Source organism: Mesorhizobium sp. LjNodule214 (genome assembly GCF_964252735.1).
In the GTDB taxonomy this organism is placed as follows: Bacteria; Pseudomonadota; Alphaproteobacteria; order Rhizobiales; family Rhizobiaceae; genus Mesorhizobium.
The window spans coordinates 894,861-1,125,546 of sequence record NZ_CAXUPE020000002.1 but is presented as its reverse complement, the minus strand read 5'-3'; the positions used below and the strand labels follow the sequence as shown (position 1 = coordinate 1,125,546).

Genomic DNA, 230,686 nt, shown 5'->3' with positions numbered 1-230,686 from the left:
GATGACGATTGCCCGCGACGCGGTGCGCACCGCCGGCGTCGTGCGCTACTACGCCGAGTTCTGCGACAAGACCGAAGGCACGGTCACCTCGACCGAAGCGAATGCGCTCAGCATCGTCAAGCATGAGCCTTACGGCATTGTCGGCGCGATCGTTCCCTGGAACTTTCCGATGATCACGGCGGCCTGGAAATTCGCCCCGGCGCTGGCCGCCGGCAATGCGGTGGTGATGAAGACCTCCGAACTGACCCCGCACAGCCTTCTTGCCTTGGCGGAGCTCGCGGCCAAGGCCGGCGTTCCCGCCGGCCTGTTCAATGTCGTCAACGGCTATGGTCACACGACGGGAGCGGCGATCGTGCGGCATCCCGATATTTTGAAAATCTCCTTTACCGGCTCGACGCAGACGGGTGCCGCGATCATGACGCTGGCGGCCCAGTCCGGCATCAAGCCGGTCACCCTCGAACTTGGCGGCAAAAGCCCGCAGCTGGTGTTTGCCGATGCCGGTGACATCGATGTCGTGGCCGGCCGCGTCGCGGCGGCGTTCATGGACAATGCCGGTCAGGTCTGCACGGCGGGCTCGCGCCTGATCGTCGAGGACAAGATCGCCGACGAACTTGTCGAGCGCGTCATTGCCAGGACCAAGGCGATCAAGGCCGGACCGACCTGGGACGCGACGACGACCTTCGCGCCGATCATCAGTCGCAAGCAGCTTGAGCGCATCGATACCATGGTCCGCGCCAGCATCGGCGAGGGCGCCTCGGTGGTCACCGGCGGGACGGTGCTCGAAGGCCGCAACGAAGGCAACTTCTTTGCGCCGACGATCCTGGAGAACGTCGCCGACGACAATATTGGTTTCAAGGAGGAGTTTTTTGGCCCGGTGCTGACGGTGCGCACGTTTGCCGATCTGGAGGAAGGCCTCGCCCAGGCGGCGCACCCGGTCTACGGGCTTGCCGCCAGCGTCCACACCACGGATTTGAAGAAGGCGCTCAAGGCGGCGGATTCGATCGAGGCCGGCATGGTCTGGATCAACCAGCACGGGCGCGGCCCGGAGTTCACCTATCCGGCCGGTGGCTACAAGGGCTCCGGCTTCGGCAAGGATATGGGCCGTGCCGGTATCGAGGCGTTCCTGCGCCAAAAGGCCATCTGGGCCAATTACGCCTGAGCGAGCGCAAGCACATGCAATTCGATTACATCATCGTCGGCGGCGGCTCAGCTGGAGCCGTGCTTGCCAGCCGTCTTTCGGAAAACGGCATCAAGCAGGTCGCTCTCTTCGAAGCCGGGCCCGATACGCCGCCGGACGATGTCCCTGAGGTGATCGCGGACAGCTATCCCGGCCTTTCCTATTTCGACCCAAAATACCATTGGACGGAGCTGCGCGTCTTCAACCGATCGCCGAAGCAGAACGCGCAAGTGGTCAAGACGGCCAAGCTCGAACAGGCCAAGGTGATGGGTGGCGGCTCCAGCATCAACGGCCAGTTCGCCGTGCGCGGCCTGCCGCACGACTATGACGAATGGGAAGGTCTCGGCCTGCCCGGATGGGGATGGGACGGCATGCTGCCCTACCTGAAGAAACTCGAGCGCGACCTCGATTTCGATGGCGAGCTTCACAACAAGACCGGCCGGATTCCGATCCGCCGCGTCTTTCCGCAGGACTGGGCCGGTTTCACCAAATCCGTGCTCAAGCAGACGGAAGGCGAGTATCCCTACCGACCGGACTACAATGGCAGTTTCGAGGACGGATCGTTCCCGCTGCCTTTGTCAAACGAGAACGACCGTCGCGTGTCGACGGCGATCGGCTATCTAGACGCCGAGGTGCGCGCCCGCAAGAACCTTCATATCTTCGCCAACGCCTTCGTCGAAGGGCTGATGAGTGAGGGGACCCGCATCAATGGGGCCAGGGTGACCATCGATGGTCAGACGAAGATCTACAACGCCAACGAGACGATCGTTTCGGCCGGGGCCCTCCATTCGCCGGCCATCTTATTGCGCGCGGGCATCGGGCCGGCGGCTCAACTGAAGCGGCTGGGCATCGAGGTCATTGCCGAGCGCCCTGGTGTCGGCGAGAACCTGACCGACCACCCGCATCTGGCCGTCGGCGCCCATTTCAAGAAGTCCGCGCGGCTGCGGCCCGGTCAGCGACGGCACATCTTTCTCGGCGTCAGATACTCCTCGAACCATGCCGGCTGCCATCCGGGCGACATGCTGCTGATGCCGGTCAATCGCGCCGGCTGGCACCCGCTTGGCAAGGCGATGGGCGCGCTCAACGTCTGCGTCAACAAATCCTATTCGCGCGGCACCGTCACCTTGAAGTCGGCGGTCCAGACCGATGAACCGATCGTCGATCTGAACATGGCCTCCGACGGCCGCGACCTGATGCGCCTGGTCGACGGCTTCAAGCGCATTTGCAGGATCATGGAAGCGCCTGAGGTCCGCCAGCACGTCAACACATGGTTCCTGGCCGGCTATAGCGACGAAGCCCGCGCACTCAGCGTCCGCAAGCCGTGGAACTGGGTCAAGACGGCGACCGCCGCCTATCTGTTCGACTACGCGCCCTTCTTCCGTGAGACCTTGCTCAGGCGCAAGTTCGGCACCACCGACCGTATCCACGCAATGCTCAAGAACGAAGAGCTGATCGCCGATTGGGTCAAGCAATCCGTCTGGTCGGGCTGGCATGTCTCGGGCACCTGCAAGATGGGCGCCGATAGCGATCCGCTGGCGGTGCTCGATGCCGAGTGCCGCGTGCGCGGCGTGCAGGGCCTGCGCGTCGTCGACGCCTCGATCATGCCGACGATCGTCGCTGCCAACACCAACATCACGACGATCGCCATCGCCGAAAAAGCGGCGGACCTGATTCTGAATTCCCGACAATAGCAAAGGATCTCAAGGCTATGCGCAAGAACAAGGTGAAGGATATCTGGGCTGCCGGCGGCGAAGTGGTGACGGGCTGGCTCGGCATTCCATCGTCGATCTCCGCGGAACTGATGGCCCAGCAGGGCTGGGATGCGCTGACGGTCGACCTCCAGCATGGCGCGACCGACTATGTCGACGCCGTGCCGATGCTGCAGGCGATCTCGACGACGGACACGACGCCGATGGTGCGCGTACCGTGGAACGATCCGGCGATCATCGGCAAGGTGCTCGATGCCGGCGCCTATGGCGTGATCTGCCCGATGGTCAACACCGCCGAAGAAGCGGACGCCTTCGTCAAGGCCTGCCGCTATTTCCCTAAGGGCGGCCGCAGCGTCGGCCCGCTGCGCGCCTCGCTCTATGCCGGCGCGGACTATTTCCAGCATGCCAACGACACCATCATCACCATGGCGATGATCGAGAGCGAGCAGGCGGTGAAGAACCTGGAAGACATCCTGAAGACGCCCAACCTCGACGCCATCTTCGTCGGTCCGTCGGACCTTGCCGTCACCATGGGCGAGGCGCCCGGTTTCGATCCGCGCTATCCGGCGGTCTATGAGGCGATCGAATACATTGCCGCCAAGTGCAAGGAGGCCGGCGTCATTCCGGGCATCCATTGCGGCTCGGTCGCCTATGGCGTCGACATGCGCAAGCTGGGCTATCGCTTCATGGCCTATCTCTCCGACTTCCGCATGCTGCAGCAGATGGTAGCGCGTTCCCTTCCGGCGTTCCGCGCCGGCACGCCGAGCGCGATCGCGCCCTGATCGGCACAATCCGGACAGATTGCCATGACATCGACAAGCACGCGACGCGGCAAGGTGACGGTCATCGGCGCCGGCATCATCGGCGTCTGCACCGCGAACTATTTGCTTGAGCAGGGTTTTGCCGTCGAGGTGGTCGATCCGGCCTTGCCGGGGTCGGAGGAGCAATGCTCCTTCGGCAATGCCGGCGGCATCTGTCCAGGATCCTGCATCCCGAATTCGATGCCGGGCGTGCTCGGCAACGTGCCGAAATGGCTGATGGATCCGGATGGTCCGTTGATCGTGCGGCTGGCCTACTTGCCGCACGCGCTGCCTTGGCTGCTGCGCTTCCTCGCCGCCAGCCGCAAGCCGCGCGTCGAGGAGATATCGGCGGCGATGCGCTCACTGCACCGCTATACATTTGAGTGCTACGAGCCGTTGATCAAGGCTGCCGGCTGCGAGGATCTTTTGCAGAAGCGCGGCCAGCTTTTCGTCCACGAAACGGTCGACGGCCCGTCGAAGGGCGCCTATGGTCTTGGGCTGCGTCGCGAACACGGCGTCAAGGTCGACATCCTCGATGCAGACGAAATCCGCCAACTCGAACCGGCCCTGGCGCCGATCTTCAAGAGTGCTGTCTATTTGCCCGAACAGGGGCAGTGCCCAAATCCCGGCCGGCTTGTCGCCAGGCTCGCCGAACATGCCGCGCGTCAGGGCGCCTGCTTCGCGCGCGCACGCGTGGCCGGCTTCGAAATGGCGGCCAACGGTCCGTCGGCGCTGCAGCTTGAAGGTGGCGGGCGCATCCCGGTCGAAACCGTGGTGCTGTGCGCCGGCGCCTGGTCGGGCGATCTCGCCCGCAAGCTTGGCGACCGCATTCCGCTCGAAAGCGAGCGCGGCTACCACATCATGGTCAAGGGGGCCGATACTGGCCTGCGCATCCAGACCATTTCGGCCGACCGCAAGTTCGTCGCCTCGCCCATGGAGGACGGCCTGCGGATCGCCGGCAATGTCGAATTCGCCGGCCTGAAGGCGCCCGCCAACATGAACCGGGCGGATGTTCTTCTCAAACAGGCGCGGCCGATGTTCCGGAAATTGGAGGTCGGCGAGGTAACGCGCTGGATGGGGCACCGGCCGGGCACGCCCGACAGCATTCCGGTCATCGACCGGGCGTCGCGGGCAAGGAACGTCATCTATGCCTTCGGTCACGGCCATCAAGGTCTCATCGGCGGCGCCGTCACCGGCAAGATCGTGTCGCAGCTTGCTGCCGGTTTGCCGCCAGCGATCGATCTGACACCCTTCCGGGCGGATAGGTTCTGATTCAGAGCGTGCTGCTGTACCGGCAGGCCTTTCCGTTCTTGCATGGGGAAACGACGTGACAGCGAACACCAATACACAGGCCGAGAACCCAATCGATCCGCAACGCGGCTACACCGTGCTGATCTGCGATCTGATCGGCCTGCGCTTCGGCCCCGACGGCAAGCCTGATTCAAGCGAAGTGCGTGCGCATGTTGAGGCCAAGGGCGGCCGCTTCCACCCGTCCGCGCTTGGCGACAAAGCGGGCCTGGAGCGGGGCCGGGTGCATTTCTTCTACCAACCGGACCTCAGTACCCAGGAGGAGTTGATCGAAGTCGCTGGCGACGGACGCTATGACGCCGTCATCGCCGCCGCGACCTTTCTGCCTGCTGAGACCGTCTTTCCGCTAGCTGGCGTGCGGATCGGTGCCGGCACTGGTAATATGGGATCGCGCTCCTGGGGCGGCGGCAGTGGCGAGGGCGGCACCGCGGCGCTGATGAACACGCCCGGCATCAACAGCCGCGCCACGGCGCAGATGGTGATGAAGGCGATCCTGAAAGTGCTGCCGGATCTTCCGGTCGACAGGCTTCACGAGCGTGTGGCGCGCGGCGCCTTCGACACCGGCAGGGAGCTGCGCGATTTTCCGACCGAAAAACTCGAAGGCAAGACCATCGCGATCATCGGCTATGGCAATATCGGCCGCGAGGTGGCCAAGCTCGCCCGCGCCTTCGGCATGCGCGTGGTGATCCATGCAAGGCCTAGGCATCGCGACTGGATAGAAGCCGAGGGTTTTTCCTTTGCGGCGGACCTTGCCGACGCGGCTGATGGCGCCGATGTGCTCAGCGTCCATGTCGGCCTGGGCAAGCAGGACGCGCAAAGCGGCCGCTACGCCAATGCCGGACTCGTCGGCGCGGATGTCCTGTCACGCATGAACAAGGGCGCGGTGCTGGTCAACTATGATCGCGGCGAGCTTGTCGATATTGCGGCGCTTGGCGACGCGCTGGATGCAGGTCAGGTACGCCACGCAGCTATCGATGCCGATCTCTTCAGCGATGTATCGACCGGGCGTCTTTCCGGTCCGATGCTGCCTTATCTCGACCTCGTCGAGAGGCATGGCGACAAACTTGAGCTTCTGCCGCACGCTGCGGCCGACACGGATCATCCCTCGCGAGTCGCCGGCGCCAAACAGGCCGTCGACCAGATATTCGATGTCATCTGCCGCCAGTCGGTGACGAACGCAAAAGGTACCGTGCCACCAAGGTATTTTTCTCTGGGGGCAACCACCCCCTCTGGCGTCGGGCCGGTGACGGGAAGCGATCTTTTGAATCTGACCCCTCAGGAATGCTCTGAATTCGCCGATCTCTGTGATCGGCAAGCCCGGCTGTGGAAGGCTCTTTCAAGCGCGCGGCCGGACGAGCGCAGCAAGATCGCCGCCGAACAAGGCGAGGGGCTCGTCCAGCTGATAAACCGTCTTTGCTTTGGAGTTGAAAAATCGAACCTCAGAGGGCCGTATCACTAATATGCCGAATATGTTGTTCTCGGATAGCGCGAGCCAGCAGGCAGTGTTTTTGGTCTGCATTAATCACCTCTCTTCTTCGGGTCGCCACACCATACGAGGACATACGAAGGATATTGCTGGGCGAACCATCCGCTAACTGATTGATTTTGTTGAAAAGACGTCGTCCCTCAGCGACCAACATGATCGTTATCTATCAATAACTTAAGAAGCGGTTCGCCAATGTAGATTCAAGAAGTGGTCCAGATCCTCGCCGATCGCATTTGTCTTCTACTGAATGGCAGCTTTGCGCCGCAAGTCGGTCGTAGAGTTGAGCTTTGCCGTTGACCCAAAGCTGCCGTTCGTCGGATTATGACGTCAGTAGGCGGCGTGGCCAAGACCATGCCCAGTTCTCTCAGCCTAAAACTGCGCAGAGATTCAGCCTCATCGCTCCAAGCATATCGCCACGCCCTGGCCGCCGCCGATGCAGAGCGAGGCCAAGCCCTTGCGTGCCTGGCGCCTCGTCATCTCGTGGAGCAGCGTCACCACGATGCGGCAGCCGGATCCGGCGAGCGGATGGCCGAGCGCGATGGCGCCGCCGCTGATGTTGATGATCTCCTCGTTCCAGCCCATCTCGCGGTTGACCGCGATGGCCTGCGCGGCAAAGGCCTCATTGATCTCCATGACGTCGAGCTCGGATGGCTGCCAGCCGGCCTTCTCCAGCGCAAGGCGTGAGGCCGCGACAGGCCCCAGCCCCATGTCCATCGGCTCGACTCCCGCCGAAGCATAGGACGCAATGCGGGCGAGGGGTTCCAGCCCGAACTCCCTCATCCGTGTCTCCGACATAACCAGTACCGCCGCCGCGCCGTCATTGAGGCCGGAGGCGTTGCCGGCCGTGATTGTCCCCGCCGGGTCGAAGACCGGCTTCAGCCGGGCAAGTCCTTCGAGGGTGGTCGAGGGGTTTGGATGCTCGTCGCGGTCAACGACGACATCGCCTTGCCTAGTCTTGATCGAGACAGGGACAATCTCGTCGTCGAACCTTGCCGATCGAATGGCAGCGTCGGCTTTCTCCTGCGAGCACAGCGCGAAGCGGTCCTGCTCATCACGCGTGATCTGGTAGCGCTGCGCCAGGGACTCGACCGTGACGCCCATATGAACCTGATGGAAGGCGTCCCAGAGTCCGTCGGTGATCATGGAATCCCTCAAGATCTGATCGCCCATGCGCACGCTGCCGCGTATGCCGGAGATGAAATGCGGCGCCGACGTCATCGAGTCCTGCCCACCAGCGATCACGCAGTCTGCGTCTTCACAGCGAATGGCCTGCGCGGCGAGGTGGATCGACTTCTGGCCGGCGCCGCAGACCTTGTTGACGGTCATGGCCGGCACGCTGACCGGCAGGCCAGCCCTGAGCGATGCCTGCCTTGCCGGATTCTGGCCGGCGCCGCCGGTCAGTACCTGGCCCAAGATCACCTCGCTGACGGACTCAGGCGCAAGCCCGGTTTCGGCAAGCATCGCCTGAATGAGCTGCCCGCCCAGGTCCGCCGCCGAGAGACTGGCGAGCGCGCCGTTCAGCCTGCCGATCGGCGTGCGCTTGGCCGCGACGATATACACCGAATCCTTCAATTTCCTGTCCTCCACCTTTGCTGCACAGAGGGCTGTGTCGCCGCTTGACATTCTGGTTATAACCAATAATCTGAAAGCAACATGCAGACAAGATGATGGCTTCGCGCCGGCCTGCATTCCGGGAGGAAATCCATGTCATCCGTGCTTTGGACGCCGGCGCCAGCCGCGTTCCAATCGTCCAACCTTGCGCGCTTTTGTCTGGCCAACGGTTTCGACCCGCGCGACTACGAAACGCTGCATCGCTGGTCGGTCAGTGACCCCGGCGCGTTCTGGCGGGCGGTGTGGGACTTCGGCGGCGTGATCGGCGATCCCGGCGCGATTTCTCTCCTGCGCGATGATCTGGCGCCGATGACGGGCAGCCGTTTCTTTCCGGATGCGTCGCTCAATCTCGCGGAAAACATGCTGCGCGGCGACGAGGAAAAGTTCGCTGTCATCGAGGCCGACGAAGGCGGCCATTTTCGATCCTTCACCCTTGCCGAATTGCGGCGGCTCGTCGCCAGGACAGCACAAGGTCTTCGCGCGGCCGGCGTCGGCAAAGGTGACTGTGTCGGTGGCATCCTGCCCAATCGGCTCGAAGGTCTTGTCGCACTTTTGGCGACGCTTGCGGTGGGCGCCACCTGGTCGTCCTGTTCGCCGGATTTCGGCGCCGCCGCGATCGTCGATCGCCTTGGGCAGATTGGGGTCAAGGTTCTGTTCGCCGCGCCGCGCTACCGCTATGCGGGCAAGGAGCACGACATCTCCGAGCGGCTGGCGGAGATCGTTGCGGCGTTGCCGACCGTCCAGATAATGGTGCTGACCGGTAATGACGCCACAATGCCGAAATGTTCGGCGCAATCTGTCGGGTTGGACGATTTCGGCGACGACGGCGCGCTCGTCTTCGAACGCGTGCCCTTCGATCATCCGGCCTATGTGCTCTACACCTCGGGCACCACGGGTGCGCCGAAGGCGATTGTCCACCGCACCGGCGGCGTGCTGCTCCAACACCTGAAGGAGCATCTGCTGCATGGCGACGTTCGCGCGAGCGACGTGATGAGCTGGTACACCAACACAGCCTGGATGATGTACCATTGGCTGATCTCCGGCCTCGCCTGCGGCGCGGCTGTTGTGCTCTATGACGGCGCGCCGATCCTGAAGACCGCTGAGGGCCTCGACCCCAGTCCGCTCTGGAAAATGGCGCAGCGCGCGCGCGTTACCCATTTCGGCACCAGCCCGAAATATCTGGCGACGCTGGCCGCCGAAGGCTACGCGCCGGGACGTCTGCACGACCTGTCTTCGCTGCGCTCCCTGCTCTCGGCCGGCGCACCGGTCTCTCCCGGCCAGTTCGACTGGGCCTACGAACATGTGAGGCAGGACATGATCTTCGCCTCGATCTCGGGCGGCACCGAGATCATCGGCTGTTTCCTGCTCGGGTCGCCGATCCATGCCGTTCGCCGTGGCGAATTGACCGTCAAAGGGCTGGGCCTCGCGGTTGCTGTCATGGACGAGCGCAATGCGCCGGTCATCGGCCGGCAGGGTGACCTCGTCTGCACCGAACCATTCCCGTCCATGCCTCTGACCTTCTGGGGCGAGGATGGCGACGCGCGCTACCACGCTACCTATTTCGCGGCGCGCCCGGAAATCTGGACGCATGGCGATGTCGCAGAGATGACCGCCTATGGCTCGGCCGTCATCCACGGCCGCTCGGACACGACGCTGAAGCCCGGTGGCGTGCGCATGGGCACGGCCGAAATCTATGCCGCCTGCGAGAGCTTCGCCGAGATCGAGGATTGCCTGGTCTTCGGCGCGCCGGTCGAAGGCGACGAAGAGATCGTGCTGTGCGTCAAGCTGAACGACGGTTTTGGCCTCACGCCCGAACTTGCCGCGCAAATCCGCCGCGTGATCCGCGAGGGCGCATCGCCCCGTCACGTACCGCATCGCATCCACGCCGTGCAGGCCGTGCCCTACACGCTCAACGGAAAGAGGGTCGAAGGCGCTGCGCGAACGACGCTCGAAGGCAAGCCGGTGAAAAATACGGCTTCGCTCGCCAATCCCGCATGCCTCGACGAATACCGCGCGCTCGACAGGAGCAGAGCGGCATGAACCGGGCCAAGGGAGCGATCGTCGGCATCGGCGAATTGAAGCCGCAACGCCTGACCAGTGGCGTGACGACGCTGGAAATGATCGCCGAGGTCTCGCGTCTGGCGGTGTTCGACGCCGGGCTGGAACCGGCTGCGATCGATGGGTTGCTCGTCGGGCCGCAGGTTGGCGAGACGCCGCAACATGTTCCGGCGACCATCGCTGAGTATCTCGGGCTTGCGCCGACCATGGCCAATGTCGTCGACCTCGGCGGCGCTTCGGGTGCCGGCATGGTCTGGCGCGCGGCGGCGGCAATCGAGGCCGGCATGTGCGAGACGGTGCTGTGCGTGCTCGCCAACAATCGCGAGGAGGCAGCACCTCGCTCGCGCAACCGCAATCCGATCCGCGAGTTCGACGTGCCGTTCGGCGCCTCGGGCGCCAACATCTCCTACGCGCTGCTGATGCAGGCGCATATGGCGGAGTATGGTTCAACCGCGCGGGATTTCGCGCTGATCGCCGCGGCGGCGCGGGCCAATGCGCAGCTCAACCCCGACGCCATCTTCTTCGGCAAGCCGGCGGATGTGGAGATGGTGTTGGCCTCGCCGATGATCGCTTCGCCGCTGCATCTTTATGAAATCGTCATGCCGGTCGCCGGCGGCGAGGCGGTCGTCGTCACCTCGGCCGAACGCGCGCGCTCGCTGACAAAAAGACCCGTGCATCTGCTGGGGGCCGGCGAGAAGGTCACGCATCGCGCGGTCAGCCAGGCGCCCAGCCTCACCTCCGGTCCGCTGAAGAGCGCCATGGCGCGGGCCTTCGCGCAGTCCGGCACCAGGGCCGACGAGATGGATCTCCTGTCGCTCTATGACTGCTACACGATCATGATCGCCACGACGATCGAGGATGCAGGCCTCTGCGCGCCTGGCCAGTTCGGCGCATGGCTGCGCGACCACGACCTTTCCCACAATGGCGACAAGCCGCTGAACACCCATGGCGGCCAGCTCGGTTTCGGCCAGCCCGACCTTGCTGGCGGCATGACCCATGTCGTCGAAGCGGTGCGGCAACTGCGCGGCGAGGCGGGCGAGCGCCAGATCGGCAAGGCCGAGCTCGCGCTTGTTAGTGGCAATGGCGCGACGATGAGCGAGGCGACCGCGCTCGTGCTGGGAGCCGCCTGATGTCCGTCGATCTCAACGCCTTGAAGACCCCGGGTCCGACGATCACCGCGCTGACCCAGCCATTCTGGGATGCGGCGGCGCAAGGGCGGCTGAAAATCCAGCACTGCGAGGACTGCGGCAAGGCCGTGTTCTATCCGCGCCCAATCTGCCCGCATTGCTGGAGCAAGCGCCTGGTCTGGAAAGAGGCGTCCGGCAGGGGCCAACTGAAATCCTTTTCAGAAGTGCACAATCCAGGCCATCCCGGTTGGCTGCCGGCTGCTCCTTATGTGGTCGGTCTGGTCGAACTGGCCGAGGGCCCGACCATGCTGAGCTTCATCCTGCCGGGCACACGATCGCCCAGCGTAGGAGACGCGCTGCTGCTCGCGCCGACGGCGATCGGCGGCCGCGTCCTGTCAGCCTTCAAATCAGTCGAAACCGCAACAGAGGAGAAGCCGCAATGAGCACAGAGACGAAAGACGGCTGGGCAGGCGTGGTGAGGGGGCGCCCGCAAGTCGGCGCCTTTGCCGAGCGCACGCGCCGCACGCGCGTCAGCGACATCGAGGCCTTCACCGACATTACCGGCGACCGCAATCCGCTGCATTACGACCGCGCGCTGGCCGAGAAGTCGGTGTTCGGCAAATTGATCGTCCAGGGCGGCGTCACGTCAGGAATCCTCAACGCGCTGGTCGCCGAGGATCTGCCGGGACCCGGAACCGTGTTCCTTGAAGTCGCCTGGAAGTTCGTCAAGGCGGTTGGTGTTGATGAAGAGATCACCGGACGCGTCGAGGTCAAGGACGTGCGCCCCGACAAACCGATCTGCAAGATCGAGACATCAGTGCGCAACGGCCAGGGCGAGCTTTGTCTCACCGGCACGGCGACGGTGTTCACCGTGCCGCTGCAAGGCGCATGATCGCGATGGACGACAGCCGTCCTGGCGTGGCGGCCGACAGCGAACGCTGGCGTGTGCTGTCGCTGCTGTGCCTGGCGGTCGTTCTGTCGCTGACCACCTGGTTTTCGGCGACCGCCATCCTGCCCGAGCTGAAGCAGGAACTGGCTCTCGGCCCTGGCGCCGAGGCCTGGTTGACCAACGGCGTCCAGGTCGGTTTCGTGATCGGCGCGCTGGCGGCGAGCCTGGTCAACCTTCCCGACCTGGTGCGGCTCAGCCGTCTCATGGCCGCCGCAGCACTTGTCGCCGCGTTGGCCAATGCCAGCCTGCTGTTTCATCCCGAAGCGGGCAGCGCCATCGCCGCGCGCATCGTCACCGGAGCAGCACTTGCCGGCGTCTATCCGCCGGCGCTGAAGGTGGTGGCAACCTGGTTCACGCGCGACAGGGGGCTGGCGCTCGGCGCGGTCATCGGCGCGCTGACGATTGGCTCGGCACTGCCGCATCTCTTCCGCGCCGCCTTGAGCGCGCTCGACTGGCGGCCGGTGGTTGCCGCCGCCAGCCTGGCGACGGCGATCGGCGCGCTGCTGTTCCTGCTGTTTGCCAGGGAAGGGCCCTATCCGTTCGGCAAGGCGGTGTTCGAGCCGTCGCGCATCGGTCAGGTATTTCGCGAAAAGCCGCTGCTGCTCGCCAATCTCGGCTATCTCGGCCACATGTGGGAACTCTATGCCATGTGGGCGTGGCTGCTTGCCTATACGCGCGCCGCTTTCGAGGCGCAGGCCGTCGGAACGGCCGCGGCCGCCTCGCTGTCGACCTTCTTCGTCGTCGCGTCCGGCATCCTTGGCTGCCTGCTCGGAGGCTATCTTTCGGACCGCATCGGCCGAACGGCGACCACAGCCGGCATGATGGTCGTCTCGGGAAGCTGCGCATTGCTGATGGGCTTCCTGTTCACGGGGCCGCTCTGGCTGTTTATGTTCGTCGCTATCGTCTGGGGCATTTCGGTGATCGGCGATTCCGCGCAGTTCTCCGCTGCCGTCACCGAGCTCGCCGACCGTCGCTTCGTCGGCACGGCGCTGTCGGTGCAACTCGGCGCCGGCTTCGCGCTGACGGTGCTCGCCATCTGGCTGACGCCGCGCTTTGCCAACCTCATCGGCGGCTGGCGCTGGGCCTTCCTGCTGCTCGTTCCCGGCCCGCTTCTCGGGACAGTCGCCATGCTGTGGTTGCGAAACTTGCCGGAGAGCGTGAATATGGCCGGCGGCCTCCGCTAGGGAGGACGCTGCCGCCTCCTTAAGTCGCGGCAAATGATTTTGCGGCGGAACCGAATGGAACAAACGACCAGAATGCGCGGGCGTCCTCGCTACGACCAGGAAGATGCCGGAGCTGCCGAGGCGTTCCGCTCGATCGGCTCCAAGGTCCAGCTCAATCGCGACGAAGCAGCGCCGCTCTGGGTCCAATTGCGCAACCAGGTCGAGGAAGCGATCAACACCGGCCTGCTGGCGGCCAATTCGCGCATACCCTCCGAGCAGGCGCTCTGCGACTTCTTCGGCGTCTCGCGCCCGGTCGTGCGCGCCGCGATCGGCTCCCTGTCCAGCGAAGGCCGCATCATCAAGATGCCGCGCAAGGGCATGTTCGTCGCAGCACCCCGCGAGCATGTCGACTTCATGACCGCCAATCTCGGCGTGTTCGACGACCTGACGGCCAAAGGCCACAAGGTCTCGACGCGCACGCTGGAGATCTACCGCTGCCCGCCGAGCGAGAAGGAGTCCAAAGTCTTCGGCATTCCCGCCAATGGCAGCGTGGTTCGCATCAGCCGCGTCTACATGACCGACGGCTCGCCGATCACCATGACACGCATCAGCCTGCCGGGGCACCGGGTCCCCGGTCTCGAAAACATCCTGTCCGAAAACCAGTCGATCTTCGGTACCATCCGCGCGGTGTTCGGCCTGACGGTGAAGCGCGCCGACCGTTGGCTGCGCGCGGCATTGCCCACCAAGGAAGAGGCCGAGCAGATGGGCGTTGCCGCCAACACGCCGCTGATCGAAATCGAGTCGATCGCCTATGATTCGGACGGTGCGGCGCTCGAATATTACGAGGCCTTCTACAACTCCTCCGTCGCCCGCATCCACATGGCGGTCGAGCAGCCGTCGGCGACGGTGAACGGTGTCGATCGCACCTGAGTTTTATCAGTCGAAAAAGATTCTGTTTTCTGGTTATAACCAGATTGACGGACCCGGGAAGCTTCTGTAACGTCCTTGCCATGGGGTCGGGAGGAGCCTGACCACTAAGGCATTATCAGGATCGATCGGCTTGCAACGCCGCCTTAGCGGCGAGGGGAAGATTTTGCCCGCGCTCAAGCCTGGCCCTGATGGAGGATTTGCATGGACTACCGGTCGCAATTCGACCTGACGGGCGAGGTTGCCGTCGTCACTGGCGGCGCCAGCGGCATCGGTCTGGAGGCCGCCAAGGCGCTCGGCACCTGCGGCGCGCGCGTCGTCCTGCTCGACATGAATATGCAAGGTCTGGATGCAGCCGCCGAGGCGCTCACGGCCGCCGGTGTCGCAAGCGTCGATGGCCACGCGCTCGACGTCACCGATCCGCGCGCCGTCGAGGCGATGGCCGCCCAGATCGTCAGCGACCTCGGCCAGGTCGACATACTGGTCAACAGCGCCGGCATCGCCCGCCTCAACACCGCGCTCGACACATCAGACGAGGAATGGCGCCAGGTGATGGATGTCAACGTCAACGGCGTCTACTGGGCCTCGCGCGCCTTCGGCCGCTCCATGGTCGCCCGCAAGAAGGGCTCGATCGTCAATCTCGGCTCGATGTCGGGCCTGATCATCAACCGTCCGCAGACCGCGCCCTCCTACATGGTGAGCAAGGGCGCCGTGCACATGATGACCAAGGCGCTCGCCGTCGAGTGGGCGAAATCGGGCGTTCGCGTCAACGCTTTGGCGCCGGGCTATGTCGGTACCGAGATGACGCTGAAAATGCGCGAGCGGCCAGAACTCTTCAACACCTGGATCGACATGACGCCGATGGGCCGGCTCGGCGAGCCGCGGGAGATCGCTTCGGCGATCCTGTTTCTCGCCTCACCGGCGTCGAGCTACGTCACCGGCGCGATCCTGTCGATCGATGGCGGCTACACGGCCTGGTGAGGGCCGAGCAAGGATTGGAATATCGCATGACCGTTTCGGACCTAGAGGCACGCAAGGCAATCATCGACGCCTGCCTCGAGATGAACGCGCTGGGCATCAACCAGGGCACGTCAGGCAATGTCAGCCGGCGCCATGGCGAAGGCATGCTGATCTCGCCGACCAGCACGCCTTACGAGACGCTGGTGCCCGAGGATATCGTCTTCATGGCGTGGGATGGCGAGGTCGACGGGCGCCTGCCGCCGTCGAGCGAATGGCGTTTCCATCTCGACATCATGAAGGCGCGGCCCGAGGTCAACGCGGTTGTCCACGCGCATCCGACCTACTGCACGACCATCGCCATCATGGGCAGGAAGATACCGGCGATCCACTACATGGTCGCGGTCGCCGGCGGCAGCGATATTCGCTGCGCCCCTTACGCCACCTTCGGCACGGCAGAGCTCTCGGCGCATGCGGTGGAGGCGCTGCGCGACCGCAAGGCCTGCCTGCTCGCACAGCACGGCATGATCGCGGTCGGCTCCAACCTCAGCCAGGCGATGTGGCTGGCGGTCGAGGTGGAAACGCTGGCGCGCCAGTATCACGGCTGCCTGCAGCTCGGCGAACCGCCGATCCTGTCCGAGGAGGAGATCGAAAACGTCATCAAGCGCATGGCCAGCTATGGCCTACGCGACAAGGAGGCTGCTGCCTGAGCCGCAGTCATCTGGCAGAATCCTCCGGGAAGGCCCGGAGCGATCAACAAGGGAGGAATTGAAATGACCAGATCAATGAAGGGCCTCGTCAAGGCGCTCGCTTTGGGGTTGGCGGCGGCTTGCAGCCTGGCTGCCATCTCGAGCGCGAGTGCCGAGGAACTGTCGCTGAAGGGCAAGCGCATCGGCGTTTCCGCCATCGGCACCGATCACTATTGGGACCTGATGGCGTTCCGCGGCATCCAGGACCGTGTGAAGGAGCTGGGCGGCGAAGTCATAGCGCTCGACGCCGGCCGCAAGGACCAGCAGCAGATCGCGCAGCTGCAAACGCTGATCGCCCAGAAGCCCGATGCCATCATCGAGCAGCTCGGCAACCTCGAAGTGCTGAACCCGTGGCTGCAGAAGATCCGCGACGCCGGCATCCCGCTGTTCACGGTCGACACCGCGACACCGCATGCCATCAACAACACCACCTCCAACAACTACAATATCGGTGCCGAGATCGCGCTGCAGATGGTCGCCGACATGGGCGGCAAGGGCAATGTGCTGGTCTTCAATGGCTTCTACAGCGTGCCGGTCTGCAAGATCCGCTACGACCAGTTGAAATATGTGCTGACCTCGTTCCCCGACGTGAAGATCGTCGAGCCGGAACTGCGCGACGTCATCCCGAACACCGTGCAAAGCGCCTATTCCAACGTGACTGACATGCTGACCAAGTCGCCCGAGAAGGACTCGATCGGCGCGGTGTGGGCCTGCTGGGACGTGCCACAGATCGGCGCCACGCAGGCGGTCGAGGCTGCCGGCCGCAACGAGGTCAAGACCTACGGCATCGACGGCAGCCCGGAGGTCATCAAGATGGTGATGGATCCGAAGTCGTCGGCAGGCGCGGTTGCCGCGCAGCAGCCCTATGAAATCGGCAAGACATCGGTTGACAATGCCGCCAGATATCTCGCCGGCCAGAACGTGGCGCCCTTCACTTTCGTGCCTGCGGTGCTGATCAACAAGGTAAATGCCGCCGAAAAGGGAAAACCGTTCCTCGACGCGGCTGAAAAGGCTGGCGTTAAATAGGCTGAGCGTAATGGCGGGCTGCCAGGCCTTTGCGGCTGCCCGCCACCATCAACCAGGATTGACGGCCATGCAGGCAGCAAAGCGTGAAATTGCTGTATCAATGAGCGATATATCGAAGCGGTTCGGTCCGGTGCGTGCACTGGAGAACGCGAACCTTGAGATTGAGCGCGGCTCGATCCTCGGCCTCGTCGGCCAGAACGGCGCGGGCAAGTCGACGATCATCAAGGTGCTGGCCGGCATCATCCGGCCGGACAGCGGCACCATCGTCATCAATGGCGAGACTGTTACCTCGCTTTCGCCGGCATCGGTCGAAAAGCTCGGCGTGCATTTCATCCATCAGGACAGGCTGCTCGTGCCGACCGCCACGGTCGGCGAGGCGGTGTTCCTCGGCCGCGAAATCGGGTTCAGGCCGTTCGTCAACCGCCGCGCCATGGAGCGCAAGGCGGCCGATTTGTTGCAGCGGTTCTTCGGCATGGAATTGCCGACGGGAACCCTGGTCAAGGACCTGACCACGGCACAGCAGAAGGTGGTGCAGATCACACGGGCGCTGGCGCAGAAAGCGTCCGTGCTGGTGCTCGACGAGCCGACGGCGGCGCTGGTCAAGCGCGAGGTGGACAGCCTGTTCGACGTGCTGCGCCGGCTGCGCGACAACGGCATCGCCGTGGTCTTCATTTCCCACTACATGCAGGAGATCGAGAAGCTCTGCGACCGCGTCACGGTGATGCGCAACGGCACCGATGTCGGCACGGTCGACCCGCGCGAGACATCGATCGATGAGATCATCGCGATGATGATCGCCCGCGATGTTGGCGAGATGTTTCCCAAGGGTTCGGTTACGCTCGGCGCGCCGGTGCTCGAAGTCGCCAATCTGCGCCTCGGTGGCGGTTTCGAAAACATTGGCTTCAACGTTCGCGCCGGCGAGATCGTCGGCCTCACCGGCCTGCTCGGATCCGGCGCCAAGGAAATCGTGCAGTGCCTGTTCGGCCTCAAGACCGCCGATGGCGGTTCCATCAAGGTCGAGGGCAAGCAGCTGTCGCTGTCGACCCCGGTCAAGGCGGTGCGCGACGGCATCGCCATGCTGCCGGAGGATCGCCGCGCGCATGGCGTGGCGCTCGGCCTGTCGGTGCGCGAGAATATTTCACTCGCCAGCCTGCGCCGCTATTCGAAGAGCGGACTGGTCAGCCGCGGCAGCGAGAACCAGGCGGTCGATGGCCTGATCAAGGAGCTGTCGATCAAGACGCCGCACCGCGACGCGCTGGTGCGCGAACTCTCCGGCGGCAACCAGCAAAAGGTGGCGATCGCCAAATGGCTGAGCTGCCAGTCGCGCGTCTATGTTCTGGACGAGCCGACGGTGGCCGTCGATGTCGGTGCCAAGGTCGAGATCTACAATCTGTTGAACCGGCTGGCGGGCGAGGGTGCGGCGATCTTGCTTCTGTCGTCCGACCTGCTCGAGCTTGTCGGCATCTGCGACCGGGTGCTGGTCGTCTATCGCGGCAGGCTTGCCGGCACCTTCTCCGGCCCGTCGATGAACAGCGACGCGCTGCTCGCGGCCTCTTCAGGCGCCCGCTCCAACGCTGACGGAGTGGCGGCATGAGCGCGACCACTCTCCACACCGAAGCCGGCGCGTCCGACGAGGCCCGCGCCACCGGCAAAAGTGCTGGCCGGCGCTTCGCCACCCTTGTCGTGCGGCTCGGCGCGATTGCCGCCTTCGCCGCGATCATGGCCTATTTCGTCGTCTTCGCGCCGGGCTTCACCTCGACCTTCAACCTGATCAACGTCGTCGAGCAGTCGGCGATCCTCGGCGTGCTCGCCTATGGCATGACTTCCGTCATCATCGGCGGCGGCTCCGATGTCACCGAGGGCGGTATCGACCTGTCGATCGCCGCCAATATGGGCCTGTGCGCCGCCGTCTACGCAACGCTGCTGTCGATGGGCTATGGCGACTTCCTGTCGGTGCTCGCGGCCATCGCCGTCGGCATGGCGATTGGTGCGCTGAACGCCCTTGCCGTTGTCGGCCTCGGCATCCTGCCGCTGCTGGCGACGCTTGCCGTGCTCAACGTCGCGGCCGGCATGGAACTCACGCTCACCCAGAACACGGTTGTCGGCGCATCCTCCCCGCTGCTCGCCTTCCTGGTCTCTGGGAGCTTTTTCGGCATCTCGGCGCTCGCCTGGGCGCTAATCGTCTTCTCCGCGATCATCATCGCCATCATCCATGGCACGGCGTTCGGGCTGCGGCTCTACGCGGTCGGCGGCCATCCGGAAGCGGCACGCGCGGCCGGCCTCAGCGTTCCGTTCTATGTCTCCTTCACCTATGTGCTGAGCGGCTTCTGCGCGGCGGTGGCGAGCATCCTTACCGTATCGCGGCTCTCGGCCAGCACGCCCGGTTCCGGCGAACTGCTTCTGTCGGTGCTGGCGGCGGCCTTGCTCGGCACGGTCTTTTCCCGCCGCTTCGTGCCGACCATGGGCGGCACGCTGCTCAGCGTGCTGTTTATCGGCCTGCTCGCCAACGGCTTCCAGTTGCTCAACGTTTCCAGCTACTGGGTCAACGGCGTGCAAGGCGCGCTGATCCTGCTGGTGGTCGCCATCACATCCTTTGCCCGTGGCTCGGAGGGTTCAAGATGAGCGTCTCGGCCAACCCCAACACCGCCAAAGTGAGCCTGCGCGCTTTCCTCGCCAAATACAGCGTGCTCATCGCTTTTGCCGCGATCGTCATCTTCTTCGCTGTGGCGAGCCCGACCTTCCTGACCCCGGCGAACCTGTTCAACGTGCTGGTCAACAACGTCGTCATGCTGGCGATCGTGGCGCTTGGCCTCACCATCGTCATCTCGTCCGGCGGCATCGATCTTTCGGTCGGCGTGTCCGTCGACATGGCCAGCATGGTCTTCGTCATGCTGCTCGCCGCCGGCTACAGCGGCGTGGTCGGCGTCGGCGGCGGGCTGGGTGCAGCGCTCATCGTCGGCATCCTCAACGCGATCCTCATCACCAGGCTCAACATCAGCCCGTTCCTGGCGACGCTTGGCGTGCTGTTCATCGGCCAAAGCACGCAGCAGCTTGCCACCAGCGGCGGCCAGCCGATCTACCTCACCAGCGGCTATGCCAGCGACCAGTTCAACGCCATTGCCCGCACCGCTCTGTTCGGCGTACCGACACCGGTGATCGTGCTGGTCGTCTTGGCCATCGCGGTCCACGTCCTGCTGCACCGCTCCGTCTTCGGCCGCTACGTGCAGGCGATGGGCGCACAGCCGGGCGTCGCCTGGTATTCCGGCATCCGCGTGCCGCGCGAACTGTCGATGGTGCATGTGCTGTGCGCGCTGCTCGCCGGCGTCACCGGCATCCTGCTGTCGGCGACGGTGAAGTCCTACGTGCCGCTGTCCGGCAATGCTTTCCTGCTTGACGCGATCGGCGCCACCTTCATTGGCACGACGCTCAGCCGCGAACGAAAGCCCTCGGTGATCGGCACGCTGCTCGGTGTCCTCTTGCTCGCCATCGTCAAGAACGGGCTGCTGCTCGTCGGCTGGAATTTCTACTGGCAGCAAGTCGGCATCGGCGTGCTGGTCTTCCTGGTGCTGGCCGTGAGCTTCGGCCTGCGCCGCGCCACCCATTGAGTTCGAAAGGTCAGCCAACCATGCCACAATTCGACGTCAGTTCGATCGGCTTCTACGTCCTCGACATCCTGGGACGGCCGGTGTCGCGCATCCCGGAAGGCGGCCGCGCCGACTATATCGAGGAGATCCGCATGACGGTCGCCGGAACGGCCGGTGCGACCGGCATGGACTGCGCCATCCTCGGGCTGAAGACCAGGGCCGTCACCACGCTCGGGACCGACGATATGGGCGACTGGTTCCTCGCCAAGCTCGGGAAATATGGGCTGGAGTGCGGCCTAGTGCGCCGCGACGGCAGCGTCCAGACCTCCTCCACCATCCTGCCGGTGCGGCCCAATGGCGAGCGGCCGGCATTGCATGTGCCGGGAACAGCCACTTTGTTCGAAGTCACTGATGCCGATCTCGACGCTGCCTTGGATGCGACAGTCGTTCATGTCGGTGGCACCGGCCTGTTGAAGCGTTTTGATGGTGAGCCGACGGTCAAGCTGTTGAAGCGCGCCAAGGAGCTTGGCCGCACCACCACCTTCGACCTTATCCAGGCGACACCCGAAACGTGGCGGCTGGTCGAGCCGTGCCTGCCCTATATCGACTATTTCGTGCCGAGCATCGACGAGGCCGGCGAGATGGCGCATGACCGGGATCCTGGCCGCGTCGCCGCTTTCTTCAAGGCCAAGGGTGTGAAGAACTGCATTCTCACGCTCGGCGCCGGCGGCGTCCATGTCTCGCCGGAGCATGGCGAGGATTTTCATCTGCCGGCCTTCGACGTCGAGGTGTTCGACACCACGGGCTGCGGCGATTCCTTCACTGCCGGCATCATCGTCGGCATCGTCAAGGGCTGGGATCTCAGGCAGTCGGCGCGCTTCGCCACGGCGGTCGCCGCCAAGGTGGCGATGGGCCTCGGCTCTGACGGCAAACTCGTTTCATTCGACGACACGATCGCGGCGATGAATTCGCTCCCGGTCAAGACTTCAAAGGTGCAAGCGGCATGACCATTCTTCCCGAAGCGAAGGGCAAGACGGCACTCGTCACCGGCGCCAGCCGCGGCATCGGCAGGTCGCTCGCCAAGGGGCTTGCCGAGGCCGGCTTCGATGTCGCCGTCACCGATCTCCGGTCGCAGGCCGCCGAGCTCGACGTGACCAGAGGCGAGATCGAGGCGGCGGGCCACAAGGCCTATGTTTACACGATGGATGTCAGCAAGAAGCGCGACATCGAGGCAACGGTCGACGCGCTGCTCGAGGCGGCCGGCAGCATCGACGTTCTGGTCAACAATGCCGGCATCCTGAAGCCGAGCCTGCTCCAGGACCTCGACGAGGCCAGCTGGGACGCGCATTTCAATGTCAATGCCAAGGGTGTGCTGATGATGTGCCAAGCCGTGCTGCCGCATATGCGCGCCAAGCGATCGGGCCGGGTCATCAACATCGCTTCCATCGCCGGGCGGCAAGGCGTGCCGACGCAAGGCCATTACGCGGCAACGAAAGCGACCGTGATCACGTTGACGCGAGTTCTGGCGCAGGAAGTCGGCATGGACGGCGTCACCGTCAACGCCATCTGCCCCGGGATCATCCTGACCGAGATGGGCAGGAACAATCTCGGCAGCGAGACGGCCATCCACCATTGGGAAGATGTCGCGGCGCTGAAGCGTCTCGGCGCGCCGGAGGACGTCGTCGGGCCGGTGCTGTTCTTCGCTTCGAACCTGTCGGCTTTCGTCACCGGACAGTCGCTCAACGTCGACGGCGGCATCTACTACCACTGACCTTCGTAGGGGTGGCCTGCGTGATCGCGTACTGATTGTGTCTTTCGATGGTTTGAGCTTTGGACCGCGCCCTGTGAGCCTACGGCTCGACCATTGCCTCGATGATGGTCTTCGCCTTGGCCTCTGGGACCAGTTCGACACAAGGTACGACGTCCCAAAGGGATACGAAACCTGAGTCCGCTTCCGCGGCGTACGATCGAATGGCTCGGCGACGTCATTCGTCAACCGAGAGCGGATCTGCGATTGTCGCGATCTCGGTTATCTCATCAAGTTTGTCACCAAACCCGATGGGTTTGCCGCCTCTAACAAGTAGGCACATTGCCGAGCACCGCTAGGAGTCTGGGATCGTTCTGGCGGAGATGTTCCTCGATCCACCGGGTCGTGGTGTCGTAGGCGTCGGAGAACAACTCGGAATGCCGACTCCAATCCATGAAGCTGATCGCGCTGGAAATCTGGGGGCAGACAAGCACATCCTCTTCGCCCAGGGCAATGTCTTGCGGCCCGTGTGCCAACATGCTCGCCGCAATGACCTGAAACATGCTGGGGATCTTGGGCAATCGAGCACGACCGAAAGGGTTCAGCATGGCGACCGCCAGTTCGGAAGCCCCGGGGATGCGCTCATAGTCGACGTGGTATTTCTGCGGTGCATTCGACCCCAAGCTCACCACAACATTGGGACCGGTCTTCAGTTCCTTCATCTGATCAAGCGGCAAGTTGTTCGTGATGGCGCCGTCCACCAGCATATCGCCGTCAGCCGTGAAGAACGGCGGCAGGACGCCCGGGAGGGAACCTGATGCCCGAACCGCCTGCCAGAGCTTTCCCCGACGGTGGACATAGGGCGCACGGCCGCTCAGATCGGTCGAAAGCGCAAAGAACGGAAGCCAAAGATCCTCGATCAGAACGTCGCCGTATTCCGCCCGAAGCGCCCGATCGAACGCCTTGTGATCCAGAAGTGCGAAGCGCGGTAATGTTGGACGGCGAAGTGCCCGACTCTTGATGAATATGTTGTGTGTGCTCCGATCGATCTGCTTCGCATCCAATCCTCTGGCGAAGCCGGCCATCATCGCTGCTCCGGAACTCGTGCCGCCAAGATAGTCGAAGCGCGCGCCCGCCTCGACGAAAGCCTTGTAGACGCCCAGATGAGCGCTACCGAGGGACCCACCCCCGGCCGCTAAAAAGCCTAGTGCCTTGCCGGAAACAAATCGGACGAGGCGTTCGACGTCAGAGCCGTCCAGCAATGCAACATGATGATGATGGCCAATATCGGGACGCCTATCCAGCCATGCAGAGGTACCCGAGACAGCTGCTGAGCGACTTTCGTGAACGAGGACGAGCCGCCCGGTCGATGGTGGATGCACCGAAAGCGCCAGTTCCTCGGATGGGTTCACCTGAGGCGAGCACGACGCGTTGGCAAGGAACAGGACTGAATCCGCCTGGCGAATGCAGACACCTGTCCATTCACTCGGCTCTTCATCGGCTACATAGACGATGAATTCGGTTTCCGACTCCAATTCATTCAACCAGTTGAGGATCGACGGGTCGTCGGCCGGAAGACCGGAAAATCTAGCGTCTATATCCAACCGGCTTACGAACTGAGCGTGCGCAACGGAGCCGAATGCCTGCCGCAGGTGCCCGACAAAGGTTGACGAGACATTGTGACTTCCGCCAGCTGCAATGATCGCAAGCGTTCGGATCCTGGCAGGTTTCTCGAGACGTGACAAACTTGGAGATTGGTTCGCAAAGCGGCGTGCCAGAAATGTCGTGACGGCCTCTCTCAGGCCTGGCAAGGTCTCGGCCGCCTTCTCGAAATGATTGCGACTGATCTCAAGGACGATCGAATCGCGCGCTGCGCGGACGGTGGCCATCCGGGGCAGGTCTGCGAAGAAGCCGATTTCACCGACCAGTTCACCCTGAGCGATTTCCGCTACCGAGCCAGTTGAATCTCGTTTGTGGACCGTAAAGCGACCCGACAGGACGATGAAAAACCTGTCCGATGGATCGCCTTCGCGAACCAGAACCTCGCCGCGTCTCAGCACGCGACGATCGGATTCGGCAGCTAAGGTCTCGAGCGCCAGCAACGACGCCCGATCGAACATCAATGTCGCCGACAGTAATCTCGCTGCGACAGAATCGACGGAGGACATCTAGCCATCCCTCGGGAGGCGTTCTCCCCCGGCAATTGTAACCTGCGGCCAATCGTTTTTGCGCTCGGTCCGCATGGTCCAAATCTTAGGCTACTATTCGGCTCAAGACGACACAGATATGCGCGAGCCCGAGGATTATTGTGGTTATGACGTTGGTCTTTTCGGCTTTGGCTACTACGGCGGCCAACTCGGTCACCTGGTCCGTCATCGCAGACGTCCCGACGTTGTTGACCGCGCGAATCCAATTTCCCTCGGCGATTCGATTGGCCGACGCACCGAGCAAGAGCGCCAGGATCGCCAAAGCTACGCCTAGGGTCATCCCGATATTGCGGGCACTTGCCGACTCGAACACGCCGCTGGCAGAAGGCCACAGGTTGGAGAAGATTAAGACCATCGGCGACGCCTATATGGTAGCTGGCGGCATGCCGGAATTGCGCGAAGGCCATGCGGCAGCCGTCGCAGAAATGGCGCTCGACATGCTCGATGCTGTAATAAGCTGGCTGCGCTGCAGAGTGATGATCTCACAGTTCGCATCGGGATTCACACAGGTCCGGTGGTCGCTGGAGTGATCGGTACCCGAAAGTTATTCTATGACGTGTGGGGGGACACTGTGAATACGGCGGCAAGGATGGAATCGCAGGGCAGGGCCGGAAAGATTCAGGTGACCGAGGACGCCAAGATTACCCTCGGCAGTTCATACACATTCCAGCCTCGAGGGCTGATCAATGTCAAGGGGAAGGGACCTATGCGTTTATTTTACCTGAAAGGGCGCTGTTCTCGTCGCTAAAATCACTGCCCTCGCAAACGATCTTTGCCGCCGTCGCGGGCCTTGTTTATCTCTTTCACGGTCTTGGCGAGCTTTTACGGTCCCGCTCGGCGAGTAGCATTCTTGAAAACCTTATCGATAGCGTGCGCACGCAGATGGTAGCTACAAGCCAACGGGCTGCGGTTATCCCAAGGTGGCAAAGACATCCGTATTCCAAAATGCCATTTGATCAGAAAGGATAATGCTGGTTCGGGTCCTCAATCGTCACCCAGCGCAAATCGGTGAACTCGGCGATCGAGGCCTTGCCGCCGAAACGGCCATAGCCCGAGCCCTTGACGCCGCCAAAGGGCATCTGCGCCTCGTCGCCGACGGTCGGGCCGTTGATGTGGCAAATACCGGCCTGGACGCGAGCGGCAACCGCCATTGCGCGTTTGATGTCGCGGCTGAATACGGCTGACGACAGGCCGTATTCGGTGTCGTTGGCCACATGTACGGCCTCGTCCTCGCCCTTCACCCGGATCACCGGTTTGACCGGTCCGAAGGATTCTTCGGCATAGACGCGCATTGCCGGTGTCACGTGGTCGAGCAGCGTTGCCTCCACCACGGTTCCGCTTCGCTTGCCGCCAGCGACCAGCTTCGCGCCCTTGGCGAGCGCGTCGGCGACGAATTCCTCCATCTTGTCGGCCGCCTGGCTGCTGATCAGCGAGCCCAGCACGACATGGCCGCGCGGGTCGCCGGCCGGCAGTTTCGAAGCGCGAGCCGCGAGTTTGGAGACGAACTCGTCGGCAACCTTTTCATCGACGATCAGGCGCTCGGTCGACATGCAGATCTGGCCCTGGTGCATGAAGGCGCCGAAAGTGGCGGCATTCACCGCCGCATCGATATCGGCATCGTCGAGCACCAGCAGCGGCGCCTTGCCGCCGAGTTCGAGCAGCGCCGGCTTCAGGTGCCGCCCCGCCAACTCGGCAATGATCCTGCCGACCTTGGTCGAGCCGGTGAAGTTGACGCGCTTGACCGCTGGATGTGCGACGAGCGTTTCGACGATGCCAGCAGCGTCCTTCGGATCGTTGGTAACAACATTGATGACGCCCTTGGGCAGGCCAGCCTCGACCAGTACCTGGCCGATCAACCGATGCGTGCCGGGGCACATTTCCGAAGCCTTGAGCACCACCGTGTTGCCACAGGCGATCGGCATCGCCACGGCGCGGGTGCCGAGAATGACCGGCGCATTCCATGGCGCGATGCCGAGACATACGCCCGCCGGCTGGCGAATCGCCATGGCCAGCGTGCCGGGCTTGTCCGACGGGATGATCTCGCCGGAGATCTGCGTCGTCATGGCCGCGGCCTCGCGCAGCATGTTGGCCGCCAGCATGACGTTGAAGCCGGCCCAGGGCCCGGTGGCACCCGTCTCTTCAATCATCAGCTTCGTGAATTCGCCAACTTTGGAAGCCATCACGTCCGCCGCCTTCGTTAGCAGAGCACGGCGCTTGCCGGGGCCTGTCTTCGACCACGCTGGAAAAGCGGCCGCTGCGGCGTCGACCGCGGCATTGGCGTCCGCGACACTGGCCGCGGCGGCGCGCGTCGCCAGTCTGCCGGTGAACGGGTCCAGGCGTTCGTAGTAAGCCTTCCCTGTCGCCGCCCTTTCGTCGCCGTCGATCAGAAGTCCGATATCCATTGTTCTTTCCCCCGCTCTGGATAGAGCCTTAGAAGCCGAGCATTTCGGCATTGATCGAGGCCTCGAGGCCACCGTCAACCGGCAGATTGGCGCCGTTGACCCAGCATGCTCCGTCCGAACACAAGAACAGCACGACAGGCGCGATTTCGCCCGAAATGCCGGCGCGCCCGACCTTGGTGATGTTGATCCTCCTTCGCCACAGTGCACTAGGGTTTTGGTTCGGTAAAATGATATTTTACGGTGTTTCGTTAACCCCTGGGTTAGGAAATCCCCGACGAGACCGGAGCCCGCTTCGAACGGTCCACCGCTTCAGGCCACCCCGCTTGCCGCTTCGCGAATGGTTTGCAGCAGGATCGTGAAGGCGGCGAGGGGGGGCGGTGTCGCCACCGGCGCCAAGGGCCTCGACGACCGAAGCGCGTTTGCGCAAGCTTCACCGTTACCAACATCGGAGCGGTGGAAGGCAAGGAAATCTGCCAGCTCGATGCCCGCCACGGCAAGCCGCGCCTCAAACTGCCGATCCGCGGACTGAAGGGCTTCCGCAAGGTTGCGCTGCGCTCCGGCGAGAGCCGCAGGATCACCATCGAGCTGACAGCGCGGGATCTCTGCGCCTTCGACCCGGTGCGCGGGGACTGGACACTCGACAGCGATACGATCGCGATTGAGGTCGGTGCTTCATCGCGGGATATCCGGCTGATGGCGGATCTGCGAACCTTCTCGGCCGTCTCGGAGCATCGGCGCATCGAAAGGGACACGCAGTCGGTCTTCGTGCTGCGAAATCCTGAAGCACGGCGGAAGTTCATCGTCTTTCTGCAAAGCCAGCTCGGCATCTCCGCACAGGAGGCGGACACGATGCTGGAGCACTGCGCCAACTCCTTCGTCGGCATATTCACGACTTTCGACCGCCGCGTTCGCCAGCGGTTTCCGAAGGCCGACAACGAAAGGCTGCTGTGCGAGATCAACGGCGAGACGGGTGAGCGGGACGATCAAGCCGCTTGAGCCCGACACGGGCGCTTGCCTGTCTCGGTCCAGCGTGTGGCCGGAGCACCGTTGAAAAGGGAGCGGTTCAGCGTCTGATTCATTGACCGCTCCAACCATTTGTTTTTGCGCGATTATGGACGGAAGGCCGCTACGCTCTTTTTCTCGAATTGCGCTACAGCGACGATCCCCGTCCCAGGATCATGTCCGCTGCCCGCTGTCCGATCATCATGCTGGGCGCATTGGTGCTGCCGCAAATCAGCTTCGGCATGACGGACGCATCCGCGACCCGCAAGCCAGCGATGCCGCGCACCTTCAGCGTTGCCGGATCGACGACGGCCTTGGCGTCCGTTCCCATCTTGCAGGTCCCCACGGGGTGATAGACGGTCAGCGCTCCGGCGCGCAGATAGGCGAGGATTTCATCATCTGTACGGACATCCTTGCCCGGCAGCATCTCCGTACCCCTGATCGCGTCGAACTCGGATGCGGCAAAGATCTGACGCGCGATCTTGATGCCTTCGACCAGCACTTTGGCGTCCTCCTCGTTTGAGAAGAAGCGATGATCGATCAGCACGTCCCGGTTCGATGCCTGACCTGACAGCTTGACTTCGCCAACGCTTTTGGGCCTGAGCACGCAGGTGTGGATTGCGTAGCCATGTCCGTACTCCACCAGCCTGCCGCGATGGCTGCGATAGCCGGGCACGAAGTGGAACTGGACGTCGGGAATGCCATTCGCGTACTTCGTCCTGGCGAAGCCGCCGGCCTCGACATAGTTGGTGGTGAGCATGCCCTTGCGGCCGGCAAAATACTGAAAGGGCGCCGCCAGCACTCGGGGCAGGTTGGGCAGCGACAGGCCGAGCGTCCTGGTGCTCGAGGAGCGGACCGTGATCATGCCGTCGACATGGTCCTGAGGGTTCTTGCCCACGCCTGGCAAGTCGACAACCGGCTTTATGCCGATCGTTTGAAGCTCGGCGGCTTCCCCGATGCCGGACGCCAGCAAGATCTTCGGCGAGTTGATCGCGCCGGCCGCGAGCACGATCTCGCGGCGGGCAGACAGCGTCTTCTGCTCGCCCTTGTGCCGCACCCGCACCCCTGACCGTTGAGCAAATCCGGCGCTGTGACGAGATGCTGGAGAGGCTTCTGGACAAACTGAAAGCGGGTATTTTTCTCGGCTGAGCTACACTAGTAGCATCACCGGTGGCAGTGTCCTTTGGACAAGAGGCGGTCAGCTCGGCGCGGCGCCAACGATACCGTCGGCTTCTTCCCTAAGCTTCTCACCTGATGGCTGAGGCAAACGTATTCAGAATGCTCACATTGCCCTCCATGAGTTTCGACCTGCCGAAGACATGCCAGGTGACGTGCACAGGTTTCGGGGCTAGATCGCAAAGCGTGACCCCGTGCGACGCCGCATCTCGTGGCACACACCAGGCCGGCAGGATGCTCGCTCCGAACCCTGAGGCAACCAGTTCAATGATGGCGCTCGTCGACTCGATTCGGACGATCTCCTTCGGCCAGACGCCTGCCGGGCTGAAGTAACGTTCGTATTCGAAGCCGTGCGCCGGGTGGTATGAAAAGGCGAGATATCTCTGTCTGCCAAAGAATTCGGCTTGCAACGGCGCGCCGGTCTCACCGGAAAGCGGCACGACGCCCACCAGCCTGTCCTGGAACAACGGTATCGACGGCAGGCTTTCGAGTTCCGGACTGCCCGGTGACAAGAACAGGTCGGCGCTTCCGGCGACAACAGCGGATTGCAGATCGTGGTTCGCCAGCCTGACGAGTTCGAGCTTGAGCGCGCCGTGCTCCTTGCTCAACGCAGCCGCGACCACCGGCAACCAATGGACATGATCGTAGTGGCCGACGGCTATCCGCAACACCGGCGATGTGCCGCGATGCAGCTGAATGGCGTCGGCTTCCGCGGTCTTCAGCGTATCTTCGGCATAGACAGCGGCTTCCAGCAGCCGCTCGGCTGCTTCCGTCAATCGGATCCCTCGACCCACTCGGTCGAAAAGGCGAATGCCGAGCCGGCGCTCGGCCTCCCGGACCTGATGGCTGGCGGCCGGCTGCGTCAGGCCCAGAGATGTTGCGGCGGCGCTGAGCTGGCCGTGCCGGCGCACGGCGATCAGCAACTGGTAGTGTCTGCGGTCAAGGTAGGTCATATGAGAATTTAGAATGATTTGCCGAGGAATAATCAATTGGAATTCGCGCTGCCCCGAGCGCAGTTTTGCCTGGCCGCAACGCCTCGCGTTGGGCCCGGCATCCCGGACACCGCATCAAGTCATTCGACCAAATTAACGGCGGACGCAGTTTGCGCCCTCCGGGAGGGAAGCATTTTTCATGTCGAGCCTCGTACACGACGCTGCCGAGCGATACGCCACGCTGTCGCTGGACACCGTGCGCAGCGTCGAGATGCTTCGGCTCGACCGCGTTCGCCAGCAAGCCGCCACCCACAATCTCTCGGCCGTGCTGCTCTTCGATCCCGTGAACATCCGCTACGCCACCGGTGTGCGCAACATGCAGGTCTACTCGGCGCGCAATCCGGCGCGCTATGTGTTCATTCCGGTGGTCGGGCCGGTTGTGCTGTTCGAATACCGTGCCTGCGAGCATCTGGCCGAAAACCGCCCCACCGTCGACGAGATCCGGCCGGCGCGGCCGATCATGCCGCTGCACTCCGGCCACAAACATATCGGCTACCTCAGCGCGTTCGTCGCCGACATCGAGGAACTGGTCGCCAGGCATGGTGTCAACGGTCGCCGCATCGGCGTCGAGGCGACGACGACCGGAGCGATGCTGGCGCTCGCCGCGGCAGGTTTTGACATCATCGACGCCCAGATCCCGGTGGAAAAGGCGCGCGGCCTCAAGGTTCCCGGCGAAGTCGACATAATCCGCGCCTCCTTGCGCCTTACCGAGGCTGCTGTGCGCGAAATGGAGGCGGCGCTGGTTCCGGGCGTCACCGAGAACGAGCTGTGGTCGGTGCTGCACCGGAAACTGATCGCCGGCGGCGGCGACTATATCGAAACGCGGCTTCTGACCTCTGGCGCGCACACCAATCCCTGGTTCCAGGAGACTTCGGACAAGGTCATCCAGGCCGGCGATCTGGTCGCTTTCGATACCGACGCGGTCGGCTGCTACGGCTACTACAGCGACTTCTCCCGCACATTTCTGACCGGCGACGGCAGGGCCTCCGCGGCGCAACGGACGATCTACGGGCTTGCCCAGGAGCAGATCGAGAAGAACGTCAATTTGCTGCGCCCAGGGCTTGGCTTCCGGGAGTTCGCGGAGAGCGCCTGGCTGATCCCCGGCGCCTACCAGAAGCACCGCTACCTCTCCGTGCTGCATGGCTGCGGCATGACCGGCGAGTACCCGATCATCGCGCACGCCTCGGACTGGGACGATGTCGGTAACGACGACAATGAGGTTTTCGTCCCCGGCATGACGGTCTGCGTCGAAAGTTTCATCGGCCACGAGGACGGTGGTGAGGGGGTAAAGCTCGAGGAGCAGGTGCTGATCACCGAGACCGGGGTCGAGAGGCTGTCGGTCTACGGATATTGCGACCGGCTCTCGGCCTGAGCGCGCCGCGATGTGCCTGGCAATTTCGAAGCGCCTGTTGTCGGGCGAATGGGACACGTCTCGGATCGATGCCGAGGCGAAGGGAGAGCAGGCTGCCTGCGGGGAGCGGTGCGAGGAATGTGAGAGGAGAACATCAGATGACGACAGTCTCAGAGATGAATTGCCAGACCAGGACGAAGGTGGCGGTCTTTGCGCAGGAGACGCGAGCCGGGCGACTTGACCGCCGCGAGTTCCTGGCAATCGCCAGCGCCTTCGGCCTGTCCACGGCTGCTGCCTATACGATGATAGGCTTGTCGGCGCCGACTCCGGCGCGCGCCGGAGAGCCGGTGAAGGGCGGCGTCCTGAAGGTCGCGACAGCGGTCAAGGGCATGAAGGATCCGCGCACATTCGACGAGGCTGAACTTGGCAATGCCGGGCGGCAATTTCTGGAAACTCTCGTCAAATACACGGCGGACTTCACCTTCGAGCCGATGCTGCTGGAGCGATGGGAGGTCAATGCCGACGCGACAGAGTATGTCCTCCATCTGCGCAAGGGCGTGAAGTGGAACAATGGCGACGATTTCAGCGCCGATGACGTGATGTTCAACATCGCGCGCTGGTGCGAGAAGGGTGCTCCCGGCAATTCGATGGCCGGGCGCATGGGGGCGCTGATCGACGAAAAGTCCGGCAAGCTGCGTGACGGCGTCGTTACGAAGGTCGACGAGCATACGGTCCGCTTGCAGCTGGCAGCGTCCGACATCTCGATCATCCCAAGCCTCTCGGATTACCCCGCTCTGCTCGTCCACCGTGACTACGACAAGTCCGGCGGCAACCTGTTGGCCAATCCCGTCGGCACCGGGCCGTTCGAGCTCGTTTCCTACGAAGTCGGGCAAAGGGCGGTCTTCAAGCGCCGCGAACACGGATCCTGGTGGGGCGGCGAGGTCTATCTTGATGGCGTCGAGTTCATAGACTACGGCTCGGACCCCACGGCGCTGGTCAGTGCTTTCGAGGCGGAAGAAGTCCACACCAACTATGAGACGACGGGCGACATGGTCGCGGTGATGGACGGGCTCGGCTTGCAGAAATCCGAAATCCTGACCGCTGGCACCATCGTCGCGCGCACCTCGGTGCAAGCCAAGCCCTACGACGACGTGCGGGTTCGCAGGGCGCTGCAGCTGGCGGTCGACAATTCGGCTGTGCTGCTTCTCGGCTATGCCGGGCTGGGTTCGCCCGCCGAGAACCATCATGTCTGCCCCATCCAGCCCGACTACGCCAAACTGCCGCCAGTCGCCCGCGACCTGGCGCAGGCCAAGGCACTCATTGCCGAGGCCGGCCAGGTGGATTTCGAGCATGAGCTGATCTCGCTCGACGAGGAGTGGCACAAGAACACCGGCGACGCGGTTGCAGCCCAGCTGCGGGAGGCGGGGTTCAAGGTCAAGCGCACGGTGCTGCCGGGATCTACGTTCTGGAACGACTGGACGAAATATCCATTCTCGCTGACGGTGTGGTCGATGCGCCCGCTCGGCGTGCAGACGCTGGCCATCGCCTACCGCACAGGCGAGGCGTGGAACGAGAGCTCGTTTTCCGATAAGGCATTCGACGAGATCGTTACGAAGGCCTTATCCGTCGCCGATCACACGACGAGGCGCGAGCTTATCGGCAAGGCCGAAAAGATCCTCCAGGATTCGGGCGTCATCATCCAGCCATTCTGGCGCAAGCTGTTTTGCCACTCGGCTTCGGCCGTGCAGGGTCGCAGGATGCATCCGACGGGGGAGACCTATTTCGACAAGGCCTGGCTTCAAGCCTGAGGTCTGGTGACGCACCTTGGGCAATCGCGGCGGTGCAAGGTCATGCTGGGCGCCCTGACCGCAAAGCAACTGCAAAAAGTTGCCCATCTTGCGGGCGAGGGGAACTGTCGATCTCGATCGGCCGTACCGCTCGCTTGGAAGAGAGCATTCAGATGATCGCTGATTGGAGGCGGGCCTGCGGGTCAAGGGTAAGGCCGTGTCTTGGGCGCAAGGCGTCCCCGGCGGGCCACCCAATCCTTGGTAGTCCGCAGTGCCAGGCGAGTGAGCGGGCGAGTGGATGCCATGACGTAGGTAGCAGCTCGTTCGAACGTCTATCGCAGCCGGCTAAGCGCAAACTGCCGAATTAGGCGGGAAGTTAAAGGGGTCTTTCAATGGATAGAACTGCAGGAAACAACAATAAACTAAAAACTATTATACTTCTTAATCGGCCTAATCTGGGGTATCCCTTAGAGAGTAGGCTCTAAGAAATCGTTCGATGACGGACAGGATGCTTTTTCGATGCGCGTCGTAGTCTTGAGAGGCTGGATCCGAGGCCATGAGAACCCAGAAGCCGGTTACCATGGCGAACAAGCCGCGTGACAGAGCTTCCGCGTCCGTACTCGAAAGCTCTTCATTGAGTAGGGCACGAAGTTTGCCGCGGACGGTCATTTCCGCATTCAATTGGATCTCTTGCAACGCGGGGCTGTGTCGAAGGCGCGCTACGAGCACGTACCAAGCGGTGACAATTTCGGGCGTGAGTTGATCCGGGCTTAGATATCCCAACAGGATGCTCTTTACCCGGGCGGCAGGAGACTGCTGCGAATTCGATGCACGTTCCGCGTTTGCCAGGATCTTGGCGTAAAGCGCATCATAGGTGGCATTCAGCAGGCCATCCTTGTCTCCGAAGTAGTGGCCCACGATTCCGGCGGTTAATCCGGCGCGTTTCGCGATGCGCTGAATGCTTGTCTTTTCAAGGCCGTCCTCATGGATCGACACGATCGTCGCCTCGATAAGTTGTTCCCTGCGTTCCTGCCACGTTTTGTGCTGACCCATCGTTTGTGCCCTGCCGACTCCAAGTTCACGTTGTCGCCTCTCATAGGTGGTGTTCGCAACGGTTTCCATTGAGGAGCCTTCCCACAAGCCTCTTACATGGATTTTTGTTGCACCGTTCAGCAAAAATGTTACCGTCCGCCAAAAATGGGAGGAAGCCGAAGATGAAAGCTCGCAAACTCGCATTGAATAGACGACAGGCGTTGGCCGGCATGACGGCTAGCGTGCTGATGGCTTCGACAGGGGGGTCTGCGGCGCTGACCCCAAAAAAAGGCGGTCGGCTGCGTGCCGCTTTGGCCGGTGGGGCGACGTCCGACACTGTCGACCCGGCGGTGATGGACAGCCCGTTCACTATTCCTATCGCCTACACAGCCTTCAACCATTTGACTGAGATAGACAGCAGCGGCAACATCATTCCTGAACTCGCTGATGAGTGGTCGTCAGGAAAATCTCCTGCCGAATGGACGTTTCGGCTCAGGAAGGGCGTTGAGTTCCACAACGGCAAAACGATGACTGCCGACGACGTCATAGCCTCTATCAACTACCATCGCGGTGATAATTCAAAGTCGGCTGCCAAGCCGTTCCTCGATGCGGTGGAGGATTTGAAGGCGGACGGACCAGATCGGATCCAGGTCCGGCTCAAGGCGCCGAACGTGGATTTTCCCTCGACGATCAGCGACTATCACTTTGTCATCTTGCCCTCGGCAGATGGCAAGATTGATCCTTTGGCGGGGGTGGGGACTGGTCCTTACGTCCTTCAGAACCTCGATCCGGGTGTCGGTGCGGTGTTCTCGCGCAACCCGAACTACTTCAAGTTCGATCGCGCCTTTTTTGACGAAGTCGAATTGCGCTCGGTCATCGATGATGCCGCGCGGAACAACGCGCTTATTACCGGCGAAGTTGATGTTATTGATCAGGTTCCGCTGCAGATCGCGTCGCGGCTGAAGCAGGTCCCCGCCGTCAAGATCGAGGAGACGGCAGGTACCGAGCACTTCACCTTGCCCATGCGCACGGACACCGCTCCATTCAACGATCTCAATGTGCGAATGGCGATCAAACACGCAATCGATCGCGATGCGGTCGTCGAAAAGGTCATGTTTGGATATGCGAAACCGGGCAATGACAATCCTATTTCTTCCGCCTATCGCTATTTTGACTCAAACTTGGAATTGAGAAAGTACGACCCCGACAAGGCGAAGTGGTATCTCAAACAGGCAGGACTGTCTTCGCTGAAGGTCGACCTCAGTGTCGCCAATGCACCGTTTCCAGGCGGCGTAGAGACTGGCTCGTTGGTGCAGGATGCGGCCCGGGCGGCGGGCATCGACGTCAATGTGATCCGGGAGGTCGACGACGGCTACTGGTCGAACGTATGGATGCAGCGCCCGTGGTGCGCTGCAAGTTGGGTCGGTCCTGCAAGCGAAGACTGGATATTCACCAACGCCTATGCCCAAGGCGCTGCCTGGAACGACACCTTCTGGAAGCACGAGCGGTTCAACCAATTGCTTGTCGCGGCACGGGCTGAGCAGAATGACAACTTAAGGCGCGAAATGTACGCGGAGATGCAGCGACTTGTCCGCGACGACGGCGGCGTGGTTGTATTGAGCTACAACAGCTACGTCATGGGCCTGCGCGACAATGTCGGGCACGGCCCTCTGGCCGGCAACTGGCGCCTTGACGGATACAAGTTCGCCGAGCGTTGGTGGTTCTCTTGATTGAGTTGAATGCAGTTCGGCTCATCGAGCATGCATGGATACCACTGCGTGACGGCAGGAGATTGGCTGCCAGGATATTCATGCCGGACGTCGCCGAGCCTTGTCCTGCCGTGCTGGAATACAACCCGTACCGCTGTCACGACATGACGCGCGACAGAGATAGCATCACTCACAGCTACTTCGCCGAGCGCAGCTATGTCTCCATTCGGGTAGACATTTCGGGAACGGGCGACTCGGATGGGGTGCTGACCGATGAGTATTGCGAGCGTGAAATCGACGATCTTGAGGAGGTCATCGATTATATCGGCAGGCAATCCTGGTGCTCAGGAGACGTCGGTGTTTTCGGCCACTCCTGGGGAGCATATAGCGCTCTTCTGGTGGCGCAAAGGCGGCCTCCTCGGCTGAAGGCAATAATTCCGGTTATGGGATCGGATGACCGCTACAGGGAGTGCATTCACTACAAGGGCGGCTGTCTGCTGGCGTCCAATCTGGTCTGGGCATCGTTCATGCAGGTGTACTCAGCGCTGCCGCCAAATCCAGACGTAGTTGGGGAAACGTGGGTGACGGAATGGCTGAACAGACTGGCTGCCCAGCCGCTCTGGGCCGGCCAATGGATGCGTCACGGTCGCAGCGATCCCTACTGGCGGCAAGGTTCGGTCGCGCCCGACTACAGTCTTATCGATTGCCCCATTTACATATTCGCAGGCACCGCGGACCACTACCGAGATGCCGGTTTTCGCCTCTTGGAAAACTGCACCACTTTCGTGAAACTTACCATGGGTCCATGGGACCATTGCTATCCACACGAGGCGGCGTTCCAGGCGATAGACTTCCCGGCGGAAGCCGTGCGCTGGTGGGACCACTGGTTGAAGGGAATAGACACCGGTGTCGAGAGCGAGCCTCGAACAGTTTTGTGGATGAGTGGTCCAGCCGGGCATGGGTACTGGGTGACGCCGGACGAGCCCCCGATCCAAGAGGTCCTGGCCCTGGCGACCAACACACCGGAGGGCGTAGCCACTTTGGAGCCCTCGCTGGACGTAAACTGGGTCATTCTGCCTGAATCGGGATGCGAAGACCTGGGTACCGCGGACAACTACGCTCAGTTCTGGGCGAAGCCGATCGCGAAATCTATGGACCTATGTGGAACACCTGAACTGTCTTTGCGATACGGTTCGCACGCCTCGGCCAGTCAGTTGGTGGCCCGCCTCTATGAAATAGCGCCAGACGGAAAGGCGGCCGAAATTGCTCGTGGCGCGTCGCAACCTTATGACCCGGTCGCCCCATGGGGCATCGAGCGTCGCATCAGCTTCCACACCGTCGTACGGCGGCTGCGAGCCGGCAGCCGCCTGTGCGTCGTAATATCCGATGGACTATGGCCGATGATCGCTCCCGAGCCCGACCATACGTTCGACGGTCGAAGTCTCTCTGACGTGCAGCTTGTATTGCCCGTCAGCAGGCAACAGATGGTGCTTTCCCAACCGTTTGCCTTGATAGCGACTCGGCGGCCATCCGAGTTGGTGGTCCTCTCGCCTCCGAAAACAAAGATGGTATCGCGCGAATGTCCCACGGCTGGAGAGCGTGCGCTGCAGATATCATCGCACGCGGGTGTATTTGGCAACTACACGCGTGCTCTGCTTCCCGACATCGCAACAGAGATCGAACATACGGTCGCAACAGAATATCGCCTCGGTCGTGGGGGCGTGAGCACATCCACCGTCACGCATGAGTTTCGCCTCGCGCGGGATGGCTGGGCGATTGAGTTGAATGGATCCTTTTCGCTGACGTCGAGAGCGAGTGGTCACCGGCTGAGCGGCGATATCTGCGCATTTGCCGACGGATCAGAGATTTTCCGGAAGCGATGGCCAGAGGAAGCGATTGCGGCAAAGAGACGGGACAGCGTGCATCACGGGCATAGCATGCAGGGGGCCGCTTTGAAATGAAGAAGCTCTCCAATATGCTGAGCGGAACTCTCGGCGCGACTATAGCCAATCGCTTGCTGCTAGGGTGTTACACGCTTTTCATTGTTTCTGTTCTTATATTCTCTGCCATAGCTTTCCTGCCCGGCGACTATGCCAGAGCGGCGCTCGGCCACTCCGCCACCCCGGAAACTGTGGCTGCGCTTGAGAAGGATCTGGGACTAGACCGTCCTGCACCGGAACGATATCTACGATGGATCGCCCACGCGGCAGTGGGTGATTTTGGCGTTTCGTTTACGGCGCGTGGCACGAAGCAGCGCCCCGTTGCGGACGTCGTGCTTCCAAGGCTTCAGAACACTCTACTGCTGGCCGGCGTCACGGCCTTGTTGGCGGTCCCGCTTGCGCTCGTTCTTGGCGTGCTCACGGCGCTTGCCCGGAACACCTTGCTCGACCGGCTGCTCAACGCCATCACCTTGACGACCATTTCTTTTCCGGAATTCTTCGTCGCTTACATGCTGATGCTGCTCTTGGCGGTTAAGTTTCCACTTTTCAGTTCGATGGCAAGCATGAGTGCGGACATGCCGATCACTGAGAAATTGTCACGCATCGCTCTGCCAGTCCTCACACTAACGCTTGTGATCCTCGCCCACATGATGCGGATGACCCGAGCCGCAATCATCAGCCTGCTTGATAGCTCCTATGTCGAGTGTGCCCGGCTTAAGGGGCTGCCCGAGTGGCGGATCGTTGTGGGTCACGTGTTGCCCAACGCCTGGGCGCCCATAGCCAACGTGATTACATTCAACCTAGCCTATCTAGTCGTAGGCGTGGTGGTGGTGGAGGTTGTGTTTGTCTATCCCGGTATAGGCCAGACCATGGTGGACGCCATTCGCCTGCGCGACGTTCCGGTAATTCAGGCCTGCACGCTCATCTTTGCTGTAGCGTTCGTCATCCTGAACCTACTGGCTGATCTGATCGCGATCGCTACCAATCCGAGGCTGGCTCACCCGAAATGATAGCTCCTGCTTCAGTTCCAGCCATGAAGAAACCTCTATGGATGCAAAAGGCCTGGCGTCTTCTCTCCAGCGCCCCCCTCAGCGAACTGTTTGGGCTGATCGTAGTGGCAATCTATATAGCCGCCGCTATTTTTGGACCTCTGCTGGCGCCGTATGGCGAAGCGGAAGTGGTCTCCAAAATTCCCTTCGCGCCTTGGAGCCATGAATTCCTTTTACGAACCGACCAACTCGGCCGAGACACGTTTTCTCGTTTGCTATTTGGCGCGCGAAATACCTTGGGTATTTCAATCGCGACCGTCTGCCTTTCTTTCGGTGTCGGAGGCGTATTGGGCATGTTCACCGTGATCAGGGGCGGCTGGACCGATAGACTGCTCCTGAGTTTGACCGACGCGCTAATGGCAATCCCTCCGCTGATCTTTGCCCTGATACTCCTTTCCATTGCGGGTTCATCGATTCCCAGTCTGATTGTAGCCATTGCCGCGGTGGACATGACCCGCATCTTTCGTCTGACACGGTCGCTATCGGCCAATGTCCTTGCAACCGACTTCGTGGAAGCGGCGCGGCTGCGCGGTGAAGGATTGAGTTGGATTATGTTCCGCGAGGTGCTGCCCAATATTCTACCTCTTCTTGTCGCGGAATTCGGGCTCCGCTTCTGCTTCGTCTTTCTCAGCATTTCGGCACTGGCCTTCTTGGGCCTGGGGATACAGCCGCCCACTGCTGACTGGGGATCTATGGTCCGCGAAAGCGCCGCACTGATTTCCTACGCCGACATCACGCCGCTGATACCGGCCGCCGCCATCGGCCTGCTGACGGTGGCAGTCAATTTCGTGGTGGATTGGATCCTCCACATGTCCAGCGGCCTGCGCGATGATGAAAGGCGGCGGCTCTAATGTCCGTACATCGAATATGTGACCTTCGCTGATAGAATACACCGGGTAAGCGAGCGCATTCGGGAGATATGAAATGGACCTTTCCAGCGCGAAAAATGAACCTAGGCTCCTTTCCGAAATAGCCAGCTATCATGCACATGTTTATTACGATCGAACTAGGACCCGTCCGGTTGCGGAGTGGCTGCGCACCACGATCGGCGAACGCTTTCTGGTTCGGCTTGGGAATTGGCATGACGAGAAGGTATCCGTCAGTTATCTCCTGAGGAAATCGTCTTGTGGTACTGAGTTCGCCTCAAAGGGCTATCTGGAGCCGCTCAAACCCGAGGATGTAGGGACTCCGGGTCATTCTCACGCGTATCCTCTATAAAATCGTATAGGATATAGGATTGAATTGGGCGGAGCATCGTGTTAGTGGGTGCTTCTGTCAAGAGGCAAACAATGCAGAACACGGACCTGACGGTCGACAATGAAGCCCGCGCGACCGGCCGCATCCAGCGCGCCAACAGCCTGGCTGACGACGTTTACGAGGCAATCTTCGCGCAACTGATGTCTTTGAGAATTGCTCCGGGATCGCGCATCACCGTCGACAATCTCGTCAAGGAATTCAACGTCTCGCATACCCCCATTCGTGAAGCGCTTGGCCGGCTGGAGGGCGAGGGCCTTGTGGTGAAGACCCACCTCATCGGCTACCGGGCGGCCCCGCAAATCACCCGCCGGCGCTTTGACGAGCTCTACGAGCTGCGCCTTCTGCTTGAACCTGCCGCCGCGGCCAAAGCCACCGCCACACTGGACGACGAGCGCCTTACCGTGTTGCAGGAAGCAGCCGGCGTCATGGCCCGGCGGGTGGGCAAAGACGAACGCCTGCGTTATTCGAACTTCGCCCGGCAGGATGCGATCTTCCACGACAAGATCGTCGAGTTCGCCCAGAACGAGCTCATTCGCGAGACGCTGAATCACCAGCATACCCACTTCCATATCTTCCGCTTGATGTATCATTCGCGGGTGACAGAAGAGGCGCTCGACGAGCACGAGGCCATTCTCGCTGCCTTCTCCGCGGGCGATCCGGACGCCGCCGAAAAAGCCATGCGTGTGCACATCGAGAATTCGCGGGACAGGCTCCTGCCTGCGTTCGAGTAGCCATAGCGATGTTGCTTGTCCGAGGCACCCTCAAGCCCGACGCGTCACTGTACGCCCAGGCTACCGCCTACGAATGCTATCCCCCGTTCTGAGCCGATTTCGATCCCTGGAGGCGCGAAGTGCACCTCGCCCCTGAAACAAGCCGAGAGGAAAAGATATGCCAGGCAAAAAGATCCTGATGCTGACCGGTGATTTCACCGAGGAATATGAAATCTTCGTCTATCAGCAGGCGATGGAAGCGGTGGGACACACCGTTCATGTCGTGTGCCCCGACAAAAGCGCTGGAGACATGATCAAGACATCGCTGCACGATTTTGAGGGCGATCAGACCTACACCGAAAAGCCCGGTCACAACGCGCTGATCAACAAGACCTTCTCCGAGGCTGAAAAGCAGCTGGCCCAATACGACGCTGTCTACTGCGCCGGCGGTCGCGGCCCTGAATACATCCGCACCGACAAGCGCGTGCAGGCTATGGTGCGTCATTTCCACGACGCCAAAAAGCCGATCTTCACGATCTGCCATGGCGTCCAGATTCTGATTGCGGTCGACGGCGTCGTCCGTGGCAAGAAGGTGGCGGCGCTCGCGGCTTGCGAGCCGGAGGTGACGCTTGCTGGCGGCACTTACATCGATCTATCGCCCACCGATGCCTATGTGGACGGGACATTGGTTTCGGCCAAAGGCTGGACGGCGCTGGCGGCGTTCATCCGTGAATGCCTCAAGGTGCTGGGAACGGAAATCCGCCACGCTTGAGCCTTTTGTCTCGACGCATTCCTGAAGGGATGCGTCGGTTCCCTCAATGGCGCGGGGACGTCCGTCGTTCATCAAGTCCAAATCAGCGATCGCATCAGCGTTGCTCTTGCCGAAGCGAGATGCGCCTGGCAGGCCCGTTTGATGCGCTCGGCATCGCGACTTTCGAGTGCATCGATATAGGCAACATGCTCAAGGATTGCTGCCTGGTTGCGCTGCTTTTCATCCTGCTTGTTCCACTGGTAGTGGTAGTGAAAAATGAAAGTTATGATATCGTAGAAATCGTCGATGAAGCGGTTCGGCGAAGCCTCGTTTATGAGCCGATGAAAGCGGTTGTCGAGGCCGGAAAAATCGTGGAAGCGGATTTCAATTCGCTTCAACAGTTCGGTATGCGCAATCTTGAGCACGGCGAGCTTGTCCCACAGGGGAGACGTGTCGGGCTGCCGTGAAAACAGATGCGCCGAGCGCAGCTCAAACATCACCCGGATCTCGAACAGCTCAAGTGCGAAATCCTCCGTGAAGCCCTTGAAAAGCCAGCCCGTATTCGGCCTTTTCTCGATCAGCCCAAAGCGGCTGAAGCGGATCAGGAACTCACGAATTCCGTTGGTCGCAACACCGAATTGCCGCGCTAGCTCAAGCTCGTTGATGCTGGTGCCAGGTCTGGTGTCGCCGCGCAGCATCCACTCCATGAATTGCTGTTCGACATGCTTGGCCCGCGGCGTGGTTTCGGCGTCGGGATAGCAGTCATTTTCGTCGACCGCTCGTCCCGCCGTCCTGATGCCGTTGCGTACAGTGACAAGCTCGCGGCGAACGAGTTCTTGCAGAACCTTTCGAACGGTGGTGCGGCTGACGCCGATGAGCCGCCTCAGCTCATTCTCAGAGGGAAGTTCCCCGGCCAGTTGTCCATCGCGCAGCATGCTTGCAGTTCGATTGAAGGCCTTCTTGTAGACGGTGTCGGTTCGCATCGCACCTTCCTCCAAACAATACCTTGTCCTTTTTAGCATGAACTTTATCCATAAAAAACAACTTGACCCAACCATGCGCGTTGTTTTTTATCGATAAGAAGAGGACCTAAGCACGATTTGAGTTTTTGACGACGCGGCTCGCACCGAGCCTCGGCGGGGAGGGGACTTTGCCTGAAACGGGAAACACCGGCACCACTGTCGGCGAGGCCGCATTGCCAGCATCCAGGAAGCAGGAAGCCGTTCCCGGCCTTGCGCTTGGCCTGACCCTGCTGAGCGCCGGTCCGGTCGTGATCCTGGTGTTGCTGATCGTCGTTCTCAGTTTTCTGTCACCCTATTTCTTGACCGGGAGAAACCTCAGCAATATCCTCGCCCAGACCGCCGTCATCTCTGTGGTGGCGATGGGGCAGCATCTGGTCATCCTGACACGCGGGATCGATCTCTCCGTCGGCTCGAACGTCGCACTGGCTTCCGTCGTCGGCGCGCTCAGCTTTCATGCCGGCGCTCCCGCCATCGTGGTGATCGCGGTGATGGTTGGCTGCGGTGCGGCCGTCGGCGCCATCAACGGGCTCTTTTACGTCTTCGGCCGGCTTCCGCATCCGTTCATCATCACCCTGGCGACATTGAGCATCGCCAAGGGGCTGGCGCTGCAACTGGCCGACGGACGGGCCATCCCGGGAATGCCGCCTGCCATCGATGCGCTTGGCCGCGAGGCGGTCTGGGGTCTGCCAGGATCGGTCTTTGTGGTTGCGGGCGTTGCCGCGGTCCTTTTCGTCATGGCCAAAACGATGGTCTGGGGCCGCTGGATCTATGCCGTAGGCGGCCGGCCCGACGCCGCCGTGCGCATGGGCATTCCTGTCTCCTGGGTTCTGGTTTCGGTCTATGTGATCTCAGGGCTGTGCGCCGGCATCGGGTCCGTCATCCTTGCCGGCCGCACCGACGCCGGCTCGCCCTTGTTCGGCAATCTGCTGGAACTGGATACGATCGCGGCGGTGATCATCGGCGGTGCCAGCTTTCTCGGCGGCCGCGGCCATCTCGGCCATGCCTTGATCGGCGCCATCATGATCGGTGTCATCCGCAACGCGCTCAACCTGCTCAACGTCAACGTTTTTTTCCAGCTCATCGTCATCGGCGTGGTCATCGTCATAGCGGTCGAGTCCGACGTGCTGCGCAACTATCTCGAAGGGCGCGTGCGTGTCATGCAGGCCGGGAGGCAGTCATGAGCGCCGTTGCGACCAGCATCGATCATGCAGCCACAACGGATCATCCTGTGCTGGCGGTGCGCGGTGCTACCAAGCGTTTCGGCTCGGTTGTGGCGCTGGACGATGTCAGCATCGAGGTCCGACGCGGTGAGATCCTCGGACTTCTCGGTGACAACGGCGCTGGCAAGTCGACACTGACAAAATGCATCAGCGGCGTGCACCAACTCGATGCCGGCGCAATCCTTTTGGACGGTGCGCCAACGCAGATACGCTCCCCTGCGGATGCGCGCTTTGCCGGCATCGAGACCGTTTATCAAGACTTGGCGCTGTTCGACAATCTGACACCGGGACAAAACTTCTTTGCCGGTCGCGAGTTGGCTGGTCCGCAATGGCTTCCGCGTGGTTTGCGCTTTCTTCAGCAGCGCAAGATGGACGCCGAGACCCGCGTATTATTGACAAACCTCAAAGTTACGCTGCCGCGGCTGGACGCCGTTGTCGCCATGATGTCGGGCGGTCAAAGGCAAGCCATAGCGGTGGCCCGTTCGACTGTATTTGCCCGCAAGGTTGTGATCCTGGACGAGCCAACCGCCGCACTTGGCCTGCGTGAATCGCGGCAAGTGCTCAACCTGGTCGCAGCGCTCCGCGACCAGGGCAACGCCGTCATCCTGATTACCCACAATATGGAACATGTCGTCGAGCTTGCCGATCGCGCCGTGGTGCTTCGCCAGGGCCGCAAAGTTGGTGAACTTGTGCCGACCAAGGACAACAAACAGGAGCTGGTTTCCATGATCGTTGGAGCCTGATCCGTTCGAAATTTGGGGACCGTTCCGGTTCGCAAATGCCTGAAGCGACTTCCGCCGGAAGACGCCTCAATTCCAAGGGAGGAATGGAATGCCAATGAACTCAAAACTGTTCGCTGGGCTGGCGATCGCCGTTGCGTTTGCGATGCCGGCTTCGGCCGCCAACAAGATCAAGGTCGGCCTGATTACGAAATTCCCGGTGCCGTTCTACTCGACCATGGAGGATGCCGCCAAGAAATACGCGGCCGCTCATCCCGAGATCGAGCTGGTCACCGGTCAGGGCCAGGCGGCTACCGACATCGAGGGTCAGATCGCGCTGATCGAATCCATGATCACGCAAGGCGTCAAGGGTCTGGCGATCACTCCGGTCGATCCGACCGTCGCGCCGTCGCTCGACAAGGCTGTGGCTGCCGGCATCAAGGTGGTTCTCGTCGACAACAGCATTCCTGACTGGAAAGGTCAGACGGCACTCGTCTCGACCAACAATCTCAACGGCGGCAAGATCGCCGGAGAGTATCTGAAGACTGTGCTCAAGAGCGGCGACAAGATCGGCATCCTGCAAGGTGTTCCCGGAGTGCCGGCGCTGGACGACCGTGTCACCGGCATGATGGAGGGACTTGGCGACGTCAAGGTCGAGGTCGTCGGCAAGGGTGCAACCAATTGCACGCTCGAACTTGGCACATCGGTGACCGAAGACATCCTGACAGCCAATCCCGATCTTAAGGCGATCTACTCGGCCTGCGGCCCGCCAATCCCGGGCGCCGTCAAATCGATCAGCAATGCGGGCATTGCCAACGACAAGATCATTTTGGTCGGCTTCGACGCCTGCTGTGGTGAGATCGAAGCGATCAAGTCGGGCGCGGAAGATGCCAGCGTTGCGCAATTTCCGGCCAAAATGGGCGAGCTTGGCATCGACACTGTCGTCAAGGCGATCCGAGGGGAGGCAGTCGAGGCCAATGTGGATACCGGCGCGGGCCTCGTGACGCTGCAGAACGTCAAGGACTTCGAATAGGCTCCACACCTTGGCCCGGCGGTCTTCCCAGCCGCCGGGTTCTTTTTTGGACATTTCAGGAAGATGGTCCGCATGAAAGCGCTCGTGTGCCGAAAGCCCGGCGAATTGATCTTCGAAGATCGCCCGGCTCCCGGCCGGCCGGGAGCCGGATGGGCGCTGGTCAGCATCAGCCATGTCGGCATCTGTGGCACCGACTACCACATTTTTGAAGGCAAGCATCCGTACCTGGCCTATCCACGTATCATGGGGCATGAACTCTCGGGTACCGTGACCGCGGTCGGCGAAGGCGTCGCCATCGAGGTCGGTGAGCGGGTCGTCGTAAATCCCTATTTTTCCTGCGGTAAATGCATAGCCTGCCGTCACGACAAGCCGAATTGCTGCGTATCGATAGAAGTGTTGGGCGTTCATCGCGATGGCGGCATGTGTGAAGAATTGTTGGTGCCTGCCGGCAACCTTTACCCGGCCGCAGGACTGTCACTCGTTGACGCGGCAGCTGTCGAATTTTTGGCGATCGGCGCCCACGCCGTAGGGCGCTCCAAGCTTGCCGCTGGCGTCCGTACACTGGTCATCGGCGCCGGGCCGATCGGATTGGGTACGGCATTGTTTGCCCGTCTTGCAGGCCAGGCGGTGACGATCATGGACATGAGCAGGGAACGGCTCGACTTCGCCGAAGGTCAACTCGGGTTTCCTGTCATCGACAATGCTTCGGCCTCACCTGTCGACATGGTGCGGGCGCGAACCGATGATGATGGTTTTGACCTCGTCTTCGACGCGACCGGCAGCAAGGCCTCGATCCAAGCCGCGTTCAGCCACGTGGCCCATGGCGGCGCCATGATATTGGTCAGCGTCATCAAAGACGAGATCAGCTTCTCTGATCCGGAGTTCCACAAGCGGGAGATGATGCTGATCGGCAGTCGCAACGCGACGCATGCCGACTTCCAGCACGTCATCGCCTCGATCCGCGCTGGAAAGATACCGATTGACCAACTCGTTACCCACCGCACGACCCTGAGTGACAGCTCACGCGACATAGCGAACTGGGCGCAGCAAAAGTCCGGTTTGATCAAGGCCGTCATCGATGTGGCGGAGTCTGGCTGACTTCAGCAACCATAATCATGACAATCTCACGGCAGGCGGATCGTCCTATTCTGGTCCGGCGGCCGAATGCCCAGCGCCTCTGCCTCCACTGAACCGATAGAAAGCGGAAGGATCAATGGTCAAGGAAATCGTCACACCTATTTTCCAGTTCGGCACGAGCCGCTTTCTGCAGGCGCACGCAGATCTGTTCGTGCACGAGGCGCTGCCGGCAGGCAATGCAGTCGGCCCGATCACGGTAGTGGCGATCAGCGGATCGGCCGCCGGCCGAGCCCGACTGCAGGCGCTTGCCCGCGATGAAGGCTACCCGGTTGTCATCCGCGGGCTGGAGAAGGGCCTGCGCGTCGAGTATGAAATCGGCGTCAAGAGCATACGGCGCGCGCTCGATGCCGAGGTTGACTGGCAACGGTTGGCCACCCTGTTTGCGGAACAAGCGGAATTCGTCGTCTCGAATACGACGGAAGCGGGCCTCACCATCTCACCCGATCTGTTTGTCGACCTCACAGGTGATCCCGGCCCAGCGCCGGCGGGATATCCGGCAAAATTGCTCGTTCTGCTTGCGAAACGTTTTGCAGTTTCCGCAAGGCCAGTTGTCTTGCTTCCAACCGAACTGGTTCAACGCAATGGCGACACACTGAAGGAAGTGTTGATCGCGTTGGCCAAGCGAAGCGGCGCCTCCGACGCACTTTTGTCTTTCATCGCTGGCGACTGCGTATTTGCCAACTCGCTTGTCGACCGCATTGTCTCGTCGGCTATCGAGCCCGTCGGGGCAATCGCAGAACCGTACGCATTGTGGGCGATTGAAAGGCAAGCTGGGCTGAGGCTGCCTTGCCGCCACCCTGCTATCGCGCTTGTCGAGGACCTCGAACGTATCGAGAGACTGAAGCTACACATCCTGAACCTTGGCCACACAGTACTTGCACAGTGCTGGATGACCGATCGGCTGAGACCCGACCTGACGGTGCGCGAAATCCTGGAACTCGAGGGGTATCGAAACCTGCCGACAGAGATTTATGGTTCCGAGGTCGTTCCTGGCTTCAAGGCCCGGGGATTGGAGCAGGAAGCGACAGCATACGTGACGACCACGCTTGAACGGTTCGACAACCCCCTTCTTGACCATCGTCTGAGCGACATCGCTGCCGGCCATCTGATCAAGGTCCAACGGCGTGTCGGCGGCTTTCTCCGCTGGGTGCCGCAGGAGCGTCGTGAACAGTCGCCGTCTCTCGCAAAGATTCTCTCGACTGTTGATCAGAATGCGGATCGCCAAAGCGTCGTTCAGTAATTGCATCGTTGCTGTCGTATGGCTCTCCTGCTTGTGCGATCAAGGGAATCGGAAGGAAGAACGCAATGGACCTGTTCAAACTGGATGGCGACGTCGCATTGGTCACCGGCGCCGGCAGCGGCATCGGTCAGGCCATAGCGGTCGGCCTTGCTGAGGCCGGTGCCAATGTCGCCTGCTTCGGTCACTCGTCGAAAGGTGGACTCGAGGAGACGGCGGCAAGGATCACTGCGCTCGGCCGCAAGGCGCTGGCGATAACCGGCTCGGTGACGTCGGAAGCAGATCTCGCCGCCGCTGTCGAGCGTATCGAAAAGGAGCTCGGTGCACTTACGGTTGCCGTCAACAATGCTGGTATTGGCGGCGCGCATGCGGCCGAGACTTTGCCGCTGGCAACTTGGGAAGAGCTTTACAGCATCAACGTTGGCGGTGTGTTCCTGTCCTGCCAGGCCGAGGCTCGCGTGATGCTGCCGCGTCGCAAGGGATCGATCATCAATGTGGCCTCCATGTCAGGCTCGATTGTCAACCGCGGCCTCCTCCAGGCGCACTATAACTCATCGAAGGCAGCGGTCATTCACATGACGAAGAGCCTGGCGATGGAGTGGTCGGACCGCGGACTGCGGCTCAACGTACTAAGCCCCGGTTACACGCTGACCCCGATGAACCGGAGGCCCGAAGTGGCCGAGCAAGTGAAGAACTTCGAGCGCGATACGCCGATGGGTCGCCTCGCGATACCCGAGGAGATGATAGGCCCGGCAGTGTTCCTGGCAAGCCGCGCTGCGTCATTTGTTACGGGCATCGATCTCATCGTCGATGGCGGTTTCGTCTGCTGGTAACAGAAACGAAGCAGGGTCAAAGTCGAAAGGACGTCGCCGGCCGCCGAGGCCAGGGCCGCGCACCACACGACCCTTCAGGACAGTCCGCACGAAATTTCTCGCTGGGCACATCAGAAGTCGGGGCTTATCAAGGCGGCGATCGCCTTTTAGCTCCCTAAAAACCGGGGTACTGGCCGACCAGGAATACACAGAGTTTCGAAAGCGCCGCGAAGTGATGCGGAGCAGGCTTGCTGCCGCCGAAGGCAGGGCCGCGATGCCCGAGCCGGCGAAATAACTATTCCCGGCGGTGGCGATCTGCGACCGGCTAGCCTCGGTTTAGGCTTGCCTCATCGGCCCGATTCCAGTCCGACGGTCGCGTCGGTATCCATCCTGTCACCGACGATGATTGTACCGGCGGCCCTGGCTCCTAGGACCGGACAGACAACTTGCTGAAAGCTCGCCCCTAACGCGCGGAACCATCCGGCCGGGTTTGCTCCAGACCGTTACCACGGCTTTGCGCTCTCAGATCGCCCCGATCAGCGAATGTCGGTATCGGTGGCTGAGTGTCCCCGCAACCAAATACCAAAACGGTCCGCCTTGTGCGGACCGTTTTCGTTTGTGATCATACAAAGGGAAAGCTGCGGAGCCTGGAGAGGCGCTGCAGATAGTTCCCCGTGAACCCGTGTAGACAGGAGCCGTCGTGGACGACAGACCCAATTCCCCTGAAGCCCGAGACATCCGCTATCACCTGCATGGCTACACAAACGCTCGCAAGCATCAGGAGTCGGGTCCGCTCATCATCGAAAAGGGTGATGGCATCTATGTCGAGGACGTGGCCGGCAATCGCTACATCGAAGCGATGGCGGGCTTGTGGAGCGTAGCCGTCGGCTTCTCGGAAAAGCGGCTGGTCGACGCCGCCACCCGGCAGATGTCGAAGCTGCCTTATTATCACGACTTCGGTTCGAAATCGCATTCGCCGCTGATCGACTTGGCCGAGAAGCTGGTCCAGATGGCGCCGGTCCCGATGAGCAAGGCGTATTTCACCAATTCGGGCTCCGAGGCCAACGACACGGCCATGAAGATGATCTGGTACCGGTCGAATGCGCTCGGCCAGCCAGCTCGCAAGAAGATCATCAGCCGCAAACGCGGCTATCATGGCGTGACGATTGCCGCGGCAAGCCTGACCGGGCTGCCCAACAACCATCTGTCATTCGACCTGCCGATCGCCAACGTGCTCCACACATCGACGCCGCATTACTGGCGCGAAGCGGAACCGGGCGAAAGCGAAGAACAATTCTCGAGCCGTCTTGCCGAGGATCTCGAGACGCTGATCCTTGCGGAGGGACCGGAGACCATCGCCGCCTTTATCGGCGAGCCGATCATGGGCGCGGGCGGAGTCATTGTTCCGCCCGCAGGCTACTGGGAGAAGATCCAGGCGGTGCTGTCGAAATACGACATCCTGCTCATAGCCGACGAGGTCATCTGCGGCTTTGGCCGGACAGGCGAGATGTTCGGCTCGCAAACCTTCGGCATCAAGCCCGACATCATGGTGCTGTCCAAGCAGATCTCGTCGTCCTACCTGCCGATCTCGGCCCTGCTCATCAATGAGAAGGTGTTCGAGCCGATCGCGAACGAGAGCGACCGCATCGGCACGTTCGGGCATGGCTTCACGGGCGGCGGCCATCCAGTAGCCGCGGCCGTGGCGCTGGAGAATCTCAAGCTTATCGAGGAGCGCGACCTTGTCGGCAATGCGCGTACGGTCGGCGCGCACATGCAGGCACGGTTGCGTAAGCTCGCTTCGCACCCGGTCGTCGGAGAGGTGCGCGGCATCGGCCTGATCGCCGCCGTCGAACTGGTCGCCGACCAGACCAGCAAGGCGCCGTGGGGGAAGCCCGGCGCGCTTGGTGGCGTGGTGAATGGGTTCCTGCAGCAGAATGGCGTCATCTCGCGCAATATGGGCGATGCGATTGCCTTCTGCCCGCCGCTCATCATTACCGAGACCCAGGTCGATACGCTGATCGATGCTTTCGAACGGTCGCTCGCCGCCGCCCTGCCGCAAGTTCGGCCGCCGGGCTGAACAAGGTCTGTGATTGCCTCCGAGTTTGATGTGCCCGATCGTGATCGAACAACTCGGCGGGACAGGAGAAGTCAAATCCTGTCGGTGTGGCGGAACTATGCGGGGCGTTGCGGGAAGATTTCTGATTTTGGCCCACGAAAAAGTCAATAAAATCAACGATGCTGTCACATCCTCCGGGCCCACCAACAATTTAACTTATTGATTTTGTTATATTTTATGACCAAATTCACCTCGGCGTTCTGGACTCGAACCCCTTGAGCCTTCGGTATCGGAAGTTTCCATTGCAAGCAGGTGAAGAGCTTCGTGATTCCCGTTGCAATGAAGCGGTCATCAGCGCCTAGTTGGGTGGGGTTGCTGCCTAGCTGGTAAGCCGGCAAGACCCAGACTCGTACAACTGGTGCCACCGGATCGCCTATTTTGTCAGTCGCGGAACCGGCAACGCAGTTGCCTATTCGTAGACGAGGCCTTTGCGCCGCAGGCGCTCGCGCATGTCGTTGACGTCTAGACTGAGCTTGCCGGTGGCATAGAGGCTACGCTTTTCCTCTTCCATCGCCTCGCGCTTGCGGGCGGTTTCAAGAACCCTTCCCGCGGTTTCGCGTGGCACCACGCACACGCCGTCGTCATCGGCCACGATGACGTCGCCTGGCCGGATGTGGGCGCCGGCGCAGACGATCGGCACCTGGACGTTGCCGAGCGTCTCCTTGACTGTCCCTTGTGCGCTGATCGCTTTCGCCCAGACCGGGAAGGCCATTGAGCGCAGGGTCGAGATATCGCGCACGCCAGCATCGATGATCAGGCCCCTGATGCCTTGCGCCTTGGCCGATTCAGCCAGCAGGTCGCCGAAATAGCCGTCCTCGCAAGGCGAGGTCGGGGTGACGACCAGGATGTCGCCTAGCCGCGCCTGTTCCAGCGCGACGTGAATCATCCAGTTGTCGCCTGGCGCGACTTCACAAGTCAGCGCGTTGCCGCCAATCCTGGCGCCATCATAGATGGGCCGCAGGCGCGCGGCGAGCAGGCCCGTCCGCCCCTGCGCCTCGTGAACCGTGGCCACGCCAAGTTGGCCAAGAGCATCGCAGGTCTCAAGCGGCGTGCGCTCGGTCTTGGTGACGACTTTGCCCATAAGTGTTCTCCCGGAACGATGAGGTGCGGCATCCGGCGCCGCACCCGAACAGTGCTCATTGGCTGGTCTAGCGCCCTTGCGCCTTCAGCCGCGCATCTAGCCTCGGATAGACCTTTCGGACATTGCCTTCGAACACGGCGTGCTGTTCAACCTCACCGAGCGAAAGCGCGTCGATGTAGCGCCGTGTGTCGTCGAAGGCGAAGCCGGTTTCCGGATCGATGGCCTTGACCGCTCCGAGCAGTTCGGAGCCGAACAGGATGTTGGCCGGGCCAACGACGCGGAACAGCGTGTCGATGCCTGCCTGATGATAGACGCAGCTGTCGAAGAAGACGTTGCGTAGCAGGTGCTCGCCAAGTCCCGGCCTGTCCAACATCATCGCGAGGCCGCGATAGCGTCCCCAATGATAGGGCGCCGCACCACCGCCGTGCGGAATGATCAGCTTGAGATCGGGAAACGCGCTGAACAGGTCGCCCTGGATCAGTTGCATGAACACCGCGGTGTCCGCATTGATGTAGTGCGCGCCGGTCGTATGCAGGCAGGAGCTGCACGAGCCGGAGACGTGGATCATGGCCGGCACCTGCAACTCGACCATCTTTTCGAAGAGCGGATACCAATAGCTATCGTGGATAGGCGGCGCCGACCAGAAACCGCCGGACGGATCGGGGTTGAGGTTGCAGCCGACGAAGCCGAGCTCGACGACGCAGCGCTCGAGCTCGGCAAGCGCCGGCTTCAGGTCGCCGCTCATCGATTGCGGCAGCTGGCATACGCCCGCGAAGTTGGCGGGGAACATGTCGACGATGCGGGCGATCAGATCGTTGGAGATGCGCGACCATTCGGCATTGTTCTCGGCGCTGCCGATATGGTGGCCCATGCCCGAAGCACGCGGCGACAGGATGGTCAGGTCCGAGCCTCGCTCGCGCTGCAGGCGCAACTGGTTCTGCTCGATCGTCGCCCTGAGCATTTCGTCGGTGATGCCGGGATAGACGGGCATGGCGTCGCGCCTGCCTTCGACGAACTCGACCTGCGTCTTGCGAAAGGCGTGATGCTCCGGCGGTTCGCTCGTGTAGTGGCCGTGGCAGTCGATGATCATTTCGTTCTCTTCGCACAAGATAGCGGATCGCTGCGCCGCTCCGCGGTTGCCGGCAAGCGGCGGACGGTGAAGCCCGCCGATGCCGATGGTCCCGCCTACGGTTCGAGCACGTAGTTGGTGAAGCCGCCGTCACCGGAGGCGACGCCATTGATGGCCTCGTTGATCCGCTCTAGCGGATACGTCCGCGCCTCCAGCACCGAAAGATCGATCGCGCCGGAGCCCACCATTTCGGCGACCTCCATGCCCTCGGCCGTGGTCAGCCAGGCCGAGCCGAGAAGCTGCATCGAATTGTCCATCCACCATTTGGTGTTGAACAGCATGTCGCTGCCGGTACCGCCGATGTTGACGATGCGGCCGCCGCGTTTGACGCCCATCATGGCGTCCTTCATGGCGTTGACGTCGGCGACCGCGCCGAGGCAGTCGAGCATGAAGTCGGCGCCGAGACCGCCGGTCTGCGAGCGGACCCAGTCGGCGACCTTGCCGTCCTGGTTGGAGAAAGTCTGGATCCGGTTCGGGGCAAGCTGCTTCAGCCGCTCAAGCAGGGGCTTGCCGCGTGCTACCGCGTAGACCGTCGAAACGCCCATGGCGAGTGCGAAGAGTGTCGCGCCGACGCCCAGCGTGCCGGTCGCGCCATTGATGATCAGCGACTTGCCGGCCGGTATGCCGAACTTCTTGAGCGCGGAATACGCCGTGCCGAGGTAACCCATGCGGGCCGCCTGCGGAAAGGTCATGTTGTCGGGGATCTTGACGATCGCATTCTGGGGCGCGCGCATGAACTGGGCGAAGCCGCCTTCCGGATAGCGCTTGTAGATCTCCAGGCTGTTCCTGTTGAAGCCGAAATAGCCGTTGAAGGTGAAGTATTCGCACTTCGCCTGATGGCCGCTGACGCAGGCATGACATGCGCCGCAGGAGCGCAGCGGATTCACATACACGCGGTCGCCGGGCTTGATCGCCACGACCTGCTCACCGACCTGATGCACGATGCCCGCGGGGTCGAGGCCGAAGATCGCGGGCTTCATCGGCAGCGGCTGATGCGGGTACCAGGTCTCCCAGTTGTTGAGCACGTTCGCGAGGTTGGGCACCATCCCGCAGGCCTTGACCTCGACGACCACATCCGTGCCGGATGCCATCGGCTTCGCCACGTCCTCAACACGCATCGGCTCGTTCACGGCATGAAGCCGTGCCGCCCGCATCATTATCGTCATCGTCTGTTCCTCCCAATATGCCAGTTCGCGGAGATGTCTCATTGACATTCCTTGTAGACTGTGGATACCGTACAGTATCTGGATTGGGTGACGCAAGAGCCGATTTCCACCGACGACAGCATTTGCGGGAAATGTCGGCGAACGCCGCATCGGTTGCGGCCTGGCGACAAACGCTTCGGCTCCGCTGGATGAGAGAAAGTCGCCCGATATGGCAACAAGGACGGGAGGAAGGGCCGGGCGGTTCCTTCGACGTTCTACACGGAGGAATCAGTGCCGGAGTTCATGCTAACGCCAATCGATCTCCTGCGCATTCTGTGCGGGATCTGGTTCATTCCGCATCTCATTGGAAAGATCAGGAACTTCGAAAAGGCGACAAAGACGTTCGAGGCTGCCGGACTGAAGCCAGGAAAACCCTTCATCGTGCTGACGGTTGCGCTGGAATTTGTTGCCGCCGTTGGAATGGTGTTCGACATCTATCCGCGATGGGCTGCGGCGTGCGGAGTGGCCGTCTTGCTGGGAGCGGCCTATGCGGTGGTGCGGATCAACGGCCCGCGCTGGCGCTGGCAGTTGATGGGTCCCGAATACCCGATCTTCTGGGCGCTTGCCTGTATTGTTTCGGCCTTCTAACCTTCGGCCGATTCGGATACCAAAGGTATCCCAATGAATGGCTTGGAAGGATAGAGAATGGCGCGACTGACACGCGAGCAGAGCCAGGCTCTGACCCGCGAGAAGCTTTTGCTGTCGGCGAGCGAAGTCGTGGCTCGCGACGGCTATTCCGGCGCGACCATTGAACGTATCGCGGAAGAAGCCGGCTACTCGAAGGGCGCCTTCTATTCGAACTTCGAGAACAAGGAAGACATCTTCCTTCAACTGCTGGAGCGCCATGCCGGTGGCGACGTGGTCGAGCTCACCGGCCTGCTCGACGGCTATGATGACCCGAAAGAGATCATCGATACGATGTGCGATTGGGCCAATCAGCGGGCGAAGGACAAGCGCTGGGGAACGCTTGCCATCGACCTGTTACGGATCGCCCGCCGCGACAACACACTGGAAGAGCGGCATCTGCGCCTGTTCAAGGACCAGTGGGAGGGCCTGGGCAAGTTGCTGTCCGGAAAGCTTTTCCCCCATGGCGGTGCTGATATCGAACCACTCTATGTGGGCGGCGTCGTTCTGGAACTCATCTATGGCGGCCTCTCCAGCTTCATGAAGGACGATTCGCCGGGCGAGATGGTGAGGGCCACACTCACCTCAATGCATCAGGCCCATCTCTACCGCCACATGAAGCAGCCAGCTGCCCGCGGATAGGGTGGGCGTATCGGCCCGCCCTGGTTCGCGCCCGGGCCGTTCAGTGCGCGCGCCCTGTCATTTGTCGGGTGCCGCCACTAGCATCATCTGCAGCTGACACACGAGCTGCTCGGCGCCCCTTGCGTCAGCGGCCGTACCGAAAACCACATGGTCGGGCCGCACCAGGGCGGCGCGAGCGCCCTTCGAGCTCAGCCAGTCCGCGAGAACGCGATCTTCTTCCACCAGCGGCGAGGGGTAGGATCGCTCCTGCGCGACGCGATGCACGGCAATGCCCACCTGCCGCGCCTTGTCCAGGAGGGTGGGCGAGGGATCCATGTCGCCGGCGATGACAAGCTGGAATCCTGGCGGCAACGCATCGTCGAGCCGCATCCGGCCAAAAGGCCCGATAATCCAGGGTTGAGGACATGGCTCACCGGCGCCAGGGCTCGGCGAGCCGTCTATGTTGCTGGCGACAAGTCCATGACGGATGGGCGGAAAGAGGTTCTGCCGGATCTGGACACCTTGGCCCGCGAGCATGGCCGCGGCCATCTCGGCATCGCGCGCCTGCGCCTTGTCCGGATCCAGCTCGCAGATGAACTGTCCAAGCCGCTTGGTGATGTCGATGACTTCGCGCATGAACGGCCTGCGCTCGGCCTGGTAGGTGTCGAGGAGGTGCTCCGATCCGCCGTCGATCACATGGGCCAGCTTCCATGCAAGATTGGCTGCATCCTTGATGCCCTGCACCATTCCCTGTGCGAGAAACGGCGGGGTCATGTGGCAGGCATCGCCGGCGAGAAAGACACTGCCCACCCGCCACTGCTCCGCAACAAGAGCGTGGAAATTGTAGGTCGCCGAGCGCCATAGCCTGGCCTGGTCCGGCCGAAGCCAGCGTGAAAGCAGTTGCCAGATGCGCTCCGGGCGGTTGATCTCCGGCGGATTTTCACCCGGCAAGATCATGAACTCCCAGCGTCGCAGCCGATCAGGCCCGCACACGTACGTGTGCGGTCGTGCGGGATCGCAGAACTGGACGTTGGTCTCTGGCAATCGCGCGTGCGGATCCTCCAGTATCATGTCCACCACGAGCCAGGGCTCGTCGAAGTCGAGGTCCTCCAGCGCGACGCCGAGCCCGCGCCGGACGAAGCTGTTCGCGCCGTCGCAACCGACGACATAGCGCGGGGCGCGCCTTGTGCGCTCACCGCTCGCCTTGTCGCGCAGCGTCAGGACCGGCCTTTCGGGATTTTCAAGGCCGACGAGTTCCGTTCCCGTATGCAGCGCCAGGTTGGGGAACCTCGCGCCGTTGGCACGCAGAGCTCGTTCAAGCTCCGGCTGCAGGAAGGTCTGGTAGGGCGGCCAGGCAAGCGGGTAGGGCTCGGAAGGAGACTCGAGCCGGCGCAACAAGGTCCCGTCGGCGGACCTGTATTCCGATGGGCGATAGTGCCCAGTCGCCGCGGCCACGGCGTCGGCCGCGCCGATGTTCTGGAAGATCCGCATCACCTCGTGGTCCATGCCGATCGCGCGAGGCAGTGCATAGACGTCGTCAGCGGCGTCAACGCCTTCAACTCTGACACCTGCTGCCGCAAGAAGATTGCATAGGGTGATGCCGACTGGGCCGAGCCCAATCACCACGACGTCCGCTTCATCTTGCGTCATCAGTGAGACCCCCGTTGGTTCGGTCCTCTCTGGCCGGCCTGGTGCAAGCTGTCGCGCGGCATCACTGCAGGAAGGCCGGCACCGCGAGCCCAAACCGGGCGGCTGCATCGGCGAGATTCCTGGCGGTGCCCTTCGCCAGCGGGATGCCGTTGGCGGTGCGCTCCCGCCCGGTCTGGAAGCCGCGTTCGCCGGGCAGTTTCACGCCATCGGAGCCGGCTGCCGGATCGAGCGCATGGATCGCGCCGGCGAGGCTTTCCACCGAGGCGAGAAAGGACGACGGGTCGCCGAAGGCCGCCGGATTGATGGCAAGCATAAGGCCATTGAAGCCGCCGTTCTTCTCGCCGCGCAGGAACGGCGCGATGACGGCGTTGCCCACCAGCACGCTCGACAGGATTTCGATCATCAGCGACAGACCGGATCCCTTCGGCCCGGCCATCGGCAGGATGGCTGCCACCTTATGCGGGTCCCGCGTTTCGACGCCGTTGGCGTCGATGGCCCAGCCTTGGGGGATCGGGTTGCCCGAGTCCTTGGCCGCCATGATCCTGCCGAGCGCGACGGCGGCGGTCGACATGTCGAGCACGATTGGATCGGCGCCATCGGGCCGCGGCACGGCAATCGACAGCGGATTGGTCGACAGCGCCTCGCCCTTTGCGCCAAAATAGCTCATGAACGGTCTCGACGCGGTCATGGCGATGCCGATCAGGCCGCGGGCCGCCAATTGGGTGGTGAAGTAGCCGATTGCGCCGGCATGGGATATGGCGCGGGCGCCGCACCAGCCGATGCCGAAGGCCTCCGCCAGATCGGCGGCTTTGCCTGCCGCATGCATCATGGCGACGGCGCCCGGCGCCTTTCCGTAGTCGAAGACGCAGGTCGCCCCGAATTCCCGGATCAGCTTCGGCTGTTGACCGGCGCACACGACAGCGGTCTCGATCATCTCGACGTAGCGCGGGATCCTGAGAACACCGTGCGAATCCGCGCCGCGCACATTGGCCCACACCAGCAGCCGCGCGGTTTGTGCCGCCTCGTCCGGCATATAGCCGGCAGCATTGAGCAGCGCGGTCGCAAAATCCGTCAGTTCGCTTTCCTGGGCCACGGGCATGCCGAATGTCTCCTGGTCTGGTCGCATCGACCTCAAGCTGTCGGCGTTGCCGGGAAGAATTTGTCGAGCCAGCCCTTGAGCATCATCTTGGTGCGCGGCGCGTCCTCTGGTGCGAGCGGGAAGTGGGCGGTGCCCGAGATCAGCATCAGCTCGGCCGGCTGCCCGGCCTTCTCGAACAGGCGGATGGACTGCTCGGTCGGCGTGATGATGTCGTCGGCGGTGTGGAAGAACAGGGCAGGCCGGGGCGCAATGTTGGCAACCACGTCCTCCGCCCTGAAATTCATCATGCTCCATGCCGTCTCGGTCGGGATTTCCATGATCGCCTTGGGCGACAGGTTCTTGCGCAGTTTTTCCGGGATCGGTACGGCGTCGAACCGCGAGATCCACATGCTTTCGCCAGTCGCGCGCTTGTGCTCGCGCCCCTTCTCGAGCAGGCCCATGAAACGCTCCCAGGCTTCGGGGGTCGGGTGCTGGCCGCGGAATTTCCGCTCGCCGTGACCCCAGCCACATGAGGAGATGACGCACGCGAACCGCTCGTCGACCCCGGCCGTATAGACCGAAACCGCGGCGCCGAAGCTGTGGCCGGTGATGCCGATTCGCTTCGGGTCGATCTCAGGGCGCCTGGCGAGGAAGGTCAGCGCGTTCTTTGCGTCCGCGACCTGATCGAAGCAGCGCACCTGGGCGCGCTCGCCCTCGCTCTCGCCGCAGCAGCGGAAGTCGAAGCGCAGCGCGGCGTAGCCGAACGTCTCCATCATCTCCGCCTGGATCTGGGCGTGCGACTCGTCCTTGGAACCGACGAAGCCGTGGCAGACGATGAAGGCCGGCAGCTTCTGTCCGGGACGGTGGTTGTCGGGAATGTGCAGTACCGCCGACAGTTTCAGGCCGTCGGATTCGAACGTCAGTTTTTCCTGCATAGCAATCTCCTATCCGAAGCAGCGCCCCGCCCGAGTCGAGTTGCTTCGCCTTGCTTCCCTGTGTGGTCTGCCGCCGCGCCTTTCGGATCAGTCGAGCCTGGCGAATGGGAAATGGTGTTCGCGCCATTCCTGGGGTGCGGGAGACCCCCAGACATTCATCTGGCGGACGTTTCCTGGACGCTCCAGGTTGGTGATGACGTTGGGCACGAAATGGGCGTCGTCGGCGACCGTGTGCATGGCGCCGGAGCACTCGACCATCGCTCCGCTGGCATCCAGATAGTAGGCGTAGGTGTTGTCGCCCGGACGATGGCGGCCCGGCCCCCAAAGAACCTGGCGGTCGAACCCGTCGAGAATGTCGCCGAGCCGGCAGTAGTCGCTGAAGTGGCTGAATTCGAAAGAGTAGTGGTGAAGCCCGACCGGACCCTTCACCAGGCCCAGAATGTGATGCTGGCGATTGCCGCCATGCATCCAGCTCAGCGCCTCGTTGACCATCCGCTCGGTAAGCTGCATGCCGCAAATCTCGGAGAGCTGCCGTCTTGTGGCGACCGGGTCGGGCGTGATGAGATTGATGTGGTCGAGCCGCCGCGGCTTGATGCCGTTGGTCGGGTAGCGCGGATTGTACATATCGTCGCGCGCCGGGGTGTGAACTTCGAAGCGCAATCCATCTGGGGTCGCGAATGTCACGCCTGCGTCGCAGCAGGCCAGACTGGGTTCGTGCGAGAGGATCCTGCAGCCGGCATCGTCGACGCGCGCGGCGGCTTCCGCGACAGCCTCGGCGGTCAGCGCTTCGAGCCCGACCGTGTGGCAGGAATTCTCATCGGAGTGGAGAAGCACGAGTTCGGCCTTGCGGCCGTTCGAACTCAGCCATGTCTCGCCTGCATCCTGCCTGGTGACCCGCAAACCGAGGATCTCCGTCGAGTCGTGGATCACGGCTTCTACGTCACGGACATTCAGCTTTATGTGACCGACCCCAAACACCAGGTGCATCACCATTCTCCTCTTGCGGCCGCTACTTGGCCCTGGCGACCTGCTTAGATCAAACTCGGCTCGATGGCAACAAATTTCGAAAATCGTATTTTATTACGAAATATTAGAACTCGAAGCTGTCTGCGACCACCGTGTTGCGCAGGGTTCCAATGCCCTGGATTTCGATCTCGACCTCATCGCCGGGGAAAAGGAACTCCGGCGGGCTGCGGCTGGCGCCGAAGCCCGATGGGGTGCCGGTAACGATGACGTCGCCAGGGTCAAGCGGAGCAAAGGTCGAGATGTAGGAGATCAGCCAGGGGATATCGAAGATCATGCGGTCGATCGCGATCGACTGCCTGGTCGCGCCATTGACCCGGCTCTCCAGACGGAGACGTGCCGGATCCGGAATCTCGCGCGCACAGACCATCCAGGGGCCGAACGCGCCGCTGTGGTAAAAGTTCTTTCCGGCCGTAAACTGGCTCGAGTGTCTCTGCCAGTCGCGTACGCTCCCCTCGTTGAAGCATGCATAGCCGGCGACGTACGCCATCGCTTCGGCGCGCGCGATCTTGTGTGCGCGGCGGCCGATGACCACCGCCAACTCACCCTCGAAATCCAGCTTGTCGGAAACCGCAGGCTTCAGGATCGCGCCTCCATGGCCGGTCTGTGCTTGCGCGTGGCGCATGAACAGCAGCGGGAACTGCGGCGCCGGCTTGTCATCCTCGTGGAAGTTGGTGGCGACGCAGAAGATCTTGCCTGGGTTGGGAATTGGCGGCAGCAGGCTGACTTCAGCCAGCGGCAAGGCTTCGAGATCGCGTTCATCGGGCGTGAGGTCGGGAAACCGGCTATCGAGATAGGCTTTGAGATCCGGCGGCGCGCCGGGAACGGAATCCAGCCGCAGGATGATTTCACCGTCAACCATTCCGTAGCCGGCACCGTTGCGTTCAGCGAAAGAAGCGAATTTCAAAGGCTCACCCATTTACGACGTACCCTGAAAGCAGGTACTCCCGACTCGGAGTAAACCGGATTTTCGAAAATAGGCAAGTCATCGTAGGAAGGGGCAAAGCGACCGATCTCAAGCCGAAATTGGGCCTGATCACTGCTTGGGCGCGGTGCCGAGCCTCGGTCATCATCACAAAGTTACGAAAAATGATTGATATTTCGAAAAAACTATGCGACCACCGATCTGGCCTCGGGAGGAGGCCCATGTGTGCGCCGAAAAGCACGGCCTGCACTGGTTTGAGCGAACGGGAGGTATCGACGTGACAGCAATTCCGCAGACGATGAAGGTCGCGCGCATGCACGAGATCGGCGGCCAGCTGAGGATCGAGGAAGTGCCGGTCCCGAAGCTTGGGTCGATGGACGTGCTTGTTCGCGTCAGATCGTGCGGCATCGTGCCGAACCTCGCCAACATCCTGGCGATGTGGCCGACCTGGTTTCCCCACATGCCGCAGCCGCCGCTGCCCGCGATCTTTGGACTCGACCCGGCCGGCGAAATCGCGGCAGTCGGCAGTCAGGTCCACGCTTTGAAGCCCGGGGATCGCGTCTACGTTAATCCGGGGCGCTCCTGCGGCAGCTGCCGTCATTGCCGGCGCGGCGACACGATCTCTTGCCGCCACTACGCCTTCCAGGGCTATTTCGGCTTCAGCCATGAAGCGCTTCAGACATTCGAGGACTACCCGGTCGGCGGCATTTCTGAGTACATGGCCGCGCCGGCATCGGCGATCGTGGCGCTCCCCGACAACATGACCTTCGATCAGGCGGCGCGGCTCGGCTACATGGGCACCGGCTATTCCGCTCTGAAGAAGGCGCAGGTCGGCCCCGGCGACACGATCCTTGTCAATGGCATTTCCGGCACGCTCGGCATATCGATCGCGGTGTTCGGCCCGTCGTTCGGGGTCAAGAAGATTCTCGGCACCGGTCGCGACAGGAAGCTGCTGAAGGAGATCGAAGCGCTGGCGCCCGGTATTATCGAGACGCATTCGCTGGACGACGGATCGCCCGACGAATGGGCCCGTTCCAGGACGGCGCATGGCGAGGGGGTCGACGCCTTCATCGACTGCAACGGTCCCGGCACGCCGCACGAGCCTTTCCTGGCGGGCCTCAGGGCGCTGCGCCGCGGCGGTATCGCCGTCGACATCGGCGCCGTGATGGGCGCGGTTCCCATCGACGTGCACATGATGATGGACCGCAACCAGCGTCTCATCGGTTCGGCATGGCTGACGACATCCGAAGGCCAGGAAATGGCTGACCTCGTCGGGATCGGCAAGGTCAGCTTCGACCTCCTGGAAACCCAGGCGACGCCCATGAGCAAGGTCAATGAGGCCATTTCGGGCATTGCCCAGCGCCATGGCGGGTTCTCGAATTTTGTGATCCATCCGTAATTGCATACGCATGGGTATGCTGATACCGAATGGTATCCATGTTATCTGGGAGGATCAAGACATGAACATTCGCCGCGTCGTCACCGGAAAGAACGTCGCAGGAAAATCGGTATTCATCAGCGTCGGCTCCTCGCCGCGCGAGATGGCGCTGCAGCACACGCCCGGTTTCGTTTCGTCCCCGCAGTGGAAGATCGACGGGACGCCGGATCTGGCCAAACGGGACGGTGCCGACCCTATGGCGAGCGAGAGCACGATGCTCGCTTCGGTCGGCGGTTCGGTGTTCTGGATGATCACCTTTCCGCCGGACAGCGTGATGATGTCGCCCGACTGGAAGCCCGAATTGGCGGGTCCGGAGCACCTGAAGGCCGCGCCCGGCATCGCCGAGCGCTTCGAGATGGACAATCCCGGCATGCACCAGACGCCGACGGTCGACTATGTGACCGTCGTCAAGGGCCGGCTTGTCCTCGAACTCGACGACGGCAAGGCCGTCGAGTTGAAGCAGGGCGATACGGTCGTGCAGCAGGGCGCGCGCCATGCCTGGCGCAATCCCTTCGCCGAGCCGGTGACGGTCTCGGTCGTCATGCTCGGCGCGACCACGGTCTAGGCGGCGGCACTCCCAGGCGGATCGTCTATCCGGCGCAGTCTGTCCCGGCACAAAGCGCGTCCCACACCTGTGCTCCGCTTGCGCGGCACGGCTTCGTCTGCCCCAGATTTACTGTCCGCCCGGCAGGCGGTCATCCGGTCTTGTGCGAATCCCCGTCGCCAAGATTCTTCTCGGCGACCTCGGCCAGGATCTGGCGGGCCCAGCGATGCAGGCCGGAATGGTGCGTGCGTTCGGTCCAGTACATGTCGACCTGAATGAAGACATCCATAGGGAAGGGACGCAAAGCGAGCCTGTCCGAAAGGCGACGCGCCAGTCGATACGGAATCGTTGCCACCAGCTCCGAGCCCGGAATCAGCCGCTCCAATATGTCGTGGCTCGACACGGTGACTTCCGGCTGGAGTTCGATGCCTGTCGCGCGCAACGCGGCGAAATAGAGAGCCTCCCAACGCCCATTGTGCGTGACCGCGACATGCCGCGTGGCGCAGTAGCGGTCGAGCGTCGGCGTTCCCCGCGCCAGCGGGTGCGCCGGGTCCATGACGCAGGCGTAGTGATCGGTGAACAGTTTCCTGCGGTAGTAGATGTCGCCGAGGATTGCGACCGGTCCCAGCACGATGTCACACGTGTTCTGCTTTAGCTGCTGCTTGCCGTCGACGGCGGATTCGAAGACGTGGATCGTCGCTTTCGGCGCCTCCGTTTGCGCCCGGCGTACGAAATCGGGGATGACGAACATGCGCTCATGGTGGTTGCAGGAGACCGTCACGCTTCCTTCGGCCGTGGCCGGGTGAAAACCTGAAGGCGATGACAGCGCCGCCATCTGTTCGAGGATGCCGCGCGCATGCTGGGCGAGTTCCTCGCCCTTGTCGGTTGCCACGATCGCGTTGCCCTGGCGGACGAACAGCGGATCATTGAAAGCCTTTCGCAGTCTCTTGATGGCGTAGCTTATGGTGGACTGGTTGACGCCGAGAAGCTGGGAGGCGTCGGAAAACGACGCGCGGTCCTGCACGGCGACAAGCGTCTGCAGCGCGGCGAGGTCGATACTGGCAAGGTCGTCGGACAGCACGGACATTTTCCTCCATGCAAATTTTCGATGACCCCTATTTAACCCATCGCATTGCTGAATACACGTCGATTTCGTACCTCGTCTCCCGACAGGGAGGAAATCATGAGCGAAGCCGTGAAAGTGGTCGACGACGTTGCGTTCGAAGACCTGCTTGCCAATCCGTATCCGGTCTTCAAGCGCGTCCGTGACCTTGGGCCAGTCGTCAAGGTCGAGGCGGCCAACATCATGATGGTCACGCGCTTCGACGACATCATGGCCATCGAACGCGACCCCGAGACGTTTTCCTCCATCAATCCGCAGTCGCTGCTGAACACGGTGATCGGGCCGAATTTGATGCGCAAGGACGGCGATGACCATGCCCGCGAAAGAGCGGCGATGGATCCGAGCCTGCGGCCTGGCGTCGTCAAGCGGTGCTGGGCCGACCCCATGCGGGCCATTTGCGACGACGTTATTTCGCAGATCGAGCACAAGGGCGAGGCGGAACTCTTCGAGGACCTCGCCGCGCCGATCGCGGCGCGCGCGCTGGCCGACATATTGGGTTTCGACGGCGTCGACTGGCGCACGATGGCGCTGTGGTCGCAGTCGCTGATCGACGGTTCCGGCAACTACTCGCACGACCCTGAGATCGCGCGCAAGGCGAAGGAAGCAGCCAGCGGCGTCGAGAGCGCCGTCGACAGGATGCTTCCCCATCATCGGGACAATCCAAATCCTTCGATGCTGTCTTCGATGCTCCAGGCCGATCCTCCGCAGACGGTCGAGCAGATCTACGCCAACATCAAGGTTGCGATCGGGGGCGGGCTGAACGAGACCCGCGACTCGATCCTTACGCTGATCCTGGGCCTGCTGCAGAATCCGGACCAGCTCGCGCGCATTCGCGCCGAGCCTTCGCTCTGGGGGCAGGCCTTCGAGGAAGCGGTGCGCTGGATTTCGCCGATCGGCATGTATCCGCGCCGCTTGACCCGCGACACGGAGATCTCGGGCACGCTTGTCCGCAAGGGCGAGCAGGTGGGTCTGTGCGTCGGCGCCGCCAATCACGACGACCGCCGTTTCAGCGATCCGGAAAAGTTCGATGTCTTCCGGGAGAAGAAGTCCCACCTGGCGTTCGGCGCCGGATCGCATTTCTGCGCCGGCACCTGGGTGTCGCGCGCGCTGGTGAGCCAGATCGCCGTGCCAACGGTGTTCGAGCGGCTGCGCAATCTGAGGCTCAAGGATCCGGACCGCGTCCGCATCCGCGGCTGGGTGTTTCGTGGCCCCACGCACATGCCCGTCATCTGGGACGTTTGAGGGAGAGTTTCATGCCGACGATCAGGTTCCTCCTCGCAGAAGGCGCCGAGCTCGCCGTCGAGGCCCAGAACGGCCGCACCTTGATGGAAACCGCCCTTGAAAACAGCGTTCCGGGCATCATCGCCGAATGCAACGGATCGGCGGCCTGCGCCACATGCCATGTCGTGCTTCCCGAGGACATCATGTCGGCGCTCGGACCCATCAGCGAGCATGAAAACGACATGCTGGACTTCGCCGAAGCGCCGCGCGAATCCGGTAGCCGGCTGAGCTGCCAGATCAGGGTCAGCGACGTGCTGGACAACGTTTCCGTCCGCGTTCCGGCCGCCTAGCGGTTGCGGCTGGCCATGTTCCCCGACACCGATCATCCCGCCGCCGCCATACCTGGCAACGAAAGCAGCATTGTGATCGTCGGCGCTGGACAGGCCGGCCTGTCCACGGCCGAAAAGCTGCGGGCGAACGGCTTCGCAGGATCGCTCACCTTGATCGGAGATGAGGCCGATGCTCCCTACCAGCGTCCTCCGCTGTCGAAGGCCTATCTTCTCGGCGAGCTCGAGCGCGACCGGCTGAAGCTGAAAGCGGAGGACTGGTACGCAAAGAACCGGATCGCGTTGCGATTGGGAACGCGCGTCGCATCCATCGACCGCGCCCGGCGGCGCGTCTGTCTCGCCGATGGCGGCATGCTTGCCTACGACCGTCTCGTGCTCGCAACCGGATCGACCGCTCGAAAGCTTCCGCAGGCGATCTCGCGCGACCTCGCGGGCATCTTCACGATTCGCACGCTCGCCGACATAGATGCGTTGCGGCCGGCGCTCGAAAGGCGCGGCAAGCTCCTCGTCATCGGCGGTGGGTACATCGGCCTCGAGATCGCCGCCGTCGCGCGTGGGCTCGGCTTGGCGGTGGATGTGGTGGAAGCCGCCGATCGGCTGCTCGCACGGGTGGCCTCGGCGGAGACGGCGAGGGCTGTCGAAGACCTTCACCGCTCCAGGGGCGTGACGTTTCATCTCGGCAAGGCGGTGAACGAGTTGTTGGGCACTGACCAGGTGGCAGGCGCAAAGCTCGACGATGGCACGATCATCGCCGCCGACGTCGTCGTGGCGGGAATCGGAGGCATGCCGCAGACGGCGCTGGCGGCTGAAGCGGACCTTGCCGTCGACAACGGCATCGCCGTTGACGCTTACGGACGCACGGGCGACCCGTTCATCTGGGCTGCCGGCGACTGCGCCAACTTCTCCTTGCCGGGCGGAGGGCTGCGGATGGAGAGCGTCGGCAACGCGATCGACAGCGCCGACCTGGTCGCCCGCAACATCATGGGCGCGCGCCAGCCCTACAAGCCAAAGCCGTGGTTCTGGTCGGATCAGTTCGATCTCAAGCTGCAGATCGCCGGCCTGTCCAGGCCGGGCGATATGGTGGTTGTCAGGCACGGGGCGGGCCCAGGACGGTCGCACTGGTACTACCGCGAGGGGCAGTTCGTCGCCGTCGATGGGCTGAACGCGCCGCGCGATTATCTGATCGGAAAGCGCCTCCTTGCCGCGTCGACCAGCCCCGACCCCGCTCAGGTAGCGGATCCGGTGCTGGCGCTCGAGGCTTTGGCGAGCTCGAAATGAGGCCGGCCCGGCAAGCCCCGCGTTTCCGCATCGCCTGACGGACAAAGCAGGGAAGCAGAGCACACCGGCAGACTTTTGGTATTGACATCCTATATCGTATCTGAATACTATATGGTATCTTGATGATGTGAGGCGGAAGCGGTCTTGGACGGGCGCAACGGTCGTGCTCCGGCCAAGTCGCCTCGGGTCGGGCGAGGAATATCGTCACTCGCAAAAAATAACGAAAATATTCGATATTACGAAATTAGATGGATCATCGGAGGAAAATGGCCTAAGCAATTTCGCTAGGAGGATCGGGCGATGACCTCGTTATCGCGAGCCGCGAGGCGAGGGAGCGCCCACTGCAACCAGAACTGGGAGGAATCGATGTTGCGACGCAGTTTCAACGTACTCATGCTTTCGGCGGCCTTGGTGGTCGGCATGTTCGGCGCCGCCTTGGCGCAGGACCCGGTCAGGATCGGCGTCAGCGCATCCAAGACCGGGCCGCTCGCGGGCGGTGCGTCAGGCGTGCTTTGGCCGAACATCAAGCTGTGGGTCGAGAAAGTGAACAAGGCCGGCGGCCTCAAGGTCGGCGATCAGATGCGGCCGATCGAGATCGTCGAGTATGACGACAAGTCGTCGCCGGAAGAGGCGGTCAAGAACATTCAGCGTCTTGCCACCCAGGACCAGGTCGACCTGATCATCCCGCCATATTCGACAGGCCTCAATCTCGCAACCGCCCCGCTGATCGCGAAATATGGCTACCCGCAGATCGTCTCCACCGGCAATGCCAACGATCTCGACCAATTCGTCAAGCGCTGGCCGAACACGTTCTGGCTGCTCGGTCCGGCGCAGGGCATCGCCGACGGTATCGTCGGCACGCTCAAGGATCTGCGCGACGCCGGCAAGATCGGCAACCGCGTCGCGGTGGTCAACGTCTCCGATGCCTTCGGCCTCGAGATGATCAAGACCGGCAAGCCCGCGCTCAAGCAGGCCGGTTTCGATATCGTCTACGAAAGCTCCTATCCGCTCGGCAACCAGGACGTCGCTCCCGTGATAGCAAGCGCCAAGGCGGCGAATGCCGACGCCTTCGTCGCCTACTCCTACCCGCCGGACAGCTTCGCTCTCACCGAGCAGGCGCAATTGCAGAAGTTCGACGTCAAGGCATTCTTCGTCAGCGTCGGCGGCAATCTCGACGCTTACGGAAAGCGCTTTGGTGCCGCTGCCAACGGGGTCTTGATCATGGGCGGCGTCAATGCGAGCGACCCCGTCTTCCAGGCCTATCGAAAGGAGCACCTCGAGGTGACGGGTCAGGAAGCCGATTGGTGGGCGAGCCCGGTGGCCTATGCCAGCCTGGAGATCCTGCAGCAGGCCGTCGAGCACGTCGGCAGCCTGGACAAGGAAGCGCTCAACAAGGAAATCCAGTCGGGCACCTTCAAGACCGTCATCGGCGAAGTCCACTTCGACAACAACATCAACAACAACAACTGGACGGTGGGCCAGTGGAGCGACGGCGTCGTTCATGGCGTCAGGGCGACCGGCAACCTGCAGGGCGCGCAGCAGCCTGTGATCAAGCCCGCCTGGCCCAGCAACTGATCCGATCCTCCAGGGCCGCGGCGTCCTCGTGGCGCCGGGCCCTCACTGCGAGAGTACCAATGCTCATCCTGCTGACAGGCCTGCTCCTTGGGGGCACCTATACGCTCATCGCGCTCGGGCTCACGCTCCAGTACGGCGTGGCGCGCATCATGAACCTCGCCAACGGCGAGACGCTCGTCGCCGCATGCTTCGTCACCTTCTGGCTGTATACGGGCTACGGGATCAATCCGCTTCTGGGCCTGCTGGTGATCGGCCCCGGCGCCTTTGTCATCAACTGGCTGATCTATGCCTGGCTGATGCAGCCTCTGGTGAAGCGGGCCAAGAACCGCGGCATGCTCGAGGTCGATTCAATCCTGGCGACTTTTGGACTGCTGTTCCTGTTCCAGGGGCTGATGCTGCAGGCCTTCGGCGGATCCTATTTCAACTATGAATTCCTCGCCCAGCCATTCTCGATCATGGGTGACTCGTTCGGCCTCAACCGCGTCGTGGCTTTTGTCGCCGCGGCCGTCATCGCCGCGGCTCTCTACGTCTTTCTCTACCACACCGACCGCGGCACGGCGGTTCGCGCCGTCGCCGTCGATCCGCGCGCCGCACGGCTCGTGGCGATCGATGTGCGCAGGACGGCGGCCTTCGCCTTTGCGCTCGGAGGAGCGATCACCGCCTGCGCCGGCACGCTGCTGTCGACCTTCTACACGTTCAACACGTCGATGGGCGTGCTGTTCACCATGAAGGCGCTGATCATCGTGATCATGGGCGGTGTCGGCGACATTCGTGGCGCGGTTCTTGCCGCCCTCGTCCTTGGCCTGACCGAGACGCTCGTCGCCAGCCTGCTGGATCCGGGGCTGACGCTGGCGGCCAACTACGCCCTTTTCATCCTCGTTCTGCTGCTCCGGCCGCAGGGCATCTTTGGAAAGCGGCCGGCGTGATGAACATCCCGCGCAATGAACTTCTGGCTCTTGGCGCCGGCCTGGCCAGCGCGGCTGTGCTGGCCTTTCTTCCCTTGGTCACCGAGGGGTTCTGGTTGTCGCTCAGCGTCAACATCATGCTCTATGCGGCCATATGCACGGCCTGGGCGCTCTTTTCCGGGCCGACGCACCTGGTCTCGCTCGCAAGCGCCGCCTTCTTCGGGGTCGGAACCTATTCGGTCGCGATCTTCGTCGACGTCCTGCCTTTCCCCGCCCTTGTCCTCATCGCGGTCGCTGCCGGTGCCTTGCTGGCCATACTGGTCGGATTGGCGACGCTCAGGCTGTCGGGCGTCTATTTCGTGATCTTCACCCTCGGCCTTGCCGAGCTCATGGGCCAGATCGTGACCTGGGTGCAGACCAATTTCGGCGGCACGATCGGGCTCTACGTCTTCACCGATCTCACCGAGGCGCATCTCTATTGGATGCTGCTTGCGCTGACGGTGATCGTGTTCGTGACCGGATGGCTCATCAACAGGTCCCGGCTCGGCCTGGCCTTGCGCATCATCGGCAATGACGAGGCCGTGGCGCGCCATGTCGGTGTCGACACCGCCCGTGCCAGGATCATCCTGTTCGCGGTCTCGGGAGCCTTCATTGCCGTGGCCGGCGCGATCATGGCGCCCCGTTATTCCTACATCACGCCGGACGCGGCGTTCAATCCGATGACGTCCTTCTTCGTGGTCATCATGGCACTGCTTGGCGGCACGCGCCGCCTGTGGGGTCCCCTGGTCGGCGTTGTGCCGTTCACCCTGGTGATGGACTTCATCTCGGGCCACTTCCCGAACCAGACCGCAGTGATCGTCGGCATAGCCTTCCTGGCGATCGTCTATGTGCTTCCCGACGGCGTCACGGGACAGCTGGAAAGCCTGTTCCGTCGCCGCCGCCCAACCGACAAAAGCTTGCTGACGACGACCGTCGAGGAGGGCAGATGAGCGTTCCTCTCCTGACCATCAATCGGGTGCGCAAGGCCTTCGGCGGCCTCGTCGCCGTGAATGACGTGAGCTTCGACGTCGCCAAGGGCGAACTGCTGGGACTGATCGGCCCGAACGGTTCGGGCAAGACCACGATGCTCAACCTGATATCAGGGGCGCTGTCGCCCACGTCGGGCGGTATCTTGCTGTCCGGTCAGCCCATCGCCGGGCTGCCGCCCCACAAGATCGCCCGGATCGGGGTCGCCCGGACCTTCCAGTTGGTACGCGTTCTGCCGTCGATGAGCGCGCTGGAGAACGTCGTCGCCGGCGCCGTCTTCGGGCACAACAGGCTCTGGGGTGACGAAGCGCTGGCGCTGGCCCGCGATCTGCTGGAGCGGGTCGGCTTGAAGGGTCGCGAGGAGGTTCCAGTCGCGGCGATGACCTACATCGACCAGAAGCGGATCGAGCTCGCCCGTGCCCTGGCGGGCAACCCTCATGTCCTGCTGCTCGACGAGTGGCTCGCCGGCCTCAACCCCAGCGAGCTCAGGATCGGCATGGAGCTCATCCGCGAGATCAGCGCGCAGGGCCGGACGATCATCATGGTCGAGCATGTGATGGATGCCATCCGCTCGCTTTGCCAACGCTGCGTGGTCATGAATTCCGGTACGAAGATCGCCGACGGCATCTCGGCCAACGTCCTGGCCGATCCGGAGGTTGTCCGCGCCTATCTGGGGGACGACGACGATGCTTGAGGTTTCCAATCTCGGCGTCCGCTACGGACGCCACGTCGCGCTCGAAGGCGTTTCCGCACGCGTTTCCAAAGGCGAGATATGCGTCATCCTGGGTGCCAACGGCGCCGGAAAGTCCAGCTTCCTCGGCGCTGTCGCCGGGCTCGTCGGGACGGAGGCCGGCACCAGGATCGTCATGAACGGCAAGGATGTCACGAAACTCGACGCCCATCTGATGGTGGAGGAGGGGATCGCGCTCGTCCCGGAGGGCCGAGGTATCTTTGGCGAACTCACCGTGGTGGAGAACCTGCGGCTTGGAAGCCATGCCAGGCGCGCGAAGGCCGATGCGGGCAAGAGGCTTGATTTCGTCTACGGCCTGTTCCCCCGGCTTGCCGAACGCCCTCGCCAACTGGCGCAGACCATGTCCGGCGGCGAACAGCAGATGGTCGCGATCGGCAGGGCGCTAATGTCCAAGCCGGACATCCTGATGCTGGACGAGCCCTCCCTCGGTCTGTCGCCGCTGCTGTCCAAGGAGCTGTTCAAGTCACTGGCCATCATCGCCGCCGAAGGTTTCGGCATCCTGCTCGTCGAGCAGAACGCGCGTCTGAGCCTCAAGACCGCCGATCGCGGTTACCTGATCGAGACGGGAAGGATCGTCGGAGAGGACACGGCGCCAAACCTGCTCAAAGATCCAAAGGTCATGAGCGCCTACCTCGGCGACGCTGCCGCGGCGCCCGCGCACTAGCGCGCCGCCGCACGCCAACACAATCATGGTCCATGAATGAGGATGCCCCATGCGCTTGCTTGAAACCGAGATCGTCATCGACGCACCGCCACAGACCGTGTGGGCTGTGCTGGACGACATCGAGCGCTATGCTGAATGGAATCCGGCCTTGCCGGCGCTACGCGGACGCACGACGGTCGGACAGCGGGTCGTCGGGACGCTGCGCCAGCCCAACGTACCCGAGCGCGAGGTCACGCCGACCATCACCCGTATCGTGGGGGCGCGGGAACTGCGCTGGGTGAGTCAGGCGCCCGGTGGCGTGTTCAGCGCGGAGCATATCTTCATCCTGGAGCCGACCGGGAGCGGCGGCACGCGGGTGCGCCACAACGAGATCTTCGATGGCCCGATGGCCGACGAACGCTGGCCGAGCATCGATACCAACCTGCGCACGGCCTATCACGACTTGAACTGCGCGCTGAAGGCGCGGGCCGAGGCGCTGCGCGGCGAGACCGCCGTGCTGCACCCGGCTGTCGGGCGAGCGTTTTCGGCTTCGCCGGTCGGAGCATTCACCGCGCGCTGCAGATGTGCCAGCGAGCCGGTGGAGATCGCGGTGGACCAGGCGGTGGCGCACAACCATCTGTGCGGCTGTTCGAAATGCTGGAAGCCTGCCGGTGCCGTCTTTGCGCAGATTGCCGTCGTGCCGGCCGGCAGCATCTCCGTTGCGGCACAGGGCGACAAGCTCGAGGCCGTGGACGCCACCCAGAAGATCGAGCGACACCGCTGCAGGTCTTGCGGGACGCATATGGTTGGCAAGGTGTCCGATCCGGATCACCATTTTTACGGCCTCGAATTCTTGCATCCCGAACTGGCGACGGACGAACACCAGCCGAAGATCGAATTCGCGGCCTTCGTGTCTTCGCTCGTGGAGACCGGTATGCCGGCGACCTGCATGGCCAGCGTGCGCGGCGTGCTGGCGCAGGCGGGGGTTCCAACCTATGACGCATTCTCGCCGGAGCTGATGGACATCATCGCCTGGCACAAGGTGAAGCTCGCGAAAGCGGTCGGCTAGCGGCGGTCCGTGCCCGAGCCGTTAAGAACCGCTTGTCGACGGCAGGCCTATGCGAACAAAAATTGGAGCAAACGCATGAAAACGCGCGCCGCTGTCGCTGTCGCCGCCGGAAAGCCGCTGGAGATCATGGAGGTCGACCTCGAAGGCCCGCGCGATGGCGAGGTGCTGGTCGAGATCAAGGCGACCGGCATCTGCCACACCGATGAGTTCACGCTGTCCGGCGCCGACCCGGAAGGCCTGTTTCCGGCAATTCTTGGCCATGAAGGTGCCGGTGTCGTCGTCGATGTCGGCAAGGGCGTCACCTCGCTCAAGAAGGGCGACCACGTCATTCCTCTCTATACGCCCGAATGCCGCCAGTGCCCGTCCTGCCTGTCGCGCAAGACCAATCTGTGCACCGCCATCCGCGCCACGCAGGGGCAAGGGCTGATGCCCGATGGCTCGTCGCGCTTCTCGATCGGCAAGGACAAGATCTTTCACTATATGGGCTGCTCGACCTTCTCGAACTTCACCGTGCTGCCCGAGATCGCGCTGGCCAAGGTCAATCCCGACGCCCCCTTCGACAAGATCTGCTACATCGGCTGCGGCGTCACCACCGGCATCGGGGCTGTGATCAACACCGCCAAGGTCGAGCAGGGCGCCACCGCCGTCGTCTTCGGTCTCGGCGGCATCGGCCTGAATGTCATCCAGGGCCTAAAACTTGCCGGCGCCGACATGATCATCGGCGTCGATCTGAACAACGACAAGAAGCCCTGGGGCGAGAAATTCGGCATGACGCATTTCGTCAATCCGAAGGAGATCGACGGCGACGTCGTTCCTCATCTCGTCAACATGACCAAGCGCGGTGCCGACCAGATCGGCGGTGCCGACTACACCTTCGACTGCACCGGCAGCACCAAGGTGATGCGCCAGGCGCTGGAAGCCTCGCATCGCGGCTGGGGCAAGTCGGTCGTCATCGGTGTTGCCGGCGCCGGCCAGGAGATCTCGACCAGGCCGTTCCAGCTGGTCACCGGGCGCACCTGGATGGGCACCGCCTTCGGCGGTGCGCGCGGCCGCACCGATGTGCCCAAGATCGTCGACTGGTACATGGACGGCAAGATCCAGATCGATCCGATGATCACCCACACGCTGAAGCTCGAAGACATCAACAAGGGCTTTGACCTCATGCATGCTGGTGAAAGCATTCGCAGCGTCGTGGTTTACTGACCGTCTCGCGCGATACGCCCGCGTTGAAGGTCCTGTGTTCTCAAAATGCTGGTGTCGCCCCGACATCGGGCAATCTGATCCACCAGGGTTGCCGTGGCCGCAGCCGATGCAGTAGATGGCTATCATTTTGGCGCTTGGAATTGGTGGAGAAGGACGACATGCCGGAACCCATGAAGACCATCTCCCAGGCAAAATCCCATGGCGGGGTGCAGGGCGTTTATTCGCACCTGTCGATAAGCTGCTCCTGCGACATGACGTTCGCCGTTTTCGTGCCTCCACAGGCCCGGGAAACGCCTTGCCCGGTGGTGTGGTATTTGTCGGGACTGACCTGCACGCATCAAAATGTCATGGACAAAGGCGAATACAGGCGCATGGCCGCCGAACTGGGGCTGATCGTCGTCTGTCCGGACACCAGTCCGCGCGGCGCCGACATTCCAGACGAGAAGGACAATTGGCAGTTTGGCTGCGGCGCCGGCTTTTATCTCGATGCGACGCAGGAGCCTTATGCGAAGAACTACCGGATGTATTCCTATATCGCCGAGGAACTGCCGGCGTTGATCGCTGCGAATTTTCCGGCAGACATGTCGCGCCAGGCCATCACGGGCCATTCGATGGGCGGACACGGCGCACTGACCATCGCCTTGAAAAACCCGGAGCGGTTCAGGAGTTGCTCGGCCTTCGCACCGATCGTGCAGCCAAGCACAGCCGGCTGGTCAAGGCCGGCTTTCGAGAAATATCTTGGGGCGGATGAGGCCTCGTGGCGAGCCTACGACGTGACCTCGCTTATTGAAGATGGGCGCCGCTTCCCGGAACTTCTCGTCGACCAGGGGACATCGGACGGGTTCCTGAATGACGGGCTAAGGCCCTGGCTCCTGGAGGCGGCCTGCGCCAAGGCCGGCATTCCGCTGAAACTGCGCATGCAGGATGGATACGACCATTCGTATTTCTTCATTTCGACCTTCATGGACGACCATCTGCGCTGGAATGCCGAGAGGCTGTTGCTAAACGGCTGAGACCCAACACGCCCGCCTTGGCCGGTATCCCGCCACTTCGATGCGACAGGTTTGATTATTTCGAAAATCCGCAGTAATCTCCGCGATAATTCAATGCGGAGTCGTATGCATGGGTAACACCTTCAAGCCCGCCGGAGAGACACGCGCCGGGGATGTGTTGGCGCGCATGCGGAGCGACATCATCAGCTGTGCCTTGAAGCCGGGAACCAAGCTGCGCTTCGAGACGCTGCGGGAGTTGTATGAAGTCAGCTTTTCCACTCTGCGCGAGGCCCTGTCGCGGCTGGTGGCCGAAGGCCTGGTTGTGGCGGAGGGGCAGCGCGGATTCCTGGTCGCGCCGGTCTCGCTCTTCGATCTCAACGATCTGACGGATGTCCGTGTGCTCGTCGAAAGGCAATGCATCAAGCTGGCGATCGATCGTGGCGACGATCGCTGGGAGGCGGACATCATGGCTGCGTTCCATCGGATGGATCGCCTGCAAAGCCGGCTTGGTGCGAACTACTATCTCTCGGACGAATGGGCAACGTTGCACAGTGCGTTCCACCTGTCGCTGGTCGCTGCATGCGGCTCGCCCAATCTGCTCGAGATCCGGCAGAAGCTCTTTGAGCGCGCCCACCGCTACCGCAGGATGTCCTCGCAGTTTCGCCCGCAATGGCGCGCAAAGGACGTCGAGCACAAGATGATCATGGACAGGGTCATCGCCCGCGACACGGCCACGGCGCAGGATCTGGTCGACCGGCATATCCGCGAGACGACCGAGAACGTCATTGCCCATGCAAGCCACCTTTTCGCGCAAGGTGGGTCGGGCGATCCTTTCAAGCGTTCGGATCCCGTGGCCGCAGAGTAGGCCGCAGCAAGTTTCACCTGGCGCAATCCGATAGGATCGGCGTCTTGCCATCGCGCGCAAGCAGAGTGTCCGGCAGGCTTGTCGCCTGCCGGGAAAGTCACTGCGGATTACGAGTGGGCACGTCCTTCAACCTGGATCACGAGGCTCACCTCGTCGCCGATCATTCCAAGCGCGGCCTTCATGCCGAAGTCGCTGCGTTTGATCGAAGTACGCGCACTGAAGCCGACGACGTGGCTCTTGTCCCACGGGTTCTCCCCTTCCTTGTTGAAGGTGACGTCCAGCGTGACGGGCTTCGTGACCCCTGCGATCGTGAGATCACCCATGATCGTGCCGGATTTGGCGTCGATCGCCTTGAATTCCCGCCCGACAAAGGTGATCTGCGGGAACTCGGTTGCATTGAACCAGTCGGCGCCCTGAATGTCGCTGTCGCGCTGGCTGTTGTTGGTCGAGATGCCGGCAACTTTCACCGCAACGTCGAGGCTGCTGTTTGCTGGCTGGGCGGCGTCGAACGCGAACGTGCCCGAGAACTCCTTGGCCGTTCCGATCACCTGCGAGAAGCCGAGATGGTCGATGAAGAAAGCGATGCCCGAATGCACGGGATCGATTTCGAAAGTCCCGGCCGCGGCCTTTTCGGCGGCCAGCGGCAACCAGGCGATCGTGGTGGCAAGCAAGGTGGTGCGCAGTAGTTTCGACATAAGTGTAACTTCCTCCCTGTGATGATTTCCGACAGTCCTCTCCCGGATCATACCGGGAAGCTCGAGCCGTACCGCGCGATCACAATCGCCAGGGATGCGCCGACTGGCAGCAGGCACATCCCGACAAATGCGGCGAGGCGGACGGTTTTGTTCGTGGCGCGGATCCGGCGCAAAACCGGATCGACGACAACAAGCGCGACAAAGACCAATGACAGCACGGCCAGCGCCAGCATGTCGGTCTTGTGCGTGATCAGCGTGACAGTCTGCGCGACCGCTATCATGCCTCCTGCTCCCCCCAGGAGGGATGCGGAGCGGAATCCGAAATCCGGATTTGAGATATTGGCGACGACGATGGCCGCTATGGCGGCTGCAAAAAGCAGGCTGAGCTGGAAGCTCGAGGACGACGCTCCCAATAGGGCGATCGGCGCGAATCCGGCGCATGCGATGCCGAGCAGGGCGGCGCGCCTTGTGCCGGATTCGTCCTCGGCATGGCCTGTCCCACCGGAAAGGCCATGCATCACCAGCAGGCCCCATAACGCGGCCACCGCCACTTCCGGGAGCGCATCGGGCAGCCGAGCCGCTCCTATATACGCGGCGGACGCGATCGGTTGGGCAAGGACAAGTGCGCGACCCAGCCTGCCACGGCCGGCGGCCTCGGCCAGGACACCGAGCGCCGTTCCAATCACGGCGATGAAGAAGATCTTGTTGACCGCACCTACTGGCGGGAAAGACGGCACCTTGTTGTAGGCCAGCCAGTAAGCGACAAGGAAGGAAGCGGGCACCAGGAGGTCCGTCCAGAGCCTCCCGGCGCGAAGCCAGCGCAGCAGCCCAGCAGCCACAAGCGCCAGCAAACCAGCCGTAACCATGCCCAGGATCATCGCTTCCTGTGGCGATCGCGCCAGGCCGCCCATGTCAGCTGTTCCGCAGCGCTTCGATCTGTCGACTGCGGATATCGGCGACACTCTTGGTGGGGCGCATGTTTCCTCCTTCGGCTCGATGTTGCATCAGCCGACTCCCTCGTTCGGATGTTGACATACCGTATGTTTTTTAGATACTAGGAAGTATCTCAAATTGTTATGCGTCTGTCAATATGCACGGCGTCACGGCCGTAGAACCGCATCTCGCCAGACAGAGGCCGGTGCCTGCGCCGGAAGTTTCAAGGGAGGATATCGCCATGACTGACCAGGAACCTGCCGGCCTCGCCGATCTTCGGCTCGCTGGCGGCGCGCAGGGGTTCAACTGGCTTCCTGTCTTCGTCGCCGACGAACAGGGCCTTTTCGCAAAGCACGGCGTGCGGATCGTCTACAAGCGCATGGGCAGCGTCGAAAAGGCGACCACGGCCGTTCTCGAGGGTGAAGCGGACCTGGCGATTACGCCGCCGGAGGGCGCCGTCGCCGACTTCGTCAGGGGAGGAGAGCTGCGTATCGTGGCAGCCAACGCCGTGCGCCTGCCGATGTCGATCGTGGCGCGCCCGGGCATCGGCTCGCTTGCCGAACTGAGGGGCAAGAAGGTCGGCACCTCCTCGCTGACGGAGGGCACTGCGATCTACACGCAGATCATGCTGGCCGCGGCAGGGCTGCACTATCCCGGCGACTACGAGTTTGCCCTGGCCGGCATTCACACCAAGCGGTGGGAGGCGCTGCAGGCGGGCGAAATCGACTGCGCTCCGCAGCCCGCGCCGTGGAACTTCCTCGCACAGGACAGGGGCTACAACCTGCTCGGGGAAGTCAGTGCCACGATCCCCGAGATCGTCTTCACCGCCGTCATCGGCAAGGCTTCCTGGCTCGGCGCGAACCGCGATCTCGTGACCCGGTTCCTCAAGGCGCTGATCGAAGCGCATGCGGTCACCAATGATGCGGCCAACCATGGCATCATCCTGCCGATCTTCCAGCGCATCACCACGCCCGACAGTGAATCCCTGGCGCGGCGGGGGTTGGAATACATGCGCGGCATGGGCATGTGGCCGGACGGCCTTGCCGTACCAGACAAGGCGCTCAGGACGACGATCGATCTGATGGTCAGGGCGAACCTGCTCGACACGTCGAAGCGCGATGCTGCCGAAGGCGTCTTCGACAGGCGCTATTTGGAGGACGCCGTGTGATCGGCGGCGGCCGGTGAAAGCCTCGATCCATGCGCGACCAGCCGCGAGGCGACGGCCGCGCGGTGCCCCGGTGGTTCCTGCTGCGAAGTATCAGAAACACTTTCTCATCCGGTTCCGCGGTCCCCTCTGAGCACAGCCGTCTCGTCTGCGGCCTCGATATCGAGGCCGCATTCCAAGATGGTCCGGCCATGTCTTGGCAAACGGCGGGCGGCGGTTCGATCCGAGCCGTGCCGGCATCGGTTAGCGCATCAGTGCTTGCTGGTCTTGATGACCTTGTCGAAGTAGGGTGCCGGCGCGACCTTTGCCCTGATCTCGCGGACCTGATGCTTCTCCACCGTGTTGCGGCGCGACTCCGGCTCGCCCCAAACAAGTGTGACTTCACTTCCCGATTGCGCATGCTCGAGGTCGACCAGCCCCAGCGAAATGAAGCGGTTGGCGTTTGCCGTGAAAGACGGCCAGGTCGAGATGCCTGCCACCTTGCCCTGCTTCATGACGGCATCGACCTGGAATGTCGCGTACATGGGCATCGGCATGTTGAGGAACTTGGCAGGGGTCCCGTTGGCCGGGAAGATGGAGTCCTGCATCACGGCGGCCGCATCCTCGTCGTTCCACTCGAGCGTCACCTTCGTGCGGCGCTGGTTGTTCGCCTTCTCAAGCAAGGCGTCGCGGCCGATGAAGTCGCGACCAAAGTCGATCACGTTGCTGTGTAGCCGAGCTCGATCGGATCGACGTAGTAGTCCGTAATGTCGTCCGACACGAAACTGCCGCCGAGCGAGGCGACCGACTCCAGGAAGTAGTTGCTCAGCCACTCGCGGTAGGGCTTCATGTCGTCGCCGTGATAGATGGCCGGCAGCGGCATCGGCACCCAGCCGGACTCCTGTGCGGTGGTCGAGTAAGCGAGCGCGCCGATCTTGCGCAAGCCGTACTTCTCCCCAGTCTTCTCCAGCGCCTCGCGCACCGCCTGCTGGTCGTCCCAGGCTCCGTAGATCTCGAAGCCGGGTTCGCCGGCCATGCCGTGCCGCAGGGCCCGGACGGGTTTCCCCGCGATCTTGAACTCACCGATGTTGAAGAACTTGATCTCCGGCAGGCTGCCGCCCGTCACGTCGCGCATCAGCACGAGGGCGTTCGGCCCCTGGATCTGGACACGGAACACCTCGCGGGTGCCAGAGCGGATCGAAAAATTGTCGTCCTTTTTCGCCTCGACGTCGTAGTTGCTCATTTCGGCGTTGTAAAGCACCCAGTCGCTTGCGAAGGGAGCGCCGACGATGCGGAAGAAGTCGTCAGCTTCCCGGAAAATGATGGCGTCGGCGATGTAGTATCCGTCATGGCCGGCCAGCACGAGCTGTTTGGCGCGCAGGACCGGGAACGGGTCGAACTTGTTGACCGCGATCTCCGAGAGGAAGGGGATGACCTGCGATCCGCGCAGGTGCAGTTCGGTCATGTGGTAGGACTGCTCGAGCAGCGCGCAGCCATCCTTCCACGCGCGCACTTCGTCGCGCCAGTTCGTGAACTCCGGCGGAATGACGGGAAAGCGGTAAGGGCCGAGGTTTGAGCCGCGCAGCAGGTTTACCGGTCCTCCCGCCGTTTTCAGGATGCTCTCAAGGCTCTTCGGTGCCTCATTCGTCGTTGCCATATTGGTCTCCTCCATTTGTCTCTGTCATGTCACCTGGCTGCCCCGAACGCTGGCGTGGGCTTCAGCATGTTCGCCTCAGAACAATGCAGCGCCCCCCCTCTGCGCGGGCATCTTCCAGCGCAACCATCCGCCGCGGCGCCGGCATGGCGCTCGCTTCGCGCGGTGAGAGGCCGTGCGGAAAGCCAAGATATCCTCCCAAACGAGCGTCGACTAAGCTGCTGGGTCCGGTCGTGGGGTGCGGGGACAGGATCCAGAACTTGGAAACCCACTAAGATGCTACAAGGTATCCAAAAACCAAGAAGAATGTCAATGCGGTTCGCTTGCCGAATGTTGGCCGCGCCGCGGGCCTCGATCCCGTCCACATAGGGGTTCGGCTGGCTGAAGAATGGCGCCCGATTGATTTTCCGGAAGTCTTGAACTGGACCAACGAAAAACAGTGCCATTCCTTGTGAGGCCAAGTCGGGATGCTTCAAAAACTTGCCGACATAGAGCCTGTCTGTCGACCTGTCGTCCTTCATCCAGATGAGCGCTTGGGTCATTGAATCAACCCCGAAGCGCCGCAGTCAGAGCGACAGCTGTACCCGGCTCGATCTGAGCGTATCGTCTCCGGCCGACCAGCCTAACCAAGCGCGGAACCATACAGAACGATGCGGGAAAATTTCTGATTCTGGCCCACGAAAAGGCAATAAAATCAAAAGGAAATGCGACGTCCTCCGGGCCCACCAACTTGTTAAAAATCAGTGGCTTATGCTTAATTCTTTGAGTTTGAATTGAGCGTTATCGGATAAGTCAGCGAGTTCTGAAGGAAATGATTTTGGGCCTCTTCGTCAATTTTCTCCGTCTCGTTGATGGCACCTGTCACACGTAGCTCAGGCCTCACGGTGTCGAAAGACCTTTCAGCGATGCGTGCGGTGATCGGCGGCAACGACGTGCCAATGGGCGGGTTTTTGGGAATCCCTCACGATTCCGTCACATCACAGAATGCTCTAGTCGTTCAGCTTTCCGCCACGGTGTCCCATCGTCATCTTGGATGCGTACATCGTCGGTGAGCGCTTGCCTGGAAGGTTCGCCTCGAGGACGATCTGCTCGACGAACCCCTGGTTCATTTCGAATTCGACGCATTGGTTGAGCTTGTCCACGATCCAGACCGCGTAGCCCTCTAGCTGCTTCTCGTCATATCCGGAGTCATCGTCGGGAATCCTTGGTTCCGGAGCTGCTGGTATCAGCATGATCTTGGGTTTTGGCAAATCATACGTGTGCCCTTCATATGCGTAACCGAATATCACCCCGGAGGTGAATTCCGTCTTGGGCTCTGATGGCATGACATCGATTGCGCCGATCATGACCATGTAGTTGGCTATTATCGAATTGACAAAAACGTATGAACTATTGGTTGCATTGTTATCAAATATATTTTTCAGAAATGTCATCGTGTCATCGATTGCAGGGGGATCAATTCCGATTCTCGCGCCAACAAGAGCAAATTGATTATTTATGATCGCAGTATTTATCTCTGCTATATCATTTGTTGTTTTCAATCGCGGCAAGCCCGGTATTCCATACAAGCGTACTTGCGTGGCATTGAATGCACTGTGGGGATCGCGCGTAGTGTAGGTTGGCCTGTGATAATCGTCGCTCATTTTCCTCGCTCCTTTTTGTTACGTCGTTCAGCTCACAAGATCTCCCGCCAGCTGAAGTTCTCATCGAATTTTTCCGCGAGCATCGGCGCGACCCTGTCGCTGACGTCCACCACCATCACCGCGGCCTTTTCGAACGACAGGTCATCCGCATCGAGGCGTGGCCACGCCTGCGCAAGGGCGAGAGCCACCTCGTCCCTTGCTCTGATCAGCATGCTCTTGAACATGAAGGGCCGAGCGCGAAAGGCGCGGGACGTGAAATCCGAGATGCGCTGCATGTCGGACTGGTCGACATCCTTGATATCGATCCCCAGCAGCCGCTCGTCGGCCAACCCCTCGTGCACCAGTGCCGCGTGGTAGACGTCGACGATCGTGTCGAACACAGCCCCCGTGAACGGCCGTGACCTGTCATGGATTTCCGCCGTCACCTCCGACATGCGGCGTGCGTTGCTGGCGAGGCGGATCTGCCGATCGCCAGTCAGCTCGGCAATCCGGTTCAATTCATTGAGAACAAGCAGGTTGCCATCGCAGTGCCGCAGCAGCCGGTCCATGCCGCTGTCGAAATTCAGGAAGGACAAGAGCGAGACTAGATCCGAGCTGGCCTCGTGGAACGGTCCGAAATCGCCTTGGGTCAGGCCGCCGGCTGGTGTCCCGAACAGCGAAAACAAGATGGCGTGGCCGACCTCATGTGCGATCACATCGAAGTTGAGTGCATAGGGATAGTCGCGTCCGTCGATGCCGCGCTCGCGGCCGAGTTCCAGATAGCCATAGCCCGATTGCGCATTCTCCCAGTCGACGAAGGGGATGATTTCGAGCCGCTCGTACGTCTCGGCGAAGTACCAGACAATCGGTTTGCCGAGGTAGCTTTCCCAGATGTCCAGCACGCGGCTGACCGAGGCGAAAGCGTGCGCAGAAAGGAACTGCCGCGAGGTCAGGGAAAGCTGATCGAAATGGCCGTCAAAGCCAGCCTCTGCAGGCGGAAAGATTTCGCCGATAAACGGTGGCAGATAAGGGTAGTCGTAAGGCTCCTTGTCGAGGAGCGGATCGCGAACGTAGATGCGGTGATCTTCTGGGCCGGAGCGGATCAGATCGGGTGGAGTAGAAATCCATACTGTTTCGGGTGTTCCGTAACCCGAAAGGTGAGGGACCTGCGGGTAGACCAGGAACCGCGTTCCCAGCAACGCATCTTGCGCAACGACACGATCGACCGCGTCCAATTGCTTGGCTCCCTCTCACGCTACCACGCTATCACGGCGCTTACGTTGCGTAAACCGTGAGCCGCCAAGAGGTCAGGGCCTACAGCGCCAGCCCCGCATCATCCATATCCTTGGAGAAGGCCGAGGTTAGCTGCAATTCCGGCATGGGCTGCGCTTTTTCAAATGCTCGCTCCCGCAGAAGTTCGAGTGCCCGCAGGGCATCTTGCTTTTTTTGCTGGACGAAAGCCGCGCCGAGCTCCCTGCACAATTTCTCGACGTCGTCCTTGCCGTCGTGCGCATCCCGGACCATGCGTGCCAGGGTGCGCTCGCGAAAGTTGACGGCCTGTGCCGCACCCTCGAGCCTCGCCTGCTGTTCGGGTGAAATCACGCCGCGCCGGCAAGCAGCGCGAAGGGTCCGGCGCAGGTCAATCAGCGCATGCGTCAAGGGAGCGAAATTCACCTCGGCCGGTCCATGCAATACCGCTACTGCGTCGTCGGGTGCAAAGGCGAAGCGGCGATACCATCGGTAGATAAGCCCGACGCCTTGCATATGGGGGAACAGCTCGGCTGCTCGAAGGGCACCCATGCTGGCCGCGCCGACGACATGAATGCCGTGGCTGAGGGCCCACAGGATTTCCTTGTGCCGAACCGCGGGCTCGGCCTGAAAACCGCCGTCGATGATGAGGATCGCACTCGGGTTGAAACGCTGCACGGCCGAAACGATCGAGCCTTGCACGGCCGGGGGAAGGCAGACCGCATCGACGACTTTCAACGCGTCGGCATGGGACAGGGTAGGGCCGGTGAAGACTAGTTTCGGGCGCATGGTCTCTATCCCTGCAAGAGCGGCTGCAAGGCAGGGATGACGATCCTGACAACCGACAGGGTGTCGAGCGGTTTCGTTATCACCCGGACCAGGTGAACCGCATCGAACCCTCTCTCTTCGAGAATTGCCAGGAGGACCGACAGCCGGTCCGACGCCGTGTTGAACTTCTGCTCGGCGAGCGCACGGAAATCCACGCTGCGCGGGCCGTCGCGGAGGAGCCGGCGATGCGCTGCGATCATCTGCCGATCGGGGTATTTCGGATAGAACGCGCGCGTCAGGTCATCGCGCGCGCCCGAGATCGCCGCCAGACGGGCCTGGGCCGCTTCGTAGATGGCGTGCGCCGCCGCGCCGGCGGGACTGAAACCGGCAGCCGAACCATCAGCCGGATGATCCAGAAGGACCGTTTCCGTCGGTTCGTCTTCCAGCAGATGGCACCACACCACGGGTATGCCCAACGGCGACAGAGCTTGCCAAAGGCCGACCAGCACGTTTTTGGCCGCCAAAGTCTCCAGGAGATCGCGGAGCGACGGATCATCGATCGTCTCGGGATCGATGCGTTGACGGTGAAAAAAACCGTGGGTCCGGTATGCCGTGGCGATCGCGTCGCGTTCGATGCATTCGAGCATGCCATGAACGATCGCATCCGGCTCCTCGAAGCCTGCGGCCAGACCGCTCGTCGATGCCGCGAAAATGCCGTCGTGGGGCAGTGACGGCAGCACATATGCGGTGTGCACGAGCTCGAACGGGACCAGGTCGCGTCTGCCGGTGAGAAGATTGTCGGTGGCTACCCACGCCGTCTCCCTGCCGCGCCATCCGGGCGCGGTGCCGTCCTGGAGATGGCTTTCGAAACGATCGGGCGGGATGCCCAATTGATCGGCGCAGCCGACGACTGTGTCGAAATTCGCCACCTGCTCTGCAAAGAAGCTCTCAGCCGATTCCAGCATGGCCGATATGGCGGCTTGCGCCAGGGTGGCGCCCTTGCCTTGCGCGACCGCGTTGGAGAGCGAGAAAGGCCTTGTCACCTGCACGACGGGGATGCCGAGCTGGTCGAGCCCGGTAATGTCTGCGATCCGCGTGATGCCCAAGGCTTCGCGCATCTTCATCAGCCGCGCCAGCGCCTCGTCGGGCGGCGGACCCAGGCGTTCATATCGCTCCAGCATCGCGGATGCTCTTGCAGGGCCGGCTAGTGCCGAACGGCCGGTTCGGGATTGACGATCAGTGCGGCGCCCGGCTCGAGAGCGGATTTCGCACGTTCGACCCGGTCGCGATAGCGCGACGACAGTTCAGGTGACAGGCCTGATGATTGAAGGGTCTCGTATGCACTGACGAGGAAAGGCACCGCGCTTTGCTCCGCGGCTATGGCGATGCTCTTTTCGAGGGCAGCGATCACGTCCGCCTCCGCGTCGCCCTGGAGAAGAAGTAGCTCCGCCCTTCGCCGGTAGAGCTCTGCCAGCCAGAAGCGGCTGCCGCCGGCCTCGGCCTGCGCCGTAGCCGAGCCCAGCAGCGCGAGCGCCTCATCGACCTCGGCAGTTCGTGTCAAAAGCTCTGCCAGCATGCCGCAATAGACCGGTTCGTCCTCAGGTGTCTGGAACTCGCCATGGAGGCCAAGACCTTGCCGCATTTTTTCCCTGCCGCTCTCGACCTGGCCGGCGTTGCCGTCGCACCAGCCTTCGAAGATTTGCGCTGCGGCGGCGAGGGCGGGCATATGATGGCGCTCCGTCAAGTGGCGCAGATCCGCTATCACGCTTCGCAGCGCCGAAAAATCGCGGCGATAGCAATGCAGCATCGCCTCGTTGAGGTAGGCATGCGCGATGCTGCCGGCATGTCCGGTTTGCTGCGCCCAGCTCCTGGCTTCCGACATCGAATGGATCGCGCTTGCCGGCTTTCCGACGAACCACAAGGACAAGGCGCGGTGAGCGAGCCCGCAGACCCTCGCGTCATGCCCGCCGAACAACGCAGCATTCGCTTTGCCCTGGCCGTGCTCATAGAGCGAAAGCCCGACGTCGACGGCCGCGATGCAGTGGTCGTGACGGCCAAGATTGAAGTCGATGGCCCACACGCAATGCCTGGCCTGGAGTTGCACTTCGGCATCCTCGACATCCCTGAGATCGCTGAGCACGACTTCCGCGCGCTCGCCGTCCATGACGGTATCGGTGAACCACCAGCCCCAGTAGATCGGGAACCACTTGGCCCGTTCGGCTACCGGCCGCCGCCGGGCGATCACCACGCCGTCCTCGTATAATTTGCGGGCGGGCGCCGAGTTCGGCCCCTCGACAGCGGTCAGGATGGGACCGAGCACGACCATTGCCGATAGCCGCAGCGCGTCTCGCGTGTCGGTCGCGGCAACCCGCTCGCAGAGCCCCAAAGCATGTTCGAGTATCTGCCTTGCTTCCGCCATTGCCGAGCGGGACGAGCTTTCCGTGCCTGCGATCACAAACTGATCGATCGCTTCCTCGATAAGGCCAGCGCGTTCAGCATGTTCTGCCAATTCAGCCGTACCCAGCCACGGGGCCAGATTTCGGTCGCGGGCGACAGCGGAGAAAAGCGACTGATGGAGGGCCTGCCGTCTCCTCCGCAGCAATGCATTGTAGATTGTCTCCCCGATCAGGGCATGACGAAATCCATAGTCGGGCTCGCCGGAAGGCCTGACCCGGATCAGGAATCCCGCCTCGATGAGGGTGTCCAGTGCATTCCCGATCGTCTCGTCACTGTATTCCGGCAACAGCTTCCGGAGCAATTCCAGATTGAAACGATTGCCGGCGACGGCGGCCGCTCGTGCCACATCCTTTGCAGGGCCCAAGGCTTCCAGCCTGGCTTCAAGGATGCCTTCAAACACCGATATTCGGCTTGATGAGCCGGTTGGTGCAAGGCGATCCGTTATGGAGGCCGCATTCTCGGCGATCCATTGGCAGATTTCCTCGATGAAAAGAGGCACGCCCCCGGTTACCTCCTCCACCATGCCAATGAGTTCCGAATGCGCGGCTGACCCGATTTCCGGCCGCATTGCCATGATTGCCTGTCGCGTTTCCTCGCGATCGAGCGGCTTCAGAGTAATATGCGGCAAGTCCCGGAACTCTGAATAAGTCTCAGATCCAGGTCGCGCAGTCATTATGAGAAGCACGGGCACCCGATGAATGAAGAGTGCAAGTTCCGCCAGCAATTGCCTCGACGTGAGGTCGATCCAATGTATGTCTTCGACGACCAGGATGAGTGGTCCGTGTTCGCATATGGCTTCGATGCTTCTGCGAACCGCCCAGGTGGCTTTCTCCCGGATGACCTTGAGATCAGCCTCCTTCAGAGCTGGATTCGATCCTTCAGCCCCAAGCAGAAACGAGAAGATATCGACAACTTCGTCATCGTGAACGCTTTGATTTGCGAAGACCTCCGCTACGTCTGAACTCTCCAGCCGACCCTCTTTGCCAGCCAGGTCACCCCGAACATTTTGCAGCAGAGGATAAAGGGCCGAGTGGGAGCCGCCGGGCTGACATTGAAAAAGCAGCAATTTTGCCCGCTGAAAGCGTGTCCTCTTGCGGACTTCATAAAGCAGGCGGGACTTGCCGATACCGGCCTCACCCTGAACTAAAATGACGCCGCCCTTGCCGGCGACGGCATCATGCCAACATGCAGCGATGGTGGCCAGTTCGTCCCCACGGCCTATAAACGTATTGTTCAAGCGCCCGAAGGCGAAGAAGCGGTCAACGTCCCGCTTGTGGCTAAAGGCACGCCAAGTCCGCTCCGGCTCCGCGAAACCCCTAATAACGTGAATGCCACGAAAACTGAAAACGTGGGACCGCCGCGCCAGATTTCGGGTCTCGTCGGACACCAATATTGCATCCGGCTGAGCCATAGCCTGGAGCCGCGTCGCCATGGCCAAAGCAGGGCCCGTGACGCTGGCATGCGCCGGGTCACCGCCGTCCCCGTGAACGAGGGTCATGGATGTAGCAATCCCGACCCGAACATGTAGGTCCGTATGGTCTTTCTCCAGCCCGACCCGCTTGCACGCTTCAATGATTTCGCGTCCTGCCCGGATCGCTTGCGAAGCCGCGTCCTTTGCCTCCATCTCTGCTGGAAAAAGTGCGACACCGCCGTCGCCGGCCTCGCTCACGATAACGCCCGAGTACGATGAGATTGCCTGTCTTGCCTCACGCCGAAAGGCCGACATCAGTTCTTCATAGTCCTCGATATCCAGAACTGCGAGCAGGTCGGTTGATCCGACCAGATCATAACAGAGAGCTGTCATAACGCGCCGCTCGCTGCGAACGTCGGACACACTACTGTCGTCCTTGCTCAGGACGCCCTTGGCAAGGGCCACGATTGGAGGCTCTAATGGACGCTTGTCCGACATGCTACCGTGCCTTGGCTGGCGGAGTGGGAGCGATACTATCAAATGCGCTAATATTCACCAGAGCGCTCGGACGACCCTCATCTCATCACAAGCGATACTTCGGACGATGTGCGTCACGCTCCCTGACCGCCTAATCTCACGAGATTGCCGAAAGCAGGATGAGTCTCTCGCAGTTCGTGCAGCTCAGCCACGTGCCGCCTGTCCGAATCCTACCCAATGCCTCCTCCGCGCCACGAGCAGTGCGACGCGCCTTAGGTTGTTGCCTTTATCCATGTCGTTGTACCAACACTGCTGCGCACTTTTGGGCGACATGCGCTAATGCCCGGTTGCCGCGACCCTTTGCCGAAGAGACCTGACCGCCTCCAGCAGTTCGCGCTCGCTTGTGTGAGCATTTCGAAAAATGGCCACAACAGTCACCGCCAAGATTTCGGTGTCCGGGTCCAAAGGGTCGAGATGCTCATCCGTGCAGACCTGATCGAACACGCGTTCGCAAATAGCCAGATCGTGAGGGCTGAGACAGGTGCGATTGAAACGCCGACGCAGCATCTATGCGAACCTTTCAGGGCCCGCTACCCGTGCTTGCGGCGGGCTTTTTTGCTGATGAACCGCTGAAGCGATGGACTGCTTAAGTGACAATATCGCCCGTAATGTATTGGAATCAGTTCACTTGTTTCCTGATGGTTGCTCTGTTATTAATCCCAAAATAAGTGCACATTCATGAGCTTTATACTGTCCGGCAATCATAAGCTGGTAATAATCTTGCCGTTTGTGATCCGGGACATGAAAGCCGCGCCGAAATTCCGCCGCCTCTTTCGGAGTTCGAGTGCAACCGATTTTACTAGCGGTGACTTTCAAACTCGCCAGTGAGCATCCGATCTTTGCCGCAATATCTTTCAACGGTTCGTTGTTACCGTATCCGTCAAGAATTATCCTGCGACGAGCTTCGCTGTTGAGCTTTGTGGTCATTTCGGTGGCTTCCTCAACTAATATTTCACGATGCCCGATTCTATACGCGCCAGGTTGAAGAGTGTCGTTGGCTTCGCATCCAGAAACTTATCTCGGAATGCATTTCTTACCGTAATCCAGCGTGATCGCCGTTTCAGTCGACTCGAGTCCACCAGTCTTGCCAGATGCCTGAGTTACACCACATGATTGAGAGGGGCATGGGCATAGCCGATTCGGATATGGCACCACGCGATGGACGCTAAAAGGCAAGGCAAGACCTCTGCGAAGCAGGCGCTGGAGCGTGATCGACGTCGTTGGCCCCGTGAAGCTCAACCTCACAATGAGGCTGCTCCGTTACTCGCGCCGGCGCTCGAACCTCTGCCCTTTTCAACGCTCGAACTGGCGCCAGAGGATCAATTCGCCGCTTGGCAAGCGCATATGGCGCCGCTTGTCGAGGTCAGGTTGCCGGATGACAGATCGCTGGACGGTGGCTTTCCCGCCGACCACACGGCTTGGAACCTCGGTGGCATGCTGATCGTCCAACAGCACGCTCCGGCACATAGTTACATCCGTTCTGCCGCTAAGCTTCGGTCCAGCTCGATCGATCACTGGTGTATCGTCTTGCCACGCACTGGTCGGTCGTGGACGGAGGTCGATCGCCGCGTTGCAGAAGGCCAGCCGGGAAAATTGGAGATCAGGTCGCTTGGCTATCCGTTTCGCGGGAGGACAACGGACTCCGAAAGTCTCTTTCTCTATCTACCGCGTGATTTGTTCTCCGATGCGGCGGCAACCCTCGACGCAAAGAACAATTCAATTCTGTCCGGCAACTTTGCCAACCTCTTGGTTGACTACGTCAACAGCATCGAAGCAAGACTGCGCAGTCTCACGGCCGAAGATCTGCCTCGCATCGTACACGCAACACGCAGCATGATCATTGCCTGCCTCACGCCTCCGGCGGAACATGTTGCGGCCGCCGAACAATTGACGAGTGTCGCGCTGATGGAGCGAGCGCGTCGATACGTCCAAAACAATCTGGATGCGGCTCATCTGACACCGGATACAATGTGCCGGGCGCTCGGCGTATCACGCTCTCGTCTCTATCAGTTGTTCGAACCGAGCGGTGGTGTTCTCCATTACATACAAAGTCGCCGCCTTCTGGCAGCCCATATTGCGCTTAGCGATCCGGCGGACAGCCGGCGCATCGTTGAAATTGCTGAAGCCTTCGGGTTTAGTTCTGCGGCTAATTTCAGCCGGGCATTCAGCAAGGAATTCGGTTACAGCCCCCGCGAAGGCCGCACTGCTGTGGTGTTGCCGCGCCCCGCCAACTCTGTTTCGCTTGCCGGACACGAGAAGGCCTCTTCCTTTGAAGGTTGGCTCAAAGCGCTCGGAAACTGAATACAGGATCGGCGATCTTGGGACGGGGCGGGGCTCAAAACAGGCTTGCCGGCGCGGGGAGGCCACGCCGCTTATGGACCACAATATTTCGTGTCGTGTCCACCGCGGTATCAATCATATGGCTAGTTCCCACCAATTTCCGATTTATTAACGAATTGCGACTGTTCATCGTTATTGATAATTTGCCGTCAATTGCAGCGCAGCATACATTGCAACTAGGCCGCATGCGGCGCTTGTTAAGACTGCGAGTTGAAAGTTTGCCAAGCTTGATAGTTATGCTATTTCTTGACTGGGGGACGCGAATTTGCACCGCCTATGGAGGTGGCTCTTGCATCCAGAGGCATCAGGCGTCGGCACGGTGAGTGAGGGGCCTTCCCCGAGCAATGTTCCACGTGCCGGCGAAGCGCTTCTCGCTGCCCTTTTGGCGAACACGACCGAACTTTTGTCGTTCTATGACCGCGACTTCAACCTGACGCACTACGCAACCAGGCTCAAAGGCGTGTACGGAGGCGTGGTGGCGCCGGGCGCCGCCGTTTGGGAGATCTACCCGAGCTTCCTCGATGCGAGGCATCGCGACGAATTTCTTCGTGTGCTCCACGGCGGCTCTCCGGTCAGCATCGATTTGCCGCGATCGTCGGGCCAAGCGCCACGGTCCGCTTTCGTCTTCGCTACTGCAAATGGTGTGGGAATCATCGAATCAAGGGAGCACGGCGGGCGGAGCGCGGCAGAGGAGCAGGAGCACGTAATTCTGCTCCACCAGGCGACGCACGACGTGCTAACCGGCCTGCAGAATCGGCGGAGATTCGGCGAGCGGCTGCAGCAGGCACTGGAGGCCATCGGCGGACCAAAACCGAAAGCCGCCTTGCTGCAAATCGACCTTGACGATTTCAAAGCGGTCAACGACACGCTCGGCCATGGAGCAGGCGATACGCTTCTTCAGCTCGCGGCAGGTCGAATCCGCGACGCGCTGCAGGACGGCGAATCCGCGTACCGGTATGCCGGCGATGAGTTCGCTGTCATCCAATTGGGAAAGGATCAGCCCGCGGAAGCCGAGCGCCTCGCCGGATCGCTGGTCGACGCGTTCAAGGAGCCGTTCGTCATCAACGGCATTGCCGTCTTCGTCGGCTCGAGTATCGGAATTGCTTTCGGGCCGGAGCACGGGACCGATGGCGAGCAGCTGATGAAAGCTGCTGACATTGCACTTTACGCAGCCAAGACGGATGGGCGCGGTTGCGCTCGAACGTTCAACCGTTCGATGCTGCTCTTGCTCGAGCAACGCGAGAATCTGAGGCGCAGCCTTCGAACCGCGCTGGAGCGGGGCGAGCTTTATCTGGAGTATCAGCCGCTCATTCGGCCTCCCTCGTCGGTGATCGGTTTCGAAGCGCTGCTGCGGTGGCGGCACCCCGAGATCGGAATCATTCCGCCCAGCGTGTTCATACCGATCGCCGAAGCCGACGGTCTGATGGACGAGATTGGACGATGGGTGCTCGAGCAAGCCTGTCGCGAGGCATTGACGTGGCCCTCCTCGCTGACGGTCGCGGTGAACCTGTCGCCGGCTCAGTTCCTTAGCGGTTCGCTGACGGACACGGTCGCTCAGGTCATCGACGCAGTTGGAATCCGAGCAGACCGACTTGAACTCGAGATAACCGAGACGGTTCTTCTTGAGAAGACGATCGACAATATCGACACGTTAAATACCCTGAACGTCTTGGGGATACGAATATCGCTCGACGATTTTGGAACATACTATTCATCGTTGAGCTACCTTAAGAACTTTCCTTTCGACACGTTGAAGATCGATCGATACTTCATCGCGGACCTAGAGACCGATCTCAAAAGCCAGACCATCGTGCGATCGATCATGAATCTGGCGCACGGCCTGGGAATAAGCGTTACCGCCGAAGGGGTCGAGACGTCGGCACAGGCACGGTGGCTGATCAAGGAGAATTGCGATTGCCTGCAGGGGAATTTCCTGGGACGCCCGCTCGGAGCCGAGGCAACCAGCGATTTCATCAGGCGGTCCCCGCTGAGGGTGGTACGAGCGATGGAGGGAACAAATCGGGCGGTCTAGGGTGTGTTCAGATTGAGGTCCAGGCCGGCGTCATGAATATCAATGCACCCCTTGCACCCTTTGTTAACGGTGAAGTGGAGATTGTGGAAACGATCGAGGCAGATACCGCGCAATTCTTCGAGTCGATGCGAGACTGACTCATAACGGGGCGCGGTGAAATTTTCCGCCTCGGAGGTCATCGCCCCACCAGGGCTCACTATTGATGGAACAAGGGAGGATGTCGATGGGACCTGTTCATCATGACCTGGCTGGCGGGCCGACTTTTGAGCCCATGATCCAGATTGACATGGAAATCAAAGCTTTCGTCTCCGCCTGGAGACACTGCGATTATGTCTCGACATACATGGCCCGGATGATCAGTCAAAACAGGTCAGACTCGGTCCGGCATTTGAATCTCTTTTCGTCTGCCTTCAACGAATTGCTGGAAGTCGCCTTTCGTACGCGCCATGCCGACGGCGAATTGGCATGCAGGGTATCTCGCCATGGCGCGACGGACAGGATCGAGTTGACATTCCCTTGCGTGGCAGAGGAGCGCCAATTCTACGAAGAAGCCGTCTCGCAAGTCGCAGGAACAGAGGCCAGGGAGCGATACCTCAATTCGGTGTCTGGGGATCTCGCGCCCAGCCGGGAGGTCGTACTCCTGGAACTGGCTGTCGACTTCAACGCGACACTCTGGGTCGAGGAAGCCGACGGTGATACGATCAAGCTTGTCGTGGATCTTCCGCTCGAGGGCCTGCAAAATTGACCCCTTACGACCTTCTCCCGCGTTTCAAGGCGCAATATGACGCCAACAGCCAGGAGTTCTCCATATCGGGGGTAGTCCGTCCTCAGGCGATCGATGAGCTTGGGCCTAGCATAGCATTGCTCCGCGATGCGATCGGCCGTGTGCGCGGCGTTCTCTACGTCAATGTCAGACGGCTGACGCAGATGAACAACGCTGCGTTTCACGCCTTTTCGAGGATCATCCTCGACGCCTGCCGCGCTCGACTCGATCTCAGGTTCGTCGTCATCACGTCAAGCGTCGTCGGATGGACGTCGCGAAAATTCGGTCGCTTGAGCGGAATCGAACCGAACATCACGGTCGAAGAGTATGACAGCGAATTCTATCCGGGGCAGGGCTTCCTCGAGGACGGCGGGTTCGTACCGATCCTGCGCACACAGACAAAGATGACCTGGCGCCACGAGCGCGCAATCTTGCCGCGACACGGCATGAGGCCCGGAATCGTCATGGCCGACATCTGTTGCGGAATCGGCGATTTCGCCGTGCTCGTGCAAAAGGAGTTCCAGCCATCGCGGATCGTCGCCCTCGACCACTCCAGGTCGAGCCTCGCCTATGCGCGAAACGTGGCTGCGGAGTTCGATATCAAGGGCATCGAGTACACTTATGGCGATGCATCAGAGATGCTGCTCGAGGAAAATCAGTTCGACCTCGTCACGTGCCGCCATTCGCTGCAGGTGTTCAACAGGCCCGAACTGATCCTCAGGGAGCTGTTTCGCATCTGCAAGCCGGGCGGACGCGTCTACATCACCAATGAAAAAAATTCGCACTGCCTGGGCGAACCACGCGCCGACAGCATCCAGTGGACCTATAACGAGGTCGCCAAGCTGTGGGCGCACTTCCAGATGGATATTGAGCTTGGCCCGAAGAGCCAACGCTACCTGACCGAAGCGGGGCTCGAAGACATTCGGGTCGAGTCCTTCATGGTCACCAACCGCGACGGCGATCCACAGGACTTCGCGGACGTCATAGCGGCATGGGAAAATGTCTATGCAGGCGAGATGGCTACCAAGCGAGGTGACACACCGGCGTTTATCAGGCGGTTCCGACAGGGCTTCCAGGACCACATCTTCGCTGCGCTCCACTCCAAGGGCTATGCCGGCTGGCCGATCTGGGTTGCATCGGGACGCAAGCCGCTATGACCGATTTGGATGCAACGCCGCCTAGACCCTGGCCTGTCCTCCGGCTTAACAGCTTCCGCGCGAAATTCTTGATCGTTGTGGGTGGGGCGGTGCTGTTCGACCTCCTCGTCGGCGGCGGCGTCGCGCTGTGGAATGTGAACCGGCTTTCCCGGGACGCGACGCACCAGATCGAGAGCGGCCTCACCAAGGCAAGCCAGGAATACCTCCAGAACTATATCGAGACGACGGCGCTGCGCGCGGATCTCCTCTTCGGCCGCATGCACTCCGAGGTGACCGCACTTGCAGGCTCCATGCAGAGACTAATCGATTATCCGGAAGCGAAAGATGCGATCGGCAAGGCGTTGGCGAAGAACCCCAATTTTAATGCGCCGCTTGTATATGACGCCACGGGAAACTGGGTGCAGACCCGGCAAGGGTCACCTTCGGTCATGAGTGTCTGGGGATATCTCCTCTCCGCTGATCACCAACCGAAGCCCGAAATTCTCCGCGACATTCAGGAGAGTGCGATCTTCGATATTTTTGGCACAAGCCAGATGGCAACTGGCGCCAAGAAGCTGCAGGTCTATTACGTCGGGCCGAAGGCAGGGCCGATCATGCGCACAATTCCTTATTCCGATCAGGCGCAGACCTTCGACAAGCTCTATCCAGGCCACGACAAAGCGAATTTCTGGGATTTCTTCTTTCCTGGCGTCTATGAAGGCTGGGAAGGCTGGATCAGGGAGCCGGATTCGCGCCCCGTAAAGGGCGATGACATCACTGCGACTGCTCCTTATATCGACGCGATTACCGGCAAGCTCATCGTGAGCTTCTTCCACCCGCTCTGGACGAAAGACCGCAGTGATGTCGCCGGCATGGTCGCTGCCGACGTGACGCTCGATCAGCTCGCTGACATCGTCGAAAGCGTGAAGGTCGCCGATACGGGCTTCGGTTTTCTCACCATGTCGAACGGCAATGTGCTCGCGATCAAGCCTGAAGGCGAGAAAATGCTCGGGCTCAAGATCGCAAGTGGCGCGGCAGGTCAAGGCGTTACCGGCCTCGATCGCTCGCTCAAAAAGAGTACGCACGCGACCGTCGCAGCGCTCGAACTTCCCGCCGACGACAAGACAGTCATTAAGCATATTTCGATTGAGGAGAACGGCAAGGCCCAACCATACATCGTCGCACTTCGCCGGCTAAACGCAGTCAATCTCTGGAATAGTAACGGGTCCATCACGGCCGAAACCCTGATGCTTGGCTTCGTCGTCCCCGAACGGGAAATCTATGCTTCCCTCCTTGCAGCGCAGCAGAGCATTTCCAGCGCGACCAACCGGATCCTGATCACCCAGGTCGTCGCAGTTATCGTTTCGCTCCTGATCGTCTTTGCGGCTGTCTTCGGAATTTCAAAGCGGATCACTGCAGGCCTCAGTGCGCTTGCCGGGGCCGCCAAGCGGTTGCAGGCGAAAGACTATTCAGTCCGGGTAAGCATTCCGACGCGCGACGAGGTTGGAGCGGTGGGGGTTGCTTTCAACCGCATGGCTGAGCAGATCAGCTTTCACACGGAAAACCTCGAGCAACTCGTCGACGAACGAACCAGAGAGCTCGGGGACGCAAATCAGGAGATATCCGCACTCAATGAAAAGTTGCGGGACGAGAACGTCCGCCTCGGTGCCGAGCTCGCAGTTGCCAGGCAGATCCAGATGATGGTTCTGCCGAAACCATTCGAGCTCGAAGCGATTCCGGGGCTGGAGATCGCAGCCTACATGCGGCCGGCCGACGAGGTCGGCGGTGACTACTACGACGTCCTGCAGAACGGGTCACGGGTAAAGATCGGCATCGGCGACGTGACCGGTCATGGTCTCGAGAGCGGCGTGCTGATGCTGATGGTCCAATCCGTTGCACGCGCGCTGCAGGAGACCAACGAAGCGGATCCGCACCAGTTTCTGGATCGGCTGAACAGAGCGATCTACAAGAACATTGAGCGGACGAACACCGACAAGCATCTCTCGCTGGCCTTTCTTGACTTTGAGGATGAGCGGGTAACGCTATCTGGCCAGCATGAGGACGTTCTGGTCGTCCGTGCGGGTGGGGAAGTCGAGCGCATCGATACGCTTGATCTGGGTCTGCCGGTTGGTCTGGAGCATGACATCTCGCAGTTCATTGCCACGCGTGACATCCTGTTCGGGAGTGGCGATGTGATCGTGCTGCACACCGACGGTGTGACCGAGGCGGAAGACCAAAGCCGAAGACTGTTCGGGTTCGAGCGCCTCTGCCAGAGCGCACGAAAACGTCATGGCAGGAGCGCAGAGGAAATCAAAACCGGGATCATCGAGGATCTTATGGCCCATATCGGGATCCAGAAGATCCACGACGACATCACCCTCGTAATCATAAGGCACACATAAGAATGACCACGCTGTTCGGTACCCCTGACATTGCAATCGGGATGAAGGAGAGCGTCAGTCGCGTGCGGTTGTTCGACGGACCTCTCGACTTGAGTTGGCGTCATTGTGCTACGACTTCGGACTTCATCGCCGATCTTTTCGCGTTGCGCTTTCAGTCGTCCCGCAATGACTACAGGGAAGCGCGGCACAGCATCGGATATCTGGTCAACGAGCTCATCGAAAATGCCGTCAAGTTTCGCGCACCGGGTGAAATCGTGATCGAGGCGTCGATGGATTCGGAGTGCTTCAAGCTCAAGGTGTCGAATGACCTCGATGGTGAAAACGCGTCCGAGTTCCAAAGTCTCCTGGCGGACATCACGGTTGGCGACCCCAGAGACCTGCTGATACAGCGAATTGAAGCGAATGCTGCGAACCCCGACGTGGTACGCTCCGGACTCGGATTGCTGACGTTGATGAGCGACTATGACGCGCGCCTGGCGTGGATATTCAGCTCTGCCGACGAAGGCGATCGGATTTGCCTAGAGACATATGCCTCCATTCCGATCTCGCAAACTCACAACTAGATGAAACGAAGCCAGGCTATGGAAATCAAGACAGACGACTACCGCGTGTGGATTGAAGGATGCGATATCTTTTTCGACGGTGCAATGCGGCTTGCCAGTTCCGAGGCTGGTGCACCCATCATGGCTTTGGCGATCAGTGTTCTTGCCTCAAATCCCTCTTCCGTTACGCTCAATTTAAAGGACCTTCAGTTTCTCAATTCTTCCGGCATCAACCTGCTGGCGAAATTTACTATCGAGGCGCGCAAGCATCCCGATGTTCGACTTATCGTGCGTGGAACGCCCGACATACCCTGGCAATCGAAATCATTGCCGAATCTGAAGAAGCTGCATCCCGCTCTGATGCTTTTGATGGACTAACCAGGTCACCCGAAATTTGCCTGGGGGACTGCGTGGGCTTGCGGCAACCCGAGAACGGTGCGGGAGCCCCGTGCCGACAGTGAGAACGGTGCAGGATCGCCGCCTACAGCGAGATATGTACACCAGGACAAGTATTTGGATGCGAAGCTAACGACAATCCGGCCCCTTGCGTAGATGCTCGTAATGGCTCGGCGGGGGCTCGGCACAGGCGGCAGGCGTCCATGTTGGGGGGATGTCGGGCCGCCTGTGCCGATCACGCCACCGCCACGCGGTCAAAGGTGGTGTCATTGAGTAAGCGTGCCAAGATCAGCGGCGGCCGGCTGGAGTTCATTCCGCCGCAGATCCCGACTCCGGTCGAGCACCCGCCCGAAGATGAGGGATGGGTTCACGAGGTCAAGTTCGACGGCTACCGGACACAGATCATCATCGATAAAGGCGGCGTGCGTCTCTACAGCAAGAACGGCCACGACTGGACGACAAAATACTGGCCCATCGCGCTGGCCGTCGAGCTGCCGTGCAGGGCTGCCATTCTCGACGGCGAGGTCATCGTAGCCGGCGCGCAGGGCACTCCCGATTGCCCTGCGCTGGAAGCCGCGATCTGGAACGAGCCGAGCCGGCTGGTGTTCGTCGCATTCGACATCCTTCATCTCGACGGTCGCAACCTAGCCTCCTTGCCCCTGCTGCAGCGCAAGCAGGCGCTGTGGCAACTGGTTGAACCGGGCCTCGGCAAGATCCAGTACAGCGAGCATTTCGAGGGCAATGAGCTAACGATCTTCCGCGCCATTGAGAATGTGGGGCTCGAGGGCATCATCTCGAAGCGCGCCGACAGCCGCTACAGGAGCGGACCGTCGAACACATGGCTGAAGGCCAAATATCTTGAGCAAGCCGATTTCCGAATTGCCGGGCGTCGTTCGCGAACCAGCTACGGTTCCAATGACCCTGATGGCCGGGCATGACGGTGGGTGTTACTGTGACAAGACGAACAGGGTATAGGCTATCAGGCAGCAGACTGGTTGAGGAACGCCCCACCGTCATGAAGCCGATGAACGAAGAGCACCTCGCGGTTCTACGCAGGCACATGGTCGAGATGATTGCAATCCATACCGACCTTGCAAGCGAAGAACTCGGCAAGGCAGCGCTCGATGAGCGGGTGATGGCAGCGATGCGGCGGGTGCCGCGGCATCGCTTCGTGCCAGCCTCGGTTGCGCCTTACGCCTACCAGGACATGCCGCTGCCGATCGGCTTCGACAAAACCGTCTCGCAGCCCTTCATTGTCGCTCTGATGACCGATCTCCTTGCTCCCCAACCGCACGAGGCAGTGCTGGAGATCGGCACCGGCCTGGGCTACCAAGCTGCAATCCTCGCGGAACTCGCCGGGCAAGTTTGGAGCGTCGAAATCATCGAAGAATTCGCAAGCCATGCCGGGGCTCTCCTGCAGGGCCTCGGCTCCTCCAATGTCGGCATTCGTGTCGGAGACGGGTCTCGCGGCTGGCCTGAGCACGCCCCATTCGACAAGATCCTGGTCACCGTGGCGGCTGAGCGGACGCCGCCGGCTTTGCTGAAGCAGCTCAAGCCGGCGGGACGTCTGGTTCTGCCTTTGGTGTCTGAAGAAGATCAGTTTCTGACTGTCATCGACAAGGATGCGGCAGGGCAACTCGAGACTCGGAAACTCATCCCGGTTCGGTTCAGCCGGCTCGAAACCGTCTGATGAGGTGCGCACAACTGGCGCGACCGCGCTTTTCCGACCGTCAAACCAGATGCCAGCCTTCCGCGCTTCTTCGCCCTTGGCGAACGCGAAGAAACGACCCCTTCCCTTCCGGTCCTTGGCCCAACAAAGGGGAAAGACAGGATATTTATCTGGAGTGGAACGGCAGGCCAGCCGCAGGCAATGCTGTCCTAGAGTTGATTGCTCACCTCAATGAGGTTGCCGTCGGGGTCCTTGAAGTAAACCGACAGGATTGCACCCAGCGCACCGGCCCGCTCGACGGGCCCTTCCACAATCGCTACGCCCTGACGCTCAAGATGCAGGATGACCGCTTCCATAGGAGTATCGGTTAGCAAACAGAAGTTGCCGCTTCCCGGAACAGTGTCGCGTGCAATGGCTGGCGATGCGCGGGCATCCTGAAGGCTGATCTTGCTCATACCGAAATGCAGCGACCATTTGCCAGGACGCACTTCCCGCGACTGCATGTTCAGCACGCGCTCGTAGAATCGGCACGTGGTTGCAATATCGCTAACACAGAGCACGATATGATCGAGCGCGCGCATTTGCATGCCGTCAGTTTATCCCTCTCGCCGATTAGGCGCGAGCTGGTGCGCATAGCCTAAACGAAGCTCGCTTGCTCCGGGTCAATTCACGGCCACCCGAAGCAGTCATAAATGGCAGCCTAACTCACCGGCTGGCTGAGAATTCTCGGTGATAGCCGGGCCTTGTCTCGAGCCTACATCACAAGCCAGGTCTTGGTCGCCGATGGCAGTAAGACGGCTGTCTGGTTATCCCCCCGCAAGACGCGGCAGCAGGAAAATTTCGGTGCCTTGTGGCAATTCCTTCGACCAGGTGTCGCGATAGATCACCCCGTCGATAGAGACAGCGATACCGCGATCGATCCAAGGCGCAAGGCCGGGATACTGCTCAGCCAATTTTCTGAACAGCTCCCTTATGTCCTTGGCCTCGATGTCGAGCTTGTTCTTGCCTCCGGCGGCGGTGCCAAGCGACCCCCAGAGCGTCACTTCGACCATCAGCCTGGCTGTTCCGCCTCGAGCGCCGCCAGGATGCGCGGCGGTGACATCGGGATATGCGTCATCCGCACGCCCACGGCATTCGACACTGCATTGGCGATTGATGCCAGCGGCGGCACGATCGACGTCTCGCCGACGCCACGCACCCCGTAAGGATGGTTGGGATTGGGGATCTCGAGAATCTGCGTGTCGATCATCGGCAGGTCCGAGCAGACCGGGATGCGGTAGTCGAGGAAGCCGGGGTTCTGAAGCCGTCCGTCCTTGCCGTAGATGTACTCCTCATTGAGCGCCCAGCCGATGCCTTGCGCAGCACCCCCCTGGTATTGGCCCTCCACATAGGTCGGGTGCACCGCCTTGCCGGCGTCCTGGACGACGGTGTAGCGCAGAACCCTTGTGGCGCCGGTCTCGGGATCGACTTCGATATCGCAGATATGGGTGGCGAAGGAGACGCCCGCGCCGTCGGCGACGAGCTCGCTGTGGCCGGCGATCGGTCCGCCGGTCTTGCCCGAAGCGGTCGCGATCTCCTTCAGCGACAGGCGTCCAAGATTGCCGTGCCTCTCGCCCTTGGCGATGGCGTGGCCCTTTTCCCAGACCACGTCGTCGACCGGAACGTCCCACATCTGCGCGGCGCGTTCCCGCAGGATCTTGATGGCGTTGCGGGCGGCCGAGATCGTCGCCATGGAGGAGGAGAAGGTGCCGCGGCTTCCGTCCGTCATGTCGTTGTAGCCGAGGCTGGAAGTATCGGCGACCACGGCCTTGACCTGCTCATAGCTGATGCCGAGTTCCTCAGCCGCCACCAGCGATAGCGAGGCGCGCGAGCCGCCCACGTCCACGGTTCCAACGGCCAGCGAGACCGTGCCGTCCATGCCGATGTTGAGGTCGGTGCAGGTCTGGCCGCCGAAGTTGAACCAGAAGCCGCAAGCCATGCCGCGGCCCTGGTTCTTGCCGAGCGGCGCCTTCATGTGCGGATGGTTCTTCACCGCCTCGAGCGTCGGGCCGATGCCGATCGGGCCGTACACCGGGCCGTAGGAGGATCGGGTGCCTTCCTGAGCGGCGTTCCTGATCCGGAACTCGACCGCGTCCATGCCGATCTCCTTGGCCAGCTCGTCGATCGCGCTTTCCACTGCAAAGGCCGCCATAGGTGCCGATGGCGCGCGATAGGCCGCGGTCTTCGGCCGGTTGACCAGCACTTCGTAGCCGACAGTCTTGACGTTCTCGAGGTTGTAGCAGGCAAAGGCAGTCATGGCGCCGATCTCGGCCCACATGCCGGAATACGGGCCGCAGGAATAGCGGAGCGTCGCCTCGGCCGCGGTGATCGTACCGTCCTTGCGGGCGCCGATCCTGACGTCGATCGAAGTTGCGCTGGCCGGGCCGGAGGCGCGGAACACCTCGTCGCGCGTCATGACCAGCTTGACCGGCCGCCCGGCCTTGCGCGACAGCGCCAGCGCGACCGGCTCGGCCCAGACATGGGTCTTGCCGCCGAAGCCGCCGCCGATCTCCGAGGAGGTGACGCGCAGCTTCGAGGCTTCCATGCCAAGCAGTTGGGCGCAGTGCTGGCGGTAGACGAAATGGCCTTGCGTGCAGACCCAGAGGTCGGCGGTGCCGTCGGAACTGACGCTCGCCACGCAGGCATGCGGCTCGATATAGCCCTGGTGCGTCTGCTCGGTCCTGAAGGAGCGTTCGATGACGAAATCGGCCTGCCCAAAACCCTCGCCGACATCGCCATGGCCAAACTGGCTGCGCTTGGCGATGTTGGACGGCTTGCTGGGCTTGGGCTCTACGCCCTCTGTGAATACGGTGTCTTGCAGCACGGGCGCAGTGGACTTCATCGCCTCGTCGACGTCGGTCACATGTGGCAGCACCTCGTAGTCGACCTCGATGAGCTTCAGTGCCTGCCTGGCCGTGCGGGCGTCGATTGCGGCGACCGCGGCCACCGCATGGCCGTCATAGAGCGCCTTGTTGCGCGCCATGCAGTTGTCGAGGATGTCGTACATGGCGGAATCGCCGTCGGTGAGGTCGGGCAGGTCGGACGCGGTGATCACCGCCTTCACGCCGTTCAGCTTCTCCGCCTTCGACGTGTCGATCTTCCTGATCGTCGCGTGGGGGTGGGGGCTTCTGAGAATGCGCCCAACCAGCTGGCCGGCCATGTTGAAGTCCGCGCCGTAGCGCGCGCGGCCCGTCACCTTGTCGACGCCGTCGGGACGGATGGGACGCGTGCCGACGGATGTGAAATTGCGGTCTAGGTAGCGCGGATCGAAATTCATGGTCACGCTCCCTTCATTACGCTTGCGGCGTCCTGAACGGCACGCACGATCTTGTCATAACCGGTGCAGCGGCAGAGGTTTCCGGCGAGGCCGAAGCGGATTTCCTCCTCGGTCGGATCGGGGTTCTTGTCCAGCAGGTCCTTCGCCGCCATCAGGAAGCCCGGCGTGCAGATGCCGCATTGCAGCGCCGCGTGTTCGAGGAACTTCTGCTGCAGCGGATGCAGCCTGTCGCCACGCGCCATGCCTTCGATGGTTTCGACGCGCCGGCCTTCAGCCTCCGCGCCGAGCACCAGGCACGAGCACACCAGCCGGTCGTCGAGGATGATGCTGCAGGCGCCGCAATCGCCGGTGCCGCAGCCTTCCTTGGCGCCCGTCAGCCCCAGGCGATCCCGCAGGACGTCGAGCAGCGTCTCGTCCGGCTGGCAAAGGTACTCGACGTTGTCCCCGTTGATTGTGGTTGAGACTGCAACTCCAGCCATCATTTGCCTCCTGCACGCGTATAGGCGGTCGTGGCGGCCCGCTTGGCCAGCACACCCGCAACCTTTCTCCTGAATTCGACGGTGCCCCGCTTGTCGTCGATGGGGCGGCAGGCCCCCGAGCAGACCTTGGCGAGCCTCTCCAGTGTCGCTTCGTCCAGCTTGGAGCCGATGAGAACCTCGGCTGCCTCCGCCACCAGAAGCACCGTCGGCGCCGCGGCGCCCACTGCCACGCGGGCCGCCTTGACGACACCTTGCTCATCGAGCGTCAGGTTTATACCGGCGCTGACCACCGCGATATCCATCTCCGTGCGCGGAATGAACCGCAGATAGGCATCGCCCGAGTGCGGCGGGCGCTTGTCGAGGAGGATCGCCTCGATGATCTCGCCCTTGGCCAGCGAGGTCTTGCCCGGCCCGGTCGGCACGGTCTCAACGGGAATGGTGCGCTTGCCTGCCGGCCCGGCAACCAATGCCTTGGCGCCGGCGGCCACCAGCGCCGGCACGCTGTCGGCCGCCGGCGAGGCGTTGCAGAGATTGCCGACGATGGTGCAACGTCCTTGCACCTGCTTCGAGCCGATCAGCTTGGCCGCTTCGACGACGCCCGGCCATGCCTTCTTCAGCGCCGCGCTCTCTCCCAATACGGCGCAGGGGACGGTGGCACCGATGCTGAAACCGTCGGCCGTTTCCCTGATTTCACCCAGTCCGTCGATCGCCTTGATGTCGACGATCAGGTCGGGTTCGACAAAGCCGCCTTTCATCCTCACCAGGAGGTCGCTGCCTCCAGCGAGGATAGTGGCCGTGCCGGCCGACCCGGCCAGCAGGCCAACGGCATCGTCTATTGAATGAGGACGTATGTAGCGCATCGTCTCCCCTTGATTATCGCAATTTCAGCGACCGTTATAAAGAGTCTCCTGACAATGGCCATCCGGTTCCTCATCTGCGGCGATAGGCCAGACGCCGCAAAATGCAGTCCCAAAACAGCGCTCCGTGCCGCAGCCCAACACCGCCGCGCCTCAGCGCGGTGACGTTGTCGCGCTTCCCGATCGCGCAAGAGGGGGCGTGAGATCACATTCTCGGATCGTCGGACAGCGCGGTGTCGGGCGCGGTTTCCCGGTCATATTTCATGACTGCCTTGGCAAATGCGGAAATGGCGGGCGACCGCAAGCGCCGGAAACCAGCGACGGTGGCAGACGCCGGGCTCGCTGGCCGAGAATTCGGCAAAGGTTTCTGCCGCCTTCATGGGAAAACGCACACGACATGGCTCCGTCACGGCTGATCCGCACATTGTTCCGAGCCTGCGCGAAATTTCCCGCGCCCGTGCGCACTCAGAGATCGCCCTTCCTGACTTTGCCGTAAACGATGTTCCGGTTCGATCCATAATATACTTGTGCTTCGAAGGAACCCTTGCCGATTGCGGCATCGATGATGCCCCACATATCGTCAGCCGAACGCAGGATGAGTGGCCAATCCATGAAGGTCTCCATGTAGCCATCCGTCGTGATCTCATCGCTGAAATTGGCAAACAGGAACTCGCCTCCAGGCTTGACCAATTCCATCGCCCTCTGAAGCAGACGGACGCCGATGGCACGCGGCAGGTAGTCGTATAGCCCCGATGCGTAGACGAGATCGAATGTACCAAGCGAGTAGGCGCGGCGAAGAATACCACGTACAGAGCCGTGGAGTGCCTCGACTGCAGTGCCGGCAAAGTCGTGGTTCACCGTGGTTACGCTGACGGGGTCTTGATCCAGGCCGACCCAACGCTGCAGTTCTTGCTTGGCGAGCGCCTCGGAGCATTCAGCTTCTCGTAGATGACCGCACGCAATTGCCAGCACCTCCGCTTTTTCCACCCTACGGGCCGTTTCGTCCACAGTTCTGGTTAGTATGTCCCGCCGCTCGCGTCCTGCCACCGAACTCGCCGCCTCACTGGTATAGGCGTAGATCTGTCGGCCAAGCGAGGTCGACGAAGCCACGAACTCTTCGGCAACGGGGTGCTTGTAGTAAATGTCCAGCAGGCTTGCATCGCCCGAGTACCCGCGCGGCTTTTCGACCGACCAGCGCGTAAACGGATCTTGGACCAAGTATTCCGCCACGGGATGTTGCTGAGCCAAGGGGATGAGTTTCTGCCAGACCGCGGGAGCAACCTGCCTGCGAAGCTTATGGAGTCTCCCTGCCAGGCGATCGACGGTCAGGCCGGCCGGTTTGTGCCGCACGAAAGCTTGATTCGCGAGATCCAGCATGAGTGCGAGCTGGGCCGTGCTGTTCCGCAACTCGTCGGCATCGACAGTTTCGTCAGATGTCGTGGCATGCCTCTTCATCAACTTAGTCGTTACGAGGCTGTATTCGTCGAGTTGCAATTCTGCGTTGAGCCGCATGCCGTATACCCTCCGGTCCACGGCGAACAACTATAGACGCGGTGCGGGATGATGCGAAAGATTTTCATAAAATTTTATGCAGTGGCGGGGGCGGCGGCGTTGACCCGACCCCGCTAAATCCGAACTATCCCTGTTTACTGGTGGTTAGCGATATTCGGCCTTTTTTGCGGAAAGTGATGCCTACATCCTGCGTCCGATAGGCGACCTCGGCTATTCCATTCGCTACCGGGGGTCGCAGGGGGGCGTCATAATGCAACTGACTGAGGAGGTGGCTCAGAGGGTGGTCGCAGCGCTCGCGCGCCCGCGGTGGCATTCGCCCGATCCGACACTTTTAGTAAGGTTCCTCCAGAAAGAGGCCGATGAAAACCGCAAGCTCGTGCAATGGGGTATCAGGGCTGCTGTTCTTAGCTATGTGGCATACGGCCTCTTCGACTGGTTTCTTTTTCAGGACATCGCCGATCGGCTTGTGCTGACTCGCGTAACGCTAGGGATCACCTCCTTGGCGCTCGTCGAGTTTATCGCCCGACGGGGCTTCGCTCTTGCTACCTTACATCTCGTGGCAGCGCTGGCGATTGTAGTCGGCGCAGTCGGATGGCTGCTATCTGCTCTTGGAACAGGCCACCAGGCGGCGCTGTCCCACTTTATGGTCTTTGGCACAGTATTTATTCTTGGAGCGAACTTATTCTTCAATTTCCGTTTCTGGCTTTCAGCTATTTCATCGGCGACAGTGACCATAAGCTTCATAGGCGCCGCGCTTTTTTCCCTTCAGACCGACATCGTCGGCCGCGTCGTGCTGTCAGCCTATTTCGTGAATTGCCTGGTGCTGTCGCTCTACCTCTCCTGGCGACTTAGCGTAGAGCGATACCAAACTTTCCTGCACGCACTTCGGGCGCAAATTCAGGAACAGGCTGCTATCAAAAAGGGGCAAAAGCTGACTGAAATCGCGGATACGGATCCGCTCACGGGAATGAAAAATCGCCGGGCGATCATTCGAGAATTCTCGGAGATGCGCAACGAATGGGCCGCAGACGACGACGAAATAGGCCTCATTCTGATCGACGTGGACTACTTCAAGAGATTTAATGATGGGCTTGGTCATCAGGCCGGCGATGATTGTCTGATCAAACTTGCCTATGTCCTTTCCGAGACGGCAGCTTCGAACAACGCCATCGCGGCCCGTTATGGCGGCGAAGAGTTCGTTGTCCTGTGTAAGGTCGCTGGGCGTGCTCATCTTAATGAGCTCGCGCAGCAGTTTTGTCGCGCTGTAGAGGATTTGCATATCCACCACCCTGATCGGGGCGACAAGCTAAACATTGTCACCATCAGCGCCGGCGCCTCGTTGACGCGCGCCGATCAGAGCATGGAACTTCGCATCCTGCTGCAGGAAGCTGATCGCGCCCTCTACACGTCCAAGTTTGCTGGTCGCGCAACGTTCACTATTTACGACCCGCACGCTACCGACCGAGACCGCTCCAGCGAAAATCTCTCAGAACTGTTGAAGCTCGCAGTTTCCAAGCAACTCGTTTCCGTCGCCTATCAGCCAATTTGCGACCTAGCGTCTGGACGAGTGTTGGGCCATGAGACGCTCATGCGCGTGTGCGACTTCGACGGCACCATGATCAGTCCATCCGTGTTCATACCCGTTGCCGAGCAAACTGGCGCGATAGTGGAACTGGGTACGTGGTTAATTGATCAAGCCTGCAGCGACATGGTGGAATATGGATTGGGCTCGGTCGTGACGGCGAACGTATCCGTTCGTCAGCTCAAGGCTCCTAATTTTTCACTGCGGATCACTGAGATCCTCGGTCGGCACGGCCTTGCGCCACAGAAGCTTGCCATCGAGATCACCGAAGGAAGCGACATCTTTTTGGAGGCGCAAGCCGTAAGAAACATGGAGCGGCTGCGAAACCTGGGCGTTCAGATCTGGCTGGATGACTTCGGAACGGGATTTGCAGGCCTTTCTTGGCTCCGCCGTTTCAAATTCGACGTCGTCAAGATCGATCGCAGTTTCCTCCACGATTGCCAGACCTCTCGTGGCCTAAGCCTGTTGCAGGACATGGTCGGACTTCTGCGCAATCTCGACCATGCCGTGCTCGCCGAAGGCGTCGAAACTGAAGAGCAGCAGGTGTTGCTGCAGCGCTTGGGGGTACATTCGATGCAGGGCTTCCTCACCGGGCATCCCGTCCCGATCGAAGAGATAAACCAAGTTAGGCCAGGCCTCGTCGCCTAGCGGGGATATCCGGAATCCTGCGTCGGGCATCGAGCCAACCCTCGGAGGCGAGGAGTGTTCCCGATCAGGGTCCAACAGCCTTATCGGTCAGACGTCATTCCGCCTTGCCGTCGCCCGCTTATCGGGAACATCGAGAGGCCACACGAGTACTGCAGGGCTACACGAACCGCGGCGTGGAAGAGAGTCATCTCTGCTTCAGATCGATCATGCTGCCGCCTTATCCTCACGGAGAGCTGCAGCGTACTATGGCGTGCAAATCGGCGGCCTGCTTCGCGGACTCAGCCGGCCTTGACCGCCGATGCCGCGTTGTCGGTCTCAGCGGTCAGAGTTGTGGTGGCAGGGACGGCGACCAAGGCGGAGCGTCGGTGGCACAATCGGCTCTGTGCCACGGGATCGCCTCGTCGCCAGAGGAACGGACAGTCTCGTTGGTCTAGTTAGTCTTCAACTGGCCAACGCGGTTTTCGGCGATCCAGCGCGCGGCGAGCACCAGTGCTCCCATGCTGAAATCCTTGCCGTGCTTGGCCACCATTTCTTCCGACAGTTTGGCGAGTCGTTCGAAAAATTCATCCTTGCTGACATCCTCGGGGGTGGATTCGGTCTGCATTTCTTCCTCCTGTTTCCACGCGGCCCGCGCCCGCTATTTGAACATCTGCGCGGGAAAAGTGACGATCGCGGCGGTGCCATCGACCGAACCTACCGCCAGGTGCCTTCCGTCGGCGGACCAGGCAAGCGCGGTGACGGCGTTGCCCAGAGGTCGGACGAGCAGTTCGTCGCGCGCGCCGATCTGGGAGATCGTGATCCGGCCATTGGCATAACCGGCCGCGATGAGTTTCTTTTCCGGATGTGCTGCCACGGTCTCGACCGGAACCAGCCCGGTGCGGCCCGTTTCCAGAGCGCCAGAGGCCTCACCGTCAAGCGGCGGAGCGGTCATCGACCAGCCGGCGATCCGGTAAGCACCCGACGCGAACAGTGCATTCGCCGGCTGGCTCCAGCACACGGTCCGGACCGGCGATGGAAATCCCGCGACGATGCCGGCGCGGCAATCGGCCATGCCGACCAGGGCAAAGCCACCTGTCTCGAGCCCGCAGGCCAGCCATTCGCCGTCGCCGCTCCAGCGGATCGACACCGGGCGCGCCGAAAGGGAGACGTCGCGCATCGGGGCAGCGTCGCCGTCGACCACCCAGATTGACAGACCATCATCGTGGCTGCAGGCGAGGCGGCGTCCGTCCGGCGAGAAGGCAATCACGTCCGTGGACGAAGTCGTAGCGTGTCGCAGTCTCACCGAATCGCCTCGGCCACGCGAAAGAAAGACATCCTGCCCGTTGCTGACGGCTGTCATGGCCGCCAGGGGGCTATGGTCGATGGCGGCGATCGGCCCGTCGATCTTGATCAGCGTCTCCGCTATGTCGCCGCTCGCGGCGAGATGCGCCGCTTCGCCGGCAGCGGTCCCGACAAGGAAGCCGGACTGTAGATAGCTGGCGATTGGGACATTGCCGTCTCCCAAAGCAGCGGTGGCGATCAGTGGCGCCAATAACTTCTCTCTTGGTCGGATCGACGTCTGTCCGAGATCATTGCTTACCCTGATCCGCGACTCCGGTGGCTCCTGGTCCGCGATCGCGGCTATGGCGACCGTTCCATCCACGCAGGCGAAGGCGACAGTCGAGCCATCGGCGCTGAAGCACAGATCGGCGATCGCCGAGGGGCGACGCCAGCTGCGCGCCAGCAGATCGAACAAGGTCAGGTTCTGCATCGCGTGCTGGTTCATGGTCATCCTCTTGTCAGTTTCCATCCGTCGCTGCGAGCGTACGGTCGACGTCCTCGACGTCACCCTCCGCGGCGACGATGCGTTCCTCGCACGCCGCGCATGCGCTCCTGATCGCCTCGGCGCTCTCTTCCGCCTCATGCAAGTCCTGCACCAGTTGCGCGCTGGCGCCGTTCCTGCCGATCTCAAGCTCCAGGCGCAGCACATCCATCCCGATACCGGCGCGTTTCTGGTTAAGCCGCAGCGCCTCGGCAGTGAGCGCGGAGACATTGGCGACGAGTGCCAGCCGGCGGACGAGCAGCGTGTCATGCCTGTCAGTTTGCCCCATCGGATCCTCCTGTCATTTTTCGCCCCCAGCCATCGGTCCGGGCGGTATCTCGAAAGCCGACAGCAATTTGGGCAGTGTGCCGGCCTGCGAATGGAACTGTTTTTCGGCCGTTTCGATGTGGCTCTTGAGTTGATCCCAGATGTCGACGCGGATCATCGATGTCGTATCGCCGGTGAGGCGCTCGATCTCGTCGACGCGGAACTGGCGCGACAGCGAAACGCCGGAAAACACGAAGTCGCGCAACAGGATCGCATGGTTTTCGATGAACAGATGGATCATCGGATGTGTTTCCGTGGTGACGCCACCAGCGGCAAGCTCGGCCCGGATGAAGTCCTGGAAATGGCTCTGCAGGCGATATTGGCTCTCGCCCATGAAGCGCATGACAAAGACCAGGTCGCGGGGCATCAGCCTGACAAGATCGCCAGTAACACCATCGGCCTGGCTGGACATTGGCTCGGGCTGTCCCCGGCTGTCTTTGTCGTTCGCCACGGTCTCTCTCCAGTGCGAGGCCCTTCTGTGAGCCATCGCCTTCAAATAGTAGAGAAAGGAAAAGAATTGAATAGATGATATGTTTTTTTCAAATTTGCTGCGGATGCTAACTAAATATATTGCAATTGCGAATGTTCGTAAAATATTACATGCGACATTTACAACTGTAAAAGAACGTTACAGTTGACCTCAGCTCCACCTGTCGAAAGAGCAGAGATTTTGTTTTTAGCGCCAGCCAGGAGCGTCATCCTCGAGTTGGCACGACGCTTGCTTTGTACATTTCCATAAGAAGCCCATCGCGCTTTCGACGCGGTGCCAAAAGAACGAAGGAACGGAGGAAGCTGGGACCAGTCGCGTCCGCTTCGATACGCCCATCGCAAATGCGGTTGGCGCCGCGGATCTCTGCCAGACGCCTCTAAAACCTTTGCCGCGATCCACTTGAATGGCCGGACCATGAGTCGCGCCTGAACGCGCAACCCTTTGTCGTGCCGTTCGCACTCTCACTTGCGGCGCCGTGCGCCGCTTCATGCCGGGGTCAAGGGACCTGCGGCTCAAACCTGGTGGAGGCTTATGACCATGACATCTCTGACGCTCAACAAGATTACCTCGCAACGCGGAATCTCCGTCGGCGAGGCGACCAAGAAGATCGCCGATCTCGGCTGGAATCCTTCCTACGTGCAGGAAGCGATGACGTTTCCGACCGACTACAAGATCAACAAGACGCCGCGCGACCCGATGAAGCAGGTTTTGCGGTCCTATTTCCCCATGCAGGAAGAGAAGGACAACCGCGTCTACGGTGCGCTGGATGCGGCATTGCGCGGCGACATGTTCCGTAATGTGGAACCGCGCTGGGTCGAGTGGATGAAGCTCTTCCTGGCCATCATTCCTTTCCCGGAGATTTCCGCCGCCCGCTCGATGGCGATGGTCGCCCGCATCGCGCCCGGCGAGGAACTCAGAACCGGCTTTACCATGCAGATGATCGACGAGTTCCGTCACTCGACGATCCAGATGAACCTGAAGAAATGGTACATGGAGAACTACATCGATCCGGCGGGCTTCGACATCACCGAGGAGGCCTTCGGAAAATGCTACGCCACGACCATCGGCCGGCAGTTCGCGGAAGGCTTCATCACCGGCGACACGATGACCGCCGCCTGCATGTACCTGACCGTGGTCGCCGAGACCGCCTTCACCAACACGCTGTTCGTCGCCATGCCTTCGGAAGCCGCCCGCAACGGCGACTATGCGCTGCCGACCGTCTTCCTGTCGGTGCAGTCCGATGAGAGCCGGCATATCGGCAATGGCCATTCGCTGCTGATGGCGGCGCTCAAGGAGCCGGAAAACCACCTGCTGCTCGAGCGCGACCTGCGTTACGCTTTCTGGCAGAACCACGCGATCGTCGATGCGGCCATCGGGACCTTCATCGAATACGGCACCACCAACCGCGACAAGAACAAGGAGTCCTACGCGGAAATGTGGCACCGCTGGATCTATGAGGATTACTACCGCACCTACATGCTGCCGCTCGAGAAATACGGCATCAAGGTCCATCACGACGACGTCCAGGCAGCCTGGGAACGCATCACCAAGAAGAATTACGTCCACAAGGTCGGGCAGTTCTTCGCGGTCGGCTGGCCGGTCAACTTCTGGCGCATCGAAGCCCAGACCGACAAGGACTTCGAGTGGTTCGAGCACAAATATCCGGGCTGGTACGCCGAATTCGGCGACTTCTGGAAATGGTACGCCAAGCTTAGCCACAAGGGCGAGAAGGTGCTGCTGTTCAACAGCGACGTCGGTTACGTCTATCCGCACCGCTGCTGGTCCTGCCTCGTTCCCTGCCTGATCCGCGAGGATATGGTTGTCGGCGAGATTGACGGCCAGTTGCACACCTTCGCCCACGAACTCGACAAGTGGACTGCCACCGTGGCGTTCGCCGACGAGTATCAGGGCCGTCCGACGCCCGCGATGGGCCGCTTCAGCGGCAAGCGCGAGTGGGAGACGCTCTATGACGGCTGGGATCTGGCCGATGCGATCAAGGACCTGAACTTCGTGCGCTCCGACGGCAAGACGCTCGTCCCGCAGCCGCATATGCGCTTCGACGACAAGGAGATGTGGACGCTGGACGACGTGCGCGGCAACAAGCTCGGGTCGCCGCTCAACGCGCTGCGTGCCATGTCGCCCGCGGACCGTGAGAAGCACCTGGTGGAATACCGGGCCGGCTTCACGATCAATCCCTGCAACTGATCAGGCCAAAAGGGGGGCGGGTTCGTCCCGCCCCTTCCTTTCACTGGAGGTCCGTATGTCGGAAACCCACACGGTCAGGCTCAGCCCGGTCGGCGTCGAATTCGATGTCGAAAATGGCGAAACGGTGCTCAACGCCGCGTTCCGCCAGGGCATCGCGCTGCCGCACGGTTGCAAGGAAGGGCAATGCTCCGCCTGCAAAAGCGTTTTGCTCGAAGGCGAAGTCGACATGCTCAAATACTCGACCTTCGCACTGAACGACATGGAGAAGGAGAGCGGCCACGTCCTTTTGTGCCGCTGCGTCGCCTACTCCGATCTGGAAGTCGAGCTTCTCAACTACGACGAGGAGATTTTGGCGAAAGCGATCGCCGTGAAGACGTTCAAGGGCCGGATTGCTCGGATCGAGCACCTGACTCACGACATTCGCGGCATCGAGATCGAACTCGGCTCGCCGATAAAGTTCTGGGCGGGGCAATATGTCGACATCACGGTTACCACGCAAAAAGGGGAGACGATTACGCGCTCGTTCTCCATGGCAAATACGCCGGACCAAACCCAAAAACTCTCCTTCATCATCAAAAAATACCCTGAGGGAAAGTTCTCCGGAGAACTCGATTCCGGAGGTATCAAGGTCGGAGCAGAGGTCACCGTCATCGGACCCTACGGAACCTGTTTCCGCCGGGACGAACGGCAAGGACCCCTGATCCTCGTCGGGGCTGGATCGGGCATGTCACCGATCTGGTCGATCCTCAACGACCATCTGAAGAGCGGCGAGAAACGTCCGGTATATTTCTTCTACGGTGCCCGGACGCGCAGCGATCTGTTCTATCTCGACAGGATCGCCGAGCTGGTCGGTCAGCATTCGGAAGTCACATTCATTCCCGTGCTGTCGCACGCGACCGATGACGCCGAATGGGAAGGCGAGCGCGGCTTCGTACACCAGAGTGTCGACGCCAAGCTCAAGCAACTGGCGGTCGACGGGCAGGGCGATGTCCACGCCTGCGGCCCGCCGCCGATGATCGATGCGCTTCAGCCGGTTCTGTTCATGAACGGGTTCGAGACGGAGCGGATCTTCTTCGACAAGTTCACCACATCGGCAGGTGCAACGCCGACCCACTGAGAGGGCGGCCACGCAACTGTAACCACAACTGCAACAAGGGAGTGAAGACTATGCCAGCTACCTCGAGTTCAGTCGGATCCGGAGCCGCCGGCGCGGCGATCTTTGCCGACTCCGACAGCCGGAAGTACCGGTATTTCGACCCGAAGGGCCAGCGTGCCACCCACTACGAAGACATGACGGTCGACGTGCAGCCCGATCCGGAGCGTTACCTGATCCAGGACTGGATCATATCCTTCGCCGACGGCAAGGGCGCCTATGTCAAGCAGAACACCGCCGCGCAGAGCTCCAACTGGCATGCCTTCCGCGCCCCCGATCAGGAATGGGAGCGCACGCATTACCAGCGCCAGTCGAAGATCGAGACGATGGTGCAGAGCGTCATCAACAATGCCCGCAAGTCAGGCGCGCCGAAGACCTTCGACAAGGCGTGGGTCAAGATCCTGCAGACGCAGCTCGGCGCCTGGAAACACGCCGAATTCGGCCTCGGTACCTCGCTGATGCAGGCGCAGCGCTACGGCTACACCCAGATGATCAACAACGCGACGCTGACCAACTCGTCCTACAAGCTGCGGCTTGCGCAGGACATCACGCTCTACCTTGCCGAGATCGGCATGGACCTTCCCGGCTGGGATGACGAACTCGGCAAGAAGACCTGGCTCGAAGACAAGAACTGGCAAGGCACGCGCGAAGCGGTCGAAACCATCATGGGCGCGACCGACTACCTCGAACAGTATTTCGCCATCAACATCGTCTTCGAGCCGCTGGTCGGGGAAGCATTCCGCTCAGGCTTCCTGATGCAGATCGCCGCCGCCAACCATGACTTCATCACGCCTGCGGTGATCTCGGCAGCCGAGGCCGACTACGAGCGCAACCTCGCCAACACGATCGACCTCATGCACTTGCTCGCCAACGACGAGAAGCACGGCGCGGCGAACAAGAAGCTCTTCCAGGGCTGGGTCAAGAAACACGGCGCGCTGGCCGACAAGGCAGCCGTCGGCCTGCAGCCGATCTGGTCGATGCCGCATTCCAAGCCAGTCGCGTTCGCGGACGTTCGCGCCAAATCCGAGGAACGGATTGGCCAGATCCTCGGCGAACTCGGCCTCAAGCGCTGACACAGGGAGAAATGTCATGTCACTAGCAGCACGCGACGCAACGCATTCCAACATCTTCAAGGAGATGAAGGACATCACCTTCGAACAGACGATTTCGCATCAGTGCGGCGTCACCATGAACGACTCGGTCGAGGCCAGGGCCATCGCCGAATTCATGGGAAAGAAGCCGGGAGTGACCATCACCTACCAGCCGGCGCTGATCCGCATCGACGGTGACGGCAAGCTGATCTTCAAGATGGACGCGATCGGTGAATATCTCGGCCGCGAGATTTCAGCCGAGACCTTCGAAGTCAACACCTCCACCCACTACGGCCGCATGGTTCGCGTCGACGACAACACCGTGATCCTGTTCGGCAACATGGACGAGATGTTCGAATACATCGAATAGCCGCCAAAAAATCGGGCGCGCCGCCTGGTTGCGGCGCGCCGGACCGATCAACGCCCATCTCGCGGAGGGAAGAATGTTTAGGACACCGGAAGGCAAGGATATCTTCGTGGTCGACGGCCACACCCATTTCTGGGACGGCAGCCCGGACAACCAGAAAAATGTCCACGGCAAGCAGTTCATCGATTGCTTCTACGCCTATCACACCGGGCTGAGCCCCAAGGACCAACTGTGGGAGAAGAGCAAGTTCGAGAAATACAGCGCCGACGATCTCTATCGCGACCTGTTCATCGACGGTCCCGATGATGTGGCGATCATCCAGTCCACCTACCTGAAGGACTTCTACAAGAACGGCTTCAACACGATCGAGCGCAACGCCGAGGTGGCCAAGCGCTATCCGGAGCGTTTCATCGTCAACGGCGCCTTTGACCCGCGCGACGGTGAGAAGGCACTCGAGTACATCCACTTCCTCAAGGAGACCTATGACGTCAAGGGCGTGAAGATGTACACGGCCGAATGGAACGGCGCCTCCAAGGGCTGGAAGCTCACCGATCCCGATGCCTACAAGTGCTTCGAACTTTGCGACAAGCTCGGCATCAAGAACATCCACGTCCACAAGGGTCCGACGATCATCCCGCTCAGCAAGGACGCCTTCGACGTGCATGACGTCGACTATGCGGCGACGGATTTCCAGGGCCTCAACTGGATCATCGAGCATTGCGGCCTGCCGCGTCTCGACGATTTCTGCTGGATTGCGACGCAGGAAACCAACGTTTATGGCGGGCTGGCCGTGGCGCTGCCATTCATCCATTCCCGCCCGCGCTATTTCGGCGAGGTCATCGCCGAGCTGCTGTTCTGGATCGGGCCGGAGAAAATCCTGTTCGGTTCCGACTATGCGATCTGGACGCCGCGCTGGCTGGTCGAGAAATTCTGGGCCTATCAGATCCCGGAGGACATCGCCGCTGAACGGGGCGTGCAGCTGACCGACGAGATCAAGGAGAAGATCCTCGGCCTCAATGCCGCGCGCCTCTACAACATCGACATCGAAGCCAAGAAGAAGGCGCTCGCCGGCTCGCCCTTCAGCATCGCGGCGGAGTAGGGGCCATGGCAACCGCCAGCGTTTCCGGCAACCGCGAGAACGAACTCTGGCGGTGCCTTGGTGAGGTCAATGACCCGGAGCTCGACGAACCGATTACCGAGATGGGCTTCGTCGAGCGGGCCGCGATGACGAGCGATGGCAGCGTGGAGATAGACTTCCGCCTGCCGACCTACTGGTGCTCGCCCAACTTCGCGTTCCTGATGCTGGACGGCGTCCGCAAGGCGCTCGACCAGCTCTCCTGGGCGCCGGCCTATCGCGTCAGGCTGCACGACCACATGTTCGCGGAAGAGGTCAATCGCGGCATGGAAGCCGGCAAGACATTCAGCGATATTTTTGCTGAACTTGGCGAGGATCAGGATCTCGGCGCTTTGCGCGAAACCTTCAGGATGAAGGCATTCAAGCGGCGCCAGGAGGCAGTCCTGCGCGGGCTGCGGCAGCACGGTCTGACGGATCGGGAAATCCTCGGCATGGACCTGCCGGCATACGACATCGCGCGGTTCGAGCCGGGCGAAGCGACCAAACAGCAGCCGAGATACAGGGCGGCTCTGCTTGAGCGTTTTCCCGATCGCCAGGCGGATGATCCTGTCTTCGTGACATGGGAAGGGCAACGCATACCGCCTGGCGCACTCGGTGCCCATCTCGCCGAACTGCGCGGTGTGCGCGTCAATATGGAGTTCAACGGCGCACTTTGCCGTGGGCTCAAGCAGACCAGATACAAGGAACTGGATGTGGTCGAGGGCGAACCGACGCTGGTCGATTTCATCATGGACCGCGTGCCGGCACGAGCCGAGCCGACCGCCTGAAGCAGATCTGAAAGCAACGGCCTCCCTCGCACGAGGCCCCTAACCAACAACCCGCCCGTAAGGCGGAAGGAGGAATCATGCCCAAAATAATGCTTCACAATTCCGAGGCCCGCCGTGCTCTCGCCCGCGGCGTCTTTCGCCTGGCCGCTGCCGTCGAGCCGACGCTCGGCCCCAAAGGCATGAACGCCATGATCGACCGGCCGATCGGCACGCCGATGGTGACCCGCGACGGTGTCAGCATCGCCTCGGAGATCGAGTTGCACGACCGTTTCGAAAACATGGGCGCGCAAGTGGTCCGCGAGGTGTCGATGCAGACCAACGAGGTCGCCGGCGACGGTACCACGACTGCCATCGTGCTCGCCAACGCGCTCATCCAGGGTGGTGTGGAGGCGAATGAACGCGGGGTGAAATCCGTCGATCTGTGCAAGGGCATCGACCTTGCCGTGGCGGCGGTGGTGGCGGCGCTCAAGGCTTCGGCCAAGCCGGCAAAAGGCAACGGCATCCTGGCTTCGGTCGCCAATATTGCTGCGACCGACACGAAGCTTGGCGCGCTGGTGGCGGAGGCCCATCAGCGCGTGGGAGCCGAAGGTGTCATCACCACGGACTTCAGCGTCACCACCGAGACCACGCTCGATGTGGTCGAGGGCATGTCCTTCGAACGCGGCTATCTCTCTCATCACATGGTGACCGACCAGGAGAAGATGGAGGCGGTTCTCGAACGGCCATACATCCTGATGACCGATCTCAAGATCAAGGAGCCCGAGGCGCTGGATGCGGTTCGCCGCATTGCCGACCAGGATGGTCGACCGTTGCTTATCGTGTCCGAGGAAATGTCGCCGGAAGTTGTGGTGACCCTGCTCGGCAAGCAGGGACCTGGAAAATACCTCGTCGTCCACCCGCCGGAATATGGCCACTGGCGCAAGGCGATGATGGAGGATCTGGCAATCATCACCGGCGGCAAGGTGATCGCGCGCGACCTCGGCGGCCGGCTGGAGGACATCACAGCCGACGACCTCGGAACAGCCGACCGGGTGAAGACCAGTTCTTCCTACACCTCGATCATCCGCGGCGGCGGCGACCATGCGGCAATCGCATCGCGCCGCGCCCAGGTGCAGCGGCAGTATGAAGCTTCGCCGCCGAACATCGACCAGGACAAGCTGCGCGAACGCCTTGCCAAGCTCTCCGGCGGGACGGCGATCCTCTATGCCGGCGGTGTCACGCCCGTCGAGCAGAAGCGAACCATTCAGCTCATCGAGGATTCGCTGAATGCGGTGCGTGCCGCATCCGAAGAGGGCGTTGTCGCCGGCGGCGGCTCGGCGCTTGCCCAGATCGCGCCGCTGCTCGACAAGGTGGCGACCGGCGTCGACGGCGATGTCGCCGAAGGCGTGCGCCTGGTGCGGTCGGTGCTGTCGCGGCCGCTCTGGCGCATAGCCGCCAATGCCGGGGCCGATCCCGAGGCAGTCGTGGCGGAAGTTACGCGCATCAACGGTGGCTACGGCTACAACGCGTCTGCCGGCAGCTACCAGAACATGTTCGAGGCAGGGATCATCGATCCGGTCCGCGTCACCTACACAGCCCTCGCCAACGCAGCTTCGGTGGCGACGCTGATCCTGACCACCGAAACACTGATTGGCCATCTCGCCGAGGACGAGGATCCAACGGCCGGACCGGCCCGCGGCGGCGGCTCTGAAAAGCTCGGCCGCGCCTAAGCAATCCGAACAATCTCGACGTTGAAAGGATACGACGATGAAAGCTGCGAGACTGTACGAATACGATCCGCATATGAACGTCCAGCTCAGGATCGAGGAGGTCAAGGCACCGACGATCACCGCCCCCGACGAGGTGATCGTGCGGGTCGGTGCCGCCGGCCTCTGCCGCACCGACCTGCACATCATCGAGGGCGTGTGGAAGCCGACGATGGATCCCGAAGGCACGCTGTTGCCCTACATTATGGGCCATGAGAATGCCGGCTGGGTCGAGGAGGTCGGCAGCGGCGTCAGGTCGGTCAAGCGCGGCGACGCCGTGATCTGCCATCCCTTCCGCTCCTGCGGCATCTGTCTCAACTGCCGACACGGCGAGGACATGTACTGCGACAACGGGCAGTTTCCCGGCCTTGGCATGAACGGCGGCTTCGCCGAGTATTTCATCACCAGCGAGCGCTCGTTGATCAAGCTGAACGCCAATGTCACACCGATCGAGGTGGCGCCGCTGGCCGATGCCGGCATCACCGCCTACCGCGCCGCCAAGCGGGCGGCCAAGCTGCTAAGGCCAGGGAGTTACTGCGTCCTGCTCGGCATCGGCGGGCTTGGCCATATCGCGCTGCAATCGCTGCACGCGATCTCGGGTTGCCGCATCATCGCCGTCGATCGCGAACCGGCGGCGCGGGTGCTGGCCAAGGATCTGGGCGCCGACTTCGTCCTCGATGGCGGGCCGAATGTCGTCGAGGAGGTCAGCCAGATCACCGGCGGCGGCGCCCATGTGGTCATCGATTTCGTCGGCGAGCTCGGCGTCGAGAACATCTGCTGGAAGATGGTGCGCAAGGGTGGGCAACTGTTCGTCGTCGGCTATGGCGGCGCCGTCAACGTGCCAACCGCGCACCTTGTCATCGAGGAGATCAACATCGGCGGCAGCCTGGTCGGCAACTTCACCGAGTTGGTCGAGCTGATGGAACTGAACGCCGACGGCAAGGTGAAGATGCACTACACCGAATACAACCTCGCCAGCATCAACACCGCGCTCGACGATTTCAAGAACCGGCGGTTCACGGGGCGCGGCGTCATCGTGCCCTGAAGGCCTTTGGACCGAACGTGGCGCGGAACGGGTGCCGCGTCATGACTGATGCCATGGCGTTTTCCATATCGGGACGTAAGCGAAGCGCGATCCTGAAATGAGATTTTTGCTTCGCGAAAAATGGGAGGACAATATGGATCTTGTTACGGGGTTGGCCGTCGTCATCGGCATTATGGGTGGTATTGCGACGTGGGCAGCGATCACGATCGGCAACCCCTATCTACTGATCTGGGCGGTGTTTGTCGGCTGGGGGAGTTTCTATCACTGTGGCGGCAAGGAAGCCGGGTTCAAGAATTCGGCGGTTGCAAATCTCTGGGGAGCGATCTGCGCTGCCGGCGCATTGATAACCCTGACATCTATTGGTGTCACGGCGATCATGGCCGGCATTTGCGTCGGCATTTCAATCGTCGTTCTGATTCTCGCCGCCAAGCTGCCATTGCTCAGCGCCATTCCGTCAGCGGTCTATGGTTACGCAACGACCGCCGCGCTTTTTCTGCTTGGTGCCGCCGCTTATGGCGAAGGTGCTGGCGGCATCACCAAGGTCGCGGCCGCTGTGGTGATCTCGCTGATCATCGGCAACATCCTCGGCTATGTCTCAGAGAAAGTGACCGGTGCTGTCGTGAAGGGCTGATCATACCCCGCGATAGCCCCAGTTGATTGACTTTCCCCAACCTCGTGGCGCGAATGCCGCGGGGTTCTTTTGTGCCCGCGACAGGTTCTGGTCCTAGATTAGACGAACCCGCGGCGGATGCCGTGCTGGTCGAGCTTGCGATAGAGCGTCGGCCGCGAGATGCCGAGCCGTCGCGCGACACGGCTGAGGTTGCCGCCCTCTGCTTCCAGTGCGTTCTTCATTGCTTGGCGTTCCGCCTCGGCGAGTGTGCCCTCGAGCTCTTCGACTGAGGTGGCCGACTGCAAGCTCGGCCCAGAACCCGAGGTCTTGATTTCCTCGGGAAGGTCATGAAGGCCGATGTCGCGACCACGCGCCAGGACATGCAGCCGCCCGACCAGGTTCTTCAACTCGCGCACATTGCCCGGCCAACGATAGGCGAGCAGTGCATCCATGGCTTCATGCGAGAATTCCAGCGGCTCCTCGCCTGATGCAGCGGCGATCTTCCGGTTGAAATGTTCGGTCAGCAGCAGCACGTCGTCGCCGCGTTCGCGCAGCGGCGGCACGGTGATCGAGACCGCGCCAATGCGATAGTAGAGATCGCGGCGGAAGCGGCCCGCGGCAACTTCCTGTTTGAGGTCGCGATTGGTCGAGGCGACCAGGCGCACATCCACCGGGCGGCCCCGGCTGTCTCCAATGCGGTGGACCATGCGCTCTTCCAGAACACGCAACAGAAATGGCTGGATCTCGAGTGGTAACTCACCGATCTCGTCGAGACTGAGCACGCCCCCGTTGGCGAGTTCGAAAACGCCCGGCTTGCCTTCACGCGAGGCGCCGGTAAAGGCGCCGGCGACATGGCCGAACAATTCGCTGCCGAACAGGTCCCTGGTGATCGCCCCGCAATTCATCGCGATGAACGGATCGGTCGTCGTGCGCCGGCTGCCGGCATGCACGAGCCGCGCAAACAGCTCTTTCCCGACGCCTGTTTCACCTTCGACCAACAGCGACGGAGCGCTGCTCGATCGGGCGACGCGGCATGCGACGTCGATGGCGGCCTGCAGTGTTTCACTTTCGCCGATGATCATGGCGACAGCATCCTGAAGATGCTTGTTCACCTCCCGGTGGACCACCGCCACGCTGGAGACTGCCGGAACCGAGGGGAACACCAGCGCCGCGCCGCGGAGGTCGCCGTCCAACTTCAGCGGCGTGATGTGGCAGGATCGCAGATGGGCCGGCAATGCCCTGGCAAGGTCAGCCTCGGAGCCGGACGACGGAAGGTTCATCAGCCAGCGGCCTCGGCCAGGCTCCATCGGGCCGTCCATCATTTCGGCTTTCTCGCCGTCAGGCACGTTGTTGCAGAAGATCGCGCGGCCCCGATGGTCGACGATCACCAGCCCATCTTTTCGGCGGTAGCTGGGAGCCGAGGAAATGAAGGCCTCGAGCAGACGCGTGCGCTGTTCCTGCTGCTGTTCGGCAAGCGCCTTTTCAATCTGCCGGGCCGTGGCAGCGACCAGGGCGGTGTTATGCGGCCGGAAGATCGGCGAATAGCCTGACAGGTCGACGACGCCGATGATCTTGCCGTCGAGCGGGTCGCGGATCGGCGCGCCGGCGCAGGTCCAGGATTTGATGCCGGCGCAGAAATGCTCGGCCGCGTGGACGAAAGTGGGCTCACCCGTCCACAGCGCCGTTCCTATGCCGTTGGTTCCGACGGCATCCTCGTTCCACTTGCCGCCGATGGCGAGGTGGATATCCATGCCGTCATGCAGGGTCTTCTTGTCGCCGATGGCGTCGATCAGCACGCCGTCGCTGTCGGCCAGAACCAGCATCGCGCCTGTCCCGTCCAGCAACTGGCCAAGGGAGGCGAACGATCGCCGCGCCGCCGAAAGCAGTTCTGCATTGGCCCGGGTCAGATATTCGATCTCGTCGCGATCACTGCTCAGCGGCGCTTCAATCCCTTGAGCGTTGATGCCGCCGGTGGCGCTGCGATACCAGGAATCGTGAATGAGGGAGCGGACGTGGCTCGGATGGACTGGATCGCGGGCACATTTGGGATCGTCGGCCAGAAAACTTTCCCAGGCGCGCATGGTGGCACGCTCGTCATAGTCGATGTTGCCCAGAACCATTTGCCCCGCGGCCAGCGACGCACGCGCCGGAAGAGCATTGATCTTCGTCGGATTGGGGCCTAACTCGCGTTTCATTCAGTCATCACAGACCTTTTGGGCCATGCCATTTCTGTTTGCAGTCGCGTCGTATGCTGCCGCGGACTGGACGTGCAGAAGCACGCCCAGTCAGTCTATGCCGAGTTTCGCGCCGATATCGGCGGCAAGCTGTTCTTCGGTATAAGTGGCGGCGAGGTGGGATCCGTCCAGCTCGGCAAGCGCTTCGGCGACGGTTTCGTCGACGGGCGAGAAGAAGCCATTCTGCTTCGTTGCCAGAACGAAGATCTGGCCCCCGTCACGGTTGCGGATATCGCCGATGTGATGAAGTTGGCGGCCTGTATTCTGATCTTTCGAGATCACGCGGCCGTTGATGGTGACCTTGATGATCGGTTTGGCTTCGGCCACAGAGGCAAGACTGCCGCCAACGTGGATGATCAGACCTTCTGCCTTTGGTTGCTGGCGTGGTTTCCTGGAAGCCGAATAGCCACCGCCGCTGATCTGGTCGGCAAGGCGAACGATGGTCGAGCGGTTTTGCTCAATCAGTCTTTTGACTTGTACGTCCTCGCGCCGCGGGCCATCCCGCTTGGAGATAATCTCAACCATGAATCCTCCCAGATTCGCTCGGCATTGCCGTTAATACGGCTTATTTCTTCTTTGCGGTGAACCCTACACCGCCTCGTTCAAGTACGCCATTCATATCACATAGCGCCGAAATTCGAGTCGCTGGTAGCAGGCGGCTGCTACACGGGAATTCCGGCAATCGGACGTTTTGTGTAGCGCGCTTCGAGTCCACCCGCAGGGCTTCGTGCCGTCGGATACGTAGGACGCCTCCACCTCGGCTGGGCAATACGCGTTTCAATGCCTCCCTGTCGTTTTCCGCAAGAGCGTGAATGAATTGGGGTGGTGATGGCAACTTGCCCGATGCGGTCACCGCCAGGGCTGAGAGATTGTATGAACGGGCCGGCGTTTTGCGCCGGCCCGTTCGCGTATCCGGATCAAGCTGCCTTGATCTTCATGTCTTCTTCGCTGCGCACCATCTTCGTCACGCCGGCGAAGTCGAGCTTGCCGGAACCGAGGACTGGCACTTTCGCAACGATGCGCACTTCGGCCGGCACCATCAGGTCCATGGCGCCGTTGGCCTTGGCGAAGGCCAGGAATTCGGCGCGCGTGGCGTTGGCGGCCTCGGTGATGAGGATCAGCTTCTCGCCCTTGCGGGCATCCGGCACGGTGGCGACGGCCGACAGCGAACCCTTCCACAATTCACCGGCCAGCACTTCCACGGCAGCCAGCGAGATCATCTCGCCGCCGATCTTGGCGAAGCGCTTGGCACGGCCGCGAATGGTGATGAAGCCGGCCTCGTCGACGGTGACGACGTCGCCGGTGTCATGCCAGCCGTCTTCCAGCGGCTCGAGCACGCCAGGCTTTTCGGCGCGCAGATAGCCCGACATGACATTGGGCCCGCGCACGTAGAGCCGTCCGCCATCATCGACGCCGGGCACCGGATCCAGGCGGTACTCCATGCCCGGCATGATTTTGCCGACGCTGCCGGACCTGTTGTACATCGGCGTGTTGATGGAGATCACGGGTGCTGCTTCGGTCACGCCGTAGCCTTCGAGGATGCGCAGGCCGAACTTCTCCATGTAGGTCATGCGCGTCGCCGCCTTCACCGGCTCGGCGCCGGCAAAGCAGTAGCGCACCGAGCGGAAGTCATAAGGATGCGCCGTGCGCGCATAGCCTGAGAGGAACGTATCGGTGCCGAAGATGATCGTCGCGTTAGACGCGTAGATCAGTTCCGGCACGATGCGGTAGTGCAGAGGCGAGGGGTAGAAATAGACCGGCACGCCGGAGATCAGCGGCAGCACCGTGCCCGCCGTCATGCCGAAGGAATGGAAGATCGGCAGGATGTTGAAGACCTTGTCGCCCGAGTGGAAGTCGATGCGCGACGCGGCCTGGGCGGCATTGGCCAGGATGTTGCGGTGGGTGAGCACCACGCCCTTGGGCGTGCCTTCGGAGCCGGACGTGAACAGGATCACAGCCGCATCGTCGGGCTTGCGGGCAACCCGCGGCGTGCTCTTGCGCAACAGGCCGAGCAGCTTGTCCTTGAGGCCGATGGTGGCCCGCAAATCGTCAAGCCAGACGATGTCCACCGCGCGGCCGAGTTCCTCGACCACCGCGCCAAGCTTTGCCTGTTCGACAAAGGCGCGCGAGGTGAGCACGGTCCGCACGTCGGCGGCCTTGCAGGCGGACAGGATGTTCGCGGCCCCTGCGGTAAAGTTTATCATCGCCGGAACCTTGCCGGCCGACATGACGCCGAGCAGCGTCGCGCAGGCGCCGTTGGCGTTGGGCAGCATGATGCCCAGCGTCTGCTGGTCGGCGTAGAGGTGTTCGAACTTCTCGCCGAGCACCGCGGCACCCGTCAGCAGCTTGCCGTAGCTCAGCGAACCGGTGACCGGATCCTCCACGGCAAGCTTTTTCATGCCGCGCTCGTTCGCCGTCTGGATGATCTTTTCCAGCACGGTCTTGTCGATATCCTGGGTGCGGAAGACGAGGTCTGACATGACCTGGTAGAGGGCAGCGCCCGCCGCGGCGCGGCGCTTGCGGCCCTTCAGCTCGTGCGCAACTTCGAGCTTCACCGGCTCCAGGATGGTCACCTTGACCTTCGGGAACAGGCGGCGGCGCACATGCTGCGACGTCAGCCGCGAAAAGTAGCTCTTCTCCAACCCTTCGATGCGGACGGGGACCACCATCGAGCCGGTCTTGTCGGCGACCATGGCGGCACCGTCATAAACCTTCATCAGGCCGCCGGTGACGGTGATGCGGCCTTCGGGGAAGATGACCAGCGGATCGCCGCCTTGTACGATCTTGATCAGCGTGCGGGTCGACATCGGCTTGGCCGGATTGAGCGGCAGAGCGCGGGCGAGCTTCAGGAACGGCTTCATCCACCAGGCCTGCGCGATGGTGTGGTCGATGGCGAAGACCGGCTCCTCGTCGGTCAGCGTCAAGGCCAGCGGACCGTCGAGGAAGCTGACATGGTTGAGCGCCAGGATCGGCGCCGGACCGGCAGCTTTGAGGTTATCCAGCCCCTCCACCTCCAGATGATGGAAGGCGCGGAACAGGATGGAGACGAAATCGCGGAAAGCGTTCGTCGGCAGGTATTTCAGCATCAGCCATGCGGCGACGGCATTGATGACGGCGAGGCCGAACAGCACGCCTGCTATGGAGACGCCGGCTGCCTGGATGGCGGCGACAAGACCGCCGCCGATGGTCATGAAGCCGGCGCTGACGACGTTGACCGCGGCGACGACACGGGCACGGCGATCCTCCGGCGCCCAAGCCTGCACCGCCGCAAAGGTCGGCACGACGAGGAAGGCGCCGGCAATCGCCAGACCGGCCAGGTCGATGGCGACGCGGATGGTGTTCTGGCCGGCAAAGAAGGCGCTGAGCGTCTGCGCCTGGGCAGAGGCTTGCAGGCCCCAGACGCTCCAGCCGAGATCAAGTCCGAACAGGGCCATCAGGGCCGTGCCGACCGGGGCCGGCAACAGCACCATGCGCCCCTGTGACATCCACGCGGCAATGGCCGAGCCGATGGCGACGGCGACCGCGAAGACGGCGAGATAGGCGGTCACGGCGATTTCGGTGCCGCCGAGCGAATCCTTGACCATGGGGGGCAGGATGGACAGGATGATGGCGCCGACCAGCCAGAACCAGGACGCCATCAGCGCCGCCCGCCAGATGCGCTGGTTTGTGCGCAGCTCGCTGACCAGCCGCCAGGTGGAGCGCAGGACGTTCTTGTCGATCACCAGGTTCGGTGCTGCCGATCCGGTCGCCGGGATGTAGCGGCTGACGAACCAGCAACCGACGGCGAGGATCATCATCATCGGACCGAAGACCGCGATGCCGATGCCGTCGGCCGAGACAATGCCGCCGACGATCGTGCCGCCGAGGATGGCGGCGAAGGTGGCCGACTCGATCCAGGCGTTGGCGCGCGGCAGCTCCTTGCGCTCGAGGTGATCCGGCAGGATGCCATATTTGATCGGGCCAAACAGCGCCGAAATGACGCCGAACAGGAACAGCGCCGTCAACAGCACCGGGATTGACGAGAGCGCGATGCCGATGACCGCCAACAAGGCGGCGCCGATCTCGACGAGCTTCAGCTTGCGCGCCACGGCAGCCTTGTCGAAGCGGTCGGCGATCTCACCGCCAAGCGCGGACAGAAGCAGGAAGGGCGCCATGAAAACAGCACCCGCCAAGGTAACCAACGACGCCGCCTTGTCCGCCGCCAGCGTGAACAGGATGAGGAACACCAGCGTGTTCTTCAGGAAATTGTCATTGAAGGCCGAGAGGAATTGCGTCCAGAAGAGAGGCGCGAAGCGCCGTGACGTCATCAGATGGTTGTTCATGGCAATTTCCATTGGGCAAGGTATCGAGCAATCCGAATGGATCGAGCGGTTGCTTGCACGGTTTGAGCCTCGTTGTTAGCGGGAACCGGATTACACTTCGTTACTGCGGTTGATATCCATCAGCAGCTTTTCGGTCTTGGCATCTTTCAACCTGCTGATGAAGCGGCCCGCTTCCTCCGCGTCACGCAACGCCTTGGTGATGGTGACGGAGGTTTTCCAGGTGCTTGAATGGTTGGGAGCATAGCTGGGCATCGATATGATCCTTTCGTTTCAGGGTTAAGTTGGGTCGGCGCTGGTCTGTTTCAGGCCGGAAACTATCAGGCCGGCTTCGTCGTCGTCTGCCGTCCGAGCACGGCGTCGGCACTGCTCCTGAGCGATCCGCCGCACCCGGCGGCTGGATTACTTCCATGAACGTTGTTCATGAATGCAACATAGCACATCGTGAACAGCGTTCAAGAGAAAAATGAACGCCGTTCAAAAATTTCGGATGGAGAAGGCTGAAGAGGATGAAAGGGGGTGGATGTCAGGCCTCGCCGGCGAGTCAGCCGTTGATGTCATCGCCGGTCCGGACCTTGTGTCATACTGATTTTGTCAAATCGCAACCTCGGCCAATCCGAGATGGCGTTCGATCGTGTTGGCCTGTTCGACGATGCGTCTTATCTCGGACCGGCTGAGCACGCGTGGCGCCGGTCCCGCCTGGGCGTCTGAAACGTTCCGGCCCACGGCGCGACCCGGCAACCTACGATCTCACTCCTCCGCCGGCCCGTAGAGGCTGAACTGGTCGAGCAGCGCCCGTTGCCGGTCGGCACTTTCGACAAGCAGCCCGGTGTAGCGATCGATGATCCGGTTGCGATGATCCGGATCGGAAACGGAGGAAAGTGTACCCACGATCGCTGCGACCTTTTCCGAGGCCTGCCGCAGTTCGTCCAGGAGCTCCGCCTTGCCGCCGACTTCAGTAACCACCTGCTTCGTCACCTTGCCGATGCCGGCGGGCGTGCGGCTGCCGACTGACACATAACCCTCCGGCAGATCTCCCTTGAGATTGGTGACCGACTTGAAACGGATGACGTCGAAGACCTGGTCGACTGCCTGCTTCGCACCGGTCACCCGGGAGGGATGATCGGTGTCGGCGGCAGCGTGCGGCAGCAGCTCCAGCCTGCCCTTATGGCGCTCTTCGAGCGGCAGGTAAGGAAGCATCGGCCCGCTGAGTCTGCCGGTCGCTGCGTCCTTGAAGAGATCGGCGTCGATCGCCGCGTGCGCGATCTTGCCGGTCGACAGCGCCTCGTCGAGCGCGGCGGCATCGACGACCTCGCCCCGGTCGTAGTTGACCAGCACCGCGGCGTCGTTCATCACGTCGAACACCTTCGCATCGACGGTTCCGGCGTTGGAATAGACGCCTCTCGCCGCATCCAGGCGGCCGAGACCGATGTGCACAGAGAGCACGTCCGCGCCGGTTGCCGCGGCAACCGGACTTGCGGCATGTTCGAAGCCTTCCGCCTCGATCCAGCGCTTGTGATGCTCGCGGGCGTAGATCGCCACCTTCATGCCGAAGGCCTTGGCGAGCTTGGCGACTTCGCGGCCGATGTTGCCGTAGCCGAGAACGGCGATCTTGCGGCCCTCGAGCTTAGCGGTGGGAAAATCCTTGAGCTGTCGGCCGGTGTCGAAGTCGCCGCCGGCGACCATCCGGTGCAGCCTGCCGACCGGCAGATCCGGAACAACTCTCAGGATCGCCTTCATCGCCATCTGGGCGGTCGCCCGGCTGTTGATACCCGGCGTGTTCATCAGCGGCGCTTCGCCGCCCTCGCCATTGCCGCCGCCCCAGGAGGCCGAGCCCATGTTGCCGGTGCCGGCGCCAATGCGCACGCCACCGAGCGGGAATACGGAGTCCTTCGGGATGAAGGTCGCCGCCGCGATCAGCGCGTCGTACTGGCCCTTGTCTGTCTGCGGAAGGATCTCCGCCTCGGTGCTCAGGTTGGGCTGGTAGAAGAAATGGATGCGGCCCTTCTCAAGCGCCGACCGCTCGCCGAGCGGTCCGAGGTGGAAGACCCCCCCCTTTTTCTCGATGTAGGCCTTTATCTCGCTGTGATCCGGCCGGCCGTCGGCGCCGAAGCGCAGGCCGACCAGATCGGCGATCAACACCGCATAGGCGCGCGCGGGGTCGTCCTTGCGGACGCCGTCGCCTGTCTTGGTCGGGGCCTCGAAAACGACGCCGTTCTTCGCCAGTTCCTCTTCGAGAACGACGATCTTGGCGCGCAGATAGGCGTATTGCAGATTCTCCAGCAGCGCGACGATATCTTCGGGCTGGCGGATGCCACCGACCCAGGCGCGATAGTCGCCTGGCGTTCCCGGGAAGGCATTGACGTAGCGGGCCGCGTCTAGGCCGGGCTCATATTCGCCGTTCGGATGGGTGATACCCTCATAGCCGAGCAGTTGTTTCGACCGGGCGATGATGCGGGCGTGGATGCCGGGGTCGGTGATGCCGTCGTCCTCGACCTTAAGGAGCGTTACCGCCGCGCCGCGCCGTTCGGCATCGGTGACTGTCAGCGATAGCATCGGGTGCGACTTGACCCACTCGTCGATCACCTTGCGATTGGTGGCGGAACGACGGTTCAGCTCGACGACGGAGCCAACCCGAGCCTCCGACTGTAAAAGGCCGAAGGTGGTCTCGGCAAAGGCAAGTGCGCTATAGGTGTTGATTACGCCGCCGAGCATGCGGTCTTCTGCAGCGTCGTAGAATGGCCCGGCATCTACGGAGCGCTTGGCCGAAAGCGGTAGCTTAGGGTCGATCGGTGGTGCGATCTTCAGCTGGCGCGGGATCGCCCAGGCGGGATCTTGCTGGTTCTTTTCGATCAGTGCCAGGGCGTGCGACGTGAAGGAGGCGACAAAATAGCCTGACACCCCGCCGATCGCCTTCTGGAACGGCATGAACAGGCAGCACTTCGCCATCACGGCGTCGACGAGTTCGGGCTCCCACGGCATGGCACCGAGCATCGAAGTGGCATCGAACACCGCATGGCGGTTTGCCGGATCGCCGTCTATCCAGCTCAGCAGTTCGTGGATCTCGGCACTGGTATAGGCATTGGCCCCGGTCGTCTCGTGGCCGACGCCGACGAAGATCGAGACGCCGAGGGCGGAGAGCTCGGCTGCCGTCGGGATCACGCCTTCGGAGACGGCGAAATGAATACGGCTCTCGCAGCCTTTTTCGGCGAAACGCTGCATCTCGATCAACTGGGTGGCCCAGGACTGGCGGAAGAAACCAGCGGCCCTGGATAGATCGCTCTCTGGCTGCGGCGTATCGACATAGACGCGTTGGGAGGCGTCGTTGGCGTTCATCAGGTGCTGGACGCAGACAGTGAAGCCGCTATGGCCACCGCCGAGTCCCACCGCCATGCGATTCGTCTTCGGGAAGTGGAAATAGCGATGGATCGCCCGCATCATGTCGGTCAGGATCTTGTCCGCCGGATAGCCGCGGTGCATGCTGCGGGAAATCTCGGCGGTGGTGAAGCCTCCGATGTCGTTACCCCTGTCGTCGAACTTCCGATAGGTCTTCTCAATCCAGGCGTCGAAGGCGATGCGCCGCAGGCGGCTGTCCACTTCGTCGGTGGTCGCATCGGTGATCGGGCCGACACCGAAGAACGGGTTCGACGGCAATTTTGGCGCGCCCGATCCGGTCAGTTGGAGTGCCTTCAGTCGCTGTTCCTGCATCTGCGCGATATTCATGATGATCTGCCTATCTGTTTTCCAGGGCGGGGGGCGGATAGTGGATCGAACACGAAAGAAAAAAGACGCTAACTGCGCCGAAGCGCACGCTGAATGCGTCATGGTTGCGCTGCAACGAGGAATTGCTGCCGCACGTGCATGGCTGCGATCGATGGTCCTTGAGCTTCGCAGGCGACGGAAATGGCCGCCTTCCATGCGGGTGTTCAGTCAATCAAGCCACAAATTGGAGCGCCGAGCGCACTCAATATTCGCCTGCTCGTGCCGCTGCGTCTGAGGCGCGCATTGGGGCCTCTGAACAACGGACGTCAGTCGCCATTATGAAATATATTTCATATAGTGAATTTTATTGACAGCGTCGGAAAAGCCGGTAATTGTCGGGGCGTCGGGTTTCTGGAGGATGTCCGGCGTCAATCAATCCAGACAGCGAGACGCTGCGGCGTTCGCAATTGTCATTGAGCATGGCTTCGGCCAAGGGAGGAATCTTGCGCAAATTTCTGAGCACGCTCGCCATGGCGGCGGCTGCGTCGACCATCTTGGTCTCGACCCAGGCCAACGCCGAAACCGCCAACCCGTTCAAATGCGAGCCGGGTGAAAAATATGTCATGAACGTCATGGTCTCGGGCGTCGAATATTGGTTCCCGGTCTATGAGATGTTCAAGCAGGCCGGGCAGCAGTTCGGCTGCGAGACCGAATACACCGGCACGCCGGAATATGACGTGAACAAGCAGATAGCCACTTTCGACCAGGCACTGGCGCAGAAGCCGGCCGGCATCCTCGTGCATCCGATGAATTCCGATCCGTTCATCGAGCCGATCAACCGCGCCACCGACGGCGGCACCGCAGTGGTGACTTTCGCCGCCGACTCGCCCAATTCCAAGCGTGTCTCCTACATCACCTCCGACAATGTCGCCGAAGGCACCTATGCCGCCGACGCCGTCGCCGAGGCGATGGGCGGCAAGGGCGAATATGCCGTTCTCGAGAACCCCGGCCAGGACAATCATGACAAGCGCATCTCGGCCTTTGTCGCCCGCATGGAAGCCAAATGGCCTGATATGAAGCTGGTCGGCCGCGCCGCGTCCAACCAGGACCCGACCAAGGCCTATCAGGCAGTGCTCAGCCTCGCTCAGGCCCATCCCGATCTCGGCGCCGTCTTCATGCCGGAAGCCAATTCGGCCATCGGCGCGGCACAAGCGGCCAAGGAAGGTGGCGGCAAGATCAGGGTCATGCTGGCCGACGTCAATGCCAAGATCCTCGACATGATCAAGGCCGGCGAAATCTTCGGCTCGGTCAACCCCAACCAGGGCATGCAGGGCTATATGGGCTTCATGCTTCTGTGGCTGGCCAAGCATCCCGAGTTGATCGACCCGATGAACGACGCCAAGCGCGCCGGCGCCAACGCGATGAAGGTGCCGTTCGTCGACAATGGCTTCTCGATCGTGACCAAGGACAATGCCGACGATTTCTATTGGGACAAGTATCTCAAGCGGCGTGGCACCAAGGGCATCGAAGAGTAATCTCGAGCCGCATCAGAGCCGGAAGGGGGCTTCCCTTCCGGCCCCCTTCAGAACTCTTTTCGCAGGAGCATGGCGTGAGCGACGCGCCCGTCCTTCAGATCCGCAACCTTTCCAAGGCGTTCGGGCCGGTCCAGGCGCTGAGTGGCGTGCAGTTCGAGCTGCGCCGCGGCGAGGTCCATGCGCTGTGCGGAGAGAACGGCGCCGGCAAGTCGACGCTGATGAATATGATCGGCGGCATCCTGCAGCCGAACGAGGGCGACATCCTGATCGACGGCAAGCCGGTGACGATCGCATCGCCCGCGGCGGCGCAGAAGATGGGCATCGCGCTGGTGCATCAGGAAATCGCGCTCTGCCAGGATGCAACGGTTGCCGAGAACATCTGCATGGCGGCGATCAACGCCCGGCGCGCGCCGCTGATGAATTTCCAGCAGGTCCATGCAGACGCCGAGAAGACGATGAACCGGCTTGCGCCTATTGCGGTGCGCACCAAGGTCGCGGACCTTTCCATTTCCAGCCAGCAACTGGTCGAGATCGCCAAGGCACTGACGCTGGACTGTAAGGTGCTGATCCTCGACGAGCCGACCGCAGCACTGACCGAAACCGAGGCGCAGCGCCTGTTCGCAATCGTGCGCGGGCTGAAGCATCGCGGCATTTCAGTCATCTACATCAGCCATCGCATGGCCGAGATCTTTTCGCTGTGCGACCGCGTCACCGTCTTCCGCGACGGGCGCTATGTCGCGACCGAGGCCATCGAGGCGACGTCGCCCAACGACGTGGTCCGCAAGATGGTCGGCCGCGAGATCACTCAGCTCTATCCCGACAAGCTTCCTGCCGATGCAAAGCCTGGCCGCGCACTGCTCTCGGTGAGTGGCCTGTCGGATGGTATCCGTTTCGCCAATCTCGATCTCGAATTGCGGGCCGGCGAAATTCTCGGCATCGGCGGCCTCATCGGCGCTGGTCGCAGCGAGATCGCGCAGACGATCTGCGGGCTGAGGCCTGCGACCGCCGGCAGCGCCGTACTTGGCGGAAAAAGCGTTGCGATCCGCAGCTATGCCGACGCCGTGCGCGCTGGCCTCGTCTATCTCTCCGAGGATCGAAAGGGTTCCGGCGTCTTCCTCGATCTGTCGATCGCAGCCAATGTGTCGGCACTCGACCTCGGCAAGCTTACCGGCCGTTTCGGCCTGCTCGACCGCCACGCCGAAGCAGATCAGGCGACCAGCCTAGCCAAGCGGCTCGGCGTGCGCATGGCCGGCATCGATGCGGCTGTATCGACGCTTTCTGGCGGCAATCAGCAGAAGGTGGCGATTGCCAAGCAGCTTTCAGTCGCACCGAAGGTCATCATCATGGACGAGCCGACGCGCGGCATCGATGTCGGCGCCAAGGTCGAAATCCATCGCCTGCTGAGAGACCTCGCCAATCAGGGCGTCGGCATCATCGTCATCTCCTCGGAACTGCCCGAACTCATCGGTCTGTGCGACCGGGTGGCTGTGGTGCGCGAAGGCCGCATCGCCGGCGAGCTTGGGACAGGTCAACTCAACGAAGAAGCGATCATCATGCTGGCCTCCGGCGTGCAGCCGAACGCAGTGTATGAGGGGCAGGCCCAGAATGTCGCCTAGCACGGGAGAAACCACGATGCATGCCGAGATCAGGATGGCGGAAGCCAGCCGACGTGTCAGCTTCGCTCGGCTCGCCTCGATGCGCGAAGCCGGCTTGATCGTGATCATCCTGGCGCTGTGCATTGCCATGAGTTTCGCCTCGCCGCATTTCCTCACCTGGGGCAACTTCCGCGCCATGCTGATGAGCTTCTCGATCGAAGGCATCGTCGTCGTCGGCATGACCATCCTGCTGATCGTCGGCGGCATCGACCTTTCAGTGGGTTCGGTTGTCTGCTTCTCGATGGTGGTTTCGGGGGCGCTGTTCCTGGCCGGGCTGGATCCTTGGACGGCGAGCCTGATCGGCATTGCAGTAAGTGCGCTGATCGGCGCGGTGATGGGCTTCTTCGTGACGGTGGTGGGGCTGAACCATTTCATCACCTCGCTTGCGGCGATGGTGATCGTGCGTGGTCTGTGCCTGGTCATCACCAAGGGTACGCCACTGTCGTTGTTCACGCTGCCGCCGGAATTCAAGGCGATTGGCCAGGGCAACCTCCAGGGCGTTCCCTATGTCATCATCATCTTCGTGGTCGTGGTGGCGATCTTCGATTTTCTGCTGCGGCGCGCCACCGCCTTCCGCAAGGTGTTCTACACCGGCTCGAACGAGAAGGCGGCGCAGTTCTCCGGCATCAAGACCAACCAGGTGAAGTTCTGGGTAACGGTGCTGTGCGCGACGCTCTCCGGCTTTGCGGGTGTGATCTACATGGCGCGTTTCGGCGCCGCCACGCCGACCTTCGGCGCTGGCATGGAGCTCAACGTGATCGCGGCGGCCGTCATCGGCGGCGCCTCGCTCAAGGGCGGCTCGGGCACGATCTTCGGCGCCATCCTCGGCATGGCGCTGTTGTCGGTGGTCACCAGTTCGCTGATCCTGCTCGACATCTCCGTCTACTGGCAGGACATGATCAAGGGCTGCATCCTCCTGGCGGCGGTGTCGGCCGACCACTTCCTGCACCGTAAGAAGTCCTGAGTTCGAGACGATAGAGCGATCATGGCACCCCCAAACACACGCGACGACATCTCGACCGTCCGCCAGATGCATCAGGCGCTTGTCCTCCACTACATGGAGGGCAAGACGCAGGCCGAGATCGCCAGGGAACTCGGCATCTCGCATGCCACCGTCAACCGTCTGATCAAGCGCGGCCACCAGCTCGGCCTGGTCGAGATCAAGATCAAGTCGCCGATCGATCATCTGGTTGATCTCGAAGCGCGGCTGGTGGGGCTCGGCGGCATCGAGCGTGCGGTCGTGGTGCCAACGGTCTCGGAAAACCCGCAGACGGCGCTGCTGCGGGTTGGCGAGGCAGCCGCCAACCTCCTGCTCGAAACGATCAAGGATGGCGACACCATCTCGATCACCGGCGGCAAGGGCGTCAGCGCGCTGGTCGCCGGGCTGAAGCCCGGCCGCAGCTTTGACGTCGAAGTCATTCCGGCGACCGGGCTCGTGCAGGGCAAACACTACACCGACGTCAATCACGTCGCTTCGCTGATGGCCGACAGACTGGGCGGCCGCGCCTACCAGATCCATGCGCCGCTATTTGCCGACACGCCGGAACAGCGCGAGATGCTGATGGGCGTGCGCGCGGTGGCGGACGTGTTTCGCCGGGCGCGCGAGGCCGATGTCGCGGTGGTCGGCATCGGTTCGATCCTGACCGACGATTCCAGCTATTACGACCTGCATCCCTCCTCCAGCGCCGACCGCCAGGCTATCGAACGCTCGGGCGCATCCGGCGAATTGCTGGCACACCTGATCGACCGAAACGGAAAGCTCAGCGACTACACGCTCAACCGCTCGCTGGTGTCGCTCACCCTTGACGAATTCGCCACCATTCCGCGCTCCATCGGCGTCGCCAGCGGCCCGAGCAAGATCGCGCCGATCCTCAGCGCCATGCGCGGCAATCATCTCGACATCATCGTAACCGACGAGGCCACCGGCCTTGGCATTCTCGACCTTGCCGAAAGAGAGGCAGCATGAGTTCAGAACAAATCCTGCGTGCGATCGGCGCGTCCGGCATCCAGGCATCCGCCGTTGGTCTCGGCACTTGGGCGATCGGCGGCTGGATGTGGGGCGGAACCGACGAGCAAGCCTCGATCCGCGCCATCGAAGCCTCCATCGACGCCGGCGTCAGCCTGATCGACACCGCGCCTGCCTATGGCCTCGGTCGCAGCGAAGAAATCGTCGGCAAGGCGATCAAGGGCAAGCGCGACAAGGTGGTGATCGCCACCAAATGCGGGCTGAACTGGCATTCCGGCGAGGGCAACCATTTCTTCGACCAGGACGACAAGCCGGTGCACCGCTATCTCGGCGCCGACGGCATCGCCTATGAGCTGGAACAGAGCCTGAAGCGGCTCGGCACCGACTACATCGACCTCTACATCACCCACTGGCAGGACCCGACCACGCCGATCGCCGAGACGATGGCGGCATTGGAGAGGCTGAAGGCGTCCGGCAAGATCCGGGCGATCGGCGCAAGCAATGTCAGCACCGGGGACCTTGAGCACTATGTCGCTGCCGGCCAGCTCGACGCCATCCAGGAACGCTATTCGATGATCGACCGCGAGATCGAAGAGACGCTGCTGCCGATCACGCGCAAGCATGACGTGGCGACGCTGAGCTACTCCTCGCTGGCGCTCGGCCTGCTCACCGGTTCGGTCGATCCGGGGCGCAGCTTCACCGGCGACGACCAGCGCAAGGACAATCCGCGCTTCTCGGCCGGGAACCGACAGAAGGTGGCGGCGCTCAAGCAGGCCATCCGCCCGATCGCCGAACGGCACGAAGCCTCGATGGCCCAGATCGTGATTGCCTGGACCCTGGCGCAGCCTGGCATCACCTTTGCGCTATGCGGCGCCCGCAATGCCGATCAGGCGCTCGACAATGCGCGTGCCGGCGAGATCAGGCTCAGCCGCGATGAACTGGCCGCCATAGACACAGCGATAGCCATGCATCTCTCCCAGATGGCTGCCTGAGCAAACGAGGCATTTCCGCAATGAAGCGCAATGAAACACTCGCCGCGCTGCGAGAGCGGCCCGACATTGCCGTGCTGATCATCGGCGGCGGCATAAACGGCATCAGCGTCTTTCGCGAGCTTGCCCTGCAAGGCGTCGACGTGCTGCTCGCCGAGAAGGGCGATTATTGCAGCGGCGCCAGCGCAGCGCTTTCGCGCATGGTGCATGGCGGCCTGCGCTATCTGGAGAATGGCGAGTTCAAGCTGGTCAGGGAATCGCTGCGGGAACGCGACCGGCTCTTGAGGAATGCGCCGCACTACGTCGCGCCGCTGCCGACGACGGTGCCGATCTTCGACATCTTCTCCGGCATCGCCAATGGCGCCGTTCGCTTCCTCGGCCTCACCCGGCGGCCGAGCCGGCGCGGAGCACTCGTCATCAAGGCCGGGCTGACGCTCTATGATGTCTTCACGGCATCGCGCCGGCTGATGCCGACCCATCGCTTCCGAGGGCGCAACGAAACGCTCCAGACGTGGCCGGCCATCAATCCGGCGACCCGTAGTTCGGCGACCTACTACGACGCCTGGGTGAGTCGACCCGAGCGGCTTGGCCTTGAGATGCTGAACGACGCGATGGCGGCTTCACGCGCCGCGCGTGCGCTGAACTATGCGCGGATCGGCTCCGACGAAGACGGCCTCACGCTGACCGATACCGTTTCGGGGGAGACCCTGCCGCTGCGCCCGCGCCTGGTCATCAATGCCACCGGCGGCTGGATCGACCTGACGAACAAGGCGATCGGCGCGCCAGCACCGCGCATGATGGGCGGCACCAAAGGCTCGCACCTGATCGTCGACAACCGGGAACTCCATGACGCGCTTGGTGCGAACATGGTCTATTACGAGAACGAGGACGGCCGCATCTGCATCCTGTTTCCCTATCTCGGCAAGGTCCTGATCGGCTCGACCGAAATCCGCGTCGACGATCCCGACACCGTGCGCTGCGAGGACGACGAACTCCAGTACATCCTGCAGTCGCTGGCCTTTGTCTTCCCATCGATCAAGATCGCCAAGCATGAGATCGTCTTCCGCTTCTCGGGCGTCAGGCCGTTGCCAGCCAGTAAGGACAGTTTCACGGGCCGCATCCCGCGCGACCATTTCTGCGAATTCGTCGAGCCGGTTGGCAACCTGCCGGCGACGCTCTGTTTGATCGGCGGCAAGTGGACGACGTTCCGCTCGTTTGGCGCGCTGGCAGCCGACATGGCGCTGGAGCGGTCGGGGCTGGTACGCACGGTCGGTACCGAGGATCTCGCCATCGGCGGCGGCCGCGATTTTCCTTCCGATCCCGCAGACTGGTGCGCCAGGCTGGCGGTGGAACACGGATTGACGATGCCCCGCGCGCAAAATCTTCTGGAGCGCTACGGCACATCCGCGGCCGGAATTGCGGCGGCAATTTCGGCGCTGCCGGACCCGATGTTGCCTGGCACGGATTATTCCACAGGCGAAATCCGGCTGATCATCGAGCGTGAGCACGTCGAGTCGCTGGCTGACATTTTCCTGCGTCGTACCACCACAGCCATAGCAGGCGACCTGACATGCCAACTGGTCGATGCCGTGCTTTCAATCCTGGCCATCTGCAAAGGCTGGAGCACGGCGCAGGCCGATACCGAACGCGGCGCCTTTCTGTCGCTGCTCGAGCGTCAGCACGGCGTCCTTCTGCCGAACCTTCCCGGCGAAAACAACAAAAGGAACGCAATATGCGCGTGAACAAGAAAGTCCGCATGAACCGGCTGTTCGGCAAAGGCCGCTGCCTCGACGTTGCCATTGATCATGGCGTCTGCAACGAGCCGAGCTTCCTTGTTGGGTTGGAAGACATGGCCGGCGTGGTCGAAAAGCTGGCGAAGGCCGGGCCGGACGCTATCCAGATGAACTATGGGCAGGCCGACCTGCTGCAAAACTTGCCCGGCAAGGACAAGCCGGCACTGGTGATGCGCATCGACATGGGCAACCCGTACAACAAGGTGCGCCACCGGGCGATGTGGGCGGTGCTGCAAAACGAGGTCGAACCGCTGATCGGCGCCATCGAGATGGATGCCGCCTGCGTGGTCGTGAACCTGTTCATGCTGCCTGACGAACCGGATCTCTTCCGCCAATGTGTTCAGAACATCTCCCGCGTACGCGCCGACTGCGAAAAGTACGGCATGCCGCTGATGATCGAGCCCCTGGCCATGCTGCCGGTCGCGGAGCATGGCGGCTACATGGTCGACGGCGATGCCGGGAAGATCGTCACGCTGACGCGGCTGGCGCGCGAGATGGGTGCCGATGTCATCAAGGCAGACCCGACGGCCGACCCCAACGACTTCCACCGCGTGGTCGAGGCGGCGCGCTGCCCGGTGCTCGTACGCGGCGGCGGCAAGGAGGATCTGCACGCCGTGTTCGACAAATCGGCAACGCTGATGGCGCAAGGCGCACTGGGTATGGTCTATGGACGCAACATCTATCAGCACGCCAATCCGAGCGCCGTCGTGCGGGGCCTGATGGCGATCATCCATGACGGCGCCGATGGCGCCGCCGCCTGGGATCTGTACAACCAGGCGTAAGGCGGCCGACTGCGGGAGGAGCCAATGAGCGGTTACATTCTGGGCCTTGATGCGGGCAATACAGTCATCAAGGCGATCATCTTCGACATGACGGGACGCGAATTGGCGCTCGCGGCGCTCGACGGGCATTCGTCGATGCCGAAGCCCGGCCATGTCGAGCGCGATCTCGGCGAGCTCTGGCGCAACGCCGTCACAGTGATCGGCCGCTGCATCGCGGAGGCCGGCATCAACGCCGGTGACATCGTCGCAATCGGCTGCGCCGGGCACGGCAACGGCCTTTATGCGCTCGACCGGGCGGGTGCGCCGCTGATCGGCATCCAGTCGCTCGACACCCGCGCCGTCGGCATAGTCGGCGAATGGGCGAAGAGTAATGTCGGCGACCGCACATATCAATTTTGCCTGCAAAAACCCTGGGCCGCGCAGACGCCGACCTTGCTCGCCTGGCTGAAGCGGTTCGAACCGGAGCTGTTCGGCCGCATCGGCACGGCATTTTTGTGCAAGGATTTTGTCGTCAACAGACTGACCGGCGCGCGCTCCACGGATGCCACCGACATGTCCGGTTGCGGTTTGCTGTCGATGCCGGGACGGCGCTACGAGCAGGATTTGCTCGAGGCCTATGGCCTTGGCGACTGCGCCGACCTGCTGCCGCCGGTCCTGGAATCGGCCGAGATTGCCGGCCATGTCACTCGCGATGTTGCGTCGCTCACCGGCCTGCGCGCCGGCACTCCCGTCGTGGCAGGCCTGTTCGACGTCGTCGCCAGCGCCATCGGGTCCGGCGTCACCCGCACGGGTGCCGCTTCGATCATCGCCGGTACCTGGAGCATCAACCAAGTCATCACCGACGAGCCGATCCGCGAGCCGTCGATCTTCATGCTGTCGACCTTCGACCCGACGCGCTATCTGGCGATTGAATCCAGCGCTACTTCGGCCACCAATCTGGAATGGATCGTCCGCGAATTCCTCGACCATGCACCGGAAGGAAAGTCGCCGTTCGAACTGTGCAGCGACCTTGTCGCGTCCGTCGATCCGTCCGGCGACATCCCGATCTACCACCCCTTCCTCTACGGCTCACAGAAGAACGGCCAGGCGCGCGCCGGCTTCTATGGCATGGCTGGCTGGCACACGCGGGCGCATATGCTGCGTGCCCTGTTCGAGGGCGTTGTGTTCGAACACAAACGACATATCGAAACGCTCTATGCAGCGGGCGCGGGGTTCGATGAAGCGGTGTTGTCCGGCGGCGGCTCACGCAGCGGCGTCTGGCCGCAAATTTTTGCCGACGTGCTTGGCGTACCGGTCACCGTCGCGAAGAGCCGCGAAACCGGCGCGCTGGGAGCGGCGATTGCGGCAGGTACCGGCGTCGGCGTCTTTGCGGATTTCGCCGCCGGTGCCACGGCGATGACCTCGGCCGCGCGCCGCTATGCGCCGAACGATGCGGTTGCCCCAGCCTATGCCGCGCGCTACCAGCTCTATGGCGAGATCAACGAGGCAATGGCCCCGATGTGGGAACGCATCGCCAGCCGACGGGCGCTCCGGTGAACGTCGCTCGTCCATCCAATTTCGGTGAATTCGACTATGTCGTCGTCGGCGCCGGTTCGGCGGGCTGCGTGCTCGCCAACCGGCTCTCCGCCGACCCGCGAAACAAAGTCCTGCTGCTCGAAGCCGGCGGCAGCGACCGCTACCATTGGATCGATATCCCGATCGGCTATCTTTATTGCATGGGCAACCCCCGCACCGACTGGCTGATGAAGACCGAGCCGGACCTGGGGTTGAACGGGCGCAGTCTCAACTATCCACGCGGCAAGGTGCTTGGCGGCTGTTCCTCGATCAACGGCATGATCTATATGCGCGGCCAGGCCGCCGACTATGATGGCTGGCGGCAGGCCGGCAATGCCGGATGGGGCTGGGACGACGTGCTGCCCTATTTCCGCAAGTCGGAGGATTATCACAGTGGCGCCAGCGCGATGCATGGTGCCGGCGGCGAGTGGCGTGTCGAGCGGCAACGGCTGTCCTGGCCGATCCTCGACGCCTTTCGCGATGCTGCCGAAGAGCTCGCAATTCCGCGCACTGAAGACTTCAACCAGGGCACGAATGAAGGCTCGGGCTATTTCGAGGTCAACCAGAGGAAGGGTGTACGCTGGAACGCTTCCAAGGCCTTCCTGCGTCGCATAAAGGGCCGCACCAATCTTCGTATCCTGACCGGTGCCGAAACGGAACGGCTGGAGTTCGACGGCAGCCGCGTCACAGGCGTCGTCTTCCGTCAAGGCGGTGCGCTGCATTTCGCCAGCGCCCGCGAAACCATTCTGGCCGCCGGCGCCATCAATTCGCCGAAGCTCTTGGAACTCTCCGGCGTCGGACAGGCAGAACTCCTGTCGCAGCTTGGCATCCAGGTCCGGCACGCCTTGCCGGGTGTCGGCGAAAATCTGCAGGACCATCTGCAGATACGCATGGTCTTCAAGGTCAAGAACGCCGTTACCCTCAACCAGCGCTACCACAATCTTTTCAGCCGCGCGGCGATGGGGGCCGAATATGCCCTGTGGCGCAGCGGGCCGCTGTCCATGGCGCCAAGCCAACTCGGCATCTTCGCCCGTTCCGATCCGCGGCTCTCAACACCCGATCTCGAGTATCACGTGCAACCGCTCAGCACCGACCGACTGGGCGAGCCGTTGCATCGTTTCCCGGCCGTGACCGTCTCGATCTGCAACCTGCGCCCTGAGAGCAGGGGCACCGTGCATATGGCAACGCACGAACCGCGACAGCCCGCGAAGATCCGGCCGAACTATCTTTCGACGAATGGCGACCGCAGCATCGCAGCGGCCTCGATCGAGCATGCTCGGCGGCTGATGAAGGCGAAGGCCATTGCTCGCTTCTCGCCGGAAGAGATGTTGCCAGGACCGCAATTCTCCAGCCACGATGATTTGGTGCGCAAGGCGGGCGACATCGCCACGACCATCTTTCACCCGGTCGGAACCTGCAAGATGGGGGCGGACAGGATGGCCGTGGTCGACGACCGCTTACGCGTCCATGGCCTTGCCGGCCTGCGCATCGCCGACGCCTCGATCATGCCTTCCATCGTTTCCGGCAACACCAACTCGCCGGTCATCATGATCGCCGAGAAGGCGGCGGAGATGATCTTGCAAGACGCGTTGCGGTAGCCTAGGTTTCCGCCACACCACCGAGTCTCGCCAAATCGCCGACCTCAACGAGAGGAACATGCGTCCCCAAAACGGCCAAGTCAGTTTGAAATCTCTGACCTGAACTTGCTTGGCGGCTGCCCGAACGTCTTGTGGAAGACCTTCGAGAAATGCGAGGCGTTTTCAAACCCGACCTCGATGGCAATCTCGATCATCGGGGCCTTGGTCTGCATCAGGAGGCGCTTCGCCCGCTCAAGACGCACTCTTAGGTAAACCAGTGCCGGAGAGTTCTTTGTTTCTTCCCTGAAGAGGCGCTCGAGCTGCCTCCGGGACAATCCGACAGATGCCGCCAATTTCGGTATGGAGAGTTTGTTGTCGACATGGTTCTCCATGATGATGAGCGCCGCCTTGAGCCGGGGATTTTTGCACTCTATGAAAGGGGGCCTGCGCGGCTGGATGTCCGAGGGCGAGCGCGCCTTCTCGATCTGCAACACTTCGAGGGCGTTTCTCTCAGCCTCATTGCTGATGTGACGCCTGACGATTGAAGCGGCCATGTCAGCCGCGCTGCTGCCCCCGGCACAAGAACCTCTGGCATGGTCAAGATTAAACAAGCGGTCCGCCCTGACGTCATGATCCGGGAAGCGCTGGCGGAAAGCCTCATAATGGAGCCAGCTGACGCAGGTCCGATGGTATTTCATCAGGCCCGCCTCAGCCAGGATGAACGTGCCCGTGCAAACCCCGATCAAGGGAACCTTGCTGGCGGCCGCTCTCTTCAGGTAGCTGACTGTCTCGCTGTCGACCGGGAACTCATTGTTGAGCAGACCGCCGACGACAACGATGTAGTGCAATTCCCTGGGGTCCACGAAATCCGATGTCGGAGCGACCTGCACACCACAACTCGAGGTGATCAGGTGCCTGGTGCTCGCCAGCACTTGCCAATCAGCCAACACCCTCCCAGACCTGTCGGTCTCGTCGCTCGCCAATCTGAGAGTGTCGACGAACAATGCGAACGCGGAAAGAGTGAAGGAACGAGCGAGGATAAAGCCGATCTTCAATCGGCCAACCCCCGGAGCTTCATTGGCTGCTTTCATGGCCTAACCCTCTGCCTATCTGGCCGCCAGCGCTAGAGCGGTTCAGCTTTTGATGGAATCGCCGACCCGCTCTAAGCTTTTGTTTTTACGCAATTCCGGACGGAAAACCGCTGCGCACTTTTCCTGGAATTGCTCTAGCGCCGTCTGAGACGCTGCGTCCGGACCAGCTTCGATCGCAGTGTCGAAACCGTTTTCCCGCATCGCAATGATGCCAGCCGCTGTCGTCCCGTTGTGGTCCACGAACGACTCGACCGTCGTAGAACAGGTGCCGTCGATCGCCGTTCCTGCCATCCAACTCCGCCGATCACACCCCCGCGCCTGATGTCTCCGGCGCTCGACTTCGGCTACTTGATCTGGAAGCCGTGGGCCAACGGATCGCGATCGTCGACGAAGATAGTATTGTGGCCGATGATCCGCGCCCAGCCGCCGACACTGGGCTTTATGCCCTTGAAGCGGCCTATGTCTGCCTCCGCCTCGACGCGGCCCTCGAACACCGTGCCGATCAGGCTTTCCTGGCGGAACGTGTCGCCGACCTTCAGTCGTCCCTTGCCATGGAGTTGCGCCATGCGGGCCGAAGTTCCCGTGCCGCCCGGCGAACGGTCGATCGCCTTGTCGCCGTAGAACACCGCGCCGCGGCCGTCGGCATTGCTGCTCGATGGCGCGTCGCACCAGATGGCGTGATGCACGCCGCGTATTTTCTCGTCCTCGGGATGGACTGGATCGCAGACGGGTTCGAGCGCTTCGCGGAGAGCGCGGCTGAGGTCCACGATGTCGCTCGCCGATAGGCCGTCCAGGCCCTGCCATGTTTCCTGCGGCTCGACGACGGCGTAGTAGTTGCCGCCATAGGCGATGTCGACGACGAGCCAACCGAGACCAGGGACATCGACGGCGACGTCCGCGGCATGCAGATAGCTGGCAACATTGAACATGCGGACTGAGTCCACGAACTCGCCCGGCTTCTCGTACTGGATATCGACCCTGCCAGCCGGCGTCTCGATCGACAGCCTGCCCGGCACCCGGGGCGTTACGAGGCCTTCTTCGATGGCCGCCGTCACCAGGCCGATCGTGCCGGCGCCGCACATCGGCAGGCATCCGCTGACTTCGATGAAGATCACGGCGAAATCACAGTCCTGACGAAATGCGGGATAGATGATCGCGCCCGACATGATGTCGTGCCCGCGCGGTTCGAACATCAGTGCCTGACGGACCCAGTCGTGGTCGCGTAGGAGCAGGTCGCGCCGCTCGGCGATCGGGACATGGGGCAGCAAGGGGCCACCTCCCGCGACCAGCCGGACCGGATTGCCGCAGGTGTGGGCATCGATGCAGAAGAAGCTGCGGCGCATGGTATTCCCTTTGCGGTTCAGGCGGCCTTGCCTGGTCTCTGGCGGCGCTGCAGCACGCCCCTGGAGACCCTGTCGAGGAGGATGGCGACCGCAACGATCGACAGTCCGGCCCGCAGGCCCAGGCCCATTTCCATTCGCGTCAATCCCCGCGTCACCTCGGCTCCAAGACCGCCTGCTCCGACGAGGCCCGCCAGCACGACCATCGCCAGCGACAGGAGGATGCACTGGTTGAGACCGACCAGGAGTGTCGGCGTGGCCGAGGGGATTTCGATCTTGAACAGGATCGACCGCGGCGAAGTCCCGGTCGCATGGCCGAGTTCCAGGAGGTCCTTCGGCACCTGGTTGAAGGCCAGGGTGGTCAGGCGCAGCATCGGAGGTATGCCGTAGACGATCGTCGCGATGATCGCCGGAACACGGCCGAGACTGAAGATCATGACGGCAGGGATGAGATAGACCCACGGCGGCACGGTCTGCATGATGTCCAGCACGGGTCGGATCCCCGCCTCGAATTTCTTGTACCGTGATGCCAATATGCCGAGCGGGAAGGCGATCGACACGGAAATGATCACCGCCACCGTCACCAACGCCAGCGTCTGCATCGAGGCGGTCCAAAACCCCGCCAGCAAGCAGAATACAAGTGAAATGGCTGTCACCACCGAGACCCGAACGCTGACGAAGAAAGCGGCGAGAAGGACAGCCACGGCGATCATCGCGTAGGGAGGTGGGTAGAGCAGAACGGCTTCGATGCCCCCCAGCACCGCCTCGATCAGCTTGGTCACCGCATCGAAGAACGGATGGAAGTTCTTGTTCAGCCAATCCACGGCTGGGGCTAGGTAGGCGCCCGGCGAAAACTGGAGCAGATCGGGGTCCATCATGCGCCTCCCTTGGCGCGGCGCGCCGCGCTCTGCGTGAGCCTGTCGAGCACCATGGTCAGGATGACGATTGCGATCGCGGCGTTGATTGAAGTGGCGATGTCGAGCGTGCGCACGGCCGAATAGATCGTCTCTCCGAGACCTCCCGAACCGACGATGCCGGCGATGACGACCATGCCGAAAGCCATCATCAGGCTCTGGTTGATCCCCGCCATCACGCTTGGAATGGCGAAAGGAAGCCTGATCTTGATGAACATCTGCCAGGGTGTCAGACCACTTGCCTGGCCGAGCTCGACGAATTCGAGCGGTGTCATGCGGATACCCAGGGACGTGAGCCGGATGGCGGGAGGCATGGCCACGATGAACGTGGCGACAAGCGCGGTCGCGGGCCCATAACCGAGCAGCGCGATTGCAGGAAGCAGATAGATGTAAGGCGGCAGGGTCTGGATCAGATCGAGCACCGGCTCGAGAAACCGGTCGAACGACCTGACGAAGCCCGCCACGATGCCGGTGGGAATGCCGACGAAAAGGGCCAGGATGGTAGCGGTGATCACCAAGGCCAATGTGCTCATGGTTTCCGTCCAGAGGCCCATCACCGCGCAAAAAATCATCGCAAGTCCCGCGAGGACGCCGGACAAAGCGCTGATCAATCGCCATCCGAGCAGGGCTGCGATGATGGCGATTACATAAAACGGTGCCAGCTGCAGAAGCCACAGGACGCCGTCATAGGTTCCTTCAAGCACGCTCCGGACGAATTCAAACAACCATTCGCCGTTGTCGCTGATCCAGCCGAGCGCGGCATCCGTCGAGGTATCGAACGTGTCCGTAATGACTGAAATGTCCATTTGCTCCTCCTGACCTAGCCCGCAGGCTTGCCCGCGACACCGCGGAGCAGACCACGGATCGTTACGACACCGACGATGGCTCCATTCTCGACGACCGCGACCGCGTCTCGATCGGACTGCATGGTCAGGTCGATGAGCTCGCCGATATCGGCCTCCGGCGACGTCCGAGGAAGTGCATCCAAGTCGCCATGCGGTTGCGCACTCTTGAATTCGGCGACGGGCCGCATCACGGAGTGCGCCTTGACCAGGTGAATCCTGGATATGCCCGCCACGAAATCGGAGACGTAGTCGTCAGCGGGTTTGGTTACGATTTCCTCGGCCGTGCCGACCTGGACGATGACACCGTCCTTCATGATGGCGATCCGGTCGCCAATGCGGATGGCTTCCTCGAGGTCGTGGGTGATGAAGACGGCGGACTTGCCGAGCGACTTGGTCAGCTGTCGGAATTCGTCCTGCAATTGGCGGCGGATCAGCGGGTCGAGGGCGCTGAACGGCTCGTCCATGAGGATGATTTCGGGATCTGCCGCTATGGCCCTTGCGAGGCCAACGCGCTGCTGCATGCCGCCGGACAGTTCCCTGGGACAGCGCGACGTCCAGTCTGCAAGCCCAACCTTTTCGAGGGCCGCGCGGGCAATCCTGTGGCGCTCCTCTTTCGCAACGCCCTGGGCCTCAAGACCGAAAGCGGCATTCTCGAGAACCGTCCTGTGGGGGAGAAGTGCAACGCTCTGAAACACCATGCCGATGTTGCGGGCGCGCATATCGCGGAGCTCCGCCGCATTCAGCCTGGCGATCTCCTTGCCTTTCACCGTAATCTTGCCGAGGCTCGGTTCGATCAGTCGGTTAAGGAGGCGGATCAGCGTCGACTTGCCACTCCCCGAGAGGCCCATGATGCAGAAGATTTCGCCGCGGCGGACCTGGAGGCTGGCGTCGGAAACGCCCACCACGCAATCAAATTCCTGCAACACCTGCTTCTTGGAAAGACCACGCTCGGAGATGGCCTTGACGGCGGCCTGAGCGCGGCCACCGAAAATCTTCCATACTGACTGACAGTCGACCAGCACTTCGTTGGAGTCATTCATTGCAGTGTTCATTGCGTTCCCCATGGGCCGGTTTGGCGGTGGCCTTCATGTTTCGTAGTTCCACGGCGAGCCGCCGATATCGGCGGCCCGCCGTTTCGGCAATTATTCGGCCTTGATGTTCTCCCAGCGCTTCAGGAGGTCGGCATGGCTGTCGGTCCAGTCCTTGATGGCCTCGTCCATGGTCTTGCCCTCGTTGACCGCGCCATTGATTGCGGTGATATCGGCAAGCGGGACATAGACGCTGGCGATGACTTCGCGAGCGTGCGGGTTGTCAGCGGAGAAGCCCTTCTTGCCGATCCAGTAGTAGCTCTGCGGCGGCGGGAAGATGCCCTTCGGGTCCTTGAGGAACTTGACGTCATACTTCTGCATCATCCAGGAGGGTTCCCAGATCGTGACGGCGATCCATTCCTTGCGGTCGACGGCCGATTTGAGTGCAGCGGTCATCGCGGCGGTGCTGCCTTCGACAAGCTGGAGCTTGAGGTCATAGGCTTTGACCGCGTTTGCAGTGTCTCGCATCAGACCCGATCCAGGCTCGATGCCGACAAGCTTGCCGCCGAACTTGTCTGCGTTGTCATTCAGCTGGTCCGTGGAGTCGATCGTCACGTACTTCGGCACGGCGATGGCTTGGAACAGGCCATGCGAAACCGGAGAGATTTTCTCGAGGCGGTTCTTGTTCTTGTCCCAGTAGTCCTGGGCGACATAGTCGGTCTGCGAGGCGAGGATCTGGATGTCACCCTTGGTCAGCGCGGCGTAGGCGATGCCCCACTCGGAAAAGTCCACCACCTTGACGGTGTAGCCCGAGTCTTCGAGCACCTTCTTGGTGATGCCGGTGATGGGGGTGAGGTCCTCCCAGGACATCGTGCCCACGGTAATGGTTTTTTCCTCCGCCTGAGCAGAAAGCATGGTCATACCGACCATCGCGGCAGCGCAGAGCGCTTTCCACAACGTCTTCATTTTACTCACTCCTTATTTTTGTTCCCATTTTCGTTTGAAGACTTCGCGGTCGGCTCAGTCTCCATATTGCGCGGCGAGGGCTCATCCCTCGCGGCCTGCACGCAATTCCTGCCATCGGATCACGGCGTTGGCGCCGAGCCATGTGAGCGGCTCCGGAGGGAGGCGCGCGGGCTCCGGCTGATCCGAGAATTCGTCGAGCATGTCCGAGCGGGTACCGGTCGCCAGATCGGCGGCCATGACGCCTGCAAGCGTGCTTTTCACGGTCCCAAGACCGTTCTCGCAGCACGCGGAGTAGAGGCCTTCTTCGATTTCGCCGAAGGCGGGCACATGGTTCCGGCTAAGGCAAAGCCGCCCGGCCCAGACGTGCTCGAACGGCACGTCCTTGAGCTCCGGAAACCTGGCGTCCAGGGACGTCCGCTGCTCGGCGGCGATCCTGGCCAGGCGTTTCTCGCCCACTTGAACAGTCCAGTCGTAAGTGAACCGGGTCCGGATCACGATACGCGAGGATCCATCGGCGGTGATCTTCCTGACTGTCGCACCCATCGGATCAGCCGGAAGCAACGCCCACCTGTCCTTGCCCGTGGACCGCGAGGTGAAGGGGGCGGTCATCGATGCGTAGGTGAAGATGTGCATCAAGCGGCCGCGGAAGTGGCCGAAATCCTCGATGTGGCCGTTGATGCCCAGGATGACTTTCGGTGCCGTGACGCTTCCGTTGCGCGACACGGCCTTCCACATCCCGCCCCGGCACTCGAGTTTGAGCACCGGCGAGTGCTCGAAGATGTCGGCCTTCGATGCCAGCCCCGCCGCGAAGCCGCGTATATAGTCGGCGGGCTGGATCATCACGGCGCCCGGCGTGTAGAGACCTCCGAGATAGTAGGACGATCCGGTGATCTCCCGCATCTCGCCGGCATCCAGGAAGCGGTGCTCCTCGCCGATGCCCTTGAGCGAGCGGCCGTAATTCGCGTTGAGCTTCATTCCGCGCTCTGTCGCCGCGGCATTGATCTTGCCCGACGGATCGAAGGTGCGCTCGGACATGCCGTATTCCGCCGCGACGTCGGCGGCGAAAGAGATCGCAAAACGGTTCTGAGCGATCTCCACTCTCGTCGCGGTCTCGTCGGCGACGGAGTACTCGCCCGAGGACAGATTATGCGGCACGTCGATCACGTAGCCGGAGTTCCGGCCCGAGGTGCCTTTGGCGATCTCTCCCGCCTCCAGCACGACGATCTTGTCGTCAGGCCGGAGTTGAGACAGCCGCCGCGCGGCGGAGAGGCCGGCGAAGCCCGCACCGATGATCAGCCAGTCGGTCGACACGTCGCCGTCGAGCGTCCGGACGGGGAAGCTGCGACTGCTGATCGCCTCCCAGCCCGAGGTTCCGGATTCCGCCGGAAGACGCTTGACGACGATTTCGTTCATCGGATGGTCTCGTCGACCGAACGGTCCGAGACGTCGATCCAGACCGTCTTCAATTCACAATAGTTGTCATGCGCGAAAACCGACTTGTCGCGTCCGCCGAAACCAGATTCCTTGTAGCCGCCGAACGGCGTCGTCGCGTCGCCTTCGCCGAAGCAGTTGACGGTCACGACGCCCGCCCGGATCTCGCGCGAAAGCTTGATCGCCTTGCGCAGGCTTCCAGTGTAGACGGACGCGGTCAGGCCGTAGTTGGTGTCGTTGGCGAGAGCCACGGCTTCGGCAAGGGAATTGAACGTCGTGACCGAAAGGATCGGCCCGAAAATCTCCTCCTGAAACAGGCGGCTCGAAGGCGTGACACCGTCGACGACGGTCGGCTCGATGTAGATGCCCTTGTGCGTGCCGCCGCCATGGACGACGGAGAGCTTTTCGGTCTTCACCTCGCCGAGGAAGGATTTCACCTTCTCGAAATGGCTCTTGCTGACCAGCGCGCCGATGCGATTTTCCGGGTCGAGCGGGTCGCCCGTCTTCCACTCGCGCATGTAGGCGCCGATCCGATGCAGCAACTCGTCCTTGATCTTGGCGTGGACGATGAGCCGCGACGTGGCCGAGCAGTTCTCGCCCATGTTCCAGAACGCGCCGTTGACCACCTGTTCGGCGACCAAGTCGAGGTCTTCGGCATCCTCCAGAACCACGGCCGGGTTCTTGCCGCCGCATTCGAGGACGACGCGCTTGAGATTGGAGTCCGCTGCGTAGCGCAGGAAGCGCCGACCTGTCGGCGTCGATCCGGTGAACGCCACCATGTCGACGCCCATATGCATGCCGATCGGCTCCCCGACTTCCTTGCCGCCACCGGTGACAACATTGAAGACGCCCGCCGGGATACCCGCCTCATGCGCCAATTCGGCGACACGAAGCGTGGTCAGCGTTGTCTCCTGGGCCGGCTTCACGATCACCGAGCATCCGGCGGCAAGCGCAGGACCGATTTTCCAGGCCAGCATCAGCAGCGGGAAATTCCAGGGGAGCACGCAGCCGACAACGCCGACCGGCTCGCGCACGACCATGGTCAGTGCGTTCGACCCCACGGGAGCCGTGTTGTCATAGAGCTTGTCGATCAGTTCGGCATGCCAACGGATGGTATGGATCGTATCCGGAATATCGACGGTCTGGCATTCGCGGACGGGCTTGCCGCTGTCGAGGCTCTCCATGACCGCAAGTTCGTGGCGGTTGCGCTCCAGAAGTTTCGCGAATTTGAGCAGCACGGCCTTGCGCTCGCCAGGCGAGCGGAGATGCCAGCGGCCGTCGTCGAAAGCTTGCCTGGCCTTGGCCACGGCGAGGTCGACGTCGGTAGCGTCGCAGGCCGCGATCTCGGCAAGGGTGTCGCCCGTCGCCGGATTGGTTGTCTTGAATGTCTTGCCGGAATTCGCCGGACGGAACGCCCCGTCAATGAAGGCATTGGTCGGGAACTGGATGTCTGTGGCGATCGCCTTGTATTCGGCAGCGGTCAAAGGTTCATGCATGGTTTGCTCCCGACGTGATCTGGGTGACCGTGCGCTTCAAGGTGGCGACGACAGTCTGGAGAGTTCGCTTTTCTTCCGAATTGAGCGGACGCAGCGGCGCCCGCACCGGGCCTGCGTTCAGGCCGATCAGCTCGCAGCCGTGCTTGATCGACTGGACGAACTTCCCGCATTCGAGGAAATCCATGAGGGGCAGCATCGCGGTCATGATGGCGCGGCCCTTGTCGAAGTTTCTTTCGAGCACGCAGGCTTCGTAGAGCGAGACATGCTCGCGCGGGAGAAAATTGGAACCGGCGCAGACCCAGCTCCTGGCGCCCCATGCAAAGAACTCGAGCGCCTGGTCGTCCCAGCCGCAAGAGAGCGAGATATGGGGGAATTTCCGCGCCAGCAAATGGAGGTTGCTCGCCTCGCCGGAGCTTTCCTTGATGGCCACGACATTCCGGGATTTGCCGACGCGGGAGAAATAGTCCTCTCTCATCGTCACCCCCATGCGGGCCGGGTAGTTGTAGAGCATGATCGGAAGGTTCGCCGCGCGGTCGACCGTAAGCGCGTGGACCGCATTCTCGCGCTCCGTCGGCAAGGCATATGGAGGCGACGACACGAGAATGGCGTCGGCGCCGATCTCCTTCGCCGCCTTGGCATATTCGACCGAGTCTTCGGTCCTGGTGGCGCCCGTTCCGATGATGAGCGGAAGCCGGGTGCCAATTACTTCCTTGGCATAGGCGGCGAGATCGAAGCGCTCCTGGGCGCTCTGGGCGTAGTATTCACCCGTCGATCCGCCAACGATGATGCCGTGCACCCGGGCTTCGATGAGCGACTCGAGCACCGCCGCGAAGCCGTCACGGTCTATCTGCCCGTCTGGGCCGAGAGGTGTGATGGCCGGAGTGTAGATACCTTCGAACTTCAAGACGATTTCTCCATCGATCGGGCAGGCGTTTCGACGAGCGCGTCCGCCTTCATTCCTTGCGGTGCGATGAACATCTCCATGTTCTCGCGCGACAGTTCCCAGTGTTCGAAAACAAGATCGACGACCGTGTCCTCGTCGTGCGAGCCGATGGCTGCGATGAAGCCATCATGGTGGTCCACGGCGAGCACTAGGCGGCGGCGCATGTCATCGTTGCGGGGCCGGAAGAAGGTGTGGCCGATCCGGGCATGGTCGATCAGGAGCCGGCCGAGGCTCGGCTGCAGGTAGGCATTGCCCGACATCTCGCCGATGATCTCGTGGAAGCGATTGTTCTCGAGGACCATGGAGAGCGCGTCGCCGGTGACGCTTGCCGTACGGAACCGTTCCTGCGTGTCCTTGAGCTCTGAAAGCTGCTTGGGCTTGAAGTTTTGCACCGCAAGGCGGCCGATCGCGGCATAGATCATCGGCGCGACCAGGAAGAAGTGCCTGAGCGTCTGATGGTTCATGGGGATGACGCGCGCGCCGCGGTTGGCCCGGATATCGATGTAGCCTTCACCCTCGAGCCGACGAAAAATCTCGCGAACCGGGGTTCGGGAGAGACCGTAGCGTTCGCTCAGGCTCACTTCGTCCAGATCCTGATCGGGGTCGAGTTCCATCGTCAGAATCTGACGCTTCAGATCGTCGTAAAGACCGTTCTTTCCGCTCTTCACCGAGGCCTCCTGCTGTCTGAATTCTCGCGACAACGGCTTCCATCGACCGTGTCGACGGCAGGGAATTCGCACATGCAGATGCGCGAGTCAAGAAATTGTATAATTTGCGTACACATTTTTTATACACAAAGAGTACAATCGTTGAAACTGGCCATGGACCATCGACGGCTGGTGCCAATGGCGCTATGCGACCGAAGAATTCTGTGTTCTCAAGAGGGCTGTGATTCAGGACTCGGCGCGGCTATCCGCGCTGCTTGCCAGGCAGACAGGCCTTGGCCGACAGGGAGTTACAATGCGTACGAAAACCAGCATTCGTGTCGTCGGCTGCCATGCCGAAGGTGAAGTCGGTGACGTCATCGTGGGCGGCGTCCTGCCGCCGGTGGGGCGTACGATGATGGAGAAGATGATCACAATGGAACGTGATCACGACCATATAAGGCGTATGCTGATCTGCGAGCCGCGCGGCAGCGTCGCGCGCCACGTCAACCTGCTGGTTCCATCGACGCGTGACGATTGCGCCGCCGGCGCCATCATCATGGAGCCGACGGAATACCCCCCGATGTCCGGTTCCAATACGATCTGCGTTGCGACGGTGCTGCTCGAAACCGGCATGGTGCCGATGCAGGAGCCCGAGACACGCTTCAAGCTCGACATGCCGGGCGGCGTCATCGAAGTGCGCGCCGAATGCCGCGACGGCAAATGCCTGTCGATCACCTTGCGCAACGCGCCTGCCTTCGTCGACCGCCTCGACGCCAATATCGAGGTCGAGGGGCTCGGCACGCTCGTGGTCGATGTCGCTTATGGCGGCATGTTCTATGCGATCGTCGATGCCAAGGCGCTCGGTTTCTCGGTCGCCCCCGACGAAGCTCGCGAGCTGGCGGTGGTGGGCGAGAAGGTTCGACGGGCCGCGCGCGAACAGCTCGAAGTCGTGCATCCGGAATTCGACCATGTGCGCGGCGTGTCGATCGTCCAGTTCGCCATGCCGTTCCAGGGCCCCGGCAACGTCACCCGCAACACCTGCATCGTCTCGCCGGGACGCTCCGACCGCAGCCCGACTGGAACCGGCACGTCGGCCCGCATGGCCGTGCTGCAGGCTCGAGGCTTGATGGGCATCGGCGACATATTGATCCATGAATCGATCATCGGCTCGCGCTTCACCGGCAAGATCGTGGAGTTGACGGAAATCGGCGACCGCAAGGCGATCGTTCCGGAGATCACCGGCCGAGCCTGGATCACGGGCGAGCATGCCTACTATCTCGATCCGACGGATCCGTACCCGCAAGGCTACGTGCTGTCGGACACGTGGGGGACCTCCACCTCGGTGAAGCAGTAGGCCTGCCGACGGCCGGCCAGGCGATCTCGACCTCGCCAAAGCCAGAGGCATGAGGCGGTGGACGATCAGGGCCTGAACCGCTCTAGCCGGCAGGGCCGATGGGAATCGGCCCTTTTGCGAGAGACAGGATCGATGCGTTAGCGCTTGCTTGCGCAAACATCGGCGACTCCGCCTTAACCGGATCCCGCCTGATGTAGCAGGGGTTCGCATCCTGCTTCAGTTTTTGCAGCTGCACGCGTGCCTTGGCGCGAAGCAGCGGGTCCACGGGACCTTCGGATCGATCCTGCACCGCGCTCAAGACCTTCGCTGCCTCGTCCAGTTGCTGGAGCTGCGCCAGGCTGCGGCCAAGGCCGTATTGGGCTCCGGGAAGATCCGGATTGAGCTCCAGGACCTTGCGGAAGGCGTCCGCGGCCTCGGCATGGCGACTGAGCGCCTGAAGTTCAACGGCAAGCCTCGACCATGCCTTGATCGATTTTGGTGCGATCTCCACGAGTGCGCCGAAGGTGTCGGCGGCTGACCAGTGATCTGCTTTGGCCGCGAGCAATTGACCCAATCCGTACAAGGTACGCGCGTGGCGAGGGTCGATCTCGAGAATCTGGCGATAGGCGGTTTCGGCGTTGGCCAGTTTGCCCGCCTCGTGAAATTTGGTCGCCTGCTCAAGCACGCTTGCCGCGGATCTGGCGTCAAGCCGGTCACCGAGATTGCGGCCCGTTTTGGTCTTGACCAGAACACAATGAATCCTGGTCTCGTCGACACCGAATGAATATTTGTAGGACTCGTTGCCGCGCAGGAAATCATAGCTGCGGAAGCCCTGCTCGATCGCACGACGAATGCAATAGGCATGCAGCACAAGGCCCGGTGGGATTTCGTTGGCGGTCTCGTCACGTCCGGCGAGGTGGAAGAGCATCGCCTTTTTGACCGGATCGACCAGGAACGCCAAGCCTGCGAGCGGTTTGTCGTGGTGCCAGAGAATGGGCAGGAACAGCGTCCCGCTCTGGAAGGCATCCTTGAACAATATCCGGTTGGACCTCAACAAGCCGGGCAGAAGGTTGCCCTTCCGTGGCGCCCATTTGATGCGCCACATTTCGAGGATGATGCCGATGTCGCGGTCGATCGTCGAGGCGTCGGCGTGGGTGATGCGAAATTCGTCCGACCCGTCCAGTTTGCGCAGGAAGCGCCTGATCTTCTGGCGCGTGTTTGAACTGATCTTCCGCTCGAGATAAGTGTCCCAATCCCCCGGCAGGTTGGTGGCCGGGCAGATGCAGTTGTCGACATTGTCGGTCTTGTTGACGCGCTGCATCCTTTGGGCGGTCAGCCGCTTGTCGGCAAGGTTGTCGAGCAGCAGGCGGCGCCGCTTCTCCGACATGCGCAGATTTTCGAGATGCAGCTTGGCCCAGTTCATCTTCATGAGATGTTTGGCAAGCGCCGGGATCGCGCGGTCGGCAAAGCCTGGTGCGCAAACGATGCCCGTATAGTCGGCCGCGTAGTTTGCGCCCATGTTGATTTCGTTGTGGCAAAAGCCGGTCTTCTTGTTCAGCCTGGTGCGGAGCCGCAACGGCAGCAGGGCGATATAGGGAGACCCTTGCGGTCCCAACCGGGCCGCCAGGATGGACCAGGCACCTTCAAAACGGCGAAGATAGGACGACAGGAACGTCCAGGACAGAAAGAACTGGGCTTCGGGGTCCTTCTCGTAAAGGTCGTCCCAGTTCTGCCTGAGCCCGTTGAGGCCCTCCCGTGTCGTGATGACATCGATGTGCATGGTTCCCCCCGAATTTGTCCCTGTCTGCGAAGCTCACTGTTCCATGAATGCCCTGGCCATGCTGTCGGCGATCGGTTTCGTCAGATAGCTGAAGAACGTCCGCGACTCGGTTTGCACCAGTATTTCGGCAGGCATGCCCGGCGTCGGCGTAAAGCCGTGTGCCTTCGCCAGTTCGCTTGCCGGCAAGCGAACGCGCGCCAGATAGACCTCCTTTGGTGTGGGGCCACTCATCTCAGGCAACGCGTCGGCCGAGACGTAGTAGACCTCGCCTTCCAGAACCGGCGTGGTGCGCCGATTGAGCGCAATCAGCCTTATCGAGGCCTGCTGCCCGACCTTGACGTTGTCGATGTCGGTGCGAGGGACCTGCGCCTCGATGACCAAAGGCACGTCTGAAGGCAGGATCTCGAGGATGGCCTTGCCGCTCTCGATGACGCCGCCGGCAGTGTGGTAATGCATGCGTATGATCGTGCCGGGCACGGGCGCATTGATGGTGACACGGCGAAGCACATTCTGCGCCTCGCGTGACTGCTCGCGCACCGCGTCCAGTTCGGCCTCCAGGCTCTGCAATTCCTGGAGCGCTGCCTGGCGATAGGCGTCCTTCGTCTGGGTGATCTGCTGCTCGAACCTGACGATCTGTTCGCGGTTCTCGGAAACCTCCGCCACCATCTTGCCGATCTGGCCGTCCGCGTCCGCCATTGCCCGCTGGATCGCCTTCACCTCGGTTCCGCGGATCAAGCCCTGGTCGAGAAGCTTTTTCTTGCCCTGATATTCCTCCTTGAGGAATTGCAGTTGCCGCCGGACCGACGAGATCTGCTCCTCGATCCCTTCGTTGCGGAATTCCATCGCCTTCTTGTTCTGATCGAACAGCCCTATCTCGCTGTCACGCTTGCGTCCCGCAGCCTCGAAGTTGAGCTGCTGGCTCTCCATGATCGGCGTGACTTCCGGGTCGTGCCGGTTGTCGAGGATGATCGATGGAAACTGGATCCTGGCGCTGCCTTGCACCTCGGCATTCAAGCGGGCGGCGATCGCCTCGAGCCTGGCCTTTCGCAGGAACAATTGCCGTTCGTTGGTCTGGGCGGCGGTTTCGTCAAGCCTGACCAGCGGCTGATCCAGGCTGACATGGTCGCCTTCGCTGACCAGGATTTCCTTGATGATGCCGCCTTCGAGATGCTGAATGACCTTGTTTTGCCCGGTGGCAACGAAACTGCCTTGAGCAACGATGGCGGATGCCAGCGGCGCCGTGAAAGCCCATGTGCCGAAGCCGCCGAAGGCCACCGAGATGAGCAGGACGCCAACCACGGTCTGTTTCCAGATCGAGCGTGGCACCTCGGAGTACCACTGCATGTCGTGAACTTTTGCGATCTCGGTTGTCATTTTTGATTGCCCGGCTACTGGATCTGATGACCAAACGCCCCGCCTTCGATGCTCAGCCCGCGGGTCGCCAATGCCTGCAGCACATCCTGGCGCATGCCGAACAGGGCAACGGTGCCGTTGACGAGCAGGAGGATCTTGTCGACGCTCTTGAGCAGGGACGGGCGCTGGGTGATGGTGATGACCGTGATCTTGTGCTCCTTGGCGTGCTGCAGCGCGCGCTCGAGTGCCGCGTCACCCGCCGAGTCCAGGTTCGAGTTCGGCTCGTCGAGCACGACCAGGCGAGGATTGCCGAAAAACGCGCGGGCGAGGGCGACACGCTGCTTCTGTCCGCCGGATAGCGGCGCTCCGTCGGCAGCCACGAAGGTCTCGTAGCCGTGCGGCAAGGTGGAGATCATTTCGTGGACGTCTGCCAGTGCTGCGGCCTGATAGATTTCGGCATCGGTCGCGTCATCGCGCATGCGGGCGATGTTGGCCTTGATGGAGGCCGGAAACAGCTGAACGTCCTGTGGCAGATAGCCGATGTTCTCGCCAAACTGGCGCGGATCCCAGTTGCGCAGATCCATCAGGTCCAGCCGGACGTTGCCTGATGTGGGCAGGATCGAGCCGACCAGCATCTTGCCTAGGGTCGTCTTGCCGGCGCCCGAATTGCCGATGATCGCCAAGGAGTCGCCCGGCGAAAGCGCGAACGAGATGCCGTTGAGCACGACGCGCTTGGTTCCCTGGGGCACGAAGAGAAGGCGTTCGACGTCGAGACGGCCCTCGGGACGAGGCAGGTTCAATCGTTCGAAATTGAGCGGGGACGACTGCAGAAGCGAAGCAATCCGGCCGTAGGCGGCGCGAGAATGCACGACCTGGTTCCAGCCCTCGATGGCACCTTCGATCGGACCCAGAGCCCGACCGGCGATGATCGATGCGGCAATGACCATGCCGCCGGTGAGATGGCCTTCGATCGACAGATGAGCGCCCCAGCCAAGCATCGTCACCTGAGTCAGAAGCCGCACCGCCTTCGAGATCGAAGCAAAGACGATGTTGCGATCCTGTGCGATCACCTGTGCGCGAAGGGAGTTTGCCGTGTCCTTGCCCCAAATCCGCACCGCCTCGGGAATCATGGCCAGCGCGTTGATGATCTGGGAATTGCGCGACATCGAATCGAGATGGATGTTGGCCTTGCTCTGATGCGCATTCGCCTCGCCGAAGGCCGCCGCCGTCGCGCGCTGGTTGAGAATCGTGATCAGCAGGAGCAGCAGCGCCGAGGCCATGACGATGAAGCCCTGGTGCGGGTGGATGAGAAACACCGCCAGCATCATGAAGGGAGCCATGGGCGCGTCGAGGAACGACAGCAGCGTGCCGGATGTCAGGAATGTCCTCAGCTGCTGCAGGTCACCCAGGACCTGATACTCTTTGCCGTTGCTGTTAAGGGAGGCTCTCGCCGCGGCACTGAGGATCGGCGCGCCCAGCTGGGCCGCGACCTCGACCGCCGTGCGCATAAGGATGAAGCGGCGAAGCGCATCGAACATCGCCTGCAAGACCACCGCGCCGACAATCACCAGCGTCAGCATGATCAAGGTGTCGGCGGAACGGCTGGTAAGAACGCGATCCGAGATCTGGAAGAGATAGATCGGGATCGCCAGGACCAGCACATTGCACGCGACCGTGAACAGCATGACGATGAGCAGGTTTTTCTTGACCGCTCGCAACCCGGCCTTGAGAGAAGCGCCGAAATCGACTGGGCCGAGGCGCTTGTGAAAGACGCCGCCACCACCGCCACCTCCGCCGCCGCGCCGGCCGCTGTCGTCGTCGCCGCCGGGAGGGGACCCGCCCTGGTGCGGTTCCTTGGCTTTTATCGGACCGGTGTCGCCTTCTATGACGATCATGCCCGGTGTCTTGGGGACGTCCTTCATCTCGGATGTCTTGGGAGCGCCAGGTGTCCCGGGAGCACCAGGTGTGCCGGGAGCAGCAGGTGCTGCCTTGGCCTGCGGTTCAAGAGGCCGTTGCAGCGCAGGCTCCGGTTTGGCTGCTGACGCGGTCGAGATGCCTTGGTTCTGTGCCGGCGAAGCCGCCCTTGGCCCTGGCTCTGGCGCTGGTCGCGGGAACCTGCTCTCGCGTGGTGGCGCGGGCTCGGGCGAAGCCGCGGCATTGATCTCCCTGGGGCCGGCCATGGTGCTCCGGCCCGGTTGCCGGGCTGGCTCCGGGCGGGTTGGCTGACCGGGGGATTCAGTGGTCGCCCTGTCGCTGGCGGGCACCGGCTTCGGAGTTGGCACGGTGGCCGGTGCCGTCGCGCCATCGGGACGCGCCTGGCCGGACGGGCCGCTTGAACGCGCGGTTGACTGTCCCACTGAAATCGTTTTGTCCTCGGGCCGCCTCTCCTGCATGGCAGGGGCGGGCGCGGCAGGATCGGCCGCCGGCTTATTCGCCGCCATGGCCTGCGGGGCCGCGGCTGGGCTCGCCGCCGTGTTGGTTGGCTTGATCTCGCCGCCGCTTGGCGCAGGCGCAAGCTTCGCAGCGACTGGAGGCGCCGATGCTCCGGCGGCTGGCACCATCCTGGCCTGGGAGGCGGCGGCAGGCGGTTTGGCCTGCTCTGCCGGATTGCGGGATTGGGGCAGAGCCCGATCATGCTCGACCTTCGCCGCCGGCTGGGCTGCGACGTCGTGCAGCTGGTCGACGACGGTGTCCATTGCCTTGATGGTCCGGTCGATGACCCGCTCATGCTGCTGCAAGGCGCTCGAAAGTGTCTTGCGGGGTGCCGCGGAACTCGGGTTTTGCGGTGCCTGGTCGCCCTCTTGCAAGGCTGCTTCCAGATCCTCGGCAAACGTCTCCCAAGCCAGGTCGCGATCGTCGGTCATGATATCCCCCCGGATCTCAGATCAGCCCAAAATTGTCTGCATGCCGTCCGCCTGGACGTGGTCCGGCGTCGGCACGATCGGATGGTCTATCTGCGCGTCATCGTCGGTGGTGTCGTCGGCCAGGAAGGCGACCGCTTCGTTCACCAGCGCGTCCGGATTCTGCCCGCCGAGCTCCGGATCGCACGAGATGATGTCTGCCTGGATCAGGATTTCCTGCGAGTAGTGCTCGCCGCCCACATACGTCTTGTCGGTCCCGTCGACGTCGACGATGCCGGCAAAGTTTGCCACCTGGTTGCCGCCAGTGGTGACTGTCCACTCCGCTTCGGGGTGGGCGACGAACTGGTTCATCGCCAAGGCAACCTGGTCGCTGTCGCCCAGCACATTCGTCTGGGCGACGTATTGCACATTGAGCAGGTCGCCCGAAATGTAGAGGACCCGCAAGGTACCGATACCGGCGAAGGCTTCGTCATTGAGGATGTCGCCAGGACTGCCGGCCTTGCCGGCCGCCATATCCTGGGCCGCCTGCAGATAGGAGTTCGGCAATGCCTCGAAATTGTTCTGCCCGCCGACATTGATGATCGTGGCGTCGTTCCAGAGCAGGTTCCCGGCGGTCGAGTGGGATCCCTCTCCGGACGTCTCGAAGCCATCCACCGCGCCGATGAGATCGTTGTCGATCAGGACGTTGAGCTGATGGATGATGTTGGCGTCATAGATGTTTCCGCCGATGATGATCAGGTCGTAGTACTGGCCCAGCTGATTGATCGATATATCGTTTATCTGAGTGTTGTCGCCAGTGCTCACCATGGTCCTGACGCCGGATGAGGACAGGATCGAGGTGTCGTTGTCCGTCATGAAGCTGTATTGCTCGAGCCAGTTCATGATGATCAGGTCGCCGGTGACCTGCGTCACCACCCAGGCGGCGGGGAAGCCGTCCGCCGCGGTTGGCGCTTCGCTGCCGGCCGACGGATCGATGTGCTTGAACATCGCGATGTTGAAGCTCTCGTCAGGCGCGTTGCCCAGTGTCCACCCGTTCAGGCTGGAGGAGACCGCATCGGTGTCGCAGCTCGCGTTGATTTGAATGATGGCATTGATTTCATAGCTGTTTCCGACAGCGGCGACGACAGACGTCGTTGTCCAGTTGTTCGTCATGACGGCCGAGTTGATCAGCGTGTTGCCGCCGGCGTCCAACTCGACGCCAGGGTTCAGCAAGCCGTTGCCCCAACCCGACATGAAGTCGGAGGAGTCCGGAGGCGTGTTGTAGTCGTCCTTGTCGGCGCCTTCTTCGGTTCCGTCGGAGTCGTCGTTCTGTTCCTTGAGGATGTCGAGATGGTCCTCCGCCTTCGGCGCGTCGGCTTCGTCGACCAGCTGTCCGTTGACATAGGTTCCTTGGATCGGCCCCGAAGCCGCGTCCGGGTGCACCACGAAAACGCTCGCTTCGCCATCATAGCTGTCGGAATAGGCGGCGATGCGCTCGCTTGCGGTGATGACGGTGGTGGCGATGTCCTCGGCGGAGCCCGGCCGTGCCAGATCATCGAGCGGCGACAGTTCCGCCGCGGTGTTCATCAGGGACACCATCTGGCTGCCATCGTCGAGCGTCGGGGTGAATATCAGGCCGTGTCCTCCAGCGCCGACATAGTCGTTGTCGGACAGGCGGATCTCCTGGTTGATGTGAATGGCGACCTCGCCGGGAGGTTCGATGTGCGGCAGGATGTTGTGGCCGCCGAACCCCGGCAAATGCGGGATGTGAAACAGGTGGTGGCCAGGGCTCAAATGGCCGGCGTTCGGAATTTCGGGAGGCGTGTACCAGAAGCTCGTGCTGACAGTGTACGGCACCAGTTCCGGCTTGAGCCCCATATACGGAACGTGCGGATCGAAATCGTCCAGCGTATAGGGCGCCTTGACGTTTATGTTCGTGCTGGGAAGGTCGGGGTTCTCTTCCTCGACGGCCTCGGCAATCTTGAAGTCGTCGTAGGTCTTTAGCTGCCGTGCTTCCTCGACCGAGATTTCGAGCATTCCTATAAAGTGCGAGATAGCTTCGGTGATCTTGTCCAATTGCATGGAGTACACGGTAGCCTCCGTATCTTGAGATCATTCACGCTCGATCGGGCGGCATGTCTCCCGGATGGAAGGACTGCGCGGATAACTCCGCGCAGTCCCAAGCTGTCTGATTTCCTGAGAAATCAGTCGTGCAACCAATTACGCACCATTGTTGTCGCCGGCGTCTTCGCCAGTCAGCGTGTTGGTGAAGTTGCCGCCAACCACGGTCTGATCGACCAGGTTTTCTTGCAGGTTGGCGCCCATCACGATCTGCTGGTTGAAGGCACTGACGTCGATCAGGCCGTCGGCCGAGGCATGGCTGGTGCCGGTCACGAAGCCGTCATCGCCATTGCTCGAGCCCCAGGTTCCGCCGTCGCCGCCGGCACCGCCGTCGCCATTGTAGGCGTAGCCGCCAGTGCCACCGGCACCGCCGTCACCAGCGAGGGTGAACCCACCCTTTGCATCGCCGCCGGTACCATCGGCCCAGGCGCCACTCAGCGCATGACCGCCGTCGCCGCCAAACGCCCCTGCGAAGCCGCCGAGGCTGTCGCCACCGGTCGCGTCGCCACTGGTGGCCGCGCCACCGGTTCCGTCGCCGCCCGTGCCGCCAGCGCCACCGGTGCCTGCACCCACGCCTGCGCCGTAGCCGGCACCGTATCCTGCGCCGAGGGCATCGCCGCCATAGGATTCGGAGTTGCCGCCATCGGCATCGGCATTGCCGCCGTCCGACTTGGCGTTGCCGCCGTCAGCATCGGCACCGCCGCCGCCGCCGCCGCCACCACCACCGCCGCCACCACCGGTGGCATCGCCAGCGTCGCTCTTGGCGTCGCCGCCTTCACCGTAGTTCAGGAGCGATAGCTTGCCATCGACATCGAGGCCGTCGCCGCCATCCGACTTGGCGTCGCCGCCAGTCACATCGCCGCCACTGCCGCCGTCGCCGCCATTGCCGCCATCAGCCTTGGCATCGCCGCCATCGGCCTTGGAGTCACCGGCTTCCGCCTTGGCATCGCCGCCGTCTTCCGACTTGGCATCGCCAGCTTCCGCAGCACCGACACCGAGACCGAGGCCGAGCCCGAGGCCGAGCCCGAGGCCATCTCCGCCGTTGGCGTTGCCGCCATCGCCGGTGCCGCCCTTGGCGTCGCCGCTATCGCCGTCGCCCGCCTTGGAGTCGCCGCCGTCGGCCTTGTTGTCGCTCTTGGAGTCGCCACCGATGGCCGCACTGAGCGCCAGGCCACCCTTGCCGTCGCCGGCTTCGGCGTCGCCGCCCTTGGCGTCGCCGCCATTGCCGCCTTCGCCGCCATTGGCCTTGGCGTCATCGCCGCCATCGCCGCCGCCGCCGCCAGCCGAGATGCCGTCGCCGGCGCTGGATTCGCCACCCTTGGCGTTCAGGTCAAGCTTGAAATCGGCGTCGTTCTTGACGGTCGCGTTGTCGAGCTTGTCGTTGTCGTACATGTTCAGGGTCTGGTTGATGATCGACGCGGTGTTGGTTCCGGCGCCGGTCATCGAATTGTTCAGGATGTCCTTGAAGGTGACGTCGTCACCAGGATCATAAGTGACGTTGCCGTCCTTGTTGTTGATCATGGTGTCGATTTTCATGTCGCCGTTGGCGTAGATATCGGCGAAGTCGTCATCGGAGTTTCCGAGCTCACCCTCGAGCTTGATGCCAACGTCGACGTCGACGTCGACCTTGGTCTCGTTGACGTTCTTGTTCTCGTTCGAGTTTTCGTTCTTGGACTCGTTCGAGTTCTTGTTCTCGTTCGAGGACTTGTTCTCGTTCTCGTTCTCGTTCGAGGACTTGTTGTCGTTCTGGTTCTCGTTTTCGCTCTTGTTCTCGTTTTCGTTCGACGCCTTGTTCTCGTTTTCGTTTTCGTTCTTGGCGTCGTTCGTGTTCTGGTTCTTGTTTTCGTTCTCGTTTTCGCCGCCGCCGTCACCGATATCGAATTCGCTGTCGACGATCTGCAAACCGAATGCATTGATGTTGTTCTTGTCGAGGTCGAGAGACATGATCGTGTCCTCAGTTGAGGCCGCGACTGCCGGACCGCATTCTTCTCTTACGCGGTCTTGAGCTGTTCGCGGACGTTGCGTTTAATGCGGTGAATGGATTGTCGGACCGAGGGGACTGAGGTCCGAAATCCGACTTTCATCATAAGTTTGCTTGAGTACCTCCCGTTGACTGGGGAGGGGCAGCTCGATCAGGCAATGCTCGGCCATCGCGCCGGACCTCAAAGATCCGGTCGCTCAGCTACGGCAAAGCCTGGGAGCTCCCCGCTCCTTGTATTGAACACGGGAAGTTTGTGGCCACAGGAGGCTGATTGTAAGCTGACAGTTCGGGCTAGCCCGTTCAATGGAATGGGGCGAAGGGTATTGCAGCTGTCAAATGAGCCTGAATTCCGCAATGATTTGCGGTCGCTGTCGTGCCGTTGGACGCCGCCCGGTGTCGAAGCGACGGGGCAAACCGGCAATAGCTCCTCCGAACTATATCAGGCAAGGCTAACTTAGTGTATAAGTCGTTAAGGCTAGCTGTTTTGCGGGGTAGAGGCCCGCGATATCGAAGAAGGAAAAAAACGAGACCAGACAGTGGTCTAAAGTGGTCTAGGTGGGGTGGCAACCATGTCAAACGTCAATAAGCGTAGCACCGTGGGTAGCGGTGCGGGAGAGAGTTGGGCTCGCAGAATTCTACTGACAGTTTCCTCGGCCGACAGCTTTCCGGAATGTCTTGTATACGCAATCGAGAGGGAATTTCCCTCCATAGCGGTGGAGCAGGCTACAAGCCTGGAAGCCGCATGCACCACGTTCGAGCATCCCGTTTGCTTGATACTTGTCGACACTGAATTCCTGGACACGATCGGCGACCATGCCGCCGATCTCATGCGGTTTCATTCGGCGGCACCTGTCGTTCTGGTGCAACACGACAGCCGCGCTCCTGTTTCCGTCCAGGAGGTCTTCGATTCGAAAATCGTGCGCAGTGTCCTGCCGATGGATCTGAAACTTGATGTCTGGCTTTCCGTCATCAGGCTCGTGCTTCGCGGCGGAGAGTATTTTCCGCTGGCCATGTTTCAGTCCCATGCGAAGGGCTCTTCCGACAAAGCTCCGGACGCCGCGCGGGCTCTTCAAGCGGCGAGCAGCGATGGTGGTTTCGATGAGATGGGCGAGCTGACCGAACGGGAATTTCAGATTCTCGAGATGGTCGCTCGGGGATTGCAGAACAAAATCATCGCGGTGGCGCTGCGTCTTTCCGAACATACGGTCAAGATCCATCTGCACAATATCATCACCAAACTCGGCGCCCACAACAGGACCGAGGCGGCTGCGATATTCCATGATCGAAAGGGTACGTTTCTCAACGACATGGAACGAGCAAGGCCGCCGCGCCTTTCTCAATCTTCGCTCTGAGTCGACGATGCCCCGCTTTCAGGAGGTCCTGCTCCTCGTTGGCCAGTTGAATTACACCTGGACCAACACTGAAAGCCTGTTGATTTATCTGATTGCCGGCCTGGCGAAGGTCGACAAGGAAACGGCAATCATCATTTTCCTGACGCTGAACACAACTCGGGCACGGATCGAGCTGGTCGAGCGGCTGGCGAAGATGCCGAAAACGTCGGCGCCATGCCGCCAGGCAGTCCTGACTGTTACCGACAAACTTACACGTCAAGCGAAGTTGCGAAATAAATACAGCCATTGCATTTATTCGTTCGATGAAACCGGGAATCATGCAAGCACGCAACTGATGCGCATCGTGGATGGGAAAGACGAGGTAAGGTACGGCAAGATTGAAGAGATAGATGAAAAGGAAATAAATAAAATACACGAATCTATCGATCGCATAAGAGATATAAACAAAGATGTATGGTCAATTGTTGAAGAGAATTCATTCCCGAAGTGAGGCGTTGCGTATCTTCGGCGGTGCCGAAGCCCCCCAGGGTCAGAAGCTCAAGATGATCCCAAATGGCCTTGCCGCGCAGGCGATCCGGCAGGCCATCGCGCCTTTCGCCCGGGCCGCATCTACTCCGCAGCGCTCGCGACATGCCGAAAGGTTTTCAACACTGTGTCGCGCAGGGCGAGAGCCTGGCTGTGGCCCGGCTCCAGCCCGATACAGTCATCCAGACTTGCGAGTCCTTCCTCAACGCGGTCGAGCTTCACCAGCGCGAGACCGCGATTGTAGTGTGCAGCAGGGACGTCGGGCCTGATGTCTATCGCCAGGCCGATCTGCCGTTCCGCGTCCTCATATCTGCGCTGCTGGAGGCAAATCACGCCGAGGAGATAGCGCACATCAAAATGCCCGGGCTCAATGTCCAGGATCGCGCGATACATCTTTTCCGCCTCAGCCAGCTTTCCAGCCTGGTGCAGGCCGGCGGCGGCGCCGAGATCTTGCGGCAGGCGGGACCGGCGCGCGGTATCCAGTTGCTGAAGCAGCTGAAATGCCCCGGCATGGTCCGGGTCGGCATCCAGGATCTGCCGGCAGGCGCGAGCGGCGCCTTCGAGGTCGCCCGCCTGATGGAGCCCTTTTGCTCGCGCGAGCACGACAGGCAGGCTCCGGCCCTCCAGCCTGTCGCGAAGATTGCGCCGTGTCGCCGTGCTCACGAGAAGGCATTCGACCCTGCGCTCGAGACCGCCGAAATCATATTTGTAAGAAAAGTCCCCGGTCTGCAGATCATAGACGGCAAAGTCGTTCTGAATGGCCCAGCGTATGCTGTAGAGATGAAGCGCAAAGCCGGGCGCCGGTTTTTTGATCTCGAGATCACGCCCATTGAGCATGCCGATCAGCGTCCGGTTTTTCCGGTCGATCAAGGTGGCCTGCGCGCCGATCGGGTTGTCACCCTGCCAGAGGACGGGGAGATAGAGGGCATCATCCTCGAAAGCGCACCGCAGCATGTTGCGGAAATTGTTCATCATGGCCTGCGGCAGGCCCGGGTGATACCGCGCCGCCAGCTTGGCGCCCCACTGGTTTTCCCAGAACTGAAGAAGCGTCTGCAGGTCGCGTTCCAGCGTCGCGGCGGTGACATCGGTGACCCGATACTCGGCCGCATCGTCGATTGCCCTCAGCGTGCGCCTCGCGGTCTTGCGCGTCGCGGCACCGAGCCTTTCGTCGAGGAATTGTTCCCAATCGCCGGGCAGATTCACATAGACGTAGATGTCATGATCGATGTTATCGCCGTCGTCCGGCCGCCTTACCTTGCCGGTCTGGAATTCGGGGGCGGCAAACTCCCCCAGAAACGCGTCCAGCCGCCGCCGCGACGCAAAGATGTTCTCGAGGTGCAGCCTGGCCCAGCTCAGCTGCTTGGTGTGTTCGGCGAATGCGCGGATGACGGCATCCTGAACGTCCGGATCGCAGATGAAGCCGGCGTAACCGGCAAAGTAGCCGCCTCCGGTCCGCAGTTCGTTGTGGAATGCGCCGTCCCTGGCCCTCTCGGTTCGAAGCTGCAGGGGGAAGAAGCCGACATAGCCGGATGCCCCGTCCTCTCTTGCGGCCAGAACGATCCATTGGTAGCGAAGCCGCTTGAACCAGCCCGCCATCCATGTCCAGGACATGAAATACTGAGCTTCGGGATCCGCCTCATAGACCGCATCCCAATTGCCTCGCAGCTGAGCGAGAGTATCGAAGCTATCGATGACATCCACACGCATGGCGTTGACCTGTGCTCAAAGAGCGTCGGCAAGAGGCGCTGGTCGCGGTACTGAGCTATTTCCCCCGAACCCTTGGCAAAGCCAAGGAATTGCCCTTCATGGTCCCATGGCGGGATTGGCCTTGCAAGACGATCAAACGATTGAGGGATCGCGAGACAGCCAGGCACGAAATCCTGCCATCAGACCGTCAGGCAATACAGGCTATTGGGCTCGGGCAGCCGACCGGAGCGGTTCGGCTTTCGAAGCGCCAAATCGCTATAAATGTTTGTTTTTACGCAATTCCGGACGAAACCGCTGCGCACTTTTCCTGAAATTGCCTTAGGAATCGATCTGCGTCCACTTGCCGTTTTCCGACTGGGACTGCCGGGCAAAGTAGTGATAGGAGGTCTGCGACCAATTCCTGACGGCGCCGCTGCGATTGTCGAGGATCAGGTCGCCCTTGTCAGTGCGAACGGTAAGCACCGTGTGTCCCTGACCGCCAAGCGTCACCACCGTCAGCAGAAGGGCTGAGGCAGGCCAGCCGCGCTTCATGAGCTCGCTCTTCTTCAGGATCGCGAAATCCTCGCAATCGCCTTCTTTCGTCGGGATGCGCCAATCGTCGGCGCTGCCGGCGGAAGGGTCGCTCCGCTCTTTGATCCTGGCGTTGACGGAACTGTTCACGGCCTGCAGTTCAGCCCGGCGCGCCGGTGTGAGCTTAACCTGCTTTACCTGCCCACCGGTGCTGCAGAGCCGTGGCTGCCGGGCGCAGAAGGGACGAAAGGCGGGCGGTGCAAAGGCATAGCCTTTGGTGACCATCATGGCCGCGCTGCCGGAGGTTTGCATGGTTTCGCTGCAGCCGGCGATGGCCAAGGCTGCGGCAATGAGCGCCGCCAAACGAATCACGTTCCGTCCCCTCGAGTTCGTGGTCGGAGATCATGTTCGAGGAATATGGTAAATCAACGTCCGCCAATAGCGTTTGCACAGGTTCTAAAACAATGTATACTTAACAATATGTTTCCGATGGTCGGAAACTTTGATATAGCGCCCAGTTTGGGGACGGGAGCGCCTTTTTTCCCTTAGGAGGAAGAAATGCACCTGTACTCAACCTGCGCGAGCAGGGTTCGCACAACCTTGCTTGTTTCAACCGCACTCGTGGCGGCGACTTTTGTACTCCCAGCATCAGCACAGAATGGCCCCAGGCCGCGGATGACGGCTGCGCAATGCCAGCCGCTGACGGAATCCAACTACGCGCTTTGCTGCATCGCGAGCAATCGCAGCAGTATTCTGAGCCGTGCACAAATCGCAATGTGCCCACCGATCACGACGGCTCTCATCGCAGCCGCTCTCAGCGACGGTGAAGGCGGCGGATCCGGCGGGTCTGGCGGGTCCGGCGGATCGGGTGGTTCAGGCGGCTCCGGTGGTGGCGGCGATGGCGGCGGCGGAGATGGCGGCGGTGGCGATGGCGGCAGCGGAGATGGCGGCGGTGGCGATGGCGGCGGCGGAGATGGCGGCGGCGGAGATGGCGGCGGTGGCTCCGGTGGTGGTTCGGGCGGTTCCGGTGGCAGCGGCGGTTCTGGCGGTTCGGGCGGCGACGGCGGCGGCAGTGGTGGTTCGGGCGGCGACGGCGGTTCGAGTGACTCCGGCAGCGGCAGTGGTGGCTCCGGCGGCTCCGGTGGCTCGGGCGGCAGCTCTGGTAGCGGCGGTTCTGGCGGCAGCGGCGGTTCGGGCGGCTCCGGCGGCGGCGGTGGTTCAGGCGGCAGCGGCGGCTCGGGCGGTAGCGGCGGCTGAGCCTGCCAGCGCACCGCAATCCAATGGAATTCGGGGTGGGCGCCTGCATGGGCGCCCACCTTGTCGTTTGGGTCATTCGCCGCGGCGCGTGACGAACAAATCCCTTTTTGAGCTCAACCGCCGGCAACCGATGGCTGTGATCCCAACTCCGGCCTTGCCGGCGTTGCGCCTGATGTGGGCGCCGGCCTTTCCGACAGCCGGCTCATTTCGGGGAAATTGGGGATTCCGCGGAAACGGAGCTTTTCATTTCCGATCAGTCGTGATTGATTTTTGAGCGTTCGTGTTGCGCAGGATAGCCGGAGGGGCTTTGTGCGACTGATCTCGATCATGGTTGAACTTGGTGTGATTGTTGGCAGCCTCGGCCTCGAGACCGAGGCGCAGTGCCGCAATCTGGCGGTGATGGCCACCACTTCAATCCCTGACCCGGCTGAAGCATTGCGTCTTCAGGAAGAACTGGCGGCCCAGTTTTCCTTACTTTCCTACGGCTCCGGTCTGGGAGCCGAACTCTCACCGCATTGGGACGAAATGCTCGATCTGGTCGAACTGGTCCGCTCCGCCTCCAGCTTGAACTGATCAAACCGAACTGTCGTGCCTGGCGTAGCTGGGGCCGAGAGAGCCTTGGAACCTCGGCAGTTGTATCGGTTTGACCAACAAGGTCATCGGATTGGGGTCCACCCTGACACTGCGCTGCGGTCTCGCCATCGCCAACCCCTTCTCCAGGGCATCCTGAAGACTTGTCGTGTAGTGCGCGGTGTCTTCGAGGCCGAAGAAGAAGTTTATGCGATGGGTTTCGCCCCTCTTGCTCATGACAATCCCCGCCGCCCGGAGCGCTTCCTGAACTGTCTTGTACGTCATAGCCACGGTTAACTCCCTGCCGAGTACGTTAAGGTCGCTCTTTTCTGTAACGAAACGGTGACGCTGACTGTGAAACAGGCAACATAGTCCACCCTTAGCCGGACTTTGCACTTCCTCCACCCGGACCTCGCCGCCTGCAAACAGGCGTTTCCGACGACTTGTGCCGTGGACGATACAAACCTGTTGGGGCCGGTGCCGTACGCGCAGAACGCCGGCATGAGCGGGCAGGAAACCGCTGCCGGTCCACGACCGACAGCCTGGGCACGGGTTGTTGCCAGCCTTCAGCGAGAGCCGGCTCCTGCTGCGTTTCGCGGGAGTTTCACTGAGGCCACACACTGAGCGTCGCGCAGTCGGCCAGAAGCCAGCCGTTGCTCAGAGAAAGGTCTTTCCGTTCCACATCGCGTCAGGCACCACCACCAGCTTGCCGACGAAATCCTTGGCGATGAAATCGGCCTGTGCGCGGTGGAAATCGGAGAGCTTGTAGACGCCACCAACCAGCGGCCGAATTTTTTGCGCCTCGATGTAGCGCACGATGCGGCGGAAATCCGCCCGTGTGCCCTGGCTCGAGCCGTGGAGCTGAAGCTGCTTGAGATACATGGTGCGAAGATCGAGCTGCACCACCGGACCGGCAATCGCGCCCGCCGTCGTGTAGCGGCCTTCGGGCCTCAGGATGCGCAGCAGGTCGTTGAAGATCGCGCCGCCGACTAGGTCGGCGACGACATCGATCGGCTTGCCGCCGGTTGCCTCGTTCACGGCAGCCGGCAGATCTGCGACACCGCGGGTGATCACCGCCTCCGCGCCGACGTCGAGCACTGCCTGTTCCTTGCCCTTGCCGACGATGGCATAGGGGATGGCGCCGCGCGCTCGCGCCAGTTGCACGATGCCCGAACCGACGCCACCCGACGCACCGGTGACCAGCACGCGCTCCCCGGCCCTCAGTGCGGCGCGCTCCAGCATCTGCTCGCCGGTGAGGTAGGCGCAGCAGAAGGTGGCGAGCTCGATGTCGCTCATTTCGGTGGCGACGACATGGGCGTTCTCGGCCGGCACCGCCTGGTACTCGGCATAACCACCGTCGCGGCCATGGCCCATATAGTCGATGTCGGCGAGTGAATCGTCGTCGCGGTTGTAGATGGAGAAGTCGACCATCACCCGCTCGCCGAGACGAGCAGGCGAGACCCCGTCTCCAACGGCGGCGATGGTGCCCACCGTATCGGTGCCTTGGATGCGCGGAAATGTCAGCGTGTTGCCCTGCCGCCGCCATGTCGACACCGCCGCCGCATCCTCCTCCGTGCCATAGGCACCCTGCCGCACCCATACATCGGTGTTGTTCATGCCGCAGGCGCTGACCTCGACCAGCACTTCGCCGGCGGCAGGCGAGGGCACTTTCACGTCGGTGCGGTAGACGAGCTTTTCCGGTCCGCCGTGCCCGGTGAGCAGCACGGCGGCCATTGTGGCGGGGAGGGTTTTGGTCATGGTGTTCATGGGTCGATTTCAAAGATTGGCAAACACGCTCTTTACCGCATCGGCGGTCTTCGCCACGACGGTATCGGCCTCTTCGCGAGTCAGGCAGAGCGGCGGCGCGAAGCCGAGGATATCGCCCTGCGGCATGGCGCGGCCGATAACGCCGCGCTCGGCGAGCACCCCAGCAATTTGTGGCCCGATCTTCTGCGAGGCGTCGAAGAACAACCGGTCGTCGCGGTCCTTGACGAATTCGACCGCCGCCAGCATGCCATCGCCGCGCACCTCGCCGACATTTCTGTGGCCGCCGACGGCCCTGGCGAGTTCGGCGCGGAAATAGGCGCCGGTCTCGCCGGCATTTTTCACCAGGTCCATCTCGTCGATCAGTTCGAGATTGGCGACACCCGCGGCAACACAGATCGGATGCGCTGAATAGGTCCAGCCATGGCCGAGGGAACCGAGCTTGTCGGAACCCTGCACCAGCACCTGCCACATCTTGTCGGCGACGATGACGCCCGACAGTGGCGCATAGGCCGAGGTCAGGCCCTTGGCGATGGTGATGAGATCCGGCTTGATGCCGTAGTGGTCGGAGCCGAACATCGTGCCCAGCCGGCCGAAGCCAGTCACCACCTCGTCGGCGACCAGCAGCACGTCGTACTTCTTCAGCACACCTTGAATCTTTTCCCAATAGCCGGCCGGCGGCGGCACGATGCCGCCAGTGCCGAGGATCGGCTCGCCGATGAAGGCGGCGACCGTATCCGGCCCTTCGGCGAGGATCATCTCCTCGAGCTTGTCGGCGCAATATTGCGAGAACTGTTCCTCGCTCTGTGAGCGGTCGTCGCGGCGGAAATAATAGGGCGCCTCGGTGTGCAGGATCGGCGCGCGCGGCAGGTCGAACGCGTTGTGGAACAGGTCGAGCCCGGTCAGCGATCCGGTCATGACGCCCGAGCCGTGATAGCCGCGCCAGCGTGAGATGATCTTCTTCTTCTCCGGCCGTCCCAGCACATTGTTGTAGTACCAGATCAGCTTGACGTTGGTCTCGTTGGCGTCGGAGCCAGAGAGGCCGAAATAGACCCTCGACATGCCCTCTGGCGCGCGATCGATGATCATCTTGGCAAGTGTGATCGAGGCCTCGGTGCCGTGGCCGACATAGGCGTGATAGTAGGCGAGGTCCCTGGCCTGGGCGGCAATCGCATCCGATATCTTCTGGCGGCCATAGCCGACATTGACGCAATAGAGGCCGGCAAAGGCATCGATGCTCTTCTTGCCGGCGTTGTCCCAGACGGTGACGCCTTCGCCGCCGGCCATGACGCGGGCCGGCGATTCACCACGCGCGTGCATGCCCATATGGGTCGAGGGATGGAAGAAGTGGTCGCGGTCCCAGGCGGCGAGTTCGTTGGACTGTTCGAGCATCTTTTTACTCCTTAAGAAAAATCACCCGGGTGGCGCTACGCGACGTCGAGGCAGAGATACTTCAGATCGGTGAAGGCTTCGAGCCCGTGGCGTGAGCCTTCGCGGCCAATGCCGGACTGCTTGACGCCGCCGAACGGGACCGGCGCGCCGGTGATCTTGACCCGGTTGACGGCGACCATGCCGTAGTCGAGCGCGCGGCCAAGGCGCAGCTGCCGGGCACCGTTCTCGGTCACGACGTAGGCGACAAGGCCGTATTCGGTGGCATTGGCGCGAGCGATGACTTCGTCCTCGCTGTCGAATGGCGTCACCGCCGCGACCGGGCCGAAAGTCTCTTCGCGCATGATAAGCGCCGCGTCGGGCACATCGACAAGCAGGGTCGGCTGATAGAACAGCGGCCCCGCCACATGGCGCTTGCCGCCCGCCAGGCAGCGCGCGCCGAGGGTAAGGGCGTCAACGACCTGCTCTTCGACTTTGCTTACGGCACGCTCGTGCATCAGCGGCCCGATGTCGGTTTCGTCGGCAAGCCCGTTGCCCGTCTGCAGCGCCTCGATGCGGAGCGCAAAGGCGACGCAGAACCGGTCGTAGATCGGCCGCTGCACATAGATGCGGTTGGCGGCGAGGCAATCCTGGCCCGAGGTGGCGAATTTGGCGTCGATCGCGATTGCCACCGCTTTGTCGACATCGGCGTCGTCGAAGACGATCAGCGGCGCATGGCCGCCGAGCTCCATCACCAGCCGCTTCATCGTCGACGCACTTTGCGCGGCGATCAGCCTGCCGATTTCGGTCGAGCCGGTGAAGCTCATGGCGCGCACGCGCGGGTCCTCGCACATACGCCCGACAATGGTCGAAGCCTTGCCAGTGACCACATTGAAGACCCCGGCAGGCAGCCCGGCGCGCTCGCCGAGCTCGGCCAGCGCCAGCGCCGACAGCGGCGTTTCAGAGGAGGGATGCGCGACGATGGCACAGCCGGCGGCAAGCGCCGCAGCCGCCTTACGGGTCAGCATCGCTGCGGGAAAATTCCACGGCGTGACGACGCCGACGACGCCGAGCGGCTCGCGCCGCACCATCATCTCGGCACCAGGCAAATGGCTGGTGACGCCTTCGGCGTTGAGGCGTTTTGCCTCTTCCGCATACCACTCGACGAAGGAGGCGGCGTAGTCGATCTCGCCGAGCGACTCCCTCAGCGGTTTGCCTTGTTCCAGCGTCATCAGCAGCGCCAGATCCTCCTTTGCGGCGAGGATCAGCTCGAACCATTTTCGCAATATCCTGGCGCGCTCCTGCGGCAGCAGCGCCCGCCAGGCCGGAAAGGCGCGCGAAGCGGCATCGATCGCGTTCGTCGTCTGCCCGGCATCGAGCGCGGCGACGAAGGCGACGGTGGCGCCGGTCGCGGGATCGGTAACTTCAAAGCTCTCCGCTGCCTCGCTTGCCGTCCAGTGGCCGTCGACATAGGCGAGCTCGCGCAGCAGCCGTCGGTCGGCGAGGCGGTCGAGCGCTTCAAGGCGGTTCGTGCGGGCAAAATGCGCGGACATCGATCAAGTCTCCCGGTGCCGAAGGCGATGCGGGAAGACTATTCGCACGGAGCAGACAGAGAGGCCGTTTCAGCGTCGCCGCGTAGAGAGATTGTCTCTATTCGTCCCGCGAAGCAGACAATCTCTCTGCCTCACGCTTGCAGCGGCAGCAGATCGGCCACCGGCAGCACCGTCTCGTCCTTCACCGTCTTGGTGACGATGTAGGTGAAGTAGCGGTCGATGCCGATCTCGCGCTCGAGCAAGGCGTCGACCAGCCGCTGATAGGCGTCGATGTCGCGTGCCATCACCTTCAGCACATAGTCGACGCCGCCGCCGACCGACCAGCAGGCGACGATCTCCGGGATGTCGCGGATGACGCGTTCGAAGCGGTCGAAGTCGGCCTGGCGGTGGCTGGCCAATGTCACCTCCATCAACACGGTGGCAACCGGGGCGACGGCGCGCATGGCGATCGAGGCATGGTAGCCCGAGACGATGCCGGCCTTCTCCAACTTGCGCAGCCGCACCCAGCACGGCGTCGGCGACAGGCCGACTTTGTCGGCTAGCGCCAGCTTGGTGATGCGCCCGTCGCGCTGGATGGCGTCGAGGATTTTGAGGTCGATCGGATCGAGTTTGGCTGCGGCCATGGGCGTCCACTTTTTGCTGCCCGCCACCATGGGGGCGCATGAATTCGATTGTCAATTGCACTGATTTCGATCTCTAATAAGTCATGACATTGTGGCAGCCCGATCCCGCGCTCATTCGCCGTCCGGCCTACCAGTCGCTGGCCGACCAGTTCGCCCGCGCCATCCATGACGGGCGGCTTGCCAACGGCGCCCGGCTGCCGACGCATCGCAGGCTGGCCGACGAGCTGAAACTGTCGGTGCAGACGGTGAGCCGCGCCTATGAGGAATTGATCCGCCGCGGCCTGATATCAGGTGAGATCGGCCGCGGCAGCTTTGTGCAGACGCAGCGTCGCGAGCCGGAGCCGCCTTATCTGCCGGAGCGGCTGGGCGAAGTGATCGACCTGTCGATCTTGAAGCCGGTCTGCGAGCCGATGCATCTGGAGCGGCTGAAGCAGGCGCTGGGCTGGCTGGCCGAGAACCTGCCGTCGAGCTCGGCGCTGTCGTTCCGCCCGAACATGGTGTTTCCGCGCCATCGGGCGGTGGCGGTGGAATGGCTAAAACTCTGCGGCCTCGAAGCCTCGCCGCAGAACATCAGCCTGACCAACGGCGCTACCGCCGGCATGACGGTGGCGCTGATGAGCGTGGCGCCGCCCGGCTCGACGGTCGCCACCGAGGCCATCGGCCACCACACGCTGGTGCCGCTCGCCCGTTACCTCGGCTTCAACCTCGAGGGTCTGCCGATCGACGGCAACGGCCTCATTCCGGAAGCGCTCGACGAAGCCTGCAGGCTCTCCGATATCCGCGCTGTGTTCGTGCAGCCTTCGGTGATCAACCCGACGGCGACGCTGATGGATGCCACACGGCGTGAGCAGATTGCAGCCGTCGCGCGCAAGCACGACATCGCCATCATCGAGAACGATGTGCTGGGGCCGCTGGTCGAAGACCGGCCGCCGCCGGTTGCTGCCTACGCGCCCGAGCGAACGCTCTACGTCACCTCCTTCACCAAGATCACCGTGCCTGGCCTTCGTATCGGCTATCTCGCCGCGCCCGACCGCTACGTCGCCGCCGTCGCCAACCGCCACCTCGTCTCCAACTGGATGGCGACGCCGCTGGTGGCAGAGATCGCGACGAAATGGGTGACCGACGGCACGGCGATGGAGCTGGTGCGCTGGCAGCGTGTGGCGCTCAGGCGGCGCCAGGACATCGCCGCGGAAGTGCTGGCCGGCGTCGACTATCGCGTCCACCGTGACGGGCTGCATCTGTGGCTCGAGCTTCCCGGCGACCGGGCGGAAGAGAGCTTTGTCTCGCAGGCCCGCTTGCAAGGGGTGGCGATTGCGCCGGGAACATCCTTCCGCATTGCGGAAGCGCCCTGGCACCCTGCCGTGCGCATCTCGCTGGGTTCGACCACCGAGGGGGAACTGCGCGCCGGCTTGAGCGTTGTCGCCAAGCTTCTGCTTGGCGATCCGGAGCATCTCCTGCTCGCCATCTGATGCAAGTCGCCCAAAACCGCAGCGCGCCTTTGGGCACAAATTGCCCTGAAATTGAGCGGCGCCGGAAATATTGTCATGATATTATTTTCCTAATTGACATGATTTCGCGCGTTCCGCATCGTTAAGGGCATAGGCTTCTCCAGAACGGGGAAATTGATTGCCCGCACCCATCATCAAGGTCGACGCCATTTCGAAGAGCTTCGGCGCGTTCAAGGTTCTGGACGGCCTGTCGATGCAGGTCATGCCCGGCGAGAAGCTGGCGCTGATCGGCCCGTCCGGCTCCGGCAAGACGACGATCCTGCGCATCCTGATGACGCTGGAGAAGATCGACGGCGGCCACATCCAGATCGACGGCGAACAGCTCTATCACATGGAGCGCAACGGACAGTTGCTGGCCGCCGACGAACGTCACCTGGCGAAGATGCGGCAGAAGATCGGCATGGTCTTCCAGCTGTTCAACCTGTTCCCGCACAAATGCGTCATGGACAACGTTACCCTGGCGCCGATGCTGACCAAGGGTATGGCGCGCGCCGCCGCCGAAAGGCGGGCGATGGAATTGCTCGACATGGTCGGCATGGCCGACAAGGCGAAGGCGATGCCGGCGCAGCTTTCCGGCGGCCAGAAGCAGCGCGTCGCGATTGCCCGCGCACTGGCGCTGTCGCCGAAGATCATGCTGTTCGACGAAGTCACTTCGGCACTCGATCCTGAACTGGTCGAGGAGGTGTTGAACGTCATGCGCAAGCTCGCCGCCGAGACCGACATGACGATGCTTTTGGTCACCCACGAGATGGGCTTCGCCCACGACTTCGCCGACCGGGTGCTGTTCTTCGATCGCGGCAGGATCGTCGAGGAAGGCAAGCCCGACGAGATTTTCCGCCACCCCAAGCAGGAGCGCACGCAGGGCTTCCTGAAGAAGATCATCGCGGCCGGACACCGTGTCTGACTGCCTATGCAAAAGGCGACAAAGTCGTCCTTCAAAAGGCGGCAACGCCGTCCTCTAGGCGGCGCAAGCCATCGCAAAGCAAACCAAGAAGACAGAACAAGGAGTTGGGAACAGTGAAAAAACTTGGCATTCTGGCCGGCGTCGCCGGCCTTGCATTGACGGCCGTTCTTGCGGCCTCGAGCGCCGGATCGGCCGACGACAGCAAGCTCGAGCAGTTGAAGGCGCAGGGCTTTGCCCGTGTCGCCATCGCCAACGAGCCGCCCTATACGGCGGTCGCCGCCGACGGCAAGGTCTCGGGCGCGGCACCCGACGTGGCGCGCGAGATCTTCAAGCGCCTCGGCGTCGGCGACATCGTCGCCTCGATCTCGGAATATGGCGCCATGATCCCCGGCTTGCAGGCCGGCCGCTTCGACGTTGTCACAGCTGGCTTGTTCATGAAGCCGGAGCGCTGTGCGGCGGTCGCCTATTCCGAGCCGGTGCTGTGCGACGCCGAGGCGATGCTGGTCAAGAAGGGCAATCCGAAGAGCTTCAAGAGCTATGAGGATGTCGCCAAGGACACCAGCGCTACTATCGGCGCGCCGGGCGGCGGCACCGAAGAGAAGCTGGCGCTCAATGCCGGCGTGCCGCGCGAGCGCGTCATCGTCGTGCCGGACGGCCAGAGCGGCCTGAAGATGCTGCAGGACGGCCGCATCGACGCCTATTCGCTCCCCGTTCTGTCGATCAACGACCTGGTCAAGAAGGCCAACGATCCGAACCTCGAAGTCATCGCCCCGGTGCAAGGCGCGCCGGTCTATTGCGACGGCGCCGCCTTCAAGAAAGGCGACGAGGCGCTGCGCGACGCCTATGACGTCGAGCTTGCCAAGCTGAAGAAGTCGGGCGAGTTCGCCAAGATCATCGAACCCTACGGCTTCTCGGCCGCAGCGGCGATGTCGACGACGCGCGACAAGCTCTGCGCGGCGAAGTAGGGCGCCATCTCCTTCTCCCCGTTCACGGGGAGAAGGTGTCACGAAGTGACGGATGAGGGGCAGCACAAGGTTCTGCCAGGCCGCCTCCGCCCCTCATCTGCCTGCCGGCATCTCTCCCCGTGAAGGGGGGAAGCGGCTAAGTTCAAACGTTGGAAACTTCTGACATATGACCCAGTGGTCCGGCTATCTCGGCCTGATATTGCAGGGAGCGCTTGTCACCATCGAGCTGACGCTGATGGGATCGGTGCTCGCCCTGATCATGGCCTTTCTGGCCGGCATGGGGCGGTTGTCGCGCTTCTTCGTGCTGCGAGCGCTCGCCACTGCCTATATCGAATTCTTCCGTGGCACCTCGATCTTCGTGCAGCTGTTCTGGGTCTATTTCGTGCTGCCTCTTGCCGGCATATCGCTGACGCCGCTGCAGGCCGGCGTGCTGGCGCTGGGCTTGAATGTCGGCGCCTATGCCGCCGAAGTGGTGCGCGGCGCCATCCAGTCGGTCGGCCGCGAGCAATATGAGGCTTGCATCGCGCTCAATCTTGGCCGCTGGCAAGGCATGCGCCATGTCATCCTGCCGCAGGCGCTGCTGGTCATGCTGCCGACCTTCGGCAACAACGCCATTGAGTTGCTCAAGGCGACCTCGGTCGTGTCGCTGATCTCGCTCGCGGACCTCACCTTCCAGGCGCAGGTCGTACGCTCTCAGACCGGCAACACGCTGATGCCGTTCACGACCATTCTGATCATCTATTTTGTGTTGGCGCTGATCATCTCGTGGGGTGTGCGCTCGCTGGAACGCCGCATGGCGTGCGGCCTCGACGGAGTGCGCGTGTGATGGAGTGGGCCCTGTAATGGATTGGGATTGGAACTTTGTCAGGGAGATCCTGCCGACGCTGGTCCAGGGGGTGAAGATCACCATCCTGGCGACGCTGCTCGGCTCGGTGCTGGCGGCGATCGTCGGCCTGGCGATCGCACTGGCGCGGCGCTCGCCAAATCGGGCCGTATCGCGCAGCGTGGGCTTCCTTGCCGAGTTCATCCGCGGCACGCCGCTTCTGGTGCAGCTCTATTTCATCTTCTACGTGCTGCCGGATTTCGGCATCCTGTTGCCGCCGCTGGTGGCCGGCGTCATCGGGCTCGGCCTGCACTACGGCACCTACACGGCGGAAGTCTATCGCGCCGGCATCGACAATGTGCCGCGCGGACAGTGGGAAGCCGCCAAGGCCTGCAATCTGAGCGCCGGCCAGACCTGGTCCCACATCATCATCCCGCAGGCGATCCCGCCGATGATCCCGGCTTTGGCCAATTATTTCATCGCCATGTTCAAGGAGACGCCGCTGCTGTCGGCGATCACCGTGCTGGAACTGATGAACCAGGCCAAGAGCGTCGCCAACACCTACTATCGCTATATCGAGCCAATGACGCTGGTCGGCGCCTTCTTCCTGGTCATCAGCCTTTTCTCGGTCGTGCTGCTGCGCTGGCTGGAACATCGCTACGGCAAGATCGAAAGGTAGTTTTCATGAAACCGCTGCCAGAGATCAGACTGATGCCGACCAGGCCGGCGCTCGACGCGCGTCCGCTGGAGAAGCGCGTCGGCTTGATCATCCTTGCCACCGACCACACCAGCGAACCGGATTTCCGCCGCATGGTGGCGAGCGACAGGATCGGCGTCTATGTTGCCCGCATTCCTTACGCCAATCCGACCACGCCCGAAAATTTGCGCAAGATGCAGCCGGAGCTGTCGGCGGGCGCCGCGCTCATCCTGCCGGACGAGCCGCTCGACGCCATCTGCTATTCCTGCACCTCGGCGTCGGTGGTGATAGGCGATGCCGAGATCGAAGCGGCGGTGCAGGCCGCCAAGCCCGGCATACCGGTCGTCACGCCGCCCATGGCCGGCGTGCGCGGGCTGAAAGCGCTGGGCGCGAAAAGGGTCAGCATCCTCACGCCTTACACCATCGAGACCAGCCGGCCGATGGCAACCTATTTCGCCGAGCGCGGCTTCGACATATTGAGCTTCGCTTGTCTTGGCTTCGAGGACGACAGGGAGATGGCCCGCATTGCGCCGGCCGCACTCATCGAGCTGGCCCGGGAAGCGACGCATGCCGAGGCCGATGCGTTGTTTGTCTCCTGCACGGCACTGCGGGCAGCCCTTGCGGTGCCCGGCATGGAACAGGCGATCGGTCTCCCCGTTGTCACCAGCAACCAGGCCAGTGCCTGGAACTGCCTGCGGCTTTGTGGCGACGACAAGCCGCGTCCCGAATTCGGTCGGCTGATGACGCTGCCGCTTGGTTGATAAGATGACAGAGGTCACGCTTCAGCATATTCGCGCAGCGCGCGACCGCATTGCCGGCAAGGTCGAGCAAACGGCGACTGCGCTTTCCCTGAGTCTTTCCGAGTACTTGAGCACACAGGTTTACCTCAAGCTCGAGCATCGCCAGGCCACCGGCAGCTTCAAGCTGCGTGGCGCATCGAACGCCATCGCCTCGCTAAGCCCTGAACAGAAGTCGCGCGGTGTTGTCGCGGCCTCGACCGGCAATCATGGCCGGGCGCTCGCCCATGCGGCGAAGCTCGAAGGCCTGCGTGCGGTGATCTGCATGTCGCGGCTGGTGCCCGAAAACAAGCTCGACGCCATCCGCCGCCTCGGCGCCAAGATCCGCATCGTCGGCAACAGCCAGGACGACGCGCAGCAGGAGGTCGATCGGCTGGTTGGGGAGGAGGGCCTTGTAATGCTGCCGCCTTTCGATCATCCCGACATCATCGCCGGGCAGGGGACGCTGGGGCTGGAGATCATCGAGCAGGTTCCGGACGCGTCAACGGTGCTGGTGCCGCTGTCCGGCGGTGGGCTGGCCTCGGGCGTTGCGGCTGCCGTCAAGGGCGTCAGCCCGAGGACAAAGGTCATCGGCGTTTCGATGGCGCGGGGGGCGGCGATGAAGGCGAGCCTCGATGCCGCCCGCCCGGTGCAGGTCGAGGAATTGCCGACGCTGGCGGATTCGCTTGGCGGCGGCATCGGCCTCGAAAACCGGCTGACCTTCGCCATGTGCCGCGACCTGCTCGACGATGTTATCCTGCTCAGCGAAGACGAGATCGCCGCCGGCATCCGTCATGCCTATGAGCAGGAACGCGAGATCGTCGAAGGCGCCGGCGCGGTCGGCATCGCCGTTCTGCTTGCCGGCAAGGTCAAAGCCAGCGGCCCCACGGTGCTCATCCTGTCCGGCCGCAACATCGATATGACGCTGCACCGCCGGATCGTCTGCGGCGAGGCGCCATCAACCGTGGAGAGCGCAGCATGAGCCGGATGACCATCCTCACCGAAGCCGAACTGCGCACGATCGTGAAGCTCGATCTCGATGCGGTCGCGTGCGTCGAGAACGCATTCCGCGCGCTTGCCACCTTACCGGTGGCGATGCCGCCGATCCTGCGCCTCGACATTCCTGAGCATCGCGGCGAGGTCGATGTGAAGACCGCCTATGTGCCGGGTCTGGAAAGCTTTGCCATCAAGATCAGCCCCGGCTTTTTCGACAATCCGAAAATCGGCCTGCCCAGCGGCAACGGCATGATGGTGCTCTTGTCGGCGAAGACAGGATTGGTCGAGGCGCTGCTGCTCGACAATGGCTACCTGACCGATGTCCGCACCGCTGCCGCCGGCGCGGTGGCGGCGAAGCATCTTTCGCGGCCGGACTCCTCCGTCGCCGCGATCTTCGGTGCCGGCGTCCAGGCCGGGTTGCAGCTTCAGGCACTGAGGCTGGTGCGACCGATCGAAGAAGCCCGCATCTGGGCGCGCGATGCCGCCAAGGCGGAAGCCACCGCCGCCGACCTGCGCAAGAAGCTGAGCATCATGGTGCGCGCCGAGCCCGATGCCGCAAAGGCGGCTGCCGGCGCCGACATCATTGTCACCACCACGCCGTCGACCGAGCCGCTGATCAAGGCCGGTTTCATTGTGGCCGGCCAACACATCACCGCGATGGGCTCGGACGCCGAGCACAAGAACGAGATCGCGCCGGCGATCCTGCGCATGGCCGATCTCTATGTCGCCGACAGCGCCAAGCAGACGCGGCGCCTGGGCGAGTTGCACCATGCCATCTCCGCCGGCGTGATGGCTGAAGACGCCGATGTGACCGAACTTGGCCAGATCATCGCCGGCGAAAAGCACGGCCGGCGCACGCCCGCCGACATCACCATCGCCGACCTCACCGGCACCGGCGTGCAGGATACGGCGATTGCCACGCTGGCTCGCGACCGCGCGCGGGCGGCCAAATCTGGAACCATTTTCGAAAGCTGATGCTGGCCGGCGAGGCCCAACAAACGAGGATCAAGAACAATGCAGCCTAGCTTGAAATTCTCGCGCGGCGAATATGCGGAGCGCCTCGCCAAGACCCGTAAGGCCATGGCGGCCAAGGGCGTCGATCTGCTGATCGTCAGCGACCCCTCGAACATGGCCTGGCTGACCGGCTATGACGGCTGGTCGTTCTATGTGCACCAGGCGGTCATCGTGCCGCCATCGGGCGAGCCGGTCTGGTACGGCCGCGGCCAGGACGCCAACGGTGCCAAGCGCACCGCCTATCTCGCGCATGACAACATCGTCGGCTACGCCGACCACTATGTGCAATCGACCGAGCGCCATCCGATGGATTTTCTCTCGCAGGTGCTTGCCGATCGCGGCTGGGGCAAACTGACCGTCGGCGTCGAGATGGACAATTACTGGTTCTCGGCGGCTGCCTTCGCCTCGCTGCAGAAGCACCTGCCCAACGCGCGCTTCGTCGACGCCACTGCGCTGGTCAATTGGCAGCGTGCGGTGAAGAGCCCGACCGAGATCGACTATATGCGCAAGGCCGCCCGCATCGTCGAAGCCATGCACCAGCGCATCGTCGACAAGATCGAGGTCGGCATGCGCAAATGCGATCTGGTCGCCGAGATCTACGATGCCGGCACGCGCGGTGTCGACGGTATCGGTGGCGACTATCCGGCGATCGTGCCGCTGCTGCCGTCGGGCGCCGATGCCTCGGCGCCGCATCTGACCTGGGACGACAAGCCGATGAAGTCGGGCGAGGGCACCTTCTTCGAGATCGCCGGCTGCTATCACCGCTACCATTGCCCGCTATCGCGCACCGTCTTCCTCGGCAAGCCGACGCAGGAATTCCTCGATGCCGAAAAGGCTACGCTGGAAGGCATGGACGCCGGGCTTGCCGCGGCAAAGCCCGGCAACACCTGCGAGGACATTGCCAACGCCTTCTTCGCCGTTTTGAAGAAATACGGCATCGTCAAGGACAACCGCACCGGCTATCCGATCGGCCTGTCCTATCCACCGGACTGGGGCGAGCGCACGATGAGCCTGCGCCCGGGCGACCGCACCGAGCTCAAGCCCGGCATGACCTTCCATTTCATGACCGGCCTGTGGCTGGAAACGATGGGGCTGGAGATCACCGAATCCATCCTGATCACCGAGACGGGCGTCGAATGCCTGGCCAATGTGCCGCGCAAGCTGGTGGTGAAGGATTGAGTCCGATGTCCAACGTTCGCCCATCTCCGATCGTCCCGACCGTCGATTTCGACAAGGACGGCGTCCAGCACGGCTTTTTGCGCCTGCCCTACAGCCGCGACGATTCTGCCTGGGGATCGGTGATGATCCCGACCTGCGTCATCCGCAACGGTAAGGGACCTGCGGCGCTGCTCACCGGCGGCAACCATGGTGACGAATATGAGGGACCGCTGGCGCTCTACGAGCTTGCCTGCACGCTCGATCCGAAGGAGGTCAGCGGCACGGTGATCATCGTGCCGGCAATGAACTATCCGGCCTTCCGCGCCGGCACCCGCACCTCGCCGATCGACAAGGGCAATCTCAACCGCAGCTTTCCCGGCCGTCCGGATGGGACGGTGACGGAGAAGATCGCCGACTATTTCCAGCGCGAGCTGCTGCCGCGCACCGACATCGCGCTCGACTTCCACTCCGGCGGCAGGACGCTCGACTTCGTGCCGTTCTGCGCCGCCCATATCCGCCCCGACAAGGTGCTGGAAGCCAAGGGTTTTGCGGCGGTCGAGGCGTTCTCGGCGCCATGGTCGATGAAGATGCTGGAGATCGATGCGGTCGGCATGTTCGACACCGCCGCCGAGGAGATGGGCAAGTTGTTCATCACCACCGAGCTGGGAGGAGGCGGGACGTCCCGTGCGGAGACCGTGCGGATTGCCCGGCGCGGCGTGCTAAATTTGCTGCGCCATGCCGGCATCGTTTCTGGTGCGGTCGAGAAGGCCAGAACCCAATGGCTGGATATGCCGTCAGGCGATTGCTTCTCCTTCGCCGAGGACGACGGCATGATCGAAACGATGGCCGATCTCGGCGAGACGGTGGAAGAGGGGCAGGTGCTGGCACGCATCCATTCCGTCGGCCGTACGGGTGTCGCTCCCCACGAGATCAGAGCCAAAATGTCAGGCCTGCTGGCGGCGCGGCATTTTCCCGGCTTGGTCAAGGCTGGCGATTGTGCCGCCGTCGTGGCCGTGCTGGTCGGTTGACGATTTCCGATGAAGGCCCGTCATGGCCGGGCAAGCGTCGCATGCGCGCGTCAAACAGCACACGGATCTTTCGCTGAGGCGCCAGCGCCTTCGGAAATTCAGATCACCGCTTCCTCGAGGAAAGGCTCGTTGCGCGGGATCCTTTCGTAGCCGAAGGGCGACAGGTCGAGCGTCTGGAAGGCGCCGTGAACGATCAGTTCGGATACCGCGCGACCGACGGCCGGCGATTGCTGCAGTCCATGCCCGGAGAAACCATTGGCGAACATGAAGTTCGTCACCTCCGGATGGAAGCCGACGATGCCGTTGTGGTCCAGCATGTTGTATTCATAGTGGCCGGTCCAGCTTGTCTGGACCTTCAGAGCATCGAATGCGGGAATGCGATGCCAAAGGGCAGGCCAGATCCGCTCTTCGAACTCCTCATGGTGCATCTCGAAATCGTCGTAGTCCGCTGGGCCATCGTCGAGCGGCGTATTGCCGGTCAGGAAAAGCTCCCCCTCCGGCCGCACGAAAGTGCCCGAGAGGTCGATCACGTTTGGCATCCGGCCGGGGATCGGCGTGGCGCTCGAAAAGACGAAACTGTATCGCTTGTAAGGCGCGACCGGGATCGACAGCCCTGCCATAGCTGCCACCTGCTGGGCACGCGGACCGGCCGCATCGACAAGCGTTCCGCACGAAATGGTCTGGCCGGTCGCCAGCCTTGCCGCGAGCACCTTTCCGCCCGCGACGTCCAGTCCGGTCACGGCGTTGTCAATGTACTCCACGCCCGAGGCACGCGCCGCGCGGCGGAAGCCGTTGAGCAGGCCCATCGAATCGAACCAGCCTTCGTCGCGCGATCCCCAGGCGCCGCCGCCGAGATCCTCGACGTTGAGCCAGGGAAAGCGGTCCTTCAGCGGGCCCGGTTCGAGGAACAGCGTATGGGCGCCAAGGCTGCGCTGCAGGTCGACGCGGGCGCGCGCTGCGTCCACGCCCTCGGGTGAGCAGCAATAGAGATAGCCATGTTCGCGGAAGCCGAGGTCGGGTGCCGGCTCGCCCGTGAAGAAGGGCGCCATGCGCTCGGCAAAGCCACGGATGATGTCGATGCCGAACTGGCTGATCTTGACGTTGACCGGGTTCGAATATTGCTGGCGGATCGCACTGGTGGACAGCGCCGTCGAGGAGAACTCGTAGCTGCTGTCGCGCTCGACCACCAGGATCGATGCGCTGGCGCCGAGCGCCTGGCTGAGCCAATAGGCGATCGACGACCCGACCGCCGCACCGCCGACGACGACGATGTCGTAGCCGACGCGGGCAGGGGCCTTGTAGGGCGGAATGGCCATGGCGTGGGCTCTTGTCAGTGATTGAAGGAAGCGATCAGGGCGTCGGAGCCGCGCGCCAGAAGGCCGAGATCCGAACCGACTGCGACCATGGTGAAACCGTGCGCAATATAGCGGTCGGCATCGACCTTCGCGGGCGCCAGTATACCGCTCGCCTTGCCGGCCTCGACGGCCGCCTGCCGCACCGACGAAATTGCCTGCTGCACGTGCTCGGCGCCTGGATTGCCCATGGCGCCCATATTGGTCGACAGGTCGCCGGGGCCAACGAACAGGACGTCGACGCCGTCCACTGCCGCGATCTCCGCTGCGTTGGCAACGCCGGTTTCGCATTCGATCTGCACGGCGAGCAACTGCTGCTTGCGGGCATTGGCATGATAGCCTGCAATGCGGCCGAAGGCATTGGCACGATGGCCGACGGAGAAGCCACGGAAGCCGAGTGGTGCGTAGCTCATCGCGGCGACGATCGTGCGGGCCTGGTCAGCCGAGCGCACATTGGGGATCATCAGGCTGCGAGCGCCGATATCCATTGCCTGCTTGATCAGGTTCGGGTCATCCGACGGCAGGCGCACGACGCCTTCGCAGGTAAAGCCGCCAAGCACCTGGAGCTGTGCCATCACGCTGCGCAGATCGTTGGGGCTGTGCTCGCCGTCAATCAGCAGCCAACCAGCGCCTGAGCCCGCAACGACTTCCGTCGTCAGGGCGGACGCCAGCGAACACCAGACGCCGATATGGGGCCGTCCGTCGGCCACGGCCGCTTTCAAGGGATTTGGGCGCTCCTGCATTTCGTCGGACTCCAGCAAAACATGGATTGAAATTTGTATGATGTCATATATCATACCTATACCGAGCCGCAACTCATCTTGCAGGCCGTGTCGCGAAAAAAGGTGGAAGCATGAGGATCGGCTTTATCGGGCTGGGCGTGATGGGCGCTCCGATGGCGCGCCATCTGGCTGCCGCGGGGCACGAGATCGTCACCGTTCTCAACCGGTCGCCCCTGCCAGCTGATCTTGAAGCGGTCGTGGTCGCATCGGCGGCGGAGGTGGCCAGCCGATCCGAGGTCGTCATCACCATGCTGCCCGATACGCCTGACGTCGAACGCGTGCTGTTCGGCAAGGATGGCGTCGCCGAAGGGATATCCGCAGGTACTTTGGTCATCGACATGAGCTCGGTCAGCCCGATCGCCACCGAGCGTTTCGCGGCAAAGCTTCGTAAGGCCGGCGCAGGCTATCTCGACGCTCCGGTTTCCGGGGGCGAGGTCGGCGCCAAGGCGGCAAGTCTTACCATCATGGTGGGCGGCCCGAAGATCGAATTCGAGCGCGCGCTGCCGATCTTCGAGACGCTGGGCAAGAACATCACCCTGATCGGCGAGCGCAACGGCGCCGGGCAGACCTGCAAGATTGCCAACCAGATCATCGTCGCTCTCAACATCGAAGCGGTGGCCGAGGCGCTTGTCTTCGCCAGCAAGGCCGGCTGCGATCCAGCGACGGTGCGCACAGCGCTGATGGGCGGCTTCGCGTCCTCGCGCGTGCTCGAAGTGCATGGCGAGCGGATGATTTCACGCAGCTTCGCGCCCGGGTTTCGGATTCGCCTGCACCAGAAGGATCTGGGTCTGGCCCTGGAAAGCGCACGCGCCCTCGGCGTCGCGCTGCCGAACACGGCCACGGCGCAGGAACTGATGAACGCCTGCTCGGCACGAGAGGGCGGCGCGGACGCGGACCATTCCTCCCTGGTGCGGGCGCTGGAAGCGCTGAGCGGCCACGAATTGTCGAACGAAAGGGTATGAATACGATGCGCGGAACCGGCAAGGCGGATGTTTTCGTGATGCTGGCCCATCCTGTGGGTCATGCGAAAAGTCCCGGAATGTTCAACGAGATCTTCGAACAGAAGGGCCTCGACAGCCTGATGGTCCCGTTGAGCTGCCGTCCAGAGGATTTCGAGACATTCTGGGCAGGTATCACCGCCGCCGAGAATATTCGCGGCGTCATCATTTCGGTGCCGTACAAGACGGCGGTCTACCACAAATGCGCCGCCGCGCATGATCGGGCAGCACGCGTGCAGAGCGCCAATTCGGTCCGCCGCCAGGCCGATGGCACCTGGTATGCCGACAATTTCGATGGCGTCGGTTTCATCGACGGATTGAAGGCGGGCGGCCATCAGATCGCCGGCCGGCGCATCCTGCAGGTGGGGGCAGGGGGCGCGGGCGCCTCGCTGGCCTACTGCCTCGCCGAAGCCGGTGCCGAGGAGATCCGCCTGGCCGACATCGATGCCGACCGGGCCGGGAAACTGGCGGTGCTGGTTGCCAAGGCTTTTCCGAAGTGCCGGATACAGGTCGGCGCAGCCGATCCATCAGGCATGCATATGGCGATCAACGCAACGCCGGTAGGAATGCACGCGAGCGATCCATTGCCGCTGGATGTCAGCCGGCTGACGCCGGACATGACGGTTGTGGACATCATCATGGAGCCGGCCGAGACGGCCTTGCTGCGCGCGGGGCGCGAACGAGGCTGCCGTATCCAGCCGGGGCGTCCGATGATGGATTTCCAGGTCCGCGGCATGTCGGAGTTCTTCGACATCGAGCGCAAGGACCGCGGCAATGGCTGAGATGCAAACGGCCGTCGTGATCGGCGGCACCTCGGGTATCGGCCACGCGATTGCCTTGCGCTTTGCCGAGGAAGGCTTGCGTGTCGCCGTGTCGGGGCGCGATACGGCACGCGGCAATGCCGTCGCGGCCGCTTGCGAAGCCGCCGGTGCCCCCGCCGCCCGATTTTTCGAGACGGATGTCGGCAATGCCGCTTCGGTCGAAGCGCTGGCACGGTCCGTCGAAGACGCATTCGGCGTGCCGCATGTCGTCGTCAACTGCGCCGGCATGCTGCAGAGCGGCAAGCGCGTCCTCGACCAGGGCCTGGACGAGGACGAGAAGATGTGGCGCGTGAACTATCGCGGCACGCTGCTCGGCTGCCAGGTGTTCGGCAGGCTGATGTCGGCCGCCGGACGCGGCGCCATCCTGAATGTCGGCTCGCTTGCGTCGTTCGCGCCGCTTTCGCTTCCCGCCTATACGCCCGGCAAGCACGCGGTGCTGGCACTGACGCAAATCCTTGCCGCCGAACTCGGCCCGCAAGGCGTGCGGGTGAACGCGGTCGCGCCCGGCTACACGCTGTCGGACGGGCTGAAGGCCAAGATCGCCAGCGGTGAGCGCAACCCCGACGCCATCAGGGCCACCACGGCGCTGCGCCGCTTCGTCGATCCGCGCGACGTGGCGGAGGCTGCCTGGTTCCTGTGCTCGGAGCGCGCCGCGTCGATCACCGGCGTGACCTTACCGGTCGATGCCGGCTGGCTCGTCCAGGCGCCCTATGCGCAGTACCTGCAAGGCAATCCGATCCGCCCCACTCCCAGTGCATGACGAGGAAGCCAATGAGCGCTATCCAACGGTTTGAATTCGACACGCGCATCCATCACGGCGTCATCCACAATGGCACGCTCTATCTGACCGGGCAGGTCGCCATGCCCGGCCAGTCCGCGGCAAACCAGATGCGCGAAGTGCTCGGCAAGATCGACGCGCTGCTGGCCAAGGCCGTCACCGACAAGACACGCATCCTGCATGTGCAGATGTGGCTGGACGACATCCGCGATTTCGACGAGGTCAACGCAGTCTGGGACGCCTGGATGCCGAAAGAGCATGCGCCGGCCCGCTCGTCCGGCGAAGGCCGGATGGCGAAACCCGGCATGCTGGTCGAGTTGATCGTGACGGCTGCGATTTGAAAGGCCTTGCCGGTTGGGGCATCATCCCGGCATTCGGACCTTTCATTTGGCATCCGGGCATGGTGGAAGGAGACCGATGACCAAGCGCAAGCCACTTTCCACCGTCGTGGCCGAAAGTCTGTCGGAGAAGATACGCTCAGGCAGGCTGCAACCCGGCGCGCAATTGCCGACCGAGGCCGAGCTTTGCGCCGAATATGATGTCAGCCGCACCGTTGTCCGCGAAGCCGTGGCGCGGCTGCGCTCGGAAGGCATGGTGATTCCTCAGCAGGGCCGCGGCATGTTCGTCAGCGAGGCGCCGGCGCCGCGCAATTTCTCGATACCGCAGGACGCGCTCAAGACCTTGCCGGAAACCGTGTCTCTGCTGGAACTGCGGCTGAGCGTCGAAGTGGAGGCCGCCGGGCTCTGCGCCGAGCGCCGGACGCAAGCAGAGGCCGTCGCCATTCGCAAATTGATGGAGCAAGTCGACGCCCGCAATGAGGATCCCGGCGCGATGCCGGTCCACTATGATTACGATTTTCACCTGGCCATCGCCAAATCCGCGCGCAACGAGTTCATCCACGGCTTCCTGGAATATTTGCGCCCCGTCATCGTGCCGCGCTTCCAGCTTGGTCACGTGGTGGTTCCCGAACTCAAGGATGCGTACTATGCGCGCATCCACAGCGAGCATCGAAAGGTCGTCGAAGCCATCGAGAAGCAGGATGGCCGCGCCGCGCGGGACGCCATGCGCAAGCATCTTCAAAACAGTCTCGAGCGTGTCCGTGCGCTTGCGCTGGCCTCCGGCGTCGAAACGACGGACGCGGCTCAGAAGGCCGCCGCGGCCTCGCTTTTCTCCGATCTGAAAGGGTCGGCTGCCTCGACGCGTTGATCATGTGGAAGCTGTCTTGCCACCATGTGCCGGCAGGCGGTTTCTCGACCAATGGCAAAGCCAGGTTTTTCGCTGAAGACGGTTGGTCACGGGCGATTCTGCAAAGGAAAGGGCGAACGATAGCTGCAAGATGCCTGACTTTTGCGGGGATGCAGCATTTGCGGACCGCAGTGCAGCAATGTCGTGCCATTGGTCGATGAGAAAGCTTATCTTTCCTTTTTCCTGGTTTTCTTGGTTTCACTGTGCCGGCTAAAGCCACACACTGACCTCCAGAAAACGGGGAAGCCCACGTGACGACAGCCTTCATCACAGGAGCGACGAGCGGCATCGGGCGAGCGATGGCGGTGGCGCTGAGCGAGGCCGGCTACGATGTCTACGCCGTCGGCCGCAGCAAGAGTGCGCTGGAGGAACTGCGGGCCACGCGACCCGGGATCACCCCGATCGCCGTCGATGTCACCGACCGCGAGGCGCTCGAGGCTGTAGTGAGCGATCTGCACATAGACGTGCTGATCAACAATGCCGGTGTGATGCCGCCGTTGGGCAATTTCGCCGACATGAACATATCGGACATCGACACCACGCTGGAGGTCAACCTCAGTTCGGCGATCATGCTCACCCGGCTTGTTGTGCCGCAGATGCGCGATCGCGGGGCAGGGCACATTCTGTTCACCGGCTCCTCGGCCGGCCATGCCGCTTTTCCGAATGTAGCCGTCTATTCCGCGACCAAGGCGGCGATCGCGGGCTTTGCCGCGGCACTGCGGGCCGATCTGTCCAGCCACGGTATCCGCGTGACCGAGATCGTTCCGGGTCGGGTCGAGACGCAGCTCTACAAGGACATCCTCGACGCCAAGGCCCGGGCCGCCATGTATGCCGGCAATGTCGCCGTCCAGCCGGAAGACGTGGCCCGGATGGTCGTGGCCCTGCTTGGTTTGCCCGCCTGGGCCGACGTTACCCGTTTCGACATCATGCCAACCCGCCCGACCACCCCGAGCGGCAGCAAGTAAGGACATAGGAATGAAGGGTCTTTCCCTACTCATCGTCGGTGGCGGTTCCGGCCTCGGCGCGCTTCTGGCCCGCATGGCGGTCGAGGACTGCGCTTCGGCAGTCGGCATCATCGACATCAACCCGGAAGCGGCTGAAGCAGCACTTGAACCGGCGCGCGCAAAAGGCCTGCCGACGGCCTTTGCCAAATGCGACATCCAGGTCGGGCCGCAGTGCCACGCCGCCTTCGATGCCGTCGCTGCGAAGCTGGGGCGCATCGACACGGTGATCAACTCCGCCGCGATCTATCCCCGCCGGCCGCTGCTCGAAATCAGCGACGCCGAATGGGACGCCTCCAACGGCATCAACATCAAGGGCACGTACCATATGATGGTGGCGGCCGTCAGGCATATGCAGTCGCAGGAGCCCAAGGCCGAGATTCGCGGGCGCATCGTCAACCTGACGTCGGTGGACGCCTTCAAGGCGCATCCGCAGAACGCCCACTATGCGGCAACGAAGGCTGCGGTGGTCAGCCTCACCCGCTCCTTCGCGCATCACGTCGCCAAGGACGGTATCCTCGTCAACTCCGTGGCTCCCGCCGGCATGGCGACCGAGCGCGCGGCCGCTCTCGGCTTCCTAGATGAACTGGCCAAGGCGAGCCCGCTCGGCCGCGGCGCGCAGCCAACGGAAATCGCCGAATGGGTGCTGATGGCCGGCGGCCCCAAGAACACCTACATGACTGGTGAAAACATAATTGTTTCAGGTGGTTACATCTACGCTTGAGGTCAGTGCGCTGGCCGCCGTGACCGTGACGTGCCGTGCATGATGGAGTTCGAAAACCGGAAGGAGTTGAACGAACGATGACCGGCAAGCCGCGCCTTCCGCCGCTGAATGCCCTGCGGGTTTTTCACGCGGTCGCGCGGCACAAGAGCTTTCGGCAGGCCGCCGACGAGTTGCTGGTGACGCCTCAGGCTGTCGGGCAGCAGATCAAGCTGCTGGAAGATACGCTGCAGGTGACCCTGTTCGAGCGCAAGGGGCGCTCGATCGAGTTGACCGAGTCGGCGATCCTGCTGTCGCACTACGTCAAGGCTGGATTCGACGAGTTTGCCGAAGGGGTGCGCCGGGTCACCAAATCCACCTACCGGGATCGCATCAATCTCAATGCGAGCCCGTATTTCGCCACCCACTATCTGCTGCCGCGGCTGTCCCTGTTCCGCGAGATATTGCCGGGCGCCGATCTTCGGCTGACGACGATGGTCGATCTGCCCGACTTCGGACGCGACGATGTCGATATGACAGTGCAGTGGGGGTATGGCGGCTGGTCCGACTACGACACCACGCTGCTTGTGCCGGACCCGAAGATCATCTGCTGCACGCCGGCGATCGGCGGGCAGATCGGATCGGCGAAGGACCTTACCCGCTTCACGCTGCTGGATACGGTGAAGTCGAAGCGCTTCTGGCCTGACATCCTGCGGCACCTGGGCGTCGAGCTGGCGGATGGCGACCGCAGCATCGGCTTCGACGACGCCGCGACGATGCGGCGCGCGACGCTGCAGGGCATCGGCATCGGGCTCGTGTCGGTCATGGACGCCGAAGAAGATTTGCGATCGGGCGTGCTCGTCGCGCCGCTTGGGCGCGACGCGCTCGTCGACATGAAAGAGGAGGAAATACCGGGCTTTTACCTGGTCGTGCCCAGAGGGCACCTGCGCGTGAAGGCCGTCGCTGCCCTGCACCGATGGCTGACGCAACAAGATTGGGATAGCGATCTGAAGATCTCTGCCCTGCCGAAGCCGACACCCCTTCTCGATTGAAGGCGGCTTTCAACCCGGGCTCGACAGCCCCAACAACAGAAAAAACCAACAACCTCAACAGCGGAGAATGACTATGCAGTTTCTCAAATGGGGGGCGGCTGCCGCCCTTGCGCTCAGCCTTGTCCAGATTTCGGCGCCGGCTCAAGCCGCCGGCGGCAAGACGCTCGAAACCATCAAGGCGCGCGGCGTGCTCAATTGCACCGGCCATGACGGCTCGTATCTCGGGTTTGCCGAAGTTGACGACAAGGGCAACTGGAAGGGCATGGACATCGACCTTTGCCGGGCCGTGGCCACGGCCGTCTTCGGTGATCCGGCGAAACTGAAGATCGTGCCGATCAGCTGGGCACAGCGTTGGCCGTCGCTTCAGTCGGGCGACGTCGACATCGTCATCAAGGCTTCCGGCGGCACGCTGAGCCGTGACACGGAACTGGGGCTCCAGTTCTCGATGTCGTACTACCTCGGCACGACCAAGGTGATGGCGCACAAGGAGCTCAACCTGAAGTCGCTCAAGGATGCGCAGGGCGGCACGATCTGCATCCCGGCAGGCACGACCATCGAACAGCAGGTCGCGGCCTACAGCCAGAAGATCGGAATCAAGCTCGAGCCGGTCGTCATCGAAAAGACGGAAGAGCTCGAACAGGCTTACTTCTCCGGCCGTTGCGACCTCTATGCGCAATGGGGTCCGGTGCTGGCCATCGCACGCGTGGCCAAGGGCAAGGTCGAAGACCATGTGATCCTGCCTGACGTGATCGCGGTCGAGCCGGAGGTCATGATCCTGAGGCAGGGCGACGACAATTGGGTCGACGTCGCCAGCTGGACGCTCAGCGCCCTGCTGTTCGCGGAGCAGGAAGGCATCACCTCCAAGAATGTCGACGAGATCAAGGCCAAGCCGACGTCGCCGGCGGTCGCCAAGTTCCTGGGCGCCGCACCGGGCATGGGCAAGGGTCTCGGCCTGCCCGACGATTGGGCCTACAACGTCATCAAGAAGGTCGGAAACTACTCGGAGATCTTCGATCGCGATCTGGGCAAGGACTCGCCCTACAAGATGGATCGTGACCTGACCAATCTGTGGAACAATGGCGGCGTTCTGTTCCCGCTGGTGGTCGACTGACGCATAGCCGGCTCCGCCAACGCGGAGCCGGCCCTCCCTCCCAGGAAAGGTCGGTCGATGTTTAAGCTGCTGAGAAATCAGAAGGTTCGCAATGCATTGCTGCAGGCGCTCTATGTCGGCGCGCTCGGCGCGCTGGTTCTCGCCGGCACCCTGATCGCGCGGCAGAATCTCGCCGCCCAGGGCATCACCTCCGGCTTCGACTTCCTGTTCAAGTCGACTGGTTGGGATCTGGGCTTCTCGCTTCTGCCGGCATCGGCCAATGATCCCTATTGGTGGTATTTCCTGATTGGCATCCTCAACACGCTGTTTCTTGGCAGCTTCGGTCTCGCGCTGGCGACGCTGGTCGGAATGATCGTAGGTCTTGCACAGACGTCCGCGAATGATCTGGCGAAGCTGCTCGGCCGCACCTACGTGGATGTCTTTCGAAACATCCCTCTGATTCTGCAGGTGTTTTTCTGGTACGCGCTGATCACGCACCTGCCGACGCCACGCAACGCGCATGAGGCCTGGGGTTTCCTCCTCAGCAGCCGCGGGCTCTACGTGCCGGCGCCGAACGTCGGCGGGCTGGCACTGCTGGCGGCTTCGTTGGGCGTGGTCGCGGCAATCGTCCTGCCGATCTGGCTGGGCCGGACATCCCTGCTCAGCCGTCCACTGGATCAACGGTTCTCGGTGCAGCTTGCGGCCGTTGCGGCCGCGCTCGCCTGCGCGGCGCTCTTCCTGTTTGCCGGTCGCCTGCCCGACAGCCCTTTACTTGATCTGCCATCACTGCAAGGCTTGAACCTGCGAGGTGGCCTGCGCATCCCGCCCGAGTTTGCCGCACTCGTCGTGGCCATCGCTATCTATGGCGGCTCCTATATCGGCGAGATCGTGCGCGGTGGCTTCAAGGCCGTCGGCAAAGGCCAGGTGGAGGCCGCCAGTTCGCTGGGGCTCACACCCTGGCAGGTTTTCACGCTTGTCCGGCTGCCGCTCGCGCTGCGCGCCATGCTGCCGATCCTGGCCAACCAGTATGTCTGGCTGATGAAGGCAACCACGATGGGTATAGCGGTCGGCTTCACCGACTTCTTCATGATCACGGCGCTGACAATCAACCATTCCGGCCAGACCCTCGAAGCGATCGGCATTTTGATGGCCGGCTTCCTGATCATCAATTTGAGCCTGGCGGCTCTGTTCAACCGCATCAACAAAGCGATCGCCCTCAAGGGCAATCAACTGAGGGGATGAGAGATGGAAATGGTCGTTGTCGCTCCGCCTGCCTCAGGAAAACTTGAGGATCTGAAGAGACGCTTCTTCGCGACGCCTCTTCAGGCCGTGATTTCACTGCTCTCCCTCTCGGTGATTGTCTTTCTGGTCTGGAAGCTGCTGAACTGGGCTGTCTTCTCCGCGGTGTTCGATGCCAGCGGAGGGGCGGACGCCTGCCATGCGGCATCGGGGGCCTGCTGGTCGGTGATCGCCGCCCGGTGGCGCATCATCTTTTTCGGACTGTACCCCTATGAGGAACAATGGCGCTCGGCGCTTGCCTGCGTCACGGTCGTGGCCATGACGGTGCTGAGCTGCATTCCGGCCTTCTGGACAGGACGTCGCATCGCGCTCGTTTGGGGGGTCGGAGCGGCCGTCTTCTATGTGCTGATGAAAGGCGGTCTGCTCGGTCTGAGCTTCGTCGGCGAGGAAATGTGGGGCGGGCTTGCGCTGACGCTCTTCATCTTCGTGACGACCTGCCTGATCGGCTTTCCGCTGGCGATCTGCCTGGCCCTGCTGCGCCGCTCCGAACTGCCCTGGATATCGCGCACGACGGGCCTCATCATCGATGGCGTGCGGTCGCTTCCGCTGATCTCGATCCTGTTCACCTTCGCGATCGTCCTGCCTTTCGTGCTGCCGCAGTGGCTGCAGGGCGACAAGCTCTACCGGGTCATTCTCGGCTCGGCGCTGTTCTTCTCCGCCTATCAGGCCGAGATCGTGAGGGGTGGTATGCAGGGCGTTCCGAGAGGACAGGAGGAGGCCGCGATGGCGCTCGGCCTCGGCTATTGGCACCGCATCAGCCGCATCCTCCTGCCGCAGGCAATGCGTAACGCGTTGCCGGCAACGATCAACCAGTTCGTGATCTCGTTCAAGGAGACGTCCCTGGTGGTCATCGTCGGTTTCTTCGAGATACTGGCCTCCGGCAATGCCGCCTACGGAACCGGCGAATGGAGGTTCGCTTATGTCGAGGTCTACGCCTTCATCGCCCTCATCTACTTCGTTTTCGTCTTCAGCCTGTCCCGCTACGGCGCCTTCCTTGAACGGCGCATGTCGGTCGGCGAGCGATAAGGGATTTCATGATGACCGTTCCAACCGCCTACAGCACGCAGGAAATAGCCGTCCGGGTCGAAGGCATGAGCAAATATTACGGCACCTTCCAGGCGCTGCGTGACATCAACCTGACCGTCGCTCGCGGAGAGAAGATCGTCGTGTGCGGTCCCTCCGGCTCCGGCAAGTCCACGATGATCCGCTGCATCAACCGGCTGGAGGAACACAATGCCGGCAGCATCGAGGTGCTTGGCACCGAACTGAACGATGATGTCGGAAACATCGACGGGATACGGCGCGAAGTCGGCATGGTGTTCCAGCACTTCAACCTGTTTCCGCATTTGACGGTACTCGAGAACTGCCTGCTCGCGCCGATGCTGGTGCGCAAGATGCCCCGCGCTGAAGCTGAAGTGATGGCGCGGCGCTATCTGGAAAAGGTCCGCATCCCCGAACAAGCCGCAAAATATCCCGGCCAGCTTTCAGGCGGTCAGCAACAGCGAGTCGCTATCGCGCGTTCGCTGTGCATGCAGCCGCAGATCATGCTTTTCGACGAGCCGACCTCTGCATTGGATCCGGAAATGATTTCGGAAGTGCTGGATGTGATGGTCACGCTGGCCTCCGAAGGCATGACGATGATCTGCGTCACCCACGAAATGGGCTTTGCGCGGCGGGTTGCTGACCGGGTGATCTTCATGGACGCGGGCGAGATTGTCGAAGAGGCGCCGCCGGAAATCTTCTTCACATCGGCCAAAAGCGAACGAACGCAACTGTTCCTGTCCCAGGTTCTGGGGCATTGATCAGGCTCCATGCCGCATGGATGCGATGCGGCGCATGTGAGCCTCCCGCATTCATACAGATTGTCCCATGATCGATCCCGTCTCTGCCTTGTCGAATGTTCTTGGTGCGAAAGGCTGGCTTTCGGGCGGCGATGTCGAGCCCTATCGATGGGACTGGCTGCGGCGCTACGGAGCGGTTCCGCTGGGCGTCGCTCGCCCAGCGAGCACGCAGGAGGTGGTGCGGGTCGTCGAAATCTGCCGTGAGGCCGACGTGGCCGTGGTGCCGCAGGGCGGCAACACCGGCCTGTGCGGTGGTGCCGTCGCGCACGAAGCCGGCGCCGTGATCCTGTCGCTCTCCCGCATGACGGCAATGGAGAAGCCGGACCTCGCGAGCGGTTCGGTCGTTGTTGAAGCCGGCGTGGTTCTAGCCGTGCTGCATGAGGCCCTGGTGTCGCATGGTCTGGTCTTTCCCATGCATCTCGGTGCCGAGGGCAGCGCCAGGATCGGCGGTTTGATCGGCACCAATGCCGGCGGCAGCCACGCCTTGCGCTACGGCATGATGCAGGACCTTGTCCTCGGCCTCGAAGTCGTCCTCGCCGACGGCACAGTGTGGAACGGGCTGCGCTCCGTGCAGAAGGACAATGCCGGCTACCAACTGCGCAAGCTGTTCTGCGGCTCGGAAGGCACGCTGGGCATTGTGACGCGCGCAGTGCTGAAGCTTTATCCGGCGCCCAAGCAGCGGACGACGGCGCTGCTTACCTTCGCCGATTGCGGCGCGGCGGTCTCCTTCGGAACATATTTGAGGGGCGAAGCCGGCGAGTTCCTTTCCGGCCTTGAGTTCTTCTCCGATTTCGGCCTCGAGCTGGTCCTGAAGCATTTGGCGGACCTTTCCTTTCCGCTGGAATCCAGGGGCGGGGTCCACCTTCTGGCCGAACTCGCGTCGAGCTCGGCCAGGGTTCCGCTGGATGAGATCCTGACTGCGGCGCTGGAGTGGGGCATGGAGCAGGAGCTGGTGATCGATGGTGCGCTTGCAATGTCGGATGCCCAAAGGGCGCACTTCTGGCATCTGCGCGAGGAGCAACCGGAAGGCCAGCGGCTGGAGGGGCAGCAACTCAAGCACGACATTTCTGTGCCGCCTGGCAAGATCGCCGAATTCATCGAGACGGGGGAGGCGATGTGCAGCAAGATCGTACCGGGCGTGCGCATCAATCCCTTCGGCCATCTTGGCGACGGCAATATCCACTACAACCTGACCCCTCCCGAAGGACACAGCGACTTTGCCGACAAGGCGTTGGAGCTCGGCCAGGCGCTGGCCGCGCTGGCCACGGAAATGGGCGGCAGCTTTGCCGCCGAGCATGGTCTCGGCCGCTCGAAGATCGTGCTGGCCGACACCAACAGAAGTCCGGTGGAGCGAAACTTGATGGCGGTCGTGAAAGATGCCCTGGATCCGTCAGGCCTGATGAATCCCGGGGTTCTGATCTCTTCCGTCATGGAAAGAAAAACTTTCCAATAGATGAGATTTCTTGATTTCGCCTCATCTCGCCTACGTGCAGGTTAAAAACGGCAGGATGTCCTTTTCTAAAATTCCTCCATTCACCGTTGCCGGTTTGACCTGCCGGGCAGGGGCGATCCAAACTCGTTAGGCGGCTGTCACGCCCTTCCGCCGGCCATTGAGAAAGTTGATGCATGATGCGCAATGGAGGCCAGCTTCTTGTCGAGTGCCTGATGGCGCTGGGCGCGACCAAGAGCTTCGGCGTGCCCGGAGAAAGCTACCTGGCTGTTCTTGACGCTTTGCACGACACCGAAGGCAGATTGGACTACGTGCTCTGCCGCAATGAAGGCGGCGCGGCGTTCATGGCTTCGGCCTATGGCAAGCTGACCGGCTCTCCGGGTATCTGCTTCGTGACACGCGGTCCCGGCGCCACCAATGCCGGCATCGGCGTGCATACCGCCATGCAGGACAGTTCGCCGATGCTGCTGTTCGTCGGCCAGGTGGGCACGGACATGAAGGGCCGCGAGGCGTTCCAGGAGGTCGACTATCGCGCGGTGTTCGGCACGCTGGCGAAATGGGCGGTCGAGATCGACGAGGTTTCGCGCCTTCCCGAGATCGTGGCGCGGGCATGGACGACGGCGCTGACAGGGCGACCTGGCCCGGTCGTCGTGGCGCTGCCGGAGGACATGCTGACCACCATGACGGACGCCGCTCCGCTCAGCGGACCGGCTGCCATGTTCGAACCTGCTGCCGCCCCGGAGGCGGTTGCAACAACCCATGCAATGCTTGCCGCGGCGCGCCGGCCGGTCATCCTGATGGGTGGCGCCAACTGGACCGCCGAGGGACGCGCCGCGCTGCAGACCTTCACTGAGGCTTCCGATATTCCGGTGGTAGCGGCCTTCCGGTTCCAGGATCAATTCGACAATGGCTCGCCGGTTTTCGTCGGCGAGGCCGGCGTGGGCATGGTGCCGCACGTCAAGGCGCTGATCCGCGAAGCCGACGTGATCTTGGCCATCAATGTGCGCTTCGGAGAGATGACGACGGATGGCTACACCTTGCTGTCGGTACCCGTGCCAAGCCAGAAACTGATCCATGTTCACGGGTCGGATCGCGAGATCGGCAAGGTCTACATTCCTTCCGTCGGCATCCATGCCGGCCCCAATGCATTTGCCAAGGCGTTGACCCCGATTGAGGGCGAGTGGGCCGAATGGCGTGCCAAGGCCAGGGCAAGCTACGAAGGCGCGTTCAAGGCGCCGGCCCAGCCTGGTCCGGTCGACATGGTCGAGGTCAGCGCATGGCTGCGCGACAACCTGCCCGACGATGTGATCCTGACCAACGGCGCCGGCAATTTCACGGTGTGGCCGAACAAGTTCTTCAAGTTCGGCCACAAGGCGCGGCTGCTCGCCCCGCAGTCCGGCGCGATGGGCTACGGCCTGCCGGCAGCGATTGCCGCGAAGGTGGCCTTTCCCGGCCGCACGGTCGTCTGCTTTGCCGGCGACGGCGATTTCCAGATGAATTGCCAGGAGCTCGGCACGGCCATGCAGGCCGGCGCGCAGCCCATCGTGCTCATCCTGAACAATGGCATCTACGGCACGATCCGCGCGCATCAGGAGCGGCACTATCCGGCGCGCGTGTCGGGAACGAATATCGAGAACCCGGATTTCGTCGGCCTTGCCAGATCCTACCGTTTCCATGCCGAACGCGTCGAATCCACCGCGGATTTCGCTGACGCATTCGGGCGGGCGCTGGCATCGCCGACAGGCGCGGTTCTGGAACTCGTTATTTCCCCCGAGGCGCTGACCCCGCGCCAGACCCTTTCCCAGATGCGCGAGGCGGCACTCGCTTCGCAGAAGGCCAAGGCATGACCACCAGGACAGACGACATCCGTCTCGGCGCCGACATCGGCGGGACCTTCACGGACATCGCGCTCGACGTGCGCGGAACGATCTTTTCGACCAAGGTGCTCACCACCTATTCGGCGCCTGAGCAGGCGATCCTCGATGGCATCGCCATCGTCGTGCGCGATGCAAAGATCTCGGCCGCGGACATCGGTATCGTCATCCACGGCACGACATTGGCGACCAACGCGCTCATAGAGCGGCGCGGCGCCAAGACGGCTCTGGTGACGACCGAGGGTTTCCGCGATGTGATCGAGATGCGGACCGAGAACCGCTTCGAGCAGTACGACCTCAACCTGAAACTGCCGACGCCGCTGATCCCGCGCGAGCATCGCTTTACGGTCAAGGGCCGTATCGGCGCCGAAGGCCAGGAATTGCAGCCGTTGGACGAAGCCGCCCTGGAAGAGATCGCCGACCAGATCGCCGCAGGCGGTTTCGGCGCGGTCGCGATCGGTTTCATCCATTCCTACATGAACCCGGCGCATGAACAGCGGGCCAGGCAGATCCTGGCGCGGAAGCTGGACATTCCGATTTCCGTCAGTGCCGAAGTCTCGCCGCAGATGCGGGAGTTCGAGCGCTTCAACACGGTCTGCGCCAACGCCTATGTCCGTCCGCAGATGGCGAGCTACCTCGCCCGGCTGCAGACGCGGCTGAAGGACATGGGCGCGGATTGTCCCGTCTTCATGATCCATTCGGGCGGCGGATTGATCTCGGTCGAAACGGCGTCCGAATTTCCGGTGCGGCTGGTCGAATCCGGACCGGCCGGCGGTGCCATCTTCGCCGCCGACATCGCCCGGCGTTTCGATCTCGACACCGTCGTCTCCTACGACATGGGCGGAACGACCGCGAAGATCTGCCTGATCGAGGATTACGCGCCGCAGACGGCCAGGACCTTCGAGGTCGCGCGCACCTACCGGTTCTGCAAGGGTTCCGGCATGCCGATCTCGATCCCGGTGATCGAGATGATCGAGATCGGCGCCGGCGGCGGCTCTATCGCCTGGGTCGATGCGATGGGACGCATCCAGACCGGCCCGGAAAGTGCCGGTTCTGAACCGGGGCCAGCCTGCTACGGGCGCGGCGGCGCGCGGCCTGCGATCACCGACGCCGATCTGGTGCTGGGCAAGCTCGACCCCGACAATTTCGCCGGCGGCGCCATCAAGCTCGATGCTGCGGCCTCGCAAGGCGCGATCACGCGCGATGTCGGCGCGCGCCTGTCGCTCAACCCGCTGTCGGCCGCCTTCGGCATCAGCGAGGTGGTCGACGAGAACATGGCCAATGCCGCCCGCGTCCACGCGGTCGAGAACGGCAAGAACATCTCCGACAATGTCATGATCGCCTTCGGTGGCGCAGCACCGCTGCACGCGGCGCGGCTCTGCGAAAAGCTCGGTCTCGACCAATGCCTGGTGCCGCAGGGTGCCGGCGTCGGCTCGGCGATCGGCTTCCTCAAGGCGCCCTTCGGCTACGAGGCGCTGGCGTCCAAACTGATGCGGCTTTCGCAATTCAAGGTGGACGAGGTAAACGCGCTGCTTGACGACCTCAAGGCTTCGGCAGAGAGCTTCGTGCGTGCCGGTACCAGCGGCAAGATCGTGCGCGAGATCACTGCCTTCATGCGCTATGCGGGCCAGGGCTGGGAAATCCCTGTCGCTCTGCCCGACAAGCCTTTCGGCGAGGACGCCGCCGCCGCCCTGGCGGATGCCTTCCGCAAGAATTACGAGCGCTTTTTCGGCCGTGCTATCGACGGGCTCGACGGGCTCGAGATCGAGGTCGTCACCTGGTCTGTCAAAGCGAGCGACGAGCGGCCGGCTTCCGCAAAGCACAAGATCACCACCGGCACGCGCAATGTGCCGGTCGCGGTGACGCGGGAAGTCTTCGATCCGGGAACCGGGACGATGCAGACAACGGCGATTGTCGAACGCACCAGCCTCTCGGCGGGCGACCGCGTGAAGGGGCCGGCCGTGATCGTGGAGCGCGAGACCTCGACGGTCGTCACCACACCGTTCGACGCCGTCATGCAGAGCGACGGCGCCATCCTGATGATCCGCAAGGAGAGCGCGGCATGAGCGACATTGGCGAAATCCGCATGCAGGTCATGTGGAACCGGCTGATCTCCGTCGTCGAGGAGCAGGCGCTGACCCTGCTGCGCACGGCCTTTTCGACGTCCGTACGCGAGTCCGGCGACCTGTCCGCCGGCGTGTTCAATCCGCGCGGCGAAATGCTGGCGCAAGCGGTGACCGGCACGCCGGGACATGTGAACACCATGGCCGAAGCCGTGCTTCAGTTCATGAACGAGATTCCGCGCGAGGAGATGTACGAGGGCGACACTTATGTCACCAACGATCCCTGGCAGGGGACCGGCCATCTTCACGATATCACGATGGTCTCGCCGTCGTTCCTGAACGGCGAACTCGTCGCCTTCTTCGCCTGCACCGCCCATGTCGTCGATGTCGGCGGGCGAGGTTTTGGCGCCGACGGCAAGTCGGTCTACGAGGAAGGCATCCAGATCCCGATCATGAAGTTCGCCGAGAAGGGCGTGGTCAACCGCGATCTGGTGAAGATCCTGCGCTGCAACGTCCGCGAACCGAACCAGGTTGTCGGCGATTTCTATTCGCTTGCCGCCTGCAACGAGGTCGGCCATCGGCGGCTCGTCGGCATGATGACCGAGATCGGCCTGACATCGCTCGATGGTCTCGGCGCGTTCATCTTCTCGCGTACGCATAACGCCATGCTGGAACGGATCAAGGCTCTGCCGAAAGGGACATGGTCCAACGAACTGGTCACGGACGGTTACGACGATCCGGTCAGGCTGGCGGCAGCCGTTTCGGTGCATGACGACCATCTCAATGTCGACTTCTCCGGCAGCGCGCCGATGAGCCGCTGGGGCATCAACGTGCCCATCATCTACACCAAGGCCTATGCCTGCTACGCGCTGAAATGCGTGGTGGCGCCCGACATTCCCAACAATGCCGCCTCGCTGGCGTTCTTCACCGTTTCCTCGCCCACCAACATCCTGAACGCGGCCCGGCCGGCGCCGGTGTCGCTGAGGCATGTCATCGGTCACATGGTTCCCGATCTCGTGCTTGGCGCGATGGCCCAGGCACTGCCCGGCAAGATCCTGGCGGAAGGTGCCGCCGCGCTGTGGAACATCCATATCTCGGCCCGGCCGGTCGCTGGCGGCGCCGGCCGTCGGGCCGAGGTGCTGATGTTCAATTCCGGCGGCATGGGCGCTCGTCCCGAACTGGACGGCCTGTCGGCAACAGCCTTCCCCTCAGGCGTTCACACCATGCCGATCGAGGCGACGGAGCATACCGGCCCGATCGTCATCTGGCGCAAGGAGCTCCGTCCTGGCTCGGGCGGCGATGGCGAGTTTCGCGGCGGTCTCGGCCAGGTTCTGGAAATCAGTGCGCTTGACGGACACGAGTTCGATTTCTCGGCCATGTTCGACCGCGTCAAGCATCCGGCAAAGGGCCGCAACGGCGGCAAGGACGGCCAGGCCGGCGTGGTCAAGCTGGATGACGGCACGCTGATGCGGCCGAAGGGATGGCAGCATGTGCCGGCGGGACGCCGGCTGATCCTGGAGTTGCCGGGCGGCGGCGGCTATGGCGATCCGGCCAAGCGCAGCGCCGAGGCGAGGGCGCAGGACCAATCCAGGGGATATGTTACGGAGGACGGCAAATGAGCTACATTTCCTCGCGTCTGTCCGTGGTCAAGCCGTCGGCTTCGATGGCGGCGTCCCAGGCCGCCAAGGCGCTGAGGGCCAAAGGCGTCGATGTCATCGATCTTGGCCTCGGCGAACCGGATTTTCCGACGCCTGCCCACATCACCGAAGCGGCTTATGCGGCCGCCAAGGCTGGCCAGACCCTCTACACTGCAGCGGCCGGAACGCCGGAAGTGCGCGAGGCCGTAGCGGCAAAATTCAGGCGCGAAAACGGGCTGGACTACACCGACGACGACATCGTCGTGGCCAACGGCGCCAAGCAGATCATCTTCAACGCCTTGATGGCGACGCTGGAAAGCGGTGACGAGGTGATCCTGCCGGCGCCCTATTTCGTGTCCTATCCCGAGATGGTCAAGCTCTTGGGCGGCTCGCCGGTCGTCGTCGAATGCCCCGAGGCGACCGGGCTCAAGCTCACGCCCGAACTGCTCGAGCGGGCGATCACGCCCAGGACCAAATGGCTGTTCCTGAACATGCCGGGCAACCCGTCGGGAGCGGTCTATTCCGAGGCGGAGTTGAAGGCCCTCGGCAGCGTCCTGGCCAGACACAGCCAAGTGCTGGTGCTGTCCGACGAGATCTATGAGCACATCATCTTCGATGGTCGTGAATTCGTGTCGTTCGGCAAGGCTTGTCCGGAGTTGAAGGACCGAAGCCTGATCGTCAACGGCGTCGCCAAGGCCTATGCGATGACCGGCTGGCGTGTCGGCTACGCCGCCGGGCCGACACCGCTGGTCAAGGCGATGTCGACCATCCAGAGCCAGTCGGTCACCTCGGTGTGCTCGATCGCCCAGGCGGCGACGGTCGCCGCGCTGAACGGCCCGCAAGATGAGGTGGCCCGGTTCCGTCAAGCCTTCGAAGCGCGCAGGAACCTGGTCGTCGATGGCATCAGGCGTATCAACGGCCTGACGCTGCCGCCGCCGGAAGGCGCCTTCTATGCCTATATCGGCTGCGCTAGCCTGATCGGCCGCAAGACGCCCAAGGGCGTCGTGCTCGAAGACGACACCGCCGTTGCGAGCTATCTCCTGAATGAGGGCCGCGTGGCCTCTGTGCCCGGTGCCGCTTACGGACTTTCACCCTATTTCCGCATCTCCACCGCCACCAGCGAGGAGGTGCTTGCCGAAGCGATCGCGCGGATCAATGCCGCCGTCGCGCAAGTGGAGTAGACCATGCCCCAGTACGAACGCATCCTGATCACCGGCGCGGCCGGCCGCCTTGGCTCGGAACTGCGAAAGGGGCTGGTGCCGCTGGCAAAGACGATCCGCCTGGCGGGCCGCGAACCGTTCGGTGATCTTGCTCCGCACGAGGAGGAAGCGGTGTTCGATCTCGCCGACATGGAGGCGACGATCGCGGCCACCAAGGACTGCGACGCGATCGTTCATTTCGGCGGGGCGCCGCTCGAATGCGCCTGGCAGACGATCCTGGATTCCAGCATCCGCGGCTCCTACCACATCTATGAAGGCGCACGGAAACATGGCGTCAAGCGCGTCATCTACGCCTCCTCGGTGCACGCCATCGGCTACCACGAGGTCGAAGCCCACATCTCGGTCGACGCGCCAGTGCGCCCCGACAGCCTGTATGGCGTGTCGAAGAATTTCGTCGAAAGCCTGAGCAGGCTCTATTGGGACAAATTCGGCATCGAGACGGTGTGCCTGCGCATCTTCTCGTCATTCCCCGAGCCGGCCGACCGGCGCATGCTCTGGTCGTACCTTTCCTTCGCCGATTGCGTCCGCCTCGTCGAGGCGTCGCTGACCGCGCCACGTGTCGGCCACACGATCTCGTTCGGCATTTCCGACAACAAACTGAAAATGGTCGACAACAGCGGCGCGAACCATCTCGGATTTAATCCGCAGGACAGCGCGGAACCGTTCCGCGCGGCGGTCGAGGCAAGGACGCCGGTTCCGGATCCGAAGGCGCCATCGGTCAAATATCTGGGCGGCTGGTTCTGCGAACTCGGACATCCGGACGACGAGCCGAAATCGTGAAGCAGAGTTACGATGTCGTCATTGTCGGCGGGGCCGTGATCGGCTCCGCCGTCGCCTATTTCCTGGCTGCCAATCCGGACTTCTCGGGGTCGGTCCTGGTGGTCGAGATGGATCCGACCTATGCGAAGGCGTCGACCTCGCTGTCGTCGTCGTCGATCCGCAACCAGTTCTCCAACCCGATCAATGTCCGCATCAGCCAGTTCGGCACCGAATTCATCCGCAATTTTGCCGACACCATGCAGGTGGGATCCGACAGGCCCGATCTCGCCTTTCACGAGGGCGGCTACCTGTTCCTCGCCAACACCGAGGACCAGGCACAGACGCTGCGCGAACACCATGCCGTGCAGCGGGCCTGTGGCGCGGACGTAGTGCTTTGGCAACGCGATGAAGTGGCCGCCGCCTTTCCGCATCTGAATGCCGACGACATCGTGCTTGCCTCCTATGGCCAGTCCGGCGAAGGCTGGTTCAACAACACCGGCCTGATGTACGGCTTCAAGAACAAGGCGCGGTCGCTGGGCGTCGACTACGTCACCGACGAAGTGGTGGCCATCGGCCGCCAGGGCGGCAAGATCACCGATGCCACCTTGAAATCCGGCGCGGTGATTTCGGCCGGCGTGCTGGTCAATGCCTCCGGTCCCCGGGCGGCGCTCACCGCCCGCATGGCAGGGCTCGATGTTCCGGTGGAGCCGCGCAAGCGCACCTTGTTCGTGTTCGACTGTGCACAGTCTCCCGAGGGGTCGGCTGCCGTAAACCAGGGCCGGCTGCCGCTGATGATCGACCCATCCGGCGTCTTCTGTCGGCCGGAAGGCCGCTTCTTTCTAACCGGGTGTCCGCCGGTGGAAGACCCGTGTTCCGACTGGGATGATTTCGAGCCGCGCTACGACGAGTTCGAGGAGATCATCTGGCCGGCGCTTGCGGCGCGTTCACCCGCCTTCGAGACGATCAAGGCCGTGAACCAGTGGGCCGGGCACTATGATTTCAACACGCTCGATCACAATCTTGTCGTCGGCCCCCATCCCGAGGTCAAGAACTTCATCTTCGCCAACGGCTTCTCCGGACACGGTCTGCAGCAGGGGCCGGCGGCCGGTCGCGGCGTGGCGGAACTCATCGTCCATGGCGGCTTTCGAACGCTAGACCTCTCTGAGGTCGGCTACGAGCGCATCCTTGAGAACCGGCCGTTCCTCGAAAAGGCTGTCATCTGAACCTGGCGTCGTGATCGGACCGGTCACGACGTTGCCGCGCGACCGCGGCTGGCTGGCGCCGCTGCAGCCGTCTGGCGCCCATGTCAGGTCTTGCAAAAGTCCGGTCCTGCCCACCTGTGGACGTACCAGTCGAAAAATCCGATCGCCGTGGCGGTTCCAGCCGCGTCGCAGTCGCGGGGCGCAAGTCGGCTTGCGGGCCTACAGGCTTTGGTAGCCAGCTTGTGAAACGGCGTATCTGGTGCCGATGATCGCGCCCGTCGTCATTGTCGGCGTCGGCATGTATTTCGTGTTTTCGATGACCGGGCTGACCGCCACCTATCCGGGCCTCGTGCTGGCGCACACCGCACTCGCAACGCCGTTCGTGGTGGTGACCGTTTCTGCCGCGCTGACCAGTTTCGACCGCCGCCTTCTATGGGCCGCGGCCAGCATGGGCGCCACGCCGCTGCTGGCGTTCAGGCGCGTGACGCTTCCGGCGATCGGCCCCGGCATCGCCTCCGGCGCGCTGTTTGCCTTTGCGACTTCGCTCGATGAAGTGGTCGTGACGGTTTTCCTGGCCGGGCCGGGGCAGCGCACCTTGCCAAGGGAGATGTTCACGGTTGCGCGCGACACGATGACACCGACCATTGCGGCCGCCGCGACTGTCCTGATCGTGGCGTCGGTATTCCTGCTTGCGGTTTCCGCACTGGTTTCGCGGCGTAAACTATAGCTGTCGCCATCGGACGGCGAAATCCACCGTTCAACCTTCTTGGCCACGCCGAAGACTATCTCGCCGGTTCGCCTTCGCTAAAAGTGTCCTTCATCGCGCGCAGGATGATGACGGCCGAGGCGGCACCCGGGTCCATGTGCCCCAGGGACCGCTCGCCGAGCCTGGCCGCCCTGCCGCGGGCCGCAACCATCGACCGTGTCGAGTTCGCGCCGGCTTCGGCGGCCTCCAGGATGCTGTTCCACATCTCCGGGCATCCGGCAGAACGGGCGCGTGCGTTGACGGCCGCTTCCGTGGCGGGGATCCAGGCATCCAGCATCGTCTTGTCGCCGCGCTGCCCCTTGCCGCGCTCCTTGATGCCGGTGGTCATGGCCTCGACGATCATCGCCTGATCGGCGGCTGAAAGGCATGCATCCTGTTTGAGCGCTTGTGCCGCTCGCCGGAAGGCGGTGGCATAGAGCGGGCCCGTGGAAGCGCCGACGGCATCGAGAAAGGCCGACGCGGCGGCCGTGAAGACCTCCGACGGCAGCGTGTCGTCGAGGTTGAGCTTGGCCAGTTCCGCATTCACCGCCATGAAGCCGAGCGACATGGTGATGCCGTGGTCGGCGTCGCCGATGGCGCCGTCCAGGTCCGAGAGGTGGTCCTTTGCCGCCTCGATCGCAATCGATATGCGATAGAACATCCTGCTCAGGCGTCGCGCGGCATTGTCCGACATCGTGTTCCTCCCAGTTCAAGCAGGATATCTTCAACCAACCCGCAGGACGGCCGTGTCGCAAGGGTGATGCAACAGTTCTGTAAGGTCGGAGTCGAGGTGCATGACCGTTATCGACGCGCCGACCATGTCGAGCGAGGTGCAGTAATGTCCCACCCAGTTCGCTTCTATAGTGATGTCCTTGGCGCTCAGCCGCTGCTCGACACGCCTGAAGAGAATGTACAGTTCCATCATCGGCGTTGCGCCAAATGAATTGACCAGCACCGCGACACGGTCTCCCGCCGCCGGCTTCATTTCCGAAAAGATGCGGTCCATGATCCGGTCGGTGATCGCGTCGGCGCTCATCATCCTTTCGCGGATGACGCCAGGCTCGCCGTGGATGCCCATGCCGATCTCGATGTCGTCGGGGCCGATCTCGAAATTGTGGCGGCGCGTCTGTGGCATCGAGCAAGGCTCCAGCGCGACGCCCATCGTGAAGGTTCGCGCATTGGCCTTGCGGGTCACGGCCTCGCAGGCGTCGAGCGACAATCCGCGGTCGCAGGCGGCCCCGGCGATCTTGAACATGAAGAAGTTGCCGGCAACGCCGCGCCGGCCCTCTTTGTCCTCGAGTGGAGACGAGGCGATATCGTCCGTCGTCACCACCGTGCGGACCTCGATGTAGTGTTCCGCCGCGATCTCGGCCGCCATCTCGAAATTCATCACGTCGCCGGCATAGTTGCCGTAGACGAAGAGCACGCCTTGCCCGCCCGATGCGGCATCGGCGCACTGGAAGATCGTGCCCGGAGGCGGTGACGAAAAGATGTTGCCGACGGCAACGGCGTCGGCAAGGCCCTTGCCGACATAGCCGAGAAAGCAGGGCTCGTGCCCGGTGCCGCCGCCGACCACAAGTCCCACCTTGCCAGGCCTCGGTCCGGTGCGGGCGACGAGGGCGCGATGCGACCCCTTGATCGGCATGACATAGGCGGCGTTGGCCTTCACCACGCCGTCGAGCATTTCCTCGACGACATCATTGGGATCGTTGAGGAACTTCTTGATATGGGTGCGGTAGTTGCTGGGCAGGGCCACGGTGTTGTCGACCCTTGGGCGTTGCGAGAGCTTCTGGTCGAGTTCCGTCACGCCGTCGGCATTGAGGATGCCGCGCCCGGTGGCGGCGTCGGTGATGAGCACGTTGACGTAGCCGCCGCGCAGTGTCGCCAGGATGGCGGGCACCTTGTCGAAACCGCCGGCGACCGCGATCCGCAAGCTGATGGCCTTCAGCATGTCGAGCGAGATGCCGATCGTCCGGTCGTCCAGCGGCCCGGCAACCGGATTGCCTTGCCCGTCGATGAAGCGGCCGGCGACGACGCCCACGGCATCCTTGGCGAGATATTGCTGCAGCGAAACCGATTCAAAGAAGCCGCTGGTGTGGATCGTCGAATTCGGGCGCAGCGACGAGATGCCGAACAGCGCCTTGTTGGCTTTGGCAAGCGCACCGAACTGGCTCTGGATCAACGGCTCGCGCAACAGCATATCGCGAACCTCGGCCGTGGAAACGACCGCCGGCGCCGTGATGTTGATCAGCTTCGCCTTGACCGCGCCGGCGATGGCGGAGGCGCAGAGCTCTGGCGTATAGGCGAAGCTGGCGGCTGTTCCGCCGGTGGCCTGGACGACCGTAACGTCCTGAAGACCGGGCACCGATGCCTGCTCCGCGATCGCCAGGATCGTCCGCCCCCAGGCAACGGCGAGCGTGTCACCGGATTTCAAGAGCTTGGCAAGGGCCTGCGCCGCTGCCCCGCCAAGGCGGTCGATCAGCGGACGCGCATTGTCGTCGCTCGGCACGACGAGACAGTCATGCAGGCCGAAGTGCCGTTTGAGTTCCTGCGCGATCGACAGCGAACTCAGGCGTGACGGCTCAAGCGAGATGTTGACGATGCCGCGGGCGCGGGCGTCGGCCAGATAGCTGTTCACCGTCGCGCGCGAAATGCCCATGATCTCGGCGATATCGCCTTGCGTCATGTGATCTTCGTAGTAGAGCCAGCAGGCCCAGACATACGGGTCGTCGCCGTAGCGCAGCGGAATGGGCTCGGACGCAGCCTCGGCGCCCACTCGCGTGGTTCCGTTCTTGCGCGCCGATGATGCCTTTACAGTCATGCTGCCAGGTTTCCCCGAATCCAAGATCGATCGCCAAGATGAGCGTAAATGGCGGAACACTCAATCTTGGCCTGATGGGGCTTGGTCCGATTGGGCACCAACCCGGCTTCCGGCTGGGAATCAGCCGGAAGCCAGTGCTCGGGAGGAGCCCTGTTCGTGTTCAGCGTCCCACGGTCGCGGACAGCTGCAGTTTCTGCTTGGCCCCGTGCGCCAAAGTTTCCAGGATCAGGGCGCAGGATGTGGCGCCGGCGTCGAGGACACCGACCGAGCGCTCGCCGAGCCGGCTGGCGCGGCCGATCCGCGCCACCAGATCCTTCGTGCTGTCACGGCCTTTTTCAGCCGCGACGACCAGTGCATCCAGGGCTTCCGGGAACGGCTTGCCGCCGGCATTGGCGGCGTCGAAGGCCTCAATGGCCGGGACGAGCGTGTCGAGCAGCGTCTTGTCGCCGACCTTGGCCGAGCCGATCGACTGGACACCGTCGAGACCGTTGGTGAGCATGGCGCTGAACGTCCTGGCATCGATCGACGGGGAACCCTCGATCGTTTCGGCGAATTGCGTGAACATGACGCCATAGAGCGGACCCATCGAGCCGCCGATCTCGGTCATCAGCACGGTGCCCAGCGTGTCAAAGGCCGTGGCCAGCGACATGTCGTTGCCCCGGATCCTGTCCGCCGCCATGCCGAAACCCTTGGCCATGTTGACGCCGTGGTCGCCGTCACCGATCTTGCCGTCGATCTCGCTGAGATAGGCCCGGTTCTCGATGATCCTGTCGGCCAGCGAAAGAACGATGTCGCCGGCGGACGCGTTTTCAAACTGCTGCATGCGCCTGTTTCCTAAAGCCTTGCCGGACAATCGACATCGACGTCCAGCAATCGTTTCAGCTCGGTGTCGAGCGCCATGACCGTGAGCGTGGCGCCGACCATTTCCAGCGAGGTGAAGTAGTTGCCGATATAGGTCTTGTGGATGGTCAAGCCGCGTCCGGCGATCTCCGTCTCGATCGTGTCGTTGAGGATGTAGAGCTCGTTGACCGGGGTGGCGCCGAGGCCGGACACAAGCACCGCCACTTCGGTTCCGGCCGCAAGCGCATGATCGTCGAGGACGACCTTGACCATCTCGCGGGCTATCTCGGCTGCCGGCTTCAGCGGCTCGACCCGCACACCCGGTTCACCGTGGTGGCCGATGCCGACTTCCATCGTGCCCGGCTCGATCAGGAAATTGGGATGCCCGACCGCCGGCAGCGTGCACGGGCCAAGGCCGACGCCAATCGAACGGCAATTGTCGATCGCCCGCTGTGCGATCGCCTGCACCTCCTCGAGGCCGGCGCCTAGCGCGGCCTTGGCGCCGGCGCATTTCCACATGAAGATCTCACCGGCGACGCCGCGGCGCTTCTCGCGCTCTTCCGGCGGCGCCGAACAGACGTCGTCATTGGCGACGACGGTCGCGATCTCGATGCCTTCCTTGGCCGCGAGCTTTATGGCCATTTTCACGTTCATGTTGTCGCCGGCGTAATTGCCATAGAGGCAGACGACACCCTTGCCGCCATTGGCCTCCCGCGCGGCGTCGAGGAAGCTCTTTGCGGTCGGCGATGAGAAGAGCTCGCCGACCGCGACCGCGTCCAGCATGTTGCGGCCGGTATAGCCGATGAAGGCGGGTTCGTGGCCGGAGCCGCCGCCGGTGATCACGCCAACCTTGCCGCCGACCGGCGCATGGCGGGCGGCGATGACGCGCGGGTTGCTGCCCAGCCTGACCAGGTCGGCGTGCGCCTTGACAAAGCCCTTGACCGTATCCTCGACGACCTCGTCGGGATTGTTGATGAACCGCTGCATTGTTACTCCAATCCTCCGCCGCTCAGACAATGGTGTAGCCGCCGTCGACCAGGAGGTCGGCGCCGTTGATCATGTCGGCGCCGTTCGACGCCAGGAACACCGCCGCCGCGGCGATCTCCTGCGGAAAAGCAAAGCGCCCGGTCGGAATGCGCTGCTTCAGCGCCTCGCCGCGCGGGTTGTCCCAGGCCTTCCTGCCGAGGTCGGTGAGCACCACGGTTGGCGAAATCGTGTTGACCGTGATGCCGTGCTTGCCCCATTCGGCGGCAAGCGTCTTCGACAGGCCGATGACGCCGAATTTCGAGGCGCAATAGGCGGCATGCTGGTCGATCGCAACGCTGCCGGCCTGCGAGGCCATGTTGATGATCTTGCCGCCCTTGCCGGCCTTGATCAGGGCGCGTCCGGCGGCCTGGCAGACAAGGAACGTTCCCTTGAGATTGATGTCGATGGTCTTGTCCCAGGCGTCGAGGCTGAGTTCCTCGGCGGGAGCAAGGATGGCGACGCCTGCGCTGTTGACGACGATGTCGATGTGGCCGAAAGCCGCTTCAGCCGCGGCGAACACCGCTTCCACGGACTGTGGATCGGCCACGTCGCAGACGAAGGATTTCGCGCCGTTGCCGAGTTCGTCGGCCTTCGCTCTCGCAACCGATTCATTGATATCGATCACGCCGACGACGGCCCCTTTCGCGGCAAATGCCGACGCAATGGCACTGCCGATGCCGGAGGCGCCGCCGGTGACCAGGGCGACCTTGCCGCCCAGCGAAAAATTGAGATCGACATCTATTGAATCGGTCATGGTTCTCTTCTTCCAGTCCTGATGGAAAGTGGGGCGGGCGGTGGTCCGCCCCACGGTTGTATCACTTGCGCGTCGCAAGCAGCTGGTCGACGTTTTCAGCCGTCACCGGCGTCCACGGGACATTGTAGATCTTCTCCTTGCCGTCGTTCCACGGCATGTCCTTGTAGGTTGTCCAGATGTCGGACTGGGGCTTGTAGTCACCCTTCTTGGCATTGAAGATTGCGAGGTCGAGCGCGCCTTGTGCCTGGGCGCGCGCGTCCTGGAGGATCGAGGTCATCTCGCCGGCCTTGACGGCGTGGAGCGCGTCGGTGATGCCGTCGATGCCGGCAATGGCGAAGCTCTTGACGTCAAGGCCGGCGGCCTTGATGGCCTCGATCGCGCCGAGGGCCATTTCGTCGTTCTGGCCGATCACGCCGTTGATCTGCTTCGGGTGGGCGGTCAGCCAGTTCTCCATCAAGGTCTGGGCTTCAGCGCGCGACCAGTTTGCCGTCTGGTCCTCGAGAACCTTGACGTCAGGGCATTCGGCAAGCGCCTTCTTGTTGCCTTCGAGGCGGGAAATCTGCGCGGACTGGCCGACCGGCCCCTCGAGGATGACGACATTGCCCTTGCAGCCGATCTTGTCGAGCACGGTCTTGGCTTCCATGTAGCCCGAGATCGTGTCGTCTGATCCGACATAGGAGGTCAGCAGATCGGAATTGACGCGGGTGTTCGAGCCGATCACCGGAATGCCCGCGTCGGCGGCCGACTGTACGGCGGCGGCGCCGGCGTCGACGTCGATCGGCGCGAAGATGATCGCGTTGTATTTCTGTGTGACCATCGTCTTGAACTGGTCCTGCTGGACCAGCGCATCATAGCGGCCGTCAAACACCGTCAGTTCGACCTCGCCGCTCTTGACGGCCGGGTGTTCCTGAAGCGCCGCCGCCCAGATCTGCATGAATTCCGCATTCAAGCCGTAGGGTGCTGCACCTATCTTGATCTTCTCCTGCGCCATCGCAGACGAGGCCAGCAGCGCGGTCGCGGATGCGAGCGCAATCATCCATCTTTTCATTTTGTTACCTCCACTAAGTGAGCGACCGACATGGTTCGCCTTTCAACGGACGCGCGTGATGCAGGTCCGGTGCCTGAAGGGGCGTTTGTCGAGCATCGATATTGCCAGAAGCGGAATCCGCTTTGGGTCCAATGCTCTAAGCCCCGTAGTTCCTCTTCTGGTCGAGCATCACGGCGCCAACGATCAGGGCGCCCTTGAGCACTTGCTGGTAGTAGGATTGGATACCCATGAGATCGAGGCCGTTGTTCATGACGCCGATGATCAGCGCCCCGATCAATGTGCCGGTGACGCGGCCGACGCCTCCGGAGAGACTGGTTCCGCCGATCACCACCGCCGCGATCGCGTCCAGTTCATAGGCGATGCCGGCCTGGGGAAGTGCTGAACCGGTGCGCGCGCTGAGCAGCATTCCGGCGAAACCGGCAAGCCCGCCGGAGATGACATAGACGACGAACTGGATGCGAGTGATGTTGATGCCCGAGGTCCTCGCCGCATGCGGGTTGCCGCCGACGGCATAGATGTAGCGGCCGAAACGGGTCCGGTTCAGGATCCACCACGAGACGGCGAACACGATCGCGAGAATGATGACCGGCGCGGGTATGCCGAAGACGTCGCCCGTGCCGATCCAGCGGAAGGCCGGCGTCAGCGCGGGGACGGGACGGCCTCCGCCGTAGATCAGGGTCAGCCCGCGCGCCGCCGAGAGCATGCCCAGCGTCGTGACGAAGGCCGGCACTGAAAAGCGCGACACGATCAAGCCGGAGACGGCGCCGCAGGCAATGCCGACCAGCAGGCCGATGCCGAGCCCCAGGGCGACGGGATAGGGGGCGCCGGAAATTCCGGCGGTCGCGGAGCTGGTGACGAAACTGGCGCTGACGATGCCGGCAAGCGCGACAACCGAGCCGACCGAGAGATCGATGCCGCGGGTGAGGATGACGAAGGTCACGCCGATGGCGAGGACACCGTTGATCGAGGTCTGCAGCAGCACGTTCGAGATGTTGCCGGCGGTCAGGAAGAACTCGTTCGAGACCGACAGAACCGCTACCAGGATCAGGAAGGCGAGGAAGATGCCGTATTCCTGGAGCAACAGCCGGCGCTGCTCGGAACCCAGCCAGCCCTTCGCTTTCTTGTCGTCGCCAACCGACATTACTGACTCCTCTGCCATTGAGCGAACGCCCTGTCCCGGTTCAGGTTGATAGGTGGACGAGTGATTGGGCATCCGTTTCCTCCCGGCTGAAGATTCCGGCGCTCCTGCCGGCCCGCATCACCATGATCCGGTCCGACATGCCGAGAACTTCGTCTATTTCAGACGAGATCATCACCACCGTGCCGCCGGCGGCGGCGAAGTCGCTGATGATCCGATAGATTTCACGCTTGGCGCCGACGTCGACGCCGCGGGTCGGCTCATCCAGCAGCAGGACTTTCGGGTTGCGCAGGAACCATTTGCCGAGCACCACCTTCTGCTGGTTGCCTCCCGAAAGACCGGAGACCGGCATGGTGTCGCGCGCCGCCTTGATCTGGAACTGCTCGCGCATGTCGCGGCTTGCCCGCGCCTCCCGAGCCCGGTCCATGGCAAAGGCCGGGCTCATTTCGGGCAGGCTCGCCATGCAGATGTTGGCGCGCACGGAATCGGAGAGATTGAGACCGGTCAGCTTGCGATCCTCGGTGACCAGCGCCAGGCCAAGCGCCATGGCGTCCGCCGGCTTTGAGATGGTGACCTCGGCGCCGTCGACCGCAACTCGTCCCGCCGACGGTTTGTCGAGCCCGAACAGGCAGTTGAAGATTTCCGTTCGCCCGGCGCCCATCAGGCCGTAAATGCCGAAGATCTCGCCTTTCCGGACCGAGAAGGAGATGTCCTCGATCTCGTTCGGGCAAGAGAGCGAGACAACCTCGATGCCGGTTTCCGGCGTCGGCGCGTTGGTCTTGACGTACTCCTCCGACAGCTCGCGTCCGACGATCATGCGGATGAGGCCGGGCCGGTCGATGTCCACTAGCGCGCCGCTGCCGACATAGGCGCCGTCGCGGAAGACCGTGTAGGAATCGGCGATCTGGAAAATCTCCGACAGGCGGTGGGAAACATAGACGATGCCGCGGCCTTGCGCCTGCAGGCGGCGGATCGCGTCGAAGAGGTGCCGGGCCTCGCGCTCGCCGATCGCCGACGTCGGCTCATCCATGAAGATGACCTCCGCGTCGTGACTGAGCGCCTTGGCGATCTCGACCAGCTGCATCTGCGCGACCGAGAGGTTCATCATGTAGCTTGTGGCGCGAATATCGAATTCGAGATCGTCCAGCAGCTTTTGCGCGGACCGGTTCATGGCGCGAAAATCGATGCCGCCGAACCGCGCCTTGGGCTCGCGGCCGAGATAGATGTTTTCGGCGACCGTCATGTGGGGAACGGGGCTGAGTTCTTGTTCGATGATGGCAATGCCCGAGGCGAGTGCGTCGGCCGGGCTTGTGAATTCCACCTCCTTGCCGCGACGGCGGATTGCGCCGGCATCGCGTTTGAAGATGCCCATCAGTATCTTGAGGAAGGTCGACTTGCCGGCGCCGTTGCCGCCGCAGAGCGCATGAACCGTGCCGGCCCGAAGCTGAAAGCGGCCGTCGCGCAAGGCTGCGACGCCACCAAAGGACTTTTTCAGCCCCTCCACCTCGAGCAAAAGCTCCACGTCGTTCTCCTCCCAGGCATTCGGCAACCCCTTTTGGGGGGGCGATCGACACCAGAGCTCCCCGTCTCATATGCCAATGCTGACAATAGTCAGTTGATGGTCGACAAATGTCAAGTAAATGATTTTACGATGCCCGGATTGACGGCTTTCCGCCGTGCGTCCAACCTCATTGGCAAGCGTTTTTCATGCAGCACAGACCGAGGCCCCGCCTCCAGGCAGGACGCCGGGAACAGGCTTCTTCCAGGACATCCAGACTCTATGACACGACCGGTGGAACAGCTTCTTTCCCAGCTCCATGCGCGGTTCGACACCGCTTCGGTCCTGGTCGGCAATGCGGTCGATCCGCGTTACAGCGACGACCTTTCCGGAAAGAATGGCGTGCGCCCGGAACTCGTCCTGCGTCCGCGCACCACGGCAGAGGTGGCTGAGATGCTGCGGCTCTGCAACGGCATCGGACAGCGGCTTGTCGTCCATGGCGGCCGCACCGGCCTGGCTGGCGCGGCGCGCGTCGAGCCGGGCGAGGCGGTGCTGTCGCTGGAGCGGATGACCGCGATCGAGGCGCCCGACCGCGAGGCGGCCACGATCGTCGCCGAAGCCGGCGTGCCGCTGCAGGTGGTTCAGGACGCGGCCGATATGGCCGGCCTGCTGTTCGGCGTCGATATCGGGGCGCGGGGCACGGCTACCGTCGGCGGCAATGTCGCCACCAATGCCGGCGGTATTCGCGTGCTGCGCTACGGCATGTATCGCGCGCAGGTGCTGGGTCTGGAAGCGGTGCTGGCGGACGGCTCTATCCTGACCTCGCTCAAGGGCCTGCCCAAGGACAATTCCGGCTACGATCTCAACCAGCTCTTCATCGGCAGCGAAGGCACGCTGGGCGTGGTCACGCGCGCCTGCCTGCGGCTGCACCCGAAGCCGGTCACGGAGGTCAACGCCTTCTGCGCGCTGGCCTCGCTCGAAGCGGCAATCGCGCTGCTCGGGCTGCTCAGGCAAAGGCTCGGGCCTTTGCTCTCGGCCTACGAGGTGAACTTTTCGCCACTCTACGGCGCCATGGTCGCCGGCATGCAGGCGCCGGCGCCGCTGCCAGTCGGTTCGCCCGTCTATGTGCTGGCCGAAATACAGGGCACCGAGCCCGACCGGGACGGCGAGCGGTTCGCCGCGGTGTTGATGCAGGCCGTCGAGGAGGGCGTGATCGACGACGTGGTCGTCTCGCAGTCTCCGCGCGAGTTCCGTGCGCTGTGGGACGTGCGAGAAGACGCCAACCGTTTCCTGTTTTCGATCGAGGGCCTGGTCGGCGTCGACATCAGCATCCCGCTGTCGCGGATGTCAGCTTTCCTTCGAGAGGCGGAAGCCGCGATCCGCACCGTCGACCGCAATGCCGAGATCTATGTCTTCGGCCATCTTGGCGACGGCAATCTCCACTATCAGGTGCAGACCAGCGAGCCGGCATTGGCCTATGATATCGTCTATCGGGGCGTGGCCGCCGGCGGCGGCTCCGTCTCGGCCGAACACGGCATCGGCCTCGACAAGAAGAAGTGGCTGCACCTGGTGCGCAGCGAGGCCGAGATCGCCGCCATGCGGCGCCTGAAGGCGGCCTTCGACCCGAACAACATCCTCAATCCCGGGCGCATCTTTGACACCGCGCCCGGGGTTTCTGACCTCCCGGCAGATCGAGCATCAGCTTGAAAATGCGGTCCATCACTGCCGGTCGCGCATGCCGCGAGCTTGTGGATGCGCTGCGCAGGTGCTTTTGTGCGTCACGCAGGTGGGGAAGGGGCAATCATGGGGCGGGGATCTGACCGGCAGCCGGAGAATACTGCTCGGGCATATCTTCAATGAGGACGGGGGCCGGCCTCCCGGCGAGGCATCGCCTCGTGCTGGCGGTGGCCCGGCTGGTGTTCACCATTCGCCACCCGGACTTCCTGCGGCGGCCGCACAAGGGCATTGCCCGGCTCTATGCCGACGCGTTGCGCTCCAAATGCATGAAGGACGGCGCCGGTGCGCTCGAATCCGTCGACATCATTGCGGACAGCCCGGCTCTGAGCTAATTTAGAGCCTGATCAGACGAGGAATGTGCCCGCTGTCGCGACGGCTTTTCTCTCTCTTTTCCTGTCTCGGCAGATTGTGACCTTTTTAACAGACCTCGATACCGCAAGCTGCGTTCTTGTGGTCTCCGGGTAAATAGCAGTTAAGGGATCTGCCATGCTCCGATGCTGCGCGTTCATTGCAGCCTTGATCCTCGCGGGCTTCACGGCGTTCGAAGCTTGCGCCGATCGAAGGGTTGCCTTTGTCATCGGCAATTCCGACTACCGGGATATTCCGGCGCTGAAGAACCCGGACAAGGATGCCGAGGACGTATCCAAGACGTTTCGGCTGGCCGGTTTCGAGGTCTTCGTCGCCAAGGATCTTACCAAGCTCCAATTCGAGGAGCAGTTTCGCAACTATCTCTCGGCGGCGGACGGCGCGGATCTGTCGGTCGTCTACTATTCAGGCCATGGCTTTCAGGTCGGTGGCGAAAATTTCCTGATCCCGGTCGATGCCTCGTTGAAAAAGGCGGCGGACATCGAGGTCCAGGCCATCAAGCTCAACGATGTGCTGGAGCAGTTGCGTTCGAAGTCGAAGATCCAGGTGATCATCCTCGATGCCTGCCGCAACAATCCGTTTCCGCGCAAGGACTACTGGCTGCGAGACCAGCTTCTCACCGCAGGCAATACCGGCCTTGCGCAGGTGCGAAGCTCGCTGAACACCTTGATTGCCTTTGCCACCGAGCCCGGGGCGGTCGCCTATGACGGCACCGGCGACCTCAGCCCGTTTTCGGCGGCGTTCTCGCGTCGCGCGCTCGCGCCGAACCAGGAGATTCGCACGGTCATGGCGGCGGTGCGCCGGGATGTGGTCGAAGCCACGAAAGGCCTGCAGGTTCCTTGGGAAAACTCGTCGCTGATCGACGAGGTCGTGTTCATGCGCCGCAGCAACCGCCCATCGCTGCCGCCGGTGCTGGAGAAGGTCGTGCTGTCGGGGGTCGGCCCGGTCGATCTCGGCCTGCCGGAACCAGTCGATGTCGACGGCGGAACGATCACCGTGAGTATCGAGAGACCACCCGCGCTCGGGCGCCTGATGCTGGACGGCAAGCCTGTCGAGGCGGGCGAGCCAATCCAGGGCAGGGACCTGCCACGCCTGAAGATGGATGTCCCCAAGGGTGTCGCCGCGCAGGACGAGGTGGACATGCTGGCCTATGCCACGCATGACAATTGGGGCGGCCAGGCCCAGGGCATACTGGTGTTCCGCGTCAAAAGCGGCGAAGGCGCCGAGGGCCAGCAGGTCATGGCCTCACTCGAGGCCGAGCAAAAGCAGCAGGTGCTGGAGCGCGGCATTCATATCACCGGTGCGGCCGAAGCGATCGAAAACCGCGACATCGATGTTCCCGTCGGCGTGGGCCCGGTGGCGCTGAAACTGGATTTCCCTACCGACGATCCGGCGGTCAGCCTGAAGGTTTCGGGATATCCGGCAACGGGAACGCTCTCGCTGCCGGATCGAACCCTGTCGCCCGAATCGAGCCTCATGGCCGGTGAAGTCGACCGGCTTCGCTACGAGCCCCAGATCGGCGCCGGCGCGCCGGTCACGGTCGGCTTCGAGATCCGGGCGGACAGCAGCTCGTCCAAGCCCGCCACGATGAAACTGTCGCCGTCGGTCGACCCCTGCGATACGGCCGCCGGAGAACCGCTCGACCTGCAAGGCGTCGTCCCCGGCCTGCTGCCGAATGAAATCGGCGCCAAGGCGGTGGAGGTCTGCGAGGCCGCGGTGAAGGCTTATCCGGATGTGCCGCGCTTCCGCTACGAACTGGGGCGCGCGCTGCTTGCGGCCGGCAAGATCGAGGAAGCGAAGTCAGCCATCGAGCAGGCCGCCAAGAAGGGACATGTCCGCGCCGTGTTCGAACTCGGCTACATGTATGCGACCGGAACCGGAATGGCCATCGACCGCACGCAAGCCAATGCCCTCTACAAGGCGGCGGCCGACAAGGGCGATCCCTACGGCATGACGTCCTGGGGCCGCGCCCTGTTCAACGGCTATGGAGTCAAGCCCGATACGGCCAAGGGCCTGGATCTGCTGCTCAAGGCGGCGGCGATGGGCCACACCTATGCCATGAACGATCTCGCCGCGATCTTCACCGAGGGCCGCAACGGCGTGACCGCCGATGCGGCTCGTGCCGTTGCCTTCCTGGAGGCCGGCGTGCAGCGGCAGGACATGTATTCGATGAACCTGCTCGGTCGCAACTATCTCAGCGGCCAGGGCGTGGAGAAAGACCCGAAGCAGGCGCAGGCGCTTTTCCAGAAGGCGATCGAGCTTGGCCAACCCTACGCTCCGGGCAGCCTTGCGCGCATGTACCGGGATGGTGTCGGCGTGGAGCAGGATCTCGCCGAAGCGCAAAGACTGTTCGAGCTGGCAACCGCGCGCGGCGACCAGTCCAGTGCCTATGACCGCGCGGCCCTCGAAATGCAGAAAGGCGACACGGCCGATCAGGCCGTTGCCGTGCGTTTCCTTGCATTCGCGGTCGCGCTCGATCTGCGCAAGGAGTTGCCGGACGCCCCGAAGGTACTGGCGCAGTTCGGAGAGAAGCCGAAAACGGCGGCGTTGAAAGAGCTACGCCAGGAGCTCAAGTCGAAAATTCCCGCGTCCGGTTCGCTGGACGCACAACTGGTCAAGGCGGCCAGGCGAGTCTGGGAAGAAGCCAATCCGCGTCGGGACGTGTTTTGATCAACTGGGAGGCAATGGTGGGCAGGACATCGAAGCAAGCATTCATCGGAACAATTCTGTCCGGCCTTGTGGCGGGGCTCATGGGCTGCACGTCCTTGCCTCTCCAGCTTGAACCGACGCCACTTGTGGCGAAGCCCCAGCCGAAGGCCGTTCGCACGGCGCCGCCGCGAAACGTCGTCAAGAAGAAGGTTACCGTCAAGAAAGTGGTCAAGCCGGTTGAGGAGTCACAGCCGGTTGAGGAAAATCCTGTAAAGCCGCCCATTATTCCCCGTCCGGGTGGAGGTGGAGGTGGTGGCGGTGGCGGTTGGGGATGATTGCAGGCAACCCGTATCTCAGCGCTCAAGCTGAGCTGACTTCAGGATCTTTTTCTCAAAATCGCGCTTGAGCGGAATTTTCACGCTTTCACGGCGAAGGCACCTGCCCGCTAAGCGGGTGCAAGTGCTCTATGCTCGCCGCTTGGTGTCGGTATCGAGGCGGTTGTCCTGGGCCGGGCGTTCCATGTTCGAAATCGGGCAGAACTAATACGTAGCCGCCGATTGGTGCAGCGCCTCGATCTCCGCCATCTGGATGCCCATCTCGACAAAGGCGGAGAGAACGGCAAAACGGTCGTCGAGCGCGACGCGCGCCAGTCCGGCCAGAACTCCTGCGTTGACGGCGTGGGCGGCTGGGAAGGGTTGCAGGTCCGATGCCGCCGCCGGGCCCGTGGCCGCCGGGCCGATATCATCCCATCCCGCAGCCAGGGCGATCCAGCCGCCCGGCGTTACCGGCTGCATTGCGGCGGCCGTGCTCACCGCCGCGCGATGGTGAGGACTGTCGGGTTCGCCGACCCGATCGCGAACCAATGCGAGCAGTTCCTGGTCATTCCCGTCCAGCAGTTCGGTCAGATGGCTTAGGCACTCATGCGCCCACCAGAGCGCGGCCCGCTCGGGAAGCAGATAGGCGCAGAACGTGATCGCCTCCTCCGGCACGCGGCCGGCGAGGAGGGCGCGGCAGAACTCGATCGAAGCCTGTTCGGTCGGCGCCGTGCGCATGTCCCTGGCAATAGCGGGACAAGCCATGAAAAGATCCCGTGCCGTTCTGAATCGGAGCCCGTTGGCCATGGCTGCCACGCTTCCACCTTGGGAACATACGCCACTCAAGCGCCGGGCGGGGCGCGGGTCAAGTCTCTCCTTTGGCTAGGTTGCGGCCCGCGAGCCGTGTGCGTTTGTTCACAGACAATCGCCGCAAGATTTGGTATAGTCCGCGGCCGATGAAATCGGATGCTCAGACAGGAGTAACCGCAATGCATTTCGGCAGTTCAGCCCTCGTGTTGGCGGTCGTGGTTTTTGCGACCCACGCCTCCGCTGATCCAACTCAGAAATCGGAAGACATCGTGAAGTTCTTTGCCGGAGCAGGCAAACTCGGCGCGGCGCGCGGCATCTGCGTCGGCACCGAGGAAGAGTGCAGCAGCAAGAGCGAGACGAACAACGCGCCGGCCAAGAAATCCAGCCTCGACATGCTGATCAATTTCGGACTGGATTCCGCTGAGCTCGACGCGACCGCTCGCTCCGAGCTCGACGAGTTCGCCAAGGCGCTGAAAGACAGCCGGCTCAGCACTCTAAGCTTCGTCGTCGAAGGCTACACCGATGCATCCGGCTCGGCCCGATATAATGACGGACTGTCGCAACGAAGGGCACAATCGGTGACCGCCTTCCTGACGTCCAGCGGCGTCGATGTCGCTCGCATCAAGGCGATTGGCTTGGGCGAAAAAAACCCGCGCGCTCCCAATCCCTATGATCCGGCCAACCGGCGGGTGGAGATGCGCATAAGCGCGCAATAGCCAGCGCCGGCGCGTGTCGCGCCGGGCTCCAGAGCCCGGTCCGTCAGTTCTTGTTGAGCACGCCGCCCACCGCCACGCCGGTGCCGAAGATCAGCGCCTTGGTCAGGAAGTCGTTGTTGTTGTTCTCAGGCGGCGGGGAGTCTTCCCGCCCGACCAAGGTATCGCGGTTGGTGCGCTTCCTCTGGACGACCTGCTGTTGTTTCTTGCGGGGCTTCTGTGCCACCGGCTTTTGCGCGCGGGCCTTCTGCACCGACTGCTTTTTCGGCTGAGCCGGACGAGCCTGATCGGCGGCATGTCTGGCGCGCACGGCGTCCATCATCGGATCCGTCTGGATGACCAGGAACGCCAGTTGCTCCTGCGTCAGGAAAGTGGTGGGCGGCAGACCGTTCTTCTCCTGCCAGTCGCCGATCGCCTGCCGGGTCTTGGGCCCGATGTTTCCGTCGACGCGACCAAGTTCGTTGCCCAGCGCTTCGACGCGCAACTGCAGGTCGATGCGACCCTCGCGATCGAGACCGATGGCGCTTTCCGTCACCTCGGAACCGAGCGCCTGCTTCATGTCGTCCGAAATGCCGACCGACGTGCGCACGGCCGAGCCGGAGTTGGCGTTCGCCTCGTCCGTATCGAGCGCCGCGACCTGCCGGTCTTCGGCTTTGGGATCCTTCAATTCATCTATGCTCAGCCGCGCCACGGTGGCGAAGCGGCCACTCGGAAACTGCTCGAGATAGGCTTCGTAGAACGGCACCGAGTTGCGCTTGGAGGCTTCATCCCAGAGGCGCTGCTCGACTTCCCAGGACGGAGGCTCACCAACCACCAGGGCGGGAGCGGTTGCCGCCGCGGCGCCGGCTGCGTCGGTGGCTGGCTTTGCCGCAGGCGCCGCCACGACGGGTTTGCCAATGAAGACCTCGCGCCCCAGCGATGCGTTGTGCCACGGGCGCTGGCGACCCTTGGTGGTCTCGGTCACTTCGCCGCGCACGCGGGTCAGCGCACTCTGGATCTCTATGCCTGGTTCGGTCAGGTGCCTGGCGAGCGCGGTGGAGTAGGGGCTGTTGACGCCGTTGCCGTCGAAGGCGATGGCGCCCGGATCCGTTGCATAGGCAATCAGGATGCCGCCGGTGCCGACGCCTTCCGCTCTTGCTTCGATCGGCGCCAGGCCGGAGCCCAGCGAACGCGACTTCGGCAGCGCGGCAGCCAGCGTCCTGGCGAGCGGGTTGTCGCGGCAGGCATCGAGGATGATGACGCCGACCGCCGGGTCGGACGGCAATGCCGCCATGAACTCGTCGATCTGGACGGTACGGGTCTTGAGATAGGCGGGCGATGTCAGCTCGGCGTCGACCGGAATGAGGAAATTCTTGCCGTCGACCTGCATGCCGTGGCCGGCATAGAAAATGACGGCAAGGTCGGCATCGTAGGATTGCTCGGTGAACCGGCTGATCAGGCTGTGCATGCCCGCATTGTCCTGATCCACCCCCTCGATCACCTCGAAGCCGGCATTGCGCAGGGTCGATGCGATCAGGTGGGCATCGTTGGCGGGATTGGGCAAGGCAACCGCATGGACGTATTTGCTGTTACCGATCACCAGCGCCACGCGTTTGGTGTCGGGCGCGGCAGCATCGGGTGCTGCAGCCTGGGCGCCAAGCGAGGCCAGGACAAACAGGACAATTCCGCTCACAAGGACGGCGAACGCTTTCATGGATCAGCCCTCCGCCCCGCAGGGCGCGCTATTGATGTCTGCGCATGCTAAACTTTCACTAGCGACACAGTCGCTTCTGCCAAAATGGCTCTTGGCCGTATGTGATCTCGACCACAGTTTTGGTTCACAAAGAGCCCGAAAAAAGTTTGTTATTGTAACACTTGGCGGCAGGAACACCAACGATGACGGCGAAACGCAGCAAGGGGCAGGTTCAAAGAGTCTTCTGAATCGAGCCTATGAGGGCCGTGACGGCCTGCTTGTATTTTTCGAACTCCGGCGATGTCTGCCGGATTTCCACGGTGGTCGTCCCCTGGCCTGTTCCGGTCGTCGGCGGGAGCTTGCGTCCCATCTTCCTTTCGGCCCAGTCGACGACGTAACTGGCGGACTTGCCGGTGAGAAACGGGTTGGCCTGGATGACGGCCGACCCGAGCACGGCGCTCAATTGCGACGACCCCGGCGCCGCCAACACCTGATGTGCGCCTTCCATGCCGAGGAAATGGCAGAGATAGAGCCGGCCGGCGGTGATCTGGTGGCCGCGGGCCCTGAGATAGGCTTCGCCTTCGCGCGCCAGGTTGCGCACCATCTCGCGCGAAAGCGTGGCATCGTAGCGCAGCGCGAGCAGGTCGGCGGTCGACAGCGTCCGGGCAAGATCGGGACGGTAGGTGTTCATCATCCTGATCCAGGTCTTCGATATGAACTGGCCGGCGCCAGTTGCCGAAGAGAGCGGGTTCTTGGCGCGCGCACTGCCGCCACTTTCGACATGAACGATACGGTCGGTCAGCGTTTCGACGGCAGGATCGCTCGTTGTTGCGATCGCCGCGGTCACTGTGCCGAGCGGATCGATCGCCTGGCCGTTCTGATAGAGTTCGAAATGCAGATGCGGTCCGGTCGAGAGACCAGTAGTGCCGATATAGCCGATGATGTCGCCGGCCTTCACCTTGGTGCCGACACCGCTCGCGATCGCGAATTTCTGCATATGCGCGTAGCGCGTCTCGCGCCCGTTGCCGTTCGCGATCTTCACCAGATTGCCGTAGCCGCCGCCGTCGCCCTGGAAGGTGATCTCGCCATCGAAGGCGGCGGCGATCGGCGTCCCCACGGGAGCCGCCCAATCGACGCCCTTGTGGATGCGAACCACGCCCAGAATTGGGTGCTTGCGTGGGCCGAAGGTCGACGTCATGACGCCGTTGACCGGCGTGACCATGCCGTTGGTGACCGTCAGCGAGCGCACCTGATCGTCACCGCCGACGCAGGCGAACTGGCCGTCGCTCTGCTGGAAGACGAAGCAGTCGAGGCTTTTTTCCGTACCCTGCACACCGACATACAAGACCCGCCCGTCGGTCTCACTCTTGCCGCGCGGCGTCTGCGAATAGATCAGGACCAGACGCTGGTCCTCGCTGGCGAAGGCATCCAGGTCCTGTCCTCGCGACAGATACATGATCGCTTCGCCGATCACGCCGGTCGGTACCTTGTTGCGCGCGGCCGTCGAATAGATGGCGTCGAGCAGGCGATACTGCCGCTTGTGCGTGCCTTCCTCCTGTGCCCCCGAATAGTTGAACAGATCCTCGCGCACCCAGGGGTCGACACCCGATACGAACGCGCCCGCCGCGCTGCGCGTCAATGTGCCGACAAACACGTTCTTGGCGTAGATCGAAACCTGCATCAGCGACATCGTCGTCGTCTCGCGCGTCGGCCTGAACCCGCGCATGGCGATGACATAGCCCGGTTCCAGGCCTTCGCGGTTGAACAGGTTTTTAAGGGCTTCGCCCGCCTGCCTGGCATCTTCGGCGGAGAAATGCGCATCGAGCGCAACGCTGTCCAGGCTGCGGTCGTTGAGGATCTTCACGAACGTGTCTTCGGTCGCCTCGAAGCGCTGGTACTCGCTGGTAACGGTCGCGACGCTGGTGTTGTTTTCGATCTGGGTCTTCTGGAACGCCGGAAGGGCGGCCTCGCCGGCATCGATCGTTTCGCCCCAGCCGGCTTCGGGATCGTCGGCGTCCGCCTGCGGCTGCGCAGTGGCCGGAGCTTCTCCCGCTGCCGAGGATGGCTGAAGATCGTTCTGCAGGTCGCTGGCTGGTGCGTCACTGGACGGCACGTCGCCTGACGGCGGCGCGGTCTGCCGCTGCGCCTGGAAGAACGCGAAATCCTCCTGCGTCGACGGTATTGTTGTCATGAATTTCTCGCTGGCGCTGAGCATCACGTCCGACAGGATTTCGATCTGCGGAGAGACGCCGGCCTGATCGAGCTCCGCCGGCCGCGCGATCGACTGGGCCTTCGACGAGGTGTCGGCATCGGGGGCAAGGGTGATCCACATCGGGTCCCCGGCAAGATCGATGATGGCCGGCACGTAGACCGACGCGTCGGCCGGCACGTCGTCGGCGCCTTCGACGGCATGCAGTTCCTCGTCCTCGTCGCCGAAGGACCAGTAGTCCGCAGTGAGATAGAAGCCGACGCCCAACGAAATCACCGCAAGAACCGCGAAGCCGGCAGCGAGCCGCAACCACAGCCGTCGCCTGCGAAGCGCCAGGCGTGCCTGCTTCTTTGCCTTGAAGCTGGTGTCGAGGCTGTGCGTCACGGATTGCTTCCGGTCAGGAAAAACGTCCACCGCGCCTGTTCGAGCGTGTCGACTTCGAGAAAGCCCGCGGCGATATGGCCGCGCTGCCAGCATTCATCGATGCCGCGGATCGAGAAGCGCCGCCGCTCGATGCACATTTCGGTCGACCCGTTCAGGATCGCGTGACCGAAGACGTCGGTCGCATAGATGTAGACGTAGCGGTTGGTCAGCTCCTCGCGGATGACGTTCACGCACTGGTTCGCGCCGATGGTCCACCAGCCGTCGGTCTGGTCGGCATTGTCGACCTTCTGGCCGACGGCGAGATTGACGACGTCGA

At 62.3% G+C, this 230,686-nt stretch carries 200 protein-coding genes and 1 pseudogene (2 of these 201 only partly in view); 122 read left to right on the top strand and 79 right to left on the bottom strand.

The window, feature by feature from the left end; all coding sequences use genetic code 11:
- The 5 genes in view from ACSQ3Z_RS19125 to ACSQ3Z_RS19105 are tightly spaced (at most 55 nt apart) and all read left to right on the top strand, a layout consistent with a single transcriptional unit that may run on beyond the window.
- On the top strand, positions 1 to 1,159 hold the 3' portion of the coding sequence (locus ACSQ3Z_RS19125; protein WP_436172864.1) for an aldehyde dehydrogenase family protein. The gene continues 320 nt to the left of window position 1, outside the view; 1,159 of the gene's 1,479 nt are visible here — the last part of the coding sequence; its start codon lies beyond the left edge, outside the window; it ends in the stop codon at positions 1,157 to 1,159.
- 14 nt (positions 1,160 to 1,173) lie between these two features.
- Entirely contained in the window at positions 1,174 to 2,868 is a 1,695-nt protein-coding gene (locus ACSQ3Z_RS19120) for a GMC family oxidoreductase (protein ID WP_436172863.1), read from the top strand.
- Positions 2,869 to 2,885: 17 nt separating this feature from the next.
- Entirely contained in the window at positions 2,886 to 3,668 is a 783-nt protein-coding gene (locus tag ACSQ3Z_RS19115) for an HpcH/HpaI aldolase family protein (RefSeq protein WP_064987889.1), read from the top strand.
- A gap of 24 nt (positions 3,669 to 3,692) precedes the next feature.
- Entirely contained in the window at positions 3,693 to 4,958 is a 1,266-nt protein-coding gene (locus ACSQ3Z_RS19110) for an NAD(P)/FAD-dependent oxidoreductase (RefSeq protein ID WP_436172862.1), read from the top strand.
- 55 nt (positions 4,959 to 5,013) lie between these two features.
- On the top strand, positions 5,014 to 6,453 hold the full coding sequence (locus tag ACSQ3Z_RS19105; RefSeq protein ID WP_436172861.1) for an NAD(P)-dependent oxidoreductase: 1,440 nt from the start codon (positions 5,014 to 5,016) through the stop codon (positions 6,451 to 6,453).
- Between the two features lie 420 nt (positions 6,454 to 6,873).
- Here ACSQ3Z_RS19105 and ACSQ3Z_RS19100 read toward each other — a convergent pair whose 3' ends face one another.
- On the bottom strand, positions 6,874 to 8,052 hold the full coding sequence (locus ACSQ3Z_RS19100; RefSeq protein WP_436172860.1) for an acetyl-CoA C-acetyltransferase: 1,179 nt from the start codon (positions 8,050 to 8,052) through the stop codon (positions 6,874 to 6,876).
- Positions 8,053 to 8,184: 132 nt separating this feature from the next.
- Between ACSQ3Z_RS19100 and ACSQ3Z_RS19095 the strand changes: the two genes are divergently transcribed.
- The 14 genes from ACSQ3Z_RS19095 to ACSQ3Z_RS19030 all read left to right on the top strand — a co-directional run bounded on the left by ACSQ3Z_RS19095 (position 8,185) and on the right by ACSQ3Z_RS19030 (position 22,402).
- On the top strand, positions 8,185 to 10,131 hold the full coding sequence (locus ACSQ3Z_RS19095) for an acetoacetate--CoA ligase (RefSeq protein WP_436172859.1): 1,947 nt from the start codon (positions 8,185 to 8,187) through the stop codon (positions 10,129 to 10,131).
- The gene (locus ACSQ3Z_RS19090) at positions 10,128 to 11,279 is read left to right on the top strand and encodes a thiolase family protein (protein WP_436172858.1); all 1,152 of its coding nucleotides are present in this window, start codon (positions 10,128 to 10,130) and stop codon (positions 11,277 to 11,279) included. The genes ACSQ3Z_RS19095 and ACSQ3Z_RS19090 overlap by 4 nt, the downstream gene beginning before the upstream one ends.
- On the top strand, positions 11,279 to 11,719 hold the full coding sequence (locus ACSQ3Z_RS19085; RefSeq protein ID WP_436172857.1) for a Zn-ribbon domain-containing OB-fold protein: 441 nt from the start codon (positions 11,279 to 11,281) through the stop codon (positions 11,717 to 11,719). Before ACSQ3Z_RS19090 ends, ACSQ3Z_RS19085 begins: the two co-directional genes overlap by 1 nt.
- Positions 11,716 to 12,168, top strand: a complete 453-nt coding sequence (locus ACSQ3Z_RS19080) for a MaoC family dehydratase (protein WP_436172856.1) — start codon at positions 11,716 to 11,718, stop codon at positions 12,166 to 12,168. The genes ACSQ3Z_RS19085 and ACSQ3Z_RS19080 overlap by 4 nt, the downstream gene beginning before the upstream one ends.
- Positions 12,169 to 12,173: 5 nt before the next feature.
- A complete protein-coding gene (locus ACSQ3Z_RS19075) occupies positions 12,174 to 13,409 on the top strand; it encodes an MFS transporter (protein WP_436172855.1) in 1,236 nt (411 codons plus the stop codon).
- A gap of 72 nt (positions 13,410 to 13,481) precedes the next feature.
- The gene (locus tag ACSQ3Z_RS19070; RefSeq protein WP_436172854.1) at positions 13,482 to 14,318 is read left to right on the top strand and encodes a GntR family transcriptional regulator; all 837 of its coding nucleotides are present in this window, start codon (positions 13,482 to 13,484) and stop codon (positions 14,316 to 14,318) included.
- A gap of 201 nt (positions 14,319 to 14,519) precedes the next feature.
- Positions 14,520 to 15,296: an SDR family NAD(P)-dependent oxidoreductase gene (locus tag ACSQ3Z_RS19065; protein ID WP_436172853.1), complete on the top strand. Its 777-nt coding sequence runs from the start codon at positions 14,520 to 14,522 to the stop codon at positions 15,294 to 15,296.
- A 26-nt stretch (positions 15,297 to 15,322) separates the two neighbouring features.
- Entirely contained in the window at positions 15,323 to 15,982 is a 660-nt protein-coding gene (locus ACSQ3Z_RS19060; protein ID WP_436172852.1) for an L-fuculose-phosphate aldolase, read from the top strand.
- 63 nt (positions 15,983 to 16,045) lie between these two features.
- Positions 16,046 to 17,047 carry a sugar ABC transporter substrate-binding protein gene (locus ACSQ3Z_RS19055; RefSeq protein WP_436172851.1) on the top strand — a complete coding sequence of 334 codons (1,002 nt, stop codon included), beginning with the start codon at positions 16,046 to 16,048 and terminating at the stop codon, positions 17,045 to 17,047.
- A 100-nt stretch (positions 17,048 to 17,147) separates the two neighbouring features.
- Positions 17,148 to 18,641, top strand: a complete 1,494-nt coding sequence (locus tag ACSQ3Z_RS19050) for a sugar ABC transporter ATP-binding protein (protein WP_436172850.1) — start codon at positions 17,148 to 17,150, stop codon at positions 18,639 to 18,641.
- The gene (locus ACSQ3Z_RS19045) at positions 18,638 to 19,669 is read left to right on the top strand and encodes an ABC transporter permease (RefSeq protein WP_436172849.1); all 1,032 of its coding nucleotides are present in this window, start codon (positions 18,638 to 18,640) and stop codon (positions 19,667 to 19,669) included. Before ACSQ3Z_RS19050 ends, ACSQ3Z_RS19045 begins: the two co-directional genes overlap by 4 nt.
- On the top strand, positions 19,666 to 20,652 hold the full coding sequence (locus tag ACSQ3Z_RS19040; protein WP_436172848.1) for an ABC transporter permease: 987 nt from the start codon (positions 19,666 to 19,668) through the stop codon (positions 20,650 to 20,652). Before ACSQ3Z_RS19045 ends, ACSQ3Z_RS19040 begins: the two co-directional genes overlap by 4 nt.
- A 20-nt stretch (positions 20,653 to 20,672) precedes the next feature.
- Complete coding sequence (locus ACSQ3Z_RS19035; RefSeq protein WP_436172847.1) at positions 20,673 to 21,638, top strand: carbohydrate kinase family protein; 966 nt, start codon at positions 20,673 to 20,675, stop codon at positions 21,636 to 21,638.
- Positions 21,635 to 22,402 carry an SDR family NAD(P)-dependent oxidoreductase gene (locus ACSQ3Z_RS19030; protein ID WP_436172846.1) on the top strand — a complete coding sequence of 256 codons (768 nt, stop codon included), beginning with the start codon at positions 21,635 to 21,637 and terminating at the stop codon, positions 22,400 to 22,402. Before ACSQ3Z_RS19035 ends, ACSQ3Z_RS19030 begins: the two co-directional genes overlap by 4 nt.
- 302 nt (positions 22,403 to 22,704) lie before the next feature.
- Here the strand turns inward: ACSQ3Z_RS19030 and ACSQ3Z_RS19025 are convergent, their stop codons facing one another.
- Entirely contained in the window at positions 22,705 to 24,546 is a 1,842-nt protein-coding gene (locus ACSQ3Z_RS19025) for a patatin-like phospholipase family protein (RefSeq protein WP_436172845.1), read from the bottom strand.
- A 146-nt stretch (positions 24,547 to 24,692) separates the two neighbouring features.
- On the opposite strand from ACSQ3Z_RS19025, the gene ACSQ3Z_RS19020 reads away from it, so the two are divergent.
- The gene (locus ACSQ3Z_RS19020; protein ID WP_436172844.1) at positions 24,693 to 25,115 is read left to right on the top strand and encodes an adenylate/guanylate cyclase domain-containing protein; all 423 of its coding nucleotides are present in this window, start codon (positions 24,693 to 24,695) and stop codon (positions 25,113 to 25,115) included.
- Positions 25,100 to 25,333 carry an adenylate/guanylate cyclase domain-containing protein gene (locus ACSQ3Z_RS19015; RefSeq protein ID WP_436172843.1) on the top strand — a complete coding sequence of 78 codons (234 nt, stop codon included), beginning with the start codon at positions 25,100 to 25,102 and terminating at the stop codon, positions 25,331 to 25,333. The genes ACSQ3Z_RS19020 and ACSQ3Z_RS19015 overlap by 16 nt, the downstream gene beginning before the upstream one ends.
- A 208-nt stretch (positions 25,334 to 25,541) precedes the next feature.
- Here ACSQ3Z_RS19015 and ACSQ3Z_RS19010 read toward each other — a convergent pair whose 3' ends face one another.
- Together ACSQ3Z_RS19010 and ACSQ3Z_RS19005 are read right to left on the bottom strand one after the other, a co-directional pair.
- Positions 25,542 to 26,987 (bottom strand): aldehyde dehydrogenase, encoded by a 1,446-nt coding sequence (locus ACSQ3Z_RS19010; RefSeq protein WP_436172842.1) that lies wholly within the window; start codon positions 26,985 to 26,987, stop codon positions 25,542 to 25,544.
- Between the two features lie 28 nt (positions 26,988 to 27,015).
- Positions 27,016 to 27,171, bottom strand: a pseudogene (locus tag ACSQ3Z_RS19005) (SDR family oxidoreductase); the annotation flags it as partial.
- 269 nt (positions 27,172 to 27,440) lie between these two features.
- Here ACSQ3Z_RS19005 and ACSQ3Z_RS19000 point away from each other — a divergent pair.
- Positions 27,441 to 27,983, top strand: a complete 543-nt coding sequence (locus ACSQ3Z_RS19000; protein ID WP_436172841.1) for a fibronectin type III-like domain-contianing protein — start codon at positions 27,441 to 27,443, stop codon at positions 27,981 to 27,983.
- 154 nt (positions 27,984 to 28,137) lie between these two features.
- On the opposite strand, the gene ACSQ3Z_RS18995 is transcribed toward ACSQ3Z_RS19000, so the two are convergent.
- Positions 28,138 to 29,046: a GMC family oxidoreductase gene (locus ACSQ3Z_RS18995; RefSeq protein ID WP_436172840.1), complete on the bottom strand. Its 909-nt coding sequence runs from the start codon at positions 29,044 to 29,046 to the stop codon at positions 28,138 to 28,140.
- Positions 29,047 to 29,236: 190 nt separating this feature from the next.
- The gene (locus tag ACSQ3Z_RS18990; protein WP_436172839.1) at positions 29,237 to 30,088 is read right to left on the bottom strand and encodes a LysR family transcriptional regulator; all 852 of its coding nucleotides are present in this window, start codon (positions 30,086 to 30,088) and stop codon (positions 29,237 to 29,239) included.
- A 208-nt stretch (positions 30,089 to 30,296) separates the two neighbouring features.
- On the opposite strand from ACSQ3Z_RS18990, the gene ACSQ3Z_RS18985 reads away from it, so the two are divergent.
- Together ACSQ3Z_RS18985 and ACSQ3Z_RS18980 are read left to right on the top strand one after the other, a co-directional pair.
- Complete coding sequence (locus ACSQ3Z_RS18985) at positions 30,297 to 31,529, top strand: M24 family metallopeptidase (RefSeq protein ID WP_436172838.1); 1,233 nt, start codon at positions 30,297 to 30,299, stop codon at positions 31,527 to 31,529.
- 137 nt (positions 31,530 to 31,666) lie between these two features.
- Entirely contained in the window at positions 31,667 to 33,316 is a 1,650-nt protein-coding gene (locus ACSQ3Z_RS18980) for an ABC transporter substrate-binding protein (protein WP_436172837.1), read from the top strand.
- A 429-nt stretch (positions 33,317 to 33,745) separates the two neighbouring features.
- Here the strand turns inward: ACSQ3Z_RS18980 and betI are convergent, their stop codons facing one another.
- Positions 33,746 to 34,417 (bottom strand): transcriptional regulator BetI, encoded by a 672-nt coding sequence (gene betI, locus ACSQ3Z_RS18975; protein ID WP_436172836.1) that lies wholly within the window; start codon positions 34,415 to 34,417, stop codon positions 33,746 to 33,748.
- A gap of 92 nt (positions 34,418 to 34,509) precedes the next feature.
- Here betI and ACSQ3Z_RS18970 point away from each other — a divergent pair, with 92 nt between their 5' ends.
- From ACSQ3Z_RS18970 to ACSQ3Z_RS18945, 6 genes are all read left to right on the top strand, one after another.
- On the top strand, positions 34,510 to 36,057 hold the full coding sequence (locus ACSQ3Z_RS18970; protein WP_436172835.1) for an ABC transporter substrate-binding protein: 1,548 nt from the start codon (positions 34,510 to 34,512) through the stop codon (positions 36,055 to 36,057).
- Entirely contained in the window at positions 36,045 to 37,997 is a 1,953-nt protein-coding gene (locus ACSQ3Z_RS18965; RefSeq protein WP_436172834.1) for a CocE/NonD family hydrolase, read from the top strand. Before ACSQ3Z_RS18970 ends, ACSQ3Z_RS18965 begins: the two co-directional genes overlap by 13 nt.
- Entirely contained in the window at positions 37,994 to 38,986 is a 993-nt protein-coding gene (locus ACSQ3Z_RS18960) for an ABC transporter permease (RefSeq protein WP_436172833.1), read from the top strand. The genes ACSQ3Z_RS18965 and ACSQ3Z_RS18960 overlap by 4 nt, the downstream gene beginning before the upstream one ends.
- A 41-nt stretch (positions 38,987 to 39,027) precedes the next feature.
- Complete coding sequence (locus tag ACSQ3Z_RS18955; protein ID WP_436172832.1) at positions 39,028 to 39,876, top strand: ABC transporter permease; 849 nt, start codon at positions 39,028 to 39,030, stop codon at positions 39,874 to 39,876.
- 438 nt (positions 39,877 to 40,314) lie between these two features.
- The gene (locus ACSQ3Z_RS18950) at positions 40,315 to 41,013 is read left to right on the top strand and encodes a GntR family transcriptional regulator (protein WP_436172831.1); all 699 of its coding nucleotides are present in this window, start codon (positions 40,315 to 40,317) and stop codon (positions 41,011 to 41,013) included.
- 157 nt (positions 41,014 to 41,170) lie between these two features.
- A complete protein-coding gene (locus ACSQ3Z_RS18945; RefSeq protein WP_436172830.1) occupies positions 41,171 to 41,764 on the top strand; it encodes a DJ-1/PfpI family protein in 594 nt (197 codons plus the stop codon).
- Positions 41,765 to 41,835: 71 nt separating this feature from the next.
- Here the strand turns inward: ACSQ3Z_RS18945 and ACSQ3Z_RS18940 are convergent, their stop codons facing one another.
- Positions 41,836 to 42,726, bottom strand: a complete 891-nt coding sequence (locus ACSQ3Z_RS18940; RefSeq protein ID WP_436173943.1) for a GntR family transcriptional regulator — start codon at positions 42,724 to 42,726, stop codon at positions 41,836 to 41,838.
- A gap of 167 nt (positions 42,727 to 42,893) precedes the next feature.
- Here ACSQ3Z_RS18940 and ACSQ3Z_RS18935 point away from each other — a divergent pair, with 167 nt between their 5' ends.
- From ACSQ3Z_RS18935 to ACSQ3Z_RS18905, 7 genes are all read left to right on the top strand, one after another.
- The gene (locus ACSQ3Z_RS18935; RefSeq protein WP_436172829.1) at positions 42,894 to 43,946 is read left to right on the top strand and encodes an ABC transporter permease; all 1,053 of its coding nucleotides are present in this window, start codon (positions 42,894 to 42,896) and stop codon (positions 43,944 to 43,946) included.
- 17 nt (positions 43,947 to 43,963) lie between these two features.
- Positions 43,964 to 44,728: an ATP-binding cassette domain-containing protein gene (locus ACSQ3Z_RS18930; protein WP_436173942.1), complete on the top strand. Its 765-nt coding sequence runs from the start codon at positions 43,964 to 43,966 to the stop codon at positions 44,726 to 44,728.
- An 88-nt stretch (positions 44,729 to 44,816) separates the two neighbouring features.
- Positions 44,817 to 45,737 carry a sugar ABC transporter substrate-binding protein gene (locus ACSQ3Z_RS18925; protein ID WP_436172828.1) on the top strand — a complete coding sequence of 307 codons (921 nt, stop codon included), beginning with the start codon at positions 44,817 to 44,819 and terminating at the stop codon, positions 45,735 to 45,737.
- Between the two features lie 72 nt (positions 45,738 to 45,809).
- Positions 45,810 to 46,835, top strand: coding sequence for a zinc-binding alcohol dehydrogenase family protein (locus tag ACSQ3Z_RS18920; protein WP_436172827.1), 1,026 nt, complete (start codon positions 45,810 to 45,812; stop codon positions 46,833 to 46,835).
- A 115-nt stretch (positions 46,836 to 46,950) separates the two neighbouring features.
- Entirely contained in the window at positions 46,951 to 48,114 is a 1,164-nt protein-coding gene (locus tag ACSQ3Z_RS18915) for a mannitol dehydrogenase family protein (RefSeq protein ID WP_436172826.1), read from the top strand.
- 65 nt (positions 48,115 to 48,179) lie between these two features.
- Complete coding sequence (locus ACSQ3Z_RS18910) at positions 48,180 to 48,944, top strand: SDR family oxidoreductase (protein ID WP_436173941.1); 765 nt, start codon at positions 48,180 to 48,182, stop codon at positions 48,942 to 48,944.
- A gap of 679 nt (positions 48,945 to 49,623) precedes the next feature.
- Complete coding sequence (locus tag ACSQ3Z_RS18905) at positions 49,624 to 51,000, top strand: aspartate aminotransferase family protein (RefSeq protein WP_436172825.1); 1,377 nt, start codon at positions 49,624 to 49,626, stop codon at positions 50,998 to 51,000.
- A gap of 448 nt (positions 51,001 to 51,448) precedes the next feature.
- Here the strand turns inward: ACSQ3Z_RS18905 and ACSQ3Z_RS18900 are convergent, their stop codons facing one another.
- The 3 genes from ACSQ3Z_RS18900 to ACSQ3Z_RS18890 form a co-directional block, all read right to left on the bottom strand.
- Positions 51,449 to 52,120, bottom strand: a complete 672-nt coding sequence (locus ACSQ3Z_RS18900; RefSeq protein WP_436172824.1) for a 4-carboxy-4-hydroxy-2-oxoadipate aldolase/oxaloacetate decarboxylase — start codon at positions 52,118 to 52,120, stop codon at positions 51,449 to 51,451.
- A gap of 67 nt (positions 52,121 to 52,187) precedes the next feature.
- Complete coding sequence (locus ACSQ3Z_RS18895) at positions 52,188 to 53,210, bottom strand: amidohydrolase family protein (RefSeq protein WP_436172823.1); 1,023 nt, start codon at positions 53,208 to 53,210, stop codon at positions 52,188 to 52,190.
- A 95-nt stretch (positions 53,211 to 53,305) separates the two neighbouring features.
- The gene (locus ACSQ3Z_RS18890) at positions 53,306 to 54,457 is read right to left on the bottom strand and encodes an alcohol dehydrogenase catalytic domain-containing protein (protein ID WP_436172822.1); all 1,152 of its coding nucleotides are present in this window, start codon (positions 54,455 to 54,457) and stop codon (positions 53,306 to 53,308) included.
- Between the two features lie 228 nt (positions 54,458 to 54,685).
- Between ACSQ3Z_RS18890 and ACSQ3Z_RS18885 the strand changes: the two genes are divergently transcribed.
- Both ACSQ3Z_RS18885 and ACSQ3Z_RS18880 read left to right on the top strand, forming a co-directional pair.
- The gene (locus ACSQ3Z_RS18885; RefSeq protein ID WP_240547091.1) at positions 54,686 to 55,042 is read left to right on the top strand and encodes a DoxX family protein; all 357 of its coding nucleotides are present in this window, start codon (positions 54,686 to 54,688) and stop codon (positions 55,040 to 55,042) included.
- A 57-nt stretch (positions 55,043 to 55,099) separates the two neighbouring features.
- A complete protein-coding gene (locus ACSQ3Z_RS18880; protein WP_436172821.1) occupies positions 55,100 to 55,720 on the top strand; it encodes a TetR/AcrR family transcriptional regulator in 621 nt (206 codons plus the stop codon).
- Between the two features lie 57 nt (positions 55,721 to 55,777).
- Here ACSQ3Z_RS18880 and ACSQ3Z_RS18875 read toward each other — a convergent pair whose 3' ends face one another.
- The 5 genes from ACSQ3Z_RS18875 to ACSQ3Z_RS18855 all read right to left on the bottom strand — a co-directional run bounded on the left by ACSQ3Z_RS18875 (position 55,778) and on the right by ACSQ3Z_RS18855 (position 61,247).
- A complete protein-coding gene (locus tag ACSQ3Z_RS18875; RefSeq protein WP_436172820.1) occupies positions 55,778 to 57,349 on the bottom strand; it encodes a bifunctional 3-(3-hydroxy-phenyl)propionate/3-hydroxycinnamic acid hydroxylase in 1,572 nt (523 codons plus the stop codon).
- A gap of 61 nt (positions 57,350 to 57,410) precedes the next feature.
- On the bottom strand, positions 57,411 to 58,448 hold the full coding sequence (locus ACSQ3Z_RS18870; protein WP_436172819.1) for an Ldh family oxidoreductase: 1,038 nt from the start codon (positions 58,446 to 58,448) through the stop codon (positions 57,411 to 57,413).
- Positions 58,449 to 58,480: 32 nt separating this feature from the next.
- Complete coding sequence (locus ACSQ3Z_RS18865) at positions 58,481 to 59,362, bottom strand: alpha/beta hydrolase (protein WP_436172818.1); 882 nt, start codon at positions 59,360 to 59,362, stop codon at positions 58,481 to 58,483.
- Positions 59,363 to 59,449: 87 nt separating this feature from the next.
- The gene (locus ACSQ3Z_RS18860; protein ID WP_436172817.1) at positions 59,450 to 60,349 is read right to left on the bottom strand and encodes a VOC family protein; all 900 of its coding nucleotides are present in this window, start codon (positions 60,347 to 60,349) and stop codon (positions 59,450 to 59,452) included.
- Between the two features lie 103 nt (positions 60,350 to 60,452).
- Positions 60,453 to 61,247 carry a fumarylacetoacetate hydrolase family protein gene (locus ACSQ3Z_RS18855; protein WP_436172816.1) on the bottom strand — a complete coding sequence of 265 codons (795 nt, stop codon included), beginning with the start codon at positions 61,245 to 61,247 and terminating at the stop codon, positions 60,453 to 60,455.
- Positions 61,248 to 61,608: 361 nt separating this feature from the next.
- On the opposite strand from ACSQ3Z_RS18855, the gene ACSQ3Z_RS18850 reads away from it, so the two are divergent.
- Together ACSQ3Z_RS18850 and ACSQ3Z_RS18845 are read left to right on the top strand one after the other, a co-directional pair.
- Positions 61,609 to 62,709, top strand: coding sequence for an alcohol dehydrogenase catalytic domain-containing protein (locus ACSQ3Z_RS18850; RefSeq protein ID WP_436173940.1), 1,101 nt, complete (start codon positions 61,609 to 61,611; stop codon positions 62,707 to 62,709).
- Between the two features lie 61 nt (positions 62,710 to 62,770).
- The gene (locus ACSQ3Z_RS18845) at positions 62,771 to 63,313 is read left to right on the top strand and encodes a cupin domain-containing protein (protein WP_436172815.1); all 543 of its coding nucleotides are present in this window, start codon (positions 62,771 to 62,773) and stop codon (positions 63,311 to 63,313) included.
- A 130-nt stretch (positions 63,314 to 63,443) separates the two neighbouring features.
- On the opposite strand, the gene ACSQ3Z_RS18840 is transcribed toward ACSQ3Z_RS18845, so the two are convergent.
- Positions 63,444 to 64,379 (bottom strand): LysR family transcriptional regulator, encoded by a 936-nt coding sequence (locus ACSQ3Z_RS18840; RefSeq protein ID WP_436172814.1) that lies wholly within the window; start codon positions 64,377 to 64,379, stop codon positions 63,444 to 63,446.
- Positions 64,380 to 64,475: 96 nt separating this feature from the next.
- On the opposite strand from ACSQ3Z_RS18840, the gene ACSQ3Z_RS18835 reads away from it, so the two are divergent.
- The 12 genes from ACSQ3Z_RS18835 to ACSQ3Z_RS18780 all read left to right on the top strand — a co-directional run bounded on the left by ACSQ3Z_RS18835 (position 64,476) and on the right by ACSQ3Z_RS18780 (position 76,290).
- Entirely contained in the window at positions 64,476 to 65,657 is a 1,182-nt protein-coding gene (locus tag ACSQ3Z_RS18835) for a cytochrome P450 (RefSeq protein ID WP_436172813.1), read from the top strand.
- Positions 65,658 to 65,668: 11 nt separating this feature from the next.
- Positions 65,669 to 65,986 carry a 2Fe-2S iron-sulfur cluster-binding protein gene (locus ACSQ3Z_RS18830; RefSeq protein ID WP_436172812.1) on the top strand — a complete coding sequence of 106 codons (318 nt, stop codon included), beginning with the start codon at positions 65,669 to 65,671 and terminating at the stop codon, positions 65,984 to 65,986.
- Between the two features lie 15 nt (positions 65,987 to 66,001).
- Complete coding sequence (locus ACSQ3Z_RS18825) at positions 66,002 to 67,261, top strand: NAD(P)/FAD-dependent oxidoreductase (RefSeq protein WP_436172811.1); 1,260 nt, start codon at positions 66,002 to 66,004, stop codon at positions 67,259 to 67,261.
- A 366-nt stretch (positions 67,262 to 67,627) separates the two neighbouring features.
- Entirely contained in the window at positions 67,628 to 68,836 is a 1,209-nt protein-coding gene (locus tag ACSQ3Z_RS18820; RefSeq protein ID WP_436172810.1) for an amino acid ABC transporter substrate-binding protein, read from the top strand.
- Between the two features lie 59 nt (positions 68,837 to 68,895).
- The gene (locus tag ACSQ3Z_RS18815) at positions 68,896 to 69,762 is read left to right on the top strand and encodes a branched-chain amino acid ABC transporter permease (RefSeq protein WP_436172809.1); all 867 of its coding nucleotides are present in this window, start codon (positions 68,896 to 68,898) and stop codon (positions 69,760 to 69,762) included.
- Positions 69,762 to 70,730, top strand: coding sequence for a branched-chain amino acid ABC transporter permease (locus ACSQ3Z_RS18810; RefSeq protein ID WP_436173939.1), 969 nt, complete (start codon positions 69,762 to 69,764; stop codon positions 70,728 to 70,730). Before ACSQ3Z_RS18815 ends, ACSQ3Z_RS18810 begins: the two co-directional genes overlap by 1 nt.
- A complete protein-coding gene (locus ACSQ3Z_RS18805) occupies positions 70,727 to 71,461 on the top strand; it encodes an ABC transporter ATP-binding protein (protein WP_436172808.1) in 735 nt (244 codons plus the stop codon). The genes ACSQ3Z_RS18810 and ACSQ3Z_RS18805 overlap by 4 nt, the downstream gene beginning before the upstream one ends.
- A complete protein-coding gene (locus ACSQ3Z_RS18800) occupies positions 71,454 to 72,182 on the top strand; it encodes an ABC transporter ATP-binding protein (protein WP_436172807.1) in 729 nt (242 codons plus the stop codon). The genes ACSQ3Z_RS18805 and ACSQ3Z_RS18800 overlap by 8 nt, the downstream gene beginning before the upstream one ends.
- 49 nt (positions 72,183 to 72,231) lie before the next feature.
- Positions 72,232 to 73,230 (top strand): SRPBCC family protein, encoded by a 999-nt coding sequence (locus ACSQ3Z_RS18795; RefSeq protein ID WP_436172806.1) that lies wholly within the window; start codon positions 72,232 to 72,234, stop codon positions 73,228 to 73,230.
- Between the two features lie 75 nt (positions 73,231 to 73,305).
- A complete protein-coding gene (locus ACSQ3Z_RS18790; RefSeq protein WP_436172805.1) occupies positions 73,306 to 74,433 on the top strand; it encodes an S-(hydroxymethyl)glutathione dehydrogenase/class III alcohol dehydrogenase in 1,128 nt (375 codons plus the stop codon).
- 158 nt (positions 74,434 to 74,591) lie between these two features.
- Complete coding sequence (gene fghA / locus ACSQ3Z_RS18785; RefSeq protein WP_436172804.1) at positions 74,592 to 75,446, top strand: S-formylglutathione hydrolase; 855 nt, start codon at positions 74,592 to 74,594, stop codon at positions 75,444 to 75,446.
- Positions 75,447 to 75,555: 109 nt separating this feature from the next.
- The gene (locus tag ACSQ3Z_RS18780) at positions 75,556 to 76,290 is read left to right on the top strand and encodes an FCD domain-containing protein (RefSeq protein ID WP_436172803.1); all 735 of its coding nucleotides are present in this window, start codon (positions 75,556 to 75,558) and stop codon (positions 76,288 to 76,290) included.
- 107 nt (positions 76,291 to 76,397) lie between these two features.
- Here ACSQ3Z_RS18780 and ACSQ3Z_RS18775 read toward each other — a convergent pair whose 3' ends face one another.
- Both ACSQ3Z_RS18775 and ACSQ3Z_RS18770 read right to left on the bottom strand, forming a co-directional pair.
- The gene (locus tag ACSQ3Z_RS18775; RefSeq protein ID WP_436172802.1) at positions 76,398 to 76,937 is read right to left on the bottom strand and encodes a YceI family protein; all 540 of its coding nucleotides are present in this window, start codon (positions 76,935 to 76,937) and stop codon (positions 76,398 to 76,400) included.
- 95 nt (positions 76,938 to 77,032) lie between these two features.
- Positions 77,033 to 77,896 carry a hypothetical protein gene (locus ACSQ3Z_RS18770; RefSeq protein ID WP_436172801.1) on the bottom strand — a complete coding sequence of 288 codons (864 nt, stop codon included), beginning with the start codon at positions 77,894 to 77,896 and terminating at the stop codon, positions 77,033 to 77,035.
- Positions 77,897 to 78,159: 263 nt separating this feature from the next.
- On the opposite strand from ACSQ3Z_RS18770, the gene ACSQ3Z_RS18765 reads away from it, so the two are divergent.
- The gene (locus tag ACSQ3Z_RS18765; RefSeq protein WP_436172800.1) at positions 78,160 to 79,086 is read left to right on the top strand and encodes an ABC transporter substrate-binding protein; all 927 of its coding nucleotides are present in this window, start codon (positions 78,160 to 78,162) and stop codon (positions 79,084 to 79,086) included.
- 248 nt (positions 79,087 to 79,334) lie between these two features.
- Here the strand turns inward: ACSQ3Z_RS18765 and ACSQ3Z_RS18760 are convergent, their stop codons facing one another.
- The 8 genes from ACSQ3Z_RS18760 to ACSQ3Z_RS18725 all read right to left on the bottom strand — a co-directional run bounded on the left by ACSQ3Z_RS18760 (position 79,335) and on the right by ACSQ3Z_RS18725 (position 89,686).
- A complete protein-coding gene (locus tag ACSQ3Z_RS18760; protein ID WP_436172799.1) occupies positions 79,335 to 79,784 on the bottom strand; it encodes a hypothetical protein in 450 nt (149 codons plus the stop codon).
- Positions 79,781 to 80,719, bottom strand: coding sequence for a hypothetical protein (locus tag ACSQ3Z_RS18755; protein ID WP_436172798.1), 939 nt, complete (start codon positions 80,717 to 80,719; stop codon positions 79,781 to 79,783). The genes ACSQ3Z_RS18760 and ACSQ3Z_RS18755 overlap by 4 nt, the downstream gene beginning before the upstream one ends.
- Before the next feature lie 986 nt (positions 80,720 to 81,705).
- On the bottom strand, positions 81,706 to 82,359 hold the full coding sequence (locus tag ACSQ3Z_RS18750; protein WP_436172797.1) for a hypothetical protein: 654 nt from the start codon (positions 82,357 to 82,359) through the stop codon (positions 81,706 to 81,708).
- A 32-nt stretch (positions 82,360 to 82,391) separates the two neighbouring features.
- Positions 82,392 to 83,573 (bottom strand): hypothetical protein, encoded by a 1,182-nt coding sequence (locus ACSQ3Z_RS18745; RefSeq protein WP_436172796.1) that lies wholly within the window; start codon positions 83,571 to 83,573, stop codon positions 82,392 to 82,394.
- Between the two features lie 79 nt (positions 83,574 to 83,652).
- Complete coding sequence (locus ACSQ3Z_RS18740) at positions 83,653 to 84,375, bottom strand: TfuA-like protein (protein WP_436172795.1); 723 nt, start codon at positions 84,373 to 84,375, stop codon at positions 83,653 to 83,655.
- Positions 84,376 to 84,380: 5 nt separating this feature from the next.
- On the bottom strand, positions 84,381 to 85,535 hold the full coding sequence (locus ACSQ3Z_RS18735; RefSeq protein ID WP_436172794.1) for a YcaO-like family protein: 1,155 nt from the start codon (positions 85,533 to 85,535) through the stop codon (positions 84,381 to 84,383).
- 23 nt (positions 85,536 to 85,558) lie between these two features.
- Complete coding sequence (locus ACSQ3Z_RS18730; RefSeq protein WP_436172793.1) at positions 85,559 to 88,720, bottom strand: ATP-binding protein; 3,162 nt, start codon at positions 88,718 to 88,720, stop codon at positions 85,559 to 85,561.
- 663 nt (positions 88,721 to 89,383) lie between these two features.
- Positions 89,384 to 89,686: a hypothetical protein gene (locus tag ACSQ3Z_RS18725; RefSeq protein ID WP_436172792.1), complete on the bottom strand. Its 303-nt coding sequence runs from the start codon at positions 89,684 to 89,686 to the stop codon at positions 89,384 to 89,386.
- A gap of 231 nt (positions 89,687 to 89,917) precedes the next feature.
- Between ACSQ3Z_RS18725 and ACSQ3Z_RS18720 the strand changes: the two genes are divergently transcribed.
- The 9 genes from ACSQ3Z_RS18720 to ACSQ3Z_RS18680 all read left to right on the top strand — a co-directional run bounded on the left by ACSQ3Z_RS18720 (position 89,918) and on the right by ACSQ3Z_RS18680 (position 100,060).
- Positions 89,918 to 91,060, top strand: a complete 1,143-nt coding sequence (locus ACSQ3Z_RS18720; RefSeq protein ID WP_436172791.1) for a helix-turn-helix domain-containing protein — start codon at positions 89,918 to 89,920, stop codon at positions 91,058 to 91,060.
- A 421-nt stretch (positions 91,061 to 91,481) separates the two neighbouring features.
- Positions 91,482 to 93,131 (top strand): putative bifunctional diguanylate cyclase/phosphodiesterase, encoded by a 1,650-nt coding sequence (locus ACSQ3Z_RS18715; RefSeq protein WP_436173938.1) that lies wholly within the window; start codon positions 91,482 to 91,484, stop codon positions 93,129 to 93,131.
- Positions 93,132 to 93,354: 223 nt separating this feature from the next.
- Complete coding sequence (locus ACSQ3Z_RS18710) at positions 93,355 to 93,876, top strand: ubiquinone biosynthesis methyltransferase UbiE (protein WP_436172790.1); 522 nt, start codon at positions 93,355 to 93,357, stop codon at positions 93,874 to 93,876.
- Positions 93,873 to 95,051, top strand: coding sequence for a methyltransferase domain-containing protein (locus tag ACSQ3Z_RS18705; protein WP_436172789.1), 1,179 nt, complete (start codon positions 93,873 to 93,875; stop codon positions 95,049 to 95,051). Before ACSQ3Z_RS18710 ends, ACSQ3Z_RS18705 begins: the two co-directional genes overlap by 4 nt.
- Positions 95,048 to 97,432, top strand: a complete 2,385-nt coding sequence (locus tag ACSQ3Z_RS18700) for a SpoIIE family protein phosphatase (RefSeq protein WP_436172788.1) — start codon at positions 95,048 to 95,050, stop codon at positions 97,430 to 97,432. Before ACSQ3Z_RS18705 ends, ACSQ3Z_RS18700 begins: the two co-directional genes overlap by 4 nt.
- A 2-nt stretch (positions 97,433 to 97,434) precedes the next feature.
- Positions 97,435 to 97,995: a slr1658 superfamily regulator gene (locus tag ACSQ3Z_RS18695; protein WP_436172787.1), complete on the top strand. Its 561-nt coding sequence runs from the start codon at positions 97,435 to 97,437 to the stop codon at positions 97,993 to 97,995.
- A gap of 18 nt (positions 97,996 to 98,013) precedes the next feature.
- Complete coding sequence (locus tag ACSQ3Z_RS18690) at positions 98,014 to 98,352, top strand: slr1659 superfamily regulator (RefSeq protein ID WP_436172786.1); 339 nt, start codon at positions 98,014 to 98,016, stop codon at positions 98,350 to 98,352.
- Positions 98,353 to 98,639: 287 nt separating this feature from the next.
- Positions 98,640 to 99,308, top strand: a complete 669-nt coding sequence (locus ACSQ3Z_RS18685) for an ATP-dependent DNA ligase (protein WP_436172785.1) — start codon at positions 98,640 to 98,642, stop codon at positions 99,306 to 99,308.
- A 77-nt stretch (positions 99,309 to 99,385) separates the two neighbouring features.
- Positions 99,386 to 100,060, top strand: a complete 675-nt coding sequence (locus tag ACSQ3Z_RS18680) for a protein-L-isoaspartate(D-aspartate) O-methyltransferase (protein WP_436172784.1) — start codon at positions 99,386 to 99,388, stop codon at positions 100,058 to 100,060.
- A gap of 188 nt (positions 100,061 to 100,248) precedes the next feature.
- Here ACSQ3Z_RS18680 and ACSQ3Z_RS18675 read toward each other — a convergent pair whose 3' ends face one another.
- The 6 genes from ACSQ3Z_RS18675 to ACSQ3Z_RS18650 all read right to left on the bottom strand — a co-directional run bounded on the left by ACSQ3Z_RS18675 (position 100,249) and on the right by ACSQ3Z_RS18650 (position 106,203).
- Complete coding sequence (locus ACSQ3Z_RS18675; protein WP_436172783.1) at positions 100,249 to 100,626, bottom strand: VOC family protein; 378 nt, start codon at positions 100,624 to 100,626, stop codon at positions 100,249 to 100,251.
- A gap of 219 nt (positions 100,627 to 100,845) precedes the next feature.
- Positions 100,846 to 101,091 carry a MoaD/ThiS family protein gene (locus ACSQ3Z_RS18670; protein WP_436172782.1) on the bottom strand — a complete coding sequence of 82 codons (246 nt, stop codon included), beginning with the start codon at positions 101,089 to 101,091 and terminating at the stop codon, positions 100,846 to 100,848.
- Positions 101,091 to 103,355, bottom strand: a complete 2,265-nt coding sequence (locus ACSQ3Z_RS18665; RefSeq protein WP_436172781.1) for a xanthine dehydrogenase family protein molybdopterin-binding subunit — start codon at positions 103,353 to 103,355, stop codon at positions 101,091 to 101,093. The genes ACSQ3Z_RS18670 and ACSQ3Z_RS18665 overlap by 1 nt, the downstream gene beginning before the upstream one ends.
- A 2-nt stretch (positions 103,356 to 103,357) precedes the next feature.
- Entirely contained in the window at positions 103,358 to 103,834 is a 477-nt protein-coding gene (locus ACSQ3Z_RS18660) for a (2Fe-2S)-binding protein (RefSeq protein ID WP_436173937.1), read from the bottom strand.
- The gene (locus tag ACSQ3Z_RS18655) at positions 103,834 to 104,694 is read right to left on the bottom strand and encodes an FAD binding domain-containing protein (protein WP_436172780.1); all 861 of its coding nucleotides are present in this window, start codon (positions 104,692 to 104,694) and stop codon (positions 103,834 to 103,836) included. The genes ACSQ3Z_RS18660 and ACSQ3Z_RS18655 overlap by 1 nt, the downstream gene beginning before the upstream one ends.
- A gap of 462 nt (positions 104,695 to 105,156) precedes the next feature.
- Positions 105,157 to 106,203: a class I SAM-dependent methyltransferase gene (locus tag ACSQ3Z_RS18650; protein WP_436172779.1), complete on the bottom strand. Its 1,047-nt coding sequence runs from the start codon at positions 106,201 to 106,203 to the stop codon at positions 105,157 to 105,159.
- Between the two features lie 250 nt (positions 106,204 to 106,453).
- Between ACSQ3Z_RS18650 and ACSQ3Z_RS18645 the strand changes: the two genes are divergently transcribed.
- Positions 106,454 to 108,433: a putative bifunctional diguanylate cyclase/phosphodiesterase gene (locus ACSQ3Z_RS18645; RefSeq protein ID WP_436172778.1), complete on the top strand. Its 1,980-nt coding sequence runs from the start codon at positions 106,454 to 106,456 to the stop codon at positions 108,431 to 108,433.
- Positions 108,434 to 108,863: 430 nt separating this feature from the next.
- Here ACSQ3Z_RS18645 and ACSQ3Z_RS18640 read toward each other — a convergent pair whose 3' ends face one another.
- From ACSQ3Z_RS18640 to ACSQ3Z_RS18625, 4 genes are read right to left on the bottom strand one after another with little or no spacing between them, the layout of a single operon-like run.
- Positions 108,864 to 109,037 carry a hypothetical protein gene (locus ACSQ3Z_RS18640; RefSeq protein ID WP_436172777.1) on the bottom strand — a complete coding sequence of 58 codons (174 nt, stop codon included), beginning with the start codon at positions 109,035 to 109,037 and terminating at the stop codon, positions 108,864 to 108,866.
- Positions 109,038 to 109,070: 33 nt separating this feature from the next.
- Complete coding sequence (locus ACSQ3Z_RS18635) at positions 109,071 to 110,198, bottom strand: WD40 repeat domain-containing protein (RefSeq protein ID WP_436172776.1); 1,128 nt, start codon at positions 110,196 to 110,198, stop codon at positions 109,071 to 109,073.
- A 13-nt stretch (positions 110,199 to 110,211) separates the two neighbouring features.
- Positions 110,212 to 110,523 carry a hypothetical protein gene (locus ACSQ3Z_RS18630; protein WP_436172775.1) on the bottom strand — a complete coding sequence of 104 codons (312 nt, stop codon included), beginning with the start codon at positions 110,521 to 110,523 and terminating at the stop codon, positions 110,212 to 110,214.
- 12 nt (positions 110,524 to 110,535) lie between these two features.
- Positions 110,536 to 111,012: a hypothetical protein gene (locus ACSQ3Z_RS18625; protein ID WP_436172774.1), complete on the bottom strand. Its 477-nt coding sequence runs from the start codon at positions 111,010 to 111,012 to the stop codon at positions 110,536 to 110,538.
- Positions 111,013 to 111,582: 570 nt separating this feature from the next.
- Between ACSQ3Z_RS18625 and ACSQ3Z_RS18620 the strand changes: the two genes are divergently transcribed.
- From ACSQ3Z_RS18620 to ACSQ3Z_RS18580, 9 genes are all read left to right on the top strand, one after another.
- Complete coding sequence (locus ACSQ3Z_RS18620) at positions 111,583 to 113,256, top strand: aromatic/alkene/methane monooxygenase hydroxylase/oxygenase subunit alpha (RefSeq protein ID WP_436172773.1); 1,674 nt, start codon at positions 111,583 to 111,585, stop codon at positions 113,254 to 113,256.
- 55 nt (positions 113,257 to 113,311) lie between these two features.
- The gene (locus ACSQ3Z_RS18615) at positions 113,312 to 114,373 is read left to right on the top strand and encodes an NADH:ubiquinone reductase (Na(+)-transporting) subunit F (RefSeq protein WP_436172772.1); all 1,062 of its coding nucleotides are present in this window, start codon (positions 113,312 to 113,314) and stop codon (positions 114,371 to 114,373) included.
- A 50-nt stretch (positions 114,374 to 114,423) separates the two neighbouring features.
- Positions 114,424 to 115,482, top strand: coding sequence for an aromatic/alkene monooxygenase hydroxylase subunit beta (locus ACSQ3Z_RS18610; RefSeq protein ID WP_436172771.1), 1,059 nt, complete (start codon positions 114,424 to 114,426; stop codon positions 115,480 to 115,482).
- 16 nt (positions 115,483 to 115,498) lie between these two features.
- Positions 115,499 to 115,870, top strand: a complete 372-nt coding sequence (locus ACSQ3Z_RS18605) for an MmoB/DmpM family protein (protein WP_140745962.1) — start codon at positions 115,499 to 115,501, stop codon at positions 115,868 to 115,870.
- Between the two features lie 73 nt (positions 115,871 to 115,943).
- Positions 115,944 to 116,966: an amidohydrolase family protein gene (locus tag ACSQ3Z_RS18600; protein WP_436172770.1), complete on the top strand. Its 1,023-nt coding sequence runs from the start codon at positions 115,944 to 115,946 to the stop codon at positions 116,964 to 116,966.
- 5 nt (positions 116,967 to 116,971) lie between these two features.
- The gene (locus ACSQ3Z_RS18595; protein ID WP_436172769.1) at positions 116,972 to 117,769 is read left to right on the top strand and encodes an iron-sulfur cluster assembly protein; all 798 of its coding nucleotides are present in this window, start codon (positions 116,972 to 116,974) and stop codon (positions 117,767 to 117,769) included.
- A 77-nt stretch (positions 117,770 to 117,846) separates the two neighbouring features.
- Positions 117,847 to 119,478, top strand: a complete 1,632-nt coding sequence (locus ACSQ3Z_RS18590) for a molecular chaperone GroEL (protein WP_436172768.1) — start codon at positions 117,847 to 117,849, stop codon at positions 119,476 to 119,478.
- 37 nt (positions 119,479 to 119,515) lie between these two features.
- Complete coding sequence (locus ACSQ3Z_RS18585; RefSeq protein WP_135937007.1) at positions 119,516 to 120,559, top strand: NAD(P)-dependent alcohol dehydrogenase; 1,044 nt, start codon at positions 119,516 to 119,518, stop codon at positions 120,557 to 120,559.
- Positions 120,560 to 120,710: 151 nt separating this feature from the next.
- Complete coding sequence (locus ACSQ3Z_RS18580) at positions 120,711 to 121,190, top strand: DUF1097 domain-containing protein (protein ID WP_436172767.1); 480 nt, start codon at positions 120,711 to 120,713, stop codon at positions 121,188 to 121,190.
- 98 nt (positions 121,191 to 121,288) lie between these two features.
- Here the strand turns inward: ACSQ3Z_RS18580 and ACSQ3Z_RS18575 are convergent, their stop codons facing one another.
- From ACSQ3Z_RS18575 to ACSQ3Z_RS18555, 5 genes are all read right to left on the bottom strand, one after another.
- On the bottom strand, positions 121,289 to 123,364 hold the full coding sequence (locus ACSQ3Z_RS18575) for a sigma-54-dependent Fis family transcriptional regulator (protein ID WP_436172766.1): 2,076 nt from the start codon (positions 123,362 to 123,364) through the stop codon (positions 121,289 to 121,291).
- Positions 123,365 to 123,454: 90 nt separating this feature from the next.
- Positions 123,455 to 123,928 carry a hypothetical protein gene (locus ACSQ3Z_RS18570; protein ID WP_436172765.1) on the bottom strand — a complete coding sequence of 158 codons (474 nt, stop codon included), beginning with the start codon at positions 123,926 to 123,928 and terminating at the stop codon, positions 123,455 to 123,457.
- Between the two features lie 392 nt (positions 123,929 to 124,320).
- A complete protein-coding gene (locus tag ACSQ3Z_RS18565; RefSeq protein WP_436172764.1) occupies positions 124,321 to 127,725 on the bottom strand; it encodes an acyl-[ACP]--phospholipid O-acyltransferase in 3,405 nt (1,134 codons plus the stop codon).
- Between the two features lie 90 nt (positions 127,726 to 127,815).
- Positions 127,816 to 127,977 (bottom strand): hypothetical protein, encoded by a 162-nt coding sequence (locus ACSQ3Z_RS18560; RefSeq protein ID WP_436172763.1) that lies wholly within the window; start codon positions 127,975 to 127,977, stop codon positions 127,816 to 127,818.
- Between the two features lie 495 nt (positions 127,978 to 128,472).
- On the bottom strand, positions 128,473 to 131,448 hold the full coding sequence (locus ACSQ3Z_RS18555; protein ID WP_436173936.1) for an NAD(P)-dependent oxidoreductase: 2,976 nt from the start codon (positions 131,446 to 131,448) through the stop codon (positions 128,473 to 128,475).
- 479 nt (positions 131,449 to 131,927) lie between these two features.
- Here ACSQ3Z_RS18555 and ACSQ3Z_RS18550 point away from each other — a divergent pair, with 479 nt between their 5' ends.
- From ACSQ3Z_RS18550 to ACSQ3Z_RS18510, 9 genes are all read left to right on the top strand, one after another.
- Entirely contained in the window at positions 131,928 to 132,959 is a 1,032-nt protein-coding gene (locus tag ACSQ3Z_RS18550; RefSeq protein ID WP_436172762.1) for a substrate-binding domain-containing protein, read from the top strand.
- 74 nt (positions 132,960 to 133,033) lie between these two features.
- On the top strand, positions 133,034 to 134,575 hold the full coding sequence (locus tag ACSQ3Z_RS18545) for a sugar ABC transporter ATP-binding protein (protein ID WP_436172761.1): 1,542 nt from the start codon (positions 133,034 to 133,036) through the stop codon (positions 134,573 to 134,575).
- A gap of 16 nt (positions 134,576 to 134,591) precedes the next feature.
- Positions 134,592 to 135,578, top strand: a complete 987-nt coding sequence (locus tag ACSQ3Z_RS18540) for an ABC transporter permease (RefSeq protein WP_436172760.1) — start codon at positions 134,592 to 134,594, stop codon at positions 135,576 to 135,578.
- Positions 135,579 to 135,599: 21 nt separating this feature from the next.
- Complete coding sequence (locus ACSQ3Z_RS18535; protein WP_436172759.1) at positions 135,600 to 136,580, top strand: sugar-binding transcriptional regulator; 981 nt, start codon at positions 135,600 to 135,602, stop codon at positions 136,578 to 136,580.
- Positions 136,577 to 137,572 carry an aldo/keto reductase gene (locus ACSQ3Z_RS18530; protein WP_436172758.1) on the top strand — a complete coding sequence of 332 codons (996 nt, stop codon included), beginning with the start codon at positions 136,577 to 136,579 and terminating at the stop codon, positions 137,570 to 137,572. Before ACSQ3Z_RS18535 ends, ACSQ3Z_RS18530 begins: the two co-directional genes overlap by 4 nt.
- Before the next feature lie 20 nt (positions 137,573 to 137,592).
- Positions 137,593 to 139,311 carry a glycerol-3-phosphate dehydrogenase/oxidase gene (locus ACSQ3Z_RS18525; protein WP_436172757.1) on the top strand — a complete coding sequence of 573 codons (1,719 nt, stop codon included), beginning with the start codon at positions 137,593 to 137,595 and terminating at the stop codon, positions 139,309 to 139,311.
- Entirely contained in the window at positions 139,302 to 140,144 is an 843-nt protein-coding gene (locus ACSQ3Z_RS18520) for a class I fructose-bisphosphate aldolase (protein WP_436172756.1), read from the top strand. The genes ACSQ3Z_RS18525 and ACSQ3Z_RS18520 overlap by 10 nt, the downstream gene beginning before the upstream one ends.
- A gap of 24 nt (positions 140,145 to 140,168) precedes the next feature.
- The gene (locus ACSQ3Z_RS18515; RefSeq protein ID WP_436172755.1) at positions 140,169 to 141,680 is read left to right on the top strand and encodes an FGGY-family carbohydrate kinase; all 1,512 of its coding nucleotides are present in this window, start codon (positions 140,169 to 140,171) and stop codon (positions 141,678 to 141,680) included.
- The gene (locus tag ACSQ3Z_RS18510; protein ID WP_436172754.1) at positions 141,677 to 143,296 is read left to right on the top strand and encodes a GMC family oxidoreductase; all 1,620 of its coding nucleotides are present in this window, start codon (positions 141,677 to 141,679) and stop codon (positions 143,294 to 143,296) included. The genes ACSQ3Z_RS18515 and ACSQ3Z_RS18510 overlap by 4 nt, the downstream gene beginning before the upstream one ends.
- A gap of 80 nt (positions 143,297 to 143,376) precedes the next feature.
- Here ACSQ3Z_RS18510 and ACSQ3Z_RS18505 read toward each other — a convergent pair whose 3' ends face one another.
- The 11 genes from ACSQ3Z_RS18505 to ACSQ3Z_RS18455 all read right to left on the bottom strand — a co-directional run bounded on the left by ACSQ3Z_RS18505 (position 143,377) and on the right by ACSQ3Z_RS18455 (position 153,997).
- Positions 143,377 to 144,366: a GlxA family transcriptional regulator gene (locus tag ACSQ3Z_RS18505; RefSeq protein WP_436172753.1), complete on the bottom strand. Its 990-nt coding sequence runs from the start codon at positions 144,364 to 144,366 to the stop codon at positions 143,377 to 143,379.
- A gap of 42 nt (positions 144,367 to 144,408) precedes the next feature.
- Positions 144,409 to 144,657, bottom strand: a complete 249-nt coding sequence (locus ACSQ3Z_RS18500; protein ID WP_436172752.1) for a hypothetical protein — start codon at positions 144,655 to 144,657, stop codon at positions 144,409 to 144,411.
- 53 nt (positions 144,658 to 144,710) lie between these two features.
- Positions 144,711 to 145,709: a 4-hydroxyproline epimerase gene (locus ACSQ3Z_RS18495; protein ID WP_436172751.1), complete on the bottom strand. Its 999-nt coding sequence runs from the start codon at positions 145,707 to 145,709 to the stop codon at positions 144,711 to 144,713.
- A gap of 17 nt (positions 145,710 to 145,726) precedes the next feature.
- Positions 145,727 to 146,581 carry an ABC transporter permease gene (locus ACSQ3Z_RS18490; RefSeq protein WP_436173935.1) on the bottom strand — a complete coding sequence of 285 codons (855 nt, stop codon included), beginning with the start codon at positions 146,579 to 146,581 and terminating at the stop codon, positions 145,727 to 145,729.
- Entirely contained in the window at positions 146,581 to 147,426 is an 846-nt protein-coding gene (locus ACSQ3Z_RS18485) for an ABC transporter permease (protein ID WP_436172750.1), read from the bottom strand. Before ACSQ3Z_RS18485 ends, ACSQ3Z_RS18490 begins: the two co-directional genes overlap by 1 nt.
- Positions 147,427 to 147,440: 14 nt before the next feature.
- The gene (locus ACSQ3Z_RS18480; protein WP_436172749.1) at positions 147,441 to 148,517 is read right to left on the bottom strand and encodes a quaternary amine ABC transporter ATP-binding protein; all 1,077 of its coding nucleotides are present in this window, start codon (positions 148,515 to 148,517) and stop codon (positions 147,441 to 147,443) included.
- A 90-nt stretch (positions 148,518 to 148,607) separates the two neighbouring features.
- On the bottom strand, positions 148,608 to 149,459 hold the full coding sequence (locus tag ACSQ3Z_RS18475; protein WP_436172748.1) for a glycine betaine ABC transporter substrate-binding protein: 852 nt from the start codon (positions 149,457 to 149,459) through the stop codon (positions 148,608 to 148,610).
- Between the two features lie 81 nt (positions 149,460 to 149,540).
- On the bottom strand, positions 149,541 to 150,872 hold the full coding sequence (locus ACSQ3Z_RS18470; protein WP_436172747.1) for an NAD(P)/FAD-dependent oxidoreductase: 1,332 nt from the start codon (positions 150,870 to 150,872) through the stop codon (positions 149,541 to 149,543).
- Positions 150,869 to 152,386: an aldehyde dehydrogenase gene (locus ACSQ3Z_RS18465; protein ID WP_436172746.1), complete on the bottom strand. Its 1,518-nt coding sequence runs from the start codon at positions 152,384 to 152,386 to the stop codon at positions 150,869 to 150,871. Before ACSQ3Z_RS18465 ends, ACSQ3Z_RS18470 begins: the two co-directional genes overlap by 4 nt.
- The gene (locus ACSQ3Z_RS18460; protein WP_436172745.1) at positions 152,379 to 153,290 is read right to left on the bottom strand and encodes a dihydrodipicolinate synthase family protein; all 912 of its coding nucleotides are present in this window, start codon (positions 153,288 to 153,290) and stop codon (positions 152,379 to 152,381) included. Before ACSQ3Z_RS18460 ends, ACSQ3Z_RS18465 begins: the two co-directional genes overlap by 8 nt.
- Positions 153,287 to 153,997 (bottom strand): GntR family transcriptional regulator, encoded by a 711-nt coding sequence (locus ACSQ3Z_RS18455; RefSeq protein WP_436172744.1) that lies wholly within the window; start codon positions 153,995 to 153,997, stop codon positions 153,287 to 153,289. Before ACSQ3Z_RS18455 ends, ACSQ3Z_RS18460 begins: the two co-directional genes overlap by 4 nt.
- 292 nt (positions 153,998 to 154,289) lie before the next feature.
- Between ACSQ3Z_RS18455 and ACSQ3Z_RS18450 the strand changes: the two genes are divergently transcribed.
- The gene (locus tag ACSQ3Z_RS18450; protein ID WP_436172743.1) at positions 154,290 to 155,330 is read left to right on the top strand and encodes a proline racemase family protein; all 1,041 of its coding nucleotides are present in this window, start codon (positions 154,290 to 154,292) and stop codon (positions 155,328 to 155,330) included.
- An 82-nt stretch (positions 155,331 to 155,412) separates the two neighbouring features.
- Here the strand turns inward: ACSQ3Z_RS18450 and ACSQ3Z_RS18445 are convergent, their stop codons facing one another.
- The 5 genes from ACSQ3Z_RS18445 to ACSQ3Z_RS18425 form a co-directional block, all read right to left on the bottom strand.
- The gene (locus ACSQ3Z_RS18445) at positions 155,413 to 157,089 is read right to left on the bottom strand and encodes a GNAT family N-acetyltransferase (RefSeq protein WP_436172742.1); all 1,677 of its coding nucleotides are present in this window, start codon (positions 157,087 to 157,089) and stop codon (positions 155,413 to 155,415) included.
- 33 nt (positions 157,090 to 157,122) lie between these two features.
- Positions 157,123 to 158,463 carry an HlyD family type I secretion periplasmic adaptor subunit gene (locus tag ACSQ3Z_RS18440; RefSeq protein ID WP_436172741.1) on the bottom strand — a complete coding sequence of 447 codons (1,341 nt, stop codon included), beginning with the start codon at positions 158,461 to 158,463 and terminating at the stop codon, positions 157,123 to 157,125.
- Between the two features lie 14 nt (positions 158,464 to 158,477).
- On the bottom strand, positions 158,478 to 160,622 hold the full coding sequence (locus tag ACSQ3Z_RS18435) for a type I secretion system permease/ATPase (protein WP_436173934.1): 2,145 nt from the start codon (positions 160,620 to 160,622) through the stop codon (positions 158,478 to 158,480).
- Between the two features lie 705 nt (positions 160,623 to 161,327).
- Positions 161,328 to 163,373 (bottom strand): type I secretion protein, encoded by a 2,046-nt coding sequence (locus ACSQ3Z_RS18430; protein ID WP_436172740.1) that lies wholly within the window; start codon positions 163,371 to 163,373, stop codon positions 161,328 to 161,330.
- Positions 163,374 to 163,502: 129 nt separating this feature from the next.
- Positions 163,503 to 165,347 (bottom strand): hypothetical protein, encoded by a 1,845-nt coding sequence (locus ACSQ3Z_RS18425; RefSeq protein WP_436172739.1) that lies wholly within the window; start codon positions 165,345 to 165,347, stop codon positions 163,503 to 163,505.
- A 606-nt stretch (positions 165,348 to 165,953) separates the two neighbouring features.
- On the opposite strand from ACSQ3Z_RS18425, the gene ACSQ3Z_RS18420 reads away from it, so the two are divergent.
- Positions 165,954 to 166,736, top strand: coding sequence for a helix-turn-helix transcriptional regulator (locus ACSQ3Z_RS18420; protein ID WP_436172738.1), 783 nt, complete (start codon positions 165,954 to 165,956; stop codon positions 166,734 to 166,736).
- 7 nt (positions 166,737 to 166,743) lie between these two features.
- Entirely contained in the window at positions 166,744 to 167,226 is a 483-nt protein-coding gene (locus ACSQ3Z_RS18415; protein ID WP_436172737.1) for a hypothetical protein, read from the top strand.
- A 119-nt stretch (positions 167,227 to 167,345) separates the two neighbouring features.
- On the opposite strand, the gene ACSQ3Z_RS18410 is transcribed toward ACSQ3Z_RS18415, so the two are convergent.
- Positions 167,346 to 168,464, bottom strand: coding sequence for a GNAT family N-acetyltransferase (locus ACSQ3Z_RS18410; RefSeq protein ID WP_436172736.1), 1,119 nt, complete (start codon positions 168,462 to 168,464; stop codon positions 167,346 to 167,348).
- A 15-nt stretch (positions 168,465 to 168,479) separates the two neighbouring features.
- On the opposite strand from ACSQ3Z_RS18410, the gene ACSQ3Z_RS18405 reads away from it, so the two are divergent.
- Positions 168,480 to 169,022 carry a hypothetical protein gene (locus ACSQ3Z_RS18405; RefSeq protein ID WP_436172735.1) on the top strand — a complete coding sequence of 181 codons (543 nt, stop codon included), beginning with the start codon at positions 168,480 to 168,482 and terminating at the stop codon, positions 169,020 to 169,022.
- Positions 169,023 to 169,286: 264 nt separating this feature from the next.
- Here the strand turns inward: ACSQ3Z_RS18405 and ACSQ3Z_RS18400 are convergent, their stop codons facing one another.
- The gene (locus ACSQ3Z_RS18400; RefSeq protein ID WP_245451709.1) at positions 169,287 to 169,790 is read right to left on the bottom strand and encodes a transglutaminase-like cysteine peptidase; all 504 of its coding nucleotides are present in this window, start codon (positions 169,788 to 169,790) and stop codon (positions 169,287 to 169,289) included.
- 462 nt (positions 169,791 to 170,252) lie between these two features.
- On the opposite strand from ACSQ3Z_RS18400, the gene ACSQ3Z_RS18395 reads away from it, so the two are divergent.
- Entirely contained in the window at positions 170,253 to 170,735 is a 483-nt protein-coding gene (locus ACSQ3Z_RS18395) for a hypothetical protein (protein WP_436172734.1), read from the top strand.
- Between the two features lie 309 nt (positions 170,736 to 171,044).
- Entirely contained in the window at positions 171,045 to 171,308 is a 264-nt protein-coding gene (locus ACSQ3Z_RS18390; protein WP_436172733.1) for a hypothetical protein, read from the top strand.
- Here the strand turns inward: ACSQ3Z_RS18390 and ACSQ3Z_RS18385 are convergent, their stop codons facing one another.
- The 5 genes from ACSQ3Z_RS18385 to ACSQ3Z_RS18365 all read right to left on the bottom strand — a co-directional run bounded on the left by ACSQ3Z_RS18385 (position 171,309) and on the right by ACSQ3Z_RS18365 (position 176,613).
- Positions 171,309 to 171,590 (bottom strand): hypothetical protein, encoded by a 282-nt coding sequence (locus ACSQ3Z_RS18385; RefSeq protein WP_436172732.1) that lies wholly within the window; start codon positions 171,588 to 171,590, stop codon positions 171,309 to 171,311.
- A 372-nt stretch (positions 171,591 to 171,962) separates the two neighbouring features.
- Entirely contained in the window at positions 171,963 to 173,072 is a 1,110-nt protein-coding gene (locus ACSQ3Z_RS18380; RefSeq protein ID WP_436172731.1) for an alcohol dehydrogenase family protein, read from the bottom strand.
- Positions 173,073 to 173,081: 9 nt separating this feature from the next.
- Positions 173,082 to 174,461, bottom strand: a complete 1,380-nt coding sequence (locus ACSQ3Z_RS18375; protein WP_436172730.1) for an aspartate aminotransferase family protein — start codon at positions 174,459 to 174,461, stop codon at positions 173,082 to 173,084.
- Between the two features lie 35 nt (positions 174,462 to 174,496).
- Positions 174,497 to 175,990: an NAD-dependent succinate-semialdehyde dehydrogenase gene (locus tag ACSQ3Z_RS18370; RefSeq protein ID WP_436172729.1), complete on the bottom strand. Its 1,494-nt coding sequence runs from the start codon at positions 175,988 to 175,990 to the stop codon at positions 174,497 to 174,499.
- Positions 175,991 to 176,121: 131 nt separating this feature from the next.
- Positions 176,122 to 176,613, bottom strand: coding sequence for an Lrp/AsnC family transcriptional regulator (locus ACSQ3Z_RS18365; protein ID WP_436172728.1), 492 nt, complete (start codon positions 176,611 to 176,613; stop codon positions 176,122 to 176,124).
- Positions 176,614 to 176,696: 83 nt separating this feature from the next.
- On the opposite strand from ACSQ3Z_RS18365, the gene ACSQ3Z_RS18360 reads away from it, so the two are divergent.
- The 10 genes from ACSQ3Z_RS18360 to doeB all read left to right on the top strand — a co-directional run bounded on the left by ACSQ3Z_RS18360 (position 176,697) and on the right by doeB (position 186,482).
- Complete coding sequence (locus ACSQ3Z_RS18360) at positions 176,697 to 178,082, top strand: PLP-dependent aminotransferase family protein (RefSeq protein WP_436172727.1); 1,386 nt, start codon at positions 176,697 to 176,699, stop codon at positions 178,080 to 178,082.
- A gap of 157 nt (positions 178,083 to 178,239) precedes the next feature.
- Positions 178,240 to 179,025 carry an ectoine/hydroxyectoine ABC transporter ATP-binding protein EhuA gene (ehuA, locus tag ACSQ3Z_RS18355; protein WP_436172726.1) on the top strand — a complete coding sequence of 262 codons (786 nt, stop codon included), beginning with the start codon at positions 178,240 to 178,242 and terminating at the stop codon, positions 179,023 to 179,025.
- A 131-nt stretch (positions 179,026 to 179,156) separates the two neighbouring features.
- Entirely contained in the window at positions 179,157 to 179,990 is an 834-nt protein-coding gene (gene ehuB, locus ACSQ3Z_RS18350; RefSeq protein ID WP_436173933.1) for an ectoine/hydroxyectoine ABC transporter substrate-binding protein EhuB, read from the top strand.
- Between the two features lie 166 nt (positions 179,991 to 180,156).
- Complete coding sequence (gene ehuC, locus ACSQ3Z_RS18345) at positions 180,157 to 180,816, top strand: ectoine/hydroxyectoine ABC transporter permease subunit EhuC (protein ID WP_436172725.1); 660 nt, start codon at positions 180,157 to 180,159, stop codon at positions 180,814 to 180,816.
- A 16-nt stretch (positions 180,817 to 180,832) separates the two neighbouring features.
- A complete protein-coding gene (gene ehuD, locus ACSQ3Z_RS18340) occupies positions 180,833 to 181,492 on the top strand; it encodes an ectoine/hydroxyectoine ABC transporter permease subunit EhuD (RefSeq protein WP_436172724.1) in 660 nt (219 codons plus the stop codon).
- A 5-nt stretch (positions 181,493 to 181,497) separates the two neighbouring features.
- A complete protein-coding gene (gene eutA, locus ACSQ3Z_RS18335; protein WP_436172723.1) occupies positions 181,498 to 182,271 on the top strand; it encodes an ectoine utilization protein EutA in 774 nt (257 codons plus the stop codon).
- Positions 182,272 to 182,275: 4 nt separating this feature from the next.
- The gene (gene eutB / locus ACSQ3Z_RS18330) at positions 182,276 to 183,268 is read left to right on the top strand and encodes a hydroxyectoine utilization dehydratase EutB (protein ID WP_436172722.1); all 993 of its coding nucleotides are present in this window, start codon (positions 182,276 to 182,278) and stop codon (positions 183,266 to 183,268) included.
- Positions 183,265 to 184,257 (top strand): cyclodeaminase, encoded by a 993-nt coding sequence (locus ACSQ3Z_RS18325; RefSeq protein ID WP_436172721.1) that lies wholly within the window; start codon positions 183,265 to 183,267, stop codon positions 184,255 to 184,257. Before eutB ends, ACSQ3Z_RS18325 begins: the two co-directional genes overlap by 4 nt.
- Positions 184,258 to 184,296: 39 nt before the next feature.
- Positions 184,297 to 185,475 carry an ectoine hydrolase DoeA gene (gene doeA / locus ACSQ3Z_RS18320; protein ID WP_436172720.1) on the top strand — a complete coding sequence of 393 codons (1,179 nt, stop codon included), beginning with the start codon at positions 184,297 to 184,299 and terminating at the stop codon, positions 185,473 to 185,475.
- Positions 185,476 to 185,480: 5 nt separating this feature from the next.
- Positions 185,481 to 186,482, top strand: coding sequence for a N(2)-acetyl-L-2,4-diaminobutanoate deacetylase DoeB (doeB, locus tag ACSQ3Z_RS18315; protein WP_436172719.1), 1,002 nt, complete (start codon positions 185,481 to 185,483; stop codon positions 186,480 to 186,482).
- A gap of 98 nt (positions 186,483 to 186,580) precedes the next feature.
- Here doeB and ACSQ3Z_RS18310 read toward each other — a convergent pair whose 3' ends face one another.
- Positions 186,581 to 187,798 (bottom strand): NAD(P)/FAD-dependent oxidoreductase, encoded by a 1,218-nt coding sequence (locus ACSQ3Z_RS18310; protein WP_436172718.1) that lies wholly within the window; start codon positions 187,796 to 187,798, stop codon positions 186,581 to 186,583.
- A gap of 14 nt (positions 187,799 to 187,812) precedes the next feature.
- Entirely contained in the window at positions 187,813 to 188,577 is a 765-nt protein-coding gene (locus tag ACSQ3Z_RS18305) for an HpcH/HpaI aldolase family protein (RefSeq protein ID WP_436172717.1), read from the bottom strand.
- Positions 188,578 to 188,687: 110 nt separating this feature from the next.
- Between ACSQ3Z_RS18305 and ACSQ3Z_RS18300 the strand changes: the two genes are divergently transcribed.
- From ACSQ3Z_RS18300 to ACSQ3Z_RS18205, 20 genes are all read left to right on the top strand, one after another.
- Entirely contained in the window at positions 188,688 to 189,578 is an 891-nt protein-coding gene (locus tag ACSQ3Z_RS18300) for a 2-hydroxy-3-oxopropionate reductase (protein WP_436172716.1), read from the top strand.
- The gene (locus ACSQ3Z_RS18295) at positions 189,575 to 190,396 is read left to right on the top strand and encodes a shikimate dehydrogenase family protein (RefSeq protein ID WP_436172715.1); all 822 of its coding nucleotides are present in this window, start codon (positions 189,575 to 189,577) and stop codon (positions 190,394 to 190,396) included. The genes ACSQ3Z_RS18300 and ACSQ3Z_RS18295 overlap by 4 nt, the downstream gene beginning before the upstream one ends.
- On the top strand, positions 190,389 to 191,195 hold the full coding sequence (locus ACSQ3Z_RS18290) for an SDR family NAD(P)-dependent oxidoreductase (protein WP_436172714.1): 807 nt from the start codon (positions 190,389 to 190,391) through the stop codon (positions 191,193 to 191,195). The genes ACSQ3Z_RS18295 and ACSQ3Z_RS18290 overlap by 8 nt, the downstream gene beginning before the upstream one ends.
- Positions 191,196 to 191,206: 11 nt before the next feature.
- Positions 191,207 to 191,554 carry a RidA family protein gene (locus ACSQ3Z_RS18285; RefSeq protein ID WP_436172713.1) on the top strand — a complete coding sequence of 116 codons (348 nt, stop codon included), beginning with the start codon at positions 191,207 to 191,209 and terminating at the stop codon, positions 191,552 to 191,554.
- A 76-nt stretch (positions 191,555 to 191,630) separates the two neighbouring features.
- Positions 191,631 to 192,419, top strand: a complete 789-nt coding sequence (locus ACSQ3Z_RS18280; RefSeq protein WP_436172712.1) for a FadR/GntR family transcriptional regulator — start codon at positions 191,631 to 191,633, stop codon at positions 192,417 to 192,419.
- A 290-nt stretch (positions 192,420 to 192,709) separates the two neighbouring features.
- Entirely contained in the window at positions 192,710 to 193,423 is a 714-nt protein-coding gene (locus ACSQ3Z_RS18275) for an SDR family oxidoreductase (protein WP_436172711.1), read from the top strand.
- 10 nt (positions 193,424 to 193,433) lie between these two features.
- On the top strand, positions 193,434 to 194,183 hold the full coding sequence (locus tag ACSQ3Z_RS18270) for an SDR family NAD(P)-dependent oxidoreductase (RefSeq protein WP_436172710.1): 750 nt from the start codon (positions 193,434 to 193,436) through the stop codon (positions 194,181 to 194,183).
- 77 nt (positions 194,184 to 194,260) lie between these two features.
- Positions 194,261 to 195,211 (top strand): LysR substrate-binding domain-containing protein, encoded by a 951-nt coding sequence (locus ACSQ3Z_RS18265; protein ID WP_436172709.1) that lies wholly within the window; start codon positions 194,261 to 194,263, stop codon positions 195,209 to 195,211.
- A 73-nt stretch (positions 195,212 to 195,284) separates the two neighbouring features.
- Positions 195,285 to 196,322: an amino acid ABC transporter substrate-binding protein gene (locus ACSQ3Z_RS18260; protein WP_436172708.1), complete on the top strand. Its 1,038-nt coding sequence runs from the start codon at positions 195,285 to 195,287 to the stop codon at positions 196,320 to 196,322.
- Positions 196,323 to 196,379: 57 nt separating this feature from the next.
- Complete coding sequence (locus ACSQ3Z_RS18255; RefSeq protein WP_436172707.1) at positions 196,380 to 197,543, top strand: ABC transporter permease subunit; 1,164 nt, start codon at positions 196,380 to 196,382, stop codon at positions 197,541 to 197,543.
- 3 nt (positions 197,544 to 197,546) lie between these two features.
- Positions 197,547 to 198,626: an amino acid ABC transporter permease gene (locus ACSQ3Z_RS18250; RefSeq protein ID WP_436172706.1), complete on the top strand. Its 1,080-nt coding sequence runs from the start codon at positions 197,547 to 197,549 to the stop codon at positions 198,624 to 198,626.
- An 11-nt stretch (positions 198,627 to 198,637) separates the two neighbouring features.
- On the top strand, positions 198,638 to 199,402 hold the full coding sequence (locus ACSQ3Z_RS18245) for an amino acid ABC transporter ATP-binding protein (RefSeq protein WP_436173932.1): 765 nt from the start codon (positions 198,638 to 198,640) through the stop codon (positions 199,400 to 199,402).
- Positions 199,403 to 199,469: 67 nt separating this feature from the next.
- Positions 199,470 to 200,894, top strand: a complete 1,425-nt coding sequence (locus ACSQ3Z_RS18240) for an FAD-binding oxidoreductase (RefSeq protein WP_436172705.1) — start codon at positions 199,470 to 199,472, stop codon at positions 200,892 to 200,894.
- A 173-nt stretch (positions 200,895 to 201,067) separates the two neighbouring features.
- Positions 201,068 to 202,738, top strand: coding sequence for a thiamine pyrophosphate-binding protein (locus tag ACSQ3Z_RS18235; RefSeq protein WP_436172704.1), 1,671 nt, complete (start codon positions 201,068 to 201,070; stop codon positions 202,736 to 202,738).
- Positions 202,735 to 204,831, top strand: a complete 2,097-nt coding sequence (locus ACSQ3Z_RS18230) for a hydantoinase/oxoprolinase family protein (protein ID WP_436172703.1) — start codon at positions 202,735 to 202,737, stop codon at positions 204,829 to 204,831. Before ACSQ3Z_RS18235 ends, ACSQ3Z_RS18230 begins: the two co-directional genes overlap by 4 nt.
- Positions 204,828 to 206,447, top strand: a complete 1,620-nt coding sequence (locus ACSQ3Z_RS18225; protein WP_436172702.1) for a hydantoinase B/oxoprolinase family protein — start codon at positions 204,828 to 204,830, stop codon at positions 206,445 to 206,447. Before ACSQ3Z_RS18230 ends, ACSQ3Z_RS18225 begins: the two co-directional genes overlap by 4 nt.
- The gene (locus tag ACSQ3Z_RS18220; protein WP_436172701.1) at positions 206,444 to 207,646 is read left to right on the top strand and encodes a pyridoxal phosphate-dependent aminotransferase; all 1,203 of its coding nucleotides are present in this window, start codon (positions 206,444 to 206,446) and stop codon (positions 207,644 to 207,646) included. The genes ACSQ3Z_RS18225 and ACSQ3Z_RS18220 overlap by 4 nt, the downstream gene beginning before the upstream one ends.
- A gap of 3 nt (positions 207,647 to 207,649) precedes the next feature.
- The gene (locus tag ACSQ3Z_RS18215; protein ID WP_436172700.1) at positions 207,650 to 208,465 is read left to right on the top strand and encodes an NAD-dependent epimerase/dehydratase family protein; all 816 of its coding nucleotides are present in this window, start codon (positions 207,650 to 207,652) and stop codon (positions 208,463 to 208,465) included.
- Positions 208,462 to 209,667, top strand: a complete 1,206-nt coding sequence (locus ACSQ3Z_RS18210; protein WP_436172699.1) for an NAD(P)/FAD-dependent oxidoreductase — start codon at positions 208,462 to 208,464, stop codon at positions 209,665 to 209,667. Before ACSQ3Z_RS18215 ends, ACSQ3Z_RS18210 begins: the two co-directional genes overlap by 4 nt.
- A 244-nt stretch (positions 209,668 to 209,911) precedes the next feature.
- A complete protein-coding gene (locus ACSQ3Z_RS18205; RefSeq protein WP_436173931.1) occupies positions 209,912 to 210,373 on the top strand; it encodes an ABC transporter permease in 462 nt (153 codons plus the stop codon).
- A 55-nt stretch (positions 210,374 to 210,428) separates the two neighbouring features.
- On the opposite strand, the gene dhaL (ACSQ3Z_RS18200) is transcribed toward ACSQ3Z_RS18205, so the two are convergent.
- From dhaL (ACSQ3Z_RS18200) to ACSQ3Z_RS18165, 8 genes are all read right to left on the bottom strand, one after another.
- A complete protein-coding gene (gene dhaL / locus ACSQ3Z_RS18200; RefSeq protein ID WP_436172698.1) occupies positions 210,429 to 211,085 on the bottom strand; it encodes a dihydroxyacetone kinase subunit DhaL in 657 nt (218 codons plus the stop codon).
- A 30-nt stretch (positions 211,086 to 211,115) separates the two neighbouring features.
- A complete protein-coding gene (locus ACSQ3Z_RS18195) occupies positions 211,116 to 213,212 on the bottom strand; it encodes a bifunctional sugar-binding transcriptional regulator/dihydroxyacetone kinase subunit DhaK (RefSeq protein WP_436172697.1) in 2,097 nt (698 codons plus the stop codon).
- Between the two features lie 160 nt (positions 213,213 to 213,372).
- Complete coding sequence (gene dhaL, locus ACSQ3Z_RS18190) at positions 213,373 to 214,035, bottom strand: dihydroxyacetone kinase subunit DhaL (protein ID WP_436172696.1); 663 nt, start codon at positions 214,033 to 214,035, stop codon at positions 213,373 to 213,375.
- A gap of 11 nt (positions 214,036 to 214,046) precedes the next feature.
- On the bottom strand, positions 214,047 to 215,039 hold the full coding sequence (locus tag ACSQ3Z_RS18185; RefSeq protein WP_436172695.1) for a dihydroxyacetone kinase subunit DhaK: 993 nt from the start codon (positions 215,037 to 215,039) through the stop codon (positions 214,047 to 214,049).
- A gap of 22 nt (positions 215,040 to 215,061) precedes the next feature.
- Positions 215,062 to 215,832: an SDR family oxidoreductase gene (locus ACSQ3Z_RS18180; RefSeq protein ID WP_436172694.1), complete on the bottom strand. Its 771-nt coding sequence runs from the start codon at positions 215,830 to 215,832 to the stop codon at positions 215,062 to 215,064.
- Positions 215,833 to 215,893: 61 nt separating this feature from the next.
- Entirely contained in the window at positions 215,894 to 216,880 is a 987-nt protein-coding gene (locus tag ACSQ3Z_RS18175) for a substrate-binding domain-containing protein (RefSeq protein WP_404278881.1), read from the bottom strand.
- Between the two features lie 136 nt (positions 216,881 to 217,016).
- Positions 217,017 to 218,021, bottom strand: coding sequence for an ABC transporter permease (locus ACSQ3Z_RS18170; protein ID WP_436172693.1), 1,005 nt, complete (start codon positions 218,019 to 218,021; stop codon positions 217,017 to 217,019).
- A 40-nt stretch (positions 218,022 to 218,061) separates the two neighbouring features.
- Positions 218,062 to 219,540, bottom strand: coding sequence for a sugar ABC transporter ATP-binding protein (locus ACSQ3Z_RS18165; RefSeq protein WP_436172692.1), 1,479 nt, complete (start codon positions 219,538 to 219,540; stop codon positions 218,062 to 218,064).
- Positions 219,541 to 219,798: 258 nt separating this feature from the next.
- On the opposite strand from ACSQ3Z_RS18165, the gene ACSQ3Z_RS18160 reads away from it, so the two are divergent.
- The 3 genes from ACSQ3Z_RS18160 to ACSQ3Z_RS18150 all read left to right on the top strand — a co-directional run bounded on the left by ACSQ3Z_RS18160 (position 219,799) and on the right by ACSQ3Z_RS18150 (position 224,289).
- A complete protein-coding gene (locus tag ACSQ3Z_RS18160; RefSeq protein WP_436172691.1) occupies positions 219,799 to 221,223 on the top strand; it encodes an FAD-binding oxidoreductase in 1,425 nt (474 codons plus the stop codon).
- Positions 221,224 to 221,372: 149 nt separating this feature from the next.
- Positions 221,373 to 221,585, top strand: a complete 213-nt coding sequence (locus tag ACSQ3Z_RS18155; RefSeq protein ID WP_436172690.1) for a hypothetical protein — start codon at positions 221,373 to 221,375, stop codon at positions 221,583 to 221,585.
- Between the two features lie 154 nt (positions 221,586 to 221,739).
- The gene (locus ACSQ3Z_RS18150) at positions 221,740 to 224,289 is read left to right on the top strand and encodes a caspase family protein (RefSeq protein ID WP_436172689.1); all 2,550 of its coding nucleotides are present in this window, start codon (positions 221,740 to 221,742) and stop codon (positions 224,287 to 224,289) included.
- A gap of 518 nt (positions 224,290 to 224,807) precedes the next feature.
- Here the strand turns inward: ACSQ3Z_RS18150 and ACSQ3Z_RS18145 are convergent.
- Complete coding sequence (locus ACSQ3Z_RS18145) at positions 224,808 to 225,389, bottom strand: DUF6931 family protein (RefSeq protein ID WP_436172688.1); 582 nt, start codon at positions 225,387 to 225,389, stop codon at positions 224,808 to 224,810.
- Positions 225,390 to 225,571: 182 nt separating this feature from the next.
- On the opposite strand from ACSQ3Z_RS18145, the gene ACSQ3Z_RS18140 reads away from it, so the two are divergent.
- Positions 225,572 to 226,108 (top strand): OmpA family protein, encoded by a 537-nt coding sequence (locus ACSQ3Z_RS18140; RefSeq protein WP_436172687.1) that lies wholly within the window; start codon positions 225,572 to 225,574, stop codon positions 226,106 to 226,108.
- Between the two features lie 43 nt (positions 226,109 to 226,151).
- Here the strand turns inward: ACSQ3Z_RS18140 and ACSQ3Z_RS18135 are convergent, their stop codons facing one another.
- The 3 genes from ACSQ3Z_RS18135 to ACSQ3Z_RS18125 form a co-directional block, all read right to left on the bottom strand.
- Positions 226,152 to 227,798, bottom strand: coding sequence for a caspase family protein (locus tag ACSQ3Z_RS18135; RefSeq protein WP_436172686.1), 1,647 nt, complete (start codon positions 227,796 to 227,798; stop codon positions 226,152 to 226,154).
- 211 nt (positions 227,799 to 228,009) lie between these two features.
- Positions 228,010 to 230,370: a M23 family metallopeptidase gene (locus ACSQ3Z_RS18130; protein ID WP_436172685.1), complete on the bottom strand. Its 2,361-nt coding sequence runs from the start codon at positions 230,368 to 230,370 to the stop codon at positions 228,010 to 228,012.
- On the bottom strand, positions 230,367 to 230,686 hold the 3' portion of the coding sequence (locus tag ACSQ3Z_RS18125) for a DUF1036 domain-containing protein (RefSeq protein WP_436172684.1). It continues 91 nt past the right edge of the window; only the last 320 of its 411 coding nucleotides appear in the window; its start codon lies off the right edge, out of view; it ends in the stop codon at positions 230,367 to 230,369. The genes ACSQ3Z_RS18130 and ACSQ3Z_RS18125 overlap by 4 nt, the downstream gene beginning before the upstream one ends.

Coding starts and splice junctions, on each gene's coding strand:
- ACSQ3Z_RS19120 (WP_436172863.1), top strand. CDS start 1,174: ATGCAATTCGATTACATCATCGTCGGCGGCGGCTCAGCTGGAGCCGTG.
- ACSQ3Z_RS19115 (WP_064987889.1), top strand. CDS start 2,886: ATGCGCAAGAACAAGGTGAAGGATATCTGGGCTGCCGGCGGCGAAGTG.
- ACSQ3Z_RS19110 (WP_436172862.1), top strand. CDS start 3,693: ATGACATCGACAAGCACGCGACGCGGCAAGGTGACGGTCATCGGCGCC.
- ACSQ3Z_RS19095 (WP_436172859.1), top strand. CDS start 8,185: ATGTCATCCGTGCTTTGGACGCCGGCGCCAGCCGCGTTCCAATCGTCC.
- ACSQ3Z_RS19090 (WP_436172858.1), top strand. CDS start 10,128: ATGAACCGGGCCAAGGGAGCGATCGTCGGCATCGGCGAATTGAAGCCG.
- ACSQ3Z_RS19085 (WP_436172857.1), top strand. CDS start 11,279: ATGTCCGTCGATCTCAACGCCTTGAAGACCCCGGGTCCGACGATCACC.
- ACSQ3Z_RS19080 (WP_436172856.1), top strand. CDS start 11,716: ATGAGCACAGAGACGAAAGACGGCTGGGCAGGCGTGGTGAGGGGGCGC.
- ACSQ3Z_RS19075 (WP_436172855.1), top strand. CDS start 12,174: ATGGACGACAGCCGTCCTGGCGTGGCGGCCGACAGCGAACGCTGGCGT.
- ACSQ3Z_RS19070 (WP_436172854.1), top strand. CDS start 13,482: ATGCGCGGGCGTCCTCGCTACGACCAGGAAGATGCCGGAGCTGCCGAG.
- ACSQ3Z_RS19065 (WP_436172853.1), top strand. CDS start 14,520: ATGGACTACCGGTCGCAATTCGACCTGACGGGCGAGGTTGCCGTCGTC.
- ACSQ3Z_RS19060 (WP_436172852.1), top strand. CDS start 15,323: ATGACCGTTTCGGACCTAGAGGCACGCAAGGCAATCATCGACGCCTGC.
- ACSQ3Z_RS19055 (WP_436172851.1), top strand. CDS start 16,046: ATGACCAGATCAATGAAGGGCCTCGTCAAGGCGCTCGCTTTGGGGTTG.
- ACSQ3Z_RS19050 (WP_436172850.1), top strand. CDS start 17,148: ATGAGCGATATATCGAAGCGGTTCGGTCCGGTGCGTGCACTGGAGAAC.
- ACSQ3Z_RS19045 (WP_436172849.1), top strand. CDS start 18,638: ATGAGCGCGACCACTCTCCACACCGAAGCCGGCGCGTCCGACGAGGCC.
- ACSQ3Z_RS19040 (WP_436172848.1), top strand. CDS start 19,666: ATGAGCGTCTCGGCCAACCCCAACACCGCCAAAGTGAGCCTGCGCGCT.
- ACSQ3Z_RS19035 (WP_436172847.1), top strand. CDS start 20,673: ATGCCACAATTCGACGTCAGTTCGATCGGCTTCTACGTCCTCGACATC.
- ACSQ3Z_RS19030 (WP_436172846.1), top strand. CDS start 21,635: ATGACCATTCTTCCCGAAGCGAAGGGCAAGACGGCACTCGTCACCGGC.
- ACSQ3Z_RS19025 (WP_436172845.1), bottom strand. CDS start 24,546: ATGTCCTCCGTCGATTCTGTCGCAGCGAGATTACTGTCGGCGACATTG.
- ACSQ3Z_RS19020 (WP_436172844.1), top strand. CDS start 24,693: ATGACGTTGGTCTTTTCGGCTTTGGCTACTACGGCGGCCAACTCGGTC.
- ACSQ3Z_RS19010 (WP_436172842.1), bottom strand. CDS start 26,987: ATGGATATCGGACTTCTGATCGACGGCGACGAAAGGGCGGCGACAGGG.
- ACSQ3Z_RS18985 (WP_436172838.1), top strand. CDS start 30,297: ATGTCGAGCCTCGTACACGACGCTGCCGAGCGATACGCCACGCTGTCG.
- ACSQ3Z_RS18980 (WP_436172837.1), top strand. CDS start 31,667: ATGACGACAGTCTCAGAGATGAATTGCCAGACCAGGACGAAGGTGGCG.
- betI (WP_436172836.1), bottom strand. CDS start 34,417: ATGGAAACCGTTGCGAACACCACCTATGAGAGGCGACAACGTGAACTT.
- ACSQ3Z_RS18970 (WP_436172835.1), top strand. CDS start 34,510: ATGAAAGCTCGCAAACTCGCATTGAATAGACGACAGGCGTTGGCCGGC.
- ACSQ3Z_RS18960 (WP_436172833.1), top strand. CDS start 37,994: ATGAAGAAGCTCTCCAATATGCTGAGCGGAACTCTCGGCGCGACTATA.
- ACSQ3Z_RS18955 (WP_436172832.1), top strand. CDS start 39,028: ATGCAAAAGGCCTGGCGTCTTCTCTCCAGCGCCCCCCTCAGCGAACTG.
- ACSQ3Z_RS18950 (WP_436172831.1), top strand. CDS start 40,315: ATGCAGAACACGGACCTGACGGTCGACAATGAAGCCCGCGCGACCGGC.
- ACSQ3Z_RS18945 (WP_436172830.1), top strand. CDS start 41,171: ATGCCAGGCAAAAAGATCCTGATGCTGACCGGTGATTTCACCGAGGAA.
- ACSQ3Z_RS18940 (WP_436173943.1), bottom strand. CDS start 42,726: ATGCGAACCGACACCGTCTACAAGAAGGCCTTCAATCGAACTGCAAGC.
- ACSQ3Z_RS18925 (WP_436172828.1), top strand. CDS start 44,817: ATGCCAATGAACTCAAAACTGTTCGCTGGGCTGGCGATCGCCGTTGCG.
- ACSQ3Z_RS18920 (WP_436172827.1), top strand. CDS start 45,810: ATGAAAGCGCTCGTGTGCCGAAAGCCCGGCGAATTGATCTTCGAAGAT.
- ACSQ3Z_RS18915 (WP_436172826.1), top strand. CDS start 46,951: ATGGTCAAGGAAATCGTCACACCTATTTTCCAGTTCGGCACGAGCCGC.
- ACSQ3Z_RS18910 (WP_436173941.1), top strand. CDS start 48,180: ATGGACCTGTTCAAACTGGATGGCGACGTCGCATTGGTCACCGGCGCC.
- ACSQ3Z_RS18900 (WP_436172824.1), bottom strand. CDS start 52,120: ATGGGCAAAGTCGTCACCAAGACCGAGCGCACGCCGCTTGAGACCTGC.
- ACSQ3Z_RS18895 (WP_436172823.1), bottom strand. CDS start 53,210: ATGATCATCGACTGCCACGGCCACTACACGAGCGAACCGCCGGAGCAT.
- ACSQ3Z_RS18890 (WP_436172822.1), bottom strand. CDS start 54,457: ATGAGACATCTCCGCGAACTGGCATATTGGGAGGAACAGACGATGACG.
- ACSQ3Z_RS18880 (WP_436172821.1), top strand. CDS start 55,100: ATGGCGCGACTGACACGCGAGCAGAGCCAGGCTCTGACCCGCGAGAAG.
- ACSQ3Z_RS18875 (WP_436172820.1), bottom strand. CDS start 57,349: ATGACGCAAGATGAAGCGGACGTCGTGGTGATTGGGCTCGGCCCAGTC.
- ACSQ3Z_RS18870 (WP_436172819.1), bottom strand. CDS start 58,448: ATGCCCGTGGCCCAGGAAAGCGAACTGACGGATTTTGCGACCGCGCTG.
- ACSQ3Z_RS18865 (WP_436172818.1), bottom strand. CDS start 59,362: ATGCAGGAAAAACTGACGTTCGAATCCGACGGCCTGAAACTGTCGGCG.
- ACSQ3Z_RS18860 (WP_436172817.1), bottom strand. CDS start 60,349: ATGCACCTGGTGTTTGGGGTCGGTCACATAAAGCTGAATGTCCGTGAC.
- ACSQ3Z_RS18855 (WP_436172816.1), bottom strand. CDS start 61,247: ATGGTTGACGGTGAAATCATCCTGCGGCTGGATTCCGTTCCCGGCGCG.
- ACSQ3Z_RS18850 (WP_436173940.1), top strand. CDS start 61,609: ATGAAGGTCGCGCGCATGCACGAGATCGGCGGCCAGCTGAGGATCGAG.
- ACSQ3Z_RS18845 (WP_436172815.1), top strand. CDS start 62,771: ATGAACATTCGCCGCGTCGTCACCGGAAAGAACGTCGCAGGAAAATCG.
- ACSQ3Z_RS18840 (WP_436172814.1), bottom strand. CDS start 64,379: ATGTCCGTGCTGTCCGACGACCTTGCCAGTATCGACCTCGCCGCGCTG.
- ACSQ3Z_RS18835 (WP_436172813.1), top strand. CDS start 64,476: ATGAGCGAAGCCGTGAAAGTGGTCGACGACGTTGCGTTCGAAGACCTG.
- ACSQ3Z_RS18830 (WP_436172812.1), top strand. CDS start 65,669: ATGCCGACGATCAGGTTCCTCCTCGCAGAAGGCGCCGAGCTCGCCGTC.
- ACSQ3Z_RS18825 (WP_436172811.1), top strand. CDS start 66,002: ATGTTCCCCGACACCGATCATCCCGCCGCCGCCATACCTGGCAACGAA.
- ACSQ3Z_RS18820 (WP_436172810.1), top strand. CDS start 67,628: ATGTTGCGACGCAGTTTCAACGTACTCATGCTTTCGGCGGCCTTGGTG.
- ACSQ3Z_RS18815 (WP_436172809.1), top strand. CDS start 68,896: ATGCTCATCCTGCTGACAGGCCTGCTCCTTGGGGGCACCTATACGCTC.
- ACSQ3Z_RS18810 (WP_436173939.1), top strand. CDS start 69,762: ATGAACATCCCGCGCAATGAACTTCTGGCTCTTGGCGCCGGCCTGGCC.
- ACSQ3Z_RS18805 (WP_436172808.1), top strand. CDS start 70,727: ATGAGCGTTCCTCTCCTGACCATCAATCGGGTGCGCAAGGCCTTCGGC.
- ACSQ3Z_RS18800 (WP_436172807.1), top strand. CDS start 71,454: ATGCTTGAGGTTTCCAATCTCGGCGTCCGCTACGGACGCCACGTCGCG.
- ACSQ3Z_RS18795 (WP_436172806.1), top strand. CDS start 72,232: ATGCGCTTGCTTGAAACCGAGATCGTCATCGACGCACCGCCACAGACC.
- ACSQ3Z_RS18790 (WP_436172805.1), top strand. CDS start 73,306: ATGAAAACGCGCGCCGCTGTCGCTGTCGCCGCCGGAAAGCCGCTGGAG.
- fghA (WP_436172804.1), top strand. CDS start 74,592: ATGCCGGAACCCATGAAGACCATCTCCCAGGCAAAATCCCATGGCGGG.
- ACSQ3Z_RS18780 (WP_436172803.1), top strand. CDS start 75,556: ATGGGTAACACCTTCAAGCCCGCCGGAGAGACACGCGCCGGGGATGTG.
- ACSQ3Z_RS18770 (WP_436172801.1), bottom strand. CDS start 77,896: ATGGGCGGCCTGGCGCGATCGCCACAGGAAGCGATGATCCTGGGCATG.
- ACSQ3Z_RS18765 (WP_436172800.1), top strand. CDS start 78,160: ATGACTGACCAGGAACCTGCCGGCCTCGCCGATCTTCGGCTCGCTGGC.
- ACSQ3Z_RS18755 (WP_436172798.1), bottom strand. CDS start 80,719: ATGGCAACGACGAATGAGGCACCGAAGAGCCTTGAGAGCATCCTGAAA.
- ACSQ3Z_RS18750 (WP_436172797.1), bottom strand. CDS start 82,359: ATGAGCGACGATTATCACAGGCCAACCTACACTACGCGCGATCCCCAC.
- ACSQ3Z_RS18740 (WP_436172795.1), bottom strand. CDS start 84,375: ATGCGCCCGAAACTAGTCTTCACCGGCCCTACCCTGTCCCATGCCGAC.
- ACSQ3Z_RS18735 (WP_436172794.1), bottom strand. CDS start 85,535: ATGCTGGAGCGATATGAACGCCTGGGTCCGCCGCCCGACGAGGCGCTG.
- ACSQ3Z_RS18730 (WP_436172793.1), bottom strand. CDS start 88,720: ATGTCGGACAAGCGTCCATTAGAGCCTCCAATCGTGGCCCTTGCCAAG.
- ACSQ3Z_RS18725 (WP_436172792.1), bottom strand. CDS start 89,686: ATGACCACAAAGCTCAACAGCGAAGCTCGTCGCAGGATAATTCTTGAC.
- ACSQ3Z_RS18720 (WP_436172791.1), top strand. CDS start 89,918: ATGGACGCTAAAAGGCAAGGCAAGACCTCTGCGAAGCAGGCGCTGGAG.
- ACSQ3Z_RS18710 (WP_436172790.1), top strand. CDS start 93,355: ATGGGACCTGTTCATCATGACCTGGCTGGCGGGCCGACTTTTGAGCCC.
- ACSQ3Z_RS18700 (WP_436172788.1), top strand. CDS start 95,048: ATGACCGATTTGGATGCAACGCCGCCTAGACCCTGGCCTGTCCTCCGG.
- ACSQ3Z_RS18695 (WP_436172787.1), top strand. CDS start 97,435: ATGACCACGCTGTTCGGTACCCCTGACATTGCAATCGGGATGAAGGAG.
- ACSQ3Z_RS18690 (WP_436172786.1), top strand. CDS start 98,014: ATGGAAATCAAGACAGACGACTACCGCGTGTGGATTGAAGGATGCGAT.
- ACSQ3Z_RS18680 (WP_436172784.1), top strand. CDS start 99,386: ATGAAGCCGATGAACGAAGAGCACCTCGCGGTTCTACGCAGGCACATG.
- ACSQ3Z_RS18675 (WP_436172783.1), bottom strand. CDS start 100,626: ATGCAAATGCGCGCGCTCGATCATATCGTGCTCTGTGTTAGCGATATT.
- ACSQ3Z_RS18670 (WP_436172782.1), bottom strand. CDS start 101,091: ATGGTCGAAGTGACGCTCTGGGGGTCGCTTGGCACCGCCGCCGGAGGC.
- ACSQ3Z_RS18665 (WP_436172781.1), bottom strand. CDS start 103,355: ATGAATTTCGATCCGCGCTACCTAGACCGCAATTTCACATCCGTCGGC.
- ACSQ3Z_RS18660 (WP_436173937.1), bottom strand. CDS start 103,834: ATGGCTGGAGTTGCAGTCTCAACCACAATCAACGGGGACAACGTCGAG.
- ACSQ3Z_RS18655 (WP_436172780.1), bottom strand. CDS start 104,694: ATGCGCTACATACGTCCTCATTCAATAGACGATGCCGTTGGCCTGCTG.
- ACSQ3Z_RS18650 (WP_436172779.1), bottom strand. CDS start 106,203: ATGCGGCTCAACGCAGAATTGCAACTCGACGAATACAGCCTCGTAACG.
- ACSQ3Z_RS18645 (WP_436172778.1), top strand. CDS start 106,454: ATGCAACTGACTGAGGAGGTGGCTCAGAGGGTGGTCGCAGCGCTCGCG.
- ACSQ3Z_RS18640 (WP_436172777.1), bottom strand. CDS start 109,037: ATGCAGACCGAATCCACCCCCGAGGATGTCAGCAAGGATGAATTTTTC.
- ACSQ3Z_RS18635 (WP_436172776.1), bottom strand. CDS start 110,198: ATGAACCAGCACGCGATGCAGAACCTGACCTTGTTCGATCTGCTGGCG.
- ACSQ3Z_RS18630 (WP_436172775.1), bottom strand. CDS start 110,523: ATGGGGCAAACTGACAGGCATGACACGCTGCTCGTCCGCCGGCTGGCA.
- ACSQ3Z_RS18620 (WP_436172773.1), top strand. CDS start 111,583: ATGACCATGACATCTCTGACGCTCAACAAGATTACCTCGCAACGCGGA.
- ACSQ3Z_RS18615 (WP_436172772.1), top strand. CDS start 113,312: ATGTCGGAAACCCACACGGTCAGGCTCAGCCCGGTCGGCGTCGAATTC.
- ACSQ3Z_RS18610 (WP_436172771.1), top strand. CDS start 114,424: ATGCCAGCTACCTCGAGTTCAGTCGGATCCGGAGCCGCCGGCGCGGCG.
- ACSQ3Z_RS18605 (WP_140745962.1), top strand. CDS start 115,499: ATGTCACTAGCAGCACGCGACGCAACGCATTCCAACATCTTCAAGGAG.
- ACSQ3Z_RS18600 (WP_436172770.1), top strand. CDS start 115,944: ATGTTTAGGACACCGGAAGGCAAGGATATCTTCGTGGTCGACGGCCAC.
- ACSQ3Z_RS18595 (WP_436172769.1), top strand. CDS start 116,972: ATGGCAACCGCCAGCGTTTCCGGCAACCGCGAGAACGAACTCTGGCGG.
- ACSQ3Z_RS18590 (WP_436172768.1), top strand. CDS start 117,847: ATGCCCAAAATAATGCTTCACAATTCCGAGGCCCGCCGTGCTCTCGCC.
- ACSQ3Z_RS18585 (WP_135937007.1), top strand. CDS start 119,516: ATGAAAGCTGCGAGACTGTACGAATACGATCCGCATATGAACGTCCAG.
- ACSQ3Z_RS18575 (WP_436172766.1), bottom strand. CDS start 123,364: ATGAAACGCGAGTTAGGCCCCAATCCGACGAAGATCAATGCTCTTCCG.
- ACSQ3Z_RS18570 (WP_436172765.1), bottom strand. CDS start 123,928: ATGGTTGAGATTATCTCCAAGCGGGATGGCCCGCGGCGCGAGGACGTA.
- ACSQ3Z_RS18565 (WP_436172764.1), bottom strand. CDS start 127,725: ATGAACAACCATCTGATGACGTCACGGCGCTTCGCGCCTCTCTTCTGG.
- ACSQ3Z_RS18560 (WP_436172763.1), bottom strand. CDS start 127,977: ATGCCCAGCTATGCTCCCAACCATTCAAGCACCTGGAAAACCTCCGTC.
- ACSQ3Z_RS18540 (WP_436172760.1), top strand. CDS start 134,592: ATGCATGCCGAGATCAGGATGGCGGAAGCCAGCCGACGTGTCAGCTTC.
- ACSQ3Z_RS18535 (WP_436172759.1), top strand. CDS start 135,600: ATGGCACCCCCAAACACACGCGACGACATCTCGACCGTCCGCCAGATG.
- ACSQ3Z_RS18530 (WP_436172758.1), top strand. CDS start 136,577: ATGAGTTCAGAACAAATCCTGCGTGCGATCGGCGCGTCCGGCATCCAG.
- ACSQ3Z_RS18525 (WP_436172757.1), top strand. CDS start 137,593: ATGAAGCGCAATGAAACACTCGCCGCGCTGCGAGAGCGGCCCGACATT.
- ACSQ3Z_RS18520 (WP_436172756.1), top strand. CDS start 139,302: ATGCGCGTGAACAAGAAAGTCCGCATGAACCGGCTGTTCGGCAAAGGC.
- ACSQ3Z_RS18515 (WP_436172755.1), top strand. CDS start 140,169: ATGAGCGGTTACATTCTGGGCCTTGATGCGGGCAATACAGTCATCAAG.
- ACSQ3Z_RS18505 (WP_436172753.1), bottom strand. CDS start 144,366: ATGAAAGCAGCCAATGAAGCTCCGGGGGTTGGCCGATTGAAGATCGGC.
- ACSQ3Z_RS18500 (WP_436172752.1), bottom strand. CDS start 144,657: ATGGCAGGAACGGCGATCGACGGCACCTGTTCTACGACGGTCGAGTCG.
- ACSQ3Z_RS18495 (WP_436172751.1), bottom strand. CDS start 145,709: ATGCGCCGCAGCTTCTTCTGCATCGATGCCCACACCTGCGGCAATCCG.
- ACSQ3Z_RS18490 (WP_436173935.1), bottom strand. CDS start 146,581: ATGGACCCCGATCTGCTCCAGTTTTCGCCGGGCGCCTACCTAGCCCCA.
- ACSQ3Z_RS18485 (WP_436172750.1), bottom strand. CDS start 147,426: ATGGACATTTCAGTCATTACGGACACGTTCGATACCTCGACGGATGCC.
- ACSQ3Z_RS18480 (WP_436172749.1), bottom strand. CDS start 148,517: ATGAACACTGCAATGAATGACTCCAACGAAGTGCTGGTCGACTGTCAG.
- ACSQ3Z_RS18475 (WP_436172748.1), bottom strand. CDS start 149,459: ATGAAGACGTTGTGGAAAGCGCTCTGCGCTGCCGCGATGGTCGGTATG.
- ACSQ3Z_RS18470 (WP_436172747.1), bottom strand. CDS start 150,872: ATGAACGAAATCGTCGTCAAGCGTCTTCCGGCGGAATCCGGAACCTCG.
- ACSQ3Z_RS18465 (WP_436172746.1), bottom strand. CDS start 152,386: ATGCATGAACCTTTGACCGCTGCCGAATACAAGGCGATCGCCACAGAC.
- ACSQ3Z_RS18450 (WP_436172743.1), top strand. CDS start 154,290: ATGCGTACGAAAACCAGCATTCGTGTCGTCGGCTGCCATGCCGAAGGT.
- ACSQ3Z_RS18445 (WP_436172742.1), bottom strand. CDS start 157,089: ATGCACATCGATGTCATCACGACACGGGAGGGCCTCAACGGGCTCAGG.
- ACSQ3Z_RS18440 (WP_436172741.1), bottom strand. CDS start 158,463: ATGACAACCGAGATCGCAAAAGTTCACGACATGCAGTGGTACTCCGAG.
- ACSQ3Z_RS18435 (WP_436173934.1), bottom strand. CDS start 160,622: ATGGCCGGCCCCAGGGAGATCAATGCCGCGGCTTCGCCCGAGCCCGCG.
- ACSQ3Z_RS18425 (WP_436172739.1), bottom strand. CDS start 165,347: ATGTCTCTCGACCTCGACAAGAACAACATCAATGCATTCGGTTTGCAG.
- ACSQ3Z_RS18420 (WP_436172738.1), top strand. CDS start 165,954: ATGTCAAACGTCAATAAGCGTAGCACCGTGGGTAGCGGTGCGGGAGAG.
- ACSQ3Z_RS18415 (WP_436172737.1), top strand. CDS start 166,744: ATGCCCCGCTTTCAGGAGGTCCTGCTCCTCGTTGGCCAGTTGAATTAC.
- ACSQ3Z_RS18405 (WP_436172735.1), top strand. CDS start 168,480: ATGATCGATGTTATCGCCGTCGTCCGGCCGCCTTACCTTGCCGGTCTG.
- ACSQ3Z_RS18400 (WP_245451709.1), bottom strand. CDS start 169,790: ATGCAAACCTCCGGCAGCGCGGCCATGATGGTCACCAAAGGCTATGCC.
- ACSQ3Z_RS18395 (WP_436172734.1), top strand. CDS start 170,253: ATGTGCCCACCGATCACGACGGCTCTCATCGCAGCCGCTCTCAGCGAC.
- ACSQ3Z_RS18385 (WP_436172732.1), bottom strand. CDS start 171,590: ATGACGTACAAGACAGTTCAGGAAGCGCTCCGGGCGGCGGGGATTGTC.
- ACSQ3Z_RS18380 (WP_436172731.1), bottom strand. CDS start 173,072: ATGAACACCATGACCAAAACCCTCCCCGCCACAATGGCCGCCGTGCTG.
- ACSQ3Z_RS18375 (WP_436172730.1), bottom strand. CDS start 174,461: ATGCTCGAACAGTCCAACGAACTCGCCGCCTGGGACCGCGACCACTTC.
- ACSQ3Z_RS18370 (WP_436172729.1), bottom strand. CDS start 175,990: ATGTCCGCGCATTTTGCCCGCACGAACCGCCTTGAAGCGCTCGACCGC.
- ACSQ3Z_RS18365 (WP_436172728.1), bottom strand. CDS start 176,613: ATGGCCGCAGCCAAACTCGATCCGATCGACCTCAAAATCCTCGACGCC.
- ACSQ3Z_RS18360 (WP_436172727.1), top strand. CDS start 176,697: ATGACATTGTGGCAGCCCGATCCCGCGCTCATTCGCCGTCCGGCCTAC.
- ehuC (WP_436172725.1), top strand. CDS start 180,157: ATGACCCAGTGGTCCGGCTATCTCGGCCTGATATTGCAGGGAGCGCTT.
- ehuD (WP_436172724.1), top strand. CDS start 180,833: ATGGATTGGGATTGGAACTTTGTCAGGGAGATCCTGCCGACGCTGGTC.
- eutA (WP_436172723.1), top strand. CDS start 181,498: ATGAAACCGCTGCCAGAGATCAGACTGATGCCGACCAGGCCGGCGCTC.
- eutB (WP_436172722.1), top strand. CDS start 182,276: ATGACAGAGGTCACGCTTCAGCATATTCGCGCAGCGCGCGACCGCATT.
- ACSQ3Z_RS18325 (WP_436172721.1), top strand. CDS start 183,265: ATGAGCCGGATGACCATCCTCACCGAAGCCGAACTGCGCACGATCGTG.
- doeA (WP_436172720.1), top strand. CDS start 184,297: ATGCAGCCTAGCTTGAAATTCTCGCGCGGCGAATATGCGGAGCGCCTC.
- doeB (WP_436172719.1), top strand. CDS start 185,481: ATGTCCAACGTTCGCCCATCTCCGATCGTCCCGACCGTCGATTTCGAC.
- ACSQ3Z_RS18310 (WP_436172718.1), bottom strand. CDS start 187,798: ATGGCCATTCCGCCCTACAAGGCCCCTGCCCGCGTCGGCTACGACATC.
- ACSQ3Z_RS18305 (WP_436172717.1), bottom strand. CDS start 188,577: ATGCAGGAGCGCCCAAATCCCTTGAAAGCGGCCGTGGCCGACGGACGG.
- ACSQ3Z_RS18300 (WP_436172716.1), top strand. CDS start 188,688: ATGAGGATCGGCTTTATCGGGCTGGGCGTGATGGGCGCTCCGATGGCG.
- ACSQ3Z_RS18295 (WP_436172715.1), top strand. CDS start 189,575: ATGAATACGATGCGCGGAACCGGCAAGGCGGATGTTTTCGTGATGCTG.
- ACSQ3Z_RS18290 (WP_436172714.1), top strand. CDS start 190,389: ATGGCTGAGATGCAAACGGCCGTCGTGATCGGCGGCACCTCGGGTATC.
- ACSQ3Z_RS18285 (WP_436172713.1), top strand. CDS start 191,207: ATGAGCGCTATCCAACGGTTTGAATTCGACACGCGCATCCATCACGGC.
- ACSQ3Z_RS18280 (WP_436172712.1), top strand. CDS start 191,631: ATGACCAAGCGCAAGCCACTTTCCACCGTCGTGGCCGAAAGTCTGTCG.
- ACSQ3Z_RS18270 (WP_436172710.1), top strand. CDS start 193,434: ATGAAGGGTCTTTCCCTACTCATCGTCGGTGGCGGTTCCGGCCTCGGC.
- ACSQ3Z_RS18265 (WP_436172709.1), top strand. CDS start 194,261: ATGACCGGCAAGCCGCGCCTTCCGCCGCTGAATGCCCTGCGGGTTTTT.
- ACSQ3Z_RS18260 (WP_436172708.1), top strand. CDS start 195,285: ATGCAGTTTCTCAAATGGGGGGCGGCTGCCGCCCTTGCGCTCAGCCTT.
- ACSQ3Z_RS18255 (WP_436172707.1), top strand. CDS start 196,380: ATGTTTAAGCTGCTGAGAAATCAGAAGGTTCGCAATGCATTGCTGCAG.
- ACSQ3Z_RS18250 (WP_436172706.1), top strand. CDS start 197,547: ATGGAAATGGTCGTTGTCGCTCCGCCTGCCTCAGGAAAACTTGAGGAT.
- ACSQ3Z_RS18245 (WP_436173932.1), top strand. CDS start 198,638: ATGACCGTTCCAACCGCCTACAGCACGCAGGAAATAGCCGTCCGGGTC.
- ACSQ3Z_RS18240 (WP_436172705.1), top strand. CDS start 199,470: ATGATCGATCCCGTCTCTGCCTTGTCGAATGTTCTTGGTGCGAAAGGC.
- ACSQ3Z_RS18235 (WP_436172704.1), top strand. CDS start 201,068: ATGATGCGCAATGGAGGCCAGCTTCTTGTCGAGTGCCTGATGGCGCTG.
- ACSQ3Z_RS18230 (WP_436172703.1), top strand. CDS start 202,735: ATGACCACCAGGACAGACGACATCCGTCTCGGCGCCGACATCGGCGGG.
- ACSQ3Z_RS18225 (WP_436172702.1), top strand. CDS start 204,828: ATGAGCGACATTGGCGAAATCCGCATGCAGGTCATGTGGAACCGGCTG.
- ACSQ3Z_RS18220 (WP_436172701.1), top strand. CDS start 206,444: ATGAGCTACATTTCCTCGCGTCTGTCCGTGGTCAAGCCGTCGGCTTCG.
- ACSQ3Z_RS18215 (WP_436172700.1), top strand. CDS start 207,650: ATGCCCCAGTACGAACGCATCCTGATCACCGGCGCGGCCGGCCGCCTT.
- ACSQ3Z_RS18205 (WP_436173931.1), top strand. CDS start 209,912: ATGATCGCGCCCGTCGTCATTGTCGGCGTCGGCATGTATTTCGTGTTT.
- dhaL (WP_436172698.1), bottom strand. CDS start 211,085: ATGTCGGACAATGCCGCGCGACGCCTGAGCAGGATGTTCTATCGCATA.
- ACSQ3Z_RS18195 (WP_436172697.1), bottom strand. CDS start 213,212: ATGACTGTAAAGGCATCATCGGCGCGCAAGAACGGAACCACGCGAGTG.
- dhaL (WP_436172696.1), bottom strand. CDS start 214,035: ATGCAGCAGTTTGAAAACGCGTCCGCCGGCGACATCGTTCTTTCGCTG.
- ACSQ3Z_RS18185 (WP_436172695.1), bottom strand. CDS start 215,039: ATGCAGCGGTTCATCAACAATCCCGACGAGGTCGTCGAGGATACGGTC.
- ACSQ3Z_RS18180 (WP_436172694.1), bottom strand. CDS start 215,832: ATGACCGATTCAATAGATGTCGATCTCAATTTTTCGCTGGGCGGCAAG.
- ACSQ3Z_RS18175 (WP_404278881.1), bottom strand. CDS start 216,880: ATGAAAAGATGGATGATTGCGCTCGCATCCGCGACCGCGCTGCTGGCC.
- ACSQ3Z_RS18170 (WP_436172693.1), bottom strand. CDS start 218,021: ATGTCGGTTGGCGACGACAAGAAAGCGAAGGGCTGGCTGGGTTCCGAG.
- ACSQ3Z_RS18160 (WP_436172691.1), top strand. CDS start 219,799: ATGACACGACCGGTGGAACAGCTTCTTTCCCAGCTCCATGCGCGGTTC.
- ACSQ3Z_RS18155 (WP_436172690.1), top strand. CDS start 221,373: ATGAGGACGGGGGCCGGCCTCCCGGCGAGGCATCGCCTCGTGCTGGCG.
- ACSQ3Z_RS18150 (WP_436172689.1), top strand. CDS start 221,740: ATGCTCCGATGCTGCGCGTTCATTGCAGCCTTGATCCTCGCGGGCTTC.
- ACSQ3Z_RS18145 (WP_436172688.1), bottom strand. CDS start 225,389: ATGGCCAACGGGCTCCGATTCAGAACGGCACGGGATCTTTTCATGGCT.
- ACSQ3Z_RS18140 (WP_436172687.1), top strand. CDS start 225,572: ATGCATTTCGGCAGTTCAGCCCTCGTGTTGGCGGTCGTGGTTTTTGCG.
- ACSQ3Z_RS18135 (WP_436172686.1), bottom strand. CDS start 227,798: ATGAAAGCGTTCGCCGTCCTTGTGAGCGGAATTGTCCTGTTTGTCCTG.